Below are 191,818 nucleotides of genomic sequence, written 5' to 3'. Positions count from 1 at the left end.
TGAGATTTAACACACTCATGGCCACCGCGGGCGGGGGCGGGGGGGGGGGGGCGGGGGGGGGGGGCCCCCCCCCCCCCCCCCGTCAGGACCCGCTTGCCTCAGCCGGTCTTACCGGCAGGCTGGTCCGGAGCGGACGGGTCCACCGTCTCGAGCGGGTCGGCGGCCGCGAGCGGCTGGGCGGCGTCCGCGACCGGGATGCCGGTCTTGGCGCGACGGCCGCGCCGTTCGATCCACGTGGCCAGGGCGGAGAGAGCCAGGCACATCGCGATGTAGATGGTGCCCCCGACGATGATCACCGGCACGAAGGGGTTGTCGTCGTTGACGACGATGTTGTTGGCGAGCTGCTGGAGCTGGAACAGCAGCTCCTGGTAGGTGATGACGTAGCCGAGCGAGGTGTCCTTCAGGGTCACCACGAGCTGGCTGATGATGGTCGGCAGCATCGCCCGGACGGCCTGCGGAATCAGGACCGTCGTCATGACCTGGGTCTTGCTCATACCGAGGGCGTAGGCGGCCTCACTCTGCCCGCGCGGTACCGAGTTGATGCCCGCACGCAGCACCTCGGCCTGCACCGAGCCGTTGTAGACGGTCAGTCCGATGACCAGCGCCCAGAAGCCGGTGCTGTCACCGGTGAGGCCCAGGTCGGTCCGGTAGGTGAGGAAGAGCACCCACAGCACGTAGATGGTGATCAGCAGCGGGATGGCCCGGAACAGTTCGATGAATCCGGTCGCGAGCCAGCGGACGGGCTTGTGGTCCGAGAGCCGGGCGACCGCGAGCACGACACCCAGGACCAGCGAGAGTACCGCCGCCACGGCGAACACCTGGAGGGTGGTGAGCACGCCGTCGCGGATGCTGGTCCGCACACCGGCGTTGTTGAAGATGTCCCACATCTCCGGCGCGAACTGTCCCTTGGCGTTCAGCCGCAGGACGATGAAGACGATCAGTCCGAGAACGGCGAGGGAGCCGATGACCGAGTAGACGCGGTTGCGGATACGGGCCTTGGGGCCGGGCGCGTCGTACAGGACGCTCGCGCTCATCGGGCCACCTCCAGACGGCTCTCCAGCAGTCGGAAGGCACCGCTGATGGTGAAGGTGATGACGAGGTAGCACAGGGCGACCCAGAGGAAGATCCACCCGATCGCGAAGCCCTTGTCACTGAGCAGCTTCGAGACGTTGAACAGTTCGGTGTTGCTGAAGGCGCCCGCGATGGCCGAGTTCTTCGTCAGAGCGATGAAGATGCTGCTCATGGGAGGTATCACGGTCCGGGTGGCCTGGGGGAGGACGATCATCCGCAGCGTCTGGGTGAAGGTCATGCCCAGGCTGCGGGCGGCCTCCGCCTGGCCGAGCGGCACGGTGTTGATACCGGACCGCACGGCCTCGCAGACGAAGGACGACGTGTAGCAGCCCAGCGCCAGCATCGCGAGAACGAACGGACTCGTCCCCGGGAACAAGATCTGCGGGACCACGAAGAAGGCGATCAGGAACAGCAGGGTCAGCGGGGTGTTGCGCAACAGGGTGACCCACGCCGTGCCGAAGGCGCGCAGCGGCGGAATGGGGGACACCCGGAAGCCGGCCATGATGATGCCCAGGATGAGGGCGAGCGCCGCACTGGCCGCCGTGAGGGCGAGGGTTCCGAGGAACCCCTCACGGAACTGGGGCAAATGATCGAGGAGTACGTTCATCGATTCTCCGCGGTAGCGGTCGGGTCAGCGGCGTGCGGAGCGCACCGGCTTCACGGGTGAACGGGGGACCAGGGGCCGGACCGTTCAGTAGCGGGGCAGCGGGGTCTTCGGCGCGACGTAGGAGGAGCCCGACTTGCCGAGCGTGCCGACGTATGCCTTCTTGTAGTCGCCGTTCTTGATGTGCTTCTCCAGCGAGTCGGTGATCGCGTCGCGCAGCACCTTGTCGTCCTTGTTCATCCCGATGCCGTACGGCTCCTCGGTGAACGGCTTCTCGACCAGCTTGAGCTTCGACGGCCGCTGGGCCGCGTAGCCCTTGAGGATCGCGTCGTCAGTGGTGACCGCGTCGACCTGGCCGTCGAGGAGCTGCTTGACGCACAGCGAGTACTTGCTCAGCTCGGTGGTCTTGGCGCCGTACTTCGCCTTCTTGATCTCCTGGAGCGGAGTGGAGCCGACGATCGAGCAGACCTTCTTGCCCTTGACGCTGTCCGGGCCGGTGATGCCCTTCTCGTCCTTGCGGACCAGCAGGTCGGCGCCGGCCTGGTAGTACGGGCCTGCGAAGCCGACCTGCTTCTTGCGCTCGTCGTTGATCGTGTAGGTGCCGACGTAGTAGTCGACCTGGCCCTTGGAGATGGAGGTCTCGCGGACGTTGGAGTCGACCGTCTTGAAGGTGATCTTGTCGGCCGAGAAGCCCAGGTCGGCGGCGACCATCTTGGCGATCTCGATGTCGAAGCCGGAGCGCTTGCCCGCGGTGTCCACGAAACCCAGGAAGGGCTGGTCGGCCTTGGCGCCGATGACGATCTTGCCGCGCTTCTGGGCCGCCTGCAGGGTCGGCGAGTCCAGCTTCACGTCCTTGGCGACCGTGTACGAGCCGTCGAAGACGTCGCCGCCCTTCGGCTTGTCGCCGGCGGTGCCCGACTCGCCGCCACAGGCGGTCGCGGTCGCCGCCAGAGCGAGTGCCACCGCTGCGGCCGCTGCCGTGTTACGCATCCTCATGGTGCTGCCCCATCCTTGGTTCCGTACGTCTTCGCGGACTTGACGTCATCGCAAACTTGGTGCGCCGAAGCGGGCTCACTGACTCACTGACTCACTGGCTGAGCGGCTCAGTGGTGGAGGATCTTCGAGAGGAAGTCCTTGGCCCGGTCGCTGCGCGGGTTGTTGAAGAACTGGTCCGGCTCGGCCTCTTCGACGATCCGGCCGTCCGACATGAAGACCACGCGGTTCGCGGCGGAGCGCGCGAAGCCCATCTCGTGGGTGACGACGACCATCGTCATGCCGTCCCGGGCGAGCTGCTGCATGACCTCCAGCACCTCGTTGATCATCTCCGGGTCGAGCGCCGAGGTCGGCTCGTCGAAGAGCATCACCTTCGGGTCCATGGCCAGCGCCCGCGCGATCGCCACGCGCTGCTGCTGGCCGCCGGAGAGCTGGGCGGGGTACTTGTCCGCCTGGGCGCCGACGCCCACCCGGTCGAGCAGCTTGCGGGCCTTGTCCTCGGCGGCCTTCTTGTCGGCCTTACGGACCTTGATCTGGCCCAGCATCACGTTCTCGAGCACCGTCTTGTGCGCGAAGAGGTTGAAGGACTGGAACACCATGCCGACGTCCGCGCGAAGGCGGGCCAGCTCCCTGCCCTCCTGGGGCAGCGGCTTGCCGTCGATCGTGATGGAACCGGCGTCGATCGTCTCCAGCCGGTTGATCGTGCGGCACAGCGTGGACTTTCCGGACCCCGACGGCCCGATGACGACGACCACCTCACCGCGGGATATGGTCAGGTCGATGTCCTGGAGGACATGCAGCGCGCCGAAGTGCTTATTGACTCCGGACAGCGAGACCAACGCGTTCGCCACTGATGCGGCGTCCTTGGTCACCGATACTTCGCTCATTCGGCTTTCCGCTCCCGTCCTCCTTGGTTGGGAGGACATTAATGAGCAGCCACGATCAGCGTCATTACATCTGAGCGGAAATTGAGGATAACGATCTGGCCTCGGCGCGGCACACTGTGTAAGGGGCCCTAAGGGCGTCGTACCGGCTGCATAACGGAAACCTCCCTGTGACTGTATGCGTCTTGACGCCCGCGTGTGGATCGGAGTGGATTCCCTGGGGCCGTGTCTTCGGTCACGTTCGGGCCGCGCGCACCTGAGTCGCGTAACCCATGAGGTGGAAGGTGGAGGAGGGGCTGGTGAGGCTGCTGCTCGTCGAGGATGACAACCATGTCGCCGCGGCCCTGTCCGCGGTGCTGGCCCGGCATGGCTTCGACGTCACCCACGCCCGCAGCGGCGAGGAGGCGCTGCGGGCGCTGCTGCCCGGCGCGGGCGCGCCCTTCGGCGTCGTACTCCTCGACCTCGGTCTGCCGGACCAGGACGGCTTCGAGGTGTGCGGACGGATCCGCAAGCTCACCGCGACACCCGTGATCATGGTGACCGCGCGTTCCGACGTACGGTCCCGCATACACGGGCTCAACCTCGGTGCGGACGACTACGTGGTCAAGCCGTACGACACCATGGAGCTGCTCGCCCGTATCCACGCCGTCAGCAGGCGTACTCTCCCCTCCGACTCCGGTGCCGGGGCGGGTAATGAAGAGGGCGGAGAAGGCCCGCAGCCGCCGCTGCGGCTCGGCCCGGTCACCATCGAACTGCCCACCCGCCAGGTCTCGGTCGACGGCGCGACGATCTCGCTCACCCGCAAGGAGTTCGACCTGCTCGCGCTGCTCGCCCAGCGCCCCGGCGTGGTCTTCCGCCGCGAGCAGATCATCAGCGAGGTGTGGCGCACCAGTTGGGAGGGGACCGGGCGCACCCTGGAGGTGCACATCGCCTCGCTCCGCTCCAAGCTGCACATGCCCGCCCTGATCGAGACGGTGCGTGGCGTGGGCTACCGTCTCGTCGCCCCGGTCGGCTGAGCGGCCAGGGCATCACGCGTGCGCACTCGCCTCCTCCCGCTGCTCATCGTCCTCATGGCGGGCGTCCTGCTGGCGCTCGGCTTCCCGCTCGCCGGGAGCCTGGCCGCCCGTGAGCAGCAGCGCGTGGTCGTCGACCGGATCGACGACACCGCCCGCTTCGCCGCGCTCGCCCAGTTCGTCACCGCGGGGCCGACGGCCGTGGCGGAGGAGGAGGGCGAGGGGGGCAACGAACGGCTCAATACGCTGAGTTCGGAACTCGCGCGCTACCACGATCTGTACGGCATCCGGGCCGGGGTGTTCTACCGGGACGGCCTGCGGATGGCCAAGGCGCCCGCCGACTGGCGGCTGCCCCGGAGCGGGCACGGCGCAGAGGCCTTCGACGAGGCCCTGGCCGGGCGCCGCAGCCACGATCCGCCGCAGGTGTGGCCCTGGCAGCAGGGCAGGCTCACGGTCGCCTCCCCCGTCGTACGGGACGGGGACGTGGTGGCCGTCGTGGTGACCGACTCGCCCACCGGCCGGATGCGCTCGCGCATCCTGCACGGCTGGCTGGTCATCGCGGGCGGGGAGTGCGCCGCGATGCTGCTCGCGGTGGGGGCCGCGATCCGGCTCACCGGCTGGGTGCTGCGGCCCGTACGCATCCTGGACACCGCCACGCACGACATCGCGACCGGGCGCATGCAGTCGCGGGTCGCGGCCGCCTCGGGCCCGCCGGAGCTGCGCCGGCTGGCCCGCTCGTTCAACGAGATGGCCGACAACGTCGAGGAAGTCCTGGAACAGCAGCGGGCCTTCGTCGCCGACGCCTCCCACCAGCTGCGCAACCCGCTCTCCGCGCTGCTGCTGCGCATCGAGCTGCTGGCGCTGGAACTGCCCGACGGCCATGAGGAGATCGCCTCGGTACGTACCGAGGGCAAGCGCCTGGCCCGTGTCCTGGACGATCTCCTCGACCTGGCTCTGGCCGAGCACACCGCGGCCGACCTGCGGCTCACCGATATCGCCGAACTGGCCGCCGACCGGGTGGACGCCTGGCTTCCGGTCGCCGGGCGCGAGGAGGTCGGCCTGGCCTATACGGGCCCTTCGGCCATCACCGGCTGGGCCGATCCGGTGGCCCTGTCCAGCGCTCTGGACGCGATCGTCGACAACGCGCTGAAGTTCACCCCCCAGGGGTCGCACGTCGAGGTCTCCACGCGGGCCGAGGGCGAGACCATCGCCCTGACCGTCTCCGACGGCGGCCCCGGCCTCACCGAGGAGGAGCTGTCCCGGGTCGGTGACCGCTTCTGGCGCAGCAACCGGCACCAGAACGTCTCGGGTTCCGGGCTGGGCCTGTCCATCTCCCACGCGCTGCTCACGGCGGGCGGCGCCACCATGGACTACGCGCCCAACGAGCCCCGCGGGCTGCGCGTCACCATCACCCTGCCGCGCGGCAAGCCGCAGTGAGGTGCGTCCTCTCCAGGGCCCTCACGGCTTCTCCGAGCGGTAATAGCGCGCCGCGCCCTTGTGCAGCGGCAGCGGATCGGTGAAGACGGCCGTCCGCAGGTCCACCTTCTGCGCGGCGTGCACCTTCGCCCCGATGCGGTCCCGGTTCTCTATCACCGTGCGGGTGACGCCCTTCGCCAGCTCCGGGTCCACCCGGTCCGTGGTGACCAGGAGATTGGGTACCGCGATCGTCTTGACGTCATCTGGCTGGCGCATCTCCTGATACGCGTCGGCGGGCACGGTCGCCGCCCGGTAGTAGCGCGTCACCCCGCCCTGCCGGTGCAGCGGGCCCGTGAGGTCGCCGAGCTGGACAAGCCGGATCGGATACATCCGGGCCAGGGTGCGCACCGCGGTGGTCGGCAGCCCGCCGGACCAGAAGAAGGCGTCCAGCTTCCCCTTCCGCAGCAGCTTCGGCATCGTGTCGATACCGGAGCGCACGGCCGTGATGTCCTTGTCGAAGCCGAGCCCGGCGGCCTTGAGCAGCCCCCGAGTGATCAGCTGTACGCCCGAGCCGTCGTCCCCGACGCCGACCCTAAGGCCGCGCAGATCCCGCGCCGAGCGCACCTTCGAGCCGCGCGGCACGATCAGCTGCATGTAGTCGTCGTACAGCCGCGCGCAGGCGCGCAGCCGCCCGGCGTCCTTGCCGTGGTAGGCGGCGACGGCGTCGGTGGCGGCGATGGCGAAGGTGGCCCGGCCCCGGGCCAGCCGCTCCACGTTGTCGGGCGACCCCCGGGTCTCCTGAAGCGTGACGTCCACATCGGGCAGGTCCCGGGACAGGTCCCGCCTCAGCATTTCGCCGTAGGTCTGGTAGACGCCGGTGGAGACCCCCGTCGCGAAGGTCACCTTCCCCCGGGGCTGCTCCCCGCCGCCGACCGGCAGGAGCCACCACAGCAGCAGCGCGAGCACGACCACGCCCGCCGCGGCGGACTGCAGGGCGCGGCGCCGGTCCGGGCGCGGAAGGTGGACGGCCATGGGCAGGATCCTGCCAGGCCCCGTCGCAGGAAGGGAGAGGGGTCCCGGGAAGGGAGGGGCGGGGGAGCGGGACGAACACGTACCCTGGTCGATTGAGATGAGTGCGAAGACTTACGAGGTGCGCACCTACGGGTGCCAGATGAATGTCCACGACTCCGAGCGCCTGTCCGGCCTGCTGGAAGGCGCCGGTTATGTCCGCGCGCCCGAAAGTACGGGTGAGGGCGAGGCCGACATCGTCGTCTTCAATACCTGCGCGGTGCGGGAGAACGCCGACAACCGGCTGTACGGCAATCTCGGCAGGCTCGCACCGATCAAGGCGCGGCGCCCGGGCATGCAGATCGCCGTGGGCGGATGCCTGGCCCAGAAGGACCGGGACACCATCGTCAAGAAGGCCCCCTGGGTCGACGTCGTCTTCGGCACCCACAACATCGGCAGCCTGCCGGTGCTGCTGGAGCGCGCCCGGGTCCAGGAAGAGGCCCAGGTCGAGATCGCCGAGTCGCTGGAAGCCTTCCCCTCCACCCTTCCGACGCGGCGCGAGTCCGCGTACGCCGCGTGGGTCTCCATCTCCGTCGGCTGCAACAACACCTGCACGTTCTGCATCGTCCCGGCGCTGCGCGGCAAGGAGAAGGATCGCCGCCCGGGCGACATCCTCGCCGAGGTGGAGGCGCTGGTCGCCGAGGGCGTCACCGAGATCACCCTGCTCGGCCAGAACGTGAACGCGTACGGCTCGGACATCGGCGACCGCGAGGCGTTCAGCAAGCTGCTGCGCGCCTGCGGGAACGTGGAGGGGCTGGAGCGGGTCCGGTTCACCTCGCCGCATCCGCGTGACTTCACGGACGACGTCGTCTCCGCCATGGCGGAGACGGAGAACGTGATGCCGCAGCTGCACATGCCGCTGCAGTCCGGTTCGGACACCGTGCTGAAGGCGATGCGCCGCTCGTACCGGCAGGAGCGCTACCTCGGCATCATCGAGAAGGTGCGCGCCGCGATGCCGGACGCCGCCATCTCGACCGACATCATCGTCGGCTTCCCCGGCGAGACGGACGAGGACTTCGAGCAGACCCTGCACGTGGTCCGCGAGGCGCGGTTCGCCCAGGCGTTCACCTTCCAGTACTCCAAGCGGCCCGGGACGCCCGCCGCCGAGATGGACGGGCAGCTGCCGAAGGCGGTCGTCCAGGAGCGGTACGAGCGGCTGGTCGCCCTCCAGGAGGAGATCTCCTGGGAGGAGAACAAGAAGCAGGAGGGGCGGACACTGGAGGTGCTCGTCGCCGAGGGCGAGGGCCGCAAGGACGACGCCACCCGGCGGCTGTCCGGCCGCGCCCCCGACAACCGCCTGGTGCACTTCACCCGGCCCGAGGAGCCGGTGCGCCCCGGTGACGTCGTCACCGTCGACATCACCTACGCCGCGCCGCACCACCTGCTGGCCGAGGGCCCGGCCCGGGGCGTCCGGCGCACGCGCGCGGGCGACGCCTGGGAGCGGCGGAACACGGCCGAGGGGAAGAAGCCCGCGGGCGTGATGCTGGGGCTGCCCACCATCGGCGCGCCCGCCCCTGCCCCGGCGCCCGCGACGGGCTGCGGCTGCGACTGACGACCGGCCGCTGATCCGCCACTGTCCGGCCGCTGACCGACCACTGTCCGGCCTCTGACCGACCACCGTCCCACCACTGTCCGGCCGCTGACCGACCGCGACGGCGGGCCCGCCCCGCCGGATAGGCTGGCGATCATGCTGATCGCCGCCGCCGTCTGTCCCTGTCCGCCGCTGCTGGTGCCCGAGGTGGCCGCCGGAGCGGCCCCCGAGCTGGACGGGCTGCGCGCGGCCTGCCTGGACGCGGTGGCGGCGCTCGCGGCGGCCCGGCCCGAGCGGCTGATCGTGGCCGGACCGGCGGAGCAGGCCGGGCGCGGGGCCCATGCGCAGGGTGCCACCGGATCGTTCCGCGGCTTCGGCGTGGACGTGGAGGTACGGCTCGGGGGCGCGGCGCCCGGGGGCGGCGCGGTCGGCGGGCAGGCAGAAGAAAGGGCCCCTGGGCGGCCGCTGCCACCGTCGCTGGCGGTCGGCGCCTGGCTGCTGGAACGCGCGGGGTGGGACGTTTCTCCCGTCGAGGGGCTGGGGGTGGGGGAACCTCTCGAGGCCGAGCGGTGTATCCAGGTCGGAAGGAAGCTCGCCGCGTCGGCGGAGCGGGTCGCGCTGCTGGTGATGGGCGACGGCAGCGCGTGCCGGACGCTGAAGGCACCGGGCTATCTCGACGAGCGCGCCGCCGCGTTCGACGCCGAGCTGGCGCGTGCGCTGGCGGCGGCCGACACCGCGGCCCTCGCGGCGCTCGACGAGCAGCTGGCCTACGAGCTGAAGGCGGCTGGCCGCGCTCCGCTGCAGGTGCTCGCGGGAGCGGCCGAAGGGGCGGGGCTGAAGGGGGAGTTGCGGTATGACGAGGCGCCATACGGCGTGGGGTATTTCGTGGCCCGCTGGGCGTAGCGCGGGCATCGCGCACCGCGGGCGCGGTGGGGTGCGGGCACAGGACCGCCGCGGCCGCGAGGCATCCGCTCCGCGGCCGCGTGCCGGCGGGGGTCAGGCGCTGTCGCCGCCCTGGTCCTTGCGCTCGTTCCCGCCGCGGTCCTCGTTCCGGTGGGAGAGGCGGTTGAGGGCGCCCTTCGCCTTGCCCGTGCCAGTCTCGATCCTTGCGCTGTACTTGCCCTTGGTCCTGGTGTCGACCGTCTTGGCTGCCTTGTCGAGACCCCGCTCGATCTTGGCCTCGTGCTGCTGCGCGAAGCTGCCGGCCCGGTCCTTCATGACACCGGCCTTGGCCTTGAGATTGTCCAGCAGGCCCATGGGCCACCTTCCCTCATCGGATCCCTTATGTGCGGGCGCCCTCACCGGCCTCGCTGTCGGCCGTCTCGGCCGCGGACTGCTGCTTCGGGATGGCTGCCGCCCCCTCGCCCGTCGCGGCCCCCTCCTCGCTCCGCTCCGGTTCCGCCTCGGCGGAGGCCCCGGGGGCCGGTGCCTCTGTCACGGCGTCGGCCGCGGACTGCTCGGATGGCGCTGCTTCGGACGGACGGCTCGTCTCCTTCGACGCACGACGAAACCTGGAAAACACGCCCATATCTACTCCATAGCCTACTCGTGTGGGCGAAATCCCGTGCCGCTCGGAGCGTCCCATTGCGCCGCTCGCGGGCACCGGTCCCCCGAACCGGTCCTCGGAACCTCGCAACAGGCAACGATCACGGCCGTCCCCCGTCACGTCGCTCGTTCGAGGAGGCCCCCGGGGGTTTGCGAGACTGGGCGGGTGAATACAGCAGGCCATCCGCCGCGAGTCATCGCCGTCGTCGGCCCCACCGCGGCCGGTAAGTCCGATCTGGGCGTCGCGCTCGCCCGGCACCTCGACGGCGAGGTCGTCAACGCCGACTCCATGCAGCTCTACCGGGGCATGGACATCGGCACCGCCAAACTGACGGAGGAGGAGCGGCAGGGGGTGCCCCACCGTCTGCTCGGCATCTGGGACGTCACCCAGACGGCCAGCGTCGCCGAATACCAGCGACTGGCCCGCGCCGAGATGGACCGGCTGCTCGCCGAGGGCCGTACGCCGGTCCTGGTCGGCGGCTCCGGTCTGTACATCCGCGGCGCGATCGACGCGCTCGACTTCCCGGGCACCGACCCGGCCGTGCGGGCCAGGCTCGAAGCCGAGCTGGCGGAGCTGGGCCCGGGAGCCCTGCACGCCCGGCTGGCGGCCGCCGACCCCGAGGCGGGCCGGGCGATCCTGCCCAGCAACGGGCGGCGGGTGGTGCGGGCGCTGGAGGTCATAGAGATCACCGGCCGTCCCTTCACCGCCAACCTCCCCGGTCACGAGGCCGTCTACGACACCCTCCAGATCGGTGTGGACGTCGAGCGGCCCGAGCTGGACGAGCGGATCACCGTGCGCGTGGGCCGGATGTGGGAGGCCGGTCTGGTGGACGAGGTCAGGGGGCTCGAAGCGGCCGGGCTGCGGGAGGGGCGTACGGCCTCCCGCGCCCTCGGCTACCAGCAGGTGCTCGCCGCCCTCGCCGGAGAGTGCACGGAGGACGAGGCCCGGGGCGAGACCGTGCGCGCAACCAAGCGGTTCGCGCGCCGTCAGGACTCCTGGTTCCGCCGCGATCCGAGGGTCCACTGGCTCAGCGGAGCGGCCGCGGACCGGGAAGAACTCCTGGCGAGCGCGCTCGCGTTGGTTGAACGGGCGGTCACAGCCTGATCACGTCATGGCATCGGGACGCTCCGCTCGTCATTGAGGCCCCCGCGAGCATGCCATCATCGAGCTCCGATCGTGCGTGTGTCTGGAGTGGGGAGGGCGTGTGGCGATGGAGGCCGGCCCTCGCAACGCATCGCAGCCAGCAGCGCGGGACTCGCCGCATGGCGATCCCGGGCCGCTGACCCCGGACGGCCCCGACGAGGTTCCCGCGCTCCCCGAGCTGGGGGACCCGGTTCTCGACGAGGCGGGGGAGCCGGGCGAAGCGGGCTCCGGGGAGTCCTTCCGCGAGCTGCGCCCGCCCCGCCGGATGCGGATCTGGCAGATCGCGCCGATCGTCGGCCTCGCCATCCTCGGCTCGCTGATGTTCGCCTTCCCGCTCGCCTTCGAGTTCGGCGACGGAGGCGCGGTCGTGGCCATGCTCGGCCTGCTGCTCAGCTGCTGCGCGGCGGGCTGGGGCCTGATGGCCGCCCGCCGGGTGGGCTACACCTGGCCCGGCCTGCCGCCCCGGGGCTCCGGCCGCCGCCCGGACTGGCGCTTCGTCGTGCTCTACGTGGTGATCGTGGTGCTGCTCGCGGCCCTCACCATCTGGCGCGTGGCCCGCCTGCGCTAGGCGGCCGCCTGCGCTGGAAGGGGTCCCCGGTGCTCCCGGGCTCGCCCGGCACGGAGCGACGGCCCGTGCCGAGCCCCCGTAGGATCGAGGAATGAGCAACGCGCCCCGGCTGCGGTTCCTGAAGGGCCACGGCACTGAGAACGACTTCGTCATCGTCCCCGACCTGGACGGTCACCTGGAGCTGTCCGCGGCCGCCGTCGCCCGGATCTGCGACCGCCGCGCCGGTGTCGGCGGCGACGGGCTGATCCGCGTCGTACGGTCGTCGGCGCACCCCGAGGCGCGGGCCATGGCCGCCGAGGCCCAGTGGTTCATGGACTACCGCAACGGCGACGGCAGCATCGCCGAGATGTGCGGGAACGGCGTCCGCGTGTTCGCCCGGTACCTCCAGCGGGCGGGGCTCGCCGAGGAGGGCGACCTGACGATCGCGACCCGGGCCGGACTGCGGCATGTCCACATCGCCAAGGCCGCCGGGGACGCCCAGGCGGCCGGGGAGCCCGGGGGCGCCCCGGACGGCGGCGCGATCACCGTCGGCATGGGCAAGGCCGCTGTGCCCGAGCCCGGCCCCGACGGCGGCATCACGGTCACGGTCGGCGACCGGACCTGGTCCGCCCGCAATGTGAACATGGGCAACCCGCACGCGGTCGCCTTCGTCGACGACCTCGACCAGGCCGGGACCCTGTTCACGGCGCCCGCCGTGCACCCTGCCACCGCGTACCCGAACGGCGTCAACGTCGAGTTCGTCGTCGACCGCGGCCCGCGGCACGTCGCGCTGCGCGTGCACGAGCGCGGCTCCGGCGAGACCCGTTCCTGCGGCACCGGCGCCTGCGCCGTCATGGTGGCCGCCGCGCGCCGTGACGGGGCCGATCCGGGCGTCACCGGGCACCCCGTCACGTACACGGTGGACGTACCCGGCGGGCGACTTGTGATCAGCGAGCGGCCGGACGGTACGGTGGAGATGACGGGCCCTGCCGTGATCGTTGCCGAGGGAGAGTTTGATCCCGTATGGCTGGACGCGGCCGTCGACTGAACTCGTCCCTCTCATGGGTGATCCGTTTCACTCTGGGCGAGAGCCGGTCAGCCGTGCGTGGTGGGCTCGATAGCATCAAGCACCGGCCCCGGGGGAGTGCCCACGCCGGTTGACGCTCGACGCCGCCGGAGGTGCCCATGAGCGCAGAGGCTCCAGATCAAGCCGCTCTCGGCCGCAGGCGCGGCCTCCCCCGCATCGACCTGCGCAATATCCGCAGATTCGGCCGGGCCGCGCTGCAGGGACCGGCATCCCGGGACCGGCTGCCGGACGCGATCGAACACGTCGCGAAGGTGCACCGCGCGTACCACCCGGGCGCCGATCTGGACGTGCTGCGCCAGGCCTACGTCCTCGCCGAGTCCTCCCACCGCGGCCAGATGCGCAAGAGCGGTGAGCCGTACATCACCCATCCGCTGGCCGTCACGCTCATCCTCGCCGAACTGGGCGCGGAGACCACCACGTTGACGGCGTCTCTGCTCCACGACACGGTCGAGGACACCGAGGTGACGCTCGACCAGGTGGGGGAGCAGTTCGGCGAGGAGGTGCGCTTTCTCGTCGACGGCGTCACCAAGTTGGAGAAGGTCGACTACGGGGCGGCGGCCGAGCCCGAGACGTTCCGCAAGATGCTCGTGGCCACCGGCAACGACGTCCGGGTGATGTCGATCAAGCTCGCCGACCGGCTGCACAACATGCGCACCCTCGGCGTGATGCGCCCCGAGAAACAGGCCCGCATCGCCAAGGTCACCCGTGACGTCCTGATCCCGCTGGCCGAACGGCTCGGCGTACAGGCGCTCAAGACCGAGCTGGAGGACCTGGTCTTCGCGATCCTCCACCCCGAGGAGTACGTCCGCACCCGGGAGCTGCTCCAGTCCCACGCGGACCGCCCCGACCCGCTCACCCGCGCCGCCGGGGACGTACGGGCCGTGCTGCAGGAGGCGGGCATCACCGCCGAAGTCCTGGTGCGCCCACGGCACTTCGTCTCCGTCCACCGCGCCGGGATCAAACGCGGCGAGCTGACCGGATCCGACCTCGGGCGGCTTCTGGTCCTCGTCGCCGAGGACGCGGACTGTTACGCGGTCCTCGGCGAGCTGCACACCTGTTTCACCCCGGTGATCTCGGAGTTCAAGGACTTCATCGCCGTCCCCAAGTTCAACCTGTACCAATCGCTGCACACAGCCGTGGCCGGGCGCACCGGTGAGGTCGCCGAAGTCCTCATCCGCACGCACCAGATGCACCGGGTGGCCGAGGCCGGGGTGATCGCCCTCGGCAATCCGTACGCCCCGACCGAGACGGCCACCGCGCCCGAGGGCGAGCGGGCCGACCCCACCCGCCCCGGCTGGCTGTCCCGGCTGCTCGAATGGCAGAGCGCCACCCCCGACCCCGACATCTTCTGGACCGCGCTGCGCGACGACCTCGCCCAGGACCGGGAGATCACGGTCTTCCGCTCCGACGGCGGCACCCTGGGCCTGCCCGCGGGCGCGAGCTGCGTGGACGCCGCGTACGCCCAGTACGGCGAGGACGCCCACTCCTGTATCGGGGCCCGGGTCAACGGGCGGATCGCGACGCTCAGCACCGTGCTGTGCGACGGCGACACGCTCCAGCTGCTGATGACGGGGGACGCGGCCTCGTCCGGGCCCTCGCCGGAATGGCTCGACCACGCCCGTACCCCGGCCGCGCGCATCGCCATCAACCGCTGGCTGGCCGCCCACCCGGCCGACCCGGCGCATGAGCCGCCGCAGGGCCAGGCGCCCGGCGCCGAGCACCTGCACGGCCCCGAGGATCCGGAAGAGGACGATCCGGACGAGGTCGATCCGGACGAGGCGGGGGACGCGGGCCTGAGGGCGCTGCCCGTGACTCCCGCGGGCCGTCCGGAGGCGGGCATCGTCGTCGACCTGCCCGGCGTGATCGTACGGCTGGCCCGGTGCTGCACCCCCGTACCGCCGGACGCCATCACCGGCTTCGCGGTGCGCGGCGGCGCCGTCACCGTCCACCGCGAGCGGTGCCCCGCCGTGGCGCGGATGACCGCCGCCGGGCGGGAGCGGGTCGGGGTGCGCTGGTCGGAGGAGGACGACGGGGACGGGGGCGACTACCGGGTCACCCTCTTCGCGGAGGCGTTCAGCAGGCCCCATCTGCTCGCGGACCTCACCGAGGCCATCGCCGCGGAGGGCGCCGAGGTGGTCGCCGCCGCCGTGGAACCGCCGCGTGAGCAGCGGGTCCGCCATACGTACACGCTCCAGCTGTCCGACGCGGGGCGGCTGCCGACGCTGATGCGGGCCATGCGCGACGTTCCCGGCGTCTACGACGTGACCCGGGAGGGCCGCCGAGTGGCGACCGCCCGTTCCTGAACTCCTTCGGGTGGATCGGGCCCGGGTGGGACTGCGCCCCCGCCCGGGCGCTGATAGCCGTAAGGCATGACGCATTCTCCGGGCCCCCGCCCTCCCGGTCCCCTTCCGCGGATGGGGCGCCGCAGGACCGCCCTCGTGGCCGTCGCCCTGGCCGCCGTCCTCGCCTCGGTCGGCCCGTCCTCCGCCGCCTTGCCGGTGAGCGCCACGGGCCCGCGGGCGCTCGGCATCGGCGACCCGCTCTACCCGCGGCTCGGCAACCCCGGCTATGACGTCACGGCGTACGACATCGCCCTGGACTACCGCCGCGCGGACCGGCCGCTGGACGCCGTCACCACCATCGACGCCCGCGCCACCACTGGATTACGCGCCCTCAACCTGGACTTCACCCAGGGCACCGTGCGCTCCGTGAGCATCGACGGCGCGCCCGCCGCCTTCACCACCGCACATGAGGACCTGGTCATCACCCCGCGCGCCAGGATCGCGCGGGGCGCCGGGTTCCGGGTCACCGTCCGGCACACCAGCGACCCCGGGGACGGCGCCGGGGGTGGCTGGGTCCGCACCCGGGACGGGCTGGCCATGGCCAACCAGGCCGACGCCGCTCACCGGGTCTTCCCGTGCAACGACCATCCGTCCGACAAGGCGCGCTTCATCTTCCGGATCACCGCGCCGAAGAACCTCACGGTCGTCGCGGGCGGCCTTCGGACCGGGCGTGTCCGCGAGGGGGCGCGCACCACCTGGACGTACCGCCTCGCCCACCCCATGGCCACCGAGCTGGCGCAGGTCTCCATCGGCCGGTCCGCCGTGCTCCACCGCACGGGCCCGCACGGGCTGCCGGTGCGCGACGTGGTGCCCGTCGCGGACCGTAAGAAGCTCGCGAAGTGGCTCGCGCGCACTCCGGGGCAGCTGGCCTGGATGGAGAAGCGGGTCGGACCGTACCCGTTCGAGGACTACGGCGTGCTGATCTCCCACGCCACCACGGGCTTCGAGCTGGAGACCCAGACGCTCTCGCTCTTCGAACGCGGCCTCTTCATCGGCGACGAGTTCCCAAGGTGGTACGTGGAGTCGATCATGCTGCACGAACTGGCGCACCAGTGGTTCGGCGACAGCGTCAGCCCGCGCCGCTGGTCCGATCTGTGGCTCAACGAAGGCCACGCCACCTGGTACGAGGCGCTGTACGCGGAGCAGTACGGCAAGGCGAGCCTGGAGCGGCGGATGCGGCTGGCCTACGAGCAGTCCGACGCCTGGCGCGCCGAAGGAGGGCCGCCGGCCGCCCCCAGGCCCGCCGCACCCGGCAAGCAGATCGGTCTGTTCCGGCCGATCGTCTACGACGGCAGCGCGCTGATCCTGTACGCGCTGCGGCAGCGGATCGGCCGGGCGGACTTCGAGCGGCTGGAGCGGCAGTGGGTGGTCCGCCACCGTGACGGCGTGGCCTCGACCGCCGACTTCGTCCGGCTGGCCTCGGAGGTGGCGGGCCGGGACCTGACGGGCTTCCTGCGCGCGTGGCTGTACGGGGAGAAGACGCCGAAGATGCCCGGGCACCCCGGCTGGAAGCCCGACCCCGTGCCGGACGCGAGGCCGGGCGCGAAGCAGGGCGCCAAGCCTGGCACCAAGCCGGGCGCGAAGCAGGCCACCAAGCCAGGCGCGAAGCCAGGCACCAAGCCGGGTACGAAGCCTGGCGCCAAGCCCACGACCCATGGCCCGGCGGCGCGCCATACCGCGAAACACGGGTGACGGCCCCGCCGCCGCGTGCGACCATCGAGGAGTCGGCGTCGCCGCCGGAGCAGTGGGGAATCCCACGGGTCCGTCGCGCGTTGACGACAGTGACGATGTCCCTCGACGTAAGGATTCCTTTGACCCACTCCTCTTCCCTTCCGCAGGACCGGCAGAGCCTCGCCGAGAGCCTTCGGGCCGACGCCCTGATGGAAGAGGACGTCGCCTGGAGTCACGAGATCGACGGGGAGCGTGACGGCGACCAGTACGACCGCTCCGACCGTGCCGCGCTGCGGCGCGTGGCGGGGCTCTCCACCGAACTCGAGGACGTCACCGAGGTCGAGTACCGGCAGCTGCGCCTGGAGCGCGTGGTGCTGGTCGGCGTCTGGACGTCCGGCACGGTGCAGGACGCGGAGAACTCCCTCGCCGAGCTGGCGGCGCTCGCGGAGACCGCTGGTGCGGCCGTGCTCGACGGCGTCATCCAGCGCCGTAACAAGCCCGACCCGGCGACCTACATCGGCTCCGGCAAGGCCGAGGAACTGCGCGATGTCGTGATCGACACCGGTGCCGACACCGTCGTGTGCGACGGTGAGCTGAGCCCCGGCCAGCTGATCCACCTCGAGGACGTCGTCAAGGTCAAGGTGGTCGACCGTACCGCCCTGATCCTCGACATCTTCGCCCAGCACGCCAAGTCCCGCGAGGGTAAGGCTCAGGTCTCGCTCGCCCAGATGCAGTACATGCTGCCGAGGCTGCGCGGCTGGGGTCAGTCGCTGTCCCGGCAGATGGGTGGCGGTGGCTCCGGATCGTCGGGCGGCGGTATGGCCACCCGTGGTCCCGGTGAGACCAAGATCGAGACGGACCGGCGCCGCATTCGCGAGAAGATGGCGAAGATGCGCCGCGAGATCGCCGAGATGAAGACCGGCCGCGACATCAAGCGGCAGGAGCGCAGGCGTCACAAGGTCCCCTCGGTCGCCATCGCCGGGTACACCAACGCGGGCAAGTCCTCGCTGCTCAACCGGCTCACCGGCGCGGGCGTGCTGGTGGAGAACGCGCTGTTCGCCACCCTGGACCCGACCGTGCGCCGGGCCGAGACCCCCAGCGGGCGGCTGTACACGCTGGCGGACACGGTCGGCTTCGTGCGCCATCTGCCGCACCACCTGGTCGAGGCGTTCCGTTCCACCATGGAGGAGGTCGGCGACGCCGATCTGATCCTCCATGTGGTGGACGGCTCGCATCCGGTGCCGGAGGAGCAGCTGGCCGCCGTGCGCGAGGTGATCCGTGATGTGGGCGCGGTCGATGTGCCCGAGATCGTGATCATCAACAAGGCGGACAAGGCCGACCCGCTCGTGCTGCAGCGGCTGCTGCGCATGGAGCGGCGCGCGATGGCCGTCTCGGCGCGCTCCGGGCAGGGCATCGACGAGCTGCTCGCGGTGATCGATGACGAGCTGCCCCGGCCGCAGGTCGAGATCGAGGCGCTGGTGCCGTACACCGAGGGCAAGCTGGTCTCGCGTGCGCACGCCGACGGTGAGGTGATCTCCGAGGAGCACACCCCGGAGGGCACGCTGCTCACGGCACGGGTGCACGAGGAGCTGGCGGCCGAGCTGCGGCGGTTCGTACCGGCCGCGGCAGGCGTCCAGCAGTAGTACCGAACGGCCTCACGGCCCGAACGGCCGCATGGCGATGGCCCGCCCCCGATCCGGGGGCGGGCCTTCGCCGCTGCTGAGCGCGGGTGACTACTGGCCCGCGAACTTCTTGCTGACCGCGTTGTAGATGCCCTTGGCTTCGGGGCCCAGGTGGGGGCCCGCCAGCCAGGTGGCGTCGGACGGGCCTATCGAGGTGTTGGACACCAGCGCGGGCTTGCCGTCCGCACCGTTCGCGACCCAACCGCCGCCGGAGGAACCGGCGGTCATCGTGCAGCCGATGCGGTACATGGTCGGCTGCTTGGCGTCCAGCGAGAGCCTGCCCGGCTTGTCGGCGCACTGGTCCATCTTCTGGCCGTCGAACGGCGGGGCGGCCGGGTAGCCGGTGGCCGTGATCTCGTCGATGGACTTCACGGCCGGTGCGTTGAAGTCGACCGGCAGCGCGCCGCCGACGGTCTCCTCCAGCGACTTGCCGCCGCTGACCTCAGGCTTCACATGCATGACCGCGAAGTCGTACGGAGCGCCCTTGCCGCCGGTGGCCGCGCCGCTGTCGATCCACTGGGAGGAGGTCTGCGCCCAGTCGGCCCACCAGACGCCCTTGGGGGCGAGTTCTTCCCTGGTGGCGTTCTTCAGCTCGGCCGCCGACTTGCCGGAGTCGTTGTACGAGGGCACGAACATCAGGTTCTTGTACCAGCCGCCGCCCTTGCCCGCGTGGACGCAGTGGCCCGCCGTCCAGACCATGTTGGACTTGCCGGGGTGGGCGGGGTCCTCGACCACGGTCGCGGAGCAGACCATCGACCCCTCGGGGCCGTCGAAGAAGACCTTACCCGCGTAGGGGACGCGGGAGCTGTACGGGCTGTCGACCTCCTTGGCCTCCACCGGCTGCGGATCGGGGTCGGTCACGCCCTGGTCGTCCGCGATGTCGCTGTCGTCGACCTGCTCCTCCGGCTCCTGGGCATCCCGCATCCGGTCCGGCTTCCACAGACCCTTGATGATCGGGTTGATGAAGTCGCCCGCCTCGCGGAGCCAGTCGTCCCGGTCCCACTTGTTCCAGGCGCCGTTCTTCCACTGGTCCAGGTCGACGCCGAGGTTCTGCAGCTTGTCGTTGAGATTGTCGGGCAGCTTGATGTCGTCCGCGCCCTGCTGGCCCGACGATGCGGAGGCCTTGGCATCGGCCGAGTCGTCCGACGATCCGCACGCGGTGGCGGTGAGCGCCAGCACGGCGGCGACGGCCGCCGTGGCGAGGGCGGGCCGGCGTTTGAAAGGCATGGGCGGAACTCCCCCTGATGTTCTGAACTGCTTCACGGCCTGACTGCTCACGGCCTGTCTGGATTTGTCATGCTCCCCCCGACAGGGGGGTGATCCCCCACTATGCCGGTGCCGCCTACGACGACTTCAGGCGGGTCCTTGGTTCCCGGCGGCAAGGATCTTCGGCCAGCCCGTGATCCCCGGCCACACCTGTCGTTGGTACGTACGGGGGACTGCCGGAGGGTGTTCAGCAGCGAGAGGACCGTGAGCCGTGGCCATGACCCAGCTCCCGCCGATGACGCCGGACCCTTCGCCGCCCGCCGGACCGGACGGCGGCGGGTCCGGCGAGGACGCTCCGGCCATCCTGCGGCGCCAGTCGCTGCGGGAGTCGGCCGCCCGCACCTACGCCCGGGCGCTGCCCATCGTCCCGGTGCGCGCCCGCGGGCTGACGATCGAGGGAGCCGACGGCCGCCGCTACCTCGACTGCCTCTCCGGAGCCGGGGCGCTGGCGCTCGGGCACAACCATCCGGTGGTGCTGGAAGCGATTCGCGCCGTGCTGGACTCGGGAGCCCCGCTCCAGATCCTGGACCTGGCCACGCCGGTCAAGGACGCCTTCACGGACGAGCTGTTCGCCACGCTGCCGCCCGAACTCGCCGCGCACGCACGGGTGCAGTTCTGCGGGCCCGCGGGCACGGACGCCGTCGAAGCCGCGCTCAAGCTGGTACGCACCGCCACGGGGCGGGACGGCCTGCTGGCCTTCTCCGGGGCCTACCACGGTATGACGGCCGGGGCGCTGGCCGCCTCGGGCGGCGCCCCCTCGGTGAGCGTGACCCGGCTGCCGTATCCCTACGACTACCGTTGCCCGTTCGGGGTGGGTGGTGAGCACGGCGCGGAACTCGCGGCGCGCTGGACCGAGCGGCTGCTGGACGACCCGAAGGGCGGGGCGGGCGCACCGGCCGGGATGATCCTTGAACCGGTGCAGGGCGAGGGCGGGGTGATCCCCGCCCCGGACGGCTGGCTGCGCCGGATGCGGGAGATCACCGCGGCCCGAGGCATCCCGCTCATCGCGGACGAGGTGCAGACCGGCGTGGGGCGCACGGGTTCCTTCTGGGCGGTCGGACACAGCGGCGTGGTGCCCGATGTGATGGTGCTGTCGAAGGCCATCGGCGGCAGCCTGCCGCTGGCCGTCGTGGTCTACCGGGAAGAGCTGGACACCTGGCGGCCCGGCGCCCACGCGGGCACCTTCCGGGGCAATCAGCTGGCGATGGCGGCGGGCGCGGCCACGCTCGCGTACGTCCGCGAAAACGGTCTCGCGCAGCGGGCCGCGGTCGTCGGCGAGCGGATGCTGACGCGGCTGCGCACCCTCGCCGCGCGGTGGCCCCACATCGGGGACGTCCGAGGCCGCGGCCTCATGATCGGCCTCGAACTGGTCGACCCGGCGGATCCGGCCCCCGGCCCTGGGCGCCCTGGTGCTGCGGCCGACACCGCCGTGACGACCGGTGCCTTCGCCGGTACGGACGGCCGCTTCGCCGACCGTACGGAGACCGGCCCCGCCGCCCGCCCCGCCGCCCCGATGCTGGCGGCCGCCGTGCAGCGGGAGTGCCTGCACCGTGGCCTGATCGTCGAACTCGGCGGCCGCCACTCCGCGGTGATCCGCCTCCTTCCGCCACTGACCATCACCGACGAGCAGGCCGAAGCCGTTCTGGACCGGCTCGCCGATGCCCTGGACGCCGCGATCCGCGCCCTCGGCGACCGCGCCGCCCATGAACTCCCGCCACCTGCCCCGTCCTTCACCGGAGGCCACCGGTGACGCGCCCCGCGGCCGTGAGACCGCACCACCACCGCACCATCGAAGGAGGCAGGCGCCAGGCTCCCGGCGTGAAGGCCGTGACGCGAGCGCCGCACCCACCATGCCGCACTCCCCTGGGCGAGCCCCCCTGTATCCCCAGCCGGACCCGGAGGACGGTGCCATGAGCGACCGTACGGCCCGCGCCCCCGCCGCCGGGCATGCCGGAGCCGGAGGTGAGGCCCCGCCCTCGATGCCCTCCATGCCCTCCGCTCCACCAGCGTCCGCCGCGCAGACGACGACGGGATTCCCACCCGCGCTGACGGAGCCACAGCGCCGGGCGCCCCACCCGACGGCGGCCTCGCCCCAGACTCCAGCCCTGCCGCCCGAGTCGGCAGCACCCCCAGCCGTGCCACCGACCGCCGAGCCCCCCACCGCCGGGCCGCCCCAGCCGACGGCACTCACACTGTCGGCAGCCCCTGCCGCGCCGCCCCTCGCCATGACGGCCCCGGTACCGCGGCAGGATCACAGCGGCCACGACGTACCCGAGGACTTCGCGACCACCACCGGGCAGGACCCGCTCGACCATCCCGATCCGCAGGTCGCCGCCGATGCCGCAGGGGTCGAGAACCTGCTGCGCTGCTGGGTACGGGAGACCGCCGCAGGGCCCCCGGACCGTGACATCCTCCGCCTCCCCCTCGCCGCGAGCGGCACCTCCCTCCAGGTGCCCGTGCGCTACTGGTCGGCCACCGGCTGGCACCGCTTCGGTGAGCCGGTGCTGGAACACGGCCCCTGGGACGCCCCCGCCGTCGGCGCGGTGGCCCTCGCGGCGCTGCTCACCCGGGAGGCGGCGTACGCGGCCCGCCAGGAGGAGACCGACGCGGAGGCCTCCGAACTCATCGGCCGGGTAGCGGACTCCGTACGACGCACCGCCCAGTTCCTCGCCCACCGCAGGGCCGCGCCCGCCGATCCCGGCGCCGGGACCCCCTTCCTCAGCGCGGAACAGTCTCTTCTCCTCGGACACCCCCTTCATCCGACGCCGAAGAGCCGTGAAGGTCTCTCCGAAGCGGCGTCACCTGTGTGCTCTCCCGAATCGCGTGGCTCCTTTCCCCTGCACTGGTTCGGCGTCGACCGGTCCGTGCTCGCCTGCGAGTCGGCCTGGACCGAACGCGGCAGGACCGTGCCGGCCGAGCGGCTGGCCCTCTCCCTCGCGGGCAGCGGTCTGCAACTGCCCTCCGGAACCGTGCCCTTGCCCCTGCACCCGTGGCAGGCCCAGGAGATCCGGCACCGCCCGGCCGCCGCCGCGCTGTTCGACGCGGGCCTGCTGCACGACCTCGGCCCGGCCGGCGGACACTGGTACCCCACCTCCTCCGTTCGCACCGTCTACCGGCCCGGCGCGGCAGCGATGCTCAAGCTCTCCCTCGGGCTGCGGATCACCAACTCCCGCCGCGAGAACCTCCGCAAAGAGCTTCACCGTGGCGTCGAGGTCCACCGGCTGCTGCGCAGCGGGCTGGCCGAGCAGTGGCGGGCCGCCTTCCCCGGATTCCCCGGCTTCGACATCGTCCGTGACCCGGCCTGGCTCGCGGTGGACGGGCTGGACGGCGACCCCCTGACCGGGCTGGACGTCGTCATCCGGCACAACCCGTTCGGCCCGGGCGACGACGCCGTCTGCGTCGCCGGGCTCCTCTCGCTCCGTCCCTGGCCGGGGCGGCCCGCCATGCGCTCACACCTGGCCCGCCTCGTCGCCCGGCTCGCCGCCCGCACCGGCCGCTCCTCGGCCGCCGTCAGCGCCGAGTGGTTCCTGCGCTATCTGCACACGGTCGTACGCCCCGTGCTCTGGCTGGACGGAGAGGCGGGCATCGCCCTGGAGGCACACCAGCAGAACACCCTGGTGCTGCTGGACCCGGACGGTTGGCCGGTCGGGGGCCGCTACCGGGACAACCAGGGCTACTACTTCCGCGAGTCCCGGTATGACGATCTCCAGCGGCGGCTGCCCGGCATCGGCGGGGGCAGCGACACCTTCGTGTCCGACGAGGTCACCGACGAGCGCTTCGCCTACTACCTCGGCGTCAACAACGTCCTCGGCGTGATCGGAGCGTTCGGGTCGCAGCGGCTCGCCGACGAGCGCGTGCTGCTGGCCGCGTTCCGCCGCTTTCTCGCCGACGCCGCGTCCGGCCCCGGCAAGCTCCGCTCGCGGTTGCCCGCCCGCCTCCTGGAGACGCCCACCCTGCGCTGCAAGGCCAATCTGCTCACCCGCCTGCGCGGCCTGGACGAACTCGTGGGGCCGGTCGACACCCAGTCCGTCTACGTCACCATCGCCAACCCCCTTGTCACGTCGGCCGCTTCCACGGCATGACCTCCGTCCACCCCGCCGATCACGCCCTCACGGCGCGTCCGAGATCCATGAGAGGAGAGCGTCCCAGTGCCGCACTCCGACTCCAGCACCGACGACACCCTCGACATGCGGACGCGCCAGGATGAAGAGACCGCCCGAATTCCCGAGGGCCAGCTGACCGGCCCGGATTTCGGCACTCGCCCCGACCTGCTCGACCGCATCGCCGAATGGGGCCCCACCAGCACCCCGGCGGGCACCTTCCAGCTGGTCCCGGTCCGTGTCGGGCGCGATCTGCGGCTCATCGCCCGGTGGATGAACGACCCGGCCGTGGCCGCCTTCTGGGAACTCGGCGGCCCCGACGACATCACGGCGAGCCATCTGGGCGGCCAGCTCGACGGTGACGGCCGCAGCGTGCCCTGCCTGGGAGTGCTGGACGGTGTCCCGATGAGCTACTGGGAGGTATACCGCGCCGATCTCGACCCGCTCGCCCGGCACTATCCGGCCCGGCCGCACGACACCGGCGTCCATCTGCTCATCGGCCGCGTCAGCGATCGTGGCCAGGGCCTGGGCACGACCCTGCTCCGCGCCGCGGCCGATCTCGTACTCGAACACCGCCCGTCCTGCGCGCGGGTCGTGGCCGAACCCGATCTGCGCAACGCCCCCTCCGTCGCGGCCTTTCTCGGCGCCGGTTTCCGCTTCTCCGCCGAGGTGGACCTGCCCGGGAAACGCGCGGCACTGATGCTGCGCGACCGCGCCCTGCGCCACCTGCTGTGAGCCATCGTGACCCCCTGTGTTCCGCGACGGCTTCCGAGCGCCGCCTTTTCCTGTGATACACCGCTCGGCCCGTCCAGGTTCCGCCCATACCACGCGTTCCCTCCACGGTGGGTGATACGACCGTGGGCGGGAGTGATGTCGGTGCCGCCGCGTAGGCTGGCAGCCCTATGACTGACACGTCCTCGCCTCCGCTCGCAGACCTGCTGCACGCCGCCGTCGACGCCGTCGGCGGTACCGAACGCCCTGGCCAGACAGCCATGGCCGAAGCCGTGGCCGAGGCGATCGACGACACGTCCCATCTCCTGGTCCAGGCCGGTACCGGCACCGGAAAGTCGCTCGGCTATCTGGTGCCCGCCCTCGCCCACGGCGAGCGCGTCGTCGTTGCCACGGCGACCCTCGCCCTGCAGCGCCAGCTCGTCGAGCGCGATCTGCCGCGTACCGTCGACGCCCTGCATCCGCTGCTGCGCCGCCGCCCCGAGTTCGCCATGCTCAAAGGGCGGTCCAACTACCTGTGCCTGCACCGCCTCCACGAAGGGGTGCCGCAGGAGGACGCCGACGAGGGTGGGCTGTTCGACCCCTTCGAGGCGGCCGCGCCCACCAGCAAGCTGGGCAAGGACCTGCTGCGGCTGCGTGACTGGTCCGACGATACGGAGACGGGCGACCGCGACGACCTGACCCCCGGCGTCTCCGACCGCGCCTGGTCCCAGGTGTCGGTCACCTCCCGTGAATGCCTCGGCGCGTCCAAGTGCGCTTATGGCGCGGAGTGCTTCGCCGAGGCCGCCCGCGAGCGCGCCAAGCTCGCCGAGGTCGTCGTCACCAACCACGCGCTGCTCGCTATCGACGCCATCGAGGGTGCCCCGGTGCTGCCCAGCCACGAGGTGCTGATCGTCGACGAGGCGCATGAGCTGGTCTCCCGCGTCACCGGCGTCGCCAGCGGGGAGCTGACCCCCGGCCAGGTCAACCGGGCCGTGCGGCGCGCCGCCAAGCTGGTGAACGAGAAGGCGGCCGACGCGCTCCAGACCGCCTCGGAGACCTTCGAGCGGATCATGGAGCTGGCGCTCCCCGGCCGCCTCGAGACCATCCCCGAGGACCTGAGCTATGCCCTGATGGCGTTGCGTGACGCGGCCCGTACGGTGATCTCCGCGCTCGGCGCCACCCGTGACGCCTCGGTGCAGGACGAGGACGCCGTCCGCAAGCAGGCCCTGGGCGCGGTGGAGAACATCCACCAGGTGGCGGAGCGGATCGTGGAGGCCTCCGAGTTCGACGTGATCTGGTACGAGCGGCACGACCGCTTCGGGGCCTCGCTGCGCGTCGCCCCGCTGTCCGTGTCCGGTCTGCTGCGCGAGAAGCTGTTCGAGGACCGCTCGGTGATCCTCACCTCCGCCACCCTCAAGATCGGTGGGGACTTCAACGGGGTGGCCGCGTCGCTCGGTCTCGCTCCCGAGAGCCCCCAGGACCCCGAGGGCGGCGAGGACTCCGCCCCGCGCTGGCAGGCCCTCGACGTCGGCTCGCCCTTCGACTACGCGAAGCAGGGAATCCTCTACGTCGCCAAGCATCTCGCCCAGCCCGGCCGTGAGGGCAGCCGCGGCGACATGCTGGATGAGCTGGCCGAGCTGGTGGAGGCCGCGGGCGGGCGCACGCTCGGGCTGTTCTCGTCCATGCGCGCCGCCCAGGCCGCCGCGGAAGACCTGCGCGGACGGCTCGACGTGCCCATCCTCCTCCAGGGCGAGGAGACCCTCGGCGAGCTGATCCGGGCCTTCGCGGCCGACGCCAGGACCTGCCTGTTCGGCACGCTGTCGCTGTGGCAGGGCGTGGATGTGCCGGGCCCGAGCTGTCAGTTGGTGGTCATGGACCGGGTGCCCTTCCCGCGCCCCGACGACCCGCTGATGAGCGCGCGGCAGAAGGCCGTGGAGGAGGCCGGTGGCAATGGCTTCATGGCGGTCGCGGCCACGCACGCCGCGCTCCTGATGGCGCAGGGCGCGGGGCGGCTCGTGCGAGCCTCCGGGGACCGCGGCATCGTCGCCGTTCTGGACCCGCGGGTCGAGCGGGCCCGCTACGGCTCGTTCCTGCGCAAGACCATGCCGGACTTCTGGTACACGACCGACCGCAACCAGGTGCGCCGCTCCCTGGCCGCGATCGACGCGGCGGCCAAGGCCGAAGGGGCGTAGCGCGCGAGGGCGGGCATCGGGCCAGGCCGGGCATACAGCAGGGCCCCGGAACCGGCGCAGTGGTCCCGGGGCCCGGTCGTTGGGCACGCCAGGGGCGTGCCTCGGTCCGTCGGCTCAGACGCGCCGCAGCACTGCGACGACCTTGCCCAGAATGGTCGCCTCATCACCGGGGATCGGCTGGTACGCGGCGTTGTGCGGGAGCAGCCAGACATGGCCGTCCTCGCGCTTGAAGCGCTTCACCGTCGCCTCCCCGTCGAGCATCGCGGCGACGATGTCCCCGTTCTCGGCGACGGGCTGGCGGCGCACCGTGACCCAGTCCCCATCGCAGATGGCGGCCTCGACCATGGAGTCGCCGACCACCTTCAGGACGAACAGCTCACCGTCGCCGACCAGCTGGCGGGGGAGCGGGAAGACATCCTCGACCGACTCCTCCGCGAGGATCGGCCCGCCGGCCGCGATCCGGCCCACCAGCGGGACGTAGGACGCGGCGGGCTTGCCGGTGGTGTCCGTCGGCTGGGTGCTGGGCTGGTCCGAGCCACGGACCTCGTACGCCCGGGGGCGGTGGGGGTCACGCCGCAGGAAGCCCTTGCGCTCCAGGGCCATCAGCTGGTGGGCGACGGACGAGGTGCTGGAGAGGCCCACCGCCTGGCCGATCTCCCGCATGGACGGGGGGTACCCACGCCGCTGCACAGAGTCGCGGATGACCTCGATGACGCGACGCTGCCGGTCGGTCAGCCCTGAGCTGTCCGCCCGGATTCCTGGAGGTCGCCCGGGTAGTGATCGGGTCGTCTTCTGCCCCTCCGGGTTCGTGCTCGCGTCGTTGATCGCGTGCGTTTGATTCATCGCGTGCGTCTGTTCGAGTCGGCTCTGGGAGCGCTCCTGGGCGGTAACAGCGGCGCTCTCTGCGGTGGTGGTCACGACGGCCCCTCTCGAGATGTTCTCCCTAGTTGGACAACGGTAGTTGCTTTCGAAAGGTTGCGCCAAACACACGTTCGAGTGAAATATCCCAGATGAGCTGACGTGATCACAGGCTTGGGTGTATAGGGCAGTCTCGGGCGCGGGTTGGCGAGTGAGTTTCGGCCCCGTCCGGCGGTGGGGTTCAGTCTTGCACCCCGGGTCCTGTGGAGCTGGGACCCCTGGGGTTCGCGTAGTCTCGTGCCTGCTCCCGAGCCATGACACGCCATGCGGTGCGGTTGGGTGCCAGACACCAGATCTAGTGGTTTGATGGATGTCAGCCACCCACAGCTTGTGGTCCCTGGTGATTCGTTGCCGAGATCTTCGCCTATGCTTGTGGTCGCTTCGGCGGGCCTGCGCGGCCGGTCGGGGCTTGTCAGTCATGCGCCGTTTTTGAGGGTGAGGGAGGGTACGGAGCCATGCACTGCCCCTTCTGCAGGCACCCCGACAGCCGCGTCGTCGACAGCCGGACCACAGATGACGGCTGCTCGATCCGCAGGCGCCGCCAGTGCCCCGACTGTTCGCGTCGCTTCACGACCGTGGAGACCGCGTCGCTGATGGTGATCAAGCGGAGTGGGGTCACCGAGCCCTTCAGCCGCGACAAGGTCATCTCCGGGGTTCGCAAGGCATGCCAGGGCCGTCCCGTCACCGAGGACGCCCTCGCCAAGCTCGGTCAGCGCGTGGAAGAGGCCGTACGGGCCACCGGAAGCGCCGAGCTGTCCACCCATGACGTGGGGCTCGCCATACTCGGTCCGCTCCAGGAGCTCGACCTCGTCGCCTACCTGCGCTTCGCCTCCGTCTACCGCGCCTTCGACTCGCTCGAGGACTTCGAGGCCGCGGTCACGGAGCTGCGGGACCAGCAACGGCCCCCCGCGCACGACCGCGGACCCGGCGCCGACGGGGCCGAGGAGGCCCCCGCGCCCGTCACCGCCGCCGACTGACCGGCGGCCGAAGACCTGCCCGGGGCGCATCGCGCCTCCGGGTGAAAGACAAGAGACACCGTGCCCGGGAAGAAATGGGCACATCAGGGCGTTTTCGCCCGTACAGGGAGGCGGAATGACAGAGACGGCGAGCGGCCCCGCACGAGGCTCCCGCTCCAAGGGAAGCAAGAACAAGGGTCTGCGTATCGAGCGCGTCTTTACCACCCCCGGCGTGCACCCGTACGACGAGGTGGTCTGGGAGCGCCGTGACGTCGTCATGACCAACTGGCGTGACGGGTCGGTGAACTTCGAGCAGCGCGGTGTGGAGTTCCCCGACTCCTGGTCGGTCAACGCGGTCAACATCGTCACGAGCAAGTACTTCCGCGGCGCGGTCGGCTCCCCGGACCGCGAGGCGAGCCTGAAGCAGCTCATCGACCGAGTGGTGGGCACGTACCGCGCGTCCGGCGAGGCCAACGGCTACTTCGCCTCCCCGGCGGACGCCGAGATCTTCGATCATGAGCTGACGTACGCGCTGCTCCACCAGGTCTTCAGCTTCAACTCGCCCGTGTGGTTCAACGTCGGCACCAAGCAGCCGCAGCAGGTCAGCGCCTGCTTCATCCTCTCCGTGGACGACTCCATGGAGTCGATCCTGGACTGGTACAAGGAAGAGGGGATGATCTTCAAGGGCGGCTCCGGCGCCGGCCTGAACCTCTCCCGCATCCGCTCCTCCAAGGAGCTGCTCTCCTCCGGCGGCAACGCCTCCGGGCCCGTCTCCTTCATGCGCGGCGCCGACGCCTCCGCCGGAACGATCAAGTCGGGCGGCGCGACCCGCCGGGCCGCCAAGATGGTCGTCCTCGACGTCGACCACCCGGACGTCGAGGCGTTCATCGAGACCAAGGTCAAGGAAGAGGAGAAGGTCCGCGCCCTGCGCGACGCGGGCTTCGACATGGACCTGGGCGGCGACGACATCACGTCCGTCCAGTACCAGAACGCCAACAACTCGGTCCGGGTGAACGACACGTTCATGAAGGCCGTGGAGTCCGGCTCGCAGTTCGGCCTGCGCAGCCGCATGACCGGTGAGCCCATCGAGGAGGTCGACGCCAAGTCCCTCTTCCGGAAGATGGCCGAGGCGGCCTGGGCCTGCGCCGACCCGGGCATCCAGTACGACGACACGATCAACCACTGGCACACCTCGCCGGAGTCGGGCCGGATCACCGCGTCCAACCCGTGCAGCGAGTACATGCACCTGGACAACTCCTCGTGCAACCTGGCCTCGCTCAACCTCATGAAGTTCCTGGAGGACGACGGCTCGGGCAACCAGCGCTTCGACGCCGAGCGCTTCGCCAAGGTCGTCGAGCTGGTCATCACCGCGATGGACATCTCCATCTGCTTCGCGGACTTCCCGACCCAGAAGATCGGTGAGACGACCCGCGCCTTCCGCCAGCTGGGCATCGGCTACGCCAACCTCGGCGCCCTGCTGATGGCCACCGGCCACGCCTACGACAGCGACGGCGGCCGGGGCCTGGCCGGAGCCATCACCTCCCTGATGACCGGCACCTCGTACAAGCGCTCCGCCGAGCTGGCGGCCGTCGTCGGCCCGTACGACGGCTACGCCCGCAACGCGGACGCCCACAACCGCGTCATGAAGCAGCACTCGGACGCCAACGCCATCGCCAAGCGCGTGGACGACCTGGACACCCCGGTCTGGGCGGCGGCCACCGAGGCATGGCAGGACGTGCTGCGCCTCGGCGAGAAGAGCGGCTTCCGCAACGCCCAGGCGTCGGTGCTCGCCCCCACCGGCACCATCGGCCTGATGATGGACTGCGACACCACGGGCGTCGAGCCGGACCTGGCCCTGGTGAAGTTCAAGAAGCTGGTCGGCGGCGGCTCGATGCAGATCGTGAACAACACGGTCCCCAAGGCGCTCAAGCGGCTCGGCTACCAGCCGGAGCAGGTCGAGGCGATCGTCGCCCACATCGCCGACCACGGCAATGTGATCGACGCGCCGGGGCTGAAGCCCGAGCACTACGAGGTCTTCGACTGCGCGATGGGTGAGCGTTCCATCTCGCCGATGGGCCATGTGCGGATGATGGCCGCCGCTCAGCCGTTCCTGTCCGGCGCGATCTCCAAGACGGTCAACATGTCGGAGACGGCCACCGTCGAGGAGATCGAGGAGATCTACTTCGAGGGCTGGAAGCTGGGCCTCAAGGCGCTGGCGATCTACCGCGACAACTGCAAGGTCGGCCAGCCGCTCTCCGCCAAGAAGAAGGAGGAGAAGGCGGTTGAGCAGGCCGTGCCGGAGGTCGAGAAGGTCGTCGAGTACCGTCCGGTCCGCAAGCGTCTGCCCAAGGGCCGTCCCGGCATCACCACCTCCTTCACGGTCGGCGGCGCCGAGGGCTACATGACGGCGAACTCCTACCCGGACGACGGGCTCGGCGAGGTCTTCCTGAAGATGTCCAAGCAGGGCTCGACCCTCGCGGGCATGATGGACGCCTTCTCCATCGCCGTCTCGGTCGGCCTCCAGTACGGGGTGCCCCTGGAGACGTACGTCTCGAAGTTCACCAACATGCGCTTCGAGCCGGCCGGAATGACGGACGACCCGGACGTGCGGATGGCCCAGTCGATCGTCGACTACATCTTCCGTCGCCTGGCGCTGGACTTCCTGCCCTTCGAGACCCGGTCGGCGCTCGGCATCCACTCCGCCGAGGAGCGTCAGCGTCACCTGGAGACCGGTTCGTACGAGGCGTCCGAGGACGACGTCGACGTCGAGGGCCTGGCCCAGTCGGCGCCGCGTCGGCTGGAGGCACCGAAGGCCACCACGGCCGTGTCCCAGTCCGAGACGTCCGCCCCGAAGGAGGCCCACAGCTCGACCGAGCTGGTCGAGATCCAGCTGGGCATGAACGCGGACGCACCGCTGTGCTTCTCCTGCGGCACCAAGATGCGCCGCGCGGGCAGCTGCTACCTGTGCGAGGGCTGCGGCTCGACGAGCGGCTGCAGCTGATCGTCCGCCCTGGCGGGTGACCTTTGAAGCGGGGCGTGGCCTTCGGGCCGCGCCCCGCTCGCATGGGCGGAGGCGGTCAGAAGTCGGGGGGACTGTAGCGGTTCTTGTGTCTCCTGTCACTCGACTTCTCACACGCACCATGAAATTCGACAACGCCCCGACTGGCGGTGGCTCGTGCGCCACGCTCTGTGCAGCGGAGTCGAACGTCGTGCGCAGCACGGCCCATGTGACCGAGGAGGTCTTGCTGTGACTGTCGCCGCCATCGGCAACACGGGTAATGCCGCACAGCTTTTCCGGGGCACCAACCACAGTCCGTCGTACTTCATGCTGAACCGCGCGGGGGTAGCGGGCGGCGGACAGGACATCGTGGATTTCTGTATCCCCTGTAATCCCTACTTCCCCACCCCCGGCATGTTCGACGAACTGTCGGCCATGCTGCGCGACATTCTCACCTATTACCCCAGCTCCGCCGATACGATCACAGCCGAACTGGCGCATCTGCTCGATCTCCAGCCACAGACCATGGCGATGGGCAACGGCTCGACGGAACTCATCACCTGGATCGACCATTTGCTGGTCAAAGACAGCCTGGCCGTGCCGATCCCCACGTTCGGCCGGTGGACGGATCAGCCGGATGAGACCGGCAAGCGCGTGGACATGTTCCGGCTGCCGGAGCGGCACGGCTTCGCCCTCGATCCCGATGCCTTCGTGTCGTTCATCCGGCAGCGGGGATCACGTACCGCTGTCATCTGCAATCCCAACAATCCCGACGGCGGTCTTCTCTCCCGCGACGCCGTCATATCGTTCATGGACTCCCTCGCGGACCTCGATCTGGTCGTCATCGACGAGTCCTTCCTGGAGTTCGTCGACCCTGAATCCGGTCCGTGGCCGAGCGTCGTCGACGAGGCCGTGGTGCGTCCGAACGTCGTCGTCCTGCGCAGCCTGGGAAAGAATTTCGGCCTGCACGGTGTGCGCTTCGGCTACCTGGTGGCGAACCCCTCGCTCGCCCGGAAGGTCCGCTCCAGGCTGCCGAAGTGGAACCTCAATTCCTTCGCCGAGATCATCGTCTTCATGCTCAAGGACCACCAGCAGGACTACGAGATGAGTCTGCGGATGCTCGCCCGCGACCGGCAGGAGATGATTTCGCAGCTGGGATGTCTGCCGGGGATGACCGTCTACCCCTCCCAGGGCAACTTCGTGTTCGTCAAACTGCCGGAAGGGGCGGACGGCGTGCAGGTGCGGGACCGGCTGCTGTCCGAACACGGCGTGCTGGTGCGCGAGTGCGGCAACAAGCTCGGCAGCAGCAGCCAGTTCATGCGGCTGGTGGTGCGTTCGGAACCCGATGTGCAACGGCTGTTGTCCGGGCTCAGCAGCGTCCTGTACGGAAGTGCCTGGTACGCGCCCCTGCCCGGAGGACAGCAGCTGCAGGCGGCGTACGCGCCGGCTCCGGGCATGCGGCTGTCGGGGCCCGGCGGCGGCATGCAGGGCGCCGGTGTGGGGCATCCGGGGCCGGGGACGGGGCGCAGGAGGCGCTGACCGTATGCCGCTGGCGGAGGCGTAGGTGCTCTCCGTCGCGGCGCCCCGCGTCCATCTCCGGGGCGCGGGGTGGACCGATTCCTGTGTGATGCGGGCCACCGTCGGGGCCGTAGGATGGCGCGGTGCTGGTCAAGTGGATTCGCTGCACCGTGGTGGACCGCCCGGGGTTCGAGCGGGGGCAGCGGAAGTGGGCGGGGATGCCCGGTGAGCCGGGCTTCCGGGGTCAGGGCGGTGGCTGGAGCCGGGGGCGGCCGAACGTGGCGCACATCTTCGCGTTCTGGGAGAGCCGGGCGTTCTACGACTCCTTCATGGCGCGGTCGCACAATCGGTTGGCGGCGGCGCAGACGGGCACGTACCGGAACATGCAAGTCCGGCTCTTCGAGCATCGCTTCGATGTGAAGGTCGGATTCCAGCCCCGGTTCAACGACGCGGACGTGCTGCGGGTCGCGCACTGCCGGGTGCACGCGGACCGGGTGGAGCACTTCACGCTGGTGCAGGAGAAGGTGTGGAACCCGGCGATGGCCGGGTCGCCCGGCATGCTGCGCGGGGTTTTCGGCGAGGCACCGGGAAACGAGTTCCTGGTGCTGTCGATGTGGGACTCGGCCGCCGAACACGGCAAGTACCGGGTGGAGCGGGTGGAGCGGCTGGGGCTGCGCGCCCAGACGGAGGCGGATGTGGCCGCGATAGCCGGGGACGTGGTGGGCGTCGAGTCCGCCTGGACGGTCTGACGGCGCGACCGCGCCCGGGGCGGCTTCCGGAGGGCAGGCCTCCGGCCATCACCCGGCCGGGAGGTACGCCCCGGCCCGTACGGCTGCGGCGACGGCTGCCGCCGTCTGGTCGGCGAGCGGTCCATCGAGGGGTTCACGGGTGATCAGGGCCCGGAAGATCAGCGGAGCGGACACCGCCCGCACGACCGCCGCGGCGTCGGTACCGGCGGGTGCCTCACCCCGGTCGACCGCCCGCGCCACCACGGATTCACACCGGGCGAACCGCTCGGTATAGAAGTCACGGAGCGCCTCCGCCGCGCGCCGGGAATGGAACGCGGCGGCGACGAAGGCGGTCGGCGCGGCCGTGGCGGGTGCGCCGCCGAAGGTCTCGGTCACCTCGTGGGCCAGGGCCCGCAGATCGCCGTCGAGGCTGCCGGTGTCGGGGGGCGTCCAGGGGTCCTCCCCGGAGAGCTGGAGCGCGTCGGCCACCAGCCCCTCGACGCTGCCCCAGCGCCGGTAGACCGTCGTCTTGTGGACACCGGAGTGTTCGGCGACGTACTCGACTGTCAGGCCCGGGTAGCCGTGCTCGGCGAGACCGGTGAGCACGGCGTCGCGGACCGCGGCGCGGGTGCGCGCGGTGCGCCCGCCGGGGCGGATGGTGCCCGGGGTGTGGGCCGCGTTCTCCGACAATTGCAACTCCTGTTGCCTTAGTGGGTTTCCCGTGTCATCCTGAGGGTAATGCGACTTTGGTTGTGTTTGCAGGGCTCGATCGAGCCACCGGGGGCGGCGGAGGAGGGGAGCGAGGCGCTCGTCGCACGCCCGATCTAGGGTGGGCGGCATGGCACGACCCCGGCGCATCATCCTCATACGGCACGGAGAATCAGAGGGGAATGCCGATGACTCGGTGTACGAACGCGTGCCCGACCATGCCCTGAAGCTGACCGAGACCGGGCGGCGGCAGGCACAGGAGGCGGGCGTCCGGCTGCGTGGCACCTTCGACGAGGAGCGGGTTTCGGTCTATGTGTCGCCGTACCGGCGCACCCATCAGACCCTCGAACTGCTCGGCCTGGATCCGTCCCGCACCCGGGTCAGGGAGGAGCCGCGGCTGCGCGAGCAGGACTGGGGAAACTGGCAGGACCGCGAGGACGTGAAGAAGCAGAAGGCGTACCGCGACGCCTACGGGCACTTCTTCTACCGCTTCGCACAGGGGGAGTCCGGGGCGGATGTCTACGACCGGGTGGACGCGTTCCTGGAGAGCCTGTGGCGCAGCTTCGAGGACCCGGCGCACCCGCCGAACGTCCTGCTGGTCACCCATGGGCTGACCATGAGGCTGTTCTGCATGCGCTGGCTGCACTGGAGCGTCGCCGAATTCGAGTCACTGTCCAACCCGGACAACGCCGAGACGCGGGCGCTGCTGCTGGGCTCCGACGGCCGCTACCACCTCGACCGCCCCTTCGAGCACTGGTGTACTCCCGAGCCCTACGGGCTCACCGGTTAGAGTGCGCAGCGATGACCGCTGACCGTTACCACCGGGCTCTGGCGAGCCTGCGCGGGCTGTCCGTGGGCGATGCCCTCGGCTCCCAGTTCTTCGTCCCCGCCAACTATCCCTTCCTCAAGCGCCGCGAACTGCCGCCCGCCCCCTGGCAGTGGACCGACGACACCGAGATGGGCTGCTCCGTGCTGGCCGTCCTGGCCGGGCAGGGCCGGATCGACCAGGACGCTCTCGCCCGGTCGTTCGCCGTGCGCCACGATTTCGACCGGGGGTACGGCCCCGCCGTGAACCGGATGCTCCGGCTGGTCAGGGAGGGCGGCGACTGGCGCGATCTGGCCGCCGGGCTGTTCCAGGGGCAGGGCTCATGGGGTAATGGCGCCGCCATGCGGATCGCTCCGCTGGGTGCCTGGTACGCGGGCGACGTGGAGCAGGCGACGCATCAGGCCGAGATCTCCGCGTACACCACGCACCAGCACCGGGAGGCCGTGGCCGGGGCGATGGCGGTGGCCGCCGCGGCAGCCGTGGTAGCCGACCCGGCGGGTCACGGCGGGCCGGAAGCCCTGCTGGACCGGGTGGTCGAGGCCGTCCCGCGCAGCGCCGTCCAGGCGGGCTTGCGGCGCGCCCGCGACATGCTGGACTACGCGGACGCCGGTACCGTCGCCGCGGTGCTGGGGTGCGGCCGCCGCACCAGCGCCCACGACACCGTGCCCTTCGCGCTCTGGGCCGCGGCCCGGCACCTGGACTCCTTCGAGGACACGTTCTGGACCACCGCGCAGGCCGGTGGGGATGTGGACACCACCTGCGCGATCGCCGGCGGAGTGGTCGCGTCCGGTTCTCGTGGCGCACCGCCTCGCGCATGGCAGGAGCGCACGGAGTCGCTCCCGGCCTGGATCCCGGCCTGGATCCCGTCCGCGGACTGACGAACGGGACCTGCGTCGTCCCAGATCACGGCGGTGTTCGCGGCGACGCCGAACCGCCCCCGCGCCGCGCCGCGTTGGCCACGGAGGCCGGCCGGAGCCGTCCGTGGCCGGGCCTGTTCCGGCGGCCCGGGGGCGTAGCGCCTGATCCGGGTACACGGCGCCCGGGTGAGCGGCGTAATGTTGTCCTCGCCATGGCCTACCAACCGCCCACCCACAGTGTCGAGCGCTCGCTCCGCGCCACGACAGGAGCCAAGATCGTCGTCGGTGTCGACGAGGTCGGGCGAGGGGCTTGGGCGGGGCCGGTGACGGTCTGCGCGGCGGTCACCGGTCTGCGGCGCCCGCCGACCGGACTCACGGACTCCAAGCTGCTGAGCCCCAAGAGGCGCACGGAGCTGGCGCGCGAATTGGAGTCGTGGGTCACCGCGCACGCCCTGGGTCACTCCTCACCCGAGGAGATCGACGATCTGGGGATGACGGCCGCCCTCCGGCTCGCCGCGACCCGGGCTCTCGACGGGCTGCCCGTCCGTCCGGACGCGGTGATCCTCGATGGCAAGCACGACTACCTCGGCGCTCCGTGGAGGGTCCGCACGGTCATCAAGGGCGATCAGTCCTGTGTGGCCGTTGCTGCCGCCTCTGTGATCGCCAAGGTGCGGCGGGACGCGTTGATGGCCGAACTGGGAGACGCGCACGCGGACTTCCGGTTCGGGGACAACGCCGGATATCCGTCGCCTGTGCACCGCGCTGCCCTGCGGGATCAGGGGCCCACGCCCCACCACCGGCTGTCCTGGGCCTACCTGGACGGGCTGCCCCGCTGGCGGCATCTCAAGCGCGTGCGCACGACACCTGGAACGGTCGAGCTGGAGGTCGGCGGCCAACTCGGCTTCGACTTCTGAGCAGACCGACCGGTCCAAACCACCACCCGCTGGTGCGACTCGCACCGACGTTTGATAGACATCAGCCCATGCCTCTCATCCCCGAGGAGCCTCAGATTCACGAGAGTGTCCCGGGTCCTCGCGCGACACCGGCCGCAGGCCGCACCGCGCCGACCCCTCGTCCTGTCCCTGGTCCCGGCCCCCGGCCCGCCCCGCGGCGACCCGGCAGCCCCGGCCCGAACCGTGGTCCCGCCGGGGCCTCGTCGGCACCGTCGCAGCGCACCACGAGCGACGCGGCGAAGCCCGCGCCGACCGCACCGGCGGCCTCGGCTGCCACGACCGCTCCCGCCTCGACGGCCGCGCCCCAGATCCAGCTGATCCCCGCCCCGGTGGACGGCGCCCTGGACGCGGCGGACGAGGCGGTCGACCTGCTGCTGGACTCCGGCCGGGCGCCAGGCGACATCCTGGTGCTGACCACCGGGGGCCAGCATCCGTGGGCGGCACACGAGTTGTCCTTCGGCGAGGCGTCCTACTGGGCGCAGCACGACGCCGGTGACGACGTCTTCTACGCCGCCGCGGAGGCCGACCGCCCCAAGGGCCGTTCGGTCGTGGTCGTCGCGGTCAACGGCGGGTCGGACGATGCCGTGGCCGGCGCACTGCCCCAGGCGGTGAGCCGTGCCTCGGCGCTGCTGATCGTCTGCGGTGACCCGCAGCGCATCAACACCCTCATGACCGCGGGCGTCTGATTCCGCACTTCCCGTACGCCCGGTGCCCGGCAGCCCCTGACGCGCGTCAAGGAGCTGTCCGGCGTCCGGACGGCCGGCGGTCACACGGCCGCTGAACGGCGCAGCACCTCGTGTGCCCTGTCCAGGGGCCGCGGCAGGGGCGCCGCGTCGCCCTCGGGCGCGGGAGCGATCTCCAGCGCGGTCCGGAGCGAAGCGGAGTGCGGCCGACGGCCGCCCCGCCCCTCTCCCAGGACCTGCCAGCCCTCCCGGGTCAGCGTGATGTACGCACCACAGCGCAGCCCGTGCAGGGTGCAGGCATCCCGCAGCCCCCACATCCAGGCGCCGTCCTCCTCCGTCCACCGGCTCTCACCCTCGCGGCAGTAGAGCAGCACGGCGGTGCGGACCGGTGAGCGGCGCCGCAGATCGTGCGGGATCACTCGGCGCAGCCGCGCCAGGAGCGCGTTGCGGAACTCCCATCCGTCGGGTGCGGCGGAGCCGTGCCGACTGAACGAGGCGCTTGCCGTGAGGCGTTCCTCCGGATCGAGGACCGCGACGACGGCTGTCGAGGGTGTCGGCAGATGGCGGCTGTGCAGCCCGAGAACGACCTCACGCGGATTGCGCAGCAGCGGAATGCCCGCGGCGGCCCATTCGGCGGGTTCGAGCATCCGGCCCAGCCGGACAGCGGGATCGGCGGACGGCGGTGGAGCGAAGCCGAAGGTCACAGTCCTCCCTTCGTCTGCGCGCCCATGGTCCGTGCGAGGGTCGGGCGCGGGCGCACACCACGACACGGCCCCGTCAGGACCATGAGAGGACCGGCGCGGGGAGCTTCTGACAATTCTTGCGGGAAGCGCTCGCGTGCGGCAATGAGCAGGTGCCACACCCGGCCGGTTTGCGGCGATGTGCCTCCTAAATTCCTCACCCCCCTCCCGGACACCGCCGTGCTCAGCCCTGCACGGCGAGGACCAGCGGAAACACCCCGGCCGCACCGGCCCGCCGGAGCAGCCGGGCCGCGACGGCCAGCGTCCAGCCGGTGTCTGCCAGGTCATCGACGAGCAGTACCGGGCCACCGGCCTCGGCAAGGGCCTCCGCCAGTGCGGGCGGCACGGTCAGCGCCCCGTGCAGCGCCCGCAGCCGCTGTGCGCTGTTGGTGCGCGGCACACGGGTATCCGCCTCGGTGTCGTGGTACGAGACGGTGCCCAGCAGGGGCATCCGGCCGATGGCGGCGATCCGCTCGGCGAGGCTCTGGATGAGCTGGGGCCGGGTGTGCGAGGCGACCGCGACCACACCCACCGGACGGGCCGGTGCGTCCGGGGCGCCCGATGCCCATCCGCCGGGGCCCTTGGCCCAGTCCGCGAGGACGGTCACCACCGCGCTCGCCACATCGTCGGGAACCTGGGTGTCCGGAGCCTGCGGTGCGAGCAGCGGTCGCAGCCGGTTTCCCCAGCCGATGTCGGAGAGGCGGCCGAGTGCCCGGCCGGCCGCGGCCTGCTCGCCCGCCGGAATGCGCCCCTTGAGGTCGACGCCGACCGAGGGCAGCCCGGTCGGCCACATGCGGCGCGGTTCCACCTCCACACCGGGCCGCCCCAGCTCACCGCGCGCCGCGTCGAGGGAGGCGTCGGACACCTCGGTGGTGAACCTGGCCCCCGCGCAGTTGTCACAGCGACCGCAGGGCGCCGCCTTCTCGTCGTCCAGCTGCTGCCGCAGGAACTCCATCCGGCATGCGGCCGTCGAGGCGTAGTCGCGCATCGCCTGCTGCTCCGCCTCGCGCTGGCGCGCCACCCACGCGTACCGCTCGGCGTCGTAGGTCCAGGGCCGGCCGGTGGCTGTCCAGCCGCCGCGCACCCGCCGCACCGCCCCGTCCACGTCGAGCACCTTGAGCATCGTTTCCAGACGCGACCGCCGCAGCTCGACCTGCGGCTCCAGGGCGGGCAGGGACACCGGCCGGTCCGCCGCCGCCAGGACGTCGAGTGTGCGGCGCACCTGCTCCTCGGGCGGGAAGGCGAGCGAGGCGAAATAGCGCCAGATCGCCTCGTCCTCGCGGCCCGGCAGCAGCAGCACCTCGGCGTGCTCCACACCGCGCCCGGCGCGGCCGACCTGCTGGTAGTAGGCGATGGGGGAGGAGGGCGAACCGAGGTGCACCACGAAGCCGAGATCCGGCTTGTCGAAGCCCATGCCCAGCGCCGAGGTGGCGACCAGCGCCTTCACTCGGTTCGCCAGGAGGTCCTCCTCGGCCTGCTGGCGGTCCGCGTTTTCCGTCTTGCCGGTGTAGGAGGCGACAGTGTGGCCGCGCTGCCGCAAGAAAGCGGTCACTTCCTCGGCCGCGGCGACGGTGAGGGTGTAGACGATCCCGGAGCCCGGCAGCTCGTGGAGGTGGTCGGCGAGCCAGGCGAGCCGGTGCGCGGCGTCCGGCAGCGGCAGCACGCCCAGGCTCAGGCTCTCCCGGTCCAGCGGCCCGCGCAGCACCAGCGCCCGCGCGCTCCCCTCGTCGTCGCCCGGCTTCTCGCGGCCGCCCGTGCCCAGCTGCTCGGCCACGTCCGCGGTCACCCGGGCGTTGGCCGTCGCCGTCGTGGCCAGCACGGGCACGCCCTGGGGGAGGTCGGCCAGCATCGTGCGCAGCCTGCGGTAGTCGGGACGGAAGTCATGGCCCCAGTCGGAGATGCAGTGTGCCTCGTCGACGACCAGCAGCCCGGTGGCGGCGGCGAGCCGGGGCAGCACCTGATCGCGGAAATCGGGGTTGTTGAGCCGCTCGGGGCTCACCAGCAGCACATCCACCTCACCCGCGGCTACTTCCGCCTGGATGGTGTCCCACTCCTCGGCGTTCGCGGAGTTGATGGTGCGGGCGCGGATACCGGCTCGCGCCGCAGCCTCGACCTGGTTGCGCATCAGCGCCAGCAGCGGGGAGACGATCACGGTCGGGCCGCTGCCGCGCTCGCGCAGCAGCGCGGTGGCGACGAAATACACCGCGGACTTGCCCCAGCCGGTGCGCTGCACGACCAGCGCCCGGCGGCGGTCGGCGACCAGCGCCTCGATGGCCCGCCATTGATCCTCCCGCAGCCGCGCGGAGCCGGTGGTGTCCCCGACGAGGCGGGCCAGGACGCGGTCGGCCGAGATACGCAGATCTTCGTCGCTCATGCCCCCATGCAACCCGATCCCACCGACAACGCGCGAACGGGGCCCGCAGCCTGTGGATAACGTTATCCACAGGGCTGGCGGAGCCGACGGGGCTGAGGGACCGTCTGGTCATGACTCGAGACAACGACACGGCCGGCCTGTCCGGCCAGGAGCAGGTCACCCTCCGCAGCCCCGCCGAGCTGGCCGACGCCCTGCCCTATGTGCTGGGCTTCCACCCCGACGACAGCGTCGTGATGATCGCGTTGCACGGACCGCGCGGCCGGTTCGGCGGCAGGCTCCGGCTCGGCATCCCCAGCGTCCGCGAGGAGTGGCCCGAGGTGTGCGATCAGCTCGCCGAGTGCCTGATCGGGGGTAGCGAGCGGCGCGGCGACCGGCCCGATGGGATCGTGCTGTTCCTGTGCCAGGAGCCTGCCGAGGGCGAGTCCGGGCGGGATGTGATGGAGCGGCTGCGGCCCCTCGCCCAGCGCCTGCGCACCGCGTGCGGCGGCTTCGAGGTGCCGGTCTTCGAGGCGCTGTGCATGTCCGGCGGCCGGTTCTGGTCGTATGTCTGTCCCGACCGGCGCTGTTGTCCGCCGGAGGGGGTGCCGCTCGCCCTGCCGGGCACTTCGGTGATGGCCGCGGCGGCGACCTTCGCAGGGGTGCGGGTGCGCGGTTCGCTGCGCGAGATGGAGGCCCGGCTCGCGCCGTTCTCCGGGGCCCGCGCCGAGGGGCAGGAGCGGGCTCTGGACACGGCGGGGAGCCGGCTCGTACCGAGAATTCTGGGAGGAGTGGATGGTCCCGCCGTGCGGGAGGAGACCTTAGCTCTCGCGCGCCGGATGCTGGACTGCCTGCGGGGCGCGCCGCCGATCGCCGATCCGGGCGCGGCAGATGTCCGCGACGACGGCCTGCTGGACGTGGCGGAAGCCGCCTCGGTGATCATCGGGCTGCAGGACCGGGAGGCGCGTGACCGGGCCGCCCAGTGGATGGAGGGGCCGGACGCCGAGGCGGCGCTGCGGCTGTGGCGCGCACTGGCCCGCCGCTGCGTCGGCTCGTACGGGGAGCACGCTGCGGCCCCGCTCACCCTCGCTGGTTGGGTCGCCTGGTCGTCCGGTGACGAGCCCTCGGCCCGGGTCGCGCTCGGCCGGGCGCTGCGGGTCGATCCGCACTACCTCTTCGCCAAGCTGCTCCATCAGGCGTGCAACGAGGGGCTCGATCCCGAGCTGTTGCGCCAGTGTCTGCGCCGGGACGGTGCGGACCACGCGGTGCACGCCGCCGTGCACGAGGAGCTGCGGCGTCTCGACGGCAGGGCGGCCGAGACGGCCCCAGAGCCTACGGGAGCCGAGGCGGAGGCGGACGGCACAGGGGTTCCGGAGCGGACCGGGCGGCGATGGTCCGGTCGCACCACCGGACCCGGCGGCCCGACCGGACCGGGCGCGTCCGGTGCCAGGCGCAGGCCGGAGGGCAAGGCGCGGACCCGGCGCAGGACGGGCGGGCGCGGCACGCGCAGCCGCCGCTGACCAGGGCGGCGCCGGACGGACCGTCAGGAACGCCTCGGATGTGATCGCCCCATACGGAAGGAGGTGCGAGGGCCGCACGGGAAAACGCCTGGGAGAGCGGTTCCGGGAACATTGCCGATCATGCTCAACGGCCTGATTATCGTCAGGCAGACGACTATGATCGACTCATGCCCTACGACCCATCGGCCTTCCCGGCTTTCGCCGTCACCGTGGATCTGGTCGTGCTCACCGTGCGGCGGCACGCGCTCTGTGCGTTGGCCGTCCGTCGCGGCGAGTCGCCCTTCAAGGGGCGATGGGCGCTGCCCGGCGGTTTCGTACGCGCCGACGAGGACCTGACCGCCGCCGCGGCCCGGGAACTGGCCGAGGAGACCGGGCTGCTCGCCCATGACCCGGCGCTCCCGGTCCCGCCGAACGCGGCCCACCTCGAACAGCTCGCCACCTACGGCGACCCGAAGCGGGATCCCAGGATGCGGGTGGTCAGCGTCGCGCATCTGGCGCTGGCTCCCGATCTGCCCGCACCCCGGCCCGGGGGTGACGCCCACAGCGTCCGCTGGGCCCCGGTCGAGTCGCTGCTCGACCAGGAAGGGGCCTTCAGCCGGGACGCGGACCTGGCCGCCCCGCTCGCCTTCGACCACGCCCGCATCCTGGCGGACGGCGTCGAGCGCGCCCGCTCCAAGATCGAGTACTCCTCGCTGGCCACCGCCTTCTGCCCCCAGGAGTTCACGGTCGGCGAGCTGCGCCGGGTGTACGAGGCGGTGTGGGGCGTGGCCCTGGACCCGCGGAACTTCCACCGCAAGGTCACCGGAACCCCGGGGTTCCTGGTGCCCACCGGGGGCACGACGACCCGTCAGGGTGGGCGGCCCGCTCAGCTGTTCCGGGCCGGGGGCGCCACGCTGCTCAATCCGCCCATGCTGCGTCCCGAGGTGTGACGGCCTGTGACACGACGACTCGTCAGGGGGTGTATGTGCCGACGAAATAGGACATAGCGGGTTACCGTGCTCCGGTACGTCACCAGTCCCCACGTGCCACCGAGCGGTTCCATGCCCCGCGGGAGAAGCCATGATCCAGGCCACCGGACTGACCAGCGCCCGCCGCCGCAACCACGCGCCCGCCATCGACGACCTCACGTTCGAGGCCCCGCCGGGTCGTGTCACCGCCCTGCTCGGCGGCCCGGGCGCCGGGAAGACCAGCACCTTGCGGCTGCTGCTGCAGCTCGACCGGGGTCACGGCTCCGTGTTCTTCCGGGGTCGCCCCCTGCACCGCATCCGGCGCCCGGCCCGTGAGATCGGCGTCCTCCTCGACGATGTCCCGGGCCATCCGGGACGCACCGTGCGCGGTCATCTGAGAATGCTCGGAGCCGCCGCCGGGGTGCCCGCCGCCCGCGCCGATGTCGTCCTCGACGTCGTCGGCCTCACCGACCTGGCGGACGAGCGCCTCGGCGACCTGGCCCTCGGGATGGAGCGCCGCCTCGCCATCGCCACCGCGCTGCTCGGAGATCCGCACACCCTGATGCTGGACGAACCGGGCCGGGGTCTGTCGGCCCGTGAGATCGACTGGCTCAACGGACTGCTGCGCGGATTCGCCGAACAGGGCGGGGCCGTGCTGATCACCGCTGAGGACGCCGAAGGGGTCACCCGGGTCGCGGACCGCGTCCTCACCCTGGAAGCGGGTCGGCTGGTGGCCGATCAGCCGGTCGACGAGTTCGCCCGTACCCGGCTGCGTCCCCGCATCGTCGTCCGCTCACCGCTCGCCGGGCGGCTGGCCGCCGTCCTGGAGGACGAGGCGCACGCCCTCCGGGAGGCGGCGGAGGCCGAGCGGCGGGCGGAGCGTGCTGCGGCGGCCGAAGCGGCGGCTCACGCCGAGGCGGAAGAGGCCGCGGCCGAGGGGGAGGGCAAGGCCGGGATCAAGGTCAAGGCCAAGGTGAAGGCCAGGATCGGCGGCCTGGGCCGGGCCAAGGACACGGGGAAGGCCGAGGGCGACGCCGTGCCCACGGGGGTCAGCGTTCCCGAGGCGGATGCCGAGCCCGCCACGGTCCCTGTCCCCGTACCCGTCCCCGCCACGGTCCCTGTTCCGGCGCCCGCCGCCGCGGCCCCCGCGAGTGCCATGGTGGCCGACCCGGAGCCCGAGGCCGAGGGGGAGCCGGTCGCCGACCCGTTCTCCGTAGTGCGGGACGACGAAACCCGCATCTCCGTCTACGGCCTCCCCGGCGCCTCCGTCGGCGAGGCCGCCTACCGCCACGGCATCGTGGTGCACCGGCTGGTCGAGGAGACCGCCGACCTGGGGCCCGCGACCCCCGCGGGAGTCCGCGCCCGCGACCCCGAGGCCACGGCGCCCCGGGTGCTCCACAGGCTCCGGCTCCCCGGCCCCGCCTGGCCGATGCGCTACGAACTGCGCCGTGCCACCGGAGTGCGGAGCGGCTGGCTGATCGGTGCCGTGGCGCTCGCCATCTCGCTCCTCGCCTCGGTTCTCCTCGCCCGTGAGGGCGGCGCCGGGGAGCTGCACCGGCTCACCGGCTGGCCCGCCGACCTCCCGCTGCCGCCCATCGCGATCGCCGCCGGGCTACTGGGCGCCCTCGCCTTCGGCGATGAGTTCCGCTATCCGGCACTGGCCCCCGCCCGGGACGCCGTACCGCACCAGATCGGTCTGCTGGCGGCCAAGTTCGTCGTCTGCGCGGTCGCGGCCACGTTGCTGTCGCTCGGCGCCATCGTCCTCGACAGCGCGGCGCTGCTGCTGCTCGTCGGCGGGGACGCGGTGCCGCTTCCGAGCGACTGGCCGGTGCTGATGGCGAGCGTTTTCGGCCTCACCATCGGCTGCTCGTGGGCCGGGCTGCTCGCCGCGGGCGTCTTCCGGTCCACCGCGCTCGGGCTGGCCACGCTCCTCGCGGTGCCGATCCTGGCGGTTCCCGTGGTCCGGCGCGCGATGGAGGAGCCGTCGCTGCACGCGCTCGTCGCGCTGCCGCACCGGCTGCGGGCCGTGGCGCTGGACCGTCCGCCGTCCGTGCTCAACCGGGGAGTGGCGGCCGTGCTGCGGCTCGCGGGCCAGCCCGTGGGCCAGGCCCTGATGCTGTCGGTCGCGGTGCTGCTGTTCGCCTACGCCCTCACCGGGCTGCGCGGCAGAAGAGCCCGCCCGTAGGCGACCCCGGAAGTGGTTGTGCGGATGCGGCTCATGAAGTGGTCGCGACTTCGGTGAAGGGTGCTGCTTTCTGTCCGAATCAGCGTCAATTGTGAGGTAATGGGCGATCACCCTTTCGTGTGCTTTTCACCAAAGACCTCAAGGGCCTCCGGAGCGTCGCCGACAAAGGATGCGTGAGTACCCTTGCGCACACCACCATGACCGCGGCTCGCCCCGCCGACTCCGGCCTCGCCGGCTCGGGCGAGCTTGACCGCTACTCCTACGCCGACGCCCCCGGCGCCGACCGCGGCAGCGCCCCCTCCTGGGACGGCGCGGACGCGGAGATCGGCCGGGTGGGCCGTCGCACGGCCGGCAACCGGGGCCGCGGGCTGCACGGCCAACTCGTCCAGCAGCTCGGCCAGATGATCGTCTCCGGCGACCTGGGCGCCGACCGCCCGCTGGTCCCGGAGGAGATCGGCCAGCGCTTCGAGGTCTCCCGCACCGTCGTCCGGGAATCGCTGCGCGTCCTCGAGGCCAAGGGCCTCGTCAGTGCCCGCCCCAACGTCGGCACCCGGGTCCGCCCGGTCAGCGACTGGAACCTGCTGGATCCGGACATCATCGAGTGGCGCGCCTTCGGGCCACAGCGCGACGACCAGCGCCGCGAGCTGTGCGAGCTGCGCTGGACGATCGAGCCGCTCGCGGCGCGCCTCGCCGCGGGGCACGGCCGTGAGGACGTGCAGCAGCGGCTGGCCGACATGGCCGAGATCATGGGGCACTCGCTGACCCAGGGCGACACCCTCACCTTCTCCCGCGCCGACGCCGAGTTCCACGCCCTGCTGCTCCAGGTCGGGGGCAACCGGATGCTGGAGCACCTGGCGGGCATCGTCGCCGCCGCCCTCCACGTCTCCGGCTCCCAGGCCAGTGGCTGTGACCGACTCACCGAGGCGAGTGTCGGCCACCACCGCCGGATCGTCGAGGCGGTCGGGTCGGGCGACGCCGCGGCGGCCGAAGGGGCGATGCGCCAGCTTCTGACCGTCCACCCGGACCTCGATCACGCCGAGGTCGGGGTGCCCGCGCCGCGCGAGCACTGACCCGGCCCGGCCTGTCGGCGTACGGAGCGGCGTCGCCGGATCCCGCCCGCGGGTTCGGCGGCGCGGCGCGGAAAGCGTGGCGGCGCGCGGCGTGACATGAGACGCAGTTCGGGCGGACCGGGAGAGCCGCCCAGGGGCAGTGGGTGATCAACTCGGAGTTATCTGTCCCGTTGGGTGGGTATTAAGACCGATATGTGGTGTGACTCGGGCCACGACGATTGGGCGTAACGCTCTTTGGGGCAGCGCGATGATTAAAGAGGTGGCAGCCGCGGAGGGAATACGGATGTCGGTCGCGACGCTGTACTTCTCCGCACTCCGCCCGCGCGCCGTCGGTTCATCCCTGCCGGCGGTCGTCGGCTCCGGTCCACAGCGGACGGGGCCGGAAGCCGTTTCCAACGTTCCGAGAGGTTGTTCGTGTCGGCCAGCACATCCCGTACGCTCCCGCCGGAGATCGCCGAATCCGAGTCTGTCATGGCGCTCATCGAGCGGGGAAAGGCTGAGGGGCAGATCGCCGGCGATGACGTGCGTCGGGCCTTCGAGGCTGACCAGATTCCGCCAACCCAGTGGAAGAACGTTCTGCGCAGCCTCAACCAGATCCTCGACGAGGAGGGTGTGACGCTGATGGTCAGTGCCGCAGAGGCGCCCAAGCGCACCCGCAAGAGCGTCGCAGCGAAGAGCCCGGCAAAGCGCACCGCCACCAAGACCGTCGCGGCCAAGACGGTCGCCGCCAAGAAGGCCCCCGCCGCTCCGGCCGCTCCCGCGACCGCCGCGGGCGGCCCGGCCGAGGATGCCTCGGCGGCCCCCGCGAAGAAGGCCGCCGCCAAGAAGACCACCGCCAAGAAGGCGGCGGTGAAGAAGACGGCCGCGGCCAAGAAGACGGTCGCGAAGAAGACGACCACCAAGAAGGACGTCACCGACGAGATCCTCGAGGCCGAGGACGTCATCGAGGAGGTGCCGGCGCCGGGCAAGCCGACCCCCGAGGGTGCCGAGCCCGAGCCGGAGAACGCGGGCTTCGTGCTCTCCGACGAGGACGAGGACGACGCCCCGGCGCAGCAGGTCGCCGCGGCCGGTGCCACGGCCGACCCGGTCAAGGACTACCTGAAGCAGATCGGTAAGGTCCCGCTGCTCAACGCCGAGCAGGAGGTCGAGCTGGCGAAGCGGATCGAGGCCGGTCTGTTCGCCGAGGACAAGCTCGCCAACTCCGACAAGCTCGCACCCAAGCTCAAGCGCGAGCTGGAGATCATCGCCGAGGACGGCCGCCGCGCCAAGAACCACCTCCTGGAGGCCAACCTCCGTCTGGTGGTCTCCCTGGCCAAGCGCTACACCGGCCGCGGCATGCTCTTCCTGGACCTGATCCAGGAGGGCAACCTGGGTCTGATCCGCGCCGTCGAGAAGTTCGACTACACCAAGGGCTACAAGTTCTCGACGTACGCGACCTGGTGGATCCGCCAGGCGATCACGCGCGCCATGGCCGACCAGGCCCGCACCATCCGTATCCCGGTGCACATGGTCGAGGTCATCAACAAGCTCGCGCGGGTGCAGCGTCAGATGCTCCAGGACCTGGGCCGTGAGCCCACCCCGGAGGAGCTGGCCAAGGAGCTGGACATGACCCCTGAAAAGGTCATCGAGGTCCAGAAGTACGGCCGTGAGCCGATCTCCCTGCACACCCCGCTGGGTGAGGACGGCGACAGCGAATTCGGTGACCTCATCGAGGACTCCGAGGCCGTCGTCCCGGCCGACGCCGTGAGCTTCACGCTGCTCCAGGAGCAGCTGCACTCAGTGCTCGACACGCTCAGCGAGCGCGAGGCGGGTGTGGTGTCCATGCGCTTCGGCCTCACCGACGGTCAGCCGAAGACGCTCGACGAGATCGGCAAGGTCTATGGCGTGACGCGTGAGCGCATCCGCCAGATCGAGTCCAAGACCATGTCGAAGCTGCGCCACCCGTCCCGCTCCCAGGTCCTCCGGGACTACCTGGACTAAGACGGGCCACCACCGCAGCGCACAGCGCCACACGAAGGCCGGGTCTCTCTTCGGAGGGCCCGGCCTTCGCGCTGCCCGAGTGCTGCCCGAGTGCTGCCCGAGTGCCGCTCGGGCGCGGCCCTGGAGCGAACCACCCGGTTGGCCGAGGACCGGCCACCCCGGTTGGACCACCCCAGGATGCGGACCGCGCCGGGCGGGGTGACGCTGGGTGGGCGACTCGCCCCGTACGGTCAGGAGGCTGCATGCGTAGGTCGCTGCCCTCGTTCTCCACCCGCTCCGCCATGCTGCTCGCCGCCGCGCTCGCGCTGCTGCTCGTCGCGCCCGCCCCGGCGACGGCCGACCGTGCCGTGGTGGGCGGTCACCAGGTCCGTACGGCCGAGGCGCCCTGGGCGATCGCGCTGGCCAGCCGTGAGCTGTTCGGCGCGAAGCGCTCGGGGCAGTTCTGCGGGGGTGTGGCGGTCACCCCCACGAAGGTCATCACGGCCGCGCACTGCCTGAGCCGGGCGGTACTGGGCAAGAAGTGGCAGGAGGTACGGGACCTTCGGGTGATCGTCGGCCGTAACGATCTGCGGGGGGCCCGGGGGGTGGAGATGGCGCCGGCGAAGGTGTGGGTCAATCCGGCCTACCAGGCCGACGACCGGGCCGGTGATCTCGCGGTGCTCACCCTGGGGCGGCCGCTGCCGCCCGCCTACGTCATCCCGATGGCGCGGGCCGGGGATCCGGGGTACCGGGTCGGGGGTCAGGCGCTGGTGTACGGCTGGGGCGACACGGACGGTGACGGCAGCTACGCGCTGACGCTGCGGGCCACCGAGGTGCGCATCCTGGCCGACTCGACGTGCCGGAGCGCCTATCCCGGCAACGCGGAGGGCGATTACCAGTCGGCTTCGATGGTCTGTGCCGGGGTTCCGGGGGGTGGCCGGGACGCCTGCCAGGGGGACAGCGGGGGTCCGCTGGTCGCCGGGGGGCGGCTGGTGGGCCTGGTGTCCTGGGGGAGCGGCTGTGCGGTGGCCGGGCGGCCGGGCGTCTACACACGGATCTCGGCGGTGGTGTCGCTGGTGGCCGCGCATGTCTGAGACGGCCGGATGGACGGGCGCCTCAGACACACGAGCGCGGGCGACCCTCCCCTGGCTGGGGCGGGCCGCCCGACATCCGGCCCTTGGCCGGCTTCGCTCGTCGTCGTGGCGCGAGGCGTCAGCGTTCGTCGTCCGACGCAGACGCCGGAGCGGCGGTCAGCCGCTCGGTCTCGTCCTGTATTTCCGCGGCGATCTTCTTGAGTTCCGGCTCGAACTTGCGTCCGTGGTGGGCGCAGAAGAGCAGTTCACCGCCGCTCATCAGGACGACGCGCAGGTATGCCTGGGCGCCGCAGCGGTCGCAGCGGTCAGCGGCCGTCAGCGGGCTCGCGGGGGTCAGAACAGTAGTCACGTCGCCTCTTCTCTAGCTCGACGAGCTGTCGTACCAGGGTCAACATCCAACCAGCCCGATATCGTTCCCGCTCGTGGCTCTTTCTCAAAAATTGCTTCTGAGTGGGCCGGATGGTGACGGTTGGCGGCGAATGAGCCGTATTACGTTGGTTTACGGATTCACGTCGCTTGTCGGGTTTTGTCCTCCCGGCCGGGTTGCCGGTTGTTCATGAGGACGTGCCCGGAGCCTAAATGGTTCATGCCTCCAAGGGAACGTGATGTGTGCTTCACGCCAAACGGGCTATCGAACGTACGAGCGAAACGGGCGCTGTCTGGACTAGGATGGTCGTTTCACGGGTGGCGGCACGAAGGCTCTATCAGGCCTCGGTACGCTCTGACGGGCGACCCGTGCCACCATCGTGCCCATAGTCGGGCCAAAAGAAATTCAGCGAGGAGCGAACCGCGTGACCGCCGACACGTCCGTGCCGTCCACTGCGCTGCTCACCGGAGCAGACCGGGGCGGATCCAACTACACCGCGCGGCACCTTCTCGTCCTCGAGGGGCTCGAGGCGGTGCGCAAGCGCCCCGGCATGTACATCGGATCGACCGACAGCCGCGGTCTCATGCACTGCCTCTGGGAGATCATCGACAACTCGGTGGACGAGGCCTTGGGCGGCTATTGTGACCGCATCGAGGTGAACCTGCACGACGACGGCTCCGTCGAGGTGCGGGACAACGGCCGGGGCATCCCGGTCGACGTCGAGCCCAAGACCGGGCTGTCCGGCGTCGAGGTCGTGATGACCAAGCTGCACGCCGGTGGCAAGTTCGGCGGAGGCTCGTACGCGGCCTCCGGCGGTCTGCACGGCGTCGGCGCCTCCGTGGTGAACGCGCTGTCCAGCCGTCTCGACGTCGAGGTGGACCGGGACGGCAAGACCCATTCGATCAGCTTCCGGCGCGGCGTCCCCGGGATCTTCACCGAATCCGGAACGGACGCCCCCTTCGACCCCTCCGGCGGTCTCCTCAAGGGGAAGCGGGTTCCCAAGAACCGCACCGGCACCCGCATCCGCTACTGGTCGGACCGGCAGATCTTCCTCAAGGACGCCAAGCTCTCCCTGGAGAACCTGCACGCCCGCGCCCGTCAGACCGCCTTCCTGGTGCCCGGCCTGACGCTGGTCGTACGGGACGAGCGGTCCCTCGAGGGCCGGGACGGGCCCGTCGAGGAGACGTTCCGCTACGACGGCGGCATCAGCGAGTTCTGCGAGTACCTCGCCCAGGACAAGGCCGTCTGCGACGTGATGCGCCTGTCCGGGCAGGGCACCTTCAAGGAGACCGTGCCGGTCCTCGACGACCGCGGCCACATGACGCCGACCGAGGTCACCCGGGAGCTGGGTGTCGACATCGCGCTGCGCTGGGGCACCGGCTACGACGCCACCACCAAGTCCTTCGTGAACATCATCGCCACCCCCAAGGGCGGCACGCATGTCTCCGGCTTCGAGCGCTCGGTCACCAAGACCGTGAACGAGGTGCTGCGCTCCGCCAAGCTGCTGCGCGTCGCGGAGGACGATGTCGTCAAGGACGACGTCATGGAGGGCCTGACCGCCGTCGTGACCGTGCGGCTCGCGGAGCCGCAGTTCGAGGGGCAGACCAAGGAGGTGCTGGGCACCTCGGCCGCCTCCCGGATCGTGGCCAACGTGGTGGCCAAGGAGCTGAAGGCGTTCCTGACCTCCGCCAAGCGGGACGCCAAGCAGCAGGCCCGCGCCGTCCTGGAGAAGGTCGTCGCCGCGGCCCGCACCAGGATCGCGGCCCGCCAGCACAAGGAGGCGCAGCGCCGCAAGACCGCGCTGGAGTCCTCCTCGCTGCCCGCGAAGCTGGCCGACTGCCGCAGCGACGACGTGGACCGCAGCGAGCTGTTCATCGTCGAGGGCGACTCGGCGCTCGGTACGGCCAAGCTCGCCCGGAACTCCGAGTTCCAGGCGCTGCTGCCGATCCGCGGCAAGATCCTCAACGTCCAGAAGTCGTCCGTCTCGGACATGCTGAAGAACGCCGAGTGCGGATCGATCATCCAGGTCATAGGAGCCGGTTCGGGCCGTACGTTCGACATCGACGCGGCCCGCTACGGCAAGGTGATCTTCCTCGCCGACGCCGATGTCGACGGCGCCCACATCCGCTGTCTGCTGCTCACCCTCTTCCAGCGCTACATGCGGCCGATGGTTGAGCAGGGGCGGGTCTTCTCGGCCGTGCCGCCGTTGCACCGGGTGGAGCTGGTCAACCCGAAGCGGGGCCAGGACAAGTACATCTACACGTACTCCGACAACGAGCTGCGGGAGACGCTGCTGGACCTGGAGCGCCGCGGGGTCCGCTACAAGGACGGCATCCAGCGCTACAAGGGTCTCGGTGAGATGGACGCCGACCAGCTCGCGGAGACCACGATGGACCCGCGCCACCGCACCCTGCGGCGTATCAACATCAGCGACCTGGAGGCCGCCGAGCAGGCCTTCCACCTGCTCATGGGCAACGAGGTCGCGCCGCGCAAGGAGTTCATCACCAACTCGGCGGCGACCCTGGACCGGTCGCGCATCGACGTCTGAGTCGCGGAGCATCTGAGGCGGCCGTCCCTCCACCCCCGGGTGGAGGGACGCCTTCCACCAGGAATCCACCTGACACCGATTCCGGGTTGTTCATCACCTGAGTCACCTGATGGGGTGAACGTCCGGTATTGGAGTATCCGGGATCTTGTCCCTCTGTCCATCCTTGGGCACGCCAACGCGGCAGTGAACAAGGAGCTTTCGGGTGGACATGCACAACGCGCGCGATGCCGGGGCGGCCCGGCTGGACGATCCCTGGTACGACGCGCTCGCCTCCGGCTGGGACGGGCCGGACGAGACGGCCGCCCCGCCCCGGCGCGCCCGTCCGCCCGCCGCCGAGGAGGTCTATACGGAGGTGCACGGCAGCGCCGCCTTCCAGGAGGTGCGCAGGCGCTACCGCCGCTTCGTCTTCCCCGCGGCCGCCGCCTTCCTGCTCTGGTATCTCGCGTACGTCGTCGCGGCGACCACCGCGCCCGGTGTGATGGCCCGTCCGGTGGCGGGATCGCTCAATGTCGCGATGGTCGCGGGCCTCGCCCAGTTCGCCACCACCTTCCTGCTGACCTGGGCCTACGCCCGCCACGCACGGCTGCGCCGGGACCGGGTCGCGCTGGAGCTGCGCTGGGTGACGCAGGAGATGATGCGGGGGCACGGGCGGTGACCGGCAATCAGCAGAGCCTCGCGCTCCTGCTCTTCGGCGTCTTCGTGGCCGCCACCCTCGCGATCACCACCTGGGCGAGCCGCCGCCGGCAGGGCTCCCCGGAGGAGTTCTACGCGGGCGGGCGGCTCTTCTCCCCGATGGAGAACGGCTTCGCCATCGCGGGGGACTACATGTCGGCCGCCTCCTTCCTCGGCATCTCCGGCCTCATCGCGCTCTTCGGCTACGACGGGGTGCTCTACTGCGTCGGCTTCCTGGTGGCCTGGCTGGTGGTGCTGCTGCTGGTCGCCGAACTCGTCCGCAACTGCGGCCGGTTCACCCTCGCCGACGTGCTGGCCGCGCGGATGAGCGAGCGCCCGGTCCGGATCGCCGCGGGCGTCTCCTCGGTCACCGTCTGCGTGCTCTACCTGGTCGCCCAGATGGTCGGCGCGGGCAGCCTGGTCGCCCTGCTGCTGGACGAGACGGGGTCCCGGGCCCGGTCCTGGACGGTCATCGGCGTCGGCACCCTGATGGTGGTCTTCGTCGCGCTGGGCGGGATGCGGGCCACGACCTGGATCCAGATCGTGAAGGCCGTCCTGCTGATGGGCGGCGCGGTGGCGCTCACCGTGCTCGTCCTGATCCGCTTCAACGGCGACATCGACAGCCTGCTGAGCACTGCGGCGCTGCACAGCGGGCAGGGCGCCGACTTCCTCGCCCCGGGCCTCGCGTACGGGGACGGCTGGACCGCCCGGCTGGACTTCGTGAGCCTGGGCGTCGCCCTCGTCCTGGGCACCGCCGGGCTGCCGCACATCCTCTCGCGCTTCTACACTGTGCCGACCGCCCCGGCCGCCCGGCGGTCCGTCATCTGGTCGATCGGGCTGATCGGCGGCTTCTACCTGATGACGATCGTGCTGGGGTTCGGCGCGGCCGCCGTGCTGGGCACCGACGCCGTACGCAGCTCCAACGCGGCGGGCAACACGGCCGTGCCGCTCCTCGCGCTCGACCTCGGCGGGGGCGCCGGGTCGACCGGCGGGACGGTGCTGTTCGCGATCGTCGCCGCCGTCGCGTTCGCCACCATCCTCGCCGTCGTCGCCGGGATCACCCTCGCCTCCTCGGCCTCCGTCGCGCACGACCTGTACGCCTCGCTGAGCCGCCGCGAGGACCGCACACCGCGCAGTGAGGTCGCGGTCGCGCGGGTCGCGGCGGTCGGGATCGGGGCGGCGGCGATCGGCCTCGGGCTGCTCGCCGACGACCTCAACGTGGCCTTCCTGGTGGGGCTCGCCTTCGCGGCCGCCGCGTCCGCGAACCTGCCCGTCCTGCTGTACTCGCTGTTCTGGCGGCGGTTCACCACGCGCGGTGCGGTGTGGTCGGTCTACGGCGGGCTGGTCCCGGCGGTGGTGCTGGTGGTGCTGTCCCCGGTGGTCTCCGGCGGCCCCGACGCGATCTTCTCCGGGGTGGATTTTCACGTGTTCCCGCTGCAGAACCCGGGTCTGGTCTCGGTCCCGCTCGGCTTCCTCGCCGGATGGCTCGGCACGGTCCTCTCCGGCGAGCCGGCGGACGCCCGCGGGCACGCGGCCCGGCACGCGGAGACGGAGGTACGGGCCCTCACGGGGGCGGGCGCGGCCTGAGCCGGCGCCCCCGGTCAGACCCAGTCGTAGCGGTGTTCCGGGCGGCCGGTCTCGCCGTATTTGAGGCTGAGCCGTACCCGGCCGGTGCGCTCCAGGAGCTTCAGATAGCGCTGGGCGGTCTGTCTGCTGAGCGAGGCGCGCTCGGCGACCTCCTGGGCCGACAGCGGGCCGTCGGCGCCGCGCAGCACCTCCCGTACGAGGTCGGCGGTGAGCGCCGAGTGGCCCTTGGGCAGCTCGGCGGGGCCGGCCGAGGCGCCGCCCAGGGCGCCGAAGATCCGGTCCACCTGGTCCTGCCCGGCCTCGCCACCGCCCGCCAGGGCGCGCCGGAGCGCCGCGTAGCCCTCCAGCTTGGCCCGCAGCCCGGCGAAGGTGAACGGCTTCACCAGGTACTGCAGCGCGCCGTTGCGCATCGCGGCCTGGACGGTGCCGATGTCGCGGGCGGCGGTCACCATGATGATGTCGGTGTGGTGGCCCAGCTGCCGCAGCCGCCCCACCAGCGCGAGCCCGGTCTCGTCCGGCAGATAGTGGTCGAGCAGGACGAGATCGGCGTGGCCGTGCTCCAGGAAGGCCAGCGCGTCGGCGGCCGTGTGCGCCTGCCCGGTGACGCGGAAGCCCGGCACCTTCCCGACGTACGCCGCGTTGACGCGCGCGACCCGCACATCGTCGTCCACGACCAGTACCTCGATGAGGCCGCCCGGGCCGGTGTCCGATGTCATCGGGGCTCTCCTGTCGGGGTCAGCGGCGCCTCGACCGGGTCCCCGGCCGGTCCCTCGGCGGGTTCCTCGGTCAGCGCCTCGGGGAGGACGACGGTGAACTCGGCGCCGCCGCCGTCGCGGTCGGCCACCCGCGCGCTGCCGCCCTGGCGCTCGGCGAGGCGGCGCACCAGCGCGAGACCGATGCCGCGCTGTCCGTGCGCGGGCGGTTTCTTGGTGGACCAGCCCTCGGTGAAGACCAGATCACGCCGGTCGGCGGGGACGCCGGGCCCGGTGTCCGAGACCCGCAGCAGCACCGTACGGTCGTCAGCGCACAGCTCCACCTCGACCATGGGCCCGGCCGAACCGACCGCCGCGTCCAGCGCGTTGTCGATCAGGTTGCCGACGATCGTCACCAGGCCCGGTGGGTCCACCAGCCGGTCCGGCAGCAGGGTGCCCCCGGCGATGCGCAGGGACACCCCGCGCTCCGTCGCGACGGTGGCCTTGCCGACCAGCAGGGCGGCCAGCAGCGGATCGTGCACCCGCTCGGTGACCTGCTCGGCGGTGGCCCGGTGGACGCCGACCGCTTCGGTGATGAACTCGACCGCCTCCTCGTGGAGTTCGAGTTCGAGCAGGCCGAGGAGGGTGTGCATCCGGTTCGCGTGCTCATGGTCCTGGGCGCGCAGCGCGTCGATCAGCCCGCGGGTGCCGTCCAGCTCGCGGCCGAGCCGCTCCAGCTCGGTGCGGTCGCGCAGGGTGGCCACCGCGCCGCCGTCGTCCGTGGGCATCCGGTTGGCGACCAGCACCCGGCCGCCGCTGACGGTCAGCAGATCGGCGCCGGTGACCCGCCCGGCGAGCACATCGGTCGTCCGGCCGGGCGGCAGCACCGCCTCCAGCGGCTGTCCGGTGTCCTCGGCGCGCAGATCCAGCAGCCGCTGCGCCTCGTCGTTCATCAACCGGATGCGGCCCCGCGCGTCGAGCGCGACGACACCCTCGCGGATGCCGTGCAGCATGGCCTCGCGCTCGGCGAGCAGCGCGGAGATGTCGGAGAAGGCGAGGTCGTGGGTGCGCCGCTGCAGCCTGCGGGAGACCAGATAGGCCGCCAGGGCGCCCATGGCGAGCGCGCCGCCCGCGTACGCGAGCATCCCGGGAAGCGCGCCGAGCAATCGGCCGCGCACGGTCTCGTACGCGATGCCGACCGATACGGCGCCCACGATGCGGCCGTCCCGGTCGCGCAGCGGCACCTTGCCACGGGCCGAGCGGCCGAGCGTGCCGTTGTCGATCTGCATGACCTCGCGGCCCGCGAGGGCGTCGTCCGGGCTGGTGGAGACGTGTTTGCCGATCTCGTCCGGGGAGGTGTGCGACCAGCGGACCCCGCGCCGGTCCATGATCACGACGTACTCGGCGCCGGTCGACCGGCGGATGCGCTCCGCCGCGGCCTGGACCGGGCCGCCCCTGGTGGGGCGGGTGTGCTGCAGCGCCGTGACCAGCCGTGGTTCGGTGGCGGTGGTCTGGGCGATGGCCAGCGCCCGGCGCATGGCCTGGTCGTCGAGCTGGGAGCCGAGCGGGCGCAGGAAGAGCCCGGTCGCTAGCACGGTGACACCCGTGGCGATGGCCAGCTGCATCAGCAGCACCTGGGAGAAGACGCGTCGGGGCCAGCCGATGCGCCACCTTGTGGGCGCGGAGGGCGGCCCCGGCGGTATCGCGGCGCTCATGGCAACGAAGGGTAACGAAGGGCGCGGCGCGGGGACCGCGCCAGTACCCCCGGCGCGCTTCCTGGCGCGGCGGGGGAGGCCGGGGCGCGGTCTGTCAGCGTCCGCCGAGCGCGACCGTCCGTCCGTCGCGCGCGGGCCGCACCGCGTGGATGCCGACCACGTCCATCCGGGCCGGGGAGCCCAGCGGCGAACCGCAGCTCTGCTGCCTCGGCGGCGCGGCCGCCACCTGCGCGACGCTCACCCGCCACACCCGGCCGTCGGTGTGCGCCACGGTCACCGACCAGGCGGGGGCGGCGCTCTCGGTCCGTACGACGGTCAGCGCGTCGGCCCCGTCCTCACCGGTCAGCTCGCGGACCGCCAGTTCGGCCGCCTGACCGGGCCGCTCCCAGGCGGAGCGGCCGCGGCAGCCCTCGGTGGCCACCCGGTTCTCGCGCAGCGCCGCCAGGGTGTCCTTGACGTCCTGGGCGGTGGTCCGGCCGTAGGCGTAGCCGTGCGGCAGGACGACGAGCGTCGGCGAGAAGCGGTGGCCGCCGATGTGGGTGATCTCCCAGGTGCCCTCCACCCCGGCGGAGGTCAGCTCGGCGGCCAGCGGGCGGCCGAGCAGCGCGCAGCAGCGGTCGCGCTTGCCGTTGGTGCACACCAGCACCAGCGGATCGCCGGTGTACTCCTCCCACGCCCCGTGGGCGTCGTCGGGCAACTCCGCGGGAGCGTCGTCGGCCGCACCGGCCAGCCCGCCCGGGTCGCCCGCGCCCAGCGCGGCGAAGTCCAGGTCGAGCAGCCGCCCCGGGTCGGCGAGGGCGGTCGTACGGATCCAGGAGCGGCCGGGCCGGGTGTGCGCCACGAACACCCGGTGACGGCTGCCCGCGTGCAGGTCGGCATGGCGGCCGGGCCGGCGGATCAGCGCCACCCGGACACCGGTGCCCTCGGCGGCGCGCTCCAGGGCGCGCCCCACGGCCGGGTCCAGACGGCTGGCCGTGAGGGCCTCGGTGCCCCAGGGGCCCGGTTGTTCGAGAAGAAGCCAGGTGGGGGCGGTGGCCGCCGTCCCGGCGAGAGGCTCGGACAGATCCCGGGAAGCGGTCGTGCACGTGCTCACGAAGGTAAGCCTAACCTCTGTCGATCAGCTTCGCGCACGGGCGGGGGAATCCGGGTGACGGGGGAGCGAGATGGTCCGGTTTCCCCGGGGGCGCGGCCTGTTCCGCAGGGGCGGGGACGGCGGGAGAATGGCGCTCCGGGGGCGGAGGGGGGTCTGATGCGCGGACTGTGGGCGCGGTGGCGCGGGCGCCGTGGGAAGCGCGGGACGCGGCGGCTGGACGCGGCGCTGAAGGCCAGGGTGCGGGCGGCGTACGCCGAGGGGCGGCCGATCCCCGAGGAACTCGCCCGGCAGGCGGCGCTCACCGGTGACCGGGAGGGCATGACGGTCTACGGGATCGGGCTCGGCAACCGCGGTGCGTACCCGGAGGCCCTGCACTGGCTCGGCAAGGCGGTCGCCGCCGGGGACCTCACCGCGCTGGTGGTGCTCGGCACCCTGCATCTGGACCGTGGCGATCCGGCCGAGGCGGAGCGGCACTTCCGGAAGGCGGCCGACCGAGGCCACCCCGGCGCCCGCGTCGCGCTCCAGCAGCTGCGGGCCCGGCGTAACGGAGCCGGACACTAGGGGGTGCCCGGCGGTGGCCGCACGCGCGGGGGCGCGGCACCCATCCGGTGCCGCGCCCCTGACGACTCGCTTTCCGCCGGTCCTACACCGGCCCGGCGACCACCGCCACCGGCTTGTCGAGCGGCACTCCCGAGCCGTCCCGGCGCGGATCGGGCTCCGGCAGGGGCACCGGGGCGCCCGTGGCCGACGCCGCGCGGGCCGGGGTCGCGCCCGCCCAGGCCAGCACCAGACAGTCCTCGCCCTTGAGGAACCGCTGACAGCGCACCCCGCCCGTGGCACGCCCCTTGCGCGGGTACTGGTCGAAGGGGGTGAGCTTGGCCGTCTGCTGTGCGGAGTCGTCGAGCGTGCCGTGCGCACCGGAGACGGTGAACACCACCGCGTCGGCCGCCGGATCGATCGCGGTGAAAGAGATCACCTTCGCGTCGGGAGCGAGCTTGACGCCCGCCATGCCGCCCGCGGCGCGCCCCTGCGGCCGCACCTGCCCGGCCGGGTAGCGCAGCAGATGCGCGTTGTCGGTGATGAAGACCAGGTCTTCCTCGCCTGTGCGCAGCTCGACCGCGCCCACGATCCGGTCGCCCTCCTTGAGGCCGATGACCTCAAGCTCGTCCTTGTGGGCCGGATAGTCCGGGACCACGCGCTTGACGACGCCCTGCTCCGTGCCGATGGCGAGCCCCGGTGAGGACTCGTCCAGAGTGGTGAGGCAGATCAGCTCCTCGTCGTCCTCCAGGGACAGGAACTCGGCGATCGGCGCGCCGCCCGCCAGATTGGGGGGCGCGGACGACTCCGGTAGCTGTGGCAGGTCGATGACCTGGAGCCGCAGCAGCCGCCCGGTCGACGTCACCGCGCCGACCTCCGCGCGGGCCGTCGCCGGGACCGCCGAGACGATCACGTCGTGCTTGCTGCGCTTGGCCTGCCCCTCGCCCGCGAACAGCTCCCCGTTCGCCGTACGGGCCAGCAGCCCGGTGGAGGACAGCAGCACCCGGCACGGGTCGTCCGCGACCTCCAGCGGCACCGCGGCCAGCGGGGCGTCGGCGGACTCCAGCAGCACCGTACGCCGCGGGGTGCCGAACTTCTTTCCCACCGTGGCCAGTTCGGAGGAGACCAGCTTGCGCAGCTCGGCGTCCGAGTCGAGGATCCGGGTCAGCTCCTCGATCTCCGCGTTGAGCCGGTCGCGCTCCGACTCCAGCTCGATCCGGTCGAACTTGGTCAGCCGGCGCAGCGGAGTGTCCAGGATGTACTGGGTCTGGACGTCCGACAGGCTGAAGCGGTTCATCAGCGCTTCCTTGGCCTGCGCCGAGTTCTCGCTGGACCGGATGAGCCGGATGACCTCGTCGATGTCGAGCAGGGCCACGAGCAGCCCCTCGACCAGGTGCAGCCGGTTGCGCCGCTTGGTGCGGCGGAACTCGCTGCGCCGGCGCACCACGTCGAAGCGGTGGTCGAGGTAGACCTCCAGCAGCTCCTTGAGCCCGAGCGTGAGCGGCTGGCCGTCCACCAGCGCCACGTTGTTGATGCCGAAGGACTCTTCCATCGGCGTGAGCTTGTAGAGCTGCTCCAGCACGGCCTCCGGGTTGAAGCCGTTCTTGATCTCGATCACCAGGCGCAGGCCGTGCGCACGGTCGGTGAGGTCCTTGACGTCCGCGATGCCCTGGAGCTTCTTCGCGCCGACGAGGTCCTTGATCTTGGAGATGACCTTCTCGGGGCCGACCGTGAAGGGCAGTTCGGTGACGACGAGGCCCTTGCGGCGGGGCGTCACGTCCTCCACGGCCACCGTGGCGCGGATCTTGAAGGTGCCGCGCCCCGTCTCATAGGCGTCCCGGACACCGGCGAGCCCGACGATCTGACCGCCGGTCGGCAGGTCGGGGCCCGGCACATGCCGCATCAGCGTGTCGAGGTCGGCATTCGGGTGCCTGATCAGATGGCGGGCGGCGGCGACCACCTCGCCCAGGTTGTGCGGCGGCATATTGGTCGCCATGCCGACGGCGATTCCGGACGTGCCGTTGACCAGCAGGTTCGGATAGGCGGCGGGCAGGGTGACGGGCTCCTGCTCGCTGCCGTCGTAGTTCGGCGAGAAATCGACCGTGTCCTCGTCGATGGACTCGGTCATCAGCGAGGTCGCCGAGGCCATCCGGCACTCGGTGTAACGCATCGCGGCGGGCGGGTCGTCATTGCCCAGCGAGCCGAAGTTGCCGTGGCCATCGACCATCGGCAGGCGCATCGAGAACGGCTGCGCCATGCGCACCAGCGCGTCGTAGATCGACGCGTCGCCGTGCGGGTGGAGCTTACCCATCACCTCGCCGACGACGCGGGCGCACTTGACGAAGCCGCGCTCGGGGCGCAGCCCCATCTCGTTCATCTGGTACAGGATGCGGCGGTGCACGGGCTTGAGCCCGTCGCGGGCGTCGGGCAGCGCGCGCGAATAGATGACCGAGTAGGCGTACTCGAGATAGGAGCCCTGCATCTCGTCGACGACGTCGATGTCGAGGATGCGCTCCTCGAAGTCGTCCGGCGGCGGACTCTTCGTGCTGCGGCGGGCCATCGCGCTTGCGGCTCCTTCAACGGCAGAGCGGGATCTGACGCGGACCATTGTGGCCCCGTCCGCCGACAACTGTGGAACGGGCCATCCCCCGGCGGCTCCGTGAGCACCCCTCGGCGGCCCTGCCGGTCCGTCCTCGGGAGCCCCCAGGGGACCTTGGCCGGACCTTTGCGTGACGGGAACTTCGCCAGATGTCCGTGCGGTTGCATACAGTGACAGAAGCGCTCATCACAGCGGTTCGCACGCGCTCCATCACGCGATCGAAGGGACGTACATGCCCATGGGTCACACGGCCACGCAACAGGCCGGCTCCGGCGGCCTGAAAGCGACCGAGCACCGTCTGGCCAACGGCCTGCGGGTGGTGCTCTCCGAGGATCACCTGACCCCGGTCGCCGCGCTCTGCCTCTGGTACGACGTCGGTTCACGCCATGAAGTCAAGGGGCGTACCGGCCTCGCCCACCTCTTCGAGCACCTGATGTTCCAGGGCTCGGCCCAGGTGACGGGGAACGGCCACTTCGAACTGGTCCAGGGGGCCGGCGGCTCGCTCAACGGCACGACCAGCTTCGAGCGCACCAACTACTTCGAGACGATGCCCGCCCACCAGGTCGAGCTGGCGCTGTGGCTGGAGGCGGACCGGATGGGGTCCCTCCTGACCGCGCTGGACGAGGAGAGCCTGGAGAACCAGCGGGACGTCGTCAAGAACGAGCGCCGCCAGCGGTACGACAACGTGCCGTACGGCACGGCCTTCGAGAAGCTCGTCGGCATGGCCTACCCCGAGGGCCACCCGTACCACCACACCCCGATCGGCTCGATGGCCGACCTCGACGCCGCCTCCCTGGAGGACGCCCGGGAGTTCTTCCGTACGTACTACGCGCCGAACAACGCGGTGCTGTCCATCGTCGGCGACATCGACCCCGAGCAGACGCTCGCCTGGATCGAGAAGTACTTCGGCACCATCCCCTCCCACGAGGGCAAGCGGCCGCCCCGCGACGGCACGCTCCCCGAGGTCATCGGCGGGCAGCTGCGCGAGGTCGTGGAGGAGGAGGTCCCGGCCCGCGCCCTGATGGCCGCCTACCGGCTGCCGCACGACGGCACCCGTGAGGCCGACGCCGCCGACTTGGCGCTGACCGTCCTCGGCGGCGGCGAGTCCTCCCGGCTGCACAACCGCCTGGTGCGCCGTGACCGTACGGCCGTCGCCGCCGGATTCGGCCTGCTGCGGCTGTCGGGCGCGCCGTCGCTGGGCTGGCTGGACGTCAAGACCTCAGGCGGGGTCGAGGTGCCCGGCATCGAGGCCGCCGTCGACGAGGAGCTGGCCCGCTTCGCCGAGGAGGGCCCGACTCCGCAGGAGATGGAGCGCGCCCAGGCGCAGATCGAGCGCGAGTGGCTGGACCGGCTGGCCACCGTCGGCGGCCGCGCCGACGAGCTGTGCCGGTTCGCCGTGCTGTTCGGCGACCCGCAGCTGGCCCTGACCGCCGTGGGGCGGGTGCTGGACATCACCGCCGAGGAGGTGCGGGCCGTGGCCGCGGCGCGGCTGCGCCCCGACAACCGCGCCGTGCTGGTCTACGAGCCCGTCCAGGGCGCCGAGGACGCAGAGCAGGCCGACGCCGCAGAAGCCGCCGACACCGACGCAGAAGGGGAGGCGGCCCAGTGAGCGACGCCGTCACCGCCACCATGACCTTCCACCCGCAGCCGCAGGGGGGCGCCCCCAAGCCGTGGGCCTTCCCGGCGCCCGAGCGCGGTGAGCTGGCCAACGGGCTGACCGTGCTGCGCTGCCACCGCCCCGGCCAGCAGGTCGTCGCGGTGGAGATCAACCTGGACGCCCCGCTGGACACCGAGCCGGCCGGTCTGGAGGGCGTCGCCACGATCATGTCGCGCGCCCTGTCCGAGGGCACCGACAAGCACACCGCCGAGGAGTTCGCCGCCGAGCTGGAGCGCTGCGGCGCCACCCTGGACGCCCACGCGGACCACCCCGGCGTCCGGGTCTCCCTGGAGGTGCCGGTCTCCCGGCTGCCCAAGGCGCTCGGCCTGCTCGCCGACGCCCTGCGCGCCCCCGCCTTCCCCGACGGTGAGATCGAGCGGCTGGTGCGCAACCGGCTCGACGAGATCCCGCACGAGCTGGCCAACCCGGCCCGCCGCGCCTCGATGGCCCTGGCCAAGGAGCTGTTCCCGACCGAGTCGCGGATGTCCCGGCCGCGCCAGGGCACCGAGGAGACCATCGAGGGCATCGACGCGGCGGCGGTGCGGGCCTTCTACGAGGCGCACGTCCGGCCGTCCACCGCGACCGCGGTCATCGTCGGCGACCTGGCCGGGGTCGACCTCGACCAGGCGCTCGCCGACACCCTGGGCGCCTGGACCGGCGGCCCCGCCCCGCAGCGGTCGGTCCCGCCGGTCATCGCCGACGACACCGGCCGTGTGGTGATCGTCGACCGGCCCGGCGCCGTCCAGACCCAGCTGCTCCTCGGGCGCATCGGCGCCGACCGCCACGACCGCGTCTGGCCCGCCCAGGTGCTGGGCACCTACTGCCTGGGCGGCACCCTCACCTCCCGGCTGGACCGGGTGCTGCGCGAGGAGAAGGGCTACACCTACGGGGTGCGCGCCTTCGGCCAGGTGCTGCGCTCCACGCCGCCCTCGCCGGCCGGCGGCGGCTCGGCGGGCGCCTCGCTGCTGGCGATCAGCGGTTCGGTGGCCACCGAGGTCACCGGCCCGGCGCTGGAGGACCTGTGGACGGTGCTGCGGACGCTGAAGGAGGAGGGGCTGACGGACGCCGAGCGCGATGTCGCCGTGCAGAACCTCGTCGGCGTCGCCCCGCTCAAGTACGAGACGGCGGCCGCTGTCGCGGGCACCCTCGCCGACCAGGTCGAGCAGCACCTGCCGGACGACTTCCAGGCGCAGCTGTACGCCCGGCTCGCCGACGCGGGCACGGTGGAGGCGACCGCGGCGGTCGTGAGCGCCTTCCCGGCCGACCGGTTGGTGACCGTGCTCGTGGGTGACGCCTCCCGGATCGAGGAGCCGGTGAAGGCGCTCGGCATCGGAGAGGTGACCGTCATCACCGGCTGAGGCCGCTCAACGCACTACCCCCACAAGGACCCTGGCGTCGAGTAAGACGCCGGGGTCCTCCCATATGTCCGATGTGCGGGGCGTTTGGTTTGTGGCGAGAACAACAAAAACCCGTAACCGTTTGGTGATCGAAACACGGCCCGTCTAGCGTCAGTGCGGCTGTTCGCCGGATACCGCCGCACCCGCGGCACGGACAGCCATCGCCGAGTCCCATGGTGTGAGTGCCAGGGGAGCCGGGGACCCAAACGTCCCTGGGGTGAATCGGACGCCTTCCCCGGCCGGGGGAGGGGCCCGTAGGAGACCTTCCTGCTCCGAACCCGTCAGCTAACCCGGTAGGCGAGAGGGAAGGAAAGGAGTGCGCCACACCATGGCGTTCACCCGTGCCGCCGGGAAGCACCGACGTCCCAGCCAGACCGCCGTCCGCACCGGCGCGAACATCGCTGGCATCACCACGGTCGCCTCGGGCGTCGTCGCCGGGATCGCCGGCCCCGCCCTCGCCGCGACCGGAGAGGCGTCTGCCCAGGACACCGGTCTCCGCCAGGCGATGGTGATGGGCGACGGTCTCTCCGACCAGATTGACGCGCAGGCCCTGTCCCAGGAGAGCGCCGCCGAGGCCGCAGAAGCCAAGGCGAAGGCCGAGGCCGTGGCCCGCCAGGAGGCCGCGCGGAAGGCCGACGCCGCCGCGAAGAAGGCCAAGGCGGAGCGCGAGATCAAGGAGCGCGCCGCGCGTGAGGCCGAGCGCAAGCGCCTCAACACGTTCGTCTCGCCGATCGACGGCTCCTCCGTCTCCACCGGTTACGCGGCGTCCAGCGGCCTGTGGTCCTCCGGCAGCCATACCGGGATCGACTTCCAGGCCTCCACGGGCACCGAGGTGCAGTCGGTGGGCTCCGGCGAGGTCGTCGAGGCGGGCTGGGGCGGTGCCTACGGCAACAACGTCGTCATCAAGATGAACGACGGCACCTACACCCAGTACGGCCACCTCTCGTCGGTCGGCGTCTCGGTCGGTGAGAAGGTCACCCCCGGCCAGCAGATCGGCCTGTCCGGCGCCACCGGCAACGTCACCGGCCCGCACCTGCACTTCGAGGCCCGCACCACCGCGGAGTACGGCTCGGACATGGACCCGCTGTCGTACCTGCGCTCGCACGGCGTCAACCTCTGATCCGTCGCCCACTCCTGTCGAAAGGCCCCGTCCGCTCCGGACGGGGCCTTCGGCGTGCTCTGCCCCTATGACCAACTGTGCCGCCGTGACCAAAAAATATCCCTGAATTTCCTTCGCCCATCGGAAATCCCGGCAGCTTCGAATAGAGTCGCTGAACGCGCGTCAATCGGATGCGTTTCGCGGGGTTGAGGCGGAGGTTCGATAATGCGGGACCGGAAGTGAACGGGGATACGGCCGCACTCCAGGGCGGTCGCCGGATTTCGGCTCATGCGGTGTGTACGGCGATCCGTGACGACATCATCTCCGGTACCTGTCCGCCCGGCAGCCGGCTGACCGAGGAGCTGCTGGCCCGGCGCTACGGGGTCTCCCGGGTGCCCGTCCGCGAGGCGCTGCGCACCCTGGAGTCCGAGGGCTTCGTCACGACCAGGCGGCATGCGGGTGCCTGCGTCGCGCAGCCGTCCGAGAAGGAGGCGGCCGACCTCCTGGACATCCGGGCGCTGCTGGAGCCGCTGGGCGCCGCCAGGGCCGCCCAGCGGCGCACCGAGGGGCATCTGAAGGTGCTGCGCGGTCTGGTCCGGCTCGGCCAGGAGCGGGCCCAGCACGGCCGGCTGGGCGAGCTGCGCTCGCTGGGCGACTGGTTCCACGAGACGCTGGCCCAGGCGTCCGGGAGCCCGAGCCTGGCGGGGCTGCTGGTGCAGCTGCGGCGCAAGACGGCGTGGGTGTACGCGGTGGATCCGGCCCGGCGGTCAGCCCAGCCCGGGCAGGCCGTGCAGGTGGTGCCGGGCGTACCGGGCGCTGCCGGGGGCCCGGACCTGTCGGTGCGCGCCGTCGAGTCCTGGGCGGAGCACGGGGCGATCGTGGACGCGGTCGCGCGCGGTGACGCCGAGCGGGCGCGGGCGCTCGCCGCCGCGCACACCGAGCGTTCGCTGTCCGAATATCGATTGCGAAACGCGTCCCAGGTGAGGACTTCGAAACATTCCGTAAACACGGCGAGCGGCCGGAATTAACAGCCGCCCGGTAAAGCGCCCAAGGGAATTCCGTATCCGGAAAAACAACGGGGCCGCGGTGATCCGTAATGGTTCACCGCGGCCCCGCCGCGCCGAAATGCGATTCGGACGGAATCAGACGGTCTCCGGAAGCTCCTCAAGGCCCTCGGCCACCAGCTTCGCCAGGCGGTCGAGCGCCGCCTCCGCGTCGTCGGCCTCGGAGGTGAGCACGACCTCGTCGCCACCCTGAGCGCCCAGGCCGAGCACGGCGAGCATGGAAGCGGCGTTGACCGGGGTGCCGCCCGCCTTGGCGATCGTGATGGGGACGCCGGCGGCGGTCGCCGCACGGACGAAGATCGACGCCGGGCGGGCGTGCAGGCCCTCGGCCCAGCCGATGTTGACGCGGCGCTCAGCCATGGTGTTGCCCTTCAGATCTGCGGGTGCTGTTGTCTAGACCAGATCATACGGTGTCCGGTCTCGCCCGGGTCGAGCCCGAGTGGGTCCGGTCATGTCCGAACGGGTCCGATACGGACTTTCCCTCGACATCCCCCGTTCACGCAAGGGTGTCCGTCATACGGACCCTTCCGTCCCGGTCCTCAGCCCGTACTCTGTCCCCATGCCGAGCCCGTCGGATCACCACGCGTACCCCACCCACTGGGAGGCGGACGTGGTGCTCAGGGACGGAGGCACCGCGCAGATCCGGCCCATCACCCCCGATGACGCGCAGCGCCTGGTCAGCTTCTACGAACACGTCTCGGACGAGTCGAAGTACTACCGCTTCTTCGCGCCCTACCCCCGGCTCTCCGACCGGGACGTCCACCGCTTCACCCACCACGACTATGTCGACCGGGTCGGCCTCGCGGCCACCGTCGGGGACGAGTTCATCGCCACCGTCCGCTTCGACCGCATCGACGAGAACGGCCTGCCCGCCCATCTCCCGCCGCCCTCCGAAGGCGACGCGGGCCGCGCCCCCGCCGACGAGGCCGAGGTCGCCTTCCTGGTCCAGGACGCCCACCACGGCCGCGGCGTGGCCTCCGCCCTCCTCGAACACATCGGCGCCGTCGCCCGCGAGCGCGGCATCCGCCGCTTCGCCGCCGAGGTGCTGCCCGCCAACACCAAGATGATCAAGGTGTTCACGGACGCCGGTTACACCCAGAAGCGCAGCTTCGACGACGGTGTCGTCCGCCTCGAATTCGACCTCGAACCCACCGACCGCTCCGTGGCCGTCATGCGCGCCCGTGAGCAGCGCGCCGAGGCCCGCTCCGTGCAGCGGCTGCTCACCCCCGGCTCCGTCGCCGTCATCGGAACCGGCCGGGCCCCCGGCGGAGTCGGCCGCACCGCGCTGCGCAACCTCCTCGACGGCGGCTTCACCGGGCGGGTCCACGCCGTCAACCACGCCTTCCCCGAGGACTGGACGCGGCTGGACCCCGAGGGCGTCCCGGCCCACCGCTCCCTGCGCGAGATCGACGGACCGGTCGACCTGGCCGTCGTCGCCGTGCCCGCCGCGCAGGTGCCCGCCGTCGTCGCCGACTGCGGCGAACACGGCGTCCAGGGGCTCGTCGTCCTCTCCGCCGGATACGCCGAGAGCGGCCCCGAGGGCCGCGACCGCCAGCGCGACCTGGTCCGCCAGGCCCGCACCTACGGCATGCGCGTCATCGGCCCCAACGCCTTCGGCATCATCAACACCGCAGAGGGCGTGCGGCTGAACGCCTCCCTCTCGCCCCGGCTGCCGGTCCCCGGCCGCATCGGGCTGTTCACCCAGTCCGGCGCGATCGGCATCGCCCTGCTCTCCGGACTGCACCGGCGCGGCGCCGGACTCACCCGGCCCACCGGCGCGGAGGGGACGGCGGGCCTGGCGGGCCTCGCGGGCATGGTCGGTCTCTCCACCTTCGTATCCACCGGAAACCGCGCCGACGTCTCCGGCAACGACCTCCTCCAGTACTGGTACGAGGATCCGCAGACCGATGTCGCCCTCATGTACCTCGAATCCATCGGCAACCCCCGCAAGTTCACCCGGCTCGCCCGGCGCACCGCCGCCGTCAAGCCCGTCGTGGTCGTCAAGGGCGCCCGGCACAGCGCCAGCGCCCCCACCGGGCACGCCGTGCCCACCACCCGCATCCCCGACGCCACCGTCTCCGACCTGCTGCGCCAGGCGGGCGTGCTGCGCGTGGACACCGTCACCCAGCTCGCCGACGCCGGGGTGCTGCTCGCCTCCCAGCCGCTCCCGGACGGGCCGCGCGTCGCCATCCTCGGCAACTCCGAATCCCTCGGCCTGCTCACCTACGACGCCTGCCTCACCGAGGGGCTGAGCCCGCTGCCGCCCCGCGACCTGACCACGGCCGCCGCCCCCGAGGACTTCCACCGCGCCCTGACCGGGGCGCTCGGCGACGACACGTGCGACGCGGTCGTGGTCACCGCCATCCCCTGGGTCGGCGACGCCCGCACCGCGGACCTGGCCGCGGCCGTCCGTACGGCGGCAGCCGTAGCGCCCGGGCGCGGCGCGGCCAAGCCGGTGGCGGTGGTCCACCTGGAGGTCCCCGGCCTCGCGGAGGCCCTCGCGGGCGCCGGTGACCCGGCCTCGGAGCCCGGCGCCGCACCACCGGCCGAGGCCCGCCGGATCCCGGCCTACCCGGCCGCCGAGCGCGCGGTGCGGGCGCTCGCCGAGGCCGTGCGGTACGCGCGCTGGCGGCGGGAGGCCGAGGAGCCCGGCCGGGTGCCGGAGTACGACGACATCGACGAGGCCGGGGCCGCCGCCGACATCGAGGTGCTGCTGGCCCCACCCCAGGGAGCCCCGCCGGAGGCCCCCGCGCCGGACGGGCCCGGCGGCACCGGCATCGAGCTGTCCGCCGCCGACACCCAGCGCCTGCTGGCCCGCTACGGCGTCAGCGTGCTGCCCGCGCTGCCCGCGCCCGACCCCGGCACCGCCGTACGGGCCGCCGGGCGGCTCGGCTACCCGGTCGCGCTGAAGCCGACCGCCCCGCATCTGCGCCACCGCACCGACCTGGGCGGGGTGCGGCTCGACCTCGGCGGCGAGACGGAACTGCGCCGCGCCTACGCCGAACTGACCGCCCATCTCGGCCCCGCCGAGGAGCTGGGCCTGGTCGTGCAGCGGATGGCCCCGCGCGGCGTCGACACCGTCGTCCGGGCCGCGATAGACCCCGGCGCCGGAGCCGTGCTCTCCTTCGGGCTCGCCGGTGCCCCGTCCGAACTGCTGGGCGACACCGCCCACCGGCTCGTCCCCGCCACCGACCGGGACGCGGCCGAACTGATCCGGTCCATCCGGACCGCACCGCTCCTCTTCGGCTGGCGGGGTTCCCACCCGGTGGACACCGCGGCCCTCGAAGAGCTGCTGCTGAGGGTGTCGCGGCTGGTGGACGACCATCCCGAGGTGGTCGCCGTCGATCTGGAGCCGGTGGTCGTCGCCCAGCGCGGCCTCTCCGTGCTTGGCGCGTCCGCGCGGCTGGCGCCGCCACCGGTGCGCACCGATCTCGGCCCCCGCCATCTGCCCGCCTACTGACGGCTCAAGGGGTGTCTTGTCGATCAGGCTGGATCAGCGAGCGGCGTCTGGTGCGGTACCTCGCACGTCGCGTGAGGAGAGCGCAGCGGCGCTGCGTGCGACGAGCGCGGCGCGGCGAGGTGCCGTGCCAGGCGTCGTGAGCCCAGCATGATCGGCAAGGCACCCCCTGGGGACCCGGGCGGGCATGGGAGCCGGTGTCGGCGCCGCCCCGTAGGATGGTGTCCATGGCGAAGACCGGTACGACGACCCAGGGGCTGCGCGCGGCGATCGAGCGCAGCGGCTATTACCCGGCACTCGTGGCCGAGGCGGTGGAGGCCGCCGTGGGCGGCGAGCCGATCGTGTCGTACCTGGTCCATCAGGAGACCACGTTCGACGCGAACGAGGTCCGCCGCCATGTCACGGTCCTCGTCCTCACCGGAAACCGCTTCATCGTCAGCCACACCGACGAGCAGGCCGCGGACGGCACCTCACCGTCGCCGTACGCGACCACCTCCACCGAGTCGGTGAAGCTCCAGCGGATCTCCTCGGTCGTGCTCAGCCGGGTCGTCGCCAACCCCGAGTCGTACACCCCGGGCACCCTGCCCCGCGAGGTCGTGCTGACCATCGGCTGGGGCGCCGTCAACCGCCTCGACCTGGAGCCCGCCGCCTGCGGCGACCCCAACTGCGAGGCCGACCACGGCTACACCGGCTCGTCCACCGCCGACGACCTGAGCCTGCGGGTCAGCGAGGCAGGCGACGGCCCCGACACCGTCCGCCAGACCCTCGCCTTCGCCCAGGCGCTCTCCGAGGCCACCGCGGCCACGCCGGACACCGGCCGCTGATGCCCGGCTCCGCCACCGGCCCGACCACCGCCGCCGATTCCGCCTGGCCCGAGCCGGTGCCCCTCGACCCCCGCGCCGCTCCCTTGCCGCGCTACGGCACGGGATCGCTCGCCGATCTGCTGCCCGCGATCGCCGCAGGTCAGGGCGTTCCCGGGCTGGCGTCCGGGCTGGCCCTCGCCCCGGCCGACCGGGTCTGCGTCTTCCTGGTCGACGGCCTGGGCTGGGAGTTGCTGCGCGCCCACCCCGCCGAGGCGCCCTTTCTGACCTCGCTGCTGTCCAGCTCGCTGAACGGCACCGGCGCCCCGCTCACCGCGGGCTTCCCGTCCACCACCGCGACCTCGCTCGCCTCCGTGGGTACGGGGCTGCCGCCCGGCGCCCACGGGCTGCCGGGTTATACGGTGGCCGACCCCGCCACCGGCCAGCTGATGAACCAGCTGCGCTGGCAGCCCTGGACGGATCCGCACGCCTGGCAGCCGTATCCCACGGTCTTCCAGCTGGCCGACGCGGCGGGCGTGCACACCTGCCAGGTCTCCGCGCCGACCTTCGCCGAGACCCCGCTCACCAAGATCGCGCTGAGCGGCGGCACCTTCCACGGGCGGCTCTCCGGCGAGGAGCGGATGGACCTCGCGGCCGAGCAGCTCGGCGCCGCGGACCGCTCGCTCGTCTACACGTACTACAGCGAAGTGGATGGCAAGGGTCATCGCTTCGGCGTCGACTCCGCAGAGTGGCGTGACCAACTCCGCTACGTCGACGGGCTGGCCCAGCGGCTCGCCGAGCAACTGCCGCCCCGCTCCGCGCTGTACGTCACCGCCGACCACGGCATGATCGACATCCCCTTCGACCCGGAGTCGCGCCTCGACTTCGACACCGACTGGGAGCTGCGGGCGGGCGTCGCGCTGCTGGGCGGCGAGGGCCGGGCCCGCCATCTGTACGCGGTCCCCGGCGCGGCCGGTGACGTGCTCGCCGTATGGCGCGAGGTGGTGGGGGAGCGGATGTGGGTGGCCAGCCGTGACGAGGCCATCGAGGCGGGCTGGTTCGGGCCGCCCGGCGGCAGCGGCGGCGTGGACGACCGGGTCTACCGGCGCATCGGCGACATCGTGGCCGCCGCCCATGACGACGTCGCGATCGTCGCCTCGGAGACCGAGCCGAAGGAGTCCGCGATGGTCGGGCTGCACGGTTCGATGACCCCGGTGGAGCAGCTCGTCCCGCTGCTCGAAGTACGCTCCTGAGCGACCGCGTTGCCCCGGGGCGGCCGCCGCACCGGCTGCCTCCCCGTCACCCGTTCCGTACGAAAGGCTCCACCACCCCCATGCCCGAGCTGGTGTTCTTCTCCGGAACCATGGACTGCGGAAAGAGCACCCTGGCTCTGCAGATCGAGCACAACCGGTCGGCCCGCGGGCTCCAGGGGATGATCTACGCCCGGGACGACCGGGCGGGCCACGGCAAGCTCTCCTCGCGGCTCGGACTGGTCACCGAGGCCGTCGAGGCCGTCGCGGACCTGGACTTCTACGCCCATGTGGTCGGCGTGCTGACGGCCGGGGGCCGCGCCGACTACGTCATCGTGGACGAGGCGCAGTTCCTCACCCCGCTCCAGATCGACCAACTCGCCCGCGTCGTCGACGACCTGGAGCTGGACGTCTTCGCCTTCGGTATCACCACCGACTTCCGCAGCAAGCTCTTCCCCGGCTCCCAGCGCCTGGTCGAACTCGCGGACCGGGTGGAGGTGCTGCAGGTCGAGGCGTTGTGCTGGTGCGGCGCCCGGGCGACGCACAACGCCCGTACGGTCGGCGGCGAGATGGTCGTCGAGGGCGCCCAGGTCGTCGTGGGCGACGTCAACCGGCCGGAGAGCGAGGTCGGTTACGAGGTGCTGTGCCGCCGCCACCACCGGCGCCGGATGACGGCCGCCGGGGCGCGGGCCGCCAGCCTGTCCCCCGATGTGCTCCCGGTCGACTCGCCCGCCGCCCCGCCGAAGGTGCTCTAGGCCCCCGGGGCCCGTACGACTCTAGGACCCCTGGGCCCGTACGACGGTGAAGGCCGCCCCCTCCCGGTCCGTGACCAGGGCCGCGCGCCCGGTCGCCCGGTCGGACGGCGGCTCGACCAACCGGCCGCCCAACTCGGCCACCCGGCGCACCGCTTCGTCCACGTCCGCCACCGCGAAGTGCGTCATCCAGTGCGCGCCCCGGTCGCGGGGCAGGGCCTGGCCCACGCTCCGGATCGCGCACACCGGCCGCCCGTCCAGACACAGGGTCCGGCGGCCGGGCCCGGGCGGCGGCGCGCTCTCCGTGCCGTCCGGTTCGTAGCCGAAGACCATCTGGTAGAACTTCGTGACCGCGCCGGACTCGCGCGCCGTCAGCTCGTGCCAGACCGGGGTGCCAGGCAGCCCCTCCTCCCCGAGGGCGGCGTGCTCGTCCTCCTGCCACACGCCGAACACGGCGCCTTCCGGATCGGAGGCGATCAGCATCCGGCCCGCCTCGTCCGCGTCCAGCGGGCCGACGGCCACGGTGCCGCCGCAGGCGCGGATCATCTCCGCCGTCTCGTCTGCGTCGTTCGAGGCCAGATAGGTCATCCAGGAGACCGGAAGCTGTCGTTCCGGAGGCAGCTCGCCCAGTCCGGCGACCGGCCGGCCGTCCCGTAGCGCGCGGACGTACGCGCCGAGCTGCTGTGGCCCCGGGGCGAACTCCCAGCCGAACAGGGCGTGGTAGAAGTCCTGTGTCGCGGAAAGGCTGTGCACCATCAAACTCGTCCAGCAGGGCGTGCCCGGTGTGCGCCGAGTCGCTGCCTCGGTCATACGTCACTCTCTCCTCGGACCATCGTCGTGGCCGTGCGGCCCCGGCCGGTCGGCGGCGCGGGGCGGTGATGCGGAGGTGCTGATGTGGGGGGCCCGAACGATGTTTGCACCACCTGCCGCGACAAGCGCCCCGGCCGCGCCGCACTACGCGCGCCCGGCAAGAAGAATGCCCGGTTTACTGCCGCACATCCGTTTCGCTGTGCTTGCCGTTGAGTGACCATCAGCTGTGCGGTGGGTGATCGGGGGGTCCAAACGTCGCAACGGTATCTGCGCAAGGATGGTTCCCATGAATGCCATCATCACCGCACCCGATCTCATGAACGCACTGGCGGGGGAGCGTCCCCCGCTCCTGTTGGACGTGCGCTGGCAGCTCGGCGGCCCGCCCGGCCGCCCCGCCTACGAGGCCGGACACCTGCCCGGCGCCGTGTACGTCGACCTCGACACCGAGCTGGCGAGTCCGGCCGGGGCGGCGGGACGCCATCCGCTGCCCGATCTTTCCGCGTTCGCGGCCGCGATGCGCCGGGCCGGGGTCGGCCGGGACCGGCGCGTGGTGACGTATGACGGCGGACAGGGGTGGGCGGCGGCGCGCGCCTGGTGGCTGCTCCGCTGGGCGGGCCACCCCGATGTACGGGTGCTCGACGGCGGTCTGCCCGCCTGGACGGCGGCCGGGGGCGCGCTGACCACCGACCTCCCGGGCGAGCCCGAGGGCGACTTCGTCCCGGAGCCCGGCGCCCTGCCGCTGCTCACGGCGGACGAGGCGGCCGCGCTCGCCCGGCGCGGGGTGCTGCTGGACGCGCGGGCGGGCGAGCGCTACCGCGGTGAGGTCGAGCCGATCGACCGGGTCGGCGGCCATATCCCGGGCGCGGTCTCCGCTCCCACCGCCGAGAACGTCACCGCGGAGGGGCATCTGCTGCCCGCGAAGCGGCTGGCCGAGCGCTTCGCGGCTCTCGGCGCCGCCGGGGACACCGAGGTCGGGGTGTACTGCGGTTCGGGCGTCTCGGCCGCGCACCAGGTCCTGGCGCTGGCGGAGGCGGGCATTCCGGCGGCCCTGTACGTGGGGTCGTGGAGCGAGTGGTCCGCCGATGGCAGCCGTCCGGTGGCCACCGGCCCCGAGCGCGGCTGAGCCCGCACACCGCTCCGGGCCCGTCACCGACCTGCGGTGACGGGCCCGGAGCCCATTTCAGAGCGAGCGGCCCGGAGGCTACTCCTGCTTCTTGCGGCGCGTCCCGAAGACGATCTCGTCCCAGCTCGGCACTGCGGCCCGGCGGCCCGGACGGACACCGTCCGCTTCCGCCTGGCGGTCCGTCGTACCGGTCAGCCGGTCACGGTGGCCCGCGACCGCGCGGGGCATCAGCACATCCGCGTACGCCGAACCCGCGCTCGCCGCCGGGGCGGGCGGCTCGACGGTCTCGGCCTCCTCCACCGGCTCGTCCGGCGGCGGGGGCGGCGCCACGACCGGTGCCTCGGGCACGACCATGTCGCCACGGAAGTTGGGCACGGCCTCCAGCAGGCTGGTCAGCGAGTCACGCTCGAGGCCATCGTCCATCGAGGCGGACGCCGGGACCGGCAGCGCGGACTCGTCCTCGTCGTCGCCGTGGTCGGAGGACGCCCCCCGCTCCCAGTCTCTTTCTCTGTCCCGGTCGCGGTCTCTGTCCTTGTCCCGGTCGCGCGGCAGCCGGGCGATGCGCGGCACGAAGGGGAAGCTGGGCTCCGGCGTGTCGTCGGCCTCGCCGATGAGCGTCCGCGCCTCGTCGTCCACGGCCTGGACCAGCCGCCGGGGCGGGTCGTAGGTCCAGCTCGCCGAGTGCGGCTCACCGGCGACCCGGTAGACCAGCAGCACCTCCCAGGTGCCGTCGTCACGCCGCCACGAGTCCCACTGCGCGGTGTCCTTCTCGGCGCCGCGCAGCAGCAGCCGCTCCGCCACGGCCTCGCCGAGCTGCGGGCCGGTGTTCTCGCCGGGGCGGCGCACGGGTGTCTTACGGGCGCGCTCGGCCATGAACGCGCGCTCCGCGAGCACCGGGCCCTCGAAGCGGCGCACGCGGTCGACGGGGATGCCGGCCATCTGCGCGACCTCTTCGGCCGTGGCGCCAGCGCGTATACGGGCCTGGATGTCACGGGGCCGGAGATGGCTCTCGACCTCGATCTCGATCTGGCCGAGCCGAGCGCGGTCGTTGCGCACCGCGGCGCGCAGTCGCTCGTCGATGGGAAGCGTGTACTCCGTGCTGTCCGCAGCCTTGAGCACCAGCCGTGTGCCGTCGTTGCTGACGGCCACGACACGCAGTTCGGGCATGGGGACCTCCCGGGTGGTGCCTGCCGACGTCACGGTTGCGTCGCTGCTCTCCCGCTAGACGAGTGTGGCCTGCCCGGGTGCAGCCTGCCACAACTTTGCCGAGTTGCCCGGGCCGGTTCGTTGCCGCCCTCTGCCCCCTCCCGTTGGGTCCGGGCGGCCGGACGGGAAAGCGGGGCCAGGGCTCGCCACAGTACTCCATTCGGGCCGCTCGGGTGGAGCGGCGCGCCAGCAGAGTTCGGGCGTGGCGTGGTGATCCGGCGCCGAATCCTTCGAAGTGGGGCGCAATTTGGGTGGCAACTTTCACAGGAACGTCAGAATCGGAACGATCCGCTTCGGTTATAGTCCCCTTCCCTCTGTTTCTCTCTGCGAGCGGGAACGAATGTCCACGCGCGGGCGGGAGGCGTGCCGCTCGGGTCGCGTCCGCTCCCGCCCGGGCCCGTCAGCCGCCGAGCACCCGCCGCAGATAGTCGTTGCCGAACACCCGGTCCGGGTCGAGCCGGTCGCGCACCGCGGTGAACTCGCCGAACCGCGGATAGACCCCGGAGAGATACGCGGCGTCGCGGCTGTGCAGCTTCCCCCAGTGCGGGCGTCCGCCGTGCGCGGTCATGATCTGCTCGGCGGCCGTGAAGTACGCCCGGTGCGGGGTGCCCCGGTAGAGGTGGACGGCGATGTACGCGGTGTCCCGGCCGGAGGCGGTGGACAGCGGGATGTCGTCGGCGGGCGCGGTCCGCACCTCCACCGGGAAGCTGACCCGCAGCCCCGACCGCTCGACGGTGGCCTTCAGTTCGCGCAGCGCCGGGACGGCGGCCTCGCGCGGCACCGCGTACTCCATCTCCAGGAAGCGGACCCGGCGCGGGCTGGTGAAGACTTTGTAAGGGATGTCCGTATACGTGCGGGCGGACAGGGCGCGGCTGGAGATCTTGGCGATCCCGGGGATGGTGGCGGGGACCGCCCGGCCCACCGTGCAGGCCATCTGGAAGATGCCGTTGGACAGCAGTTCGTCGTCCACCCAGCCGCTCACCCGGCCGACCGGGGAGGCGGGGCCGGTGCTGCGGTTGTTGCGCTTGGTGTTGCAGTTGCCGGTGTGGGGGAACCAGTAGAACTCGAAGTGCTCGTTCTCGGCGACGAGTTGTTCGAAGTCCGTCATCACCCGTTCGAAGGGCATCGGTTCCTCGCGCGCCGTGAGCAGGAACTCGCGCTCCACTCCGAACGTGATCGCGGTGACCACGCCCAGCGCGCCGAGGCCGACCCGGGCGGCCGCGAAGATCTCCGGGTGCTCGGTGGCCGAGCAGCGCAGGATCGAGCCGTCCGCCGTGACCAGCTCCAGCCCCTTGATCTGGGCGGCGGTCGAGGCGCTGTCGCGTCCCGTCCCATGGGTGCCGGTGGAGGTGGCCCCGGCCACCGTCTGCTCCATGATGTCGCCCATGTTGGTCAGTGACAGACCGTGGGCCGACAGGGTCTCGTTCAGCTGACGCAGCGAGGTGCCCGCCGCGACGGTCACCGTGCCCGCCTCCCGGTCCACCTCCCGCACGCCCGCCAGGCGGTCCGGGCGTATCAGCACGCCGTCGGTGGCGGCCGTGGTGGTGAACGAGTGGCCGGTGCCCACCGCCTTGACCCGCAGTCCGTCCGCCACGGCCTGGCGCACCGCCTCGGCCAGCTCCTGGGTGGAGGAGGGGGCCACGCTCCGCACCGGACGCGCGATGACGTTCCCCGCCCAGTTACGCCACACGCTGTTTCGCTCGGTTCTTACGGTCTTGACGGCCATCCGCTCCCGACCCCTCCCGCTGTGGCGCCGGCCGGAGCCGGCGATACCCGAGGAACGCCACCGCCGCCGCGAGCGCCCCGGCCACGGCCGGCACCGCGTACCCCGCGCGGGCCCCGGCGGCGTCCACCACCCCTCCGGTGGCCGACGAGCCGAGCGCCACCCCGACCATGAGCCCGGTGCTCACCCAGGTCATGCCCTCGGTCAGATGCGCGCGTGGTACGTGCTGTTCGACGAGGGCCATGGTCGTGACCATCGTCGGTGCGACGGCCAGGCCCGCGACAAAGAGCGCCACGGCCAGAAACGAAAGGTTCCCGACCAGTTGGAGGGGGATCATACTCACGGTCATCGCACAAATACCCAGCAACCAGCGGAAAGAGAGCGATCTTTTGAGCGGCAGCAGTCCGAAGACGGCTCCCGCCCCGCAGGAGCCCAGCGCGTACACCGCCAGGACCAGGCTCGCCGCCGCCTTGTGCCCCTGGTCCTCGGCGTAGGCCACGGTCGCCACGTCGACCGCCCCGAAGATCGTGCCGACCGCGATGAAGGTGAGGACCAGCACCTGGAGCGCGCGCGAGCGCAGCGCGGAGCCGCCGGTGTGCGTCCCGCGCGGATGCGGCGCGGGCTCGGTGGCCCGCTGCGCGGTGAGCCAGAAGACGCCGACGGCCAGGAAGCCAGCGGCGACCAGGGGGCCCGCCTCCGGGAACCAGGCGGTGCAGAGCCCGATCGAGATCACCGGCCCGAGGATGAAGCAGACCTCGTCGACGATGGCCTCCCAGGCGTACGCGGCGTGCAGTTCGCGCGGGGCGTCCTGGTGGATCGCGGCCCAGCGGGCCCGCACCATGGACCCGACGCTCGGCACACACCCGGCGGTGGCGGCGAACGCGAACAGCGTCCAGTCCGGCCAGCCCCGGTGGGCCGCCAGCAGCAGCCCGGTCAGCGAGGTGAGCGTGATGAGGGCCGCGGGGCGCAGCACCCGGCGCTGCCCGTACCGGTCGACCAGCCGGGAGATCTGCGGGCCGATGACGGCGACGGAGAGCGCGAGGGTGGCCGCCAGCGCACCGGCCAGCCCGTACCGGCCGGTGAGTTGGGAGACCATCGTGACCACGCCGATGCTCGTCATGGCCACGGGCATCCGCGCGATGAACCCGGCCACGGAGAACGCCTTGGCGCCGGGGGCGGCGAAGATCACACGGTACGGACTGGGTCCGGGCATGGCAGGGGCCTCCGCGGGCGGGCAGAGCGGCGGGACGGGACGGCGGAAGTGGGGGAGAAGCAGGTCGGCGGAGCCGGTAAGGCACGTCGAAGCTGATACAGCTTACGGTCACCCCGGGGCCCGCACAGGGGCATTTCCCGCCTGTCCGGGGCTGGTGGCAGGATCGGGACCATGCCCGAACAGTCAGCGCAGACATCCCCCGCTCCGTACGACGCCCTGCTGTTGCTCTCCTTCGGCGGGCCGGAGGGCCCGGAGGACGTCGTGCCGTTCCTGGAGAACGTCACGCGGGGGCGGGGCATCCCCCGGGAGCGGCTCAAGGAGGTCGGGCAGCACTACTTCCTGTTCGGCGGTGTCAGCCCGATCAACGCGCAGAACCGCGAACTGCTGCACGCGCTGCGCAAGGACTTCGCCGAGCACGGGCTGGAACTGCCGGTCTACTGGGGCAACCGCAACTGGGCCCCGTATCTGACCGACACCCTGCGCGAGATGGTCGCCGACGGCCATCGCCGCATCGCGGTGCTCGCCACCAGCGCGTACGCCTCGTACTCGGGCTGCCGCCAGTACCGCGAGAACCTCGCGGACGCGCTGGCCGCCCTGGAGGGCGAGGGGCTGCCGCTGCCGCGCGTGGACAAGCTGCGCCACTACTTCAACCACCCCGGCTTCGTCCGGCCCATGGTGGACGCGACGCTGGCCGCGCTCGCCGAACTGCCCGAAGGGCTGCGGGCGGGCGCCCACCTCGCCTTCACCACCCACTCCATCCCGACCGCCGCCGCGGACACCTCCGGCCCGGTCGAGCAGCACGGCGAGGGCGGTGCGTACGTCGCCCAGCACCTCGACGTCGCCCGGCTGATCGCCGAAGCGGTGCGCGAGGAGACCGGCGCGGTGCACCCCTGGCGGCTGGTCTACCAGTCCCGCAGCGGCGCCCCGCACATCCCCTGGCTGGAGCCGGACATCTGCGACCACCTGGAGGAGCTGCACGGCGAGGGGGTGCCCGCCGCCGTGATGGTCCCGATCGGCTTCGTCTCGGACCACATGGAGGTCAAGTACGACCTGGACACCGAGGCGGCGGCCAAGGCGGCCGACCTGGGCCTGCCGGTCGCCCGGGCCCGGACGGTGGGCGCCGATCCGCGGTTCGCGGCGGCGGTGCGCGATCTGCTGCTGGAGCGCGCGGCCACCGAGCGGTTCGCCGCGGGGGAGGCACCGGCGGCCCCGGAGCGCTGTGCGCTGGGCGCGCTGGCGCCCAGCCACGACCTCTGCCCGGTGGGCTGCTGCCCGGCCCGCTCCCCCCGCCCCGCCGCCGCGGGGGCGGACTGAGCCCGCACGGTGCCACCGCCGATCGCACACGCAGTACGCACGGGTAATCCGCTAAGGAGCACGATGACCGACTCGCTCAACGCCGAACTGCTCGATCTGGCCCTGGAGGTCGCCCGCCGGGCCGGGGACCTGCTGCGCGACGGCCGCCCGGCCGACCTCGGCGTGGCCGCCACCAAGTCCAGCCCGATCGACGTCGTCACCGAGATGGACGTCGCCTCCGAGAAGCTGATCACCGACTTCCTCGCCCAGCACCGCCCGCAGGACGGGGTGCTGGGCGAGGAGGGCGCGAGCAGCGAGGGCACCAGTGGCGTCCGCTGGGTGATCGACCCGATCGACGGCACGGTGAACTACCTCTACGGCCTCCCGTCCTGGGCGGTCAGCATCGCCGTCGAGCGGGACGGCGAGGCGGTCGTCGGCGTGGTGGCGGCGCCGATGCGCGGCGAGACGTACCACGCGGTGCTCGGCCAGGGCGCGTACGCCAACGGGGAACCGGTGCGGGTGCTCCCCGCGCCGCCCTTCGAGCAGGCGCTGATCGGCACCGGCTTCGGCTATGTGCGCGAGCGCCGCGTGGGGCAGGCCAGGGTCCTCCACGAGCTGCTGCCCCAGGTGCGCGACATACGCCGCGGCGGTTCGGCCGCCATCGACCTGTGCGACGTGGCCTGCGGGCGGCTCAACGCGTACTACGAGCGCGGGCTCAACCCCTGGGACTACGCGGCCGGTGCCCTCATAGCCCGCGAGGCGGGCGCGCTCACCGGCGGACGGCCGGGCGTACCCGCCTCGACGGAGCTGACCATCGCCGCCGCCCCTGGGCTCTTCGAGCCGCTGCGGGCGCTGCTGGAGGACCTGGGCGCCTGGCACGACTGAGGACGGCCCGGACCCCTCGCGCACGCGAAGCGCCCCGGTGCCATGAGGGCACCGGGGCGCTTCGGCGTGGTGTGTACCGGTTGTGCGTCATGCGGAGGCGTACCGGAGCTGGATCGGTCTCCGTCACACCGGGTGATCAAGCCGCCGGGAACATCAGGCGGCGCACTGGATCAAGCAGCCTGGATCAAGCGGCGCTTACTTCGACGCCGTGCTCGGCGGCCAGCCGGCGGAGGTCTTCCAGCTCCGCCAGCTCCACATCGGCGAGGAACTCGTCGCCCGTCTCACGGGCGCGGGTCAGATCGGTCTGGGTGGTCTCTATACGCTGCAGAATGCCTGCGGTGAACGCGTCCATGGTGCGCCCCCTCGTCGTGGGTCGGTGGCACGGGGGTGTGCCGACGGCGGGAGCGATCACGTACGTGAATCCCTGAGGGTGGCAGCGGCATCACGGGATAGCCACATACAGGGCGTGATCGCGGGGTGTGCAGTCGTCCTCCCCACCCCACTCGGAGCGGAAACCTCCGCCGCGAAAAGTTTCTCGATGATCTTGAAGTCGGCCGCCCGGCACCTCTTACCGCCGGTTTATGAGACTTCGAGGCAGGATGGAGGCGCCGAACGCTGTGGAGCACGAGAGCCCGCCGCGGCCATGAGGGAAGGACCAACGACGTGCGTGTACTCGTCGTCGAGGACGAGCAGCTGCTCGCCGACGCGGTGGCCACCGGACTGCGCCGGGAGGCCATGGCTGTCGACGTCGTGTATGACGGTGCCGCCGCCCTGGAGCGCATCGCCGTCAACGACTACGACGTCGTGGTCCTCGACCGTGACCTGCCGCTCGTCCACGGTGACGACGTGTGCCGCAAGATCGTCGAACTCGGCATGCCCACCCGCGTCCTGATGCTCACCGCCTCCGGCGACGTCAGCGACCGCGTCGAGGGGCTGGAGATCGGCGCCGACGACTACCTCCCCAAGCCGTTCGCCTTCAGCGAGCTGATCGCGCGGGTGCGGGCGCTCGGCCGACGGACCACCGTCGCCCTGCCGCCGGTCCTGGAGCGGTCCGGGATCAAGCTGGACCCGAACCGCCGCGAGGTGTTCCGGGACGGCAAGGAGATCCAGCTGGCGCCGAAGGAGTTCGCGGTGCTGGAGGTCCTCATGCGCAGCGAGGGCGCCGTGGTCTCCGCCGAGCAGCTGCTGGAGAAGGCCTGGGACGAGAACACGGACCCGTTCACCAACGTCGTCCGGGTCACCGTCATGACGCTGCGCCGCAAGCTCGGCGAGCCCGCGGTGATCGTCACCGTTCCCGGCTCGGGCTACCGGATCTGACGGGCATGGCCACGACCCCACTCCCCCCGGCGGCCCCGCCCAAGCCCAGCTGGGACCCGCGGCACACCTCACCGCCCAACCCCTGGCTGCGCCCCACCATCCGGATACGGCTCACCCTGCTGTACGGCGGGATGTTCCTGATCGCCGGGGTGCTGCTGCTGACGATCATCTATCTGCTGGCGGCCGACGCGATCCGCCGGGGCAGCGAGTTCCCGCTGCAGATCGTGCGGATCGACTACAAGCCCTCCGACACGTGCCATCTGCCCAGCCAGGGCAACAACGACGCGTTCAACCGGGCGGTGGCCCAGTGCATGTCGCAGCAGCGCGACTACGCCCTGGACGGGCTGCTGCGCCGCTCGCTGCTGGCGCTGCTGGGGCTGGCCGTGGTCGCGTTCGCGTTCGGCTACGCCATGGCCGGGCGGGTGCTGTCGCCGCTGGGCCGCATCACCCGTACGGCGCGTCAGGTGGCGGGCTCGGACCTGTCCCGCCGGATCGAGCTGGACGGGCCGGACGACGAGCTGAAGGAGCTGGCGGACACCTTCGACGAGATGCTGGAGCGGCTGGACCGGGCGTTCACCGCCCAGCAGCGGTTCGTCGCCAACGCCTCGCACGAGCTGCGCACCCCGCTGGCGATCAACCGCACCCTGCTGGAGGTGCAGTTGTCCGATCCGCAGGCGTCCCCGGAGCTGGTCCAGCTCGGCAAGACGCTGCTGTCCACCAACGAGCGCAGCGAGCAGCTGGTGGAGGGTCTGCTGCTGCTGGCCCGCAGCGACAACGAGATCGTCGACCGCAAGCCGGTGGATCTCGCGGAGGTCGCCTCCCAGGCCCTCGAACAGGTCCGGGCCGAGGCCCAGGCCAAGGGGGTGGAGATCCGGGGCGACCGGGCGGCCGCGGTGGTCCAGGGCAACGGGGTGCTGCTGGAGCGGATCGCGCTGAATCTGGTACAGAACGCGGTGCGCTACAACGTTCCCGACCACGGATGGGTGGAGGTGACCACCGAGGTGCGGCAGGGGCAGGCGGTGCTGGTGGTCGCGAACACCGGCCCGGTGGTCCCGGCGTACGAGATGGACAACATCTTCGAGCCCTTCCGCAGGCTCCGCACCGAGCGCACGGGCAGCGACAAGGGTGTGGGTCTCGGACTGTCGATCGCCCGCTCGGTGGCGCGCGCCCACGGCGGCCGCATCGCGGCCGAGCCGAGGGAGGGCGGTGGCCTGGTCATGAGGGTGGTGCTCCCGGTCTGAGCGCGGAACGGCGGAACGCTGAAATGGGGAGTACCCTCGTGGGGTGTTCGCTTTGGGCGGAATTTTCGTGATCCGCCCACCGCCTGTATCGTGTGTGATCGATCACATGGGCGATTTTCAAGCCATACACTCTGCGTGATCGTGCCGGTTGCCGGAAAGCCGTAAAAATCCGGGTTTTCAGGCACCGTGATCACGGGAAGTACACGTCATGGCGCGCGAGAGTGCGACATTCGGACCGTGTACGGTCCCGATGGCCATCCAACCCGATCACCTCTTCAGGGGTGCGGTTGGGTGTCGATTGAGTAACAGACCTTGATGTGAGGCAAAATCTCCGCCTCAGGTCGGGCACAAGTCCGGCCTCTCACGCGTTACGAGCGCTGAGACACCGCAGACACCCAGAGGGGGAGAGCGACATGGCAACGGATTACGACACCCCACGCAAGACCGACGATGACGTCAACGAGGACAGCATCGAGGAACTCAAGGCCCGGCGGAACGACAAGTCGGCGTCCACGGTCGACGTCGATGAGTTCGAGCAGGCCGAGGGCCTGGAACTGCCCGGCGCGGACCTCTCCAACGAGGAGCTGTCCGTGCGGGTGCTGCCCCGCCAGGCGGACGAGTTCACCTGCATGAGCTGCTTCCTCGTGCACCACCGCAGCCAGCTGGCCAACGAGACCAAGAACGGCCAGCCGATCTGCCGCGACTGCGCGGCCTGAGCCGCAGGCCAGGCGTGGACGCGGAGCACGGCGGCGTGGACGCGGGGCACGGCGCCGTGAACGAGGCGGACGAGGCGCATGTCGAGCGGGGCCGGGTGGCCTCGCTCGCGGCCGCCCTCGGCCGCGGCGTTCGACAGGGCGGTGACCGCGCCCGGGCGGGGGTAAACGCGGTCGCCGACCGGATCGTGGCGAACGCACCGCGCATTCCGGTCCGCGACCTCGCGGCACTCCGCAAGCAGTTCCCCGGGCTCGGCCCGGAGGAGATCGCGGACAAACTGGTGGCGGGTGCGGCGAACGGCACCTCCACCGTGGGAGCGGGCGTCGGTGCTGCGGCGATGCTGCCAACCCCGCCCGCCATGCCCACCGAGCTGGCCGCCGAGATCGTCGGCGTGGCGTCCATAGAGTTCAAGCTCATCGCCGAGCTGCATGAGGTCTACGGGCTGCGGGCGCCCGGGACCGTGCGGCAGCGGGCCACCGTCTACCTCAGCGCATGGGCCGAGGAGCGCGGGGTCGACCCCACCGTCCCCGGCAGCGTCAACGCCGCGCTGAACGTCCGGATGAAGCGCGAGCTGCGCCAGCAGGTGGTGAGACGGAGCTTCCGGAATCTGCCGGTCCTCGCGCCCTTCATGGTCGGCGCGGCCATCGGCGCCTCGATGAACCGGCGCGACACCAAGAGACTCGCGCACAAGATCCGCAAGGATCTGCGCGACCGCCAGGTGCCCTGGGACGCCCTTCCGCCGTCCCCGGAAGCCCTCGGCGACACCCCCGGCGAACTGCCGCCCCCCAAGCTCTCGTAAGCCCCCTGAGCCCCCTTAAGGGGCCGTCAGGCGCGTACGGCCGTCAGCGCCGCCGCCAGGCCCTCCGGATCCCGGGTGGAGACGTACACGTACGGCGTCGGATCCTGCGGATCCGTGACCTCGACCCGCAGCGCGGTCGGGATGTAGCTCCGCAGCAGCATGAAGGCCCGCGGATCGGCCTTGTACGACCGCCAGGCGGCCGCCTCGTCGGCGTCCAGCACCTCGGCGGCCCCGAGCGCCGACACCGGGATCCTGGCCTCTCCCGCCACCAGCGAGTCCGCCACCACCCGCACCCGGGCCGAGCCGTACGAACTCACCGCGACACAGGCCAGCGCCCCGCCCCCGATCAGGCCGCCGAGCATCGGCAGCGTGCCGAACGGCAGCATGATCAACGCCGTCGCGAACCCGATCAGAATCGCGATGAACCACCATGAACGAGGCGCGGTCAGACGTTCGTCGTAAGGCTGCATGCGTATCAGCTTGGCATGGCCGCCTGCCGGGGCATCCCGCGCGGGTAAGGTCAGCCGTTGTGAGTGGAAGAACGACAGTGCTGAAGCCGCCGGACGGCGCCACGGCACCCGTGCGCCACCCCGACGCGCCCGCGCCCGGGGAGCCGCTCGGAGCGCACTACGACCAGTGCTTCGGGTGCGGTGAGCAGAGCGGCGGCCTGCGCCTTCGGGTGCGGGCGGGCGAGGGCGTCGGCCTCACGGCCGAGTTCACCGTCGACACCGCCCACCAGGGCGCGCCGGGCCTCGCCCACGGCGGGGTGCTGACCGCGGCGCTGGACGAGGCGCTCGGGGCACTCAACTGGCTGCAGCGCGTGATCGCGGTGACCGGGCGGCTGGAGACGGACTTCGTCCGGCCGGTGCCCGTCGGCACCGTGCTGTACCTGGAGGCACGGGTGACCGCCGTGCACGGGCGCAAGCTCTACTGCGCGGCCACGGGCCGCATCGGAGGCCCCGAGGGGCCCCTCGCGGTGCGCGCGCAGGCCCTCTTCATAGAGGTGCCGGTCGACCACTTCATCAAGAACGGCCGGTCGGAGGAGATCAACGCGGCGCTCTCCGACCCGGATCAGCTGAAGGTCGCGCGCGCATTCGAGGTGAATCCGTGACTCCCGTACCGGTGGACGTGTTGATCCGCAGGGTGGACCCCCAGGTGCCGATCCCGGGGTATGCCCACCCGGGCGACGCCGGTGCCGATCTCGTCACCACCGAGGCGGCGGAACTGGCCCCGGGCGAGCGCGCGGTTCTGCCCACCGGAGTGTCTATCGCGCTCCCGGAGGGGTATGCCGCCTTCGTGCATCCGAGGTCCGGACTCGCCGCCCGCTGCGGGGTCGCCATGGTGAATGCCCCGGGGACCATCGATGCCGGGTACCGTGGAGAGATCAAGGTGATCGTGGTCAATCTCGACCCGCGCGAGAGCGTGCGGTTCGAGCGCTACGACCGGATCGCCCAGATGGTCGTCCAGCAGGTCGAGAAGGTGCGCTTCCAGGAGGTGGCGGAGCTTCCCGGGTCGGCGCGGGCCGAAGGGGGCTTCGGGTCCACCGGCGGTCATGCCGCCGTGGACGGCACAACGGGTGGGAATGGATACGCTTCGGTCGGTTCCGACCGGGAAGGACGATGACGTGTTCGGACGTCGCCGCAAGCGCAGCGAGGAGGACGTCGAGTCGCTCGACGTGACCTCCGAGGAGTTGGCCGAGGACGCGGAGGACGCGGAGGATGCGGCGGCCCTCGACGAGGGCGACGCGGATGCCACGAGGGTGAGCCTGCCTCCCGCGCCACGCCCCGACGGCCCGTGGGACGTGTCCGAGGTGCGGGAGCCCGGCGAGGGCCGGGTGGACCTCGGCGGCATGTTCGTGCCCGGTGTCGAGGGCATGGAGCTGCGGGTGGAGGTCGCGGGGGACGCGATCGTGGCCGCCACCGTGGTGCTGCGGGACAGCGCCGTGCAGCTGCAGGCGTTCGCCGCGCCCAAGAAGGAAGGCATCTGGGGCGAGGTACGGGACGAGATCGCCACCGGCATCACCCAGCAGGGCGGTGTGGTGGACGAGGTCGAGGGCCCGCTCGGCTGGGAGCTGCGGGCCCAGGTGCCCGTGCAGCTGCCGGACGGCAAGAACGGCGTCCAGGTGGTGCGCTTCATCGGCGTCGACGGGCCCCGCTGGTTCCTGCGCGGAGTGATCTCCGGGCAGGGCGCCGTGCAGCCCGAGACCGGCAGCCTGCTGGAGGCGATCTTCCAGGACACGGTCGTGGTGCGCGGTGAGGGCCCGATGGCCCCGCGCGACCCGATCGTGCTCAAGCTGCCGAACGACGCGCAGATGGTGCCCGACGGGGTGCAGCAGGAGGAGGCGCAGGGCTCGCGGTTCGCGGGCGGCGCCGACCAGCTCCAGCGCGGTCCGGAGATCACCGAGGTGCGTTGACGGCCGGAGGCCGTAAAGCCAGGTCAGAAGGGGTCCGGGGAATGTTCCCGGACCCCTTCGACTTTTTTTCGCATCACGTTGAACACTGGTGCGACCCGGGGCGTATTGATGGGCGAGACCCCCTGTCCGACCTCAACGAGGTGAGTGATCAATGTCCCGAGGCCTTCCGTTACTTCACCGTCGGCGGATTGTTGTCGCCGGTGTGATCGGCGGCATTACCTGTGCGTCCGTCGCGGTGGGAGCCGCCATGGCCGGTCAGGACGACAGCAGCGGCACGGACAAGGCGTCGGTCAAGGCCGCGTCCTCCATCAGCTGCCCCGCCGTGGAGGGATCCCTCCCGGAGATCCCTGCGGAGGCCAAGGCGGAGGTGGACCGTAACCTCGCCCTCCTGGACACCCAGCTCGCCGAGGCGAACAAGCGGCTGAGCACCAGCGCGGGCGAAGGCGGCCCGAACTTCGTGCAGAACGCGATCCTCGGTCCGCTGGCGGACAAGCGGAAGTCCACCCTCGACCGCATCGCGATCTCCATCGGGCGCCGGGCCGAGAAGCCGACCGGGCTGGACGCGCTCGCCGAGTGCTCGGTGTCCGGCGGCGACGCCGGAGCGGGTGCCGAGTCGGGCGCCGGGGCGGACCCGACGGCCGCGGCCTCGGCCGACCCCGCGGCGGAGACCGGCGCGGACGCGGGTGCGGACACGGGTGCCGGTGCCGACGAAGGCGCCGACACCGGCGCGGGCGCCGGTTCCGGCCAGACGATCAGCTGCCCGGACGTCGCCGGGGAGATCGGCGACGTGCCGGCCGCCGCCCAGGCGGAGGTGGACCGCAACCTCGCGCTGCTGGACACGCAGCTCAGCGAGGCCAACAAGAGACTCGAGACCTCCGCGGGCCAGGGCGGCCCGAACTTCGTCCAGAACGCGATCCTGGGCCCGCTGGCGGACAAGCGGAAGTCCACGATCGACCGCATCGAGATCTCATTCTCCCGCCAGGGCTCGACCGCCCCCTCCGGTCTTGACGCCCTGGCGGGCTGCTCGCTCGCATCCGGCTGAGTCCCCGGCGTAAGGCTCGGCTGATGTGAGCGTTCTACCGGTGGGCCGTACTTTTCTCTGCGGAGTACGGCCCACCGGCTATGTCGCGTGCGCTGATGGGCGTACGCGTCATCACCCCCGCGCGGCCTTTGGCGTCAGGGAGGCGTCAAGAGCGCGGGCACCGCCGTAAGGGAGCCGTCAACGGCGGGCTCACACGCTCCGAACAGGGGTTTCCTCTAGAGGTCAGCACTCCACCGATCCTCTAGGAGCCCACGATGGCCGACCTGGCCTTCGTCGTCACCACGCTCGCGGTCTTCGCGCTGGTGGCCCTCGTCGCCAAAGGGGTGACGAAGCTGTGACCGCCGAGAACGTCGTCGGCCTGGTCGTGGCCGTCGCGCTGCTGGGCTATCTGGTCCTCGCCCTCCTCTTCCCCGAGAGGTTCTGAGGGCGTCATGAGTTCCGAACTCGCCGCGGCGCTCCAGCTCGCCGCGCTCATCGGCGCGCTCGCCCTGGTGTACCGGCCGCTCGGCGACTACATGGCCGCCGTCTACCGCTCCGGGAACCATCTGCGCGCCGAGCGGTGGATCTACCGCTGTATCGGCGCCGATCCGGACACCCGGATGCGCTGGCCCGCGTATCTGCGCGGAGTGCTCGCCTTCTCCGGCGTCAGCGTCCTGTTCCTGTATCTGCTGCAGCGCGTCCAGGGCGCCCTGCCGCTCTCGCTCGGCTTCTCGTCGATCACCCCGGCGCAGGCCTTCAACACCGCCGCGTCCTTCGTCTCCAACACCAACTGGCAGTCCTACGCGGGCGAGCAGGCCATGGGCCATGTCGTCCAGACGGCCGGCCTCGCGGTGCAGAACTTCCTGTCCGCCGCCGTCGGCATCGCGGTGGCCGTCGCGCTCGTCCGGGGCTTCGCCCGCTCCCGCACCGGCGAGCTGGGCAACTTCTGGGCCGACCTGGTGCGCACGACCGTCCGCGTCCTGATCCCGATGGCGGTGATCGCCGCGGTCGTGCTGGTGTCGTGCGGCGCGATCCAGAACTTCGCGGGCATCCACGAGGTCGGGCAGCTCACCGGCGGCAGCCAGCAGATGAACGGCGGGGCGGTCGCCTCGCAGGAGGCCATCAAAGAGATCGGCACCAACGGCGGCGGCTTCTTCAACGCCAACTCCGCCTACCCCTTCGAGAACCCCAGCGCCTTCACCAACCTCTTCGAGATCTTCCTGATCCTGGTCGTCCCGTTCGCGCTCACCCGCACCTTCGGCGTGCTGGTCGGGAACGTCCGCCAGGGGTACGCGATCCTCGCCGCCATGGGCCTGATCTGGCTCGGCTTCACGGCGCTGATGATGTGGAGCGAGTTCCACCACGGCGGCCCGGCGCTCCAGGCGGCGGGCGGCGCGATGGAGGGCAAGGAGCAGCGGTTCGGGATCGGCGCGTCCTCGATCTTCGCGACGAGTACGACGCTGACCTCCACCGGCGCGGTGAACGCCATGCACTCCTCCCTCACCGGCTTCGGCGGCGGCATCGCGCTGCTGGGCATGATGCTCGGCGAGATCGCCCCCGGAGGGGTGGGCTCCGGCCTCTACGGCATGCTCGTCATGGCCGTGATCGCGGTCTTCATCGCGGGGCTCATGGTCGGCCGTACGCCCGAGTACCTGGGCAAGAAGATCGGATCCCGCGAGATCAAGCTCGCGGCGTGCTACATCCTCGTCACCCCGACCCTGGCGCTCGGCTTCACCGCCCTGTCCATGGTGCTGTCCACCCCGCCGGACTCGATCCTCAACACCGCGGGGAACGCGACGGGCCACAGCGGGGCGCACGGCTTCTCCGAGGTGCTGTACGCCTTCACCTCCGGCGCCAACAACAACGGCTCCGCCTTCGCGGGGCTGAACGCCAACACCGACTGGTACAACACCACGCTGGGCCTCGCGATGCTGCTCGGCCGCTTCCTGCCGATGGTCTTCATCCTGGCGCTGGCCGGTTCGCTCGCCGAGCAGAAGCCCGTCCCCGCGACGGCGGGCACCCTGCGCACCGAGAAGCCGCTCTTCGCGGGGCTGCTGGTCGGCGCGATCATCATCGTCACCGGTCTCACCTACTTCCCGGCCCTGGCCCTTGGCCCGATGGCGGAGGGACTCTCATGAGCACGACCACTCCCGTACGCCCCGCCCCCGGCGGCGAGCGCCCGCACCGGCACGACGCGGAGGGCAGCCGGGTCTCCGGCGGTCTCTTCGATCCGCGGCAGCTGCTCACCTCGCTGCCGGACGCCTTCCGCAAGCTCGATCCGCGGGTGCTGGCGAAGTCCCCGGTGATGTTCGTGGTGGAGATCGGCTCGGTGCTCACCACCGTGCTGGCCGCCTTGAACCCCGGCGACTGGTTCGGCTGGGCGATCGGGGTCTGGCTCTGGCTGACCGTGCTCTTCGCCAATCTCGCCGAGGCCGTCGCCGAGGGGCGCGGCAAGGCGCAGGCCGACACCCTGCGCAAGGCCAAGACCGACACCGAGGCCCGGCGGCTGGCGGGCGGCGGCGAGGAGCGGGTCCCGGGCACCGCGCTGCGCGTCGGGGATCTGGTGGTGTGCGAGGCGGGCGAGGTCATCCCGGGCGACGGCGACGTCGTCGAGGGCGTCGCGTCCGTCGACGAGTCGGCCATCACCGGCGAGTCCGCGCCGGTCATCCGCGAGTCCGGCGGCGACCGGTGCGCGGTGACCGGCGGCACCAAGGTGCTCTCCGACCGCATCGTCATCAAGATCACGACGAAGCCGGGGGAGACCTTCATCGACCGGATGATCAATCTGGTCGAGGGCGCCGCCCGGCAGAAGACCCCGAACGAGATCGCGCTCAACATCCTGCTGGCCTCGCTGACGATCGTCTTCCTGCTGGCGGTCGTCACCCTCCAGCCGTTCGCGATCTACGCGGGCGCCGAGCAGACCATGATCGTGCTCGCCGCGCTGCTGGTGTGCCTCATCCCGACCACCATCGGCGCCCTGCTCTCGGCGATCGGCATCGCGGGCATGGACCGGCTGGTCCAGCGCAACGTCCTCGCGATGTCCGGGCGCGCGGTCGAGGCGGCGGGCGATGTCTCCACGCTGCTGCTCGACAAGACCGGCACCATCACCCTCGGCAACCGGCAGGCCGCGGAGTTCGTCCCGGTGAGCGGGGTGTCCGCGGCGGCGCTCGCGGACGCCGCCCAGCTCTCCTCGCTCGCGGACGAGACGCCCGAGGGCCGCTCGATCGTGGTCCTCGCCAAGGAGGCGTACGGCCTGCGCGCCCGCCACGAGGGTGAACTCGGCCACGCCGCGTTCGTGCCCTTCACCGCGCAGACCCGGATGTCCGGCGTCGACGTGGACGGCACCAGGGTGCGCAAGGGCGCGGCGGGAGCCATCGTCGCCTGGGTCGGTGAACGGGGCGGACAGGTCTCGCCCGACGCCCAGGACAAGGTCGACCTCATCTCGGCGGCGGGCGGCACCCCGCTGCTGGTCGCGGTCGAGGACGCGGACGGCCCGCGGGTGCTCGGCGTGATCCACCTCAAGGACGTCGTCAAGGAGGGCATGCGGGAGCGGTTCGACGAGCTGCGCCGGATGGGCATCAAGACCGTGATGATCACGGGCGACAACCCGCTGACCGCCAAGGCGATCGCCGATGAGGCGGGGGTGGACGACTTCCTGGCGGAGGCCACGCCCGAGGACAAGATGGCGCTCATCAAGCGCGAGCAGGCGGGCGGCAAGCTGGTCGCGATGACCGGCGACGGTACGAACGACGCCCCCGCGCTCGCCCAAGCCGACGTCGGCGTGGCCATGAACACCGGCACCTCGGCCGCCAAGGAGGCCGGGAACATGGTCGACCTGGACTCCGACCCGACCAAGCTCATCGAGATCGTCGAGATCGGCAAGCAGCTGCTGATCACCCGGGGCGCGCTGACCACCTTCTCGATCGCCAACGACGTCGCGAAGTACTTCGCGATCATCCCGGCGATGTTCGCGGGCGTGGCGGGCTACCAGGGCCTGGACGCGCTCAACATCATGCACCTGGCCTCGGCCCAGTCGGCGATCCTGTCCGCGGTCGTCTTCAACGCGCTGATCATCGTCGCGCTGGTGCCGCTCGCCCTGCGGGGCGTGCGCTACCGCCCGATGAGTGCCGACCGGATGCTCCGCCGCAACCTCGCCCTCTACGGCCTGGGCGGGCTCATCGCCCCGTTCATCGGCATCAAGATCATCGACCTGATCATCTCCCTCATACCGGGCATCGGGTGACTGGAAGACCATGACCATTCTCAACGGCACAGCACGCTCCACCGCCCGGCTGGCGGGCGCCGCACTGCGCGCCCTGCTCGCCCTCACGGTGCTCTGCGGGGTGCTCTACCCCCTCGCCGTCACCGGCATCGCCCAGGCCGCCTTCCCGCACCGGGCGAACGGCTCGGAGGTGCGGGCGGACGGCAGGACCGTGGGCTCTTCGCTCATCGGCCAGACGTACACCCTGGACCGGAAGGACAAGGACGGGAACCCGCTGCCGGACCCGGCGTACTTCCAGCCCCGCCCCTCGGCGGCGGGCACCAACACCGTCAACACCCAGTACAAGATCACCGTCTCGGGCGGTTCCAACCTCGCCGCCGACAGCACGGTGCTGCGCGACGCGGTCAAGGACCGCCGCGCCCAGATCGCCGCCTTCAACGGCGTCCCGCCCGCCGCCGTCCCGCCGGACGCGGTCACCGCCTCCGCCTCCGGCGTCGACCCGGACATCTCGCCCGCGTACGCCGACCTCCAGGTCACCCGCGTGGCGCAGGCCAACGGGCTGCCTCGGGCCGAGGTCGCCCGGCTGGTCGAGGCCCACACCGACGGCCGCCAGCTCGGCTTCCTCGGCGAGCCGCACGTCAACGTCCTGGAGTTGAACATCGCGCTGAAGCAGCTCGCCCGGCGCTGACGCCGCCGCGCAACGGACAAGTGCCGAAAAGGAAAAATGAGCGAACGGGGAAAATAGGGGCATGGGACGCGGCAAACTCCGGATCTACCTCGGCGCGGCGCCGGGCGTCGGCAAGACCTACGCGATGCTGTCCGAGGGGCACCGGCGGGTCGAGCGGGGCACCGACCTGGTGGTCGGCTTCGTGGAGCACCACGGCCGCCGCCGCACCGAGGTGATGATGCACGGCCTGGAGGAGGTGCCCCGCCGGGAGCTGGAGTACCGGGACGCCGTCTTCACCGAGATGGACGTGGACGCCGTGCTCGCCCGCCGCCCCGGCGTCGCGCTCGTCGACGAGCTGGCCCACACCAACGTCCCCGGCTCCCGCAACACCAAGCGCTGGCAGGACATCGAGGAGCTGCTGAAGGCCGGGATCGATGTCGTCTCCACCGTCAACATCCAGCATCTGGAGTCGCTGGGGGACGTCGTGGAGTCGATAACGGGCGTCCGGCAGCGGGAGACCGTGCCCGACGAGGTGGTGCGCCGCGCCGACCAGATCGAGCTGGTCGACATGTCGCCCCAGGCGCTGCGCCGCCGCATGGCGCACGGCAACATCTACGCGCCCGACAAGGTCGACGCCGCGCTGTCCAACTACTTCCGGCCCGGGAACCTCACCGCGCTGCGCGAACTGGCCCTGCTGTGGACCGCCGACCGGGTGGACGAATACCTCCAGCAGTACCGCGACGAGCACAGCATCCGCTCCACCTGGCAGGCGCGCGAGCGCATCGTCGTCGGGCTCACCGGCGGCCCCGAGGGGCGCACGCTCATACGGCGCGCCTCCCGGATGGCCGCGAAGGGCTCCGGCAGCGAGATCCTGGCCGTCTACATCGCCCGCAGCGACGGCCTCACCTCGGCCTCCCCGAAGGAGCTGGCGGTCCAGCGCACCCTGGTCGAGGACCTGGGCGGCACCTTCCACCACGTCATCGGGGAGGACATCCCGGGCGCGCTGCTGGAGTTCGCACGCGGCGTCAACGCCACCCAGATCGTGCTCGGTTCCAGCCGCCGCAAGGCCTGGCAGTACGTCTTCGGGCCGGGGGTGGGCGCGACCGTGGCCCGGGAGTCCGGGCCCGATCTGGACGTGCACATCGTCACCCACGACGAGGTCGCCAAGGGGCGCGGACTGCCGGTCGCGCGCGGCGCCCGGCTCGGCCGCTCCCGGCTGATCGCGGGCTGGCTGGTCGGGATCGCCGGGCCCGTCCTGCTCACCCTGGGGCTCACCGCCACGGGCGCCACGCTCACCGCGGACGCCGGGCCCGGCTTCGCCAACGAGGTGCTGCTGTTCCTCTTCCTCAACGTGCTGGCGGCCCTGCTGGGCGGGATGCTGCCCGCCCTCGCCTCGGCGGCCGTCGGATCGCTGCTGCTCAACTACTACTTCACCCCGCCCACCCACACCTGGACCATCGCCGACCCCGAGAACCTCGTCGCCATAGTGATCTTCGTGGCGGTGGCGGTCAGCGTCGCCTCCGTCGTCGACCTGGCCGCGCGCCGCACCCACCAGGCCGCGCGGCTGCGCGCCGAGTCCGAGGTGCTGTCCTTCCTCGCGGGCAGCGTGCTGCGCGGCGAGACCAGCCTGGAGGCGCTGCTGGAGCGGGTCCGCGAGACGTTCGGCATGGACACGGTGGCCCTGCTGGAGCGGGAGGGCGACGTCGCGCCCTGGACCCGCGCGGGCAGCGTCGGCGGCACCGCGGGCGTACCGCCGCCGGAGCGGCCCGAGGACGCGGACGTGGACATGCCGGTCGGCGACCATATGGCGCTCGCGCTGTCCGGCCGGGTGCTGCCCGCAGAGGATCGCCGGGTGCTGGCCGCCTTCGCCGCCCAGGCCGCCGTCGTCCTGGACCGGCAGCGGCTGGTGGGGGAGGCGGAGCGGGCCCGCGAGCTGGCCGAGGGCAACCGCATCCGTACCGCGCTGCTGGCCGCCGTCAGCCACGATCTGCGCACCCCGCTCGCGGCCATCAAGGCGGCCGTCTCCTCCCTGCGCGCGGACGACGTGGCCTGGTCCCCGGAGGACGAGGCGGAGCTGCTGGCGGCCATCGAGGACGGCGCGGACCGCCTCGACCACCTGGTGGGCAACCTGCTCGACATGTCCCGGCTGCAGACCGGCACCGTCGCCCCCCTCATCCGGGAGATCGACCTGGACGAGGTGGTGCCGATGGCGCTGGTCGGCGTCCCCGAGTCCGGCGTCACCCTGGAGATCCCCGAGGACCTGCCGATGGTCGCGGTCGACCCGGGGCTGCTGGAGCGCAGCGTCGCCAACATCGTCGAGAACGCGGTGAAGTACAGCCCCCGGGACCGGCCCGTGCTGGTCTCCGCGAGCGCGCTCGGGGAGCGGGTCGAACTGCGCGTCGCCGACCGGGGCCCCGGTGTGCCGGACGCCGCGAAGGACCGTATCTTCGAACCCTTCCAGCGCTACGGGGACGCCCCGCGCGGCTCCGGGGTCGGCCTCGGGCTCGCCGTCGCCCGCGGCTTCGTGGAGGCGATGGGCGGATCGCTGGCCGCCGAGGACACCCCGGGAGGCGGGATGACCATGGTGCTGACCCTGCGGGCCGCCCCCGGCCGCCCGGGGCACGATCCGCAGGGCACAACGGAGAGGCAGGCCGTCAGATGAACCGGGTGCTCGTGGTGGACGACGAGCCGCAGATCGTACGCGCCCTCGTGATCAACCTGAAGGCGCGCAAGTACGAGGTCGACGCCGCCGGGGACGGCGCGACCGCCCTGAAGCTCGCCGCCGCCCGCCACCCCGACGTGGTCGTGCTCGACCTGGGCCTGCCCGACATGGACGGCGTGGAGGTGATCAAGGGGCTGCGGGGCTGGACCCGGGTGCCGATCCTGGTGCTCTCCGCCCGCCAGACGTCCGACGAGAAGGTCGAGGCCCTGGACGCCGGGGCCGACGACTACGTCACCAAGCCCTTCGGCATGGACGAGCTGCTGGCCCGGCTGCGCGCCGCGGTCCGCCGCGCCGAGCCGTCGGGTCCGTCCGACGCCGCGGCGGTCGTCGTGACCGAGGGGTTCAGCGTCGACCTGGCCGCCAAGAAGGCGCACCGCGACGGCCGCGACGTCCGGCTGACGCCCACCGAATGGCATCTGCTGGAGGTGCTGGTGCGCAACGAGGGACGCCTCGTCAGCCAGAAGCAGCTGCTGCAGGAGGTCTGGGGGCCCTCGTACGGCACCGAGACCAACTACCTGCGCGTCTATATGGCGCAGTTGCGCCGCAAGCTGGAGAACGACCCGTCGCATCCGAGGCACTTCGTCACCGAGCCGGGGATGGGGTACCGCTTCGAACGGTGAGCGCGGCGATCCGGCGGGGCCTCACCGGTACGCTGGCCGTATGAGTTCCGTACCCCAGCCCCCCGGGAAGCGTGACAAGCCGGTCGGCCGCTTCCGGCGGATGATCGACCGGCTGTCCAGCTCCCAGGAGGAGCTGCACTCCGCCGAGCTGCAGCAGGACGCGGAGGACGCGGGCTGCACCAAGATCGGCGACTGCGGCGACCGTCAGATAGTCAAGGTGACGGGTACACTGCGCACGGTCACGCTGCGGCCGCGGGCCGGGGTGCCCGCGCTGGAGGCGGAACTCTTCGACGGCACCGCCGCCCTCGACGTGGTGTGGCTGGGCCGCCGCTCCATCATCGGCATAGAACCGGGCCGCAAGCTGATCGCCACCGGCCGGATCTCCATGAGTCACGGGCGCCGCGTGCTGTTCAATCCGAAGTACGAACTCCGACCGCTCGGACAGGAGTAGCCGGTGACGTCTGACGACAAGACGACCCCGACCGACCATCAGGATGCCGCCGACACCCCGCAGCAGAGCAGGGCGGCGGCGGACACCGCGCTCCTGGAGGCGTTCGGCGGGGTGAAGGGGATGGTGGACACCACCGTCCCCGGGCTGGTCTTCGTCCTGCTCTACACGATCAAGCGCGACATCCACCTGGCCGCGATCGCCGCGCTCGGTCTCACCGTGCTGCTGGGGCTGATCCGGCTGGCGCGCAAGGAGACGCTGAAGCACGCCTTCAGCGGGGTCTTCGGGGTCGCGTTCGGCGCGATCTTCGCGATGATGTCCGGCGACGCCAAGAACTTCTACCTGCCGGGCATGCTCTACACGCTCGGCCTGGCGATCGCGTACGTCCTCTCGGCGATCTTCCGCTATCCGCTGATCGGCGTGCTGCTCGGGCCGATGCTCAAGGAGAACCTCTCCTGGCGCACCCGCAACCCCGGCCGGTTCCGCGCCTACACCCGGGCCACCTGGGCGTGGGGGCTGATCCTGCTCGCCAAGTCGGCGATCCTCTTCCCGCTCTACTGGTGGGGGGACGTCACCCAGCTGGGCTGGGTCAAGGTGGCGCTGGGCATTCCGCCGTTCCTGCTGTGCGTCTACCTGACGTGGATCTTCCTCGCCAAGGCCCCGCCGCCGATCGACGTGATCGCCGAGATGGAGGCCGAGGAGAAGGCGGAGCGGGAGCGCGAGAGCGAGAGCGCGCCCCGGCACTGAGCACACGGTGTGTCGTACGAAGCCCCGGGCTTCCGCAGAGGGAGCCCGGGGCTTCGTACGACCGGCCCGCCTGCGACCTAGCCCGCGGCGTCCTGGCGCTGGACGGACAGCAGCTGCTCCAGCTGCTCCTCGCGCGCCTGGGCCGCGACGAACAGCAGCTCGTCGCCCGCCTCCAGGATGTCGTCCTTGTTCGGGGTCAGCACCCGGGTGCCCCGGATGATGGTGACCAGCGTGGTGTCCTCCGGCCACTCCACATCGCCGACCCGGGTCCCGACCAGGGCCGCCTCCGGCGGCAGGGTCAGCTCGACCAGGTTCGCGTCGCCGTGGCTGAAGCGCAGCAGCCGCACCAGATCGCCGACGCTCACCGCCTCCTCGACCAGGGCCGACATCAGCCGGGGCGTCGAGACGGCGACGTCGACGCCCCACGCCTCGTTGAACAGCCACTCGTTCTTGGGGTTGTTGACCCGGGCGACCACTCGCGGCACCGCGTACTCGGTCTTCGCGAGCAGCGACACCACCAGATTGACCTTGTCGTCGCCGGTGGCCGCGATGACCACGTTGCAGCGCTGCAGCGCCGCCTCGTCCAGCGAGGTGATCTCGCACGCGTCGGCCAGCAGCCATTCGGCCTGCGGCACCCGCTCGACGGAGATGGCGGTGGGGGCCTTGTCGATGAGGAGGACCTCGTGCCCGTTCTCCAGCAGCTCGCCCGCGATGGAGCGCCCCACGGCGCCCGCTCCGGCAATGGCAACCCTCATCGTGTCTCCTCGGGCCCCTCGTCGAAGGCCGCCTCGACCTTCTCGACCTCGTCGGTGCGCATCATCACATGCACCAGGTCGCCTTCCTGCAGCACCGTCTGCGACGTCGGCAGCATCGCCTCGCCGAGCCGGGTCAGGAACGCGACCCGCACCCCGGTCTCCTCCTGGAGCTTGCTGACCTTGTGCCCCACCCACGCGGGGGAGGTGTGCACCTCGGCGAGCTGCACCCCGCCGCTCGGGTCCCGCCACAGCGGCTCGGCGCCGGACGGCAGCAGCCGCCGCAGCATCTGGTCGGCGGTCCACCGCACGGTGGCCACGGTCGGGATGCCGAGGCGCTGGTAGACCTCGGCGCGCCGCGGGTCGTAGATCCGGGCCGCCACGTTCTCCACGCCGAACATCTCGCGGGCCACCCGGGCCGCGATGATGTTGGAGTTGTCGCCGCTGCTGACCGCGGCGAAGGCCCCGGCCTCCTCGATGCCCGCCTCGCGGAGCGTGTCCTGGTCGAATCCGACGCCGGTCACCCGGCGGCCGCCGAAGCCCGCGCCGAGGCGGCGGAAGGCGGTGGGGTCCTGGTCGACGACCGCGACGGTGTGTCCCTGTTGCTCCAGGGTCTGGGCGAGCGCCGCGCCCACCCGGCCACAGCCCATGATCACGATATGCATGCGTCTTACCCCGCACTCCTGATGACCGTGCTGACCTGCGCAAACACCCTGCTCACATCTTCCTTCCAGGACCTACGGGGCGACAGCGGGGCAAGGGCCCCGATGCCGGTGCCGCACGGCGACGGAGGTCGGCCGCCACGGCGTCTGTTCCCACCGTATCCATACCCATGGGGCGATTCCGCGCCCGAGGACACCGGCCGGGAGGAAACAGGGGGTGCGGACGGCCCGGCGGCTGTCGTCGGGAGGCGGGCGCCGGGGGTCGCCTTCGGCGGCGTGTCCCCCTCATCTTTGCCCGATATCCAGGATCTTCACTGAACTGTTACGGGAAATGGCAATAGAGTCCCGTGAGTTCGAACTTTGTTACGGCCGTCGGACACTAGGTCACGGCGTGGCTAAGATGATCGCCGTATTCCGTTTCCGGACGGGACATCAGGGCACTGAATCGTTCCCTCCACGCCCGCGTTCTCTGCATGAGGTTCCTGATGACAGATCACATAACGGAGGCGGTGAGCTGGTGCCTGGCCGTCGTCCTCCTGGTCGTATGGGTGCTTCTGATGCGCCAGCGCCGGATCACCGCCGGAGTACGCAGGCGTAACGCCACACTCGAGGACAGTCTGCGCGCCCGTGACGAGGAAGTGCAGCATCTCGTCGAGATCCGCCTCCCGGCGATCGCGGACGCCCTGAGCCAGCCCACCCCGCTGCCCGGGCTGCGGGACGAGAAACTGGCCGGGACCGCGTACGCGCAGAGCCTGCACGCGGTCATGGAGCAATTTGCGCGCGCGGTGGACAAGGCGCAGTCGCGGGCCGACGCCTCCGCCAAGGCCGCGCTCAAGGCGTCGATGCGCGCCCTCCAGGGCCTCGCCAACGAGCAGCAGGTCTCGATCTCGGACATGCAGGACCGGCACGACAACCCCGACGTGCTGCGCGACCTCCTGGAGATCGACCACGCGAACGCGCAGTTCGGCCGGCGCGCCCAGGCCATCGCCGTGCTGTGCGGCTCCTGGCCGGGCCGTCAGCGCACCGCCTCCCCGATGACCGATGTCGTCCGGGGCGCCAAGTCGCGCATCCGCGACTACCGGCGGGTCCAGGTGCACGCCCTGATCGACATCGGCGTGGTGAGCCGCACGGTGGAGCCCGTGGTGCTCGCGGTCGCCGAACTGCTGGACAACGCCGCCCGGCACTCCCAGCCCAACACCAACGTCGAGGTCAGCCTGCAGCCGGTGCACAACGGCGCCTGCATCGTGATCGACGACGCCGGGGTCGGCATGGACGGCCTGGAGGTCCAGCGGGCCGCCGGGCTGCTCTCCGGCCAGCGCGCCGTGGACGTCTCGCGGCTCGGCGACCCGCCGCAGTTCGGCTTCGCCGTGGTGGGCCTGCTCGCCGCCCGGTACGGCTTCAGCGTCTCGGTGGACACCCGGTCCCCGTACGGCGGCGTGCGCGCCGTCCTGTTCCTCCCCACCGCGCTGCTCACCCACATCGAGGCGGACGCCCCCACCGCCGCGCCCCAGGACCCGTACGAGGCCGAGGCCGCCGCCCCGCTGCGTACCATCCCGTCCCGCCCGACCCGCCGCAGGGCCGCGCCCCAGGCCCCCGCGGCGGCCCCGGAGCCCGCCCAGGCGGACGCGTTCGCCCAGGCGCCCTCCGCGTCCCCGCCCCAGGCCGCGGCGCCCGCCCCCGCTCCGGCGCCCGCCCCCGCTCCGGCGGCGTCCGAGGACGACGAGGCGACGCGCGTGTACGGGGAGACCGCGGGCGGCCTGCCCAAGCGCCGCCGCCGCCAGCCCACCGCCGCCCCACCGGTGGACGACTGGCCCTCCGCGCCCGGACAGCCGTCCGGCGCCACCGGAACCGACACGGGCTCGCACCGTGTCCGCTCGGCCGAAGAGACCGCCAAGCGTATGGGCGCGTTCGCGCGCGGTACGCGCTCCGGCCGTGGGGTCACACAGGATGCCGCCCCTCACACCGAAGAAGGGAATCGCCAGGCATGAACGACCACATGAACAACGAGCTGGGCTGGATGCTCGACGAGGTGGTCAAGATGCCGGAGGCGCGGCACGCGATCCTGCTGTCCGCCGACGGCATGCTGCGGGCGCACTCCGCGGGCATCGCGCGGGACGAGGCCGAGCGCCAGGCCGCGGCGCTCTCCGGGCTGCAGTCGATCAGCCGTAGCACCTCCGAGTTCTGCGACCACGACGAGACGCCCTGGCAGCAGACGCTGGTCGAGTTCGTCGGCGGCTATGTCTTCCTCATCGCCGCGGGACCCGGCGCGTACCTGGCCGTCTCCGCCACCGAGCACGTGGACATGGAAGGCGTCAGCTACCGGATGCAGAAGCTGGTCGACCGGCTCGGCAAGGAGCTGACCAGCCCGCCGCGACAGGGCGTGACCCGGCAGGGCATCGGCAGTCCCGCATGAGTCCGGGCAGGCGCGAACGAGGACTGGTACGGCCGTATGTCGTGACCGACGGCCGTGCCTACCCGAGCCGCAACACCTTTGACCTGGTGACCCTGGTCATGGGCCATCCCGACCGGCCGCTCGCCGGTCTCAGCCCGGAGAAGCGGGCGGTCATGGAACTCTGCCTCGGCGGCGCGCTGTCGGTCGCCGAGGTCGCCGGGTATCTGGAGCTGCCGGTGAGCGTCACCAAGGTCCTGCTGGGCGATCTGGTCGACAGCGGCCACATCAGCACCCGGGCCCCCATCCCGCCCGCCGAACTCCCCGAGACCCAGCTGCTCCAGGAGGTGCTCGATGGACTCCGCGCTCGCCTCTGACCGGGGTGCGGTCTATCTGCCCCAGACCGTACGAACCGCGGCCAAGCTGCTGGTCGTCGGGCACTTCGCGGTCGGCAAGACGACCTTCGTGGGCTCGCTGTCCGAAATCCGCCCGCTGCGCACCGAAGAGACGATGACTCAGGCCGGTGCGCTCATCGACGACCTCGCGGGCATCGAGCAGAAGACGACCACCACGGTCGCCATGGACTTCGGCCGTCTCACCCTCAGCGAGTCCCTGGTCCTGTACCTCTTCGGCGCGCCCGGACAGCAGCGCTTCACCCGGATCTGGAAGGACATGACGCGCGGCGCGCTGGGCGCGCTGGTGCTCGCCGACACCCGTCGGCTGGAGCAGTCCTTCCCGGTGATGGCCGTCTTGGAGGAGCAGGGGCTGCCGTACGCGGTGGCCGTCAACCATTTCGAGGGGGCGCCCCGCTTCGCCGAGACGGAGGTCCGGGAGGCGCTCGATCTGCTGCCGGAGACCCCGCTGGTCACCTGTGACGCCAGGGACCGGGTCTCCTCCACCCACGCGCTGATCGCCCTCGTCCAGTATCTGCAGTCCCGGCACGCTCGCGTTACGTCCCAGGAGAATGTGTGACCAACCGTCCAGACCTCGAGGCAGCCACCGCAACCGCACCACCGCCGGGCTGTCCCGCGCACCAAGGCGGTGTGGCGCCCGGCGGTTCCATCGGCTCCCTCGGCCCGGGAGGCCGGGTGCCGATGTACGGCGCCGCCTTCGCCGCCGATCCGCACGGGTTCTACGCGCGGATGCGTGCCGCCGGGCCCATCACCCCGGTGGAGCTGGCCCCGGGGGTCGACGCGTACCTGGTCACCGGCTATGCCACGGCGCTGGAAGTCCTGCGCGACACCGAGCGGTTCGCCAAGGACCCCCGCAACTGGGCCGACCTCACCGAGGGACGGCTCCCGCCCGACAGCCCCGTGCTGCCGATGATGGAGTTCCGGCCCAACGCCCTGTTCACCGACGGCGAGCAGCACGCGCGCTACCGCGGGGCGATCACCGACAGCCTCAGCCGGGTGGACTCGCACGCGCTGAGCGACTACGTGGAGCGCAGCGCGGACACGCTCATCGACTCCTTCGTGGAGCGGGGCGAGGCCGAGCTGCTGAGCGAGTACGCGGGGATCATCCCGCTGATGGTGTTCAACCGGCTCTTCGGCGCCCCTCCGGAGCAGAGCAGCGAACTGATCCGGATCCTCACGATCATGTTCGACGCGAGCACCGCGGACGCGGCGCAGGCCAACGAGGACCTGTCGCGCTACATGGCGGCCCTCGTCGAAGCCAAGCGGCAGAAGCCCGGCGCCGACGTGACCTCCTGGATGATCGCCCACCCCTCGCGGCTGGCCGACGACGAGCTGATGCAGCAGATCGCGCTGCTCATGGCGGCCGGTACCGAACCCCAGGTGAACCTGATCGGCAACGCGCTGCGGCTGCTGCTGTCGGACGACCGGTTCGCCGGTGAGCTGTCCGGCGGCAGCCTGCCCGTCCAGGACGCCCTGGACGAGGTGCTGTGGGCCGACCCGCCGCTGGCCAACTTCGGTACCCGGTTCGCCCGTTACGACGTCGAGATGGGCGGCGTACGGCTGCGCAAGGGCGACGTGGTGCTCACCAGCTACGCCGCGGCCAACACCGACCCCGAGCTGACCTCCCAGGGCCGCGCGGGCAACCGGGCCCACCTCGCCTGGAGCGTGGGCGCCCACCGCTGCCCCGCCGAGGGCCCCGCCCGGGTCATCGCCTCCGTCGCCATCGAAAGGCTCCTCGACCGCCTCCCCGATATGCAACTGGCGGTGACGTCCGACCAGTTGACCTGGCGCCCCGGCCCCTTCAACCGCGCCCTGGCGTCGCTGCCCGTGCGGTTCCCCGTTCTCACGAAGCCGACCCCCGGACCCTCCGCGATGCCGCCCGCCGCGGCCGTGCCCGCTCCACGACAGCCCGCCGAGCCCCAGGGAGACAACCAGTGGTCCACGAGTCCCGTCCCCTCGTCCTCGACCCCACCGGCAGCGACATCAACGCCGAAGCCGACCGCGTCCGAGCCCAAGGGCCAGCGACGCTTGTGGAGCTTCCTGGGGGCTTGGTGGCGTGGGCAGTAAGCCGCCAGAGCCTGCTCAAGAAACTCCTGACCGACCCGCGGGTGTCCAAGAACCCGCGGCTGCACTGGCGGGCCTGGAACGACGGTGAGGTCACGTCCGACTGGCCGCTGATCAACTGGGTGGCCGTACAGAACATGTTCACGGCCTACGGCGCCGACCACCGCAGGCTGCGCACCCTGGTCTCCAAGGCGTTCACCGCGCGGCGCACCGCCGCTCTGCGGCCGCGCATCGAGGCGATCTCCGCCGATCTGCTGGACCGGCTGGCCGCCGCCCCGCCCGGTGAGCCGGTCGATCTGCGCGAGGGGTACGCGTACCCCCTGCCGCTCCAGGTGATCTACGAGCTGTTCGGGCTCACCGACGAGGGGCTGCGCGCGCGGATGAGCCGGTTCGCCGACAGCTCCTTCCGCACCACCACCACGCCGGAGGAGGTCGCGGCCGCCTCCGCCGAGATGGACGCCATCATGGCGGCGCTTGTGGCGTCCAAGCGCGAACAGCCCGGCGACGACCTGACCAGCGGGCTGATCGCCGTACGGAGCGAGGAGGACTCGGCGCTGAGCGAGCGGGAGCTGTGCGACACCCTCGCGCTGATGCTCACCGCCGGTCACGAGACCACGGTCAACCTCCTGGACAACGCCATCCACGCCCTCCTCACCCACCCCGAGCAGCTCGCCCATGTGCGCGAGGGACGGGCCACCTGGGAGGATGTGATCGAGGAGACACTGCGGCACTCCGCCCCGGTCGCCAATCTGCCGCTGCGCTACGCCGTCGAGGACATCGAGCTGGAGGACGGGCTCGTGCTGCGTAAGGGCGACGCGATCCTCGCCGCCTACGCGGCCGCCGGACGCGATCCCGGGATCCACGGCGAGGACGCCGCCGCGTTCGACGTCACCCGGCAGCTCAAGAGCCATCTCGCCTTCGGGCACGGCGTCCATCTGTGCGTCGGCGCGCCGCTGGCCCGGCTGGAGGCCGCGATCGCGCTCCCGGCCCTGTTCGACCGCTTCCCTCGACTCTCGCTAGCGTCCGGGAAGGGGGCGCTGGAGCCGGTGGAATCCTTCATTTCCAACGGCCACCGCGCCCTGCCGGTTCGGCTGTCCTGACCGCCGTACGGGCCGCCCGGCCGCCCGCCCGTCCCCGGGTGGGCAGGCGGCTGGGCGGGCGCCCTGCCCACCCTTTACGATCCTCAGCGTGTCCAAACTGACCGACGTCCCGAAACGGATCCTGATCGGGCGCGCGCTGCGCAGCGACAAGCTGGGGGAGACCCTCCTCCCGAAGCGCATCGCGCTCCCCGTCTTCGCCTCCGACCCCCTGTCCTCCGTCGCGTATGCGCCTGGGCAGGTGATGATCGTCCTTTCCGTGGCGGGTGCGTCGGCTTACCACTACTCACCGTGGATCACGATCGCGATCATCGTGCTCATGTTCACGGTGGTCGCCTCGTACCGCCAGAACGTGCACGCCTACCCCAGCGGCGGCGGTGACTACGAGGTCGCCAATACCAACCTCGGCCCCAAGGCGGGTCTTACGGTCGCCAGCGCGCTGCTGGTGGACTACGTCCTGACGGTGGCCGTGTCGATCTCCTCCGGGGTGGAGAACCTCGGCTCCGCCGTCCCCTTCATCGTCGAGCACAAGACGCTCGTCGCGGTCGCGATCATCCTGCTGCTGACCCTGATGAACCTGCGTGGTGTGCGCGAGTCGGGCAAGCTCTTCGCGATCCCCACGTATGTCTTCGTCGGCGGCGTCTTCGTGATGATCCTCTGGGGCGCCTATCGCGGGCTCGTCCTCGGTGACGACATGAAGGCCCCCACCGCCGGTTTCGAGGTCCACGCCGAGCAGACCGGGCTGGCCGGGTTCGCGCTGGTCTTCCTGCTGCTGCGGGCCTTCTCCGACGGCTGCGCCGCGCTCACCGGCGTCGAGGCCATCAGCAACGGGGTGCCCGCCTTCCGCAAGCCCAAGAGCCGGAACGCGGCGACGACGCTGGCGCTGATGGGCGGCCTCGCCGTCGCCATGTTCGTCGGCATCATCACCCTCGCCCTGGTCACCAACGTCAAGATGGCCGAGGACCCGGCCCGCGACCTGTTCAAGGACGGCGCCGCGCTCGGTTCCGGATACACCCAGAACCCCGTGATCTCGCAGGTCGCGGCCGCCGTCTTCGGCGACGGCTCGTTCCTCTTCGTGGTGCTCGCCGCGGCCACCGCGCTGGTTCTGTTCCTGGCCGCCAACACCGCGTACAACGGCTTCCCGCTGCTCGGCTCGATCCTCGCCCAGGACCGCTACCTGCCGCGCCAGCTGCACACCCGCGGCGACCGGCTCGCCTTCTCCAACGGCATCGTGCTGCTCGCCGGGGCCGCCGCGGTCCTCGTCTACGTCTACGGCGCGGACTCGACCCGGCTGATCCAGCTCTACATCGTCGGCGTCTTCGTCTCCTTCACGCTCAGCCAGACCGGCATGGTGCGGCACTGGAACCGCCACCTGGCCACCGAGCGCGACCCGGCCGCGCGCCGCCGCATGGTCCGCGCCCGCGCGATCAACACGTTCGGCGCCTTCTTCACCGGTCTTGTCCTGGTCGTCGTGCTGCTCACCAAGTTCACCCACGGCGCGTGGGTGGCGCTGCTCGGCATGGCCGTCTTCTACATCACCATGTCCGCGATCCGGCGCCACTACGACGGTGTCTCCGAGGAGCTGGCCGCGGCCGAGGAGCAGCAGGACGAGGACGAGGTCCGCCCCTCCCGGGTGCACTCCATCGTCCTCGTCTCCAAGATCCACAAGCCGACGCTGCGCGCCCTGGCCTACGCCAAGCTGATGCGCTCCCACCGGCTGGAGGCGCTGAGCATCAACGTCGACCCCGCCGAGACCAAGGCGCTGCAGTCCGCGTGGAGCGAGCGCGGCATCGACGTCCCGCTGAAGATCCTCGACTCGCCGTACCGCGAGATCACCCGGCCGGTCATCGACTACGTCAAGGGGCTGCGCCGGGAGAGCCCGCGCGATGTGGTCTCCGTCTACATCCCCGAGTACGTGGTCGGCCACTGGTACGAGCACCTGCTGCACAACCAGAGCGCGCTGCGGCTCAAGGGGCGGCTGCTGTTCACCCCCGGCGTGATGGTGACCTCCGTGCCCTGGCAGCTGGACTCCTCCGAGCTGGCCCGCAAGCGCGCCCGCAAGCGCGCCGACTGGAACGCCCCGGGCTCGGTGCGGCGCGGCCCCGTGGTGCCGCAGCGGCCGAAGGGCGAGCGCAAGGCCGAGAAGACGGGCGCACGGACGCCGGGGCGGTAGCCGCCGCCCGTGCGCCGGGGCGGTAGCCGCCGCCCGGGTTCGGGCCGGGGGTGCGGGGACGTAGACTGGTGGGCTGCTGTTCCCGCACTGCCCCCTCACCCCCCTTACGGAGCCGAGCCCGCCATGCAAAGTGAACCCAAGGCGTCGCTGGTCGGCGAGGAGTACGAGGTCGAGATCGGCCCGGTGGCGCACGGCGGCCACTGCATCGCCCGGACCTCCGAGGGCCAGGTGCTCTTCGTACGCCACACCCTGCCCGGTGAGCGGGTCGTCGCCAGGGTCACTGAGGGCGAGGAAGGCGCGCGCTTCCTGCGCGCCGACGCGGTCCAGGTGCTGGACGCCGCCAAGGACCGGGTGGAGGCCCCCTGCCCGTTCTCCGGCCCCGGCCGGTGCGGCGGCTGCGACTGGCAGCACGTCGCCCCCGGCGCCCAGCGCAGGCTCAAGGCCGAGGTGATCACCGAGCAGCTCCAGCGGCTGGCCGGGCTCACCCCCGAGGACGCCCGCTGGGACGGCACCGTCGAACCCGCCCCCGGCGACAAGGTGTCCCGCGGCGAGGTCCCGGCCTGGCGCACCCGGCTCCAGTACGCGGTGGACGCACAGGGCCACGCCGGGCTGCGCCGCCACCGCTCGCACGAGGTGGAGCCCGTCGACCACTGCCTGATCGCCGCGCCCGGCGTCACCGAACTCGGCATCGAGAAGCGGGAATGGCCGCAGATCGAAACCATCGAGGCCATCGCCGCCACCGGCTCCTCCGACCGCCAGGTCGTCCTCACCCCCCGCCCCGGCGGCCGGCTGCCGATCGTCGAACTCGACCGCCCGGTCTCCGTCCTGCGCATCGGCGAGTCCCGCGGCCGCGAGCGCCACCGCCTCGTCCACCGCGTCCACGGCCGCCCCTTCGTCCGCGAACGCGCCGCGGACCGCACCTGGCGCGTCGGCGAGGGCGGCTTCTGGCAGGTCCACCCCAAGGCCGCGGACCTCCTGGTCGAGGCCGTCATGCAGGGCCTCATGCCGCGCAAGGGCGACACCGCCCTCGACCTCTACTGCGGCGTCGGCCTCTTCGCGGGCGCCCTCGGCGAGCGCGTCGGCGACCGCGGCGCGGTGCTGGGCATCGAGTCCAGCAAGCGCGCGGCCGAGGACGCCCGCCACAACCTCGAGGACCTGGACCGGGTCCGCGTCGAACACGGCAAGGTCGAGCAGGTCCTGCCCCGCACCGGCATCACCGAGGCCGACCTCATCGTCCTCGACCCGCCCCGCGCCGGCGCGGGCAAGGACACGGTCGCCCACCTCGCCTCCCTGGGCGCCCGCCGCATCGCCTACGTAGCCTGCGACCCGGCCGCCCTCGCCCGAGACCTCGCCTACTTCCGCGAAGCGGGCTACACCCCGCGCCGCCTCCGCGCCTTCGACCTGTTCCCGGTGACGCACCACGTGGAGTGCGTGGCGATCCTGGAGCCTGTCGCGAAGGGCTCCTGACCTGCGGCTTTGCTCGCGCGTAACTAGGGCGTTCTTTCGCCCCGTCCTTCATAGACAGGGCGAAGACGTTGGTGCGTTGACGGGATCCTCGGGTTAGGGGTGCCGGTCGGTCGGCTCGTCCTTCCGCGACGGGGTGTTGGGTGCTTGGTCAGGGGTGGTGGCTTGGTGGCCGTGGAGTCGGTAGACCATGTCGTCGGGACAGCGGTGCAGGCGGGCCTGGCGCCAGGCGACGTCGTACGACATGGGGGTTGCGCCGCGCTGTTGGATGAGCAGGGCTCGGAGGCTGGTCAGGGGGGCCAGTAGTATCCGCCACAGGACGAGCTTCATGGATGCGCCCTTCGAGGTGTCCCGTCCGCCCCGGGCGCCTCCAGCGGTGGGATACCGCTGGGCAGGCTGCCACCGTTGAGAGCCTTGAGGGAGTCGGACAGCACGAGCATGGCCTGCTGCCGCTTCTCGATGTCCTTGAACCCTTGGCCGACCTGTTCCCATTGCTGCAGGAGGGGGAACCACCAGCGATCGCAGGAGTAGATCAGGCGAGCGAGGCGCTGGAGTTGGGCTACGTGGTCGTCGCCCAGGTCACCGGGGGCGTGGTGCTCAAGCCGGTCCAGGACGACGAGGTCCGGGCGGTCGTAGAGGTTCTCCTTCAAGAACCGCAGACGGCGGATCCGCTGTTCGTCCGCCGCCCGCTGAGCCAGTGACTCCTGTGCGGCGGGGGGCAGACCGAGAGTCGCGTGGACGGCCAGCAGGTGGTAGTTCGGGGCGCGGCGGGGCAGACCCCCGACGGCGGCGTTGATGGTGTCCTGCGCGGCGGGCACGTCCGAGGCTCCCAGACGCGTGGCTGTCTCGGCGGCCGTGGCGTGCACAGTGGTGCGTATGGCCTCTTCCACATTGGGAGGCACACGCCAGAGGGGTCGCCAGGTGATCGTGTACACGGCCTCGAACGCGATGCCGTCGGTGGAGCTGTGCAGCAGACGCGGCTGCACAGACGTACTCGTACGGACTGCGCGGCACCAAGGCCACCTCATGCGAAGTTCTCTTCGAGAGGGAAGACCGGACGCAGACGGCTGTCAACGAGGTGGTTGTAGAAGTCGTCAGCCACGCTGACGCCCTCAGCGGTGGAGATGCCACGCAGCTCGTTCATGAGCTTCATGCCGGCTTCGAACATGTTGTGGCCGCGCAGCGCTGGTAGGAGCTGGTCGCGTAACTGGGTGTAGGCGTCGGGGTCGTCGGCACAAGAACGGATCCAGTCTGTGAGGCGCGAGATGACCTCGGCAGCGGTGTCCGAAGAGGAGAGCAGATCGTGGATGGCTCGCTGCACGTCGATGTCTGTGGGGGGAGCGCACACGAGCCACGGCGTGCCGTCGCGGCGGACAGCCATCAACGCGAGGAAGGCCAGTGCGCCACTGCGTGCGGCCGAGCCCTTGCCGTGCTGCCATCCCTGGACCTCATCTGCCAGTCGCTGGGCCACGCTTGAGTGTTGGGCCAGAGCGTCGAAGGCGGTCAGGACTTGGCTGATCACGGTGGCATCGGTGTTCTTGTGCGCGACGCGGCGCAAGCGCACCATCGCCCGCTTGGCCAGAGAGCCGGCGACGGACGAGTCCTCCAGGGTGCTTCGGCACAGTGCGATCACGGCGGGCGCGTAGCTCTTCTGTTCCGCCCACCCGTAGAGCGCTTCCCACGCTAGGCGTCCGACGTGTTCGTTGCGCACGGCGCTTTCCATGACCGCACTGAGCACCTCCGGCTGACTGCTCCCGACGAGTTCGCCCAGTGTCGTGAGGTAGTCCACCGTTCCGTGCCTCACGGTGAGTTCGGCCAGCGCTGCCACGGCGTGGTCTTCCGGATCGGCGTTTTGGGCTGTCGCGACGAGCCAGGTCAGCAAGGGCTTGCGCATGATGTCGTAGTTGTCCCAGACGTACTCCAGCACCGCGCGCCCGTAGGCGGGTCGATCGAACACCACTGTGTCCTGCATGTCGACTCGACCCCCGACATCCTGGATACGTCGGCGCATTCCCCGTCCGGCCAGCGCGCTGAGGGCCGGTGAGAATCCTGGTGCCGCGTCGGGGGCGTCAGGGAGGTTTCCGATGGCTTTCAGCAGAGCGGCCGCACTGTGCGCGACGACGGGCATGGGCGCGGACTGCTGCACGGCCAGGGCCAGCAGCAGACAGCGGTCCTCCACCGTGAGGGAGGGGTTGTCGTGCGTGCGCAGACGGTTCATTTCGCCGAACCGGCTATCGAGTTCACCGCGCCAATCGGTCAGCGCCGCGATGATGCGTTCTTCAAGAGTGCTCTGGGGTTCACCCTCGCTGCCGGCCTCTGCGAGAGACTGCTGGAAGCTGATGTGGGTGTGTTCCTTCCAGGTCATCGCGACGGTGTGCGCGGCTCGCACGGCGGCCACCGCAGTCAGCCCGCGCAAGGAAGCGGTGGCCTTGGGGAGCGAGCGCAGTGACGTGACCAGTTGGCTGTACCCGTGGGCGTCCAGATGGGCTTCGACTACGTCCTGGGCATCGGGCGCCTCGTGCAGACGAACCACGAGGATGCCGTCACGATCGCTGAGGCGGTGGTCCTTCCACAGGTCCTGTGCCACGGTCAGTGCTAGATAGGAGCGGCAACCCCGGAGGTGGGTGGCGTGTTCCGACAGTGCGTTGAGGAAGTCGGCCGATACCTGATCGTTCTCCGGGTGCTTGAGGTCAAGCTGGTAGGCGTGCGCCTTCTCCAGCGGCAGGCGACCCTTGCTAGGGGTTTTCCAGTCCGCGTCCAGCTTGACCACGGTGGTGTTGTCAGCGGTGTGCTCGGCCAGCAGCCGCAGAGCGAGAGTTGTGGAGCCGCACGAGCGGGGCGCCACAATGATGATCACGGGTTGGTACGGGCGACTGGTCGCGGGATCGATGATCTGCTCCCAGACCGATTCCCAGTGCGTGCCGCGCACGAGTGGCTGGTCGAGCAGTCGCTCGCGAATTTGTTCGACACCCTCCAGTAAGTCCCGTTTTCGGGTCTCCAGGATCAGCTGTTCGATGACGTTGGCGACGACTTCGGGGTCCCCGTACACGTGTGTCGCTGCACCGCCGGTCTCGTGTACACGCGGAGTGGGTGGGACGGTATCCGGCGACGGGGGCGCGGGGGAGGGCGATGGGCTGTCGGGGTCCGGCCGGTCGGAAGCGCCCGTGCCGGAGCTAGGGCGCCATCGATGCAGCCAACTGCTGGAGCCGTTGGACTGGTTCTCGCCGGTCTCGCTGGTCGGCGGAGTGGTGTCGGAGCGGGTGGGGTCGAACGGTACGTCAGGCATACGGGAACTCCAGGGTGACTGCGGGATGTTGGCGGGGCGGGCGTCTCACCGCTGGCGACGGTCGATCCGCAGGGTTCCGAGGCTGTTGACGATCGTGGGGTCGTTGACCTGACCGTGGAACTGGAACGTGCCGCCGCTGCTGGCAGCCGGTGTCGCCGACGCATTGCCCGGCTGCGAGGCAGGGGCGGGAGCGGCATCGGGCGGAGGGGCGTCGGTGAGATAGGGGCGTACGGCAGGTCCGGTCAGGCCCGGCACGTGAATTCGGCAGGGCTGCTCGAAACCGGGCTTGTCGCTGACGCGGGCAACCGCCTCAAGGAAGTGGTGCGGGCCCAGATCCGGCGTGCGCCCTGCGTGCACGGTGCGCTGGTAGGCGATCTCGGAGAGCGCGGCCGCGAGGAAGGCGCCGCTGTCCCTTGCGATGGACAGCGCTTGGCGGGTCGCCTGGCTGTCGAGTAGTCGGGTGGTGTCGTTGATGGCGATACCGCGGTGGTCGGGCAGGGACAGAGGGCCGACATGCACGCTGGCCCGCAGGCGCAGGATGGGACTACTGGCCAGCCGCTGCTGTTCGTAGCGCATCAGCGCTGCGGCGAGGCGGCCCAGTAGCGGGTCCACGAGCCGGGCCAGCATCCCTGGCGGGAACAGCAGGATCGCTCCGTCGCCGCTGTCCTTGTACCCACCGGGCAGTTCCTGCGGGTCGGGCAGCTGACACTCGGCGAGCACGTTCGCCACGATGTCGTCCACATCGCATCTCGCGGCGGCCATCTTCGCCTCGGGGATCTGGCTGTACCTCTCCATGTCGATCGCCAGGAGGGCGAGTTCAGCGGGCACGTCCAGAGTTTCTGCGGGTAGCGGCGCATCCATCGGGCACCGTCCTTTCAGCGCGGGCGGTCAGGGGAGTGCCCATGCTGATCGGGCGGGACGGCCAACGCTGCCCAGCAGTGGGCACGTCTGAAGTGCGGCCTGTCACGCCTGCGTACGTGCGTGCGACTGAATCGAATGAATGTCGCGAACGAGGAGCCCGCCGGAGGTGGTACGGATCCAATCTTGCTCGCGCCAGGGCTTGAGTGCGTTGACCACCGCGTTGCGGGAAGCCCCGATCATCTGGGACAGCTCTGTCTGTGTGAGTCGCACGGCGAGATCCGAGGCGGAAGTGGATGCGGCGTCGACCAGCCGAGACAAGGCCGACGCCAGGCGTAGCGGGACGGACGCGGTGGCCAGTTCGAGGCGGACGGCCTCCGACTCCCTGACGCGGGCGATGGCGTGGCGCAGCAGAGGAGCGAGCAGGCCATGTTGGTCGACGAAGGTGAGAAAGGAGGCAGCCGGAATGATGCGGATGTGGCAGGGCTCGGCGGCGATGACTGTGGCGGTGCGCGGTTGAGAGTCCAGAACGGCAAGCTCTCCGAGTAGCTCGCCGGCGCCGCGCACGGCGAGCAGTGTCCTTTCCCCGCCGTCGCCGGCCAGAGTGATCAGCGCTGACCCGGATTCCAGCACGATGACGTGCGTTGCCGCGTCTCCTTGGCGCAGCAGCACGCTCCGAGCCGGTCGGATGCGCCGCGGTGCCAGCGCCTTCAAGGCTGCCCAGAATTCGCCACCGATCACCGTGGCATGCGGCTGATACCCACGTCCCTCCCGCTGCGCGGTCCCTATCAACACCCAGGGGATCGTCTCAATTAATCAGAAAGTAGCTCAATAGGCACATTCCAGCCACTAAGAGAGCGGCTAGGGCAAAGTCCACAGCCAGGCGGGCCGTGCGCAGCTTTCTGTCTGCCAGCCAGGCAAAGACTCCCAATCGGCGTGCCTCGACATGCCGTTCAAACTCCCCACGAGTGGCTGCGCTCACACCACACCTGTGGTGTACGGCTGCCTCGGCCATCAGCGCGTCCCGCAGTCCCGACTGCGGGACCACAGGCCGCAGTGCGAGCAGGGCAGCCCCTATCGCGGCCAGCGGCAACAGGCACATCACTACCAGGGAGAACACACTGATCCGGGGCATGCCGGATGTGCTCGACAGCACGGCAACTCCCGCAGCCAGTAGTCCGCCGGCTATGCCACACAACGCCGTTGCTTTGGTATCCGCCCGCTGCACCTCGACGAAGGCGCGTTCGGCATGCTCTTGCAGTCGCTGAGCCTCCGTCGGGCTATCCCATGGCTCGTGCATCACGCCCGCACCCTCCGCAGCCGTCGCGTCCTTTCATGGCAGTAGCCAGCCTGCTGGGCGCTGCCGAGAAGAGTTGCCTATCGCAGGGCACGATGAGTGCTGGGTCGCTCACTCCTTGGCCTTTCGACGGTGGTACGCGGAGGTGGTGGCATCGCTGGCGAGGCGATGTGGTCGAGTTCGATGGCGGCCAGCAGCCGCGTGTCACTCGGCGACAGCCAGCTGGTCACGGAGCGCCCGCCGCTTCTCCTGGCACGCCACCGGGCCACGGACCGCTGGGTGTCGAGCTGCCGCAACTCCCCGCGCAGGCCGCTGACGCGGCTCTCGGTCAGCCGCTCCCGCACCATGAGCGGAAGGGACACCTCCGGGTTGTCGGCTACCTCGCGCAGTTGCGGGTGGCCTACGCGGACGATGTCGCCCGGGCCGTGCCGGTTCTCCTCCACCACGCCCAGCAGGGCGTTGCCCACGGCGGTGGCCGTGGTGGACACCGGCAGCACACACTCCCCGTGGGTGATCAGGTCGCCGATGGCACGCTTCAGCACCGTTGTCTCGCGGTGATTACCCAGCGGATATGTGTGGTGACCCCGATGGTCTCCCTTCAGTGTGCTGGTTATGATAGATGTAGCTATCATAACTGCAGAGGTGATTCTTGTGACTGTGGCCAAGCCGGAGCGGCTGTTCGCGCGGGACACGGAGTGGCGGGAGCTGAGCGAGTTCGCCGCCTCTGGGCAGCAGGGGGCGTCGCTCGGTCTGGTGTACGGGCGGCGGCGGCAGGGGAAGACGCTGATGCTTGAACTGCTGGCGCGCCAGACGGGGGGTTTCCTGTTCGCGGCGACCCAGCAGAGCGAGGCGCAGAACCTCGCGGATCTGGGCGCGGCGTATGCGGCGTTCCGGGGACTGCGGCGGCCGGTGCTGTTCACCGACTGGCGGGATGCGCTGGACGAGCTGTTGCGGATCGGTGAGGACGCGGCGGCGCCAGTGGTGATCGACGAGTTCCCCTACCTGGTGTCGGCGACCCCCGCGCTGCCCTCCTATCTGCAGCAGGCGCTCAGCCCGCTGAGCCATGCCAAGGAGCACACCCGGACCCGGATGATCCTGTGTGGCAGCGCGCTGACCACGATGGCCCAACTGCTGGGCGGAGGTGCTCCGCTGCGGGGGCGGGCGGGCATGGAGCTGGTGGTGCGGCCTTTCCGTTTCCGGGAGGCGGCTGCGTTCTGGGGTGTGGCGGAGGACCCCGAGCTGGCGTTCCGGCTGCACGCACTGGTGGGCGGGACCCCGGCGTACCGGGAGATGTGCGGCGGTGCGGGGCCGGAGGGGCTGGCGGACTTCGACGGGTGGGTGGCGCGGCGGCTCCTCAACCCGGCCTCCGCGATGTTCCGTGAGGGCGGGCTGCTGCTTCGTGAGGAGCCCTCGATTTCCGACCCGACCTCGTATGCGGCGGTCCTGGCGGCGGTCAGCGCCGGACATCACCGGCGGTCGGAGATCGCCGGAGCCCTGGGGCGGCCGAGCAGCGCGCTGGCGCATCTGCTCTCCGGGCTCCAGGACATCGGACTGCTGGAGCAGGTCGAGGACGCCCTCAGGGAGAAGCGCAGCGTCTTCCGGGTCGCCGAGCCCGTGGTGCGGCTGCACCAGCTGCTGATCCAGCGCCATGAGCCCGAACTGGTCGTCGGCCGGGCCGACCGCGTCTGGGCGGACAACGCCGACACCGTCTCTGCGAAGATCTACGGCCCGCACTTCGAGGAGCTGGCCCGCGAGTGGTGCTTCGAGCACGCCGCAGCGGAGAGCCTCGGTGGCCGGGCGAGCTGGGTGCGCCCGACCGAGATCGCCTGCAGGGAGCACCGCCGAGGGCATGAACTGGACCTCGTGGTGGCGGAGTCACCGGCGTACGGCCCCGAGCGGATCACCGCGATCGGCGAGGCCAAGGGGACCCTCGCCCCCGTCGGGCTGCCACAGCTGGAACGGCTGGAACACCTCCGGGGGCTGCTGCCCAGCGCTCGGGTGGGGGCACTGCCCAAGCTCTTGCTCTTCGCGCGTTCCGGATTCACCGACGACCTCCGGCGCGAAGCCGGCCGGCGCGGCGATGTCGAGCTTGTCGATCTGCAACGCATGTACCACGGCGAGTGAACCGCCCGGCGCTACTTGCCGATCGGTGACTCCGCGACGCAGCCACCTGCGTTGATCAGGCTTTCGCCCTTCTCCTCGGCGATGACCTTGCCCTTGTGCACGATCTTGCAGCTCACCGTGGGGTCGGTGGAGACCGGCATGACCGCCGACGGCATGACGCCCCGCAGTGTCACCGTCTTCTTCCAGGGCAGCGCGGGCTTCTTCACCGTGGCGGTTTTGGGGTCCATGGCCTTGCCGCCGCCCCCGTTGAACTCGATCGACTCGACGTTCTTCCCCGTCACCTCGTAGGTGATCTCGTACGTCTGGTCCACGACCTTGTCGACGGTGTCGACGGTCTCCTCGTCCGAACAGGCGGAGAGGCCGAACGCCAGGCCGGTGAGGGCGACGGATATGACGGCGGTGCGGATGGTGCGATTCATGTGGGATCCCCCGAATCTTGATAAACAGGAAGCGCGGCTCACCGTAAACAGACAGTCAAGTCCATGTGAAGGTTGCCCTCTTGAAGCCGCGCTGCGGGGTGATCCGGGCTACGGCTCCTGCAGGGCCGTCTTCGCGGTGTCCACGAAGTGCGTGAGGGCGGCCCAGAAGGGGCTGTAGGCGTCGTCGAAGCGGCGTATCGCTTCTGGGTCGCCGGTGGTCATCGCCTGGAGGGAGCGGTGGAAGCGGCCGGTCGACTTCTGCAGTTTGTGGGCCGCCTCGCCCGCGGCGGTGGGGCCCTCCAGCTCGACCACGCGCGCGCAGCGCCGCAGCTTGCCGTAGTGGTCGCGTTCGCGTTCCAGGGTTTCGTCCAGCAGGGCGGGGCGGCTCCGGAAGTCTCCGGCGCGCTGGGCGGCGGAGATCTGCCAGTAGAACTCGCCCATGCTGTGGACCTGTTCGATCAGTTCCAGGTACGCGGTCCGCCTGCTGTCGCGCAACCGCTCCGCCTGCTGGGCGCGGGCGGCGGTGTCGGCCTGGATCTCGGCGGCCCGGGTGTTGCCGCGGCTGGTGACCCAGCTGGCCAGCACGGCGGTGCCACCGGTGAGGGACGCGATCCAGAACGTGCTGTCGAACATCATGCGCCCCCGCGGTCATCTTCAGTCACTGTCACCATCCCCCGATGGTAGGAAGATACGGAAGGAGTAACGGTTCGGCGGTATGCGCCACAGATATGTTCCGGGCATGAGCGCATCCGGGCTGCGGCCCGCCGTGACCGAGTTGAGGCTGTCCGCCTTCAAGTCCCATCGACGTGCGGTGTTTTCCCTGGGGCCGCTGACGCTCTTCGCCGGGCCGAGCGGAAGCGGTAAGTCGGGGGTGCTGGAGGCGTACGGGGCGCTCGCGCGCCTGGCGGGCGGCGCCCGGCTCGCGGAGGTGTTCTGCGATCCGGCGGCGTACATCCCGCGCCGGGCGCGGCCGGACCGGCAGGGGAGGCGTGGGTTCCGTATCGGGTGCACCGTGGACGGCCCGGTCGGGCCGGTGCGGCTCGATGTCGCCGTACAGGCCGAGCCCGAACTGCGGATCGTGGGCGAGCGGTTGACGGGGGCGGGGGAGACCCTGCTGGAGACGGCGCTGCGCGATCCGGAGCGGCGTTGCGTCCAGGCGGCCTGGCACACGGCGGGGGCGGTGGCGGTCACCCGGGCTCCGCTGCCGGACGACCGGCTGGCGACCTCGCTGCTGCCGCTGCGGGTGGCGGGTATCACCGAGGGGCAGCGGCTGGCGCTGGCCGCTGCCGAGCAGGTGGTGATCGCGCTGCGCTCGGTGTTCGCCTGCGATCCTCGGCCGGATCGGATGCGGGCACCGGCGGCGCCGCGCGACGGGCGGCTGCGCGGTGGCTGCGAGAACCTGGCGGCGGTGCTGCGGCGCACCAGCCGGGAGTGCGTCTCGCGGCACGCGGCGCTGGTCGCGGCGGTCCGGGCGGGGTGCGCGGGGCCGGTGGAGGGGCTGGTGACCGAGGGGGCCGGGGGCGGCGGGGTGCGGGCCCTGGTGGAGCAGGGGGAGCTGGGCGCGATGCCCGTGGAGCGGCTGGGCGACGGGGAGTTGCGCTATCTGGCGCTCGCGCTGGTGCTGCTGACCGGTCCGGGGGTGCTGGCGATGGAACCAGCGGCGGACGTCCTTCCCGCGCGGCAGGTGCTGACGGTCCTGGCGGACGGTTTCGACCGCTGCCTGGACCGGCGGCAGGCGCGGGAGCTGCTGGGGGTGGCGGCCCGGATGTGCGCACGGGGGCACATCCGGCTGGTGGGGACGGTGGGGGACGTGACGGGGGCGGTCGGGGGCGCCCCCGTCACGGTGGTAAACCTGGAGCGTGAGCGAGTCTCCTGAACCCGAGTCCGGTGCGCCTGCCGCGGCGTGTGAGCGACGATCCGATGGCCTTGGCGCCGCGGCCGATGGCCCTGACGCCGCGGCCGATGGCCCTGACGCGGCGGCCGATGGCCTTGATGTGGCGGGCCTGCAGCGCAGGCTGGCGGCCTTCGCGGCGGTACGCGACTGGCAGCAGTACCACACCCCGAAGAACCTCGCGGCGGCGCTGAGCGTCGAGGCGTCGGAGCTGGTGGAGATCTTCCAGTGGCTCACGCCGGAGCAGTCGGCGCGGGTGATGGAGGAGCCGGGGAAGGCGGCCCGGGTCGAGGACGAGGTCGCCGATGTGCTGGCGTATCTGCTCCAGTTCTGCGAGGTGCTGGGGATCGACGCGCTCGCCGCGCTGGCCGCGAAGATCGACCGCAACGAGGGCCGGTTCCCGGTTGCGGCGCCTGGAGGCCCGATTCGTCACTCTCAGTAGTGATTGAGTTATCCACAACGCAACTGTTGTCAACAGATTCCTGAATTCCCCTAGCTTTTCGGCCTGTTAGTCATCACTCTGGGTAGTGGAGGAGTAACGGGTGCGGAAAGTCCGTTGAGAGGGGTTCGGGGCATGGACGCGATGCGGCTGATCGGTGTCACCCGGCACGCCCTGGCGAAGGCCGGGGGCGTGCAGGACATCGTGGCCGAGGCCTGGCAGGTCCAGGCGCTGGCGGAAGCGGTCGGCGGATACTTCATGGTGAGTGGCCCGGCGGCGGCGCGGGCGGAGGCGCGCGGCCTGTGCGAGGCGGGTGGCAGGGCGCGCGGGGCGCTGTTCCACCCGGCGCTGCACCATCCCGCGCTGCGCGGCGGGGGGTTACGGGCGGCTCAGCTGTCGGAGGTGCGGGACCCCAGAGGGGTGCTGCTGGCGCTGGGGGATCTGCTGGCGGAGGCGGGATTCGCGCTGGTGGGCGTCGCCTCCAGCACGGAGGAGGAGGCGCTGTACTGGCAGTGCGTCGAGGCGATCGACGCGGCGGACGAGGCCAGGGACCGGGTGCTCGGGATGCTGAGGCATCTCACGGGGCTGGAGTGGGGTGGGGAGTGGGGTGGTGCCGCATGAGAAGGCAGGATGGGGGGCATGGATCTCCGTATTTTCACCGAGCCCCAGCAGGGGGCGACCTACGACACTCTGCTGTCCGTCGCGAAGGCCACCGAAGACCTCGGCTTCGACGCCTTCTTCCGCTCCGACCACTACCTCCACATGGGGGACGTCGACGGGCTGCCGGGCCCGACCGACGCGTGGCTCACCCTGGCCGGGCTGGCCCGCGAGACCAAGCGGATCCGGCTGGGCACCCTGATGAGCGCCGCCACCTTCCGGCTGCCGGGCGTCCTCGCGATCCAGGTCGCGCAGGTCGACCAGATGTCGGGTGGACGAGTCGAGCTGGGCCTGGGCGCGGGCTGGTTCGAGGAGGAGCACACCGCGTACGGCATCCCCTTCCCGAAGGAGAAGTTCGCGCGGCTGGAGGAGCAGCTGGCCATCGTCACCGGCCTGTGGAAGACGCCGGTCGGCGAGACCTTCAGCCATGACGGCGCGCACTACCAGCTCACCGACTCGCCCGCGCTGCCCAAGCCCGCACAGAGCCAGGTGCCGGTGCTGATCGGCGGCCATGGGCCGACCCGCACCCCGCGGCTGGCCGCGCGGTTCGCGGATGAGTTCAATATGCCGTTCGCGTCGGTCGAGGACAGTGAGCGCCAGTTCGGTCGGGTGCGGGCGGCCGCCGAGGAGGCCGGGCGCAAGGGCGACGACCTGGTGTACTCGAACGCGCTGATCGCCTGTGTTGGCAAGGACGACGCCGAGGTCGCCCGCCGGGCCGCGGCGATCGGCCGCGAGGTCCCGGAGCTGAAGGAGAACGGGCTGACGGGCTCCCCGGCCGAGGTCGTCGACAAGATCGGCCGCTATGCGGAGGCCGGGGCGTCCCGGATCTACCTCCAGATCATGGACCTCGACGACCTCGATCACCTTGAGCTGATTTCCTCCCAGGTCCAGGCCCAGCTGGCCTGACCGGCTTTATCGAACCACCAGGAGTACCCGTGATGTCTGTCCCCCCTACGCCACTGGCCACCGCGATGGAAAGCGGCCCCCTCGTCCTCGACGGCGGGCTGTCCAACCAGCTGGAGGCCCAGGGCTGCGACCTGTCCGACGAGCTGTGGTCGGCCCGGCTGCTCGCCGATGATCCGGGGCAGATCGAGGCGGCCCACGCCGCGTATGTGCGGGCGGGCGCACGGGTACTCATCACCAGCAGCTACCAGGCCACCTACGAGGGCTTCGCCCACCGGGGCGTGGCACGCGAGGACGCTACGGCGCTGCTGGGGCGCAGCGTCGAGCTGGCGCGCGGCGCGGCCGAGGAAGCGGCCGACCCGGCCGCCCCGGTGTGGGTGGCGGCCTCGGTCGGGCCCTACGGGGCGATGCTGGCCGACGGCAGCGAGTACCGCGGGCGGTATGGGCTGAGCGTGGCCGAGCTGGAGCGGTTCCACCGGCCGAGGATCGAGGCGCTGGTCGCGGCCGGGCCCGATGTGCTCGCCCTGGAGACGGTGCCGGATGCCGACGAGGCGGCGGCCATGCTGCGGGCCGTCGAGGGCTGCGGGGTGCCCGTCTACCTCTCGTACAGCATCGCGGGGGAGGCGACCCGGGCCGGGCAGCCGCTGCGGGACGCGTTCGCCCTGGCCGCCGGGAACGAGCAGGTGATCGCCGTCGGCGTCAACTGCTGCGAGCCGGGCGACGCGGACCGGGCCGTGGAGATAGCGGCCGAGGCCACCGGAAAGCCGGTGATCGTGTATCCGAACAGCGGAGAGGAGTGGGACGCGGCGGCCCGGAGCTGGCGCGGGCGGTCGACCTTCGATCCGGCGCGGGTGAAGGCGTGGCGGGACGCGGGCGCGCGGCTCATAGGCGGCTGCTGCCGGGTGGGTCCGGACCGGATCGCGGAGCTTGCGGGCGTGGTGGGAAACCATTAGGTGAGGGGGCGTTCACCCGGCGATACTCGGACGGGTGTTCTTGACGATAACCACCACCGGCACCCGTGAGCGCCCCGCGACCGACCTGGGGTTTCTGCTGCACAAGCACCCCGGCAAGGCGCAGCGGTTCTCGACCTCCCATGGCACCGCGCATGTCCTCTACCCCGAGGCGGACGAGCAGCGCTGCACGGCGGCGCTGCTGCTGGAGGTCGACCCCGTCGCGCTGGTGCGGCGGGGCCGGGGCAAGGGGCGGGGCGGCGCGCCCGACTCCGCGCTCGCCCAGTACGTCAACGACCGTCCGTACGCGGCCTCCTCGCTGCTGGCGGTCGCGCTGAGCACCGTCTTCTCCAGCGCCCTGAGAGGACAGTGCAAGGCGCGGCCCGAGCTGCCGGAGCGGCCGCTGCCGCTGCGGATCGAGGTGCCCGCCCTGCCCGCCCGTGGCGGCGCCGCCCTGGTCGAGCGGCTCTTCGCGCCGCTGGGCTGGGCGGTGACGGCCGAGCCGGTGCCGCTGGACGAGCGGTTCCCGCAGTGGGGCGACTCGCGGTACGTACGGCTGGTGCTGGAGGGCGAGCTGCGGCTCGCCGACGCGCTGCGGCATCTGTATGTGCTGCTGCCGGTGCTGGACGACGCGAAGCACTACTGGGTCGCTCCGGACGAGGTGGACAAGCTGCTGCGCTCCGGCGAGGGCTGGCTGGAGCACCACCCCGAGCAGCAGCTGATCAGCAACCGCTATCTGGCCCGCCGCTGGTCGCTGACCCGCAGCGCGATGGAGCGGCTGGAGCTGGCGCGGCTCGCGGAGGCGGACGACGCCGAGGTGGAGGAGATCGACAACGCGGTGATCGGTGACGGGGTGGAGGAGGTCCCCGCCGAATTCGCCGAGGGGGAAGGGCAGACGGAGCAGACGGAGCGGCCGGAGCACTCGGGGGAGGGGGAAGGAATGGAGCCGGAGGAGGGGAGTACGCCACGGCCGGTGCCGTTGGCGGTGCGGCGGCGCGAGGCGATCCTCGGCGCCCTGCGGGAGGCCGGGGCGTCCCGGGTGATCGATCTCGGCTGTGGCCAGGGGCAGTTGCTGGGCGAGCTGTTGAGGGACGCGCGGTTCACCGAGATCGTCGGTGTCGATGTGTCGATACGCGCGCTGAACGAGGCGGCGCGGCGGCTGCGCCTGGACCGGATGCCCGAGCGGCAGTCGGCGCGGCTCAAGCTGACGCAGGGCTCCCTCGCGTACACCGACTCCCGGCTCACCGGCTATGACGCGGCGGTGCTCAGCGAGGTGATCGAGCACGTGGACCCGCCCCGGCTGCCCGCCCTGGAGTACGCGGTGTTCGGCGCCGCCCGCCCCACGGCCGTCGTGGTGACCACGCCGAACGTCGAGTACAACGTGCGCTGGGAGACCCTGCCCGCTGGGCAGGTCCGCCACCCGGACCACCGCTTCGAGTGGACGCGCGGGGAGTTCCGCGACTGGGCGCGGGGCGTCGCCGAACGGCACGGGTACGGGGTGGAGTTCCGCCCCGTCGGCCCCGAGGACCCCGAGGTGGGGCCGCCGACGCAGCTCGCGCTCTTCCGGCGGGAGGCCGGGGAGACCGGGGAGACCGGCGCGACGAGCACGACCACGACACCGACCACGACACCGAAGGAGGCCGCCGCATGACCGACGCCATGACCGACGGCATGACGCTCGACAGGCGCAGCCTCGGTGTGCCCGACCTGTCCCTCGTGGTCCTCGTCGGCACCACCGGCTCCGGCAAGTCCACCTTCGCCCGGCGCCACTTCCTGCCCACCCAGATCGTCTCGTCCGACGTCTGCCGGGGCCTGATCTCCGACGACGAGAACGATCAGAGCGCCACCTCGGACGCCTTCGAGCTGCTCCACTACATCGTGGGCAAGCGGCTGGCGGCCGGGCGGCTGACCGTGGTCGACGCGACCAACGTCCAGCCCGAGGCGCGCCGTAGCCTGATCCAGCTGGCGCGCGAGCACGACGTCCTCCCGGTCGCGATCGTCCTCGACATCCCCGAGGGCGAATGCGCGCGGCGCAACGCGGCCCGGCCCGACCGGGCCGGTATGCCCACCCACGTCATTCCGCGCCAGCGCCGCGAGCTGCGCCGCTCCCTGAAGTCCCTGGAGCGCGAGGGGTTCCGCAAGGTGCACATCCTGCGCGGAGCCGAGCAGGTCGAGGCCGCGCAGATCGTCACCGAGCGCCGCTACAACGATCTGCGCCACCTCACCGGTCCGTTCGACATCATCGGCGACATCCACGGCTGCCGCTCCGAGCTGGAGACCCTGCTGGGCAAGCTCGGATACGCCCTGCGCCGCGACGGACAGGGCCGCCCGGCCGACGCGGTCCACCCCGAGGGGCGCACCGCCGTCTTCGTCGGCGACCTCGTCGACCGCGGGCCGGACAGCCCCGGGGTGCTGCGCCTGGTGATGGGCATGGTCGCCTCCGGGGCGGCGCTGTGCGTGCCCGGCAACCACGAGCACAAGCTCGCCCGCTATCTCAAGGGCCGCAAGGTCAAGCTCACCCACGGGCTCGCCGAGACGGTCGAGCAGCTGGACCGCGAGCACACCGCGGACCCGGAGTTCGCCGACCGGGCCAAGGCGTTCATCGAGTCGCTGGTCAGCCACTATGTGCTGGACGGCGGGGCGCTGGTGGTCTGTCACGCCGGGCTGCCCGAGAAGTACCACGGCCGCACGTCGGGCCGGGTGCGTTCGCACGCGCTGTACGGGGAGACGACTGGCGAGACCGATGAGTTCGGCCTGCCGGTGCGCTATCCGTGGGCCGAGGACTACCGGGGCCGCGCCGCGGTCGTCTACGGACACACCCCCACCCCCAAGGCGTCCTGGCTCAACAACACCCTCTGCCTGGACACCGGTTGTGTCTTCGGCGGTCGGATGACCGCGCTGCGCTGGCCGGAGCGCGAGATCGTGGACGTCCCGGCCGAGCAGGTCTGGTACGAGCCGGTCAGGCCGCTGGGCAACGAGGCGCCGGGCGGTACGGATGGCCGTCCGCTCGACCTCGCCGATGTGCGCGGCCGCCGTATCGTCGAGACCCGGCACATGGGCCGGATCGCGGTCAAGGAGGAGAACGCGGCGGCCGCCCTGGAGGTCATGAGCCGCTTCGCCGTCGGCCCGCGGCTGCTCGCCTACCTCCCGCCGACCATGGCGCCCGCCGCCACCTCCGCCGAGGAGGGCTACCTGGAGCACCCGGCGGAGGCGTTCGCCGCCTATCGCGCGGACGGGGTGCGCCAGGTGATCTGCGAGGAGAAGCACATGGGTTCGCGGGCGGTGGCGCTGGTCTGCCGCGACGCGGAGGTGGCGAAGGAGCGCTTCGGGGCGCCCGACGGCGTATCCGGCATGGTCTACACCCGCACCGGGCGGCCGTTCTTCGACGACCCGCGGCTGGCCGAGTCCGTCCTCGGCGGAGTGCGCGGCGGCATCGAGGGCGCCGGGCTGTGGCAGGAGCTGGAGACCGACTGGCTGCTGCTGGACGCCGAGTTGATGCCGTGGTCGCTCAAGGCCGCGGGGCTGCTGCGCAACCAGTACGCGGCGGTGGGCGCGGCCTCGGGCGCCGTCTTCCCCGGGGTGCTCTCGGCGCTGGAGGGCGCGGCGGCGCGCGGCGTCGAGGTGTCCGCGCTCCTCGACAAGCAGCGCGGGCGGGCCGTGGACGCGGCCGCGTTCACCGAGGCGTACCGGCGCTACTGCTGGCCCGTCGACGGGCTGGACGGGATACGGATGGCTCCGTTCCAGATCCTGGCCGCCCAGGGCCGCAGCCTCGCCTCCCTCCCGCACGACCGGCAACTCGCCCTGATCGACCGCATGATCGAGGCGGAGAAGCCCGTGCCGGAGCGCTGCCCGCTGCTCGCCCCCACCCGCCGCCTGATCGTCGACACCGAGGACGACGCGTCGGTGGCCGAGGGCGTCGCGTGGTGGCGGGAGCTGACGGAAGCGGGCGGCGAGGGCATGGTCGTCAAACCGCTCCAGGGCTTCGTCCGCAAGGGCGACGGCCGACTGGTCCAGCCGGGCGTCAAGTGCCGGGGCCGGGAGTATCTGCGGATCGTCTACGGCCCGGAGTACACCCGCCCGGAGAACCTGGACCGACTGCGCCAGCGCCACCTCGGCCACAAGCGCTCGCTCGCCCTGCGGGAGTACGCGCTGGGCCTGGAGGCGCTGGACCGGCTGGCGGACGGTGAGCCGCTGTGGCGGGTGCACGAGGCGGTGTTCGCGGTGCTGGCCCTGGAGTCGGAACCGGTGGACCCACGGCTGTAGCCACGCGGGCGGGTCGGTGGCGGGGCGCGTCGACGGCGGCCCCGCCACGCTTCGGGCCCGGCCCGCGGTGCCGACCGCGCCCGGCCCGGGGCCAGATGGCGGATACTGCCGATTCCCGCGCCCGGCTCCGGGGTCACACGGTCGCCCCCGACTCGTGGCAGAGCGGATCGGCTCTGGGCGTGGCGGGGGTGGTCGTGATCACGGGTGGTGCCGCCCGGCCGGATTCGGGGGCGTTGCGCGGGGGCTGGGCTTCGCTGTGGTGGCCGCCAGGCTTGCCGGGCTCGTGGCGGTGGGGTTCGTGGGGGTGCCGACCCCGGCGGGCGGGGGAGTGCGGGGGTGTTCGAACGGATTCCGCCGCAGGTCCCCCCCCCGGGGGCACCGGTTCCGTCCCGGGCCATTGACGTGCCCGTGCCAGCTGCCTAGCGTGCTCGTCATACCCATCGGTTCTCCGCAACCTGACGAGTGTCCCAGTGAGGCGGGAGGGCGGATGAGTCTTTTCGAGGACGGTCGGCCTTTTCTGTACGCGCTTCCCGCCGACGACCGGCGCGCCCTGCTCGCGCTCGGCAGCCCGCGGACGTACGGCCCCTCCGAGGTCGTGCTGCGCGAGCACGACCGCACCACCTTCGTCGTCGCGATCGTCTCCGGCTGGGCCACCGTCTCCGTGGAGACCGAGCGCGGGGTGCGGCTGATTCTGGCGTTACGGGGTGCGGGTGAGGTGGTGGGGGACCAGGCCGCGGTGGATCACGGTTCGCGCAGCGCCACCGTCACCGCGCTCGGCCGGATGGAGGCGGTCGTGGTCTCCGGCGACCGGTTCCGCGCGTATCTGGCCGCGCGGCCGGTCGCGACGGTGCTGATCATGCGTCAGTTCAGCTCCCGGCTGCGCAGCTCCGACGGTGAACGGCGCTCCCTCGCCTCCGAGAAGGTGCTCCAGCGGCTGGCCGCCCGGCTGGTCGAGATCGCCGAACGCACCGGCCATGCCGGTCCCGGCGGGGCCATCGCCGTCGATCTGCCGCTGCCGCAGCACGACATCGCGGCCGCCGTGGGCTCGACCCGGGAGGCCGTCGCCAAGGCGCTGCGGCTGCTGCGCGACCAGGGCGTCGTACGGACCGCCTCGCGCCGCTTCGAGGTGCGGGACATCGGACTGCTGCGGCTGCTGGCCGAGGGGCGCGCGACCGGGGAGCACATCCCGGCGCGCCCCTGCGAATGAGCGCGGGCGCGCACGCCCCGCGAATTCGCGCGACTGTGTAAACGGCTACAGCCCCCGTCCCGCCCCCGGCCCACCCTGGTGGAGGCGCAGGCGAACGGGACCGTGTGCGACGGGGGTGCACACGGCCCAGCGCCTGGCACCGGAGAAGGGCGGCGGGACGGATCGGGGGAGAGGTCTCGCCGCCCGCTTCGAGGGTCCGTCCCAAGGCGCCACCCCCGAGGACATACGGGGACCATGGCATGAAGGGCGGCGGGCGATGAGCGGACCGGACGGCATCGGCATCCCGGCGGACCCGGGCCCGCGGCGGCTGGACGTCCCGAGGGGCGGCCCGCTGGACGGCGCGGGCGAGGCGGGCGGCGCCCGCACGGCGCGCGAGGCGCGCGCCCATCTGCGCCTCACCGACGGCCCGCCGCGTCCGCCCGGCGGCGACGAACACCGTCCGCTCCCCGAAGGCCCGGTCACCCGCGAGGAGCTGGCGCTGCTGCGCCGCGTCTACCGGCCCGCCCCCGGCTACGCCGCAATGCGGGAGCAACTGCGGCGCACCCACTTCCTCGCCCTGTGCGGCGAACTCGGCACCGGCCGCACCTGGACCGGCCTCGCACTCCTCGCCGAGGCGACGGGCCACGGAGGACCGGCGGACGTGGCCGAGCACGCCGGTCCGCCCCTCTCGGCCGAACTCGCCGGGCTGACCGGCTCGGCAGGACCCACCGCCTCGGCTGGGCCCGCTGGGCTGTCTGGCTCGGCCGCGTCCACCGCCTTGGCTGGGCCCGACGGACCGGCTGACTCGGCCGACCCCGCCGCGCCCGCTCAACCGGCGGGTGGGGGCGTCATTCGGTTGGGGGTTGGGGATCTGCTCGGTCTTGCCTGCGGCGGGCGGCGGGTTGGGCGGGGGTGGGGGTATCTGGTTGAGCTGCCCGCCGACGACGTCCCCGATCGCCTCGGGCCCCTCCTGGACCGGCTGCGGGCCCGCTTCGCCGAGCGCGGGGCGTTCGGTGTCGTGCTGGTCGCGGGGGGTCCGGTCGCCGACCGGTTGCTGAGTGCCCGGCGTCACGCCGTACCGTACGAGCCCCCGGACGCCGCCGAGGTGTTGGACCGGCACTTAGCGGACCTGCTCGCGGAGGAGCCCGCCGAGCTGCTCGTCCTCGCCCGCGCCACCGCCGCCCGGCCCGATGTGGCCGATGCCCTCGGGCTGGACGAGCCGCGTCCCGGGGAGGCCGCCCGGCTCGCCCGGCAGCTCGCCGCGCACGCCGAGGGGCGGCTGTCCGACGAAGGGCTGCTGGAGCGCTGCCGGGCCTTCGCCCCGGACCAGGCCCGCGCGTGGTTCGACGGCGCGGGGCGCCCCGGAACCCTGCCCGCCGCGCTGCCCGCCCTGCGGACGGCGGCGCTGCGGATCGCGCTCGCCGTCTTCAACGGTTCCGCGTACAGCCTCACCGCCGAGGCCGCCGAGCTGCTGACCTGGGAGCTGGCCGTCACGCTCGACCCCCAGTACGCGCCCGGGCGCACGCTGTTCGCCGCCCGCCCCGGGGCCGGGCTTGCCACGGCGCGCGCGGTGTGCGGCGACGGCGTGGAGGACCTGGGCGACGCGTCGGTCCCGGTCCGCGCGGTCCGGTTCCAGGGGCGGCGGCTGGCGGCCGCGGTGCTGTACGAGGCGTGGGACGGCCACCACAACGTCCGCGGCCCGATGGCCCGCTGGCTGCGCGCCCTGTGCGACGACCCGCGCCCCCAGGTGTGGGTGCGCGCAGCCGTCGCCGCGGGCGTGCTCTGCGCCCGCGACTATCTGTACGGCTTCGTCGAACTGCTGCTGCCACTGGCCCGCGCCGACAGCCCGGTGCAGCGGATGGCGGCCGCCACCGCGCTCGCCGAGGCGGCCCGCGACGACGGCGTACGGCCCGCCGTGGACGGCCTGTTGCGCGGCTGGGCCCTCGGCGACGACGCACGCGAGCGCGAGACGGCGGTCCTCGCCCACGGCTACGGCCTCGCCGCGGGCTCCGTCCAGGCGTCCCTGGAGGAGCTGGCCCGGCTGGCGTACGAGGACGACGGCCGGATCACCTCGTACAGCGTGCTGCGGCTGCTGGCCGGGACGGAGCCCGACGCCGTGCTCGGCGTGCTCGTCCACTGGCTGCACGACACCCGGCGGCCGCGCCGGGACCTCGCGCTGCTGACGGTGCTGCGCGCCGTCACCACCCGCACCTCGCATCTGTGGGGGCTGTGCGAGGTGCCGGAGCTGGAGCCGTACGCCGCCTGGCCGCTGGCCACCGCGCTGCTGGCCGCCCGCCCGGGCAGCACACCGCTCCTCGCCGAGCTGCTGCGGGCCGCCCTGACCTGGGCCCGGTCGGCGGCCGCGGCCGAAGACGCGCTGGTCGGCTGGATCCGGCAGGCCGCCCGCGACGACCGCCAACTGGCGGTGTTGTACGGCTTCCTGCCCCGGCTCGCGCACGACGGTGACGAACCGCTCGACGTACGGGCGGCCACCCGGATCCGGGAGGTGCTGGAAGCGCTGTGAGGAGAGGGATGTCGATGGTGAAGGACACGGAGTACACCCAGGACACGGAGTACACGCAAGACACGCAGGACACGCGAGACACGGAACAGGACCACGCGCCGGTGACCGCCGTACGCACCCCGCGCACCCTGCACGAGGCGCTGCGCCACGGCGGCGACGCCCTCCCCGCGGCGCTGCGCGAGGCCGACGACGGGCTGCTGCTGAGCGCGCTCGACGCGGGGCTGCCCGCCGACCGGGCCACCCGCGTCGTCGTCGAACTGGTGCGCCGCGCCCCCGAGCGCGGGCCCCGGCTCGCCGACGCGGTCTGCGAGAAGGTGCTGATCGCCCACCTCTACCTCGATCAGCCGGGCGGCGGCGGCCGTCTGCGGGTGCGCAACGCGCTGATGCTGTACGAGGGCCTGGTGCGCCCGTACGCCGACCGGGGCGCCGTCCCCGAGCTGATGACGTGCGTCCTGCCCGGGCTGTGGGCGGCGGGCGACGGCGCGGGGCGCGAGGTGGTGCGCCGTATCGTCGCCACGCGGCAGGTCACCGGCTTCGGCGAGAAGGGTTGGAAGGCGCTGGTCGGCGGCCTGGCCGAGGAGTGCCGGGAGCATGAGAAGTGCCGGGAGCGAGCGGAGGCCGTCTCCCGCAGAGCCCGTCGCCCCGTCTTCCGTCGCGGCGGAGCGGACGACGGCGGCCGTATCGATCTTCAGCCAGGTCAGCTCTGGGTCTCGGCCCTGCTCGGCTTCCTGGCCGTCGCCCTCGTCCTGATCGTCATCCTGACAGCGGTGTAGCGCCGGGTCCTTGGTCACGACTTGTGTCGCGGGTCATCCGCACCGGGCCCGGAGCGGCGAAGATGGAATCATGGGATTCCATGTGGACTCGGAGGCCGGGCGGCTGCGCCGCGTCATTCTGCACCGTCCCGATCTGGAGCTGAAGCGGCTCACCCCCACCAACCGGGACGCGCTCCTCTTCGACGACGTCCTGTGGGTGCGCCGCGCCCGCCAGGAGCACGACGGATTCGCGGACGTGCTGCGCGACCGGGGCGTCGAGGTGCATCTCTTCGGTGACCTGCTGGCCGAGAGCCTGGCCCTGCCCAAGGCGCGGGACCTGGTGCTGGACCGGGTCTTCGACGAGAAGGAGTACGGCCCGCTGGCCACCGACCGGCTCCGCGAGGCCTTCGACGAGCTGACCGCCCCGGAGCTGACCGAGGCGCTGATCGGCGGAATGACGAAGCGCGAGTATCTGGCGCGGTTCCCGGAGCCGGTCTCCATCCGCTTCCACGCCATGGAGCCCGACGACTTCCTGGTGAACCCGCTCCCCAACCACCTCTTCACCCGGGACGCCTCCGCCTGGGTGTACGACGGGGTGGCCATCAACGCGATGCGCTGGCCCGCCCGCTGGCACGAGACGGTGCACTATGAGGCCGTCTACCGCCATCACCCCCTCTTCGCGGACGAGGACTTCCACGTCTGGTCGGAGGGCCAGGCCGCGTACCCCTCGACGATCGAGGGCGGCGACGTGCTCGTGATCGGCAAGGGCGCGGTGCTGATCGGCATGAGCGAGCGGACCACCCCGCAGGCGGTGGAGATGCTGGCGCACCGGCTCTTCGAGGCCGGTTCCGCCCGGACGATCGTGGCGCTCGACATGCCCAAGGGGCGCGCGTTCATGCACCTCGACACGGTGATGACGATGGTCGACGGGGACACCTTCACCCAGTACGCGGGGCTCGGGATGCTCCGCTCGTACACCATCGAGCCGGGCGCGGGCAGCCGGGAGCTGAAGGTCACCGACCATCCGCCGGAGCACATGCACCGGGCCATAGCCGCCGCCCTCGGCCTGGACGCCATCCGGGTGCTCACCGCCACCCAGGACGTGCACGCGGCGGAGCGCGAGCAGTGGGACGACGGCTGCAATGTGCTGGCGGTCGAGCCGGGCGTGGTGGTCGCGTACGAGCGGAACGCGACGACCAACACCTTCCTGCGCAAGCGCGGCATCGAGGTCATCGACATCCCGGGCAGCGAGCTGGGCCGTGGCCGGGGCGGGCCGCGCTGTATGAGCTGCCCCGTCGAGCGGGACGCCGTGTAGCGGTAGCGGTAGCGGGAGAGTCGTCACAAAGGGGTTACCACCGGGCTTCCGCATATATACAGTGCCTCGTATATGCTTCCATGGCTTCAAGTCGCAGTGGTGTGCGCTGCGGCTCTCTCCACCCGCTCGACCGCCGCGATCTAGGAGCCCACCCCATGGCGATTGACCTCACCGGCCGCCACTTCCTCAAGGAGCTGGACTTCACAGCGGAGGAGTTCCGGCACCTGGTCGACCTGTCGGCCGAGCTGAAGGCGGCCAAGCGCGCGGGCACGGAGGCGCCTCGGCTCCAGGGCAGGAACATCGCCCTGATCTTCGAGAAGACCTCCACCCGCACCCGTTGCGCCTTCGAGGTCGCCGCCGCCGACCAGGGCGCCTCGACCACGTACCTCGACCCGACCGGCTCGCAGATCGGCCACAAGGAGTCGGTCAAGGACACGGCGCGGGTGCTCGGCCGGATGTACGACGCGATCGAGTACCGCGGGCACGGCCAGGGCGTCGTCGAGGCGCTGGCCACCCACGCCGGAGTGCCGGTCTACAACGGCCTCACCGACGAGTGGCACCCCACCCAGATGCTCGCCGACATCCTCACCATGGCCGAGCACAGCGAGAAACCGCTGGACCGGATCGCCTACGCCTACCTCGGTGACGCCCGGTACAACATGGGTAACTCCTACCTCGTCACCGGCGCCCTGCTGGGCATGGACGTCCGGATCGTCGCGCCCAAGCTGCTGTGGCCGGACAACACCATCGTGGAGCTGGCGCGCCAGATGGCCGCGGCCTCCGGCGCCCGGATCACGCTCACCGAGGACGTCGAGGACGGCGTGCGCGGCGCGGACTACATCGCCACCGACGTCTGGGTGTCCATGGGCGAGCCGAAGGAGGTGTGGGACGAGCGGATAGCGCTGCTGGGGCCGTACGCGGTGACGATGGACGTGCTGCGCGCCACCGGCAACGACGCCGTGAAGTTCCTGCACTGCCTCCCGGCCTTCCACGACCTGGGCACGGACGTGGGCCGGGAGATCTACGAGCGGCACGGGCTGACCGAGCTGGAGGTCACCGAGGAGGTCTTCGAGTCGGAGCACTCGGTCGTCTTCGACGAGGCGGAGAACCGTATGCACACCATCAAGGCGGTGCTGGTCGCGACGCTCGGCGGGGAGTGACGCTCGGCGGGGCGCAGGGCTCAGTCCTCTGCCGCTTCCGCCGGGGGGAGCGTGAACCAGACGGCCTTGCCGTAGGGGGTGGGGCGGTAGCCGGTGTCCGCGCTGAGGGCCCGGATGAGCAGCAGCCCGCGTCCCCGTTCGGCGAGGCTGTCGGGTCTGGTGGGGCTGTCGGAGCTGTCGGAGCTTTCGGGTCTGTCGGGTCTTGTGGGGCCGCCGGGTGGCGTCGGGTCCTGGTCGTGCACCTCGACCTGCCAGCCGCCGGTCGGCACCAGCTCCACCACCAGCTCTATCGGCTCGTCCCCATCCGTGTGCTGCACCGCGTTGGCGACCAGCTCGGCCGTCAGCAGCTCCGCCGTGTCGCCGTTCACGGGCGCGCCGATGTCCGCCAGCGTGTTGCGGATCAGGGCGCGGGCCAGCGGCACCGCGGCCGTCGTATGCGGCAGTGCGAAGCGCCACGTGGCGGCGTGCAGGGGTTCGGGCACGTACGGGTTCCAGACGGTCGGTGAGGAGCGGAAATACCGCAGCCCTTGACGGTATGAAGCGGACGATAGTGCCGGAAGGGACCACGGACCACTCTTGGGAGGACTTTCGCCCTATCGCGCCCTCGTGACGACAGTCACAGGACGGTGATAACTTCGAAGAGCCAGCTGACGTACGGCTGAAGGAGGCCATGGCCCCCATGAGTCCGTTCACCGGTTCCGCGCCCCGCACCAGCAGCGAGGACTGGCGGCATCTGCGCCTCACCCTCGACGAGGGCGTCGCCACCGTCACCCTCGCCCGCCCCGAGAAGCTCAACGCGCTCACCTTCGGCGCCTACGCCGATCTGCGCGATCTCCTGGCCGAGCTGGCCCGCGACGGCTCCGTACGCGCCCTCGTGCTCGGCGGCGAGGGCCGCGGCTTCTGCTCCGGCGGCGACGTCGACGAGATCATCGGCGCCACCCTCGCCATGGACACCCGTCAGCTGCTCGACTTCAACCGGATGACCGGGCAGGTGGTCCGCGCGCTGCGGGAGTGCCCCTTCCCGGTGGTGGCCGCCGTGCACGGCGCCGCCGCGGGCGCGGGTGCCGTCCTCGCCCTCGCCGCCGACTTCCGGGTCGCCGACCCCTCCGCCCGCTTCTCGTTCCTCTTCACCAAGGTCGGGCTCTCCGGCGGCGACATGGGCGCCGCCTATCTGCTGCCCCGCGTGGTGGGGCTCGGCCACGCCACCCGGCTGCTGATGCTCGGCGAACCGGTGCGCGCCCCCGAAGCCGAGCGCATCGGCCTGATCAGCACGCTGGCCGACGAGGGACAGGCGGGGAACGAGGCGGCGGCGCTCGCCCGGCGGCTGGCCGACGGGCCCTCCCTCGCCCTCGCCCAGACCAAGGCGCTGCTCACCGCCGAACTCGACATGCCGCTGTCCGCCGCGATCGAGATGGACGCGTCGACGCAGGCGCTGCTGATGACCGGCGCGGACTACGCCGACTTCCACGCCGCGTTCACCGCCCGCCGCGCCCCGCGCTGGCAGGGCCGATGACCACCCGTGAACCCACCCGGCCCCTCCGCGTCGCCGTCGTCGGCGGCGGCCCCGGCGGCCTCTACGCGGCGGCCCTGCTCGCCCGCCTCGACCCGCGGCGCGAGATCACCGTCTGGGAGCGGGGCGGCCCCGACGAGACGTTCGGCTTCGGCGTCGTCCTCTCCGACGAGACCCTCGGCGGCATCGAACACGCCGACCCGGCCGTCTACGCCGCCCTCCGCGAGGAGTTCGTCCGCTGGGACGACATCGACGTGGCCCACCGAGGCCATGCCCTCACCTCCGGCGGCCACGGCTTCGCCGCCCTCGGCCGCCGCCGTCTGCTGCGCATCCTCCACGAACGCTGCCAGGCCCTCGGCGTACGGCTCCGGTTCCGCACCCCGGCGCCGCCCGCCGAGCAGCTGTCCCGTACGTACGACCTGGTCATCGCGGCCGACGGGGCGGGCAGCGCCACCCGCCAGGCCTTCGCCGACGCGTTCCGCCCCCGCGTCACCACCCACCGCTGCCGCTACATCTGGCTCGCCGCCGACATCGCCTTCGACGCCTTCCGCTTCGAGATCGCCGAGACCGAGCACGGCGTCATGCAGCTGCACGGCTATCCGTATGAGCCGGGCGCCAGCACCGTCATCATCGAGACGCGCGAAGAGGTGTGGCGGCGGGCCGGGCTCGACCAGTGCACCGAGCGCGAGTCCACCGAGCGCTGCGCGAAGCTGTTCACCGACGCCCTCGGCGGCCACCCGCTGCGCGGCAATCACTCCCAGTGGACCGCGTTCCGTACGGTCGTCAACGAGCGCTGGTCACACGGCAATACGGTCCTCATCGGCGACGCCGCGCACACCGCCCACTTCTCCATCGGCTCCGGCACCAAACTCGCCGTCGAGGACGCCCTCGCCCTCGCCGCCTGCCTCGAAGAGCACCCCGTCCTCGCCGACGCGCTCGCCGCGTACGAGGCGGAGCGGCGCCCGGTCGTCGCCTCCACCCAGCGGGCCGCCCGCGCCAGCCTGGAGTGGTTCGAGAGCCTGGAGCTGTATCTGGACCAGCCGCCCCGGCAGTTCGCCTTCAACCTCCTCACCCGCAGCCGCCGCGTCACCCACGACAACCTGCGGCTGCGCGACGCGGAGTTCGTCGAGGCGGTGGAGCGCGAGGCCGCCGTCCCGGCCGCCACTCCGCCCATGTTCACCCCCTTCCGCCTCCGTGGTCTCACCCTCCGCAACCGCGTCGTCGTGTCCCCCATGGACATGTACTCCGCCGCCCAGGACGGCACCCCCGACGACTTCCACCTCGTCCACCTCGGAGGCAGGGCGCTCGGCGGGGCCGGTCTGGTGATGACGGAGATGGTCTGCGTGAGCCCGGAGGGCCGTATCACCCCCGGCTGCACCGGCCTCTACGACGACGCCCACGAGACCGCCTGGCGCCGCGTCACCGACTTCGCGCACGCGCGGTCCCCGGGCGTGGCCGTCGGCGTCCAGCTCGGCCACAGCGGGCGCAAGGGCTCCACCCGGCTCATGTGGGAGGGCATCGACGCGCCCCTCCCGCACGGCAACTGGCCCCTCGTCGCCCCCTCGCCCCTCCCGTACCGCCCCGGCGTCAACCAGACCCCGCGCGCCCTCGACGCCGCCGGGCTCGCCGCCGTCCGCGACCAGTTCGTCCGCGCCGCCGAGCGCGCCGCCCGCGCGGGCTTCGACCTGCTCGAACTCCACTGCGCGCACGGCTACTTGCTCTCCAGCTTCCTCTCCCCGCTCACCAACCACCGCACCGACGCCTACGGCGGCTCTCTCGACGCCCGCCTCCGCTACCCCCTGGAGGTCTTCGACGCCGTCCGCGCCGTCTGGCCCGGCGACCGCCCCATGACGGTCCGTATCTCCGCCACCGACTGGGCCGACGGCGGCACCACGGCGGACGACGCGGTCGCCATCGCCGCCGCCTTCACCGCCCGTGGCGCCGACGCCATCGACGTCTCCACCGGCCAGGTCGTCCCCGACGAGGCCCCCGACTATGGCCGCTCCTACCAGACCCCGTACGCCGACCGCATCCGCAACGAACTCGGCGTCCCCGTCGTCGCGGTCGGCGCCATCTCCTCCTGGGACGACGTCAACTCCCTGATCCTGGCGGGCCGCGCCGACCTCTGCGCCCTCGCCCGCCCGCACCTGTACGACCCCCACTGGACCCTGCACGCCGCCGCCGACCAGAACTACACCGGCCCCGCCGCCCCCTGGCCCCTCCCGTACCAGGCGGGCAGCCGCACACCCCCGACCGGCCGTACGGACGCCCCGAGGCCCCGGCTCGCGCTCTAGAGCGGCCCGAGCAGGGCGGTGGTCAGTCCGCACAGCGCCGTGATCAGATCCCGGCCCAGCGCGCGCCAGGAATCCGCCGCATCGGCGGGGTCGATACGGCCGTTCGCCAGGTCGTACTCCTGCTCCGCGAAGGCGTGCGACGAGAGCTGGCGCACCATGGTGGCGTGCCGGTCGTAGAGGTCCGGGCGGACGCCGTCCCGGCGGATGGCGCCGATCTCGTCCAGGAGGCGGAGGGACGGGGTGTCCAGATGCTCGCGCACGACGTAGTCCCGGAGCGCGGGTTCGACCAGGGCCTGGGCGAAGAAGCGCGCGCACCAGGTGGGGGTGCCCGCCTCGATGTACGTCTCGACGTTCGGCAGGATCAGGCAGCGGTAGTGCGCCTCCACCGACACCGTCTCCTGCCCGCGCAGCGCCTCCACCATGGCGAAGCGGTGCTTCTCGACGAGAGCGGTGCGGCTCGACAGGATCGTCCTGATGAGCCCGTCACGGCTCTCGAAGTGGTACTGCACGGCGGAGTTGTTGCGCTGCCCGGCTGCCTCGCTGATCTGCCTGACCGAGACGTTGGCGAAGCCGTGCTCGGCGTAGAGCCGCTCGGCGGTGCGCATGAGCTTGTCCCGCGCGAGCACCGAGCGTGCGGACGGCGGGGCAGCCGGGCCGGTAAGCGTCATCGTGTCCGCGGGATCATTCCGTCAGGCTGATGGCCCCGGTCGGGCACACCGAGGCGGCCTCGCGGACGGCTTCGTGGAGTTCCGGCGGCGGAGCGCCGTCCAGCACCATCACGATTCCGTCCTCCTCCCGCTGGTCGAAGACCTGGTCGGCCCTGAGCGCGCACATCCCGCTGCCGCAGCAGAGCCCCTCGTCAGCAGTGACCTTCATGCTACCTTCCTCGCCGTTCGTCACCAGGTGATCCACATGTCCTCGAACCCGCCCGCGGCGACCCCCTCGCGGATGCGCAGCGTCTCCGGAGCGTCCCGCAGCCGCAGCTCGGGCAGCCGCCTGACGAACGTTCCCAGCACCACCTGGAGTTCCACCCGGGCGAGCGTCTGGCCGACGCAGAAGTGCGGTCCCGCGCCGAAGGCGAGGTGCTGGGCGTTGTTCTCGCGGCGCGGATCGAACCGGTCGGGCTCGGGGAACTTGCGCTCGTCCCGGTTGGCCGCGTGCAGATTGACGAACAGCGTGCTCCCGGCGTCCACCGGCTCCCCGCCGACCTCCGTGTCCTCGGTGATGAACCGGGGAATGCCCACCCCGCCGTTCGCGTCCATCCGCAGGGCTTCCTCCACCACACCCGGCACCAGCCCGGGGTCGGCGAGCACCGCTTCGTAGCGCTCCCGCTCCGACAGCAGCATCGCCGTCATCTTCAGGATCATGTTCGACGTCGTCTCGTGCCCCGCCAGCAGGAGGCCGACCGCGGTGGAGATCAGCTCGTCGTGGCTGAGCCGCCCGTCCTCGCTGTCGGAGATCTGCGTCAGCTCACTGAGCAGGTCGTCGCCCGGCTCCGCCCGTTTGCGCTCGACCAGCTCCGACGCGTACGCGTGGAAGTCCCGCTGCGCTTCGTCCACTTCGGCCTGGGTGTACCGCGTCAGCGTCAGCAGGACCTCCGACCAGCGCGCGAACCGGTCCTGGTCCTCGCTCGGCGCGCCCAGCAGCGCGCAGATGACCTGGACCGGCAGCGGAAGCGCCAGCGCCGCGCGCAGATCCGCGGGCGACCCCTTGGCCACCAGGTCGTCCACCAGCGCGTCGGCCATCTCCTGCACGCGCGGCCGCCACGCCTCCATCTTCTTCACCGTGAACGCCCGGCTGATCAGCCGCCGCCACCGCCGGTGCCCCGGCCCCTCCTTGTTGTCCACCTGCCCCGGCGAGGGACGGCTGAACATCCCGCCGTCCTCGGTGGTCGACATGCGCGCCGCGCCCTTCCGGTCGAGGTTCCGGCTGAACCGCTGATCGGTCAGCAGCCCCCGCACCTCGTCGTACCCGGTCAGCAGCCCGACCACATCCCCACTCGGCATCCGCACATGCGCCACGGGACACCCGGCCCGCGTCTCGGCCCACTCCCGTGGGGGCTCCAGCACGTTCGGCTGCTCGAAGGGGTAGTCAGGAATGGCTTCGGTCATGGGGGGACTCCTCCGGTGTCGGGGACCTCCAAGCACCGTAAGACGAGCGTCTTATTAAATCAACGGACTTAGCGAATTGCGTCGCTCGTCCCGCGCAGCGCCGCCTCGGCGTACTCCGCGCCCGGGGTGCGCAACCGCTCGTGCAGCGCCGTGAAGACCTCGGCGGCTCGGGCGCCGGGCCAGTCGGGCGGGAGCAGCGACGGGGGCAGGCCGGGGTCGGCGTAGGGGAGGTGGCGCCAGGAGTCGAGGGCCAGGAGGTAGTCGCGGTAGGCGGCTTCGGGGGTGGGGGTGTGGTCGGTCCAGTGGGTGAGGACGGGGGCGTGAGCGGTGAGGAACGCGTGGTGGAGGGCGGCGAGTTCGTCCAGGTCCCACCAGCGGCTCACCGCCTCGGCGGTGGGGGTGAAGCCCGCGTGGTCGCCGCGGAAGAGGTCGACGTAGGAGGCGAGGCCGAGGCGTTCCAGGGTGTGGCGGGTCTCGTCGTAGAGACGGTCCGGGGCGATCCAGACGCCGGGGGCGGCGGTGCCGAAGCCGAGGCGGGAGAGGCGGGAGCGGAGCAAGTGGCGCTTGTTGCGCTCCTGTTCGGGGACGGAGAAGACGGCGAGCAGCCAGCGGTCGGGCCCGGCGGCGGGGCGGGGGTAGATGCGGTGGTCGCCGTCGTCCAGGAGCTGGCGGGCGTCGGCGGACAGGGCGTACCCGGCGGCGCCGGTGGCCGTGCGGTCGGCGACCAGCAGGCCGCGCCGCTTGAGGCGGGAGACGGCGGAGCGCACCGAGGGCGGGTCGACACCGACCGCGCCGAGCAGCCGGATGAGGGCGGCGACGGGCACCGGCTCGGCCGGGCGGCCGGGAGCGCCGCGCCCGTAGGCGCCGTAGTGGGTGACGATGAGGGAGCGCGGGGTGTGCTGGCCGTTCACGGGGTCACTTTAGGGCGGTCAGTGCGGGGCGCCGTCGCGGAGGCGGTAGCGCTGGAGCTTGCCGGTGGCGGTGCGGGGGAGTTCGTCGAGGAAGACGAAGCGGCGCGGGCACTTGTAGGGGGTGAGTTCGGCGGTGGTGTGGGTCTTGAGCGCGCCTATGGTCTCCTCGGTGCGCGGGACCCCCGTACGCAGCACCACATGGGCGACGACGATCGTGCCGCGCTCCGCGTCCGGCGCTCCGGTGACCGCGGCTTCGGCCACGTCGGGGTGGCGCAGCAGGGCGTCCTCGACCTCGGGTCCGGCGATGTTGTACCCGGACGAGATGATCATGTCGTCGGCGCGGGCCACGTAGCGGAAGTAGCCGTCCGGGTCGCGGATATAGGTGTCGCCGGTGAGGTTCCAGCCGTCGCGTACGTAGTCGCGCTGGCGCTCGTCCGACAGGTAGCGGCAGCCGGTCGGGCCGCGCACGGCGAGCAGGCCCGGTTCGCCGTCGGGGACGGGCCGGAGGTCGGCGTCGACCACCCGCGCCTCGTAGCCGGGCACCGGAACGCCCGTCGTCCCCGGGCGGATCGCGTCGTCGGCGGCGGACAGGAAGATGTGGAGCAGCTCGGTGGCGCCGATGCCGTTGATGACGCGCAGCCCGGTGGCCTGGTGCCAGTCGTGCCAGGTGGTGGCGGGCAGGTTCTCCCCGGCGGAGACGCAGCGGCGCAGCGAGGAGACGTCGTACGCGCCGGGTTCGGCCCGCAGCCGGTGCAGCATCGCCCGGTAGGCGGTCGGCGCGGTGAACAGCACGGACACCCGGTGCCGTGCGATGTCGCCGAGCAGCCGCTCCGGTCCGCCGCCGCCCCGGTCGGTCAGCAGCGCCGACGCCCCGGCGCGCAGCGGGAAGACGACGAGACCGCCGAGGCCGAAGGTGAAGCCGAGCGGCGGGCTGCCCGCGAACACGTCGTCGGGGGTGGGCCGCAGCACCTGCGCCGAGAAGGTGTCGGCGATGGCGAGGACGTCGCGGTGGAAGTGCATACAGCCCTTGGGGCGCCCGGTGGTTCCCGAGGTGAAGGCGATGAGGGCGACGTCGTCGGCGGAGGTCGGCACGGCCTCGTACGAGGCGGGCGCGGCGGCCGCGAGCCGCAGCAGGTCGTCGGGCCCGTCGCCGCCGTACGTGACGGTGCGCAGCCCCGGCACCTGAGCCCGGACCAGGTCGTCCGCGCACCGCGCGTCGCACAGCGCGTGCCCGACCCGGGCGATGTCGCAGATGGTGGCCAGTTCGCGGGACCGCTGGGCGGCCAGGACGGTCACCGCGACCGCGCCCGCCTTCATGACGGCGAGCCAGCAGGCGGCCAGCCAGGGGGAGGTGGGGCCGCGCAGCAGCACCCGGTTGCCGGGGACGACGCCGAGCGTGGTGGTGAGGGTGTGCGCGATGCGGTCGACGTGCGCGCGCAGCTGTCCGTACGTCCACACCGCGCCGGAGCCGTCGCGCACGGCGGTCCGCTCCGCGCCGTACCGCTCCACGGTGCGATCCAGTAACTCGGCCCCGCAGTTGAGCCGGTCGGGGCGGCCGGGCCCTGGCAGGTCCAGTAGGAGTCCGGGCCACTGGTCGGCGGGCGGGAGATGGTCGCGGGCGAAGGTGTCGACGTGTGCCGAAGGCCTGAGCTTCATTGAGGATGCGCCCCCCTGCGTGCCCGATCCTGCCTGCCCGATGTGCCTGCCGGATGGCTGTCTGAAGCCGCTTTGTCAGCGTAACGTGATGGTGACGACAGTCAATATCTCGCGATAAGGGTTGTGTTCGAAGGAGGTGCCCGATGCCGTCATTCGCACTCGATCCGGAACAGCGGCGCTGGTGCGCGCGGCTGCGCGCGCTGGCCCGCGACCGGCTGCGCCCCCTCGCCGACGCCGGTACGCCGGGGCGGATCAACCGGCCGTTGACCGAGGCGCTGGGCGAACTCGGCCTGCTGGAGCGGCTGTTCCCGCAGGACGGTCCGGTCCGGGCGCTCGACCTGTGTCTGCTGCGCGAGTCGCTGGCCATGGAGTGCACCGAGGCCGAGACCGCGCTCGCCCTCCAGGGCCTCGGCGCGTACCCCATCGTGCTGTCCGGCGGCGAGAAGCTGTACGAGCGCTGGATGCCCGGCGTCCGGGCGGGCCGCACCGTCACCGCCTTCGCGCTGAGCGAGCCGGACGCCGGGTCGGACGCGGCCGCGCTCAGCCTGCGCGCCGACCGGGACGGGGCCGGGGGCTGGCGGCTGACCGGCGAGAAGTGCTGGATCTCCAACGCGCCCGAGGCCGACGTCACCACCGTCTTCGCCCGCACCACCCCCGGCGCGGGCGCGCGTGGCGTCACCGCCTTCCTGGTCCCCGCCGACCGCCCGGGACTGGGCGGCGAACCCCTGGACATGCTCAGCCCGCACCCCATCGGCCGCCTCGTCTTCGACGGCGTCCCGGTCACGAGCGAGGACGTACTGGGCGTGCCCGACGCGGGCTTCCGCGTCGCCATGCGCACCCTCAACCTGCTGCGGCCGAGCGTGGGCGCGTTCGCCGTCGGCATGGCGCAGGCCGCGCTGGACGCCGCGCTGGCGCACGCCGGAAGCCGCACCGCCTTCGGCGGGCCCCTGAAGGACCTGCAGTCCGTCGCGCACCAGCTCGCCGAGATGGCCACCCGCACCGAGGCCGCCCGGCTGCTGGTGTACGCGGCGGCGGCCGCGTACGACGACGGCGAGCCCGGCATCGCCCGGCGCTCGGCCATGGCCAAGCTGCTGGCCACCGAGACCGCGCAGTACGTCGTGGACGCGGCCGTCCAGATCCACGGCGCCCGCGCGCTGCGCCGTGGACATGTGCTGGAACACCTCTACCGTGAGGTGCGCGCGCCCCGGATCTACGAGGGCGCCACCGAGGTCCAGCGCACGATCATCGCGAAGGAGCTGTACCGATGACCGAACCACTGCACCGGATCAACCCCGCCGAGCTGTCCCCGCCCACCGGATTCAGCCACGCCGTCACCGCGACCGGCGGACGGCTGGTCTTCCTGGCCGGTCAGACCGCGCTGGACGAGGACGGCAAGGTCGTCGGCGACACCCTCCCCGCCCAGTTCCGCCGGGCGCTCGCCAATCTGTTCACCGCGCTGCAGGCGGCGGGCGGCAGCCCCGCCGACCTCGCCCGGCTGACCGTCTACGCCACCGATGTCGCCGAGTACCGCGACCGCGCCCCCGAACTCGGCCGGATCTGGCGCGAGATGGCCGGTCGCGACTATCCGGCGATGGCGGTCATCGGCATCGTCCGGCTGTGGGACGAGGAGGCGCTGGTCGAAGTGGACGGCATCGCGGTGCTGCCGTAGTTCGTGAAGGCGCTCGCAAAGGCGCTTGCTCTGTTATTCCGGAATAACGTAGTCTCCGGTCCATGGCCGACGAGTCTCTGCGCGAGCGGGTCGCCGCACTCGAGGAACGGGTGTCGCGACTGGAGTCCGAAGCGCCGGACACCCCACGGGACGAGGTGTTCTGGGCGCTGGAGGGGCTGCGTCGGCGGATCACGGGACACGGACAGGTGCTGTTCACCGGCGCGGTCGAGCTGCCCACCGGGCAGCGCTACGAATGGCAGCAGGGCGCCACGACCGACGGCCTGCTGGACGCGGACTGGGCCGAACACGCCGCGTCCTACGCCGCGTTGGGCCACCCGGTGCGGCTCACCCTGCTGCGCGCCGTGCTGGGCGGCACCCGCTCCGCGGCCGAGCTGCAGGAGACCGCCGGGCTGAACACGACCGGTCAGCTCTACCACCACCTCAAGCAGCTCACGGCGACCGGCTGGCTCCAGGCCGAGGGGCGCGGCCACTACCAGGTGCCCGCGGGCCGGGTCGTCCCGCTGCTCGTGCTGCTGTCCGCGGTGGTGCCACCAGGCCATCCGACTGACTGACTGACCTGACCTGACTGACCTGACTGACTGACGGGGGAATGACGCGTGAACCGACGTAAATTCATCACCGCGACTGCCGCTGCCACAGGCGCCACGCTGCTGACCGGCACCGCCGCCGCGGCCGACGACACCCTGCCCGCACGGGTGCGGCGCACCCTGGACCAGGCGCTGGCCGCCGGGGCCCCGAGCGCGGTGTGCGGCGTCATCCAGGGCGGACGTACGTACGTGGCGGGCGCGGCCGGAAAGGGGAAGCGGAAGCCGGACGGCCGGACCGTCTTCCAGCTCGGCTCGATCGGCAAGACGCTCACCGCCACCGCCCTCGCCCGCGCCGTCACCGAGGGCGAAACACGCCTCGGCGCCCCGCTCACCCTGCCCGCCCGCTTCCCCATACCCCGCAAGGGCCCCCGCCGGATCACCCTCGCCGACCTGGCGACCCACACCTCCGGCCTGCCCCGGCTGCCACCGAACCTCTCCGACGGCGCGAACCCGTACGACCCGTACGCGCACTACACGCTGGACGACTTGGCCGAGGGCCTGGGCAAGACCACCCTCGCCACCAAACCCGGCACCAAGTACGCCTACTCCAACCTCGGCTTCGGCCTCCTCGGCCAGGCGCTCGCCTTCGACCGCGTGGACGAGATGCTGCGCCACCGGGTGGCCAGGCCGCTGGGCCTGACCGACACCACGACGACCCTGCGGCCGGACATGCTCCTCCGTAAGGCCGTGGGCCACGCCGGGGGCATACCGGTTCCCGACTGGCACGACCACGTGCTCAGCGGGGCGGGCAGCTCCATGTACAGCACGGCCAACGACATGCTGCGCTACCTGGCCGCCCAACTCCGCCCCGAGCGCTCCCCGTTGCGCTCCGCCATCGAACTGACCCAGCGCCCCCACTTCGACACCGGTGAGGGCCTGCGGCTGGGCCTCGCCTGGCACCTCCTCCCACGGCCCGGCGGCCGCACGATGACCCTGCACGACGGCGGCACCGGCGGCTTCACCACCTTCGCGGCGTTCTACCGGGACAGCGGGACGGCCGTAGTGATGATGGTGAACACCTTCAGCCAGGATGCCGACGGCAAGCAGTACCCGATCGGCCCGCTCGCCGGGGAACTGCTCAACGACCTCGACGCCGCCCACTGACCGACTGGACGGGGGCGCCGCGGCGCCCCCGTTCGGCTCGTACGGCGCTCAGATGTCGCGGAAGGTCTCGATCTGCGCGCCGATCGAGTTCAGCCGCTCGGCCAGGTCCTCGTAACCGCGGTTGATCACGTACACGTTGCGCAGTACGGAGGTGCCCGGCGCGGCCATCATGGCCAGGAGGACGACCACGGCGGGGCGGAGGGCGGGCGGGCACATCATCTCGGCGGAGCGCCAGCGGGTGGGGCCCTCGACCAGGACGCGGTGCGGGTCGAGGAGTTTGACGTGGGCGCCGAGGCGGTTCAGCTCCGTCAGATAGATGGCGCGGTTGTCGTAGACCCAGTCGTGGATCAGCGTCGAGCCCTGCGCGGCGGCCGCGATGGCGGCGAAGAAGGGCACGTTGTCGATGTTGACGCCGGGGAACGGCATCGGGTGGATCTTGTCGATGGGAGCCTGGAGCTTGGACGGCCGGACCGTCAGGTCGATCAGCCGGGTACGGCCGTTGTCCGCCGCGTACTCCGGGGTGCGCTCGTGGTCGAGCCCCATCTCCTCAAGGATGGCCAGCTCGATCTCCAGGAACTCGACCGGCACCCGGCGGATCGTCAGCTCCGACTCGGTGACGACGGCGGCGGCGAGCAGGCTCATGGCCTCCACCGGGTCCTCGGAGGGCGCGTAGTCGACGTCGCGGTCGATGTGGGTGACGCCGTGGACGGTGAGCGTCGTGGTGCCCACGCCCTCGACCCTGACGCCCAACTCCTCCAGGAAGAAGCACAGATCCTGGACCATGTAGTTGGAGGAGGCGTTGCGGATGACCGTGACACCGTCGTGGCGGGCGGCCGCGAGCAGGGCGTTCTCGGTGACCGTGTCGCCGCGTTCGGTCAGCACGATGGCGCGGGTCGGGGAGACGGAGCGGTCGACCCGGGCGTGGTACATGCCGTCGGTGGCGGTCACTTCGAGGCCGAACGGGCGCAGCGCGGTCATATGGGGCTGCACGGTGCGGGTGCCGAGGTCGCAGCCGCCCGCGTACGGAATGCGGAAGCGGTCCATCCGGTGCAGGAGGGGGCCGAGGAACATGATGACGCTGCGCGTGCGGCGCGCGGCCTCGGTGTCCATGGAGCCGAGATCCAGCTCGGCGGGCGGCACGATCTCCAGGTCGTTGCCGTCGTTGATCCAGCGGGTGCGGACGCCGATGCTGCCCAGCACTTCGAGGATGCGGTAGACCTCCTCGATCCTGGCGACCCTCCGCAGGGTGGTGCGGCCCGCGTTGAGGAGGGTGGCGCACAGCAGCGCCACGCACGCGTTCTTGCTCGTCTTCACATCGATGGCGCCGGATAGTCGCCGGCCGCCGACCACGCGCAGATGCATCGGGCCCGCGTAGCCGAGGGAGACGATTTCGCTGTCCAGCGCCTCGCCGATACGGGCGATCATCTCAAGGCTGATGTTCTGATTCCCGCGCTCAATGCGGTTGACCGCGCTCTGGCTGGTGCCGAGCGCCTCCGCGAGCTGTGACTGGGTCCAGCCACGGTGCTGTCGGGCGTCACGGATGAGCTTGCCGATGCGGGAGAGGTAGTCGTCAGTCATGAAGAAGAGGCTATCTCAGATATGAGATGTGCATGCGACCGGGGGCGAGAGGAGGTGTGGTGTCTGTCCAGCCGGGTATTGTTCTAGTAGTACGCGAACAATGGAGGTTGTCGTGACCCGAGCCTGGCGGCGCGCGGCCGTCGTCGCTCTGCCCTTTGTGCTGGCCTGGGCCGCTGTGCTGGCCGTCTTCGCCGCGCTGCGCGACCGGCTGCCGGATCGGCTCGCCACGCATTTCGGCCCCGGCGGGCAGGCCGACGGATTCACCGGTCTGGGTGCCTTCCTCCCGGTGGTCACCACCCTTCTGCTGCTCCCCGGCCTCATCGCGGCGGCCCTCGCCCTCCGCTCGCGTACGGCGCTCGGCGCGCAGCGGTGGCTGGTCGCCACGGGGTACGGGACGGCCGCGATGCTCGGCTACGCCCACATCGTGATGCTGGGGGTCAACGCCAGCGCCGCCCGTACCGCCGATGTGGCCTTCCCGCTGTGGCACCTGGCGGTGTCCCTCGCCGTCGCCGGTGCCGTCGGGTGGGTGGGATGGCTGCTGGCGGGCCGGGACGCCGCCCCTGTCGAAGAGCCCGCCGAAGCCGCCGGACCCCGCCTCCCGCTCGCCAAGGGCGAGGCCGCCGTCTGGACACGCAGCGTCGGATCGCCCGTGCTGGCCGTCCTGGGGGCGGGCACCACCCTGCTGGGTGTGGTCCTCGCTGTGGTCACGGACGCGACGGCGGCAGCGGTCCTGATCGCCACCGGGCTGATTTCGGCGGCGCTGTGCCGCTGCCGGGTCACCGTCGACCGCCGCGGCCTCTCCGTCGCGCCATGGTTCGCCCCGCGCCCCCGGCTGCGGATATCGCTGGACCGCGTCAAGGAGGCCACGAGCCGCGACGCCCGCGCCCTCACGCTCGGCGGCTGGGGCTACCGCATCCAGCCGGGCCGCAGCGCCCTGGTGCTGCGCTCGGGCGACGCGCTGTTCCTGCGGCTGGTCACCGGCAAGGAGTTCGTGGTGACGGTGGACGACGCCGCCACCGCGGCCGCCCTGCTCAACACCCTGGTCGAGCGCGGCCGGACCACGACCGGAGCGCGAGGCTGACCATGCTCTTCCGTGTCGACCTCGGCTCCCCGGTCCCGCTGGGGGACCAGATCGCCGCCACCGTCCGTGGCGCGATCGCGGATGGCACCCTCCGCCCCGGCGAGCGCCTCCCCGCCGCCCGCACCCTCGCCGACTCCCTCGGTGTCAACGTCCATACGGTGCTCCGTGGCTACCAGCGCCTCCGCGAGGAAGACCTGATCGACCTCCGCCGTGGCCGCGGCGCCGTGGTCACCGGCGAACAGCCCACCGCCCGCGCCCGGCTCCTGGAGGGCGTCCAGAACCTGGTGGAGGAAGCCCGCGCGCTCGGCCTGTCGGACGAGGAGGTCCTGACCCTGGTCCGCACCCGCCTGGCGGGCGGCTGAGCCGGGTCAGAAGTCCGAGGTGTCCAACTCCAGACCGAACGGCTCGGGGAGCGCGAGGGATGTGCCGAAGGGATGCGGGCCGTCCACCTTGGTGTAGCCGAGGGGGCCGGGTGCGGCGTAGAGCGTGCAGGTGCGCTCCTGCCGGTCGACGAGCAGATACAGCGGAGCGCCGTACTCGGCGTAACGGCGGCGCTTGACGATCCGGTCGGTGTCCCCGTTGGAGTCCGAGGTGATCTCGACGATCAGCAGGGTCTGGTCGGGTACCAGCGCTCCGCCGCCCTTCGCGAGCTCGCGCGGCACGATGGCCAGATCCGGCACGTACCAGTTGCTGCTGCCTGGCAGATCAAGGTTTCCCGAGCCCGCTCTGCAATCGAGCTTGCTCAGCGAAGGGCCGATCTGTTCACGGATCAGATCAGCCGCGTTTTCGTGGTCCCAGCTCGGAGACAACGGTTCGATGACCCCCTCGACGATCTGCACCCGGTCCCCCTGGTGGTGCTGGATCGCATACTTCAGTGCGGTTTCCGGGTCGTCGACCGCATACGAAGCCGAGTACTCATGGGGTTGCACGCTCATCGTTCCTCCACCAGGCGTCGTAATCGCAGCATGACGACTGCGCAAGGTCTATCGCAATCCTCGACGGGGTCAGGCATATCTGCCCGGCAATCACCCGTACCGGTGACCGTCGCCCGTCAGGACCGCCGCCAGGGTGCGGGCCGGGCCGTCTACGGCGGGGCCGTGGAGGAGTTCGGTGCGGTGGATCAGGCGGGGTGCGGTGAGGGGGATCGGGGCGATGCCGGGGGCGTTCTCGGCGGCGGCGTGGGGGAGCAGGGCCAGGCCGTGGCCCGCCGCGGTCAGGGCGAGGAGGGCGCGGACGTCGGTGCCCTCGTACGTCAGCGAGGCGCGGAAGCCGCCGGTGCCGCTCGCGGCGCGCAGCGGGCCGAGCGGCATCGCGGCGTCCGGGGCGTCCAGCCAGCGGGCGTCGGCGAGGTCGGCCAGCCGCAGGCCGAGGCGGCGGGCCAGCGGGTGGCCGAGCGGCAGGGCCACGACCAGCGGCGTCTCCGCGACCGCGGCCGTGGTCAGCGCCCCGGCGTCGGGGAGCGGCAAGGGATCGCCCGGGGCCGCCGGGCCGTCCAGCAGGCCCAGGTCCAGCGCACCGGTCGCGACGGCCGCCGGGACCTCCCGGCGGCCGAGGATCCGTACGGCGGCGCCCGCGTCGGGGCAGGAGCGGCGCGTCTCGTCCAGGGCCGCCGCGACGGCGGGCGTCATGGCCAGCGGCGAGGCGCCGAGGGCGAGCCGGGCGGCGGCGGGCCCGGCCAGCCGCTCGACATCCGCGCGGGCCGCGTCCAGCCGCCGCAGCAGCGGACCCGCGTGCTCCAGCAGCCGCGCCCCGGCCGTGGTGAGCGTCACGGGCCGCCGGGTCAGCAGCGGGGTGCGCAGATCGGCTTCGAGGGTCGCGATCTGCCGGTCGACGGCCGACCGCGTGGACCCGAGCCGGTGGGCGGCGTCGGAGAAGGAGCCGCAGTGGGCCACGGAGACGAAGGTGCGGAGCAGACGCGGGTCCATGGGGAAGAGTATCGCGGCTCGGCAGGTGCGTTCAGGCGCGTTCAGCGGCCTCCGGGCATCTCGGCGGGCATCGGCGAGCACGGTCCGCCACCCCTTCGAGTGCGGCCCGCACAACGGCATGACGCGACCCCGGTGGCAGGGCTGAGCTGACCACCGCGAGGGCCATGTATTAGAGTTATCTCGACATCGAGATATCTGTCGACGGGCGCACCGTCGCGCCCGCATCGGTAAGGGTTGCCTAACTTAGCCCTACCTTAGCGGATCGGCGCGGGCATGTCGCGGCAGCATTGCGGTGGTACGCGCGTAATTCATGCATGAAGGAGACTGTCGTGTCGGCGAACAGCTTCGATGCCCGCAGCACACTGCAGGTGGGCGACGAGTCGTACGAGATCTTCAGGCTGGACAAGGTGGAGGGGGCCGCCCGCCTCCCCTACAGCCTGAAGGTCCTGCTGGAGAACCTGCTCCGCACGGAGGACGGCGCGAACATCACCGCCGACCACATCCGAGCGCTCGGCGGCTGGGACTCCCAGGCCCAGCCCAGCCAGGAGATCCAGTTCACGCCGGCCCGCGTGATCATGCAGGACTTCACCGGTGTGCCCTGCGTCGTCGACCTCGCCACCATGCGCGAGGCCGTCAAGGAGCTGGGCGGCGACCCGGCGAAGATCAACCCGCTGGCCCCGGCCGAGCTGGTCATCGACCACTCCGTGATCGCCGACAAGTTCGGCACCCACGACGCCTTCAGCCAGAACGTGGAGCTGGAGTACGGGCGCAACAGGGAGCGCTACCAGTTCCTGCGCTGGGGCCAGACCGCGTTCGACGAGTTCAAGGTCGTACCGCCCGGCACCGGCATCGTCCACCAGGTGAACATCGAGCACCTGGCCCGCACGGTCATGGTCCGAGGCGGTCAGGCCTACCCGGACACCCTCGTCGGCACCGACTCGCACACCACCATGGTCAACGGCCTCGGCGTGCTCGGCTGGGGCGTCGGCGGTATCGAGGCCGAGGCCGCGATGCTCGGCCAGCCGGTCTCGATGCTCATCCCGCGCGTCGTCGGCTTCAAGCTGACCGGTGAGCTGAAGCCCGGCACCACCGCCACCGACCTCGTGCTGACCATCACCGAGATGCTGCGCAAGCACGGTGTCGTCGGCAAGTTCGTCGAGTTCTACGGCGAGGGTGTGGCGGCCACGAGCCTCGCCAACCGCGCCACCATCGGCAACATGTCGCCGGAGTTCGGCTCCACCGCCGCGATCTTCCCGATCGACGACGAGACCCTGAACTACCTCAAGCTCACCGGCCGCTCCGAGCAGCAGGTCGCGCTCGTCGAGGCGTACGCCAAGGAGCAGGGCCTGTGGCTCGACCCGGCCGCCGAGCCCGACTTCTCCGAGAAGCTGGAGCTGGACCTGTCGACGGTCGTCCCGTCGATCGCCGGTCCCAAGCGTCCCCAGGACCGCATCGTGCTCGCCGAGGCGGCGCAGCAGTTCGCCCAGGACGTCCGTAACTACGTCCCGGACGCGGAGGAGGACGAGGCGGGCAAGGAGTCCTTCCCGGCCTCCGACGCCCCGGCCGTCTCCAACGGCGTGCCCACCAAGCCCACCCTGGTGACCGCCCCCGACGGGTCCACGTACGAGATCGACCACGGCGCCGTGACCGTCGCCGCGATCACCTCGTGCACCAACACCTCCAACCCGTACGTCATGGTCGCCGCCGCCCTGGTGGCCAAGAAGGCGGTCGAGAAGGGCCTGACCCGCAAGCCGTGGGTCAAGACCACCCTGGCCCCGGGCTCGAAGGTCGTCACCGACTACTTCGACAAGGCGGGCCTGACCCCCTACCTCGACAAGGTCGGCTTCAACCTCGTCGGCTACGGCTGCACCACCTGCATCGGCAACTCCGGCCCGCTGCCGGACGAGGTCTCCAAGGCCGTCAACGAGGCCGACCTCGCCGTCACCTCGGTGCTCTCCGGCAACCGGAACTTCGAGGGCCGGATCAACCCCGACGTCAAGATGAACTACCTGGCGTCCCCGCCGCTGGTCGTCGCGTACGCCATCGCCGGTTCGATGAAGGTCAACATCACCACGGACGCCCTGGGCACCGACCAGGACGGCAACCCGGTCTTCCTCGAGGACATCTGGCCGACCGAGGCCGAGGTCAACGACGTCGTGGCCAACGCCATCGGCGAGGACATGTTCAACAAGTCCTACCAGGACGTCTTCGCCGGTGACGCCCAGTGGCAGGCGCTGCCGATCCCGACCGGCAACACCTTCGAGTGGGACACCGAGTCCACCTACGTGCGCAAGCCCCCGTACTTCGAGGGCATGACCATGGAGACGAGCCCGGTCGAGGACGTCACCGGCGCCCGCGTCCTGGCCAAGCTGGGCGACTCGGTCACCACCGACCACATCTCCCCGGCCGGTGCGATCAAGGCCGACACCCCGGCCGGTAAGTACCTCACCGAGCACGGTGTCGAGCGTCGCGACTTCAACTCCTACGGCTCCCGCCGAGGCAACCACGAGGTCATGATCCGCGGCACCTTCGCCAACATCCGGCTGCGCAACCAGATCGCGCCCGGCACCGAGGGCGGCTACACCCGCGACTTCACCCAGGCCGACGGCCCGGTCTCCTTCATCTACGACGCGTCGCAGAACTACCAGGCGGCGGGCACCCCGCTGGTCATCCTGGCGGGCAAGGAGTACGGCTCGGGCTCGTCCCGCGACTGGGCCGCCAAGGGCACCGCGCTGCTCGGCGTCAAGGCCGTCATCGCCGAGTCGTACGAGCGCATCCACCGCTCGAACCTCATCGGCATGGGCGTTCTCCCGCTCCAGTTCCCCGAGGGCGCCTCGGCGCTGTCGCTGGGTCTGACCGGCGAGGAGACCTTCGACATCACCGGCGTCACCGCGCTCAACGACGGCGGCATCCCGGAGACGGTGAAGGTCAAGGCTGGTGAGGTGGAGTTCGACGCCAAGCTGCGCATCGACACCCCCGGCGAGGCGGACTACTACCGCAACGGCGGCATCCTGCAGTACGTGCTGCGCTCGCTGATCAGCGAGTGATCAGCGAGTAAGACGCCTGCGCGTCACGGACGGGCCGTACCCCCGCGCATCGGGGGTGCGGCCCGTCCGCGTATCTCAGAGGAACGCGCCCGAGGGGATGTACGGCGACGGCGGCCGCATCCCGCGCAGGCACACATAGCCCGCGTTGGACAGCTCCAGACCCGCCTCCAGACCGACGTCCACCGCCCACTCCTGCTCGGCCGTCAGGTTCTCCACCGACGCCTCCGTGCCTGCCGGGAGGCTGAGCAGGGCGGCGGTCAGCAGGCGGCCCGCCAGACGGCGGGAGGTCGCGGCGAGCAGTTCGACATCCCCGTCCGCGCCGACGTAGCAGTAGCCGCTCCCGGCCAGGTCGTCGACGACCAGCAGCCGCGAGTGCCGCAGCATCTCCTCATGGTCGGGGCCGTGGGCCCCGCCGCGGGTGCGGCGGTCGACGGAGTCCATCAGGTCCCGGTGCCGTTCCGTGCCCTCGTGGACGGCGCCGTCGAGCGGCGGCAGCCGGGACTTCAGCTCCTTGTCGACGGTGCCGCGCAGCCGCATCGACGGATGCAGGGTGAAGCCCGCCCGCCGGTAGATGGCCGCCGCGCGCGGATCCCGGGACCCGCAGATGATCCCGCGCAGACAGGCCCGCCCGTACAGCAGCGCCGCCGCCATCAGCTCCCGGCCGATCCCGCGCCGCTGGGCCCGGGGCAGTACGGCGAACAGCGCGAGCCCCCAGGTGCCTTCGCGGCGCGTGGACAGCACCGTGCCGACCGGCATCCCGGCCTCGTCCACGGCGAGCCAGCAGCCGCCCGGATCGGTCCGCGCGAGATGGCGGTTGCGGCTGTCGATGCGGGCGAGCTGGTCGGGCGGCCAGTCGGCCGCCGGTTCGCCCCGCAGGGCGCGAGCGGTGTCGAAGGCGGCCGAGGCCACGGTCCTCACTGCCTCGGCGTCCGCCCCGGTGTCACGTAGCTGGCGGAGGATCATGTGGACCATCATGGCGCGAAATCTGCTGCTGGCTAAGACTCCGGGCGCGCGCCGCCGGAGCGGGCAGAGTCCCTGTCATGAGACTTCTGATGCTGGGCGGCACGGAATTCGTAGGGCGTGCGGTCATCGAGGAGGCCCTGGTACGCGGCTGGCAGGTCACGGCGTTCAACCGAGGCCGCCGGGGGACACCGCCGGAGGTCACCGCGCTGCGCGGCGACCGCACCGCGCCCGGTGGGCTCGCCGCTCTCGAAGACGGCGAGTGGGACGTCGTCGTGGACACCTGGTCCGGCGCCCCTTCGGTCGTCCGCGAAGCGGCCCGCCTCCTCGCCGGGCGAGTACGTACGTACGTCTACGTCTCCAGCCGCTCCGTCTACGCCTACCCGGCCCCGGCCGGACAGGCCGAGGACGGCCCGGTGGTGGAGGCGTCCCCCGACTCCGTCGACGTCGACTACGCGCAGGCCAAACGCGGCGGCGAACTGGCCGCGCTCTCCGTCTTCGGCGACCACGCGCTGCTGGCGCGGGCCGGGCTGATCCTCGGCCCGTACGAGGACGTCGGCCGCCTGCCCTGGTGGCTGACCCGCATCGCGCGCGGCGGCCCGGTCCTCGCGCCGGGCCCGCGCGACCTGCCGTTGCAGTACGTCGACGCCCGCGACCTGGCCGTCTGGCTCCTGGACGCCGCCGAGCGCGGCCTCGGCGGCCCGTACAACGTGGTCAGCCCGCAGGGCCACACCACGATGGGCGAACTCCTGGAGACCTGCGTACGTGTCACCGACTCATCCGCCGAACTGCGCTGGACCGACCCGCACCGCATCCTGGCCGCCGACATCGCCCCCTGGACCGACCTCCCGATCTGGCTCCCCCCGGGCGAGCTGTACGACACGCTGCACGCCGCCGACGTCTCGAAGGCGCTCGCGGCGGGCCTGCACTGCCGCCCCATCGCGGAGACGGTGACCGATACATGGACCTGGCTACGGGACTCGGACGGCCCTGCCCCGCAGGGGGTTGGCCTCTCACCGGAGAAGGAGGCGGAGGTACTGGCCGCGCAGCGTCAACGTGAATAGCTACTGCATACGTTCGAGTGATGCGAGGGGCAAATGCCACCGACACTTGCGCTCGCGTCATTAGCGTTCAACGCATGGTCAGTTCCTCACACGAAGCCCTCCACCGGATTTTCCAGGAGGACACGGGGGCCGTCGTCCGAGCGCTCAATCAACTGCTCGGTGTCCCCTTTCCGGAGGCGAGCAGGGCGTTTGTTGTCAGCCCTGATCTCACCGAGATCGCGCCGATCGAAAGACGGGTGGACACCCTTCTCCAGGTCGAGACCAAGGAAGACGGCACGTACTTATTCGCCATCGAGTCGCAGAGCAGGAGGGATCCGAAGAAGCCTGCGGCCTGGGCCTACTACCTCTCGTACATGCATGCGAAGTTCGGTCACCAGCCGGTGCTGATCGTGCTCTGTCCGGATGAGGCTACGGCCCGCTGGGCCGCCCGCCCGATCACACTCGGCATCCCCGACTATCCGTCCCTGACGGTCCGCCCACTCGTTCTCGGTCCCGGCAACGTTCCCGTCATCATGGATGCGAAAGAGGTGGCCCGGGATATCCCGATCGCTACCTTCTCTGCTATGACGCATAGTAGGGATGAAAACGTCGATGGCATGCTGAAGGTGCTGGCGACCACACTCACCAAGACCCTTCCCCTCGAAGAGGCGACTATGTACGCCGAGATCGTCGCAGCGGGCCTCGGCAACACCCCGGCAAGACAGATTTGGAGCGATCTGATGTCCGCACTGCTGAATTTTTTCCGTTCTGACCATGCACAGCGGGCCTTCGCTGTGGTTCGGGCTGAAAAGGGTGCGAAAGATGTTCTGCAGGTGCTCAGCTGTCGGCAGCTTGAGGTCCCCGCCGAGGCCCGTGAGCGCATCCAGTCGTGCACGGATCTGGACCTCCTCGACACCTGGCTGGTACGGGCTGTGACGGCCTCTCGCGTCGAGGAACTGTTCGACTGATGTCCACGCTGCTGAACTTCTTCCGTTCCGAGCACGCCCAGAGGGCCTTCGCCGAGGTTCGGGCGGAAAGGGATGCCCAGAACATCCTGCGAATTCTCCAGGCTCGGGGGCTCGAAGCCACTGCTGAGACGCGTGAGCGCATCGAGTCGTGCAAGGACATGGACGTCCTCGGCATCTGGCTGGATCGGGCCGCGACCGCTTCCCGTGCGGACGAGCTGTTCGCCGACGGTTAGCGCTGGGGCGGGCGGAGGGGGGAGACGTCGATGTACCACTCTCGGCCGAGGAGCAGGCCGAAGAGGGGCGACGGTAGGCGGGTCAGTTTCTGCATGGCGGCGCTCGTGCGGCCCGTGCCGTTGATCTGGGAGCGGTGGGCCGCCAGGGCCGCCTGTTTCTGGCTGGCGTAGCGGCGGACGTCGAGGCGGTGGGTGATGGCCGAGCGGGGGCTGAAGCGGGTGCTCAGCTCGTCGGGGCTGAAGCGGAGGGGGATCCTCAGCCGGTGGGCCAGGTGCACCAGGCGTTCGGCGGTGTCGCGGGGGAGCGTGGCCTCCAGCACCCTCGGGGTCTTGGCCAGTTCGGCGGCGCGGCGGCCGACTTGGTGGACCTTGATGTGGTCGCGGTGGCCGTAACCCCCATGAGGGTCGTAGTGGAGCAGCATCGACGCGTCCTCCTCGCGGAGGATCGTGGCCAGGCGCTCGGCGGCCTCCTCCGTGTCCGCGCGGACGAAGCGCGCACGGTCCGGCGGGTCGGGGTAGAGGATCGGGCCATGGCCGCTGTCGGCGTAGCCGAGGTGGACGACGCGGTCGACACCCAACAAGGCGGCGCTGGTGTGCAGTTCGCGCAGGCGGGGCGACGCGCCGTCCGGCGGCGCGGCGTCGACCAGGCCGTCCGTGGCGACCACGACCACCACCCGGTGCCCCTCGTGCGCGAGCCGGGCCAGCGTGCCGCCGGTCAGCAGCACCTCGTCGTCGGGGTGGGCGTGGAATGCCAGGACGGTAGCCATGCGCCCATCCTGGCACTCCACCGCGTCCCCCGCTCAGCCGAGCAGTTCGACCTCGGCCAGGGTGGCCTTGCCGTCCGGCACCAGGCGGTAGTGCGCGTACGAACCCGGCGTGGAGACGGAGAAGACGCGGGTCTGCTTGTCCCAGGACCATGACTCGTCCGAGCGCCGGTCCAGGGGCTGCCACTTCTCGCCGTCGTCCGAGCCTTCGAGGGTCCAGCCGGTGGGGGCCTTGGAGCGATCGGCGGAGGTGAGGGTGTATTGGACCGCGCGGCCAGCCTCCTTCACCGGCAGGGTCACCGACTCGAATGTTGACTCCGTGCCCGACGTGTCATCGAGGAGCGCCGTGCCACCGCTCGGCACGGTCAGATCGCGGCGCGGCGTCGGCACCTTGTCGTCCTGGGTGATGGAGGACGGCGCGGACTTCGCACCCGTGCCCCACGCCGACGGCTTGGCGCCCATCGCGAACTCCAGCGTGCCGCCCCGGGCGAGGACCGAGTGGGGGAGGGCGGTGGAGTTCCAGGGCTTGCCGTTGACCTTCAGCCCTTGGACGTAGACGTTGGACCGACTGTTGCGCGGCGCCTTGATGACCAGGTCACGGCCGTTCTCCAGGTGCACCGTGGCCTTGGTGAACAGCGGTGAGCCGATCGCGTACTCGGAGCCGCCCATCACCAGCGGGTAGAAGCCCAGCGCGCTGAAGAGGTACCACGCGGACTGCTCGCCGTTGTCCTCGTCGCCGTGGTAGCCCTGACCTATCTCGCTGCCGGTGTAGAGCCGGGACAGCACCTCGCGGACCTTCTCCTGCGCCTTCCAGGGCTGTCCGGCCGCGTCGTACATATACGTGGCGTGGTGGGCGACCTGGTTGCTGTGCCCGTACATGCCCATCCGGACGTCGCGGGCCTCGGTCATCTCATGGATGACGCTGTTGTAGGAACCCTTGAACTCGGCAGAGGCGGTCTCCGGGGTGGAGAAGTAGGTGTCGAGCTTGTCGGCGAGGCCGGAGCGCCCGCCGTACAGATTGGCCAGGCCCCGGCTGTCCTGCGGGGCAGTGAAGGCGTAGCCCCACCCGTTGGTCTCGGTGTAGTCGTAGCCCCAGATCCTCGGGTCGTACTTCTCGGACGGGACGCGCCACTTCCCGGCCGCGTCCCGGCCTTGGAAGAAGCCCGCCTTGTCGTCGAAGAGCGTGACGTAGTTCTGGGCGCGGTGCAGGAAGTAGTCGGATTCTTCCTTGTAGCGCGCCTTCTTGGTCTTGGCGTAGAGCGCCTTGCCCATCTTCGCCAGGCCGAAGTCGTTGAGGTACCCCTCCAGCGCCCAGGACAGGCCCTCATGGGTCTCGGTGCTGGTGTAGCCGAGGAAGGGGGACGTGGACATGCCCTTCCTCCCCACGCCCGACGACGGCGGCACGGCGGTGGCGTTCTTGAGCGCCGCCTCGTACGCGGCCTCGGCGTCGAAGCGGACGCCCTTGAGGTACGCGTCCGCGAAGGCCACGTCCGAGCTGGTGCCGGTCATCAGATCGGCGTAGCCGGGGGAGGACCAGCGGGAGATCCAGCCGCCGTCCTTGTACTGCTGGACGAAGCCGTCGACCATCGTCCCGGCGCGCTTCGGCGTCAGCAGCGAGTAGGCGGGCCAGGTGGTGCGGTAGGTGTCCCAGAAACCGTTGTTGACGTACACCTCGCCGTCGACGATCTTCGCGCCGGTGCGGGTCGGGGTGTTCTCCCCGGCGGCGGGCGAGAAGGCGCTCGCGTACTGGTAGCGCGGCTTCCGAACGGTCCCGGTGTTCTCGTAACCGGAATTGGGATAGAGGTACAGACGGTAGAGGCTGGAGTAGAGCGTGGTGAGCTGGTCGCGGCTCGCCCCCTCGACCTCGATACGGCCCAGGATGTCGTCCCAGGCGCTCTGGGCGCGCCGCTCGACCTGCTCGAACGAGGCCGAGGCGGGGATTTCGCGCTCCAGGTTGGTCTTCGCCTGGTCGACGCCGATGAGCGAGGTGGCGATCCGGAGGGTGACGGTACGGTCCTTGCCGGGCGAGAAGCGGAAGTAGCCCGTGACGTCCTGCCCGCCGCCTCCGGGGAGCTTGCCGCTCGCGCTGACGGGTGCGTCGAAGACGCCGTAGACGAACATCCGGGTGGCGCCGGTGGACAGCCCGCTCTTGACGTCGGAGTAGCCGGTGACGACGCCGTTCTCGGGGTCGAGGGTGAGCCCGCCGTTGTTGTTGACGTTGTCGAAGATGACGCTGGCGTCCTCACCCGGATAGGTGAACCGCATGACCGCCGCGTGGTCGGTGGGCGCGATGTCGGCCTTGAGGCCGTTCTCGAACGTCACGCCGTACTGGTGCGGCCTGGCCGTCTCCTCGCTGTGCCGGAAGGGCAGCGCGCGGGCGGTGCGGGAGGCGTCCGGGGCGCCGGACGCGACGGACGGCATCACCTGGAACGTCTGCCGGTCGCCCATCCACGGGCTCGGCTCATGGCTCGCGCCGAACGCCTGGATGGTGGGCAGGTTGTCGGCGTTGTTGGCGCGGGCGTACTCGTAGAGCCAGCTGGTGGAGCCCGCGTTGGTCACCGGCGTCCAGAAGTTGAAGCCACCGGGGACGGCGGTCGCGGGGAAGTTGTTGCCGCGCGAGAAGCTGCCGCTGGAGTGGGTGCCACGGGTGGTCACCGCGTAGTCGGAGAGGTGCTTCAGGGGCTTCTCGGGCGCCCGGGGGGCGAGGGAGATGTCGTCCACCCAGCCGCGGAACGTCGCCGGGCCCTTGGGGGAGTCGTACGCGACGAGGATCCGGTCGACGGTCTTGCCCGCCGCGACGGTCCCGATCCGGGACTCCTTGTGGTTCCACTGGTTGACGTACAGCGTCTTGGAGGCCGCCTGCCCCTGGGGGCTCATCCGGGCTCCGTGCTGGTCCACCGCGCGGGGCAGTTCACTCAGGTAGGTGCCGTCGGTGAAGGCGAGGTCGACGGAGACATGGGTGGCGGGATAGCTCAGATCCGTCTCGCCCATCGACGGGAAGATCCGGTACGAGAGCAGGCTGTCGCGGGTGACGGCCGTGTTCACGTCGAAGACCTTGTTGTACGAGTACGCCCGGCCGTCCGGCTTGTGGGTGCCCGCGTAGCGCAGCGCGCGGACGCCGGTGAAGCCCGCGTTCCCCTTGGCGGTGGGGGAGCCGGACGGGCCCCGGTCGACCAGGCTGCGCATATCGGCGGGGGCGGGCGGGGTGGTGTCGCCATTGGCGAACTGGATCTCGGCGAGCTGGGTGGCGTCCGCCCCCTTGTTACGGGTGATCTCCAGCCGTAAGTGGCGGTACGCGGCGGCGGCCTCGGCGGAGAACTCGCGGGTCTGGTGGCGCTTCTCGAAGACCTGGTCCTTACGGGTGTCCAGCGTCGTCCAGTCGGAACCGTCGGCCGAGCCCTTCAGCGTCCAGTCGGCCGGGTCGCGCTCCGGGGCGTCGTTGGCGGAAGTGAGGGCGTACCGGACGACATCGACGGGCTCGGACAGGTCGAATTCGAGCCAGGCGGTCTCATCGAACGCGAGCCACTTGCTGGTGGTCTCACCGTCGATCAGGTTCTCCTTGGTCTCACCCGCGTCGGCGTACTCGCCGCTGGCCCGGACCTCGGTGACCTTGTCGGTCACGTTCCCGGGGATGCCGGAGCTGTAGCCGCCGTCGACCCCGTCGGCCTTCTTCTCGCCGTCCGGGGTGGTCTCGACGGTGTTGCGCCAGTCGGGCTGCGGATCGTCCGCTTCGAAGGACGAGGCGAACTCCCCGGCGGCGCGGTCCCCGGCGGCGCGGCTCTCGGCGGTACGGTCCGCCGCCGCGCCCGGCCCGCGCGGAACGGCGGTCGCCGCGCCCTGGGCGGTCACCGCCAGCAGAACGGCCGCCACCAGGGCGGCCGCTCGACCGGACGTATGCCTGCGTCTGAGCCGTCTCTGTCGCATACTCAGCCTCTCAACGAGTCTGACAACGTTGTCGATGGGGTGGGGCAAGGATAAGTAGGGCTTCGAGGGGCGGGTGGTGTCAAGGTTGCGGAAGTTCGTAACCCCTGCGGGTGAGCACTCCATGCGAGTGATCTTGGAGTGGCGACCGCGCGACGCGGGCCGCACCCGCGCCGCGATGCGGCCCGCGCCCATGACGGGCGGTCAATAATCCATCAGCTGGGAGAACCGGACTTGGTGGCCATCGACAGACGGCACTTCTTCGCCTTCTTGGAGGAGTCCGCTTGGAGGGCGGAGACCTTGACGGTCTTCTCGGAGTTCCCCGCCACCGAGGCGTCGGACTCCGAGCCCGTGGTCACGACCTCGCCGGTGCTGTCCACGAACCCGACGAGGAGGAAGTAAGAGGCGGTGGAGGAACTGGAGTTGCTGATCGTCACGTTGGCGTACGGCTTGCCGTCCGCGCTCCAGCCGCACGTGCCCATCTTGGCGTCCGCCGATATCAGCCCGGAGCCGCCCGTGGGCCCGTCCGAGGGGGTGTCGGTGGGGTCCTCGGTCGGCTCCTCCGTGGGCTCCTCGGTCGGTTCCACCGGGAGCCGGGCCATGCCCTTGCCGATCGCGGCGGCGCCCTTGGTGTCCCCGGCCGGTGAACCGCCCCGGTCCGTGCCGCAGCCCGCGGCGAGCGTGAGTGTCGCGGCCACGACAACAGTGGTGGCGAGAGGAAGCTGCTTCCGGGACACGAGGACCGCCCTTCGAGGGTCGCGCGCACGGCTGAGTGCCGTACGGGCTGGGCCCCCCACGGTATGTCGGACAGGTCTCAACTCGGGAAAGATGCCCACCCGATGACCATTCGATCTTGCCCTCTCGATGCCCAGTGGACTATACCTTTCGCCTTGGGGGTGCCTTTCGGGTCAGGCCGGATCAGCGAGCGGCGTCTGGCGCGGTGGCTCGCAACTCGCGTGAGGAGAGCGCAGCGGCGCTGCGTGCGACGAGCGCGGGGCCGCGAGGTGCCGTGCCAGGCGTCGGGAGCCCGGCATGATCCGGAAGGCACTCCCAAGGGGGGAGGCCGTGCCGCGGCCGTGTCGAGCTGGCCTCGACGGTTCTGAGCCCTCCCGGCGCACACCCAGCACCACCCCGCTTCACGCTTCAACTGACCCGCGGTGTCGGGCCCCTCGCCCGGAGGCGAGCATGTACGGGAAACCGTTACACCGCCTGAGTCCTGACGAAGGCGAGGACTTGAGCATGGGATCCACCCCAGATTTCGGACGGCGTGACCTGATCAAGCGGTCGGCGGCCCTCGGACTGATCACCGTGCCCGCGATGGGCGTGCTCTCCGCCTGTGCCAGCGGCGGTGACGACAGCGAGAAGAAGGTCGACAAGGGCAAGAAGAGCGCTAAGAACCCGCTCGCCGTCAACGAGAGCGCCGCCCTCGACGTCATGATCTTCGACGGCGGCTTCGGGCAGCAGTACGCCAAGGACGCCGAGGCCGAGTACGCCGCGGCCTTCCCGAAGGTCAAGGGCAAGGTCAAGCACTCGGCGACCCAGAAGATCCAGACGGTCCTTCAGCCGCGCTTCAACGGCGGCACCCCGCCGGACCTCGTGGACAACAACGGCGCCGAGCAGATGGACATGGGCACCCTGGTCGGCAAGAACCAGCTCACCGACCTCACCCCGCTGCTCGACGCACCCTCCGTCGACGACCCGGACAAGACCGTGCGCGAGACGCTGCGCCCCGGTGTCGCGGAGATGGGCCAGTTCGACGGCAAGCCGGTGTACGTCCTCTACTACGCGTACACCGTCTACGGCGTCTGGTACTCCAAGACCAATCTGGCCAAGCTCGACGCGGAGTACCCGGAGACCTGGGACGACATGCTCAAGGTCTGCGAGAAGGCCAAGAAGAAGGGCGTCGCGGGCTGGACCTACCCGGGCAAGTACCCGTACTACGTGCCGTTCAGCCTCTACCCCTTCATCGGCAAGATCGGTGGCAATGACGTCCTGAACGCCATCGACAACCTGGAGCCGAACGCCTGGAAGGACCCGGCCGTGAAGGCCGCCTTCGAGGCGTACTACGAGCTGTACAAGAAGGGCTACATCCTCAAGGGCACCCCCGGGCTGACCCACATCGAGTCGCAAACCGCCTGGAACGAGGGGAAGGCGCTGTTCATCCCCAACGGCTCCTGGGTGGAGAACGAGGCGTCGAAGACCACGCCGAAGGACTTCCAGATGGCGGTCGGCGCGCCCTCCAGCCTCGACAAGAGCGACAAACTGCCGTTCGGCACCCTCTGGGCCTCCGGCGGTGAGCCCTTCATCGTGCCGAAGTCGGCGAAGAACCCCCAGGGCGGCATGGAGCTGCTGCGGATCATGCTCGGCGAGAAGTCCACCAAGAACTTCATCAAGCAGGTCTCCTCGCTCTCCTCGCTGAATGGCGGCACCGAAGGCCTCACCCTGCCGTCAGGCCTCGCGTCCGCGCAGGAGTCGCTGGAGAAGGCGGGTAAGAACGTCCTCAACCCGCGCATGCAGGACTGGTACGGGACGCTGCAGAAGCAGAAGATCGGCGTGGGCGTGCTGGGCGAGATGATGGCGGGCCGGATGACCCCGGCCGAGGCAATGAAGAAGTGTCAGAAGTTCGCCGACGACACGGCGAAGGACGACGCGGTCAAGAAGTACAAGCACGTCTGACCGAGGCACAGCTGATGGGGTTCGTAGCGTCACCGGCGGCATTATCCGCGAGGGAAGTCCGAGGTCGGTAGAAATGCAGCATGGGAAATACCGGTTCATCGCGGGGTTCCTGGCCCTGCCGCTGATCCTTTACGCGGTCTTCGTGATCTCGCCGTTCGTTCAGGCCATCTATTACTCGTTCACGGACTGGACGGGCCTGAGTTCCGACTTCAAGATGGTCGGATTCAAGAACTACAGCTGGCTGCTGCAGGACGACCTCTTCTGGAAAGCGGTCGGCCATAACGTTCTGCTGCTGCTGGTCGTGCCGCTGGTGACGCTCGGACTCGGACTCTTCTTCGCCTTCATGCTCAACGTCGGCGGCCGTGGCAGGAAGAACGCGGCCGTCACGGGCGTGCGCGGGTCGAGCGTTTACAAGGTGATCTATTTCTTCCCGCAGGTGCTGTCGATCGCGATCGTCGCCCTGCTGTTCCAGTTCACCTACAACCCGCGCAACGGCGCGCTCAACGCCTTCCTCGGCGGGATCGGCCTGGACGCGCTGCAGCAGCAGTGGCTGGCCGATCCGAAGTTCGCGCTGTGGAGCCTCATGGTCGTGATGGTCTGGGCCAATGTCGGCTTCTACGTCGTCCTCTTCTCCGCCGGGATGAGCGCCATCCCGAGGGACTACTACGAGGCCGCGCTGCTCGACGGCGCCAACCGTGTGCACACCTTCTTCCGGATCACCCTGCCGCTGCTGTGGGACACGGTCCAGACCGGCTGGATCTACATGGGCATCATCGCCCTCGACGCGTTCGCCGTCGTGCAGATCATGACGATCGGTCCGGGCGGTCCCGCCGACTCGACCCAGGTCCTGGGCTTCTACGTCTACACCAAGACGTTCAGCGACGGACAGGCCGGACGGGCGACCACGATCGGCGTCGCGATGCTGATCGTCACGCTCATCTTCGCGGTCGCCGTGGGCAGGCTCGGGCGGCGCGAACGGCTGGAGTACTGATGCCGGGGACCGTGACCGCACCAGCGACCGCACCAGCGAACCACCGCTCGACCGCCGACCTGGGGGGACCACAGTGACCTCGCAAGCAGAGCCCTCGGAACTCCCCCGCGTCACCAAGGACGAGCCGCCGCTCGCCGCCCCCGTCGGCAAGCGGCCGCCGCGCTTCACCCCCGAGGGGCGGATCGGCAGCGAGGGCAAGGTCCTCAACGTCTTCTCGCACGGCATGCTGGTGATCTGGGGGCTGCTCGTCACCATGCCGCTGCTGTGGGCGGTGATGAGTTCCCTCAAGACGGACAAGGAGATCTTCACCTCGCCCTGGGGGCTGCCCTCCACGCTGCATTTCGACAACTGGTCACGCGCCTGGAGCAAGTCGAACATCGGCGACTTCTTCTTCAACACCGTTCTGGTGGTGGGCTGTTCGCTGGTCGGCACGATGCTGCTGGGGGCGATGGCGGCGTATGTGCTGGCCCGCTTCGAGTTCCCCGGGAAGCGCGTCGTCTACTTCATGTTCGTCGGCGGGATGAGCTTTCCCGTCATCCTGGCGCTGGTGCCGCTGTTCTTCGTCATGAAGAACATGAGCCTGCTCAACACCTTCCACGGGCTGATTCTGGTCTATATCGGCTATTCGCTGCCGTTCACCGTCTTCTTCCTCACCTCCTTCTTCAAGACCCTGCCCACCTCGGTGGCGGAGGCGGCGCTGATCGACGGGGCGTCCCACACCCGGACGTTCTTCCAGGTCATGCTGCCGATGGCGAAGCCCGGACTGATCAGCGTCGGCATCTTCAATTTCCTCGGCCAGTGGAACCAGTACATGCTGCCCACGGTGCTCAACACGGACGAGGACAAGCGGGTGCTCACCCAGGGGCTGGTACAGCTCGCGGCCAGCCAGCAATACAAGGGAGACTGGTCGGCACTGTTCGCCGGGCTGGTGCTGGCGATGCTTCCGGTTCTCGCGGCCTACATCGTCTTCCAGCGCCAGGTCCAGAGCGGACTGACCGCGGGGGCGCTGAAATAAAGTTCCGCATACTGTCTTTTATGTGAACGAAACGAATGTCATGTCTAGGGCTTGACGTGGCATGAGCGAGGCGGCTCAGCTTAGAGTTCACATGTTGGAGACAAGGCGGGAGTGGATGGGCGTGGAGACTCCGGGATCGCAGTCGTCGCTGCACCGGGCCAACCTCGAACGGGTGGTCCGTGCGGTGCGTATGGCGGGCTCGCTCACCCAGGCGGAGATCGCCCGGTCCACCGGGCTGTCCGCGGCCACCGTCTCCAATATCGTGCGCGAGCTGAAGGACGGCGGAACGGTCGAGGTCACGCCCACTTCGGCGGGTGGCCGCCGGGCGCGCAGCGTCTCGCTCAGCGGGGACGCGGGCATCGTCGTGGGCGTGGATTTCGGCCATACGCACCTCAGGGTCGCGGTCGGCAACCTCGCCCACCAGGTGCTGGCCGAGGAGGCCGAGCCGCTGGATGTGGACGCCTCCTCCGCGCAGGGCCTCGACCGGGCGGAGCAGCTGGTCAGCAGGCTGATCGCGAGCACCGGGCTGAGCCGCGACAAGGTCGTCGGCGTCGGCCTCGGCGTCCCGGCCCCGATAGACGTGGAGACCGGCACGCTCGGCTCGACCGCGATCCTGCCGGGCTGGGCGGGCACCAATCCGCGCGACGACCTGGCCGAGCGGCTCGGGGTGCCGGTGCACGTCGACAACGACGCCAACCTGGGCGCGCTCGGCGAGCTGGTGTGGGGCTCCGGGCGCGGGGTCGCCGACCTCGCGTACATCAAGGTCGCCGACGGCGTCGGCGCGGGGCTGGTGATCAGCGGCCAGATCTACCGGGGCCCGGGCGGTACGGCGGGCGAAATCGGCCACATCACCCTCGACGAGTCGGGTCCGGTGTGCCGCTGCGGCAACCGCGGCTGTCTGGAGACCTTCGCCGCGGCCCGCTACGTGCTGCCGCTGCTGCGTTCCAGCCATGGCGCCGACCTCACCATCGAGCGCATGGTGCAGCTCGCCCGGGACGGCGACCCCGGCTGCCGCCGGGTGATCGCGGACGTCGGCCGGCACATCGGCAGCGGCGTGGCGAACCTGTGCAACCTGATCAACCCCAGCCGCATGGTGCTGGGCGGCCACCTCGCCGAGGCGGGGGAGCTGGTGCTGAGCCCGATCCGTGAGTCGGTCGCGCGGTACGCCATCCCGAGCGCCGCCCGTCAGCTGGCCGTGATGCCCGGGGCGCTCGGCGGCCGGGCCGAGGTGCTGGGCGCCCTCGCGCTGGTGCTGAGCGAGATGGGCGACTCGACGCTGCTGGAGGGCGCGCTGTCGGCGGGCACCCCGGCGCTCGCCTGACCCCGCCGCCGAGCCCCGCTGCTGAACCCCTCCGCCGACCCCTGTCGCGCGTTCACTCAGATAACGAATGGCACCGTTGCCATCTCGTTAAGGATTTACTTCTTGACGCCATGACGGCGGCCGAGTTGACTTCACGCCACCTCGGCCGCAATGACGCGGCCTCGTCAGGGAGGTCACCCCCGTTATGAACGCAACGATGCGTCGCGTCGCCATTGCCACCGCTGTCGTATCGATGGCCGCCTCGCTCGCCGCCTGTGGTTCGGCGAAGGAAGCGGATAACAAAGGCGAGAAAGAGAAGAAGACCGGAGCGCTGACCATCGGGCTCCTTCTGCCCGAGGACCAGACGGCGAGATACGAGAACTTCGACCGGCCGCTGATCAAGGAAAAGGTCCTGGCCGACTGTTCGGATTGCAAGATCCAGTACGCCAACGCCAAGTCGGATCCGTCGGTACAGCAGCAGCAGGTCGACTCCATGATCACCAAAAAGGTCGACGTCATCATTCTGGACTCGGTGGACTCCAAGTCCATCGGCGGTTCGGTCAAGAAGGCCGCCGAGGCGAATATCCCGGTCGTCGCCTACGACCGGCTGGCCGAGGGGCCGATCTCCGCCTACACCTCCTTCGACAACGAGACGGTCGGCAAGGTCCAGGGCGAGGCACTGCTGAAGGCCCTGGGCGACAAGGCCAAGGGCGGCAAGGGCAAGATCGTCATGCTCAACGGCTGGGAGGCCGACCCCAACGCCGCCATGTTCAAGAAGGGCGCGCTCTCGGTCCTCAAGGGCAAGGTGGAGATCGCCAAGTCGTACGACGTCGACCGCTGGCTGGCCGAGGAGGCCAACAAGTCCATGACGGGCGCCATTTCGTCCGTCGGCAAGAACAACATCGTCGGCGTCTACTCCGCCAACGACAGCATGGCGGGCGGCGCGATCACCGCGCTCAAGAGCGGCGGCGTCAAGCCGCTGCCCCCGGTCACCGGCCAGGACGCCGAACTCGCCGGTGTGCAGCGGGTGGTGAGCGGCGAGCAGTACATGAGCGTCTACAAGTCCTACGTGGAGGAGGCGACCGCGGCCGCGAAGATGGCCATCGCCCTCGGTCGCGGTGAGAAGGCCGCCGGGACCAGCACGGTCGACAGCCCGACCACCAAGGACATCCCGGCCACGCTCATCCCGCCGGTCTCGCTGACCAAGGACAACATCAAGAGCACCGTCATCAAGGACGGTCTGTACACGGTCGGCCAGATCTGCACGCCGAAGCTGAAGGCCGCCTGCGACGCGGCCGGGCTCAAGTAGCCCCTGCCGGACCGGAGCGGGCCGTACGTGACGTTCGCCGGCGGCCCGCCCGCCGACCCCCAACACCCCCAACATCCCTACCCGAGGGGAGAGTTATCTCCCCTCCGTCACACAGCAGGGGCCGCCCCTGCCCGGAACGGAGATGGCCATCGTGCCAAACGAACCCGTGTTGGCGTTGCGCGGGATCTCCAAGCGGTTCGGCGCCGTCCAGGCGCTCACCGACATCGATCTGGAGGTCCGCGCCGGTGAAGTGGTCGCCCTGGTGGGCGACAACGGCGCCGGTAAGTCGACCCTCGTCAAGGCGATCGCCGGAGTCGGCCCCGCCGACGAGGGCGTCCTCGCATGGCAGGGCAAGCCCGTCACGATCGCCCGGCCGCACGACGCCCAGGACCTGGGCATCGCGACGGTGTATCAGGACCTCGCCCTGTGCGACAACATCGACGTCGTCGGCAACCTCTTCCTCGGCCGCGAGATCCTGCGCGCCGGGGTGCTGGACGAGGTCGAGATGGAGCGCCGCGCCCGCGAGCTGCTGAGCACCCTGTCGATCCGTATCCCCAGCGTGCGGATCCCGATCGCCTCGCTCTCTGGCGGCCAGCGGCAGACCGTCGCCATCGCCCGCTCGATGCTGGGCGAGCCGAAGCTCGTCATCCTGGACGAGCCGACCGCCGCCCTCGGCGTCGAGCAGACCGCGCAGGTCCTCGACTTGGTCGAGCGGCTGCGCGAGCGCGGCCTCGCCGTGATCCTCATCAGCCACAACATGGCCGATGTGAAGGCGGTCGCGGACCGGGTCGCGGTGCTGCGGCTGGGCCGTAACAACGGCACGTTCGACGTCCGTACCACCTCTCAAGAAGAGATCATTTCCGCCATCACCGGCGCCACGGACAACGCCGTGACCCGCCGCAAGGCGCGCAGCGGGGAGGCCGCCAAGTGAGCACCCGTCTCGACAAGTCCAGCGGTGGTGAGGGCGGCAACAAGGCCCCGGCCGGACCGGCCGACGCCAGCCCGGTCGCCAAGGACGCCGTCACCGTGGTGGATCCGCGGCTGCTGGTGCGCCAGGAGGGGTTCAAGGGCTACCTCAACGAGTTCGCCCGCAAGATGCGCAGCGGCGATCTCGGCGCGGTCCCGGTGATCGTCGGCATCGCCGTCATCTGGGCGGTCTTCCAGTGGAAGGACAGCGCCTTCCTCTCGCCCAAGAACCTCTCCGACCTGTCGATCCTCATCGGCGGCACCGGCATGATCTCGGTCGGGATCGTCTTCGTGCTGCTGCTCGGCGAGATCGATCTGTCGGTCGGCTCGCTCAGCGGTCTGGCCGCGGCGACCCTCGCGGTGCTCAACATCCGCGAGGGCGTGCCCGAGGGCGTCGCCGTGCTCGCGGCGCTGGCCACCGGCGCGGCGCTGGGCGCGCTGCACGGCTTCTTCTTCGCCAGGGTGGGCGTCCCCGCGTTCGTCGTCACCCTCGCCGGTCTGCTGGCCTGGAACGGGCTGATGCTCCAGGTGCTCGGCACCACCGGCACCCTCGGCATCGACGACGACAGCTTCGTGCGCATGCTCACCGATCACTACTTCAGCCAGCTCATCGCCGCCTACGGCGCGGCGACGGTCGCGGTGGCCGGGTTCTTCCTCGCCCAGTTCCTGGACAGCCGGCGCCGCAAGGCGGTCGGCATACCCTCGCGGCCGCTGAGCGAGATCCTGGTGCGCACCGCCGTGCTCGCGGTGATCGTCTACGCGGCGGCCTGGCGGCTGAACGAGTACATGGGCCTGCCGCTCGCCCTGGTGATCTTCGTGGTGGTGCTGGTCACCCTCGACTTCGTGGTGCGCCGCACCCCGTACGGACGCAAGGTGATCGCGCTGGGCGGCAGCGTCGAGGCGGCCCGCCGCGCGGGCATCAACGTGGTCGCCATACGGATCTCGGTGTTCGCGATGTCCGGGCTCATGGCCGCGTTCGGCGGTCTCATGATCGCGTCCCGGATCGGCTCCGCGAGCCAGCAGGCCGGTACCGGCAACCTGCTCATGGAGGCCATCGCGGCCGCCGTCATCGGCGGCACCAGCCTCTTCGGCGGGCGCGGCTCGGTGTGGTCGGCGATGCTCGGCATGCTGGTCATCGGCTCGATCTCGTCGGGGATGAACCTGCTGGGCGTCGCGAACTCCGTGCAGTACATGATCACCGGCGCGGTGCTGCTGGCCGCCGTGGTCATCGACTCGGTGTCGCGGAGAACACAGCGCTCGGCGGGCCGCGGATAAGAACGGCGGGGATAAGGAACGCTTCGCCTCCGGGGCACGTCTTCCCCGGAGGCGAACCGAGTCGTCGCATAAGGCAGCATTAGACTCTCGGGGGCTACTGGAGACGCTCGACAGCAAGGAGGCACGGGTGCTGCTGACCGGCATCAGGGGACCGCGCGATCTGGACCGGCTCGCCCCGGAGCAGCTGAACCAGCTGGCCGCGGAGATCCGCACCTTTCTCGTCGACGCCGTGTCCAAGACCGGAGGGCATCTCGGGCCCAATCTGGGTGTGGTCGAGCTGACCATCGCCCTGCACCGGGTCTTCGAGTCGCCGAAGGACAAGGTGCTGCTGGACACCGGCCACCAGTCGTACGTCCACAAGCTGCTCACCGGGCGCCAGGACTTCTCGCGGCTCAAGAAGAAGGACGGGCTGTCGGGTTACCCGTCGCGCGCCGAGTCGGAGCACGACGTCATCGAGAACAGCCACGCCTCAGCCGTCCTCGGCTGGGCCGAGGGCATCGCCAAGGCGAACGAGCTGCGGGGCAGGCCGGACCATGTGGTCGCGGTCATCGGCGACGGCGCGCTGACCGGCGGCATGGCCTGGGAGGCGCTGAACAACATCGCCGCCGCGAAGAACCGCCCGCTGGTCATCGTCGTGAACGACAACGAGTGGTCGTACTCGCCGACCATCGGCGGTCTCGCGAACCACCTCGCCACGCTGCGCACCACCGACGGCTACGAGCGATTCCTCGCCCGTGGCAAGGACCTGCTGGAGCGCACCCCGGTCGTCGGCCGCCCGCTGTACGAGACGCTGCACGGCGCGAAGAAGGGGCTGAAGGACTTCATCGCCCCGCAGGGCATGTTCGAGGACCTGGGGCTGAAGTACGTCGGCCCGATCGACGGCCATGACATCGAGGCGCTGGAGTCCGCGTTCCAGCGGGCGAAGCGTTTCGGTGGCCCGGTCATCGTGCACTGCCTCACCGAGAAGGGCCGTGGCTACACCCCGGCCGAGCAGGACGAGACCGACCGTTTCCACGGCATCGGCCCGATCCACCCCGACACCGGGCTGCCGATCTCGGCGGGCGGCGCCGACTGGACCTCCGTCTTCGGCGAGGAGATGGTCAAGCTCGGCGAGGAGCGGGAGGACATCGTCGCGATCACGGCGGCGATGCTGCACCCGGTGGGCCTCACCGAGTTCGCGAAACGGTTCCCGGACCGGGTCTACGACGTGGGCATCGCGGAGCAGCACGGCGCCGTGTCGGCGGCGGGTCTGGCCACCGGCGGTGTGCATCCGGTCTTCGCGGTCTACGCCACGTTCCTGAACCGGGCCTTCGACCAGGTGCTGATGGATGTCGCGCTGCACAAGTGCGGGGTCACCTTCGTCCTGGACCGGGCCGGGATCACCGGCTCGGACGGGCCGTCGCACAACGGCATGTGGGACATGTCTCTCCTCCAGGTCGTCCCCGGGCTGCGGATCGCGGCGCCGCGTGACGCGGGCCAGGTCCGCGCCCAGCTGCGGGAGGCCGTCGAGGTGGACGACGCGCCGACGGTGGTGCGGTACTCGAAGGGCGCGGTCGGCCCGGAGGTCGCCGCCGTCGGGCGGATCGGCGGCATGGACGTGCTGCGCGAGCCCGCGGCGAGCGCCGGGGACGACCCCGATGTGCTGCTCGTCTCGGTCGGCGCGCTGGCCCCGATGTGCCTGGAGATCGCGGACCTCCTGGACAAGCAGGGCATTTCGGCCACGGTGATCGACCCGCGCTGGGTCAAGCCGGTGGACGAGGAGCTTCCCGCGCTCGCCGAGCGCCACCGCGTCGTCGTCACCGTCGAGGACAACAGCCGGGTCGGCGGTGTGGGCTCCGCCATCTCGCAGGCGCTGCGCGACTCCGGCGTCGACATGCCGGTCCGCGACTTCGGCATCCCGCCGCGCTTCCTGGAGCACGCCTCCCGCAAGGAGGTCATGGCCGAGATCGGTCTGACCGCACCGGACATCGCCCGCCAGGTCACCGGCCTGGTGTCGCGGCTCGGCGGCGGCTACGAGGAGTCGTCCGGTACGGAGGGGCGTGGCGTGACGGCCCCCGCCGAGCCGGTGCGCGACTAGCTTCCGGCGGATAGGTTCTGCGTCACAGGGCCCCGGCCCGGACCCCAGCGGTCCGGGCCGGGGCCCTGTCGTGCTCCGACCGGCCCAGCCCGCTCCCGCCTGCCCGCCCCCATCGGGTGAATCGGCGAGGCCGCCGGGTGTGCGTGCGCCGCTCCCGCGCGGTTGGCAGAACCATGACGCGCGGGGGCAGGCGCAGGAGGTGTCACCGGTGAGCGATGAGGAACCAGGCGGCGGCGGAGGCCGGAGCGGTCCCCGGGGCAGGGCCCGGCCGGACTATCTGCGGACGAAGACGATCGAGCAGTCCATCCAGGACACCGAGGAGCCCGAGCACGCCCTCACCCGGTCGCTGTCCGCCCTGGACCTCACGGTCTTCGGCGTCGGCGTCATCATCGGCACCGGCATCTTCGTGCTCACCGGGGCCGTCGCCAAGGAGCAGGCGGGCCCGGCGACCGCGCTGGCCTTCGTGGTGGCGGGCGTGGTGTGCGCGCTCGCCGCGCTGTGCTACGCCGAGTTCGCCTCGACCCTGCCGGTGGCCGGGTCCGCGTACACCTTCTCGTACGCCTCGCTCGGCGAGCTGCCCGCCTGGATCATCGGCTGGGACCTGGTCCTGGAGTTCGCGCTCGGCACCGCCGTGGTCGCGGTCGGCTGGGCCGGGTACGTACGCTCGCTCCTGGACAACGCCGGGTGGCGGCTGCCGGCCGTACTCTCCGGGCCCGATGAGGCGAGCGGCTTCACCTTCGACATCCTCGCCGCCGCCCTGGTGCTGGTGCTGACCGCGATCCTGGTCCTCGGCATGAAGCTGTCCGCGCGCGTCACCTCCGTGGTGGTGGCGGTGAAGGTGACCGTCGTCCTGCTCGTCATCATCGCGGGCTCCTTCTTCATCGACGCGGACAACTACCGTCCGTTCATCCCCGAGGCCGAGGGCACGGTCTCCGCCTCCGGGCTGCGGGCGCCGCTGATCCAGCTGATGGCCGGGTACGAGCCGACGACCTTCGGTGTCGCCGGGATCTTCACCGCCGCCGCCGTGGTCTTCTTCGCGTTCATCGGCTTCGACGTGGTGGCCACCGCGGCGGAGGAGACCAAGCACCCGCAGCACGACATGCCGCGCGGCATCCTCGGCTCGCTCTTCATCTGCACCGCGCTCTACGTCGCGGTGTCCATCGTGGTCACCGGCATGCAGAAGTACACCCGGCTGACGATCGACGCCCCGCTCGCCGACGCCTTCAAGGCGACCGGCCACCCCTTCTACGCGGGCCTCATCAGCTTCGGCGCCGCGGTCGGGCTCACCACCGTGTGCATGATCCTGCTGCTGGGCCAGACCCGGGTCTTCTTCGCGATGAGCCGCGACGGGCTGCTGCCGAGGTTCTTCGCCAAGGTGCATCCGCGGTTCGGCACCCCGTACCGCTCGACGGTCCTGCTGGGCGTCCTGATCGCGGTGGTCGCCGGGTTCACCAGCATCTCGGAACTGGCGGCCCTGGTGAACATCGGCACCCTCTTCGCCTTCGTCGTCGTCGCGCTCGGCGTGGTCGTCCTCCGCCGCTCCCGCCCCGACCTGCCCCGCGCCTTCCGCACGCCGTGGGTGCCGGTGCTGCCCGCCGTGTCCGTGGCGGCGTCGCTGTGGCTGATGCTGAATCTGCCCGCGGAGACCTGGCTGCGGTTCGGGGTGTGGATGGTGCTGGGCGTCGTCATCTACGTCCTGTACGGGCGCGGGCACAGCCGCGTGACCCGGTCGGGCACCCGCCGCTGACGCGTCTTCCTGACGCCGCGTCTAGCCCCGGACGGCGCGCGGGCCCACGACCTCCGCGCCCAGCGCCGTCACCCGCTCCCGCAGCTCCCGGTCGGCCGTGACCACCAGACAGGGCCGCTCCGTCTCGCGCGCGGCCGTCAGCTCCACGATCAGGTCGTCCGCGCTCCCCGGCGCCGCCTCCACCCGTACGCCCTCCACGGGCTCCACGCCGCGCGCCGCGCCCTCCACCACCAGGACGATGTCCAGCGGCGGTTGACGGGCCCAGTCGGGGACGCCCGTGCGCTCCGGGACGCCGCTCACCGCGACCGCGCCGAGCCGGTCGCGCAGCCGCTCGGCGGCCCCGTGCCGGTCGCGCCACCAGCCGTCCGGGACCGAGCCGACCACGTTTGCCGCGTCCACGATGACGAGCCCGCCGAGACTACTCATAGACCAGGCAAAATACTATGGGCGAGGGGGATCAGGTAGATCGACGCGGGAAGGTTGGCGGCGGGCCATGGCGTTGCGGTTGCTCCGCGGCAAGGACGGCAGGCTCACGGCCTACGCACTGGTGGCGGGCGGTGTGGACCGCTGGACCGAAGAACGCCGGGGCGGGCCGGGCTGGACGGGCCCCTGGCGGATCGAGGTCCCCGGGCTGTCCCGGCTGACGGCCGCTCAGGGGGCCGACGGCTACGCGCATCTCGTGGGGCTACGGCGCACGGAGGGCAAGGACGGGCCACAGGTCGACCTCGTCCACGCGACCCAGTTCCAGACCGGCCGCGCGCTCACCGCGTGGCACTCCCTGGGCACCCCGCACCCCAAGGACCGCGCCAAGGCGCAGCGGATCGGCGTACCGGCCGCCGCGGTGGACTCCACGGGCGCGCTCCGCGTCTTCGTCCGCAACGCCGGGGGCGGGGTGAGCGCGCGGCGGCAGGACCCCAAGAAGGGGACGTGGGACCGCTGGACCGACTGGAAGGGTACGGACGTCCTGGACGGGCTGTCGGCGGCCGTGACCGCCGACGGCCGTCTCGAACTGTTCGCACCGTCCTGGAAGGGCGTCGCGCTGCGCTGGCACCAGCCCACGCCCGGCGCCGCCCCGAAGCGCGGCGAGGACATACCCGCCGACGCCCGGCCGGATTCGGCGTCCGCGGTGGAGACCAGCCCCGGCACCGTCACCCACTACTGGCGCGACGTCCGCAGCGGTGAGGTCCTGGCCTGGCGGCCGGACGCCCCGGCCCCCGCGCCGCTGGGCGGGCTGACGGGTGCCGGGCCGGTCGCCGCGCTGCGCGCCCCGGTGGACGGCCACGACTGCACCGTCCTGGCCCACCGCGACGCCGCCAGCGGACGGCTGGCCGTCGCCGCGTATCCGGCGGAGGACGAGGCGGCGGGCGTGTGGTGGACGCCGTCCGGCGACCCCGGCGCGCAGCACCCGGCGCTCGCGCTGGACGGGCAGGGGCTGGTGGTCCTGGCCGCGCTCGGGCCGGACGGCGGTCTGCTGGTGGCGCGTCAGAAGACGGACGAGCGCGGTCTCGCGCTGCGCGCCTGGTCCAGAGTGGGCGGCTAGGCCGCGCCCGGCCCAGCCGCACGGTGTCGACACGGCGCCCAGCGAACCGGCCGGTCCGATGCTCGTCCCGGGCGTGCCCCGGCCGCAGGCAGTGCTTGCCGCCGGGCAGTGGCCGGGCCGCGGTAGGCGACGCGGGCGGGACGCCTGCCCCGAGGCGCGGCGACGACGGTGGGGCGAGCCCCGGAACGCCCCGGGCGCCGGGCGGGCCTTTGCCCACCCGGCGCCCGGGCATGCACTGCGCTACCGCGTTACGCCGGGACGCTCGCGATTCCCGGGGCCAGGAACGGCTTCCCGTTCACCCGCTCCGAGACGCCCTCACGGTCCAGGTACGGCGTCAGACCGCCCAGGTGGAAGGGCCACCCGGCGCCGGTGATCAGGCACAGGTCGATGTCCTGCGCCTCGGCGACGACGTCCTCGTCCAGCATGATGCCGATCTCCTGCGCGACGGCGTCCAGCACCCGGGCGCGCACCTGCTCCTCCGTCAGGACGGTGTCGCCCTGCTGGAGCAGCGCGGCGACCTCGGGGTCCAGCTCCGGCTTGCCGGAGTCGTACACGTAGAAGCCGCGCTTGCCCGCCTCGACCACGCGCTTGAGGTTCTCGGAGACCGTGAAGCGCTCCGGGAAGGCGCCGTGCAGCGTCTCGGAGACATGCAGGCCGATGGCCGGGCCGACCAGCTCCAGCAGCACCAGCGGAGACATCGGCAGCCCGAGCGGCTCGACCGCGCGCTCCGCGACGTCGACCGGGGTGCCCTCGTCGATGACGTTCTGGATCTCGCCCATGAAGCGGGTCAGGATCCGGTTGACGACGAACGCCGGGGCGTCCTTGACCAGGACGGCGGTCTTCTTCAGCTTCTTGGCCACCCCGAACGCCGTGGCCAGCGACGCGTCATCGGTCTGCTCGCCGCGGACGATCTCCAGCAGCGGCAGGATCGCGACCGGGTTGAAGAAGTGGAAGCCGACGACCCGCTCGGGGTGCTGGAGCTTCGACGCCATCTCGCTGATCGACAGCGAGGAGGTGTTGGTGGCGAGGATGGCGTGCTCCGGCACGACCGCCTCGACCTCGGCGAACACCTGCTGCTTGACGCCCATCTCCTCGAAGACGGCCTCGATGACGAAGTCGGCGTCCCCGAAGGCGGCGGCCTTGTCCAGCGAACCGGTCACCGCGGCCTTGAGCCGGTTGGCCTTGTCCTGGTTGATCCGGCCCTTGAGCAGCAGCTTGTCGATCTCGCCGTGGACATAGCCCACGCCCTTGTCGACGCGCTCCTGGTCGATGTCGGTCAGTACGACCGGCACCTCGAGGCGGCGCGCGAACAGCAGCGCCAGCTGCGAGGCCATCAGCCCCGCGCCCACCACGCCGACCTTGGAGACCGGGCGGGCCAGCGACTTGTCCGGGGCTCCGGCCGGCCGCTTGGCGCGCTTCTGCACCAGGTTGAAGGCGTAGATGCCGCTGCGCAGCTCGTCGCCCATGATGAGGTCGGCGAGCGCCTTCTCCTCGGCCTCGTAGCCACGGGCGAGGTCGCCGTTGCGGGCCGCGTCGATGATCTCCAGCGCGCGGTACGCGGCCGGGGCCGCCCCGTGCACCTTGCTGTCGGCGATGGCGCGGCCGCGCACCACGGCCTCGTGCCAGGCGTCGCCGCGGTCGATCTCGGGCCGGGTGATCTCGATCTCGCCCCGCAGGACGGCCGCGGTCCAGATCAGCGACTGCTCCAGGAAGTCCGCGCCCTCGAAGATGGCGTCCGCGATCCCGAGTTCGTAGACCTGCTTGCCGCCCAGCTGCTTGTTCTGGTTCAGCGAGTTCTCGATGATGACCGAGACCGCGCGGTCCGCGCCGATCAGGTTCGGCAGCAGGGTGCAGCCGCCCCAGCCGGGCACCAGGCCGAGGAAGACCTCGGGCAGCGAGAACGCGGGCAGCGCGGCCGAGACGGTGCGGTAGGCGCAGTGCAGACCGACCTCGACACCGCCGCCCATCGCCGCGCCGTTGTAGTACGCGAAGGTGGGCACGGCGAGGGTGGACAGCCGCTTGAAGACGTCGTGGCCGCCCTTGCCGATGGCGAGCGCGTCCTCGTGGCGCTTCAGCAGCTCCACGCCCTTGAGGTCGGCGCCGACGGCGAAGATGAACGGCTTGCCGGTGATGCCGACGCCGGTGATCTCGCCGTCCGCGGCCTCCTTCTCCACCTGGTCGATCGCCGTGTTCAGGTTGGCGAGCGAGGCCGGGCCGAAGGTGGTGGGCTTGGTGTGGTCGAGACCGTTGTCCAGGGTGATGAGGGCGAAGCGGCCCGCGTCCTGGGGGAGGTCGAGGTGACGGACGTGCGCCTGCGTCACGACCTCGTCAGGGAACAGCTCGGCCGCGCCCTTGAGAAGCTCTGAGGTGGTAGTCACTTGTTCCCCTCGAAGTGCGGGTTCTCCCAGATCACGGTGCCGCCCATGCCGAAGCCGATGCACATGGTGGTGATGCCGTAGCGGACTTCCGGCTGCTCCTCGAACTGCCGCGCCAGCTGCGTCATCAGGCGGACGCCGGAGGAGGCGAGCGGGTGGCCGAAGGCGATCGCGCCGCCGTACTGGTTGACGCGCGGGTCGTCGTCCGCGATGCCGTAGTGGTCCAGGAACGACAGGACCTGGACGGCGAAGGCCTCGTTGATCTCGAAGAGGCCGATGTCATCGATCGTCAGACCGGCCTTGGCCAGGGCCTTGACGGTCGCCGGGACCGGGCCGTAGCCCATCACCTCGGGCTCGACGCCCGCGAAGGCGAACGACACCAGGCGCATCCGGACCGGCAGCTCCAGCTCCCGGGCGAAGTCCTCGGAGGCGATCAGGGAGGCGGTGGCGCCGTCGTTGAGCCCCGCGGAGTTGCCCGCGGTGACCCGGCCGTGCGGCCGGAACGGGGTCTTCAGCGTGGCCAGGTTCTCCAGCGTGGTGCCCGGGCGCATCGGCTCGTCGGAGGTCGCGAGCCCCCAGCCGGTCTCCCCGCCCTCGGGGGTGGTACGGCGCACCGAGACCGGTACCAGGTCCTGCTGGATCTTGCCGTTGGCGTACGCCTTGGCGGCCTTCTCCTGGCTGCGCACCGCGAACTCGTCGGCGCGCTGCTTGGTGAGGTGCGGCAGCCGGTCGTGCAGGTTCTCGGCGGTCATGCCCATGAAGAGGGCCGACTCGTCGACCAGCTTCTCGGAGACGAACCGCGGGTTCGGGTCGACGCCCTCGCCCATCGGGTGGCGGCCCATGTGCTCCACGCCGCCCGCGACGACCGCGTCGTACGCGCCGAAGGCGATGGAGCCCGCGGTGGCGGTGACCGCGGTCATCGCACCGGCACACATCCGGTCGATCGAGTAGCCCGGGACGGACTGCGGCAGCCCGGCCAGGATGCCCGCGGTGCGGCCGATGGTCAGGCCCTGGTCCCCGATCTGGGTGGTCGCGGCGACGGCCACCTCGTCGATGCGCTCCGGCGGCAGATCCGGGTTGCGTCGCAGCAGCTCCCGGATGCACTTGACGACCAGATCGTCGGCGCGGGTCTCGTGGTAGATGCCCTTCGGGCCCGCCTTGCCGAACGGGGTACGGACGCCGTCGACGAAGACGACGTCCCTAGCGGTACGAGGCACGTTGGCTCTCCTCCAGGTGCGGGATGGCACTGCTGCGGGCACGCCATCGGCGCGCCTCCACACCCTCATGCTACTTATGAGTAACCACGCTGCCCAGTCTTCGCCGCCGTAGCGTCGAAGGTCACAGGTCAGGGCGGGGAGCCGGACGACAAAGGACCGGCGGCTCAGCCGCCGGTCCACGCGCGTCACATCACGCCGGAGGTCAGGTGGGCTCGGCCTCTAGAGCGCCGGTCAGGACCGCCGACACCTGGTCGATCTGCCAGGGACGGGCGCCATGAGCGGCGAGTACGTCCGCCACCGCGTCCGTCGTCGGCTCCGCCGGGGGCTCCCAGCACAGCCGCCGGACGGTGTCGGGGGCGATCAGGTTCTCCTGCGGCAGATTCAGCTGTTCGGCGAGCGACGTCACCGCCGCGCGGGCCGCCGAGAGCCGGGCCGCCGCCGCGGGGTCCTTGTCGGCCCAGGCGCGCGGCGGGGGCGGCCCTGCCACCGGCTGGCCGGGCTGCGGAAGTTCGGCCTCCGGCAGCTCCCGGGCCCGGTCCACCGCGGCCTGCCACTGCTCCAGCTGGCGGCGGCTCATCCGGTGGCCGAAGCCGCTGAGCGCGGACAGCGCCCGGGCGTTCACCGGCAGTGCCAGCGCGGCCTCCACGATCGCCGCGTCCCCCAGCACCTTGCCGGGCGATACGTCACGGCGCTGGGCGATCCGGTCCCGGGCCGTCCACAGCTCCCGCACCACGGCCATCTGCCGTCGTCGCCGGACCTTGTGCATCCCCGACGTACGTCGCCAGGGATCCTTGCGCGGCGGGGCGGGCGGGGCCGCGGCGATGGCCGCGAACTCCTGGTGCGCCCACTCCAGCTTCCCCTGCCGGGTCAGCTCCTCCTCCAGCGCGTCGCGCAGGTCGACCAGCAGCTCCACATCGAGCGCGGCGTAGTGCAGCCACGGTTCGGGGAGCGGGCGGGTCGACCAGTCGACGGCCGAATGACCCTTCTCCAGCGCGTAGCCGAGGATGTTCTCGACCATGGCGCCGAGCCCCACCCGGGCGAACCCGGCCAGCCGGCCCGCGAGTTCGGTGTCGAAGAGCCGGTCCGGGACCATGCCTATGTCACGCAGACACGGCAGATCCTGGGTCGCGGCGTGCAGCACCCACTCGGCGTCGGCGATGGCGGCGCCCAGACCCGACAGGTCGGGGCAGCCCACGGGGTCGATCAGTGCGGTCCCCGCTCCGGCCCGGCGCAGCTGGACCAGATAGGCCCGCTGTCCGTAGCGGTAGCCGGAGGCGCGCTCGGCGTCGACGGCGACGGGGCCGTGGCCCGCGGCGAAGGCCGCGACGACCTCGTCGAGCGCGTCCGGGCCGGCGATGACGGGCGGAATGCCCTCGCGCGGCTCCAGCAAGGGGACCGGCGCCGGGGGGAGGTCGTCCGGAGGAGCGCCCCCGGTGGTTCGCAGTGTCGTCTCTGCTGCGGTCTCTTGGGCGTCGGTCACCTGTCAAGGGTAGCTGTGTACGGGGGGTACACAGGGCGCCCGTCGACGGAACGTTCCGTCGACGGGCGCGAGGGGGGTGTGGGCGGGGGATCCCCGCCCTGGTCTCAGTGGATGATGCCGGTACGCAGCGCGACCGCGACCATGCCGGCCCGGTCGCCGGTGCCGAGCTTGCGGGCGATCCGGGCGAGGTGGCTCTTGACGGTGAGTGCGGACAGGCCCATCGAGACGCCGATGGCCTTGTTGGACTGGCCCTCCGCAACCAGCCTCAGCACCTCGACCTCGCGTCCCGACAACTCCCGGTAACCGCCCGGGTGACCGGGGGCGCCCGGCGGGCGGCGGTGCATGCGGGCGGCTGCGGCGCCGATGGGGGCGGCGCCCGGGCGGCCCGGAATGCCCAGGTTGGTGCGGGTGCCGGTGACGACGTAGCCCTTGACGCCACCGGCCAGCGCGTTGCGCACGGCGCCGATGTCGTCGGCGGCGGAGAGGGCCAGGCCGTTCGGCCAGCCCGCGGCGCGGGTCTCGGACAGCAGGGTGAGGCCGGAGCCGTCGGGGAGGTGGACGTCGGCGACGCAGATATCGCGCGGGTTGCCGATACGGGGGCGGGCCTCCGCGACGGACGACGCCTCGATGACGTCGCGCACTCCGAGGGCCCACAGGTGACGGGTGACGGTGGAACGAACGCGGGGGTCGGCGACGACGACCATGGCCGTCGGCTTGTTCGGGCGATAGGCGACCAGGCTGGACGGTTGCTCGAGGAGAACAGACACCAGGCCTCCTGGAAAGTGGTGGGACGGGTCACCACTCCTTCGGCACCGATTCGGTCCAGCTTTAGGGAATGATCACGATTTGGTGAGTAACAATTCGGGCAATTCAGACTCGTGATCGATCAGTGCCGATCAGGACGTACTTCTCAGCGCGTTCCGATCAGCGCGTCCCGATCAGCGCGTCCGCTCAGCGCGTCCCGCCGGGGCCCCGGCGCTGGGGGAGGGAGACCACGCCCGCCTCCGTCGTCCCGGCCGGGGGGAGACCGGCGATCTGGCACAGCAGATCGCACCAGGCCGCCAGGTGCGCCCCGGTGTCCGGTACGCCCAGCGGCTCCGCGCCCGCCTCGTCCGCCCGCTCCGCCTCGGGGGGCGGATGGTCCGACGGCGTCCAGGAGGCGCGGATCTCGATCCGGGTCGAGGGTTCCCGCTCCCCGATCCCGCCGAAGTAGTGCGAGCTGGCGCGCGTCACCGTGCCACTGGGCTCCACACAGCAGAGCCCGCGCGCGTCCAGCGCGCCGGTGAGCCACGACCAGCACACCTCGGGCAGCAGGGGATCCGCCGCGATCTCCGGCTCCAGGTCGGCGTGGATCAGCGTGACCAGCCGGAAGGTGCCGCGCCAGGCGTCGTGGCCCGCCGGGTCGTGCAGCAGGATGAGCCGGCCCTCGGCCAGCTCCTCCTCGTCGTCGTCGGCGGTGGCGTCGGTGACCACCGCTTCGAGTGCGTAGGAGAACGGCGCCAGACGGCGCGGTGGTGGGGTCGGGTCTAGCTCCACCTCGGGCCGCACGCGGACCGCGCGCAGACCGGCGACCGCGCGCCGGAAGGCGAGCGGAGCGCCTTCCCCGCCCGCGTCCGGGCCCCCCGCACCGTCAGCACCGTTCGAGAGGTGTCCTTGAACCGCTGCCATGCCCGGAAGACTAGGCGCACTGAGGGCTTCAATCGGGGAGGAACACCCGGGTTGGCGGGTCACTCGTTCGGCCCGTGCGAAGATTTGGTGCATGAGCGCCACAGAGCGGCCCTCGGGCCAGCAGCAGACCGGCCGCCCGGCGGCGAACCCCTGCGCCGATTCGGCCTTCCTCCGGGCCTGTCGGCGCGAACCGGTGCCGCATACCCCGGTGTGGTTCATGCGGCAGGCGGGGCGCTCGCTGCCGGAGTACCGCAAGGTCCGCGAGGGCACCGCCATGCTGGAGTCCTGCATGCGGCCCGACCTGGTCACGGAGATCACGCTGCAGCCGGTGCGCCGTCACCGGGTGGACGCGGCGATCTACTTCAGCGACATCGTGGTGCCGCTCAAGGCGATCGGTCTCGACCTCGACATCAAGCCCGGCGTCGGCCCCGTCGTGGAACAGCCCATCCGCAGCCGCGCGGATCTGGAGCGGCTGCGTCCGCTCGATCCCGATGATGTGAAGTACGTCACCGAGGCCGTCGGATCGCTCGTCGGCGAACTGGGCGCCACGCCCCTCATCGGCTTCGCGGGCGCGCCCTTCACGCTCGCCAGCTATCTGGTCGAGGGCGGCCCGTCGCGCAACCACGAGCACACCAAGGCGCTCATGTACGGCGACCCGGAGCTGTGGGCCGATCTGCTGGACCGGCTCGCGGACATCACCGCCACCTTCCTCAAGGTGCAGATCGAGGCGGGCGCCTCGGCCGTGCAGCTCTTCGACTCCTGGGTCGGCGCCCTGGCCCCGGCCGACTACCGCCGCAGCGTGATGCCCGCCTCCACGAAGGTCTTCGAGGCCGTCGCCGGATACGGCGTGCCGCGCATCCACTTCGGCGTCGGCACCGGTGAACTGCTCGGCCTGCTCGGCGAGGCGGGGGCGGACGTCGTCGGCGTCGACTGGCGGGTGCCGCTGGACGAGGCCGCCCGGCGGGTGGGCCCCGGCAAGGCGCTGCAGGGCAACATCGACCCCGCCGTGCTGTTCGCGCCGCGCGAGGCCGTGGAGGCCAAGGCGGCCGAGGTGCTGGACGCGGCCCAGGGTCTTGAGGGGCACATCTTCAACCTCGGCCACGGGGTGCTGCCCACCACCGACCCGGACGCCCTGACCCGGCTCGTGGAGTACGTCCACACCAACACCGCGCGCTGACCCCCGGGCCGCGGCGGACCGGCTACCGGCCCGCCGCCTCCCGTACGGCGGCGGCCGCCTTGCGCGCCGCCACCTGCACCGGGTCCCACACCGGGGAGAACGGCGGGGCGTACCCCAGGTCCAGCGCCGCGACCTGCTCGACCGTCATCGCGGCGGTGAGCGCGACCGCCGCGATGTCCACGCGCTTGCCGGCGCCCTCCCGGCCGACGATCTGCACACCGAGCAGCCGCCCCGTGCGGCGCTCGGCGAGCATCTTCACCGTCATCGGGCGCGCCTCGGGGTAGTACCCGGCGCGGCTGGTCGACTCGGCGGTGACGGTGTGGAAGCGCAGCCCCACCTCCTCCGCCTGGGCCTCCAGCAGCCCGGTGCGGGCGATCTCCAGATCGCAGACCTTGCTGACCGCGGTGCCGACCACGCCGGGGAACGTGGCGTAGCCGCCCCCGATGTTGGTGCCGATGACCTGGCCCTGTTTGTTGGCGTGGGTGCCCAGCGGGATGTGCCGGGTACGGCCGGACATCAGGTCCAGGACCTCGACGCAGTCGCCGCCCGCCCAGATGTTGGCGTGGCCGCGCACCCGCATGGCCAGGTCGGTGAGCAGCCCGCCCGACGCGCCAAGCGGCAGCCCCGCCGCGCGGGCGAGCCCGGTCTCGGGGGTCACTCCGAGGCCCAGGACGACCAGCTCGGCCGGGTATTCGCTGACCTTGGTGGCCACGCCGCGCACCCGGCCGTCCTCGCCGGTCAGCACCTCGGCGACCTCCGCGCCGGTCACGGTGTCGATGCCGAGCCCGGTCATCGCGTCGCGCACCAGCCGCCCCATGTCGGGGTCGAGCGTGGCCATCGGCTGCTCGCCGCGCTCCAGGACCGTGACGCGGCAGCCGCGGCGGGTCAGCGCCTCGGCCATCTCGACCCCGATGTATCCGGCGCCGACCACGACCGCCCTCTCGACCGTCCGGCTCTCCAGGGTCTCCAGCAGCGCCCGGCCGTCGTCCAGGGTCTGCACCCCGTGCACCCCGGGCGCGTCGATGCCGGGCATGGCGGGGCGGCGCGGCCGGGCGCCGGTGGCGATGACCAGGTCGTCGAAGCCGTGCCAGCGCTCGGCGCCGCCGGACGCGTCCAGCTCCCGGACCCGGACCCGCTGCCCGGCGAGGTCGATCTCGGTGACCTCGCTGCGGATGCGGACGTCGATACCGCGCCCGCGGTGGGCCTCCGGGGTCCGGGCGATGAGGTCGTCGGGCCCGTTCACCAGGCCTCCGGCCCAGTACGGGATGCCGCAGGCCGAGTACGACGTGAAGTGGCCGCGCTCGAACGCGAGGATCTCCAGCTCGCCCCGCTTGCTGAGCCTGCGCGCCTGGGACGCCGCCGACATCCCCGCCGCGTCACCCCCGATGACCACCATCCGCCGTGCTGCCGCCATCGATTCCGCCCCTTCGCCGCCGTATGTCCCGCTCCGTCACGGGTCAGGCTACGGACGGGCGGTGCGCTCGCGGACCAGGACGTACAGAACAGCACTCGTGAGCATCAGCGCGCCGTCGATGTAGACGGCGGCCGTCCAGCTGCCGTAGTGGTCGAAGAGGGTGCCGCTCAGCGCCGGGCTGATCACCGCGCCTATCTCCCCGACCAGGTTGAACAGGCCGAAGGCGGAGCCGCGCTCGGCGGCGTCGACCACATCGTTCAGCAGGGCGTGGGCCATCGGCTGGAGGGCGTTGAAGAACAGGCTGGTGACGAAGAGCAGGACGGACATCACCATCAGGGACGGCTTCTCCTGGGTCTGGAGATAGACCGCGAAGACCAGCACCAGCAGCCCCTGGACCACGGTGAACGCGATCAGCAGCGGCCGCCGCCCCCACCCCCGGTCCTTCGCCAGGTCCGACAGCCGCCCGCCGACCGGGAACCCGAGGATGCCCGCGCCCGCGTTGAACGTCGCCACCAGCGCCGCGTTCTGGAAGGAGCTGTGCGCGGCGTCGGCGACGATCGACACCGACCAGAAGCTGAAGAACCACAGGTTCCACATGACCGCGATGAAGGCGAAGCTGAGCAGCAGCACATTGCGGTTGCGGGAGATGGAGCCGAGCCGTGACCCGCGCCGGGCGACGATCGCCCCGATCAGTACGAAGGCGAGCACGCACTCCAGGACGGCCACGCCCCAGCTCGGCAACCCCGCCCCGTCGGCGATCAGATAGACCGCCATGACGGCCGCGCACAGCACCGCCGAGATGCCCAGCAGCCGCAGGGTGGAGCCGGTGGCCTTGAGCGGGCCGCCGATGCGGCGCAGATAGACCGTGGTGATCCAGCCGAACGCGAGCGTGGCGCCGCCCAGCACCAGGAACGGCATCCGCCAGGCGTCCTCGTCGCCGAACACCCCGGCGCCCCAGTCGATCAGATAGGGCGTGCTGATGGTCGCGACCGTCAGCCCGATCGACAGCCCGGTGATGGCGACGCCCATGCCGAGGCTGGTTTTCTCGGGCGGGGTGCGCTGGGCGATCAGCGCGCGGTCGTTGGAGTAGAAGACGCCCTCGCCAAGACCGGTCAGCACCCGCAGCACGACGAAGGCGATCAGCCCGCTCACCATCCCGCTGGCCAGCGTCGCCACCCCCGCCCACAGCAGCGAGACGGCGAGCATCGTGCGATGGCCGAAGCGGTCCCCGAGATAGCCGCCGGGGAACTGGGTGAGCATGTAGCCCGCGAAGAAGAGGCTGCCGATCAGCCCGCCGAGGGCATGCGGATGGCTGGCGGAGCCCAGCATGCCGTGGTCGTTCTCGATCAGCCAGGTGACCACCGGGCCGGTGATGGTGCGGTCGGCGTAGGAGAAGAGCCAGCCGCCGAGCAGCATGGCCCACAGCGTGTGATACGGCTGCCAGCCGGTGTGTTGCCGGGCGGTCGGCTCCCGCGCGGCGGTGTCCTCGGTGGTCACTTCGGGAGCCCCCCTTGGGCGTTGGGTGTCCAGGCTCGGAGCGCGGTGTGCCCCACGGAATGCGGCGTCCGCAGAATGCGGCGTCCCACAGAATGTGGTGTGCGGGCACCCCCGGCAAGGGGCAGCTCCAGGTCTTCCGTCAGCCGGAAGCCTCGGCAAGGGACTCTTGTCCCCAAGCGGCGGCGAGGGTACGGGAGATGCCGTGGGCGGCGACCCGCACCGCCGGTATCAGCCCCGGCGCCCGCCCCTCCGCGGCCGGGACCACCACCGACAGCGAGGCCACCACCTCCCCGCGCGGCCCCCGCACCGGGGCGGCGACGGACAGCCCGTCCATGGTGATCTGCCGGTCGCTGACCGCGATCCCGGTGCGCCGCACCTCGGCGAGCGTGGCCCGCAGCCGCGCCGGGTCGTGGATGGTCCGCTCGGTGAACCGGCGCATCGGCCGGGCGCACACCCGCTCGCCGAGCCCCGGCGGCCCGTACGCGAGCAGCACCAGGCCGACGCCCGTGGCGTGCAGCGGCCAGCGGCTGCCGACCCGGGTGCGCACATGGACGGCGGAGCGGCCGGAGATCAGCTCGACGTAGACCACTTCCAGGCCGTCGCGCACCGCGAGCTGCACGTTCTCATGGGTGGCCTCGTACAGGTCCTCCATGAACGGCAGCGCCGCCTCGCGCACCCCGACCCCGCGCGGCGACAGCGTCGCCACCTCCCACAGCCGCAGCCCGATGTGGTACGCCCCCGAGGTGTCGCGCTCCAGGGCGCCCCAGCGGGTGAGCGAGGCGACCAGCCGGTGCGCGGTGGCCAGCGGCAGCCCGGCGCGCCGGGCGAGGGCGGTGAGCGACAGCGACCGGTGCGAGGCGTCGAACGCGTCCAGCACGGCCAGCACCCGGCCCGCGACCGACCGCCCGGCGTCCGGACGCGTGGCATCCGGGCGCCCGGCGTCCGGGCGAACGCTGTCCGGGCGGTGGCCGAAGGGGGGGCTCGTCGGGGCCGTCATGACAGCGGAAGGCCGACGTAGTTCTCGGCCAGCTCGGCGGAGGCGGTGCGGGAGGTGGCGATCCGGTCCAGCTGGGCGATCTGCAGCCGGTCCTCGAACGGGCTCTGGTCCGGGCGCCGGTGCAGGGTGTCCGTCATGAAGTACGAGAAGCGCTCGGCCTGCCAGACCCGGGCGAGGCAGGTCTCGGAGTAGCCGTCCAGCAGTTCGGCCGAGCCCGTGGCGTGGTGATGGGCGAGGGCGCGGGCCAGGGTGACCACGTCGCCGACGGCGAGATTGAGCCCCTTGGCCCCGGTCGGCGGCACGATGTGCGCCGCGTCGCCCGCGAGGAAGAGGCGGCCGTGGCGCATCGGCTCCTGCACGAAACTGCGCATCGGCGTCACGGACTTGGCGGTGATCGGGCCCCGCTCCAGCTCCCAGCCGCCGCCGTCGTCGAGCGCGAAGCGGGCGGCCAGCTCGTCCCAGATCCGCTCGTCGGACCAGTCGGCGGGCTCGGTGTCGTTCGGCACCTGGAGGTAGAGCCGGGAGACCTGTGGGGAGCGCATGCTGTGCAGCGCGAAGCCGCGCCGATGGCGGGCGTAGATCAACTCCTCGCAGGACGGGGGCACATCGGCCAGCACCCCGAGCCAGGAGTACGGATAGGCGCGCTCGAAGGTACGGACCCGGTCGGCCGGGACCGCGCCCCGGGCGATGCCGTGGAAGCCGTCGCAGCCCGCCACGAAGTCGCAGCTCAGCGTCGTCTCCCGGCCCTCGTGGCGGAAGCGGATGACCGGGGACTCGGAATCCGGTTTCTCGATCGCCAGGGCCTCGGCCCCGAACAGCAGCGGAGGGCCCCCGGGGTCGGCGAGCTGGAGCCGGACCAGATCCTTGACGATCTCCGTCTGCGCGTAGACCGTCACCGACTTGCCGCCCGTGGCGGCGGGGAAGTCGACGCGGTGGCCACGGCCCTCGAAGCGCAGCTCGATGCCCTCGTGCGGCAGCCCCTCGCGGTCCAGGCGCTCCGCCGCGCCGCACTCCCGCAGCACGTCCACGGTGCCCTGCTCCAGGATTCCGGCCCGCTGCCGCTGCTCGACATAGGCGCGGTCCCGGCTCTCCAGCACCACGCAGTCCACCCCCGCGCGGTGCAGCAGACGGGCGAGCAGCAGCCCGGCGGGCCCCGCGCCGATGATCCCGACCGTCGTGCGCATCGAAAGTCCCTTCGTCCGGATCCGATGAAGCGAGGATCCCCACTTGTTCGCGGAGTGAAACTTCGTTCATAATCGAGCCTGTGATGAGTCTCGGTCCGGTGTCCCCACCTGTCAATGGCCCCGTCGGTCCTCTTGAGCGCGGCCTCGCCGTCCTCTGCGAGCTGACGCGGCTGGCCGCGCACCAGGGCGAGGCCTCGGTCCGGCCCGGTGACCTCGTGCGCGGCACCGGGCTCGCCCGCTCCGTCGTGGACCGTGTCGTGGGCACGCTCGAACAGCTCGGCTATGTGCGGCTCGATGGCCGCGAGGTCAGCCTCGCGGCCCGGCTCATGGAGCTGGGCAACGCGTATCTCGCCGCCAGCGGCCTCCCGGAGGCGCTCGGCCCGTTCGCCGAGCGGCTCGCCGACGGGCTGGATGAGTCGGTCTCGGTCGCCGTGCCGGACGGCGACGGGTCGCGCTTCGTCGTCCAGGCCACCCGCCGCCGCACCATGTCCCTCGCGTTCCGTATCGGCGATCTGCTGCCCGCCGAGCGCTGCGCCCCGGGCGCGCTCTTCGCCGCCGAGTGGGACGAGCGGGCCTGGGCTGCCTGGCGCGCCCGCCGCGCCGCCGACCCCCTCGACGCCGCCTTCCCCGCCGTTCCGCCGCGCCACCGGCCCGCCGCGGACACCGACACCGGCTTCGAGGCGCGCGTCCGGGAGACCGTCCGAACCGGCTGGGCGGCCGACGACCAGCTGATCGAGCCCGGCCTGGTGGCGGTGTCCGTCCCGGTCCGGGACGCCTCGGGCCGTACGGTCTGCGCGGTGAACGTCGTCAGTCACACCAGCCGCCATGACGTGGCCTCGCTGCGGGCCGCCGTGCTGGGTCCGCTGTATGCGGAGATCCCGGCCATGGAGGCGGCGTTGGCGGGCCCGCGCCGCCCGCCGGGGCGCGGGCCCGCCGTGCCGGGCGCCTCCGGCGCGGGGGACGCCGAGGCGGAGCCCGTACCCGCCGCCGAGGACCCCGCGCGGGCCGCCAAGCGGGAGCTGGGCGCCGGGTATCTCCAGTCGCTCGCGCGCGGCCTCACCGTGCTGCGGGCCCTCGGCGCCCCGGGCGAGGGGGAGTACGGCCGCACGCTCACCGCCGTCGCCGAGGCCACCGGGCTGCCCCGGGCCACCGCCCGCCGCTCCCTCCTCACCCTCGTCGAGCTGGGATACGCCGAGTACGCGGCGGCCGACGGCCGGGCCTTCCGCCCGCTGCCACGGGTGCTGGAGCTGGGCTACGCACCGCTGGGCGACCTCTCGTTCACCGAGCTGGCCCAGCCCCATATGCGCGAACTCGTCCGCACCGTCCACGAGTCGGCGTCCCTGGCGGTCCTCGACGGCGACGACATCCGCTACGTGGCGCGCGTCCCGACCGTGCGGATCATGAGCGTCAACATCACCATCGGCACCCGCTTCCCCGCCTACGCGACCTCCATGGGCCGGGTCCTGCTCGCGGGCCTGGCCCCGGAGGAGCGCGCCGCGCGTCTCGCCGGGCTCGACCCGAAGCCGCTGACCGGGCGTACCGTGACCGCCGTGCCCGAGCTGGCCCGCGTCCTGGAGCGGACCGGGAGGGACGGATACGCCCTGGTGGACGAGGAGTTGGAGCAGGGGCTGCGGTCCCTCGCGGTGCCCGTGCGGGGCGCGGACGGCCGGGTGGTGGCCGCGCTCAACATCGCCACCCACGCGGGCCGTGGCAGCGCGGAGTCCACCGTCGAGGAGCTGCTTCCGGCGCTGCGGACCGCCGCCGCCCGCATCGAGGGCGACCTCGCCACGGCCTCGGCCCATCACCCCCTGGGGGCGGGCTCGCCCCCCGGGGGCGGGTGAGAGAGTGGGGGCATGAGCGCAGCGACCTCCCCGGCCCCGGGGCTTACCGGCCATGCCATCGTCATCGGCGGCGGGATCTCGGGCCTCGCGGCCGCCCACCGGCTGCAGTCCGGCGGGGCGCGGGTGACCGTGCTGGAGGCGTCGGGGCGGCTGGGCGGCAAGCTGTGCCCGGGCGAGATCGAGGGCGTGGCCGTGGACCTGGGCGCCGAGTCGATGCTGGCCCGGCGCCCGGAGGCGGTGGAGCTGGCGCGCGCCGTCGGCCTCGGCGAGCGGCTGCAGCCGCCCGCCACCGCGACCGCCGCCCTGTGGACGCGCGGCGCCCTGCGGCCGATGCCCAAGGGCCATGTGATGGGCGTGCCCGGCGACCTGGCGCCGCTCGCCGCGTCCGGGGTGATCTCGGACGAGGGGCTCGCCCGCATCGCCCGCGACGCGGAGCTGCCGCCCACCCCGGTCGGTGAGGACGTGGCGCTCGGCGAGTTCATCGCGGCGCGGCTCGGCCGCGAGGTCGTGGACCGGCTGGTCGAGCCGCTGCTCGGCGGGGTGTACGCGGGCGATGTGTACCGCACCTCGATGCGGGCCGCGGTGCCCACCCTCTTCGAACTGGCCCGCGCGAACCGCCCGCTGGCCGAGGGCGTCCGGGAGCTGACCGAGCGGGCCGCCCAGCGGCAGGGCGGGGCCGGTCCGGTGTTCATGGGCATCGACGGCGGCATCGGGCGGCTGCCGCTCGCGGTGGCCGACGCCGTACGGGCCGGGGGCGGCGAGATCCGCACCGATACGCCGGTGCGGGAGCTGCGCCGGGCCGACGACGGCTGGACGGTCGTCACCGACGACGGGGTGCTGCGGGCCGACGCGGTCGTGCTGGCGGCCCCCGCGCCCGCCGCCGCCCGCCTCCTGGCGGCCGACTCCCCGGCCGCCTCCGCCGAGCTGGCCACCGTCGACTACGCCTCCATGGCGCTGATCACCATGGCCTTCCGCCGCGCAGACGTGGCGTCGCTCGCCGAGGGCAGCGGCTTCCTGGTCCCGCCGGTCGACGGCCACACGATCAAGGCGGCCACGTTCTCCAGCCGTAAATGGGGCTGGCTCCGCGACTCCGCCCCCGATCTCTTCGTGCTGCGTACCTCGATCGGGCGGTTTGAGGACGATGAGCATCTGAAGCGCGACGACGCCGATCTGGTAGGGATGTCGCTCGCCGATCTCGGCGCGGCCACCGGCCTCGGCGCCCGGCCGGTGGCGACCCGGGTGACCCGGTGGGACGGCGGACTGCCCCAGTACCCGGTCGGCCATCTCGACCGCGTCGCCCGGAT

162 protein-coding genes, 1 pseudogene and 1 riboswitch (1 of these 164 cut by a window edge) are annotated in these 191,818 nt (G+C 71.6%); of the genes and pseudogenes, 105 read left to right on the top strand and 58 right to left on the bottom strand.

Annotation, left to right across the window (positions count from 1 at the left end; genetic code table 11):
- Nucleotides 1–98: 98 nt before the first annotated feature.
- From ACWC5C_RS19965 to ACWC5C_RS19950, 4 genes are all read right to left on the bottom strand, one after another.
- Nucleotides 99–1,034, bottom strand: a complete 936-nt coding sequence (locus tag ACWC5C_RS19965) for an amino acid ABC transporter permease (protein WP_450876955.1) — start codon at nucleotides 1,032–1,034, stop codon at nucleotides 99–101.
- A complete protein-coding gene (locus ACWC5C_RS19960; protein WP_385441100.1) occupies nucleotides 1,031–1,678 on the bottom strand; it encodes an amino acid ABC transporter permease in 648 nt (215 codons plus the stop codon). The genes ACWC5C_RS19965 and ACWC5C_RS19960 overlap by 4 nt, the downstream gene beginning before the upstream one ends.
- Nucleotides 1,679–1,762: 84 nt before the next feature.
- Nucleotides 1,763–2,671: a glutamate ABC transporter substrate-binding protein gene (locus tag ACWC5C_RS19955; RefSeq protein ID WP_385441099.1), complete on the bottom strand. Its 909-nt coding sequence runs from the start codon at nucleotides 2,669–2,671 to the stop codon at nucleotides 1,763–1,765.
- A gap of 107 nt (nucleotides 2,672–2,778) precedes the next feature.
- Nucleotides 2,779–3,555 (bottom strand): amino acid ABC transporter ATP-binding protein, encoded by a 777-nt coding sequence (locus ACWC5C_RS19950; RefSeq protein ID WP_385441096.1) that lies wholly within the window; start codon nucleotides 3,553–3,555, stop codon nucleotides 2,779–2,781.
- Nucleotides 3,556–3,851: 296 nt separating this feature from the next.
- On the opposite strand from ACWC5C_RS19950, the gene ACWC5C_RS19945 reads away from it, so the two are divergent.
- Together ACWC5C_RS19945 and ACWC5C_RS19940 are read left to right on the top strand one after the other, a co-directional pair.
- Nucleotides 3,852–4,568 (top strand): response regulator transcription factor, encoded by a 717-nt coding sequence (locus ACWC5C_RS19945; protein ID WP_450876952.1) that lies wholly within the window; start codon nucleotides 3,852–3,854, stop codon nucleotides 4,566–4,568.
- A gap of 18 nt (nucleotides 4,569–4,586) precedes the next feature.
- Nucleotides 4,587–6,002, top strand: a complete 1,416-nt coding sequence (locus tag ACWC5C_RS19940) for an ATP-binding protein (protein WP_450876950.1) — start codon at nucleotides 4,587–4,589, stop codon at nucleotides 6,000–6,002.
- A gap of 21 nt (nucleotides 6,003–6,023) precedes the next feature.
- Here ACWC5C_RS19940 and ACWC5C_RS19935 read toward each other — a convergent pair whose 3' ends face one another.
- Complete coding sequence (locus ACWC5C_RS19935) at nucleotides 6,024–7,013, bottom strand: TAXI family TRAP transporter solute-binding subunit (RefSeq protein WP_450876948.1); 990 nt, start codon at nucleotides 7,011–7,013, stop codon at nucleotides 6,024–6,026.
- Nucleotides 7,014–7,110: 97 nt separating this feature from the next.
- Here ACWC5C_RS19935 and miaB point away from each other — a divergent pair, with 97 nt between their 5' ends.
- Together miaB and ACWC5C_RS19925 are read left to right on the top strand one after the other, a co-directional pair.
- Complete coding sequence (gene miaB / locus ACWC5C_RS19930) at nucleotides 7,111–8,601, top strand: tRNA (N6-isopentenyl adenosine(37)-C2)-methylthiotransferase MiaB (RefSeq protein ID WP_450876946.1); 1,491 nt, start codon at nucleotides 7,111–7,113, stop codon at nucleotides 8,599–8,601.
- A gap of 135 nt (nucleotides 8,602–8,736) precedes the next feature.
- Nucleotides 8,737–9,483 (top strand): class III extradiol dioxygenase subunit B-like domain-containing protein, encoded by a 747-nt coding sequence (locus ACWC5C_RS19925; protein WP_450876944.1) that lies wholly within the window; start codon nucleotides 8,737–8,739, stop codon nucleotides 9,481–9,483.
- A 93-nt stretch (nucleotides 9,484–9,576) separates the two neighbouring features.
- Here ACWC5C_RS19925 and ACWC5C_RS19920 read toward each other — a convergent pair whose 3' ends face one another.
- Nucleotides 9,577–9,837 carry an antitoxin gene (locus ACWC5C_RS19920; RefSeq protein WP_385441086.1) on the bottom strand — a complete coding sequence of 87 codons (261 nt, stop codon included), beginning with the start codon at nucleotides 9,835–9,837 and terminating at the stop codon, nucleotides 9,577–9,579.
- A 25-nt stretch (nucleotides 9,838–9,862) separates the two neighbouring features.
- Nucleotides 9,863–10,018: a gliding motility protein gene (locus ACWC5C_RS19915; RefSeq protein WP_450876942.1), complete on the bottom strand. Its 156-nt coding sequence runs from the start codon at nucleotides 10,016–10,018 to the stop codon at nucleotides 9,863–9,865.
- Between the two features lie 273 nt (nucleotides 10,019–10,291).
- Here ACWC5C_RS19915 and miaA point away from each other — a divergent pair, with 273 nt between their 5' ends.
- The 6 genes from miaA (at nucleotide 10,292) to hflX (ending at nucleotide 18,559) form a co-directional block, all read left to right on the top strand.
- Complete coding sequence (gene miaA, locus ACWC5C_RS19910) at nucleotides 10,292–11,230, top strand: tRNA (adenosine(37)-N6)-dimethylallyltransferase MiaA (RefSeq protein WP_450876940.1); 939 nt, start codon at nucleotides 10,292–10,294, stop codon at nucleotides 11,228–11,230.
- Between the two features lie 106 nt (nucleotides 11,231–11,336).
- The gene (locus ACWC5C_RS19905) at nucleotides 11,337–11,837 is read left to right on the top strand and encodes a hypothetical protein (protein ID WP_450876938.1); all 501 of its coding nucleotides are present in this window, start codon (nucleotides 11,337–11,339) and stop codon (nucleotides 11,835–11,837) included.
- Nucleotides 11,838–11,928: 91 nt separating this feature from the next.
- Nucleotides 11,929–12,864 (top strand): diaminopimelate epimerase, encoded by a 936-nt coding sequence (gene dapF, locus ACWC5C_RS19900; RefSeq protein ID WP_450876936.1) that lies wholly within the window; start codon nucleotides 11,929–11,931, stop codon nucleotides 12,862–12,864.
- A gap of 137 nt (nucleotides 12,865–13,001) precedes the next feature.
- A complete protein-coding gene (locus ACWC5C_RS19895; RefSeq protein ID WP_450876934.1) occupies nucleotides 13,002–15,206 on the top strand; it encodes a RelA/SpoT family protein in 2,205 nt (734 codons plus the stop codon).
- A 111-nt stretch (nucleotides 15,207–15,317) separates the two neighbouring features.
- Nucleotides 15,318–16,937, top strand: a complete 1,620-nt coding sequence (locus ACWC5C_RS19890; protein WP_450876932.1) for a M1 family metallopeptidase — start codon at nucleotides 15,318–15,320, stop codon at nucleotides 16,935–16,937.
- Between the two features lie 119 nt (nucleotides 16,938–17,056).
- On the top strand, nucleotides 17,057–18,559 hold the full coding sequence (hflX, locus tag ACWC5C_RS19885) for a GTPase HflX (protein ID WP_450876930.1): 1,503 nt from the start codon (nucleotides 17,057–17,059) through the stop codon (nucleotides 18,557–18,559).
- Nucleotides 18,560–18,649: 90 nt separating this feature from the next.
- Here hflX and ACWC5C_RS19880 read toward each other — a convergent pair whose 3' ends face one another.
- On the bottom strand, nucleotides 18,650–19,825 hold the full coding sequence (locus ACWC5C_RS19880; RefSeq protein ID WP_385441072.1) for a trypsin-like serine peptidase: 1,176 nt from the start codon (nucleotides 19,823–19,825) through the stop codon (nucleotides 18,650–18,652).
- Nucleotides 19,826–20,075: 250 nt separating this feature from the next.
- On the opposite strand from ACWC5C_RS19880, the gene ACWC5C_RS19875 reads away from it, so the two are divergent.
- From ACWC5C_RS19875 to ACWC5C_RS19860, 4 genes are all read left to right on the top strand, one after another.
- Complete coding sequence (locus tag ACWC5C_RS19875; protein WP_450876927.1) at nucleotides 20,076–21,614, top strand: diaminobutyrate--2-oxoglutarate transaminase family protein; 1,539 nt, start codon at nucleotides 20,076–20,078, stop codon at nucleotides 21,612–21,614.
- A 475-nt stretch (nucleotides 21,615–22,089) separates the two neighbouring features.
- Entirely contained in the window at nucleotides 22,090–23,946 is a 1,857-nt protein-coding gene (locus tag ACWC5C_RS19870) for an IucA/IucC family protein (RefSeq protein ID WP_450876980.1), read from the top strand.
- Between the two features lie 66 nt (nucleotides 23,947–24,012).
- The gene (locus ACWC5C_RS19865) at nucleotides 24,013–24,699 is read left to right on the top strand and encodes a GNAT family N-acetyltransferase (RefSeq protein ID WP_450876925.1); all 687 of its coding nucleotides are present in this window, start codon (nucleotides 24,013–24,015) and stop codon (nucleotides 24,697–24,699) included.
- 167 nt (nucleotides 24,700–24,866) lie between these two features.
- Entirely contained in the window at nucleotides 24,867–26,867 is a 2,001-nt protein-coding gene (locus tag ACWC5C_RS19860) for an ATP-dependent DNA helicase (RefSeq protein WP_450876923.1), read from the top strand.
- Between the two features lie 114 nt (nucleotides 26,868–26,981).
- On the opposite strand, the gene lexA is transcribed toward ACWC5C_RS19860, so the two are convergent.
- Complete coding sequence (lexA, locus tag ACWC5C_RS19855; protein ID WP_450876921.1) at nucleotides 26,982–27,785, bottom strand: transcriptional repressor LexA; 804 nt, start codon at nucleotides 27,783–27,785, stop codon at nucleotides 26,982–26,984.
- A gap of 455 nt (nucleotides 27,786–28,240) precedes the next feature.
- Here lexA and nrdR point away from each other — a divergent pair, with 455 nt between their 5' ends.
- The 4 genes and pseudogenes from nrdR to ACWC5C_RS19835 all read left to right on the top strand — a co-directional run bounded on the left by nrdR (nucleotide 28,241) and on the right by ACWC5C_RS19835 (nucleotide 34,006).
- On the top strand, nucleotides 28,241–28,762 hold the full coding sequence (gene nrdR, locus ACWC5C_RS19850) for a transcriptional regulator NrdR (RefSeq protein WP_450876919.1): 522 nt from the start codon (nucleotides 28,241–28,243) through the stop codon (nucleotides 28,760–28,762).
- A gap of 115 nt (nucleotides 28,763–28,877) precedes the next feature.
- Nucleotides 28,878–31,742 (top strand): vitamin B12-dependent ribonucleotide reductase, encoded by a 2,865-nt coding sequence (locus ACWC5C_RS19845; RefSeq protein ID WP_450876917.1) that lies wholly within the window; start codon nucleotides 28,878–28,880, stop codon nucleotides 31,740–31,742.
- A gap of 324 nt (nucleotides 31,743–32,066) precedes the next feature.
- Nucleotides 32,067–33,254: pseudogene (locus tag ACWC5C_RS19840) on the top strand (pyridoxal phosphate-dependent aminotransferase); the annotation flags it as partial.
- A 146-nt stretch (nucleotides 33,255–33,400) separates the two neighbouring features.
- On the top strand, nucleotides 33,401–34,006 hold the full coding sequence (locus tag ACWC5C_RS19835; protein ID WP_385441061.1) for a YdbC family protein: 606 nt from the start codon (nucleotides 33,401–33,403) through the stop codon (nucleotides 34,004–34,006).
- Nucleotides 34,007–34,054: 48 nt separating this feature from the next.
- Here ACWC5C_RS19835 and ACWC5C_RS19830 read toward each other — a convergent pair whose 3' ends face one another.
- Entirely contained in the window at nucleotides 34,055–34,681 is a 627-nt protein-coding gene (locus ACWC5C_RS19830; RefSeq protein ID WP_450876915.1) for a TetR/AcrR family transcriptional regulator, read from the bottom strand.
- A 142-nt stretch (nucleotides 34,682–34,823) separates the two neighbouring features.
- On the opposite strand from ACWC5C_RS19830, the gene ACWC5C_RS19825 reads away from it, so the two are divergent.
- The 4 genes from ACWC5C_RS19825 (at nucleotide 34,824) to ACWC5C_RS19810 (ending at nucleotide 38,015) form a co-directional block, all read left to right on the top strand.
- Entirely contained in the window at nucleotides 34,824–35,483 is a 660-nt protein-coding gene (locus ACWC5C_RS19825) for a histidine phosphatase family protein (RefSeq protein ID WP_450876913.1), read from the top strand.
- 11 nt (nucleotides 35,484–35,494) lie between these two features.
- A complete protein-coding gene (locus ACWC5C_RS19820; protein WP_450876911.1) occupies nucleotides 35,495–36,397 on the top strand; it encodes an ADP-ribosylglycohydrolase family protein in 903 nt (300 codons plus the stop codon).
- 191 nt (nucleotides 36,398–36,588) lie between these two features.
- A complete protein-coding gene (locus tag ACWC5C_RS19815; RefSeq protein ID WP_450876909.1) occupies nucleotides 36,589–37,290 on the top strand; it encodes a ribonuclease HII in 702 nt (233 codons plus the stop codon).
- Between the two features lie 68 nt (nucleotides 37,291–37,358).
- Nucleotides 37,359–38,015, top strand: coding sequence for a hypothetical protein (locus tag ACWC5C_RS19810; protein ID WP_450876907.1), 657 nt, complete (start codon nucleotides 37,359–37,361; stop codon nucleotides 38,013–38,015).
- Nucleotides 38,016–38,095: 80 nt separating this feature from the next.
- Here the strand turns inward: ACWC5C_RS19810 and ACWC5C_RS19805 are convergent, their stop codons facing one another.
- A complete protein-coding gene (locus ACWC5C_RS19805; RefSeq protein ID WP_450876905.1) occupies nucleotides 38,096–38,716 on the bottom strand; it encodes a hypothetical protein in 621 nt (206 codons plus the stop codon).
- Nucleotides 38,717–38,936: 220 nt separating this feature from the next.
- Nucleotides 38,937–41,126, bottom strand: coding sequence for a DEAD/DEAH box helicase (locus tag ACWC5C_RS19800; RefSeq protein ID WP_450876903.1), 2,190 nt, complete (start codon nucleotides 41,124–41,126; stop codon nucleotides 38,937–38,939).
- 110 nt (nucleotides 41,127–41,236) lie between these two features.
- On the opposite strand from ACWC5C_RS19800, the gene ACWC5C_RS19795 reads away from it, so the two are divergent.
- From ACWC5C_RS19795 to ACWC5C_RS19770, 6 genes are all read left to right on the top strand, one after another.
- On the top strand, nucleotides 41,237–42,622 hold the full coding sequence (locus ACWC5C_RS19795) for a DUF4192 domain-containing protein (RefSeq protein ID WP_450876901.1): 1,386 nt from the start codon (nucleotides 41,237–41,239) through the stop codon (nucleotides 42,620–42,622).
- A 167-nt stretch (nucleotides 42,623–42,789) separates the two neighbouring features.
- Entirely contained in the window at nucleotides 42,790–43,551 is a 762-nt protein-coding gene (locus ACWC5C_RS19790; RefSeq protein ID WP_450876899.1) for an NUDIX hydrolase, read from the top strand.
- A gap of 130 nt (nucleotides 43,552–43,681) precedes the next feature.
- Nucleotides 43,682–45,754, top strand: coding sequence for an ATP-binding cassette domain-containing protein (locus tag ACWC5C_RS19785; protein WP_450876897.1), 2,073 nt, complete (start codon nucleotides 43,682–43,684; stop codon nucleotides 45,752–45,754).
- 119 nt (nucleotides 45,755–45,873) lie between these two features.
- A complete protein-coding gene (locus ACWC5C_RS19780) occupies nucleotides 45,874–46,824 on the top strand; it encodes a FadR/GntR family transcriptional regulator (protein WP_385441043.1) in 951 nt (316 codons plus the stop codon).
- Between the two features lie 408 nt (nucleotides 46,825–47,232).
- Nucleotides 47,233–48,804 (top strand): RNA polymerase sigma factor, encoded by a 1,572-nt coding sequence (locus tag ACWC5C_RS19775; RefSeq protein ID WP_385441041.1) that lies wholly within the window; start codon nucleotides 47,233–47,235, stop codon nucleotides 48,802–48,804.
- Between the two features lie 242 nt (nucleotides 48,805–49,046).
- On the top strand, nucleotides 49,047–49,877 hold the full coding sequence (locus tag ACWC5C_RS19770) for a S1 family peptidase (RefSeq protein WP_450876894.1): 831 nt from the start codon (nucleotides 49,047–49,049) through the stop codon (nucleotides 49,875–49,877).
- A gap of 118 nt (nucleotides 49,878–49,995) precedes the next feature.
- On the opposite strand, the gene ACWC5C_RS19765 is transcribed toward ACWC5C_RS19770, so the two are convergent.
- Nucleotides 49,996–50,226, bottom strand: a complete 231-nt coding sequence (locus ACWC5C_RS19765) for a DUF7455 domain-containing protein (protein WP_123103422.1) — start codon at nucleotides 50,224–50,226, stop codon at nucleotides 49,996–49,998.
- A 442-nt stretch (nucleotides 50,227–50,668) separates the two neighbouring features.
- Here ACWC5C_RS19765 and ACWC5C_RS19760 point away from each other — a divergent pair, with 442 nt between their 5' ends.
- From ACWC5C_RS19760 to ACWC5C_RS19750, 3 genes are all read left to right on the top strand, one after another.
- The gene (locus tag ACWC5C_RS19760; protein ID WP_450876891.1) at nucleotides 50,669–52,792 is read left to right on the top strand and encodes a DNA gyrase/topoisomerase IV subunit B; all 2,124 of its coding nucleotides are present in this window, start codon (nucleotides 50,669–50,671) and stop codon (nucleotides 52,790–52,792) included.
- A 202-nt stretch (nucleotides 52,793–52,994) separates the two neighbouring features.
- Nucleotides 52,995–53,447: a DUF485 domain-containing protein gene (locus tag ACWC5C_RS19755; RefSeq protein WP_385441035.1), complete on the top strand. Its 453-nt coding sequence runs from the start codon at nucleotides 52,995–52,997 to the stop codon at nucleotides 53,445–53,447.
- Nucleotides 53,444–55,051, top strand: a complete 1,608-nt coding sequence (locus tag ACWC5C_RS19750; RefSeq protein ID WP_450876889.1) for a solute symporter family protein — start codon at nucleotides 53,444–53,446, stop codon at nucleotides 55,049–55,051. Before ACWC5C_RS19755 ends, ACWC5C_RS19750 begins: the two co-directional genes overlap by 4 nt.
- A 14-nt stretch (nucleotides 55,052–55,065) precedes the next feature.
- Here the strand turns inward: ACWC5C_RS19750 and ACWC5C_RS19745 are convergent, their stop codons facing one another.
- The 3 genes from ACWC5C_RS19745 to ACWC5C_RS19735 all read right to left on the bottom strand — a co-directional run bounded on the left by ACWC5C_RS19745 (nucleotide 55,066) and on the right by ACWC5C_RS19735 (nucleotide 58,551).
- A complete protein-coding gene (locus ACWC5C_RS19745) occupies nucleotides 55,066–55,767 on the bottom strand; it encodes a DUF7342 family protein (protein WP_450876887.1) in 702 nt (233 codons plus the stop codon).
- Entirely contained in the window at nucleotides 55,764–57,458 is a 1,695-nt protein-coding gene (locus ACWC5C_RS19740; protein ID WP_450876885.1) for an ATP-binding protein, read from the bottom strand. Before ACWC5C_RS19740 ends, ACWC5C_RS19745 begins: the two co-directional genes overlap by 4 nt.
- A gap of 94 nt (nucleotides 57,459–57,552) precedes the next feature.
- Nucleotides 57,553–58,551 (bottom strand): sucrase ferredoxin, encoded by a 999-nt coding sequence (locus ACWC5C_RS19735; protein WP_450876883.1) that lies wholly within the window; start codon nucleotides 58,549–58,551, stop codon nucleotides 57,553–57,555.
- 156 nt (nucleotides 58,552–58,707) lie between these two features.
- Between ACWC5C_RS19735 and ACWC5C_RS19730 the strand changes: the two genes are divergently transcribed.
- Nucleotides 58,708–59,112 carry a tetratricopeptide repeat protein gene (locus ACWC5C_RS19730; protein ID WP_450876881.1) on the top strand — a complete coding sequence of 135 codons (405 nt, stop codon included), beginning with the start codon at nucleotides 58,708–58,710 and terminating at the stop codon, nucleotides 59,110–59,112.
- Between the two features lie 82 nt (nucleotides 59,113–59,194).
- Here ACWC5C_RS19730 and ACWC5C_RS19725 read toward each other — a convergent pair whose 3' ends face one another.
- Nucleotides 59,195–61,648: a DNA gyrase/topoisomerase IV subunit A gene (locus tag ACWC5C_RS19725; RefSeq protein WP_450876879.1), complete on the bottom strand. Its 2,454-nt coding sequence runs from the start codon at nucleotides 61,646–61,648 to the stop codon at nucleotides 59,195–59,197.
- Nucleotides 61,649–61,919: 271 nt separating this feature from the next.
- Here ACWC5C_RS19725 and ACWC5C_RS19720 point away from each other — a divergent pair, with 271 nt between their 5' ends.
- The 4 genes from ACWC5C_RS19720 to ACWC5C_RS19705 all read left to right on the top strand — a co-directional run bounded on the left by ACWC5C_RS19720 (nucleotide 61,920) and on the right by ACWC5C_RS19705 (nucleotide 66,868).
- The gene (locus ACWC5C_RS19720; protein WP_450876877.1) at nucleotides 61,920–63,296 is read left to right on the top strand and encodes a M16 family metallopeptidase; all 1,377 of its coding nucleotides are present in this window, start codon (nucleotides 61,920–61,922) and stop codon (nucleotides 63,294–63,296) included.
- A gap of 20 nt (nucleotides 63,297–63,316) precedes the next feature.
- Complete coding sequence (locus ACWC5C_RS19715; protein ID WP_385441148.1) at nucleotides 63,317–64,702, top strand: M16 family metallopeptidase; 1,386 nt, start codon at nucleotides 63,317–63,319, stop codon at nucleotides 64,700–64,702.
- 191 nt (nucleotides 64,703–64,893) lie between these two features.
- Nucleotides 64,894–65,056, top strand: a riboswitch (cyclic di-AMP (ydaO/yuaA leader).
- A 13-nt stretch (nucleotides 65,057–65,069) separates the two neighbouring features.
- Entirely contained in the window at nucleotides 65,070–65,861 is a 792-nt protein-coding gene (locus ACWC5C_RS19710) for a M23 family metallopeptidase (RefSeq protein ID WP_450876875.1), read from the top strand.
- 272 nt (nucleotides 65,862–66,133) lie between these two features.
- Nucleotides 66,134–66,868, top strand: a complete 735-nt coding sequence (locus ACWC5C_RS19705; RefSeq protein ID WP_450876873.1) for a GntR family transcriptional regulator — start codon at nucleotides 66,134–66,136, stop codon at nucleotides 66,866–66,868.
- Between the two features lie 114 nt (nucleotides 66,869–66,982).
- On the opposite strand, the gene ACWC5C_RS19700 is transcribed toward ACWC5C_RS19705, so the two are convergent.
- Nucleotides 66,983–67,264 (bottom strand): HPr family phosphocarrier protein, encoded by a 282-nt coding sequence (locus ACWC5C_RS19700; RefSeq protein ID WP_385441018.1) that lies wholly within the window; start codon nucleotides 67,262–67,264, stop codon nucleotides 66,983–66,985.
- Between the two features lie 199 nt (nucleotides 67,265–67,463).
- Between ACWC5C_RS19700 and ACWC5C_RS19695 the strand changes: the two genes are divergently transcribed.
- The 4 genes from ACWC5C_RS19695 (at nucleotide 67,464) to ACWC5C_RS19680 (ending at nucleotide 73,166) form a co-directional block, all read left to right on the top strand.
- Entirely contained in the window at nucleotides 67,464–70,364 is a 2,901-nt protein-coding gene (locus ACWC5C_RS19695; protein ID WP_450876871.1) for a bifunctional acetate--CoA ligase family protein/GNAT family N-acetyltransferase, read from the top strand.
- Between the two features lie 224 nt (nucleotides 70,365–70,588).
- Nucleotides 70,589–71,185 carry a DUF5998 family protein gene (locus tag ACWC5C_RS19690; RefSeq protein WP_063735875.1) on the top strand — a complete coding sequence of 199 codons (597 nt, stop codon included), beginning with the start codon at nucleotides 70,589–70,591 and terminating at the stop codon, nucleotides 71,183–71,185.
- Complete coding sequence (locus ACWC5C_RS19685; protein WP_450876869.1) at nucleotides 71,185–72,414, top strand: alkaline phosphatase family protein; 1,230 nt, start codon at nucleotides 71,185–71,187, stop codon at nucleotides 72,412–72,414. Before ACWC5C_RS19690 ends, ACWC5C_RS19685 begins: the two co-directional genes overlap by 1 nt.
- A gap of 80 nt (nucleotides 72,415–72,494) precedes the next feature.
- The gene (locus ACWC5C_RS19680; RefSeq protein WP_385441012.1) at nucleotides 72,495–73,166 is read left to right on the top strand and encodes a thymidine kinase; all 672 of its coding nucleotides are present in this window, start codon (nucleotides 72,495–72,497) and stop codon (nucleotides 73,164–73,166) included.
- A 21-nt stretch (nucleotides 73,167–73,187) separates the two neighbouring features.
- Here ACWC5C_RS19680 and ACWC5C_RS19675 read toward each other — a convergent pair whose 3' ends face one another.
- Complete coding sequence (locus tag ACWC5C_RS19675) at nucleotides 73,188–73,973, bottom strand: VOC family protein (protein ID WP_450876866.1); 786 nt, start codon at nucleotides 73,971–73,973, stop codon at nucleotides 73,188–73,190.
- A 286-nt stretch (nucleotides 73,974–74,259) separates the two neighbouring features.
- On the opposite strand from ACWC5C_RS19675, the gene ACWC5C_RS19670 reads away from it, so the two are divergent.
- Nucleotides 74,260–75,096, top strand: a complete 837-nt coding sequence (locus ACWC5C_RS19670; protein ID WP_450876864.1) for a sulfurtransferase — start codon at nucleotides 74,260–74,262, stop codon at nucleotides 75,094–75,096.
- A 78-nt stretch (nucleotides 75,097–75,174) separates the two neighbouring features.
- Here ACWC5C_RS19670 and sepH read toward each other — a convergent pair whose 3' ends face one another.
- The 3 genes from sepH to ACWC5C_RS19655 all read right to left on the bottom strand — a co-directional run bounded on the left by sepH (nucleotide 75,175) and on the right by ACWC5C_RS19655 (nucleotide 79,238).
- A complete protein-coding gene (gene sepH, locus ACWC5C_RS19665; RefSeq protein WP_450876862.1) occupies nucleotides 75,175–76,296 on the bottom strand; it encodes a septation protein SepH in 1,122 nt (373 codons plus the stop codon).
- A 406-nt stretch (nucleotides 76,297–76,702) separates the two neighbouring features.
- Nucleotides 76,703–78,028 (bottom strand): D-arabinono-1,4-lactone oxidase, encoded by a 1,326-nt coding sequence (locus ACWC5C_RS19660; protein WP_450876860.1) that lies wholly within the window; start codon nucleotides 78,026–78,028, stop codon nucleotides 76,703–76,705.
- Nucleotides 77,982–79,238: an MFS transporter gene (locus ACWC5C_RS19655; protein WP_450876858.1), complete on the bottom strand. Its 1,257-nt coding sequence runs from the start codon at nucleotides 79,236–79,238 to the stop codon at nucleotides 77,982–77,984. Before ACWC5C_RS19655 ends, ACWC5C_RS19660 begins: the two co-directional genes overlap by 47 nt.
- 171 nt (nucleotides 79,239–79,409) lie before the next feature.
- Between ACWC5C_RS19655 and ACWC5C_RS19650 the strand changes: the two genes are divergently transcribed.
- A complete protein-coding gene (locus ACWC5C_RS19650) occupies nucleotides 79,410–80,552 on the top strand; it encodes a ferrochelatase (protein WP_450876856.1) in 1,143 nt (380 codons plus the stop codon).
- Between the two features lie 63 nt (nucleotides 80,553–80,615).
- A complete protein-coding gene (locus ACWC5C_RS19645) occupies nucleotides 80,616–81,416 on the top strand; it encodes an inositol monophosphatase family protein (protein ID WP_450876854.1) in 801 nt (266 codons plus the stop codon).
- A 184-nt stretch (nucleotides 81,417–81,600) separates the two neighbouring features.
- Here the strand turns inward: ACWC5C_RS19645 and ACWC5C_RS19640 are convergent, their stop codons facing one another.
- Entirely contained in the window at nucleotides 81,601–81,768 is a 168-nt protein-coding gene (locus ACWC5C_RS19640) for a hypothetical protein (RefSeq protein WP_385440994.1), read from the bottom strand.
- 311 nt (nucleotides 81,769–82,079) lie between these two features.
- Here ACWC5C_RS19640 and ACWC5C_RS19635 point away from each other — a divergent pair, with 311 nt between their 5' ends.
- The 4 genes from ACWC5C_RS19635 to ACWC5C_RS19620 all read left to right on the top strand — a co-directional run bounded on the left by ACWC5C_RS19635 (nucleotide 82,080) and on the right by ACWC5C_RS19620 (nucleotide 85,487).
- Nucleotides 82,080–82,733 carry a response regulator transcription factor gene (locus ACWC5C_RS19635; protein ID WP_358620699.1) on the top strand — a complete coding sequence of 218 codons (654 nt, stop codon included), beginning with the start codon at nucleotides 82,080–82,082 and terminating at the stop codon, nucleotides 82,731–82,733.
- A gap of 5 nt (nucleotides 82,734–82,738) precedes the next feature.
- On the top strand, nucleotides 82,739–83,974 hold the full coding sequence (locus ACWC5C_RS19630) for a sensor histidine kinase (protein ID WP_385440990.1): 1,236 nt from the start codon (nucleotides 82,739–82,741) through the stop codon (nucleotides 83,972–83,974).
- A 413-nt stretch (nucleotides 83,975–84,387) separates the two neighbouring features.
- Nucleotides 84,388–84,690, top strand: a complete 303-nt coding sequence (locus ACWC5C_RS19625) for a DUF4193 domain-containing protein (RefSeq protein WP_014175864.1) — start codon at nucleotides 84,388–84,390, stop codon at nucleotides 84,688–84,690.
- Between the two features lie 14 nt (nucleotides 84,691–84,704).
- On the top strand, nucleotides 84,705–85,487 hold the full coding sequence (locus tag ACWC5C_RS19620; RefSeq protein WP_450876851.1) for a hypothetical protein: 783 nt from the start codon (nucleotides 84,705–84,707) through the stop codon (nucleotides 85,485–85,487).
- Nucleotides 85,488–85,513: 26 nt separating this feature from the next.
- Here ACWC5C_RS19620 and ACWC5C_RS19615 read toward each other — a convergent pair whose 3' ends face one another.
- Nucleotides 85,514–85,957, bottom strand: coding sequence for a DUF3093 domain-containing protein (locus ACWC5C_RS19615; RefSeq protein WP_385440987.1), 444 nt, complete (start codon nucleotides 85,955–85,957; stop codon nucleotides 85,514–85,516).
- A gap of 59 nt (nucleotides 85,958–86,016) precedes the next feature.
- On the opposite strand from ACWC5C_RS19615, the gene ACWC5C_RS19610 reads away from it, so the two are divergent.
- The 12 genes from ACWC5C_RS19610 (at nucleotide 86,017) to ACWC5C_RS19555 (ending at nucleotide 98,347) form a co-directional block, all read left to right on the top strand.
- Entirely contained in the window at nucleotides 86,017–86,598 is a 582-nt protein-coding gene (locus ACWC5C_RS19610; protein ID WP_450876849.1) for a PaaI family thioesterase, read from the top strand.
- The gene (dut, locus tag ACWC5C_RS19605; protein ID WP_079038332.1) at nucleotides 86,595–87,110 is read left to right on the top strand and encodes a dUTP diphosphatase; all 516 of its coding nucleotides are present in this window, start codon (nucleotides 86,595–86,597) and stop codon (nucleotides 87,108–87,110) included. The genes ACWC5C_RS19610 and dut overlap by 4 nt, the downstream gene beginning before the upstream one ends.
- A gap of 1 nt (nucleotide 87,111) precedes the next feature.
- Nucleotides 87,112–87,900: a DUF3710 domain-containing protein gene (locus tag ACWC5C_RS19600; RefSeq protein ID WP_450876846.1), complete on the top strand. Its 789-nt coding sequence runs from the start codon at nucleotides 87,112–87,114 to the stop codon at nucleotides 87,898–87,900.
- 151 nt (nucleotides 87,901–88,051) lie between these two features.
- Entirely contained in the window at nucleotides 88,052–88,942 is an 891-nt protein-coding gene (locus ACWC5C_RS19595) for a hypothetical protein (RefSeq protein ID WP_385440980.1), read from the top strand.
- 334 nt (nucleotides 88,943–89,276) lie between these two features.
- Nucleotides 89,277–89,366 carry a K(+)-transporting ATPase subunit F gene (gene kdpF / locus ACWC5C_RS19590; protein WP_037817630.1) on the top strand — a complete coding sequence of 30 codons (90 nt, stop codon included), beginning with the start codon at nucleotides 89,277–89,279 and terminating at the stop codon, nucleotides 89,364–89,366.
- A 7-nt stretch (nucleotides 89,367–89,373) separates the two neighbouring features.
- On the top strand, nucleotides 89,374–91,059 hold the full coding sequence (gene kdpA / locus ACWC5C_RS19585) for a potassium-transporting ATPase subunit KdpA (RefSeq protein WP_450876843.1): 1,686 nt from the start codon (nucleotides 89,374–89,376) through the stop codon (nucleotides 91,057–91,059).
- Nucleotides 91,056–93,164 carry a potassium-transporting ATPase subunit KdpB gene (gene kdpB, locus ACWC5C_RS19580; protein ID WP_450876841.1) on the top strand — a complete coding sequence of 703 codons (2,109 nt, stop codon included), beginning with the start codon at nucleotides 91,056–91,058 and terminating at the stop codon, nucleotides 93,162–93,164. Before kdpA ends, kdpB begins: the two co-directional genes overlap by 4 nt.
- 10 nt (nucleotides 93,165–93,174) lie before the next feature.
- A complete protein-coding gene (kdpC, locus tag ACWC5C_RS19575; RefSeq protein ID WP_450876839.1) occupies nucleotides 93,175–93,831 on the top strand; it encodes a potassium-transporting ATPase subunit KdpC in 657 nt (218 codons plus the stop codon).
- A gap of 61 nt (nucleotides 93,832–93,892) precedes the next feature.
- Entirely contained in the window at nucleotides 93,893–96,472 is a 2,580-nt protein-coding gene (locus tag ACWC5C_RS19570) for an ATP-binding protein (RefSeq protein ID WP_450876837.1), read from the top strand.
- Entirely contained in the window at nucleotides 96,469–97,152 is a 684-nt protein-coding gene (locus ACWC5C_RS19565) for a response regulator (RefSeq protein WP_450876835.1), read from the top strand. Before ACWC5C_RS19570 ends, ACWC5C_RS19565 begins: the two co-directional genes overlap by 4 nt.
- Nucleotides 97,153–97,192: 40 nt before the next feature.
- Entirely contained in the window at nucleotides 97,193–97,603 is a 411-nt protein-coding gene (locus tag ACWC5C_RS19560; RefSeq protein ID WP_184503503.1) for an OB-fold nucleic acid binding domain-containing protein, read from the top strand.
- Between the two features lie 3 nt (nucleotides 97,604–97,606).
- Entirely contained in the window at nucleotides 97,607–98,347 is a 741-nt protein-coding gene (locus tag ACWC5C_RS19555) for a DUF3159 domain-containing protein (protein ID WP_450876833.1), read from the top strand.
- Nucleotides 98,348–98,424: 77 nt separating this feature from the next.
- On the opposite strand, the gene ACWC5C_RS19550 is transcribed toward ACWC5C_RS19555, so the two are convergent.
- Nucleotides 98,425–99,102: a potassium channel family protein gene (locus tag ACWC5C_RS19550; RefSeq protein WP_385440961.1), complete on the bottom strand. Its 678-nt coding sequence runs from the start codon at nucleotides 99,100–99,102 to the stop codon at nucleotides 98,425–98,427.
- A complete protein-coding gene (locus tag ACWC5C_RS19545; protein ID WP_385440959.1) occupies nucleotides 99,099–99,764 on the bottom strand; it encodes a potassium channel family protein in 666 nt (221 codons plus the stop codon). Before ACWC5C_RS19545 ends, ACWC5C_RS19550 begins: the two co-directional genes overlap by 4 nt.
- A gap of 482 nt (nucleotides 99,765–100,246) precedes the next feature.
- On the opposite strand from ACWC5C_RS19545, the gene ACWC5C_RS19540 reads away from it, so the two are divergent.
- From ACWC5C_RS19540 to ACWC5C_RS19505, 8 genes are all read left to right on the top strand, one after another.
- Complete coding sequence (locus ACWC5C_RS19540; RefSeq protein ID WP_450876830.1) at nucleotides 100,247–101,749, top strand: ATP-binding protein; 1,503 nt, start codon at nucleotides 100,247–100,249, stop codon at nucleotides 101,747–101,749.
- The gene (locus ACWC5C_RS19535) at nucleotides 101,746–102,174 is read left to right on the top strand and encodes a roadblock/LC7 domain-containing protein (protein ID WP_450876828.1); all 429 of its coding nucleotides are present in this window, start codon (nucleotides 101,746–101,748) and stop codon (nucleotides 102,172–102,174) included. Before ACWC5C_RS19540 ends, ACWC5C_RS19535 begins: the two co-directional genes overlap by 4 nt.
- Nucleotides 102,171–102,527, top strand: a complete 357-nt coding sequence (locus ACWC5C_RS19530; protein ID WP_450876826.1) for a DUF742 domain-containing protein — start codon at nucleotides 102,171–102,173, stop codon at nucleotides 102,525–102,527. The genes ACWC5C_RS19535 and ACWC5C_RS19530 overlap by 4 nt, the downstream gene beginning before the upstream one ends.
- Entirely contained in the window at nucleotides 102,505–103,122 is a 618-nt protein-coding gene (locus tag ACWC5C_RS19525) for a GTP-binding protein (RefSeq protein WP_385440953.1), read from the top strand. Before ACWC5C_RS19530 ends, ACWC5C_RS19525 begins: the two co-directional genes overlap by 23 nt.
- A gap of 122 nt (nucleotides 103,123–103,244) precedes the next feature.
- Entirely contained in the window at nucleotides 103,245–104,630 is a 1,386-nt protein-coding gene (locus tag ACWC5C_RS19520; RefSeq protein ID WP_450876977.1) for a cytochrome P450, read from the top strand.
- Nucleotides 104,612–105,727, top strand: a complete 1,116-nt coding sequence (locus ACWC5C_RS19515; protein ID WP_450876824.1) for a cytochrome P450 family protein — start codon at nucleotides 104,612–104,614, stop codon at nucleotides 105,725–105,727. The genes ACWC5C_RS19520 and ACWC5C_RS19515 overlap by 19 nt, the downstream gene beginning before the upstream one ends.
- An 88-nt stretch (nucleotides 105,728–105,815) precedes the next feature.
- Entirely contained in the window at nucleotides 105,816–107,897 is a 2,082-nt protein-coding gene (locus tag ACWC5C_RS19510; protein WP_450876822.1) for an APC family permease, read from the top strand.
- Nucleotides 107,898–108,020: 123 nt separating this feature from the next.
- On the top strand, nucleotides 108,021–109,364 hold the full coding sequence (locus ACWC5C_RS19505; RefSeq protein WP_450876820.1) for a class I SAM-dependent RNA methyltransferase: 1,344 nt from the start codon (nucleotides 108,021–108,023) through the stop codon (nucleotides 109,362–109,364).
- A gap of 93 nt (nucleotides 109,365–109,457) precedes the next feature.
- Here ACWC5C_RS19505 and ACWC5C_RS19500 read toward each other — a convergent pair whose 3' ends face one another.
- The 7 genes from ACWC5C_RS19500 to ACWC5C_RS19470 form a co-directional block, all read right to left on the bottom strand.
- On the bottom strand, nucleotides 109,458–109,691 hold the full coding sequence (locus ACWC5C_RS19500; protein ID WP_450876818.1) for a hypothetical protein: 234 nt from the start codon (nucleotides 109,689–109,691) through the stop codon (nucleotides 109,458–109,460).
- Entirely contained in the window at nucleotides 109,688–110,347 is a 660-nt protein-coding gene (locus ACWC5C_RS19495) for a hypothetical protein (RefSeq protein WP_450876816.1), read from the bottom strand. Before ACWC5C_RS19495 ends, ACWC5C_RS19500 begins: the two co-directional genes overlap by 4 nt.
- Before the next feature lie 38 nt (nucleotides 110,348–110,385).
- On the bottom strand, nucleotides 110,386–112,410 hold the full coding sequence (locus ACWC5C_RS19490; RefSeq protein WP_450876814.1) for a hypothetical protein: 2,025 nt from the start codon (nucleotides 112,408–112,410) through the stop codon (nucleotides 110,386–110,388).
- A gap of 282 nt (nucleotides 112,411–112,692) precedes the next feature.
- A complete protein-coding gene (locus ACWC5C_RS19485; protein ID WP_450876812.1) occupies nucleotides 112,693–113,475 on the bottom strand; it encodes a hypothetical protein in 783 nt (260 codons plus the stop codon).
- Between the two features lie 135 nt (nucleotides 113,476–113,610).
- The gene (locus ACWC5C_RS19480) at nucleotides 113,611–114,300 is read right to left on the bottom strand and encodes a Crp/Fnr family transcriptional regulator (protein ID WP_450876810.1); all 690 of its coding nucleotides are present in this window, start codon (nucleotides 114,298–114,300) and stop codon (nucleotides 113,611–113,613) included.
- Nucleotides 114,301–114,313: 13 nt separating this feature from the next.
- Nucleotides 114,314–114,808 (bottom strand): hypothetical protein, encoded by a 495-nt coding sequence (locus ACWC5C_RS19475; RefSeq protein WP_450876808.1) that lies wholly within the window; start codon nucleotides 114,806–114,808, stop codon nucleotides 114,314–114,316.
- Nucleotides 114,809–114,882: 74 nt separating this feature from the next.
- The gene (locus ACWC5C_RS19470) at nucleotides 114,883–115,344 is read right to left on the bottom strand and encodes a hypothetical protein (protein ID WP_450876806.1); all 462 of its coding nucleotides are present in this window, start codon (nucleotides 115,342–115,344) and stop codon (nucleotides 114,883–114,885) included.
- A 109-nt stretch (nucleotides 115,345–115,453) separates the two neighbouring features.
- Here ACWC5C_RS19470 and ACWC5C_RS19465 point away from each other — a divergent pair, with 109 nt between their 5' ends.
- Nucleotides 115,454–116,926, top strand: a complete 1,473-nt coding sequence (locus tag ACWC5C_RS19465) for an AAA family ATPase (RefSeq protein WP_450876804.1) — start codon at nucleotides 115,454–115,456, stop codon at nucleotides 116,924–116,926.
- A gap of 11 nt (nucleotides 116,927–116,937) precedes the next feature.
- Here ACWC5C_RS19465 and ACWC5C_RS19460 read toward each other — a convergent pair whose 3' ends face one another.
- Nucleotides 116,938–117,345 (bottom strand): hypothetical protein, encoded by a 408-nt coding sequence (locus ACWC5C_RS19460; protein ID WP_450876802.1) that lies wholly within the window; start codon nucleotides 117,343–117,345, stop codon nucleotides 116,938–116,940.
- Between the two features lie 108 nt (nucleotides 117,346–117,453).
- Nucleotides 117,454–117,978 (bottom strand): hypothetical protein, encoded by a 525-nt coding sequence (locus tag ACWC5C_RS19455; RefSeq protein ID WP_385441141.1) that lies wholly within the window; start codon nucleotides 117,976–117,978, stop codon nucleotides 117,454–117,456.
- 106 nt (nucleotides 117,979–118,084) lie between these two features.
- Here ACWC5C_RS19455 and ACWC5C_RS19450 point away from each other — a divergent pair, with 106 nt between their 5' ends.
- The 12 genes from ACWC5C_RS19450 (at nucleotide 118,085) to argF (ending at nucleotide 133,385) form a co-directional block, all read left to right on the top strand.
- Nucleotides 118,085–119,221, top strand: a complete 1,137-nt coding sequence (locus ACWC5C_RS19450) for an AAA family ATPase (protein WP_385440926.1) — start codon at nucleotides 118,085–118,087, stop codon at nucleotides 119,219–119,221.
- Nucleotides 119,205–119,678: a nucleotide pyrophosphohydrolase gene (locus tag ACWC5C_RS19445; protein WP_450876800.1), complete on the top strand. Its 474-nt coding sequence runs from the start codon at nucleotides 119,205–119,207 to the stop codon at nucleotides 119,676–119,678. The genes ACWC5C_RS19450 and ACWC5C_RS19445 overlap by 17 nt, the downstream gene beginning before the upstream one ends.
- 132 nt (nucleotides 119,679–119,810) lie before the next feature.
- The gene (locus ACWC5C_RS19440; protein ID WP_385440921.1) at nucleotides 119,811–120,296 is read left to right on the top strand and encodes a DUF6099 family protein; all 486 of its coding nucleotides are present in this window, start codon (nucleotides 119,811–119,813) and stop codon (nucleotides 120,294–120,296) included.
- A gap of 18 nt (nucleotides 120,297–120,314) precedes the next feature.
- A complete protein-coding gene (locus ACWC5C_RS19435) occupies nucleotides 120,315–121,238 on the top strand; it encodes an LLM class F420-dependent oxidoreductase (RefSeq protein ID WP_450876797.1) in 924 nt (307 codons plus the stop codon).
- Nucleotides 121,239–121,270: 32 nt separating this feature from the next.
- Entirely contained in the window at nucleotides 121,271–122,188 is a 918-nt protein-coding gene (gene mmuM / locus ACWC5C_RS19430) for a homocysteine S-methyltransferase (protein WP_450876795.1), read from the top strand.
- Nucleotides 122,189–122,222: 34 nt separating this feature from the next.
- Nucleotides 122,223–123,836, top strand: coding sequence for a 3' terminal RNA ribose 2'-O-methyltransferase Hen1 (locus tag ACWC5C_RS19425; protein ID WP_450876793.1), 1,614 nt, complete (start codon nucleotides 122,223–122,225; stop codon nucleotides 123,834–123,836).
- Nucleotides 123,833–126,448 (top strand): polynucleotide kinase-phosphatase, encoded by a 2,616-nt coding sequence (locus ACWC5C_RS19420; protein WP_450876791.1) that lies wholly within the window; start codon nucleotides 123,833–123,835, stop codon nucleotides 126,446–126,448. Before ACWC5C_RS19425 ends, ACWC5C_RS19420 begins: the two co-directional genes overlap by 4 nt.
- A 487-nt stretch (nucleotides 126,449–126,935) precedes the next feature.
- Entirely contained in the window at nucleotides 126,936–127,655 is a 720-nt protein-coding gene (locus ACWC5C_RS19415; RefSeq protein WP_450876789.1) for a Crp/Fnr family transcriptional regulator, read from the top strand.
- Nucleotides 127,656–127,911: 256 nt separating this feature from the next.
- Complete coding sequence (locus tag ACWC5C_RS19410; protein ID WP_450876787.1) at nucleotides 127,912–130,158, top strand: hypothetical protein; 2,247 nt, start codon at nucleotides 127,912–127,914, stop codon at nucleotides 130,156–130,158.
- Between the two features lie 14 nt (nucleotides 130,159–130,172).
- Nucleotides 130,173–130,931: a hypothetical protein gene (locus ACWC5C_RS19405; protein WP_450876785.1), complete on the top strand. Its 759-nt coding sequence runs from the start codon at nucleotides 130,173–130,175 to the stop codon at nucleotides 130,929–130,931.
- A 70-nt stretch (nucleotides 130,932–131,001) separates the two neighbouring features.
- Nucleotides 131,002–132,225 (top strand): arginine deiminase, encoded by a 1,224-nt coding sequence (locus ACWC5C_RS19400; RefSeq protein WP_385440905.1) that lies wholly within the window; start codon nucleotides 131,002–131,004, stop codon nucleotides 132,223–132,225.
- A gap of 155 nt (nucleotides 132,226–132,380) precedes the next feature.
- The gene (gene argF / locus ACWC5C_RS19395) at nucleotides 132,381–133,385 is read left to right on the top strand and encodes an ornithine carbamoyltransferase (protein ID WP_450876783.1); all 1,005 of its coding nucleotides are present in this window, start codon (nucleotides 132,381–132,383) and stop codon (nucleotides 133,383–133,385) included.
- A 20-nt stretch (nucleotides 133,386–133,405) separates the two neighbouring features.
- Here argF and ACWC5C_RS19390 read toward each other — a convergent pair whose 3' ends face one another.
- A complete protein-coding gene (locus tag ACWC5C_RS19390; protein ID WP_450876781.1) occupies nucleotides 133,406–133,867 on the bottom strand; it encodes an ATP-binding protein in 462 nt (153 codons plus the stop codon).
- Nucleotides 133,868–134,064: 197 nt separating this feature from the next.
- Here ACWC5C_RS19390 and ACWC5C_RS19385 point away from each other — a divergent pair, with 197 nt between their 5' ends.
- Entirely contained in the window at nucleotides 134,065–134,898 is an 834-nt protein-coding gene (locus ACWC5C_RS19385; protein ID WP_450876779.1) for an enoyl-CoA hydratase family protein, read from the top strand.
- The gene (locus ACWC5C_RS19380) at nucleotides 134,895–137,189 is read left to right on the top strand and encodes a bifunctional salicylyl-CoA 5-hydroxylase/oxidoreductase (RefSeq protein ID WP_450876777.1); all 2,295 of its coding nucleotides are present in this window, start codon (nucleotides 134,895–134,897) and stop codon (nucleotides 137,187–137,189) included. The genes ACWC5C_RS19385 and ACWC5C_RS19380 overlap by 4 nt, the downstream gene beginning before the upstream one ends.
- Here ACWC5C_RS19380 and ACWC5C_RS19375 read toward each other — a convergent pair.
- From ACWC5C_RS19375 to ACWC5C_RS19355, 5 genes are all read right to left on the bottom strand, one after another.
- Nucleotides 137,186–137,857: a TetR/AcrR family transcriptional regulator gene (locus ACWC5C_RS19375; protein ID WP_450876775.1), complete on the bottom strand. Its 672-nt coding sequence runs from the start codon at nucleotides 137,855–137,857 to the stop codon at nucleotides 137,186–137,188. The genes ACWC5C_RS19380 and ACWC5C_RS19375 overlap by 4 nt on opposite strands.
- A 13-nt stretch (nucleotides 137,858–137,870) precedes the next feature.
- On the bottom strand, nucleotides 137,871–138,065 hold the full coding sequence (locus ACWC5C_RS19370) for a ferredoxin (RefSeq protein ID WP_450876773.1): 195 nt from the start codon (nucleotides 138,063–138,065) through the stop codon (nucleotides 137,871–137,873).
- A gap of 20 nt (nucleotides 138,066–138,085) precedes the next feature.
- Complete coding sequence (locus ACWC5C_RS19365; protein WP_450876771.1) at nucleotides 138,086–139,300, bottom strand: cytochrome P450; 1,215 nt, start codon at nucleotides 139,298–139,300, stop codon at nucleotides 138,086–138,088.
- A 68-nt stretch (nucleotides 139,301–139,368) separates the two neighbouring features.
- Nucleotides 139,369–140,211 (bottom strand): PaaX family transcriptional regulator, encoded by an 843-nt coding sequence (locus tag ACWC5C_RS19360; RefSeq protein WP_450876769.1) that lies wholly within the window; start codon nucleotides 140,209–140,211, stop codon nucleotides 139,369–139,371.
- A gap of 18 nt (nucleotides 140,212–140,229) precedes the next feature.
- A complete protein-coding gene (locus ACWC5C_RS19355; RefSeq protein WP_450876767.1) occupies nucleotides 140,230–141,867 on the bottom strand; it encodes an AMP-binding protein in 1,638 nt (545 codons plus the stop codon).
- A 143-nt stretch (nucleotides 141,868–142,010) separates the two neighbouring features.
- Here ACWC5C_RS19355 and ACWC5C_RS19350 point away from each other — a divergent pair, with 143 nt between their 5' ends.
- The 4 genes from ACWC5C_RS19350 to ACWC5C_RS19335 all read left to right on the top strand — a co-directional run bounded on the left by ACWC5C_RS19350 (nucleotide 142,011) and on the right by ACWC5C_RS19335 (nucleotide 145,248).
- Nucleotides 142,011–143,135, top strand: a complete 1,125-nt coding sequence (locus tag ACWC5C_RS19350) for an acyl-CoA dehydrogenase family protein (protein WP_450876765.1) — start codon at nucleotides 142,011–142,013, stop codon at nucleotides 143,133–143,135.
- A complete protein-coding gene (locus ACWC5C_RS19345) occupies nucleotides 143,132–143,536 on the top strand; it encodes a RidA family protein (RefSeq protein WP_450876763.1) in 405 nt (134 codons plus the stop codon). Before ACWC5C_RS19350 ends, ACWC5C_RS19345 begins: the two co-directional genes overlap by 4 nt.
- 62 nt (nucleotides 143,537–143,598) lie before the next feature.
- Nucleotides 143,599–144,108, top strand: a complete 510-nt coding sequence (locus ACWC5C_RS19340; protein WP_450876761.1) for an ArsR/SmtB family transcription factor — start codon at nucleotides 143,599–143,601, stop codon at nucleotides 144,106–144,108.
- A 45-nt stretch (nucleotides 144,109–144,153) separates the two neighbouring features.
- The gene (locus ACWC5C_RS19335) at nucleotides 144,154–145,248 is read left to right on the top strand and encodes a serine hydrolase domain-containing protein (RefSeq protein WP_450876759.1); all 1,095 of its coding nucleotides are present in this window, start codon (nucleotides 144,154–144,156) and stop codon (nucleotides 145,246–145,248) included.
- 48 nt (nucleotides 145,249–145,296) lie between these two features.
- Here ACWC5C_RS19335 and ACWC5C_RS19330 read toward each other — a convergent pair whose 3' ends face one another.
- Nucleotides 145,297–146,826, bottom strand: coding sequence for a helix-turn-helix domain-containing protein (locus tag ACWC5C_RS19330; RefSeq protein WP_450876756.1), 1,530 nt, complete (start codon nucleotides 146,824–146,826; stop codon nucleotides 145,297–145,299).
- Nucleotides 146,827–146,938: 112 nt separating this feature from the next.
- Here ACWC5C_RS19330 and ACWC5C_RS19325 point away from each other — a divergent pair, with 112 nt between their 5' ends.
- Together ACWC5C_RS19325 and ACWC5C_RS19320 are read left to right on the top strand one after the other, a co-directional pair.
- The gene (locus ACWC5C_RS19325) at nucleotides 146,939–147,907 is read left to right on the top strand and encodes a DUF1648 domain-containing protein (protein WP_450876754.1); all 969 of its coding nucleotides are present in this window, start codon (nucleotides 146,939–146,941) and stop codon (nucleotides 147,905–147,907) included.
- A 2-nt stretch (nucleotides 147,908–147,909) separates the two neighbouring features.
- Nucleotides 147,910–148,269, top strand: a complete 360-nt coding sequence (locus ACWC5C_RS19320; protein WP_385447656.1) for a GntR family transcriptional regulator — start codon at nucleotides 147,910–147,912, stop codon at nucleotides 148,267–148,269.
- A gap of 6 nt (nucleotides 148,270–148,275) precedes the next feature.
- Here ACWC5C_RS19320 and ACWC5C_RS19315 read toward each other — a convergent pair whose 3' ends face one another.
- Together ACWC5C_RS19315 and ACWC5C_RS19310 are read right to left on the bottom strand one after the other, a co-directional pair.
- A complete protein-coding gene (locus ACWC5C_RS19315; RefSeq protein WP_450876752.1) occupies nucleotides 148,276–148,842 on the bottom strand; it encodes a Uma2 family endonuclease in 567 nt (188 codons plus the stop codon).
- Between the two features lie 90 nt (nucleotides 148,843–148,932).
- Entirely contained in the window at nucleotides 148,933–149,832 is a 900-nt protein-coding gene (locus tag ACWC5C_RS19310; RefSeq protein ID WP_450876750.1) for a LysR family transcriptional regulator, read from the bottom strand.
- A 329-nt stretch (nucleotides 149,833–150,161) separates the two neighbouring features.
- On the opposite strand from ACWC5C_RS19310, the gene acnA reads away from it, so the two are divergent.
- Nucleotides 150,162–152,879: an aconitate hydratase AcnA gene (acnA, locus tag ACWC5C_RS19305; protein WP_450876748.1), complete on the top strand. Its 2,718-nt coding sequence runs from the start codon at nucleotides 150,162–150,164 to the stop codon at nucleotides 152,877–152,879.
- Between the two features lie 75 nt (nucleotides 152,880–152,954).
- On the opposite strand, the gene ACWC5C_RS19300 is transcribed toward acnA, so the two are convergent.
- Nucleotides 152,955–153,842, bottom strand: a complete 888-nt coding sequence (locus ACWC5C_RS19300; RefSeq protein WP_450876746.1) for a GNAT family N-acetyltransferase — start codon at nucleotides 153,840–153,842, stop codon at nucleotides 152,955–152,957.
- Nucleotides 153,843–153,919: 77 nt separating this feature from the next.
- On the opposite strand from ACWC5C_RS19300, the gene ACWC5C_RS19295 reads away from it, so the two are divergent.
- The 3 genes from ACWC5C_RS19295 (at nucleotide 153,920) to ACWC5C_RS19285 (ending at nucleotide 156,083) form a co-directional block, all read left to right on the top strand.
- Complete coding sequence (locus ACWC5C_RS19295; protein WP_450876744.1) at nucleotides 153,920–154,903, top strand: NAD-dependent epimerase/dehydratase family protein; 984 nt, start codon at nucleotides 153,920–153,922, stop codon at nucleotides 154,901–154,903.
- Between the two features lie 74 nt (nucleotides 154,904–154,977).
- The gene (locus ACWC5C_RS19290; RefSeq protein ID WP_450876742.1) at nucleotides 154,978–155,850 is read left to right on the top strand and encodes a hypothetical protein; all 873 of its coding nucleotides are present in this window, start codon (nucleotides 154,978–154,980) and stop codon (nucleotides 155,848–155,850) included.
- Nucleotides 155,850–156,083, top strand: a complete 234-nt coding sequence (locus ACWC5C_RS19285) for a hypothetical protein (RefSeq protein ID WP_450876740.1) — start codon at nucleotides 155,850–155,852, stop codon at nucleotides 156,081–156,083. The genes ACWC5C_RS19290 and ACWC5C_RS19285 overlap by 1 nt, the downstream gene beginning before the upstream one ends.
- On the opposite strand, the gene ACWC5C_RS19280 is transcribed toward ACWC5C_RS19285, so the two are convergent.
- The 3 genes from ACWC5C_RS19280 to ACWC5C_RS19270 all read right to left on the bottom strand — a co-directional run bounded on the left by ACWC5C_RS19280 (nucleotide 156,080) and on the right by ACWC5C_RS19270 (nucleotide 161,466).
- A complete protein-coding gene (locus ACWC5C_RS19280) occupies nucleotides 156,080–156,850 on the bottom strand; it encodes a PIG-L deacetylase family protein (protein ID WP_450876738.1) in 771 nt (256 codons plus the stop codon). The genes ACWC5C_RS19285 and ACWC5C_RS19280 overlap by 4 nt on opposite strands.
- A 33-nt stretch (nucleotides 156,851–156,883) precedes the next feature.
- Nucleotides 156,884–160,771: a GH92 family glycosyl hydrolase gene (locus ACWC5C_RS19275; RefSeq protein ID WP_450876737.1), complete on the bottom strand. Its 3,888-nt coding sequence runs from the start codon at nucleotides 160,769–160,771 to the stop codon at nucleotides 156,884–156,886.
- Nucleotides 160,772–160,983: 212 nt separating this feature from the next.
- On the bottom strand, nucleotides 160,984–161,466 hold the full coding sequence (locus ACWC5C_RS19270) for a hypothetical protein (protein WP_450876735.1): 483 nt from the start codon (nucleotides 161,464–161,466) through the stop codon (nucleotides 160,984–160,986).
- A gap of 541 nt (nucleotides 161,467–162,007) precedes the next feature.
- Here ACWC5C_RS19270 and ngcE point away from each other — a divergent pair.
- The 9 genes from ngcE (at nucleotide 162,008) to ACWC5C_RS19225 (ending at nucleotide 174,124) form a co-directional block, all read left to right on the top strand.
- Nucleotides 162,008–163,444 carry an N-acetylglucosamine/diacetylchitobiose ABC transporter substrate-binding protein gene (ngcE, locus tag ACWC5C_RS19265; protein WP_450876733.1) on the top strand — a complete coding sequence of 479 codons (1,437 nt, stop codon included), beginning with the start codon at nucleotides 162,008–162,010 and terminating at the stop codon, nucleotides 163,442–163,444.
- Nucleotides 163,445–163,517: 73 nt separating this feature from the next.
- On the top strand, nucleotides 163,518–164,435 hold the full coding sequence (locus ACWC5C_RS19260; protein ID WP_385447696.1) for a carbohydrate ABC transporter permease: 918 nt from the start codon (nucleotides 163,518–163,520) through the stop codon (nucleotides 164,433–164,435).
- A gap of 73 nt (nucleotides 164,436–164,508) precedes the next feature.
- Nucleotides 164,509–165,450, top strand: coding sequence for a carbohydrate ABC transporter permease (locus tag ACWC5C_RS19255; protein WP_450876730.1), 942 nt, complete (start codon nucleotides 164,509–164,511; stop codon nucleotides 165,448–165,450).
- A 121-nt stretch (nucleotides 165,451–165,571) separates the two neighbouring features.
- Nucleotides 165,572–166,771, top strand: coding sequence for an ROK family transcriptional regulator (locus ACWC5C_RS19250; protein ID WP_450876728.1), 1,200 nt, complete (start codon nucleotides 165,572–165,574; stop codon nucleotides 166,769–166,771).
- A gap of 184 nt (nucleotides 166,772–166,955) precedes the next feature.
- Entirely contained in the window at nucleotides 166,956–168,059 is a 1,104-nt protein-coding gene (locus ACWC5C_RS19245) for a substrate-binding domain-containing protein (RefSeq protein WP_450876726.1), read from the top strand.
- 142 nt (nucleotides 168,060–168,201) lie between these two features.
- Nucleotides 168,202–168,990: an ATP-binding cassette domain-containing protein gene (locus tag ACWC5C_RS19240; protein WP_450876724.1), complete on the top strand. Its 789-nt coding sequence runs from the start codon at nucleotides 168,202–168,204 to the stop codon at nucleotides 168,988–168,990.
- Nucleotides 168,987–170,300: a sugar ABC transporter permease gene (locus ACWC5C_RS19235; RefSeq protein WP_450876722.1), complete on the top strand. Its 1,314-nt coding sequence runs from the start codon at nucleotides 168,987–168,989 to the stop codon at nucleotides 170,298–170,300. The genes ACWC5C_RS19240 and ACWC5C_RS19235 overlap by 4 nt, the downstream gene beginning before the upstream one ends.
- A 127-nt stretch (nucleotides 170,301–170,427) precedes the next feature.
- Nucleotides 170,428–172,377 carry a 1-deoxy-D-xylulose-5-phosphate synthase gene (dxs, locus tag ACWC5C_RS19230; RefSeq protein WP_450876720.1) on the top strand — a complete coding sequence of 650 codons (1,950 nt, stop codon included), beginning with the start codon at nucleotides 170,428–170,430 and terminating at the stop codon, nucleotides 172,375–172,377.
- Nucleotides 172,378–172,576: 199 nt separating this feature from the next.
- The gene (locus tag ACWC5C_RS19225; RefSeq protein ID WP_450876975.1) at nucleotides 172,577–174,124 is read left to right on the top strand and encodes an amino acid permease; all 1,548 of its coding nucleotides are present in this window, start codon (nucleotides 172,577–172,579) and stop codon (nucleotides 174,122–174,124) included.
- 21 nt (nucleotides 174,125–174,145) lie between these two features.
- Here ACWC5C_RS19225 and ACWC5C_RS19220 read toward each other — a convergent pair whose 3' ends face one another.
- Nucleotides 174,146–174,550 (bottom strand): NTP pyrophosphohydrolase, encoded by a 405-nt coding sequence (locus ACWC5C_RS19220; RefSeq protein ID WP_450876718.1) that lies wholly within the window; start codon nucleotides 174,548–174,550, stop codon nucleotides 174,146–174,148.
- Nucleotides 174,551–174,617: 67 nt separating this feature from the next.
- On the opposite strand from ACWC5C_RS19220, the gene ACWC5C_RS19215 reads away from it, so the two are divergent.
- Entirely contained in the window at nucleotides 174,618–175,664 is a 1,047-nt protein-coding gene (locus tag ACWC5C_RS19215; protein WP_450876716.1) for a hypothetical protein, read from the top strand.
- A 248-nt stretch (nucleotides 175,665–175,912) separates the two neighbouring features.
- Here the strand turns inward: ACWC5C_RS19215 and ACWC5C_RS19210 are convergent, their stop codons facing one another.
- The 5 genes from ACWC5C_RS19210 to ACWC5C_RS19190 all read right to left on the bottom strand — a co-directional run bounded on the left by ACWC5C_RS19210 (nucleotide 175,913) and on the right by ACWC5C_RS19190 (nucleotide 182,404).
- Nucleotides 175,913–178,042 (bottom strand): 3-hydroxyacyl-CoA dehydrogenase NAD-binding domain-containing protein, encoded by a 2,130-nt coding sequence (locus tag ACWC5C_RS19210; protein WP_450876714.1) that lies wholly within the window; start codon nucleotides 178,040–178,042, stop codon nucleotides 175,913–175,915.
- Entirely contained in the window at nucleotides 178,039–179,256 is a 1,218-nt protein-coding gene (locus ACWC5C_RS19205; protein ID WP_385449046.1) for a thiolase family protein, read from the bottom strand. Before ACWC5C_RS19205 ends, ACWC5C_RS19210 begins: the two co-directional genes overlap by 4 nt.
- A gap of 202 nt (nucleotides 179,257–179,458) precedes the next feature.
- Nucleotides 179,459–180,736, bottom strand: coding sequence for an HRDC domain-containing protein (locus tag ACWC5C_RS19200; protein WP_450876711.1), 1,278 nt, complete (start codon nucleotides 180,734–180,736; stop codon nucleotides 179,459–179,461).
- Between the two features lie 104 nt (nucleotides 180,737–180,840).
- Nucleotides 180,841–181,503 (bottom strand): response regulator transcription factor, encoded by a 663-nt coding sequence (locus ACWC5C_RS19195; RefSeq protein WP_063730929.1) that lies wholly within the window; start codon nucleotides 181,501–181,503, stop codon nucleotides 180,841–180,843.
- 184 nt (nucleotides 181,504–181,687) lie between these two features.
- Nucleotides 181,688–182,404, bottom strand: a complete 717-nt coding sequence (locus ACWC5C_RS19190; RefSeq protein WP_385449261.1) for a DUF3000 domain-containing protein — start codon at nucleotides 182,402–182,404, stop codon at nucleotides 181,688–181,690.
- 91 nt (nucleotides 182,405–182,495) lie between these two features.
- On the opposite strand from ACWC5C_RS19190, the gene hemE reads away from it, so the two are divergent.
- Complete coding sequence (hemE, locus tag ACWC5C_RS19185; protein WP_450876708.1) at nucleotides 182,496–183,581, top strand: uroporphyrinogen decarboxylase; 1,086 nt, start codon at nucleotides 182,496–182,498, stop codon at nucleotides 183,579–183,581.
- A 22-nt stretch (nucleotides 183,582–183,603) separates the two neighbouring features.
- Here hemE and ACWC5C_RS19180 read toward each other — a convergent pair whose 3' ends face one another.
- The 4 genes from ACWC5C_RS19180 to ACWC5C_RS19165 all read right to left on the bottom strand — a co-directional run bounded on the left by ACWC5C_RS19180 (nucleotide 183,604) and on the right by ACWC5C_RS19165 (nucleotide 188,673).
- Complete coding sequence (locus tag ACWC5C_RS19180) at nucleotides 183,604–184,995, bottom strand: FAD-dependent oxidoreductase (protein WP_450876706.1); 1,392 nt, start codon at nucleotides 184,993–184,995, stop codon at nucleotides 183,604–183,606.
- Nucleotides 184,996–185,043: 48 nt separating this feature from the next.
- Entirely contained in the window at nucleotides 185,044–186,492 is a 1,449-nt protein-coding gene (locus tag ACWC5C_RS19175; RefSeq protein WP_450876704.1) for an MFS transporter, read from the bottom strand.
- Between the two features lie 139 nt (nucleotides 186,493–186,631).
- Nucleotides 186,632–187,489, bottom strand: coding sequence for an IclR family transcriptional regulator (locus tag ACWC5C_RS19170; RefSeq protein WP_450876702.1), 858 nt, complete (start codon nucleotides 187,487–187,489; stop codon nucleotides 186,632–186,634).
- A complete protein-coding gene (locus ACWC5C_RS19165; protein WP_450876700.1) occupies nucleotides 187,486–188,673 on the bottom strand; it encodes a 4-hydroxybenzoate 3-monooxygenase in 1,188 nt (395 codons plus the stop codon). The genes ACWC5C_RS19170 and ACWC5C_RS19165 overlap by 4 nt, the downstream gene beginning before the upstream one ends.
- 83 nt (nucleotides 188,674–188,756) lie before the next feature.
- Here ACWC5C_RS19165 and ACWC5C_RS19160 point away from each other — a divergent pair, with 83 nt between their 5' ends.
- Complete coding sequence (locus ACWC5C_RS19160) at nucleotides 188,757–190,514, top strand: IclR family transcriptional regulator domain-containing protein (RefSeq protein WP_450876698.1); 1,758 nt, start codon at nucleotides 188,757–188,759, stop codon at nucleotides 190,512–190,514.
- 12 nt (nucleotides 190,515–190,526) lie between these two features.
- Nucleotides 190,527–191,818: the 5' portion of a protoporphyrinogen oxidase gene (hemG, locus tag ACWC5C_RS19155; protein WP_450876696.1), read on the top strand. It continues 166 nt past the right edge of the window; only the first 1,292 of its 1,458 coding nucleotides appear in the window; its start codon is at nucleotides 190,527–190,529; its stop codon lies off the right edge, out of view.

The sequence above is a fragment of the Streptomyces sp. NPDC001700 genome, assembly GCF_053596435.1.
The sequence above is the reverse complement of the archived record's forward strand: the minus strand, read 5'-3'. Positions and strand labels throughout refer to the sequence as shown.

Excerpts from the sequence above, each read along its gene's own strand:
- ACWC5C_RS19525 (WP_385440953.1), top strand. The coding sequence starts at position 102,505 with ATGGACTCCGCGCTCGCCTCTGACCGGGGTGCGGTCTATCTGCCCCAG.
- ACWC5C_RS19895 (WP_450876934.1), top strand. The coding sequence starts at position 13,002 with ATGAGCGCAGAGGCTCCAGATCAAGCCGCTCTCGGCCGCAGGCGCGGC.
- ACWC5C_RS19925 (WP_450876944.1), top strand. The coding sequence starts at position 8,737 with ATGCTGATCGCCGCCGCCGTCTGTCCCTGTCCGCCGCTGCTGGTGCCC.
- ACWC5C_RS19535 (WP_450876828.1), top strand. The coding sequence starts at position 101,746 with ATGAACGACCACATGAACAACGAGCTGGGCTGGATGCTCGACGAGGTG.
- ACWC5C_RS19630 (WP_385440990.1), top strand. The coding sequence starts at position 82,739 with ATGGCCACGACCCCACTCCCCCCGGCGGCCCCGCCCAAGCCCAGCTGG.
- ACWC5C_RS19880 (WP_385441072.1), bottom strand. The coding sequence starts at position 19,825 with ATGCCTTTCAAACGCCGGCCCGCCCTCGCCACGGCGGCCGTCGCCGCC.
- ACWC5C_RS19435 (WP_450876797.1), top strand. The coding sequence starts at position 120,315 with ATGGATCTCCGTATTTTCACCGAGCCCCAGCAGGGGGCGACCTACGAC.
- ACWC5C_RS19375 (WP_450876775.1), bottom strand. The coding sequence starts at position 137,857 with ATGACGCTTACCGGCCCGGCTGCCCCGCCGTCCGCACGCTCGGTGCTC.
- ACWC5C_RS19330 (WP_450876756.1), bottom strand. The coding sequence starts at position 146,826 with ATGACTGACGACTACCTCTCCCGCATCGGCAAGCTCATCCGTGACGCC.
- ACWC5C_RS19595 (WP_385440980.1), top strand. The coding sequence starts at position 88,052 with ATGTCCCGAGGCCTTCCGTTACTTCACCGTCGGCGGATTGTTGTCGCC.
- ACWC5C_RS19505 (WP_450876820.1), top strand. The coding sequence starts at position 108,021 with ATGCAAAGTGAACCCAAGGCGTCGCTGGTCGGCGAGGAGTACGAGGTC.
- ACWC5C_RS19650 (WP_450876856.1), top strand. The coding sequence starts at position 79,410 with ATGCCCGAACAGTCAGCGCAGACATCCCCCGCTCCGTACGACGCCCTG.
- ACWC5C_RS19890 (WP_450876932.1), top strand. The coding sequence starts at position 15,318 with ATGGGGCGCCGCAGGACCGCCCTCGTGGCCGTCGCCCTGGCCGCCGTC.
- ACWC5C_RS19170 (WP_450876702.1), bottom strand. The coding sequence starts at position 187,489 with ATGACGGCCCCGACGAGCCCCCCCTTCGGCCACCGCCCGGACAGCGTT.
- ACWC5C_RS19790 (WP_450876899.1), top strand. The coding sequence starts at position 42,790 with ATGCCCTACGACCCATCGGCCTTCCCGGCTTTCGCCGTCACCGTGGAT.
- ACWC5C_RS19450 (WP_385440926.1), top strand. The coding sequence starts at position 118,085 with ATGAGCGCATCCGGGCTGCGGCCCGCCGTGACCGAGTTGAGGCTGTCC.
- ACWC5C_RS19820 (WP_450876911.1), top strand. The coding sequence starts at position 35,495 with ATGACCGCTGACCGTTACCACCGGGCTCTGGCGAGCCTGCGCGGGCTG.
- ACWC5C_RS19690 (WP_063735875.1), top strand. The coding sequence starts at position 70,589 with ATGGCGAAGACCGGTACGACGACCCAGGGGCTGCGCGCGGCGATCGAG.
- ACWC5C_RS19285 (WP_450876740.1), top strand. The coding sequence starts at position 155,850 with ATGTCCACGCTGCTGAACTTCTTCCGTTCCGAGCACGCCCAGAGGGCC.
- ACWC5C_RS19965 (WP_450876955.1), bottom strand. The coding sequence starts at position 1,034 with ATGAGCGCGAGCGTCCTGTACGACGCGCCCGGCCCCAAGGCCCGTATC.
- ACWC5C_RS19740 (WP_450876885.1), bottom strand. The coding sequence starts at position 57,458 with ATGAGCGCCGCGATACCGCCGGGGCCGCCCTCCGCGCCCACAAGGTGG.
- ACWC5C_RS19745 (WP_450876887.1), bottom strand. The coding sequence starts at position 55,767 with ATGACATCGGACACCGGCCCGGGCGGCCTCATCGAGGTACTGGTCGTG.
- nrdR (WP_450876919.1), top strand. The coding sequence starts at position 28,241 with ATGCACTGCCCCTTCTGCAGGCACCCCGACAGCCGCGTCGTCGACAGC.
- ACWC5C_RS19420 (WP_450876791.1), top strand. The coding sequence starts at position 123,833 with ATGACCGACGCCATGACCGACGGCATGACGCTCGACAGGCGCAGCCTC.
- ACWC5C_RS19905 (WP_450876938.1), top strand. The coding sequence starts at position 11,337 with ATGGAGGCCGGCCCTCGCAACGCATCGCAGCCAGCAGCGCGGGACTCG.
- ACWC5C_RS19165 (WP_450876700.1), bottom strand. The coding sequence starts at position 188,673 with ATGCGCACGACGGTCGGGATCATCGGCGCGGGGCCCGCCGGGCTGCTG.
- hemE (WP_450876708.1), top strand. The coding sequence starts at position 182,496 with ATGAGCGCCACAGAGCGGCCCTCGGGCCAGCAGCAGACCGGCCGCCCG.
- ACWC5C_RS19380 (WP_450876777.1), top strand. The coding sequence starts at position 134,895 with ATGACCACCCGTGAACCCACCCGGCCCCTCCGCGTCGCCGTCGTCGGC.
- ACWC5C_RS19810 (WP_450876907.1), top strand. The coding sequence starts at position 37,359 with ATGCCTCTCATCCCCGAGGAGCCTCAGATTCACGAGAGTGTCCCGGGT.
- ACWC5C_RS19345 (WP_450876763.1), top strand. The coding sequence starts at position 143,132 with ATGACCGAACCACTGCACCGGATCAACCCCGCCGAGCTGTCCCCGCCC.
- ACWC5C_RS19220 (WP_450876718.1), bottom strand. The coding sequence starts at position 174,550 with ATGAGTAGTCTCGGCGGGCTCGTCATCGTGGACGCGGCAAACGTGGTC.
- ACWC5C_RS19310 (WP_450876750.1), bottom strand. The coding sequence starts at position 149,832 with ATGGACCCGCGTCTGCTCCGCACCTTCGTCTCCGTGGCCCACTGCGGC.
- ACWC5C_RS19520 (WP_450876977.1), top strand. The coding sequence starts at position 103,245 with ATGTACGGCGCCGCCTTCGCCGCCGATCCGCACGGGTTCTACGCGCGG.
- ACWC5C_RS19400 (WP_385440905.1), top strand. The coding sequence starts at position 131,002 with ATGGGATTCCATGTGGACTCGGAGGCCGGGCGGCTGCGCCGCGTCATT.
- ACWC5C_RS19410 (WP_450876787.1), top strand. The coding sequence starts at position 127,912 with ATGAGCGGACCGGACGGCATCGGCATCCCGGCGGACCCGGGCCCGCGG.
- ACWC5C_RS19675 (WP_450876866.1), bottom strand. The coding sequence starts at position 73,973 with ATGACCGAGGCAGCGACTCGGCGCACACCGGGCACGCCCTGCTGGACG.
- ACWC5C_RS19955 (WP_385441099.1), bottom strand. The coding sequence starts at position 2,671 with ATGAGGATGCGTAACACGGCAGCGGCCGCAGCGGTGGCACTCGCTCTG.
- kdpA (WP_450876843.1), top strand. The coding sequence starts at position 89,374 with ATGAGTTCCGAACTCGCCGCGGCGCTCCAGCTCGCCGCGCTCATCGGC.
- ACWC5C_RS19455 (WP_385441141.1), bottom strand. The coding sequence starts at position 117,978 with ATGTTCGACAGCACGTTCTGGATCGCGTCCCTCACCGGTGGCACCGCC.
- ACWC5C_RS19680 (WP_385441012.1), top strand. The coding sequence starts at position 72,495 with ATGCCCGAGCTGGTGTTCTTCTCCGGAACCATGGACTGCGGAAAGAGC.
- ACWC5C_RS19275 (WP_450876737.1), bottom strand. The coding sequence starts at position 160,771 with ATGCGACAGAGACGGCTCAGACGCAGGCATACGTCCGGTCGAGCGGCC.
- ACWC5C_RS19815 (WP_450876909.1), top strand. The coding sequence starts at position 36,589 with ATGGCCTACCAACCGCCCACCCACAGTGTCGAGCGCTCGCTCCGCGCC.
- ACWC5C_RS19440 (WP_385440921.1), top strand. The coding sequence starts at position 119,811 with ATGGACGCGATGCGGCTGATCGGTGTCACCCGGCACGCCCTGGCGAAG.
- ACWC5C_RS19725 (WP_450876879.1), bottom strand. The coding sequence starts at position 61,648 with ATGGCCCGCCGCAGCACGAAGAGTCCGCCGCCGGACGACTTCGAGGAG.
- ACWC5C_RS19825 (WP_450876913.1), top strand. The coding sequence starts at position 34,824 with ATGGCACGACCCCGGCGCATCATCCTCATACGGCACGGAGAATCAGAG.
- ACWC5C_RS19920 (WP_385441086.1), bottom strand. The coding sequence starts at position 9,837 with ATGGGCCTGCTGGACAATCTCAAGGCCAAGGCCGGTGTCATGAAGGAC.
- ACWC5C_RS19645 (WP_450876854.1), top strand. The coding sequence starts at position 80,616 with ATGACCGACTCGCTCAACGCCGAACTGCTCGATCTGGCCCTGGAGGTC.
- ACWC5C_RS19935 (WP_450876948.1), bottom strand. The coding sequence starts at position 7,013 with ATGGCCGTCCACCTTCCGCGCCCGGACCGGCGCCGCGCCCTGCAGTCC.
- ACWC5C_RS19770 (WP_450876894.1), top strand. The coding sequence starts at position 49,047 with ATGCGTAGGTCGCTGCCCTCGTTCTCCACCCGCTCCGCCATGCTGCTC.
- ACWC5C_RS19280 (WP_450876738.1), bottom strand. The coding sequence starts at position 156,850 with ATGGCTACCGTCCTGGCATTCCACGCCCACCCCGACGACGAGGTGCTG.
- ACWC5C_RS19695 (WP_450876871.1), top strand. The coding sequence starts at position 67,464 with ATGCCGAGCCCGTCGGATCACCACGCGTACCCCACCCACTGGGAGGCG.
- ACWC5C_RS19715 (WP_385441148.1), top strand. The coding sequence starts at position 63,317 with ATGACCTTCCACCCGCAGCCGCAGGGGGGCGCCCCCAAGCCGTGGGCC.
- ACWC5C_RS19950 (WP_385441096.1), bottom strand. The coding sequence starts at position 3,555 with ATGAGCGAAGTATCGGTGACCAAGGACGCCGCATCAGTGGCGAACGCG.
- ACWC5C_RS19385 (WP_450876779.1), top strand. The coding sequence starts at position 134,065 with ATGAGTCCGTTCACCGGTTCCGCGCCCCGCACCAGCAGCGAGGACTGG.
- ACWC5C_RS19355 (WP_450876767.1), bottom strand. The coding sequence starts at position 141,867 with ATGAAGCTCAGGCCTTCGGCACACGTCGACACCTTCGCCCGCGACCAT.
- ACWC5C_RS19550 (WP_385440961.1), bottom strand. The coding sequence starts at position 99,102 with ATGAGGGTTGCCATTGCCGGAGCGGGCGCCGTGGGGCGCTCCATCGCG.
- ACWC5C_RS19655 (WP_450876858.1), bottom strand. The coding sequence starts at position 79,238 with ATGCCCGGACCCAGTCCGTACCGTGTGATCTTCGCCGCCCCCGGCGCC.
- ACWC5C_RS19540 (WP_450876830.1), top strand. The coding sequence starts at position 100,247 with ATGACAGATCACATAACGGAGGCGGTGAGCTGGTGCCTGGCCGTCGTC.
- ACWC5C_RS19800 (WP_450876903.1), bottom strand. The coding sequence starts at position 41,126 with ATGAGCGACGAAGATCTGCGTATCTCGGCCGACCGCGTCCTGGCCCGC.
- ACWC5C_RS19320 (WP_385447656.1), top strand. The coding sequence starts at position 147,910 with ATGCTCTTCCGTGTCGACCTCGGCTCCCCGGTCCCGCTGGGGGACCAG.
- ACWC5C_RS19625 (WP_014175864.1), top strand. The coding sequence starts at position 84,388 with ATGGCAACGGATTACGACACCCCACGCAAGACCGACGATGACGTCAAC.
- ACWC5C_RS19180 (WP_450876706.1), bottom strand. The coding sequence starts at position 184,995 with ATGGCGGCAGCACGGCGGATGGTGGTCATCGGGGGTGACGCGGCGGGG.
- ACWC5C_RS19405 (WP_450876785.1), top strand. The coding sequence starts at position 130,173 with ATGGTGAAGGACACGGAGTACACCCAGGACACGGAGTACACGCAAGAC.
- kdpC (WP_450876839.1), top strand. The coding sequence starts at position 93,175 with ATGACCATTCTCAACGGCACAGCACGCTCCACCGCCCGGCTGGCGGGC.
- ACWC5C_RS19300 (WP_450876746.1), bottom strand. The coding sequence starts at position 153,842 with ATGATCCTCCGCCAGCTACGTGACACCGGGGCGGACGCCGAGGCAGTG.
- ACWC5C_RS19260 (WP_385447696.1), top strand. The coding sequence starts at position 163,518 with ATGCAGCATGGGAAATACCGGTTCATCGCGGGGTTCCTGGCCCTGCCG.
- ACWC5C_RS19215 (WP_450876716.1), top strand. The coding sequence starts at position 174,618 with ATGGCGTTGCGGTTGCTCCGCGGCAAGGACGGCAGGCTCACGGCCTAC.
- ACWC5C_RS19350 (WP_450876765.1), top strand. The coding sequence starts at position 142,011 with ATGCCGTCATTCGCACTCGATCCGGAACAGCGGCGCTGGTGCGCGCGG.
- ACWC5C_RS19460 (WP_450876802.1), bottom strand. The coding sequence starts at position 117,345 with ATGAATCGCACCATCCGCACCGCCGTCATATCCGTCGCCCTCACCGGC.
- ACWC5C_RS19340 (WP_450876761.1), top strand. The coding sequence starts at position 143,599 with ATGGCCGACGAGTCTCTGCGCGAGCGGGTCGCCGCACTCGAGGAACGG.
- ACWC5C_RS19860 (WP_450876923.1), top strand. The coding sequence starts at position 24,867 with ATGACTGACACGTCCTCGCCTCCGCTCGCAGACCTGCTGCACGCCGCC.
- ACWC5C_RS19670 (WP_450876864.1), top strand. The coding sequence starts at position 74,260 with ATGAATGCCATCATCACCGCACCCGATCTCATGAACGCACTGGCGGGG.
- ACWC5C_RS19530 (WP_450876826.1), top strand. The coding sequence starts at position 102,171 with ATGAGTCCGGGCAGGCGCGAACGAGGACTGGTACGGCCGTATGTCGTG.
- ACWC5C_RS19660 (WP_450876860.1), bottom strand. The coding sequence starts at position 78,028 with ATGGCCGTCAAGACCGTAAGAACCGAGCGAAACAGCGTGTGGCGTAAC.
- ACWC5C_RS19565 (WP_450876835.1), top strand. The coding sequence starts at position 96,469 with ATGAACCGGGTGCTCGTGGTGGACGACGAGCCGCAGATCGTACGCGCC.
- ACWC5C_RS19960 (WP_385441100.1), bottom strand. The coding sequence starts at position 1,678 with ATGAACGTACTCCTCGATCATTTGCCCCAGTTCCGTGAGGGGTTCCTC.
- ACWC5C_RS19500 (WP_450876818.1), bottom strand. The coding sequence starts at position 109,691 with ATGAAGCTCGTCCTGTGGCGGATACTACTGGCCCCCCTGACCAGCCTC.
- dapF (WP_450876936.1), top strand. The coding sequence starts at position 11,929 with ATGAGCAACGCGCCCCGGCTGCGGTTCCTGAAGGGCCACGGCACTGAG.
- ACWC5C_RS19720 (WP_450876877.1), top strand. The coding sequence starts at position 61,920 with ATGCCCATGGGTCACACGGCCACGCAACAGGCCGGCTCCGGCGGCCTG.
- ACWC5C_RS19545 (WP_385440959.1), bottom strand. The coding sequence starts at position 99,764 with ATGCATATCGTGATCATGGGCTGTGGCCGGGTGGGCGCGGCGCTCGCC.
- ACWC5C_RS19785 (WP_450876897.1), top strand. The coding sequence starts at position 43,682 with ATGATCCAGGCCACCGGACTGACCAGCGCCCGCCGCCGCAACCACGCG.
- ACWC5C_RS19365 (WP_450876771.1), bottom strand. The coding sequence starts at position 139,300 with ATGACCGAAGCCATTCCTGACTACCCCTTCGAGCAGCCGAACGTGCTG.
- ACWC5C_RS19560 (WP_184503503.1), top strand. The coding sequence starts at position 97,193 with ATGAGTTCCGTACCCCAGCCCCCCGGGAAGCGTGACAAGCCGGTCGGC.
- miaB (WP_450876946.1), top strand. The coding sequence starts at position 7,111 with ATGAGTGCGAAGACTTACGAGGTGCGCACCTACGGGTGCCAGATGAAT.
- ACWC5C_RS19640 (WP_385440994.1), bottom strand. The coding sequence starts at position 81,768 with ATGGACGCGTTCACCGCAGGCATTCTGCAGCGTATAGAGACCACCCAG.
- ACWC5C_RS19615 (WP_385440987.1), bottom strand. The coding sequence starts at position 85,957 with ATGCAGCCTTACGACGAACGTCTGACCGCGCCTCGTTCATGGTGGTTC.
- ACWC5C_RS19570 (WP_450876837.1), top strand. The coding sequence starts at position 93,893 with ATGGGACGCGGCAAACTCCGGATCTACCTCGGCGCGGCGCCGGGCGTC.
- ACWC5C_RS19700 (WP_385441018.1), bottom strand. The coding sequence starts at position 67,264 with ATGGCTGAGCGCCGCGTCAACATCGGCTGGGCCGAGGGCCTGCACGCC.
- ACWC5C_RS19730 (WP_450876881.1), top strand. The coding sequence starts at position 58,708 with ATGCGCGGACTGTGGGCGCGGTGGCGCGGGCGCCGTGGGAAGCGCGGG.
- ACWC5C_RS19290 (WP_450876742.1), top strand. The coding sequence starts at position 154,978 with ATGGTCAGTTCCTCACACGAAGCCCTCCACCGGATTTTCCAGGAGGAC.
- ACWC5C_RS19870 (WP_450876980.1), top strand. The coding sequence starts at position 22,090 with ATGACGGCCCCGGTACCGCGGCAGGATCACAGCGGCCACGACGTACCC.
- ACWC5C_RS19240 (WP_450876724.1), top strand. The coding sequence starts at position 168,202 with ATGGCCATCGTGCCAAACGAACCCGTGTTGGCGTTGCGCGGGATCTCC.
- kdpB (WP_450876841.1), top strand. The coding sequence starts at position 91,056 with ATGAGCACGACCACTCCCGTACGCCCCGCCCCCGGCGGCGAGCGCCCG.
- argF (WP_450876783.1), top strand. The coding sequence starts at position 132,381 with ATGGCGATTGACCTCACCGGCCGCCACTTCCTCAAGGAGCTGGACTTC.
- ngcE (WP_450876733.1), top strand. The coding sequence starts at position 162,008 with ATGGGATCCACCCCAGATTTCGGACGGCGTGACCTGATCAAGCGGTCG.
- ACWC5C_RS19245 (WP_450876726.1), top strand. The coding sequence starts at position 166,956 with ATGAACGCAACGATGCGTCGCGTCGCCATTGCCACCGCTGTCGTATCG.
- ACWC5C_RS19415 (WP_450876789.1), top strand. The coding sequence starts at position 126,936 with ATGAGTCTTTTCGAGGACGGTCGGCCTTTTCTGTACGCGCTTCCCGCC.
- ACWC5C_RS19370 (WP_450876773.1), bottom strand. The coding sequence starts at position 138,065 with ATGAAGGTCACTGCTGACGAGGGGCTCTGCTGCGGCAGCGGGATGTGC.
- ACWC5C_RS19795 (WP_450876901.1), top strand. The coding sequence starts at position 41,237 with ATGACTCGAGACAACGACACGGCCGGCCTGTCCGGCCAGGAGCAGGTC.
- ACWC5C_RS19685 (WP_450876869.1), top strand. The coding sequence starts at position 71,185 with ATGCCCGGCTCCGCCACCGGCCCGACCACCGCCGCCGATTCCGCCTGG.
- ACWC5C_RS19315 (WP_450876752.1), bottom strand. The coding sequence starts at position 148,842 with ATGAGCGTGCAACCCCATGAGTACTCGGCTTCGTATGCGGTCGACGAC.
- ACWC5C_RS19190 (WP_385449261.1), bottom strand. The coding sequence starts at position 182,404 with ATGGCAGCGGTTCAAGGACACCTCTCGAACGGTGCTGACGGTGCGGGG.
- ACWC5C_RS19160 (WP_450876698.1), top strand. The coding sequence starts at position 188,757 with ATGAGTCTCGGTCCGGTGTCCCCACCTGTCAATGGCCCCGTCGGTCCT.
- ACWC5C_RS19710 (WP_450876875.1), top strand. The coding sequence starts at position 65,070 with ATGGCGTTCACCCGTGCCGCCGGGAAGCACCGACGTCCCAGCCAGACC.
- mmuM (WP_450876795.1), top strand. The coding sequence starts at position 121,271 with ATGTCTGTCCCCCCTACGCCACTGGCCACCGCGATGGAAAGCGGCCCC.
- ACWC5C_RS19845 (WP_450876917.1), top strand. The coding sequence starts at position 28,878 with ATGACAGAGACGGCGAGCGGCCCCGCACGAGGCTCCCGCTCCAAGGGA.
- ACWC5C_RS19295 (WP_450876744.1), top strand. The coding sequence starts at position 153,920 with ATGAGACTTCTGATGCTGGGCGGCACGGAATTCGTAGGGCGTGCGGTC.